Source organism: Alteromonas sp. ISO5, assembly GCF_058105165.1.
In genome coordinates, this window is sequence record NZ_CM176572.1 from 2017678 (window position 1) to 2248363 (window position 230686).

194 protein-coding genes and 4 pseudogenes (2 of these 198 running past the window's edge) are annotated in these 230686 nt (G+C 47.7%); 104 read left to right on the forward strand and 94 right to left on the reverse strand.

Annotated features, from left to right (window positions below; translation table 11 throughout):
• Positions 1-1090 carry the 3' portion of an aldehyde dehydrogenase family protein gene (locus AC2T0J_RS09235; RefSeq protein WP_489809843.1) on the forward strand. 437 nt of this gene lie to the left of the window's left edge, so only the last 1090 of its 1527 coding nucleotides appear in the window; the start codon falls outside the window, past its left edge; the stop codon is at positions 1088-1090.
• Between the two features lie 175 nt (positions 1091-1265).
• On the opposite strand, the gene AC2T0J_RS09240 is transcribed toward AC2T0J_RS09235, so the two are convergent.
• The 6 genes and pseudogenes from AC2T0J_RS09240 to AC2T0J_RS09265 form a co-directional block, all read right to left on the reverse strand.
• Positions 1266-2222, reverse strand: a complete 957-nt coding sequence (locus tag AC2T0J_RS09240; protein ID WP_489809844.1) for a GGDEF domain-containing protein — start codon at positions 2220-2222, stop codon at positions 1266-1268.
• Positions 2223-2547: 325 nt separating this feature from the next.
• Positions 2548-3205: pseudogene (locus AC2T0J_RS09245) on the reverse strand (transposase); the annotation flags it as partial.
• 91 nt (positions 3206-3296) lie between these two features.
• On the reverse strand, positions 3297-3938 hold the full coding sequence (gene leuD / locus AC2T0J_RS09250) for a 3-isopropylmalate dehydratase small subunit (protein WP_489809845.1): 642 nt from the start codon (positions 3936-3938) through the stop codon (positions 3297-3299).
• Positions 3935-5356 carry a 3-isopropylmalate dehydratase large subunit gene (leuC, locus tag AC2T0J_RS09255; protein ID WP_489809846.1) on the reverse strand — a complete coding sequence of 474 codons (1422 nt, stop codon included), beginning with the start codon at positions 5354-5356 and terminating at the stop codon, positions 3935-3937. Before leuC ends, leuD begins: the two co-directional genes overlap by 4 nt.
• Before the next feature lie 114 nt (positions 5357-5470).
• Entirely contained in the window at positions 5471-7336 is a 1866-nt protein-coding gene (locus AC2T0J_RS09260; RefSeq protein ID WP_489809847.1) for a hydantoinase B/oxoprolinase family protein, read from the reverse strand.
• A 12-nt stretch (positions 7337-7348) separates the two neighbouring features.
• The gene (locus AC2T0J_RS09265; RefSeq protein WP_489809848.1) at positions 7349-9409 is read right to left on the reverse strand and encodes a hydantoinase/oxoprolinase family protein; all 2061 of its coding nucleotides are present in this window, start codon (positions 9407-9409) and stop codon (positions 7349-7351) included.
• 320 nt (positions 9410-9729) lie between these two features.
• On the opposite strand from AC2T0J_RS09265, the gene AC2T0J_RS09270 reads away from it, so the two are divergent.
• The 5 genes from AC2T0J_RS09270 to AC2T0J_RS09290 all read left to right on the forward strand — a co-directional run bounded on the left by AC2T0J_RS09270 (position 9730) and on the right by AC2T0J_RS09290 (position 17204).
• Positions 9730-10959, forward strand: coding sequence for a class I SAM-dependent methyltransferase (locus AC2T0J_RS09270; protein WP_489809849.1), 1230 nt, complete (start codon positions 9730-9732; stop codon positions 10957-10959).
• Positions 10959-11321 carry a hypothetical protein gene (locus tag AC2T0J_RS09275; RefSeq protein ID WP_489809850.1) on the forward strand — a complete coding sequence of 121 codons (363 nt, stop codon included), beginning with the start codon at positions 10959-10961 and terminating at the stop codon, positions 11319-11321. The genes AC2T0J_RS09270 and AC2T0J_RS09275 overlap by 1 nt, the downstream gene beginning before the upstream one ends.
• Positions 11322-11933: 612 nt before the next feature.
• Positions 11934-14318 carry a TonB-dependent receptor gene (locus AC2T0J_RS09280; protein ID WP_489809851.1) on the forward strand — a complete coding sequence of 795 codons (2385 nt, stop codon included), beginning with the start codon at positions 11934-11936 and terminating at the stop codon, positions 14316-14318.
• A gap of 71 nt (positions 14319-14389) precedes the next feature.
• On the forward strand, positions 14390-15964 hold the full coding sequence (locus tag AC2T0J_RS09285) for a carboxylesterase/lipase family protein (RefSeq protein WP_489809852.1): 1575 nt from the start codon (positions 14390-14392) through the stop codon (positions 15962-15964).
• Between the two features lie 217 nt (positions 15965-16181).
• Positions 16182-17204 carry a DUF1838 family protein gene (locus tag AC2T0J_RS09290; RefSeq protein ID WP_489809853.1) on the forward strand — a complete coding sequence of 341 codons (1023 nt, stop codon included), beginning with the start codon at positions 16182-16184 and terminating at the stop codon, positions 17202-17204.
• 63 nt (positions 17205-17267) lie between these two features.
• On the opposite strand, the gene AC2T0J_RS09295 is transcribed toward AC2T0J_RS09290, so the two are convergent.
• From AC2T0J_RS09295 to AC2T0J_RS09310, 4 genes are read right to left on the reverse strand one after another with little or no spacing between them, the layout of a single operon-like run.
• Positions 17268-18719 (reverse strand): NAD-dependent succinate-semialdehyde dehydrogenase, encoded by a 1452-nt coding sequence (locus AC2T0J_RS09295; protein ID WP_489809854.1) that lies wholly within the window; start codon positions 18717-18719, stop codon positions 17268-17270.
• Positions 18720-18770: 51 nt separating this feature from the next.
• Entirely contained in the window at positions 18771-19961 is a 1191-nt protein-coding gene (locus AC2T0J_RS09300; protein WP_489809855.1) for a serine hydrolase domain-containing protein, read from the reverse strand.
• Positions 19954-20892, reverse strand: a complete 939-nt coding sequence (locus tag AC2T0J_RS09305) for a DUF1838 family protein (RefSeq protein WP_489809856.1) — start codon at positions 20890-20892, stop codon at positions 19954-19956. Before AC2T0J_RS09305 ends, AC2T0J_RS09300 begins: the two co-directional genes overlap by 8 nt.
• 21 nt (positions 20893-20913) lie before the next feature.
• Positions 20914-21798 carry an alpha/beta hydrolase family protein gene (locus AC2T0J_RS09310; protein WP_489809857.1) on the reverse strand — a complete coding sequence of 295 codons (885 nt, stop codon included), beginning with the start codon at positions 21796-21798 and terminating at the stop codon, positions 20914-20916.
• A gap of 254 nt (positions 21799-22052) precedes the next feature.
• Here AC2T0J_RS09310 and AC2T0J_RS09315 point away from each other — a divergent pair, with 254 nt between their 5' ends.
• The 4 genes from AC2T0J_RS09315 to AC2T0J_RS09330 all read left to right on the forward strand — a co-directional run bounded on the left by AC2T0J_RS09315 (position 22053) and on the right by AC2T0J_RS09330 (position 26617).
• Positions 22053-23216 carry a serine hydrolase domain-containing protein gene (locus tag AC2T0J_RS09315; RefSeq protein ID WP_489809858.1) on the forward strand — a complete coding sequence of 388 codons (1164 nt, stop codon included), beginning with the start codon at positions 22053-22055 and terminating at the stop codon, positions 23214-23216.
• 51 nt (positions 23217-23267) lie between these two features.
• On the forward strand, positions 23268-24629 hold the full coding sequence (locus AC2T0J_RS09320; protein WP_489809859.1) for a cytosine permease: 1362 nt from the start codon (positions 23268-23270) through the stop codon (positions 24627-24629).
• A 1-nt stretch (position 24630) separates the two neighbouring features.
• The gene (locus AC2T0J_RS09325; protein WP_489809860.1) at positions 24631-25674 is read left to right on the forward strand and encodes an alpha/beta fold hydrolase; all 1044 of its coding nucleotides are present in this window, start codon (positions 24631-24633) and stop codon (positions 25672-25674) included.
• 148 nt (positions 25675-25822) lie between these two features.
• A complete protein-coding gene (locus AC2T0J_RS09330; protein WP_489809861.1) occupies positions 25823-26617 on the forward strand; it encodes a GntR family transcriptional regulator in 795 nt (264 codons plus the stop codon).
• Positions 26618-26665: 48 nt separating this feature from the next.
• Here the strand turns inward: AC2T0J_RS09330 and AC2T0J_RS09335 are convergent, their stop codons facing one another.
• From AC2T0J_RS09335 to AC2T0J_RS09355, 5 genes are all read right to left on the reverse strand, one after another.
• Positions 26666-27067, reverse strand: a complete 402-nt coding sequence (locus tag AC2T0J_RS09335; RefSeq protein ID WP_489809862.1) for a GFA family protein — start codon at positions 27065-27067, stop codon at positions 26666-26668.
• 343 nt (positions 27068-27410) lie between these two features.
• Positions 27411-28595 carry a pyridoxal phosphate-dependent aminotransferase gene (locus AC2T0J_RS09340; protein WP_489809863.1) on the reverse strand — a complete coding sequence of 395 codons (1185 nt, stop codon included), beginning with the start codon at positions 28593-28595 and terminating at the stop codon, positions 27411-27413.
• 343 nt (positions 28596-28938) lie between these two features.
• Positions 28939-30135: a CaiB/BaiF CoA transferase family protein gene (locus AC2T0J_RS09345; protein ID WP_489809864.1), complete on the reverse strand. Its 1197-nt coding sequence runs from the start codon at positions 30133-30135 to the stop codon at positions 28939-28941.
• A 97-nt stretch (positions 30136-30232) separates the two neighbouring features.
• Positions 30233-31162, reverse strand: a complete 930-nt coding sequence (locus tag AC2T0J_RS09350; protein WP_489809865.1) for an electron transfer flavoprotein subunit alpha/FixB family protein — start codon at positions 31160-31162, stop codon at positions 30233-30235.
• Complete coding sequence (locus tag AC2T0J_RS09355) at positions 31159-31911, reverse strand: electron transfer flavoprotein subunit beta/FixA family protein (RefSeq protein WP_489809866.1); 753 nt, start codon at positions 31909-31911, stop codon at positions 31159-31161. The genes AC2T0J_RS09350 and AC2T0J_RS09355 overlap by 4 nt, the downstream gene beginning before the upstream one ends.
• A 185-nt stretch (positions 31912-32096) precedes the next feature.
• On the opposite strand from AC2T0J_RS09355, the gene AC2T0J_RS09360 reads away from it, so the two are divergent.
• Together AC2T0J_RS09360 and AC2T0J_RS09365 are read left to right on the forward strand one after the other, a co-directional pair.
• Positions 32097-33734: an electron transfer flavoprotein-ubiquinone oxidoreductase gene (locus AC2T0J_RS09360; RefSeq protein WP_489809867.1), complete on the forward strand. Its 1638-nt coding sequence runs from the start codon at positions 32097-32099 to the stop codon at positions 33732-33734.
• 9 nt (positions 33735-33743) lie between these two features.
• Entirely contained in the window at positions 33744-35144 is a 1401-nt protein-coding gene (locus tag AC2T0J_RS09365) for a sodium/proline symporter (protein ID WP_489809868.1), read from the forward strand.
• A gap of 796 nt (positions 35145-35940) precedes the next feature.
• On the opposite strand, the gene AC2T0J_RS09370 is transcribed toward AC2T0J_RS09365, so the two are convergent.
• The 5 genes from AC2T0J_RS09370 to AC2T0J_RS09390 form a co-directional block, all read right to left on the reverse strand.
• A complete protein-coding gene (locus tag AC2T0J_RS09370; RefSeq protein WP_489809869.1) occupies positions 35941-37002 on the reverse strand; it encodes a DUF1838 family protein in 1062 nt (353 codons plus the stop codon).
• Positions 37003-37691: 689 nt separating this feature from the next.
• Positions 37692-38411, reverse strand: a complete 720-nt coding sequence (locus AC2T0J_RS09375; protein WP_489809870.1) for a hypothetical protein — start codon at positions 38409-38411, stop codon at positions 37692-37694.
• A gap of 151 nt (positions 38412-38562) precedes the next feature.
• Positions 38563-38874, reverse strand: coding sequence for a c-type cytochrome (locus AC2T0J_RS09380; RefSeq protein ID WP_489809871.1), 312 nt, complete (start codon positions 38872-38874; stop codon positions 38563-38565).
• A 148-nt stretch (positions 38875-39022) separates the two neighbouring features.
• A complete protein-coding gene (locus AC2T0J_RS09385; RefSeq protein ID WP_489809872.1) occupies positions 39023-40465 on the reverse strand; it encodes a flavin monoamine oxidase family protein in 1443 nt (480 codons plus the stop codon).
• A gap of 161 nt (positions 40466-40626) precedes the next feature.
• Complete coding sequence (locus AC2T0J_RS09390; RefSeq protein ID WP_489809873.1) at positions 40627-41334, reverse strand: Crp/Fnr family transcriptional regulator; 708 nt, start codon at positions 41332-41334, stop codon at positions 40627-40629.
• Positions 41335-41628: 294 nt separating this feature from the next.
• On the opposite strand from AC2T0J_RS09390, the gene AC2T0J_RS09395 reads away from it, so the two are divergent.
• On the forward strand, positions 41629-42048 hold the full coding sequence (locus tag AC2T0J_RS09395; protein WP_489809874.1) for an acyl-CoA thioesterase: 420 nt from the start codon (positions 41629-41631) through the stop codon (positions 42046-42048).
• On the forward strand, positions 42045-42488 hold the full coding sequence (locus AC2T0J_RS09400; RefSeq protein ID WP_489809875.1) for a PaaI family thioesterase: 444 nt from the start codon (positions 42045-42047) through the stop codon (positions 42486-42488). Before AC2T0J_RS09395 ends, AC2T0J_RS09400 begins: the two co-directional genes overlap by 4 nt.
• Positions 42489-42505: 17 nt before the next feature.
• Here AC2T0J_RS09400 and AC2T0J_RS09405 read toward each other — a convergent pair whose 3' ends face one another.
• Positions 42506-43063 (reverse strand): YbhB/YbcL family Raf kinase inhibitor-like protein, encoded by a 558-nt coding sequence (locus AC2T0J_RS09405; protein ID WP_489809876.1) that lies wholly within the window; start codon positions 43061-43063, stop codon positions 42506-42508.
• Positions 43064-44202: 1139 nt separating this feature from the next.
• On the opposite strand from AC2T0J_RS09405, the gene AC2T0J_RS09410 reads away from it, so the two are divergent.
• Positions 44203-46353 carry a TonB-dependent receptor gene (locus tag AC2T0J_RS09410; protein ID WP_489809877.1) on the forward strand — a complete coding sequence of 717 codons (2151 nt, stop codon included), beginning with the start codon at positions 44203-44205 and terminating at the stop codon, positions 46351-46353.
• A gap of 467 nt (positions 46354-46820) precedes the next feature.
• A complete protein-coding gene (locus AC2T0J_RS09415; RefSeq protein WP_489809878.1) occupies positions 46821-47516 on the forward strand; it encodes a Crp/Fnr family transcriptional regulator in 696 nt (231 codons plus the stop codon).
• 59 nt (positions 47517-47575) lie between these two features.
• Here AC2T0J_RS09415 and AC2T0J_RS09420 read toward each other — a convergent pair whose 3' ends face one another.
• Positions 47576-48019, reverse strand: a complete 444-nt coding sequence (locus AC2T0J_RS09420; protein ID WP_489809879.1) for an Hsp20 family protein — start codon at positions 48017-48019, stop codon at positions 47576-47578.
• A 252-nt stretch (positions 48020-48271) separates the two neighbouring features.
• Here AC2T0J_RS09420 and AC2T0J_RS09425 point away from each other — a divergent pair, with 252 nt between their 5' ends.
• Genes AC2T0J_RS09425 through AC2T0J_RS09435 form a run of 3 tightly spaced genes read left to right on the forward strand, consistent with a single transcriptional unit; the run spans position 48272 to position 50932 of the window.
• Positions 48272-49306, forward strand: coding sequence for a 5'-methylthioadenosine/S-adenosylhomocysteine nucleosidase (locus AC2T0J_RS09425; protein ID WP_489809880.1), 1035 nt, complete (start codon positions 48272-48274; stop codon positions 49304-49306).
• On the forward strand, positions 49306-50301 hold the full coding sequence (locus AC2T0J_RS09430) for an SEL1-like repeat protein (protein ID WP_489809881.1): 996 nt from the start codon (positions 49306-49308) through the stop codon (positions 50299-50301). The genes AC2T0J_RS09425 and AC2T0J_RS09430 overlap by 1 nt, the downstream gene beginning before the upstream one ends.
• A gap of 13 nt (positions 50302-50314) precedes the next feature.
• A complete protein-coding gene (locus AC2T0J_RS09435; RefSeq protein WP_489809882.1) occupies positions 50315-50932 on the forward strand; it encodes a flavin reductase family protein in 618 nt (205 codons plus the stop codon).
• Here AC2T0J_RS09435 and AC2T0J_RS09440 read toward each other — a convergent pair.
• Together AC2T0J_RS09440 and AC2T0J_RS09445 are read right to left on the reverse strand one after the other, a co-directional pair.
• Positions 50929-52644 carry a GGDEF domain-containing protein gene (locus tag AC2T0J_RS09440; protein WP_489809883.1) on the reverse strand — a complete coding sequence of 572 codons (1716 nt, stop codon included), beginning with the start codon at positions 52642-52644 and terminating at the stop codon, positions 50929-50931. The two genes, AC2T0J_RS09435 and AC2T0J_RS09440, sit on opposite strands and share 4 nt — an antisense overlap.
• Before the next feature lie 22 nt (positions 52645-52666).
• Positions 52667-53110: a DUF2721 domain-containing protein gene (locus AC2T0J_RS09445; protein WP_489809884.1), complete on the reverse strand. Its 444-nt coding sequence runs from the start codon at positions 53108-53110 to the stop codon at positions 52667-52669.
• A 188-nt stretch (positions 53111-53298) separates the two neighbouring features.
• Between AC2T0J_RS09445 and AC2T0J_RS09450 the strand changes: the two genes are divergently transcribed.
• The 5 genes from AC2T0J_RS09450 to AC2T0J_RS09470 all read left to right on the forward strand — a co-directional run bounded on the left by AC2T0J_RS09450 (position 53299) and on the right by AC2T0J_RS09470 (position 55930).
• Positions 53299-53898, forward strand: coding sequence for a pentapeptide repeat-containing protein (locus tag AC2T0J_RS09450; RefSeq protein WP_489809885.1), 600 nt, complete (start codon positions 53299-53301; stop codon positions 53896-53898).
• A gap of 35 nt (positions 53899-53933) precedes the next feature.
• Positions 53934-54221: a peptidylprolyl isomerase gene (locus AC2T0J_RS09455; RefSeq protein ID WP_489809886.1), complete on the forward strand. Its 288-nt coding sequence runs from the start codon at positions 53934-53936 to the stop codon at positions 54219-54221.
• Positions 54222-54224: 3 nt separating this feature from the next.
• Entirely contained in the window at positions 54225-54395 is a 171-nt protein-coding gene (locus tag AC2T0J_RS09460) for a hypothetical protein (RefSeq protein ID WP_489809887.1), read from the forward strand.
• Positions 54392-54646, forward strand: a complete 255-nt coding sequence (locus tag AC2T0J_RS09465; protein WP_489810310.1) for a GNAT family N-acetyltransferase — start codon at positions 54392-54394, stop codon at positions 54644-54646. The genes AC2T0J_RS09460 and AC2T0J_RS09465 overlap by 4 nt, the downstream gene beginning before the upstream one ends.
• 270 nt (positions 54647-54916) lie before the next feature.
• Complete coding sequence (locus tag AC2T0J_RS09470; RefSeq protein WP_489809888.1) at positions 54917-55930, forward strand: cytochrome-c peroxidase; 1014 nt, start codon at positions 54917-54919, stop codon at positions 55928-55930.
• A 27-nt stretch (positions 55931-55957) separates the two neighbouring features.
• Here AC2T0J_RS09470 and AC2T0J_RS09475 read toward each other — a convergent pair whose 3' ends face one another.
• The 4 genes from AC2T0J_RS09475 to pedF all read right to left on the reverse strand — a co-directional run bounded on the left by AC2T0J_RS09475 (position 55958) and on the right by pedF (position 61668).
• Complete coding sequence (locus AC2T0J_RS09475; protein WP_489809889.1) at positions 55958-58069, reverse strand: 4Fe-4S binding protein; 2112 nt, start codon at positions 58067-58069, stop codon at positions 55958-55960.
• Between the two features lie 108 nt (positions 58070-58177).
• Positions 58178-59941 carry a PQQ-dependent methanol/ethanol family dehydrogenase gene (locus AC2T0J_RS09480; protein WP_489809890.1) on the reverse strand — a complete coding sequence of 588 codons (1764 nt, stop codon included), beginning with the start codon at positions 59939-59941 and terminating at the stop codon, positions 58178-58180.
• A gap of 343 nt (positions 59942-60284) precedes the next feature.
• Complete coding sequence (locus AC2T0J_RS09485) at positions 60285-61184, reverse strand: substrate-binding periplasmic protein (protein WP_489809891.1); 900 nt, start codon at positions 61182-61184, stop codon at positions 60285-60287.
• 37 nt (positions 61185-61221) lie between these two features.
• Positions 61222-61668 (reverse strand): cytochrome c-550 PedF, encoded by a 447-nt coding sequence (gene pedF / locus AC2T0J_RS09490; RefSeq protein WP_489809892.1) that lies wholly within the window; start codon positions 61666-61668, stop codon positions 61222-61224.
• A gap of 324 nt (positions 61669-61992) precedes the next feature.
• On the opposite strand from pedF, the gene AC2T0J_RS09495 reads away from it, so the two are divergent.
• From AC2T0J_RS09495 to AC2T0J_RS09530, 8 genes and pseudogenes are all read left to right on the forward strand, one after another.
• Entirely contained in the window at positions 61993-63135 is a 1143-nt protein-coding gene (locus AC2T0J_RS09495) for an ABC transporter substrate-binding protein (protein ID WP_489809893.1), read from the forward strand.
• Positions 63136-63152: 17 nt separating this feature from the next.
• A complete protein-coding gene (locus tag AC2T0J_RS09500) occupies positions 63153-64109 on the forward strand; it encodes a YVTN family beta-propeller repeat protein (RefSeq protein ID WP_489809894.1) in 957 nt (318 codons plus the stop codon).
• A complete protein-coding gene (locus tag AC2T0J_RS09505) occupies positions 64106-64843 on the forward strand; it encodes an ATP-binding cassette domain-containing protein (protein ID WP_489809895.1) in 738 nt (245 codons plus the stop codon). The genes AC2T0J_RS09500 and AC2T0J_RS09505 overlap by 4 nt, the downstream gene beginning before the upstream one ends.
• Positions 64844-65635, forward strand: coding sequence for an ABC transporter permease (locus AC2T0J_RS09510; protein WP_489809896.1), 792 nt, complete (start codon positions 64844-64846; stop codon positions 65633-65635).
• A 113-nt stretch (positions 65636-65748) separates the two neighbouring features.
• On the forward strand, positions 65749-66417 hold the full coding sequence (locus AC2T0J_RS09515; protein WP_489809897.1) for a response regulator: 669 nt from the start codon (positions 65749-65751) through the stop codon (positions 66415-66417).
• Between the two features lie 172 nt (positions 66418-66589).
• Positions 66590-66898 carry a hypothetical protein gene (locus AC2T0J_RS09520; RefSeq protein WP_489809898.1) on the forward strand — a complete coding sequence of 103 codons (309 nt, stop codon included), beginning with the start codon at positions 66590-66592 and terminating at the stop codon, positions 66896-66898.
• 36 nt (positions 66899-66934) lie between these two features.
• Positions 66935-67297: a DUF4870 domain-containing protein gene (locus AC2T0J_RS09525; protein WP_489809899.1), complete on the forward strand. Its 363-nt coding sequence runs from the start codon at positions 66935-66937 to the stop codon at positions 67295-67297.
• Between the two features lie 81 nt (positions 67298-67378).
• Positions 67379-67543 (forward strand): annotated as a pseudogene (locus AC2T0J_RS09530) (transposase); the annotation flags it as partial.
• A gap of 369 nt (positions 67544-67912) precedes the next feature.
• Here AC2T0J_RS09530 and AC2T0J_RS09535 read toward each other — a convergent pair.
• On the reverse strand, positions 67913-68818 hold the full coding sequence (locus tag AC2T0J_RS09535; protein WP_489809900.1) for a LysR family transcriptional regulator: 906 nt from the start codon (positions 68816-68818) through the stop codon (positions 67913-67915).
• Positions 68819-69242: 424 nt separating this feature from the next.
• Here AC2T0J_RS09535 and AC2T0J_RS09540 point away from each other — a divergent pair, with 424 nt between their 5' ends.
• From AC2T0J_RS09540 to AC2T0J_RS09550, 3 genes are read left to right on the forward strand one after another with little or no spacing between them, the layout of a single operon-like run.
• Positions 69243-70079, forward strand: coding sequence for a hypothetical protein (locus AC2T0J_RS09540; RefSeq protein ID WP_489809901.1), 837 nt, complete (start codon positions 69243-69245; stop codon positions 70077-70079).
• The gene (locus AC2T0J_RS09545) at positions 70076-70828 is read left to right on the forward strand and encodes a flagellar basal body L-ring protein FlgH (protein WP_489809902.1); all 753 of its coding nucleotides are present in this window, start codon (positions 70076-70078) and stop codon (positions 70826-70828) included. The genes AC2T0J_RS09540 and AC2T0J_RS09545 overlap by 4 nt, the downstream gene beginning before the upstream one ends.
• 49 nt (positions 70829-70877) lie before the next feature.
• A complete protein-coding gene (locus tag AC2T0J_RS09550) occupies positions 70878-72035 on the forward strand; it encodes a flagellar assembly protein T N-terminal domain-containing protein (protein ID WP_489809903.1) in 1158 nt (385 codons plus the stop codon).
• Positions 72036-72625: 590 nt separating this feature from the next.
• Here the strand turns inward: AC2T0J_RS09550 and AC2T0J_RS09555 are convergent.
• Positions 72626-74875, reverse strand: coding sequence for a TonB-dependent receptor (locus AC2T0J_RS09555; protein WP_489809904.1), 2250 nt, complete (start codon positions 74873-74875; stop codon positions 72626-72628).
• 130 nt (positions 74876-75005) lie between these two features.
• Here AC2T0J_RS09555 and AC2T0J_RS09560 point away from each other — a divergent pair, with 130 nt between their 5' ends.
• Positions 75006-75839: a helix-turn-helix domain-containing protein gene (locus AC2T0J_RS09560; RefSeq protein WP_489809905.1), complete on the forward strand. Its 834-nt coding sequence runs from the start codon at positions 75006-75008 to the stop codon at positions 75837-75839.
• A gap of 105 nt (positions 75840-75944) precedes the next feature.
• Positions 75945-76076 carry a hypothetical protein gene (locus AC2T0J_RS09565; protein ID WP_489809906.1) on the forward strand — a complete coding sequence of 44 codons (132 nt, stop codon included), beginning with the start codon at positions 75945-75947 and terminating at the stop codon, positions 76074-76076.
• Between the two features lie 245 nt (positions 76077-76321).
• Here the strand turns inward: AC2T0J_RS09565 and AC2T0J_RS09570 are convergent, their stop codons facing one another.
• The 3 genes from AC2T0J_RS09570 to AC2T0J_RS09580 form a co-directional block, all read right to left on the reverse strand.
• On the reverse strand, positions 76322-77008 hold the full coding sequence (locus AC2T0J_RS09570; protein WP_489809907.1) for a DUF4336 domain-containing protein: 687 nt from the start codon (positions 77006-77008) through the stop codon (positions 76322-76324).
• 270 nt (positions 77009-77278) lie between these two features.
• A complete protein-coding gene (bla, locus tag AC2T0J_RS09575; RefSeq protein WP_489809908.1) occupies positions 77279-78013 on the reverse strand; it encodes a subclass B1 metallo-beta-lactamase in 735 nt (244 codons plus the stop codon).
• Positions 78014-78317: 304 nt separating this feature from the next.
• The gene (locus AC2T0J_RS09580; RefSeq protein ID WP_489809909.1) at positions 78318-78830 is read right to left on the reverse strand and encodes a MarR family winged helix-turn-helix transcriptional regulator; all 513 of its coding nucleotides are present in this window, start codon (positions 78828-78830) and stop codon (positions 78318-78320) included.
• Positions 78831-78928: 98 nt separating this feature from the next.
• Here AC2T0J_RS09580 and AC2T0J_RS09585 point away from each other — a divergent pair, with 98 nt between their 5' ends.
• The 5 genes from AC2T0J_RS09585 to AC2T0J_RS09605 all read left to right on the forward strand — a co-directional run bounded on the left by AC2T0J_RS09585 (position 78929) and on the right by AC2T0J_RS09605 (position 82598).
• A complete protein-coding gene (locus AC2T0J_RS09585) occupies positions 78929-79636 on the forward strand; it encodes an MFS transporter (RefSeq protein WP_489809910.1) in 708 nt (235 codons plus the stop codon).
• Positions 79536-80117, forward strand: a complete 582-nt coding sequence (locus AC2T0J_RS09590; protein ID WP_489809911.1) for an MFS transporter — start codon at positions 79536-79538, stop codon at positions 80115-80117. The genes AC2T0J_RS09585 and AC2T0J_RS09590 overlap by 101 nt, the downstream gene beginning before the upstream one ends.
• 3 nt (positions 80118-80120) lie before the next feature.
• Entirely contained in the window at positions 80121-80915 is a 795-nt protein-coding gene (locus tag AC2T0J_RS09595) for an alpha/beta fold hydrolase (protein WP_489809912.1), read from the forward strand.
• A gap of 400 nt (positions 80916-81315) precedes the next feature.
• Positions 81316-81459 carry a hypothetical protein gene (locus tag AC2T0J_RS09600; protein ID WP_489809913.1) on the forward strand — a complete coding sequence of 48 codons (144 nt, stop codon included), beginning with the start codon at positions 81316-81318 and terminating at the stop codon, positions 81457-81459.
• A gap of 605 nt (positions 81460-82064) precedes the next feature.
• Positions 82065-82598, forward strand: coding sequence for an AAA family ATPase (locus AC2T0J_RS09605; protein WP_489809914.1), 534 nt, complete (start codon positions 82065-82067; stop codon positions 82596-82598).
• Positions 82599-82647: 49 nt separating this feature from the next.
• On the opposite strand, the gene AC2T0J_RS09610 is transcribed toward AC2T0J_RS09605, so the two are convergent.
• Positions 82648-85392, reverse strand: a complete 2745-nt coding sequence (locus tag AC2T0J_RS09610) for a hypothetical protein (protein WP_489809915.1) — start codon at positions 85390-85392, stop codon at positions 82648-82650.
• A gap of 202 nt (positions 85393-85594) precedes the next feature.
• On the opposite strand from AC2T0J_RS09610, the gene AC2T0J_RS09615 reads away from it, so the two are divergent.
• Together AC2T0J_RS09615 and AC2T0J_RS09620 are read left to right on the forward strand one after the other, a co-directional pair.
• A complete protein-coding gene (locus tag AC2T0J_RS09615; protein WP_489810311.1) occupies positions 85595-85750 on the forward strand; it encodes a DUF6768 family protein in 156 nt (51 codons plus the stop codon).
• 71 nt (positions 85751-85821) lie between these two features.
• Positions 85822-86229 carry a hypothetical protein gene (locus AC2T0J_RS09620; RefSeq protein ID WP_489809916.1) on the forward strand — a complete coding sequence of 136 codons (408 nt, stop codon included), beginning with the start codon at positions 85822-85824 and terminating at the stop codon, positions 86227-86229.
• A 13-nt stretch (positions 86230-86242) separates the two neighbouring features.
• On the opposite strand, the gene AC2T0J_RS09625 is transcribed toward AC2T0J_RS09620, so the two are convergent.
• From AC2T0J_RS09625 to AC2T0J_RS09660, 8 genes are all read right to left on the reverse strand, one after another.
• The gene (locus tag AC2T0J_RS09625; RefSeq protein ID WP_489809917.1) at positions 86243-88933 is read right to left on the reverse strand and encodes a NahK/ErcS family hybrid sensor histidine kinase/response regulator; all 2691 of its coding nucleotides are present in this window, start codon (positions 88931-88933) and stop codon (positions 86243-86245) included.
• Complete coding sequence (nosP, locus tag AC2T0J_RS09630) at positions 88902-90110, reverse strand: nitric oxide-sensing protein NosP (protein WP_489809918.1); 1209 nt, start codon at positions 90108-90110, stop codon at positions 88902-88904. Before nosP ends, AC2T0J_RS09625 begins: the two co-directional genes overlap by 32 nt.
• A 180-nt stretch (positions 90111-90290) precedes the next feature.
• Positions 90291-91031 carry an ABC transporter ATP-binding protein gene (locus AC2T0J_RS09635; RefSeq protein ID WP_489809919.1) on the reverse strand — a complete coding sequence of 247 codons (741 nt, stop codon included), beginning with the start codon at positions 91029-91031 and terminating at the stop codon, positions 90291-90293.
• Positions 91022-91765 (reverse strand): ABC transporter permease, encoded by a 744-nt coding sequence (locus AC2T0J_RS09640; RefSeq protein ID WP_489809920.1) that lies wholly within the window; start codon positions 91763-91765, stop codon positions 91022-91024. Before AC2T0J_RS09640 ends, AC2T0J_RS09635 begins: the two co-directional genes overlap by 10 nt.
• A gap of 6 nt (positions 91766-91771) precedes the next feature.
• Complete coding sequence (locus tag AC2T0J_RS09645; RefSeq protein ID WP_489809921.1) at positions 91772-92767, reverse strand: ABC transporter substrate-binding protein; 996 nt, start codon at positions 92765-92767, stop codon at positions 91772-91774.
• A 10-nt stretch (positions 92768-92777) separates the two neighbouring features.
• The gene (locus AC2T0J_RS09650) at positions 92778-93050 is read right to left on the reverse strand and encodes a DUF4242 domain-containing protein (protein ID WP_489809922.1); all 273 of its coding nucleotides are present in this window, start codon (positions 93048-93050) and stop codon (positions 92778-92780) included.
• 100 nt (positions 93051-93150) lie between these two features.
• Positions 93151-94668, reverse strand: a complete 1518-nt coding sequence (gene exaC, locus AC2T0J_RS09655) for an acetaldehyde dehydrogenase ExaC (RefSeq protein ID WP_489809923.1) — start codon at positions 94666-94668, stop codon at positions 93151-93153.
• Positions 94669-94798: 130 nt separating this feature from the next.
• A complete protein-coding gene (locus tag AC2T0J_RS09660) occupies positions 94799-95962 on the reverse strand; it encodes a porin (RefSeq protein ID WP_489809924.1) in 1164 nt (387 codons plus the stop codon).
• Positions 95963-96418: 456 nt separating this feature from the next.
• On the opposite strand from AC2T0J_RS09660, the gene AC2T0J_RS09665 reads away from it, so the two are divergent.
• A complete protein-coding gene (locus AC2T0J_RS09665; protein WP_489809925.1) occupies positions 96419-97711 on the forward strand; it encodes an NAD(P)/FAD-dependent oxidoreductase in 1293 nt (430 codons plus the stop codon).
• Positions 97712-98028: 317 nt separating this feature from the next.
• Here the strand turns inward: AC2T0J_RS09665 and AC2T0J_RS09670 are convergent, their stop codons facing one another.
• A complete protein-coding gene (locus AC2T0J_RS09670; protein WP_489809926.1) occupies positions 98029-99387 on the reverse strand; it encodes an 8-oxoguanine deaminase in 1359 nt (452 codons plus the stop codon).
• Positions 99388-99700: 313 nt separating this feature from the next.
• Here AC2T0J_RS09670 and AC2T0J_RS09675 point away from each other — a divergent pair, with 313 nt between their 5' ends.
• From AC2T0J_RS09675 to AC2T0J_RS09690, 4 genes are all read left to right on the forward strand, one after another.
• Positions 99701-100273, forward strand: a complete 573-nt coding sequence (locus tag AC2T0J_RS09675; RefSeq protein ID WP_489809927.1) for a YceI family protein — start codon at positions 99701-99703, stop codon at positions 100271-100273.
• Between the two features lie 211 nt (positions 100274-100484).
• Positions 100485-100778 (forward strand): hypothetical protein, encoded by a 294-nt coding sequence (locus tag AC2T0J_RS09680; protein WP_489809928.1) that lies wholly within the window; start codon positions 100485-100487, stop codon positions 100776-100778.
• 69 nt (positions 100779-100847) lie between these two features.
• The gene (locus AC2T0J_RS09685) at positions 100848-101411 is read left to right on the forward strand and encodes a CBS domain-containing protein (RefSeq protein ID WP_489809929.1); all 564 of its coding nucleotides are present in this window, start codon (positions 100848-100850) and stop codon (positions 101409-101411) included.
• Between the two features lie 87 nt (positions 101412-101498).
• Positions 101499-101939 carry a hypothetical protein gene (locus tag AC2T0J_RS09690; RefSeq protein ID WP_489809930.1) on the forward strand — a complete coding sequence of 147 codons (441 nt, stop codon included), beginning with the start codon at positions 101499-101501 and terminating at the stop codon, positions 101937-101939.
• 63 nt (positions 101940-102002) lie between these two features.
• Here the strand turns inward: AC2T0J_RS09690 and AC2T0J_RS09695 are convergent, their stop codons facing one another.
• Positions 102003-102611, reverse strand: a complete 609-nt coding sequence (locus AC2T0J_RS09695) for a TetR family transcriptional regulator (RefSeq protein WP_489809931.1) — start codon at positions 102609-102611, stop codon at positions 102003-102005.
• Between the two features lie 158 nt (positions 102612-102769).
• On the opposite strand from AC2T0J_RS09695, the gene AC2T0J_RS09700 reads away from it, so the two are divergent.
• The 4 genes from AC2T0J_RS09700 (at position 102770) to AC2T0J_RS09715 (ending at position 109993) form a co-directional block, all read left to right on the forward strand.
• The gene (locus tag AC2T0J_RS09700) at positions 102770-103861 is read left to right on the forward strand and encodes an efflux RND transporter periplasmic adaptor subunit (protein WP_489809932.1); all 1092 of its coding nucleotides are present in this window, start codon (positions 102770-102772) and stop codon (positions 103859-103861) included.
• A 32-nt stretch (positions 103862-103893) separates the two neighbouring features.
• Positions 103894-107022, forward strand: a complete 3129-nt coding sequence (locus AC2T0J_RS09705) for an efflux RND transporter permease subunit (protein WP_489809933.1) — start codon at positions 103894-103896, stop codon at positions 107020-107022.
• Positions 107023-107190: 168 nt separating this feature from the next.
• Positions 107191-109071, forward strand: coding sequence for a GNAT family N-acetyltransferase (locus tag AC2T0J_RS09710; RefSeq protein ID WP_489809934.1), 1881 nt, complete (start codon positions 107191-107193; stop codon positions 109069-109071).
• A complete protein-coding gene (locus AC2T0J_RS09715) occupies positions 109061-109993 on the forward strand; it encodes a histone deacetylase family protein (RefSeq protein WP_489809935.1) in 933 nt (310 codons plus the stop codon). Before AC2T0J_RS09710 ends, AC2T0J_RS09715 begins: the two co-directional genes overlap by 11 nt.
• An 8-nt stretch (positions 109994-110001) precedes the next feature.
• Here AC2T0J_RS09715 and AC2T0J_RS09720 read toward each other — a convergent pair whose 3' ends face one another.
• The 6 genes from AC2T0J_RS09720 to AC2T0J_RS09745 all read right to left on the reverse strand — a co-directional run bounded on the left by AC2T0J_RS09720 (position 110002) and on the right by AC2T0J_RS09745 (position 116950).
• Positions 110002-110529, reverse strand: a complete 528-nt coding sequence (locus AC2T0J_RS09720) for a DUF6436 domain-containing protein (RefSeq protein ID WP_489809936.1) — start codon at positions 110527-110529, stop codon at positions 110002-110004.
• Complete coding sequence (locus tag AC2T0J_RS09725) at positions 110529-112007, reverse strand: methyl-accepting chemotaxis protein (RefSeq protein WP_489809937.1); 1479 nt, start codon at positions 112005-112007, stop codon at positions 110529-110531. The genes AC2T0J_RS09720 and AC2T0J_RS09725 overlap by 1 nt, the downstream gene beginning before the upstream one ends.
• A gap of 113 nt (positions 112008-112120) precedes the next feature.
• Complete coding sequence (locus tag AC2T0J_RS09730) at positions 112121-113092, reverse strand: zinc transporter ZntB (protein ID WP_489809938.1); 972 nt, start codon at positions 113090-113092, stop codon at positions 112121-112123.
• Positions 113092-113970 carry a mechanosensitive ion channel family protein gene (locus tag AC2T0J_RS09735; protein WP_489809939.1) on the reverse strand — a complete coding sequence of 293 codons (879 nt, stop codon included), beginning with the start codon at positions 113968-113970 and terminating at the stop codon, positions 113092-113094. The genes AC2T0J_RS09730 and AC2T0J_RS09735 overlap by 1 nt, the downstream gene beginning before the upstream one ends.
• 249 nt (positions 113971-114219) lie before the next feature.
• A complete protein-coding gene (gene gabT, locus AC2T0J_RS09740; protein WP_489809940.1) occupies positions 114220-115506 on the reverse strand; it encodes a 4-aminobutyrate--2-oxoglutarate transaminase in 1287 nt (428 codons plus the stop codon).
• Between the two features lies 1 nt (position 115507).
• Entirely contained in the window at positions 115508-116950 is a 1443-nt protein-coding gene (locus AC2T0J_RS09745) for an NAD-dependent succinate-semialdehyde dehydrogenase (RefSeq protein WP_489809941.1), read from the reverse strand.
• Between the two features lie 97 nt (positions 116951-117047).
• Here AC2T0J_RS09745 and AC2T0J_RS09750 point away from each other — a divergent pair, with 97 nt between their 5' ends.
• Positions 117048-117998, forward strand: a complete 951-nt coding sequence (locus AC2T0J_RS09750) for a LysR family transcriptional regulator (RefSeq protein WP_489809942.1) — start codon at positions 117048-117050, stop codon at positions 117996-117998.
• Here AC2T0J_RS09750 and AC2T0J_RS09755 read toward each other — a convergent pair.
• Both AC2T0J_RS09755 and AC2T0J_RS09760 read right to left on the reverse strand, forming a co-directional pair.
• A complete protein-coding gene (locus tag AC2T0J_RS09755) occupies positions 117995-118810 on the reverse strand; it encodes a helix-turn-helix transcriptional regulator (protein ID WP_489809943.1) in 816 nt (271 codons plus the stop codon). The two genes, AC2T0J_RS09750 and AC2T0J_RS09755, sit on opposite strands and share 4 nt — an antisense overlap.
• On the reverse strand, positions 118810-119715 hold the full coding sequence (locus AC2T0J_RS09760) for a LysR substrate-binding domain-containing protein (RefSeq protein WP_489809944.1): 906 nt from the start codon (positions 119713-119715) through the stop codon (positions 118810-118812). The genes AC2T0J_RS09755 and AC2T0J_RS09760 overlap by 1 nt, the downstream gene beginning before the upstream one ends.
• 290 nt (positions 119716-120005) lie before the next feature.
• Between AC2T0J_RS09760 and AC2T0J_RS09765 the strand changes: the two genes are divergently transcribed.
• The 8 genes from AC2T0J_RS09765 (at position 120006) to AC2T0J_RS09800 (ending at position 130262) form a co-directional block, all read left to right on the forward strand.
• Positions 120006-122381 (forward strand): TonB-dependent receptor, encoded by a 2376-nt coding sequence (locus AC2T0J_RS09765; RefSeq protein WP_489809945.1) that lies wholly within the window; start codon positions 120006-120008, stop codon positions 122379-122381.
• An 82-nt stretch (positions 122382-122463) separates the two neighbouring features.
• Positions 122464-124077 carry a sulfotransferase family protein gene (locus AC2T0J_RS09770; protein ID WP_489809946.1) on the forward strand — a complete coding sequence of 538 codons (1614 nt, stop codon included), beginning with the start codon at positions 122464-122466 and terminating at the stop codon, positions 124075-124077.
• Complete coding sequence (locus AC2T0J_RS09775; RefSeq protein WP_489809947.1) at positions 124071-124934, forward strand: hypothetical protein; 864 nt, start codon at positions 124071-124073, stop codon at positions 124932-124934. Before AC2T0J_RS09770 ends, AC2T0J_RS09775 begins: the two co-directional genes overlap by 7 nt.
• A 58-nt stretch (positions 124935-124992) precedes the next feature.
• Positions 124993-125496, forward strand: a complete 504-nt coding sequence (locus tag AC2T0J_RS09780; protein WP_489809948.1) for a hypothetical protein — start codon at positions 124993-124995, stop codon at positions 125494-125496.
• 56 nt (positions 125497-125552) lie between these two features.
• Positions 125553-127163 (forward strand): 5-guanidino-2-oxopentanoate decarboxylase, encoded by a 1611-nt coding sequence (locus AC2T0J_RS09785; RefSeq protein WP_489809949.1) that lies wholly within the window; start codon positions 125553-125555, stop codon positions 127161-127163.
• Between the two features lie 11 nt (positions 127164-127174).
• Entirely contained in the window at positions 127175-128548 is a 1374-nt protein-coding gene (locus AC2T0J_RS09790; RefSeq protein ID WP_489809950.1) for a YjiH family protein, read from the forward strand.
• A gap of 195 nt (positions 128549-128743) precedes the next feature.
• The gene (locus AC2T0J_RS09795; protein ID WP_489809951.1) at positions 128744-129880 is read left to right on the forward strand and encodes an aromatic ring-hydroxylating oxygenase subunit alpha; all 1137 of its coding nucleotides are present in this window, start codon (positions 128744-128746) and stop codon (positions 129878-129880) included.
• Between the two features lie 61 nt (positions 129881-129941).
• A complete protein-coding gene (locus tag AC2T0J_RS09800; protein ID WP_489809952.1) occupies positions 129942-130262 on the forward strand; it encodes a 2Fe-2S iron-sulfur cluster-binding protein in 321 nt (106 codons plus the stop codon).
• Positions 130263-130427: 165 nt separating this feature from the next.
• Here AC2T0J_RS09800 and AC2T0J_RS09805 read toward each other — a convergent pair whose 3' ends face one another.
• Positions 130428-131411 (reverse strand): SHOCT domain-containing protein, encoded by a 984-nt coding sequence (locus AC2T0J_RS09805; protein ID WP_489809953.1) that lies wholly within the window; start codon positions 131409-131411, stop codon positions 130428-130430.
• Between the two features lie 369 nt (positions 131412-131780).
• Here AC2T0J_RS09805 and AC2T0J_RS09810 point away from each other — a divergent pair, with 369 nt between their 5' ends.
• A complete protein-coding gene (locus AC2T0J_RS09810; protein ID WP_489809954.1) occupies positions 131781-132602 on the forward strand; it encodes a hypothetical protein in 822 nt (273 codons plus the stop codon).
• Positions 132603-132976: 374 nt separating this feature from the next.
• Here the strand turns inward: AC2T0J_RS09810 and AC2T0J_RS09815 are convergent, their stop codons facing one another.
• The gene (locus AC2T0J_RS09815) at positions 132977-133936 is read right to left on the reverse strand and encodes an integron integrase (RefSeq protein WP_489809955.1); all 960 of its coding nucleotides are present in this window, start codon (positions 133934-133936) and stop codon (positions 132977-132979) included.
• A 373-nt stretch (positions 133937-134309) separates the two neighbouring features.
• Here AC2T0J_RS09815 and AC2T0J_RS09820 point away from each other — a divergent pair, with 373 nt between their 5' ends.
• The 11 genes from AC2T0J_RS09820 to AC2T0J_RS09870 all read left to right on the forward strand — a co-directional run bounded on the left by AC2T0J_RS09820 (position 134310) and on the right by AC2T0J_RS09870 (position 141914).
• Positions 134310-134603 (forward strand): hypothetical protein, encoded by a 294-nt coding sequence (locus AC2T0J_RS09820; protein ID WP_489809956.1) that lies wholly within the window; start codon positions 134310-134312, stop codon positions 134601-134603.
• 130 nt (positions 134604-134733) lie between these two features.
• Positions 134734-135057 carry a hypothetical protein gene (locus AC2T0J_RS09825; RefSeq protein WP_489809957.1) on the forward strand — a complete coding sequence of 108 codons (324 nt, stop codon included), beginning with the start codon at positions 134734-134736 and terminating at the stop codon, positions 135055-135057.
• Between the two features lie 87 nt (positions 135058-135144).
• Entirely contained in the window at positions 135145-135531 is a 387-nt protein-coding gene (locus tag AC2T0J_RS09830; protein ID WP_489809958.1) for a hypothetical protein, read from the forward strand.
• A 493-nt stretch (positions 135532-136024) separates the two neighbouring features.
• Entirely contained in the window at positions 136025-136414 is a 390-nt protein-coding gene (locus AC2T0J_RS09835; RefSeq protein WP_489809959.1) for a YcxB family protein, read from the forward strand.
• 304 nt (positions 136415-136718) lie between these two features.
• Positions 136719-137033 (forward strand): IS66 family insertion sequence element accessory protein TnpA, encoded by a 315-nt coding sequence (gene tnpA / locus AC2T0J_RS09840; protein ID WP_489806273.1) that lies wholly within the window; start codon positions 136719-136721, stop codon positions 137031-137033.
• The gene (tnpB, locus tag AC2T0J_RS09845; protein WP_489806274.1) at positions 137030-137380 is read left to right on the forward strand and encodes an IS66 family insertion sequence element accessory protein TnpB; all 351 of its coding nucleotides are present in this window, start codon (positions 137030-137032) and stop codon (positions 137378-137380) included. The genes tnpA and tnpB overlap by 4 nt, the downstream gene beginning before the upstream one ends.
• Before the next feature lie 86 nt (positions 137381-137466).
• Complete coding sequence (tnpC, locus tag AC2T0J_RS09850; protein WP_489806275.1) at positions 137467-138969, forward strand: IS66 family transposase; 1503 nt, start codon at positions 137467-137469, stop codon at positions 138967-138969.
• Positions 138970-139311: 342 nt separating this feature from the next.
• Positions 139312-139767, forward strand: a complete 456-nt coding sequence (locus tag AC2T0J_RS09855) for a hypothetical protein (protein WP_489809960.1) — start codon at positions 139312-139314, stop codon at positions 139765-139767.
• A 2-nt stretch (positions 139768-139769) separates the two neighbouring features.
• On the forward strand, positions 139770-140804 hold the full coding sequence (locus tag AC2T0J_RS09860) for a serine/threonine protein kinase (protein ID WP_489809961.1): 1035 nt from the start codon (positions 139770-139772) through the stop codon (positions 140802-140804).
• A gap of 62 nt (positions 140805-140866) precedes the next feature.
• Positions 140867-141352, forward strand: a complete 486-nt coding sequence (locus AC2T0J_RS09865) for a hypothetical protein (protein WP_489809962.1) — start codon at positions 140867-140869, stop codon at positions 141350-141352.
• Positions 141353-141431: 79 nt separating this feature from the next.
• Positions 141432-141914, forward strand: coding sequence for a hypothetical protein (locus AC2T0J_RS09870; protein ID WP_489809963.1), 483 nt, complete (start codon positions 141432-141434; stop codon positions 141912-141914).
• Positions 141915-141987: 73 nt separating this feature from the next.
• Here AC2T0J_RS09870 and AC2T0J_RS09875 read toward each other — a convergent pair whose 3' ends face one another.
• Complete coding sequence (locus tag AC2T0J_RS09875; protein WP_489810312.1) at positions 141988-143193, reverse strand: IS4 family transposase; 1206 nt, start codon at positions 143191-143193, stop codon at positions 141988-141990.
• A gap of 133 nt (positions 143194-143326) precedes the next feature.
• Between AC2T0J_RS09875 and AC2T0J_RS09880 the strand changes: the two genes are divergently transcribed.
• The gene (locus AC2T0J_RS09880; protein WP_489809964.1) at positions 143327-144049 is read left to right on the forward strand and encodes an HNH endonuclease signature motif containing protein; all 723 of its coding nucleotides are present in this window, start codon (positions 143327-143329) and stop codon (positions 144047-144049) included.
• Between the two features lie 146 nt (positions 144050-144195).
• Positions 144196-144705, forward strand: coding sequence for a ClbS/DfsB family four-helix bundle protein (locus AC2T0J_RS09885; RefSeq protein WP_091828237.1), 510 nt, complete (start codon positions 144196-144198; stop codon positions 144703-144705).
• Between the two features lie 380 nt (positions 144706-145085).
• Here AC2T0J_RS09885 and AC2T0J_RS09890 read toward each other — a convergent pair whose 3' ends face one another.
• Positions 145086-146240: an IS110 family RNA-guided transposase gene (locus AC2T0J_RS09890; RefSeq protein WP_489809965.1), complete on the reverse strand. Its 1155-nt coding sequence runs from the start codon at positions 146238-146240 to the stop codon at positions 145086-145088.
• A 123-nt stretch (positions 146241-146363) separates the two neighbouring features.
• On the opposite strand from AC2T0J_RS09890, the gene AC2T0J_RS09895 reads away from it, so the two are divergent.
• Positions 146364-147302: a leucine-rich repeat domain-containing protein gene (locus AC2T0J_RS09895; protein WP_489809966.1), complete on the forward strand. Its 939-nt coding sequence runs from the start codon at positions 146364-146366 to the stop codon at positions 147300-147302.
• Between the two features lie 340 nt (positions 147303-147642).
• Here the strand turns inward: AC2T0J_RS09895 and AC2T0J_RS09900 are convergent, their stop codons facing one another.
• From AC2T0J_RS09900 to AC2T0J_RS09915, 4 genes are all read right to left on the reverse strand, one after another.
• Complete coding sequence (locus AC2T0J_RS09900) at positions 147643-148158, reverse strand: iron-containing alcohol dehydrogenase (RefSeq protein ID WP_489809967.1); 516 nt, start codon at positions 148156-148158, stop codon at positions 147643-147645.
• Positions 148159-148224: 66 nt separating this feature from the next.
• Positions 148225-149643 (reverse strand): aldehyde dehydrogenase family protein, encoded by a 1419-nt coding sequence (locus AC2T0J_RS09905; RefSeq protein WP_489809968.1) that lies wholly within the window; start codon positions 149641-149643, stop codon positions 148225-148227.
• 32 nt (positions 149644-149675) lie between these two features.
• Complete coding sequence (locus AC2T0J_RS09910; protein ID WP_489809969.1) at positions 149676-150908, reverse strand: M20 family metallo-hydrolase; 1233 nt, start codon at positions 150906-150908, stop codon at positions 149676-149678.
• A gap of 11 nt (positions 150909-150919) precedes the next feature.
• Entirely contained in the window at positions 150920-151834 is a 915-nt protein-coding gene (locus AC2T0J_RS09915) for a dimethylarginine dimethylaminohydrolase family protein (RefSeq protein ID WP_489809970.1), read from the reverse strand.
• Positions 151835-151926: 92 nt separating this feature from the next.
• Here AC2T0J_RS09915 and AC2T0J_RS09920 point away from each other — a divergent pair, with 92 nt between their 5' ends.
• Together AC2T0J_RS09920 and AC2T0J_RS09925 are read left to right on the forward strand one after the other, a co-directional pair.
• On the forward strand, positions 151927-152892 hold the full coding sequence (locus AC2T0J_RS09920; protein WP_489809971.1) for a LysR substrate-binding domain-containing protein: 966 nt from the start codon (positions 151927-151929) through the stop codon (positions 152890-152892).
• A gap of 102 nt (positions 152893-152994) precedes the next feature.
• Positions 152995-153900: a lactate/malate family dehydrogenase gene (locus tag AC2T0J_RS09925; protein WP_489809972.1), complete on the forward strand. Its 906-nt coding sequence runs from the start codon at positions 152995-152997 to the stop codon at positions 153898-153900.
• Between the two features lie 100 nt (positions 153901-154000).
• Here the strand turns inward: AC2T0J_RS09925 and AC2T0J_RS09930 are convergent, their stop codons facing one another.
• The 3 genes from AC2T0J_RS09930 to AC2T0J_RS09940 form a co-directional block, all read right to left on the reverse strand.
• Complete coding sequence (locus tag AC2T0J_RS09930) at positions 154001-154762, reverse strand: class II aldolase/adducin family protein (RefSeq protein WP_489809973.1); 762 nt, start codon at positions 154760-154762, stop codon at positions 154001-154003.
• Between the two features lie 141 nt (positions 154763-154903).
• Positions 154904-155944, reverse strand: a complete 1041-nt coding sequence (locus AC2T0J_RS09935; RefSeq protein WP_489809974.1) for an isopenicillin N synthase family dioxygenase — start codon at positions 155942-155944, stop codon at positions 154904-154906.
• Between the two features lie 187 nt (positions 155945-156131).
• A complete protein-coding gene (locus AC2T0J_RS09940) occupies positions 156132-157055 on the reverse strand; it encodes a bile acid:sodium symporter family protein (protein ID WP_489809975.1) in 924 nt (307 codons plus the stop codon).
• A 330-nt stretch (positions 157056-157385) separates the two neighbouring features.
• Here AC2T0J_RS09940 and AC2T0J_RS09945 point away from each other — a divergent pair, with 330 nt between their 5' ends.
• The 6 genes from AC2T0J_RS09945 to AC2T0J_RS09970 all read left to right on the forward strand — a co-directional run bounded on the left by AC2T0J_RS09945 (position 157386) and on the right by AC2T0J_RS09970 (position 168133).
• Positions 157386-158321 carry a hypothetical protein gene (locus AC2T0J_RS09945; protein ID WP_489809976.1) on the forward strand — a complete coding sequence of 312 codons (936 nt, stop codon included), beginning with the start codon at positions 157386-157388 and terminating at the stop codon, positions 158319-158321.
• A gap of 405 nt (positions 158322-158726) precedes the next feature.
• Positions 158727-161693 (forward strand): SusC/RagA family TonB-linked outer membrane protein, encoded by a 2967-nt coding sequence (locus tag AC2T0J_RS09950; RefSeq protein WP_489809977.1) that lies wholly within the window; start codon positions 158727-158729, stop codon positions 161691-161693.
• 26 nt (positions 161694-161719) lie between these two features.
• Positions 161720-163435 carry a RagB/SusD family nutrient uptake outer membrane protein gene (locus AC2T0J_RS09955; protein ID WP_489809978.1) on the forward strand — a complete coding sequence of 572 codons (1716 nt, stop codon included), beginning with the start codon at positions 161720-161722 and terminating at the stop codon, positions 163433-163435.
• A gap of 41 nt (positions 163436-163476) precedes the next feature.
• Entirely contained in the window at positions 163477-164787 is a 1311-nt protein-coding gene (locus AC2T0J_RS09960; RefSeq protein WP_489809979.1) for a sugar porter family MFS transporter, read from the forward strand.
• 64 nt (positions 164788-164851) lie between these two features.
• Complete coding sequence (locus tag AC2T0J_RS09965) at positions 164852-166876, forward strand: glycoside hydrolase family 32 protein (RefSeq protein ID WP_489809980.1); 2025 nt, start codon at positions 164852-164854, stop codon at positions 166874-166876.
• A gap of 24 nt (positions 166877-166900) precedes the next feature.
• Positions 166901-168133 (forward strand): MFS transporter, encoded by a 1233-nt coding sequence (locus AC2T0J_RS09970; RefSeq protein WP_489809981.1) that lies wholly within the window; start codon positions 166901-166903, stop codon positions 168131-168133.
• On the opposite strand, the gene AC2T0J_RS09975 is transcribed toward AC2T0J_RS09970, so the two are convergent.
• The gene (locus AC2T0J_RS09975) at positions 168114-169106 is read right to left on the reverse strand and encodes a LacI family DNA-binding transcriptional regulator (RefSeq protein ID WP_489809982.1); all 993 of its coding nucleotides are present in this window, start codon (positions 169104-169106) and stop codon (positions 168114-168116) included. The two genes, AC2T0J_RS09970 and AC2T0J_RS09975, sit on opposite strands and share 20 nt — an antisense overlap.
• Before the next feature lie 283 nt (positions 169107-169389).
• Between AC2T0J_RS09975 and AC2T0J_RS09980 the strand changes: the two genes are divergently transcribed.
• The 4 genes from AC2T0J_RS09980 to AC2T0J_RS09995 all read left to right on the forward strand — a co-directional run bounded on the left by AC2T0J_RS09980 (position 169390) and on the right by AC2T0J_RS09995 (position 175534).
• The gene (locus AC2T0J_RS09980; RefSeq protein ID WP_489809983.1) at positions 169390-172830 is read left to right on the forward strand and encodes a hypothetical protein; all 3441 of its coding nucleotides are present in this window, start codon (positions 169390-169392) and stop codon (positions 172828-172830) included.
• A gap of 2 nt (positions 172831-172832) precedes the next feature.
• The gene (locus tag AC2T0J_RS09985; RefSeq protein ID WP_489809984.1) at positions 172833-173858 is read left to right on the forward strand and encodes a carbohydrate kinase family protein; all 1026 of its coding nucleotides are present in this window, start codon (positions 172833-172835) and stop codon (positions 173856-173858) included.
• Positions 173859-174196: 338 nt separating this feature from the next.
• A complete protein-coding gene (locus AC2T0J_RS09990; protein WP_489809985.1) occupies positions 174197-174640 on the forward strand; it encodes a hypothetical protein in 444 nt (147 codons plus the stop codon).
• A 24-nt stretch (positions 174641-174664) separates the two neighbouring features.
• Positions 174665-175534 carry an ATP-grasp domain-containing protein gene (locus AC2T0J_RS09995; RefSeq protein WP_489809986.1) on the forward strand — a complete coding sequence of 290 codons (870 nt, stop codon included), beginning with the start codon at positions 174665-174667 and terminating at the stop codon, positions 175532-175534.
• Here the strand turns inward: AC2T0J_RS09995 and AC2T0J_RS10000 are convergent.
• The 8 genes from AC2T0J_RS10000 to AC2T0J_RS10035 form a co-directional block, all read right to left on the reverse strand.
• Positions 175518-176867 carry a DUF3300 domain-containing protein gene (locus AC2T0J_RS10000; RefSeq protein ID WP_489809987.1) on the reverse strand — a complete coding sequence of 450 codons (1350 nt, stop codon included), beginning with the start codon at positions 176865-176867 and terminating at the stop codon, positions 175518-175520. The genes AC2T0J_RS09995 and AC2T0J_RS10000 overlap by 17 nt on opposite strands.
• A 116-nt stretch (positions 176868-176983) precedes the next feature.
• Positions 176984-177604: a GTP cyclohydrolase II gene (gene ribA / locus AC2T0J_RS10005; protein ID WP_489809988.1), complete on the reverse strand. Its 621-nt coding sequence runs from the start codon at positions 177602-177604 to the stop codon at positions 176984-176986.
• Positions 177605-177749: 145 nt separating this feature from the next.
• A complete protein-coding gene (locus tag AC2T0J_RS10010; RefSeq protein WP_489809989.1) occupies positions 177750-178094 on the reverse strand; it encodes a DUF3630 family protein in 345 nt (114 codons plus the stop codon).
• The gene (locus AC2T0J_RS10015; protein ID WP_489809990.1) at positions 178082-179494 is read right to left on the reverse strand and encodes a protein adenylyltransferase SelO; all 1413 of its coding nucleotides are present in this window, start codon (positions 179492-179494) and stop codon (positions 178082-178084) included. The genes AC2T0J_RS10010 and AC2T0J_RS10015 overlap by 13 nt, the downstream gene beginning before the upstream one ends.
• 100 nt (positions 179495-179594) lie before the next feature.
• Positions 179595-180998, reverse strand: coding sequence for an ABC transporter ATP-binding protein (locus tag AC2T0J_RS10020; RefSeq protein ID WP_489809991.1), 1404 nt, complete (start codon positions 180996-180998; stop codon positions 179595-179597).
• Positions 180995-181789 carry an ABC transporter permease gene (locus AC2T0J_RS10025; RefSeq protein ID WP_489809992.1) on the reverse strand — a complete coding sequence of 265 codons (795 nt, stop codon included), beginning with the start codon at positions 181787-181789 and terminating at the stop codon, positions 180995-180997. Before AC2T0J_RS10025 ends, AC2T0J_RS10020 begins: the two co-directional genes overlap by 4 nt.
• Positions 181789-182685: an ABC transporter permease gene (locus AC2T0J_RS10030; RefSeq protein ID WP_489809993.1), complete on the reverse strand. Its 897-nt coding sequence runs from the start codon at positions 182683-182685 to the stop codon at positions 181789-181791. Before AC2T0J_RS10030 ends, AC2T0J_RS10025 begins: the two co-directional genes overlap by 1 nt.
• Positions 182686-182728: 43 nt before the next feature.
• Entirely contained in the window at positions 182729-184267 is a 1539-nt protein-coding gene (locus AC2T0J_RS10035) for an ABC transporter substrate-binding protein (protein WP_489809994.1), read from the reverse strand.
• A gap of 258 nt (positions 184268-184525) precedes the next feature.
• Here AC2T0J_RS10035 and AC2T0J_RS10040 point away from each other — a divergent pair, with 258 nt between their 5' ends.
• Positions 184526-185203, forward strand: a complete 678-nt coding sequence (locus tag AC2T0J_RS10040; protein ID WP_489809995.1) for a glutathione S-transferase — start codon at positions 184526-184528, stop codon at positions 185201-185203.
• A gap of 4 nt (positions 185204-185207) precedes the next feature.
• Here AC2T0J_RS10040 and recQ read toward each other — a convergent pair whose 3' ends face one another.
• Positions 185208-187088 carry a DNA helicase RecQ gene (recQ, locus tag AC2T0J_RS10045; protein ID WP_489809996.1) on the reverse strand — a complete coding sequence of 627 codons (1881 nt, stop codon included), beginning with the start codon at positions 187086-187088 and terminating at the stop codon, positions 185208-185210.
• 158 nt (positions 187089-187246) lie between these two features.
• Between recQ and AC2T0J_RS10050 the strand changes: the two genes are divergently transcribed.
• Both AC2T0J_RS10050 and rarD read left to right on the forward strand, forming a co-directional pair.
• Positions 187247-188584, forward strand: a complete 1338-nt coding sequence (locus tag AC2T0J_RS10050; protein ID WP_489809997.1) for a magnesium transporter — start codon at positions 187247-187249, stop codon at positions 188582-188584.
• An 81-nt stretch (positions 188585-188665) separates the two neighbouring features.
• Positions 188666-189514: an EamA family transporter RarD gene (gene rarD, locus AC2T0J_RS10055; protein WP_489810313.1), complete on the forward strand. Its 849-nt coding sequence runs from the start codon at positions 188666-188668 to the stop codon at positions 189512-189514.
• A gap of 240 nt (positions 189515-189754) precedes the next feature.
• On the opposite strand, the gene AC2T0J_RS10060 is transcribed toward rarD, so the two are convergent.
• Both AC2T0J_RS10060 and AC2T0J_RS10065 read right to left on the reverse strand, forming a co-directional pair.
• Positions 189755-190057, reverse strand: a complete 303-nt coding sequence (locus AC2T0J_RS10060) for a hypothetical protein (RefSeq protein ID WP_489809998.1) — start codon at positions 190055-190057, stop codon at positions 189755-189757.
• Between the two features lie 26 nt (positions 190058-190083).
• Positions 190084-190527, reverse strand: a complete 444-nt coding sequence (locus tag AC2T0J_RS10065; protein WP_489809999.1) for a MarR family winged helix-turn-helix transcriptional regulator — start codon at positions 190525-190527, stop codon at positions 190084-190086.
• Between the two features lie 94 nt (positions 190528-190621).
• On the opposite strand from AC2T0J_RS10065, the gene AC2T0J_RS10070 reads away from it, so the two are divergent.
• Entirely contained in the window at positions 190622-191080 is a 459-nt protein-coding gene (locus tag AC2T0J_RS10070; protein WP_489810000.1) for a hypothetical protein, read from the forward strand.
• 90 nt (positions 191081-191170) lie between these two features.
• Here the strand turns inward: AC2T0J_RS10070 and AC2T0J_RS10075 are convergent, their stop codons facing one another.
• On the reverse strand, positions 191171-192424 hold the full coding sequence (locus AC2T0J_RS10075; RefSeq protein WP_489810001.1) for a GGDEF domain-containing response regulator: 1254 nt from the start codon (positions 192422-192424) through the stop codon (positions 191171-191173).
• 8 nt (positions 192425-192432) lie between these two features.
• The gene (gene uvrD / locus AC2T0J_RS10080) at positions 192433-194601 is read right to left on the reverse strand and encodes a DNA helicase II (protein ID WP_489810002.1); all 2169 of its coding nucleotides are present in this window, start codon (positions 194599-194601) and stop codon (positions 192433-192435) included.
• 323 nt (positions 194602-194924) lie between these two features.
• On the opposite strand from uvrD, the gene cysE reads away from it, so the two are divergent.
• On the forward strand, positions 194925-195740 hold the full coding sequence (cysE, locus tag AC2T0J_RS10085; RefSeq protein ID WP_489810003.1) for a serine O-acetyltransferase: 816 nt from the start codon (positions 194925-194927) through the stop codon (positions 195738-195740).
• Between the two features lie 52 nt (positions 195741-195792).
• On the opposite strand, the gene AC2T0J_RS10090 is transcribed toward cysE, so the two are convergent.
• On the reverse strand, positions 195793-196146 hold the full coding sequence (locus AC2T0J_RS10090) for a hypothetical protein (RefSeq protein WP_489810004.1): 354 nt from the start codon (positions 196144-196146) through the stop codon (positions 195793-195795).
• 199 nt (positions 196147-196345) lie between these two features.
• On the opposite strand from AC2T0J_RS10090, the gene AC2T0J_RS10095 reads away from it, so the two are divergent.
• Entirely contained in the window at positions 196346-197254 is a 909-nt protein-coding gene (locus AC2T0J_RS10095) for a MipA/OmpV family protein (protein WP_489810005.1), read from the forward strand.
• Positions 197255-197307: 53 nt separating this feature from the next.
• Here AC2T0J_RS10095 and AC2T0J_RS10100 read toward each other — a convergent pair whose 3' ends face one another.
• Entirely contained in the window at positions 197308-197952 is a 645-nt protein-coding gene (locus tag AC2T0J_RS10100; protein WP_489810006.1) for an MBL fold metallo-hydrolase, read from the reverse strand.
• A gap of 245 nt (positions 197953-198197) precedes the next feature.
• Here AC2T0J_RS10100 and AC2T0J_RS10105 point away from each other — a divergent pair, with 245 nt between their 5' ends.
• Complete coding sequence (locus AC2T0J_RS10105; protein ID WP_489810007.1) at positions 198198-198419, forward strand: hypothetical protein; 222 nt, start codon at positions 198198-198200, stop codon at positions 198417-198419.
• A gap of 59 nt (positions 198420-198478) precedes the next feature.
• Here AC2T0J_RS10105 and AC2T0J_RS10110 read toward each other — a convergent pair whose 3' ends face one another.
• Genes AC2T0J_RS10110 through AC2T0J_RS10120 form a run of 3 tightly spaced genes read right to left on the reverse strand, consistent with a single transcriptional unit; the run spans position 198479 to position 201077 of the window.
• Positions 198479-198640, reverse strand: a complete 162-nt coding sequence (locus tag AC2T0J_RS10110; RefSeq protein WP_489810008.1) for a hypothetical protein — start codon at positions 198638-198640, stop codon at positions 198479-198481.
• Positions 198641-198678: 38 nt separating this feature from the next.
• A complete protein-coding gene (locus AC2T0J_RS10115) occupies positions 198679-198861 on the reverse strand; it encodes a PA domain-containing protein (RefSeq protein WP_489810009.1) in 183 nt (60 codons plus the stop codon).
• A gap of 11 nt (positions 198862-198872) precedes the next feature.
• Complete coding sequence (locus tag AC2T0J_RS10120; RefSeq protein WP_489810010.1) at positions 198873-201077, reverse strand: S9 family peptidase; 2205 nt, start codon at positions 201075-201077, stop codon at positions 198873-198875.
• A 137-nt stretch (positions 201078-201214) separates the two neighbouring features.
• Between AC2T0J_RS10120 and AC2T0J_RS10125 the strand changes: the two genes are divergently transcribed.
• Positions 201215-201847, forward strand: a complete 633-nt coding sequence (locus AC2T0J_RS10125) for an NAD-dependent epimerase/dehydratase family protein (RefSeq protein WP_489810011.1) — start codon at positions 201215-201217, stop codon at positions 201845-201847.
• Positions 201847-202590: a tRNA1(Val) (adenine(37)-N6)-methyltransferase gene (locus AC2T0J_RS10130; protein WP_489810012.1), complete on the forward strand. Its 744-nt coding sequence runs from the start codon at positions 201847-201849 to the stop codon at positions 202588-202590. Before AC2T0J_RS10125 ends, AC2T0J_RS10130 begins: the two co-directional genes overlap by 1 nt.
• A gap of 71 nt (positions 202591-202661) precedes the next feature.
• On the opposite strand, the gene AC2T0J_RS10135 is transcribed toward AC2T0J_RS10130, so the two are convergent.
• The 4 genes from AC2T0J_RS10135 to AC2T0J_RS10150 form a co-directional block, all read right to left on the reverse strand.
• On the reverse strand, positions 202662-203063 hold the full coding sequence (locus AC2T0J_RS10135; protein WP_489810013.1) for an ExbD/TolR family protein: 402 nt from the start codon (positions 203061-203063) through the stop codon (positions 202662-202664).
• A gap of 198 nt (positions 203064-203261) precedes the next feature.
• Positions 203262-203387: an LPD1 domain-containing protein gene (locus AC2T0J_RS10140; RefSeq protein ID WP_489810014.1), complete on the reverse strand. Its 126-nt coding sequence runs from the start codon at positions 203385-203387 to the stop codon at positions 203262-203264.
• Between the two features lie 130 nt (positions 203388-203517).
• Positions 203518-204315, reverse strand: a complete 798-nt coding sequence (locus AC2T0J_RS10145) for a CLCA_X family protein (RefSeq protein WP_489810015.1) — start codon at positions 204313-204315, stop codon at positions 203518-203520.
• 1218 nt (positions 204316-205533) lie between these two features.
• A complete protein-coding gene (locus AC2T0J_RS10150) occupies positions 205534-206004 on the reverse strand; it encodes a hypothetical protein (RefSeq protein WP_489810016.1) in 471 nt (156 codons plus the stop codon).
• A 291-nt stretch (positions 206005-206295) separates the two neighbouring features.
• Between AC2T0J_RS10150 and AC2T0J_RS10155 the strand changes: the two genes are divergently transcribed.
• From AC2T0J_RS10155 to AC2T0J_RS10170, 4 genes and pseudogenes are all read left to right on the forward strand, one after another.
• Entirely contained in the window at positions 206296-207021 is a 726-nt protein-coding gene (locus tag AC2T0J_RS10155) for a hypothetical protein (RefSeq protein ID WP_489810017.1), read from the forward strand.
• Positions 207022-207208: 187 nt separating this feature from the next.
• A pseudogene (locus tag AC2T0J_RS10160) lies at positions 207209-207825 on the forward strand (transposase); the annotation flags it as partial.
• A gap of 826 nt (positions 207826-208651) precedes the next feature.
• Positions 208652-210787 carry a TonB-dependent receptor gene (locus AC2T0J_RS10165; protein ID WP_489810018.1) on the forward strand — a complete coding sequence of 712 codons (2136 nt, stop codon included), beginning with the start codon at positions 208652-208654 and terminating at the stop codon, positions 210785-210787.
• Positions 210788-210865: 78 nt separating this feature from the next.
• Positions 210866-212341 carry a PepSY domain-containing protein gene (locus AC2T0J_RS10170; RefSeq protein WP_489810019.1) on the forward strand — a complete coding sequence of 492 codons (1476 nt, stop codon included), beginning with the start codon at positions 210866-210868 and terminating at the stop codon, positions 212339-212341.
• A 551-nt stretch (positions 212342-212892) separates the two neighbouring features.
• Here the strand turns inward: AC2T0J_RS10170 and AC2T0J_RS10175 are convergent.
• Together AC2T0J_RS10175 and AC2T0J_RS10180 are read right to left on the reverse strand one after the other, a co-directional pair.
• A pseudogene (locus AC2T0J_RS10175) lies at positions 212893-213298 on the reverse strand (IS30 family transposase); the annotation flags it as partial.
• A gap of 192 nt (positions 213299-213490) precedes the next feature.
• Entirely contained in the window at positions 213491-215494 is a 2004-nt protein-coding gene (locus AC2T0J_RS10180; protein ID WP_489810020.1) for a TonB-dependent receptor, read from the reverse strand.
• A gap of 142 nt (positions 215495-215636) precedes the next feature.
• Here AC2T0J_RS10180 and AC2T0J_RS10185 point away from each other — a divergent pair, with 142 nt between their 5' ends.
• Positions 215637-216857 carry a winged helix-turn-helix domain-containing protein gene (locus AC2T0J_RS10185; RefSeq protein WP_489810021.1) on the forward strand — a complete coding sequence of 407 codons (1221 nt, stop codon included), beginning with the start codon at positions 215637-215639 and terminating at the stop codon, positions 216855-216857.
• Between the two features lie 58 nt (positions 216858-216915).
• Here the strand turns inward: AC2T0J_RS10185 and AC2T0J_RS10190 are convergent, their stop codons facing one another.
• Both AC2T0J_RS10190 and leuA read right to left on the reverse strand, forming a co-directional pair.
• Positions 216916-217773 carry an aspartyl protease family protein gene (locus AC2T0J_RS10190; protein WP_489810022.1) on the reverse strand — a complete coding sequence of 286 codons (858 nt, stop codon included), beginning with the start codon at positions 217771-217773 and terminating at the stop codon, positions 216916-216918.
• Between the two features lie 82 nt (positions 217774-217855).
• The gene (gene leuA / locus AC2T0J_RS10195; protein WP_489810023.1) at positions 217856-219511 is read right to left on the reverse strand and encodes a 2-isopropylmalate synthase; all 1656 of its coding nucleotides are present in this window, start codon (positions 219509-219511) and stop codon (positions 217856-217858) included.
• Between the two features lie 156 nt (positions 219512-219667).
• Here leuA and AC2T0J_RS10200 point away from each other — a divergent pair, with 156 nt between their 5' ends.
• Entirely contained in the window at positions 219668-220129 is a 462-nt protein-coding gene (locus AC2T0J_RS10200; protein ID WP_489810024.1) for an Lrp/AsnC family transcriptional regulator, read from the forward strand.
• 153 nt (positions 220130-220282) lie between these two features.
• On the opposite strand, the gene AC2T0J_RS10205 is transcribed toward AC2T0J_RS10200, so the two are convergent.
• The 4 genes in view from AC2T0J_RS10205 to AC2T0J_RS10220 are tightly spaced (at most 9 nt apart) and all read right to left on the reverse strand, a layout consistent with a single transcriptional unit that may run on beyond the window.
• Positions 220283-226033 carry a hypothetical protein gene (locus tag AC2T0J_RS10205; protein WP_489810025.1) on the reverse strand — a complete coding sequence of 1917 codons (5751 nt, stop codon included), beginning with the start codon at positions 226031-226033 and terminating at the stop codon, positions 220283-220285.
• Entirely contained in the window at positions 226030-228495 is a 2466-nt protein-coding gene (locus tag AC2T0J_RS10210; RefSeq protein WP_489810026.1) for a VWA domain-containing protein, read from the reverse strand. The genes AC2T0J_RS10205 and AC2T0J_RS10210 overlap by 4 nt, the downstream gene beginning before the upstream one ends.
• Before the next feature lie 9 nt (positions 228496-228504).
• Positions 228505-230145 carry a BatA domain-containing protein gene (locus AC2T0J_RS10215; protein WP_489810027.1) on the reverse strand — a complete coding sequence of 547 codons (1641 nt, stop codon included), beginning with the start codon at positions 230143-230145 and terminating at the stop codon, positions 228505-228507.
• Positions 230145-230686, reverse strand: partial view of a DUF58 domain-containing protein gene (locus AC2T0J_RS10220; protein ID WP_489810028.1) — the 3' portion only. Its footprint extends 355 nt past the window's final position; only the last 542 of its 897 coding nucleotides appear in the window; its start codon lies off the right edge, out of view — the gene reads right to left on this strand; the stop codon is at positions 230145-230147. The genes AC2T0J_RS10215 and AC2T0J_RS10220 overlap by 1 nt, the downstream gene beginning before the upstream one ends.

A 230686-nucleotide genomic window follows, 5' to 3' on the forward strand; every position in this document is an offset into this window, starting at 1 on the left:
CGACGGCAACACCATCAATACTTCGATTAATTACCAGCCACAGGGTAAGCAAGTGCAGGCATGGACGCTCCGTCAGCCGGTAGGTGTGGTCGCCGCGGTAACACCGTGGAATTCACCACTTATCCTTACCGCGATGAAAATTGCGCCAGCGTTAGCAGCCGGTTGTACGCTAGTGCATAAGCCTGCCGAATTAACCTCATTGAGTGCACTGCGCTTGGCCGAAATAATTACCGAAGCAGGTGTGCCCGCTGGCGTCGTGAATGTGGTTACTGGTGACGGCGCAAGCTGTGGTAGCGCGCTCACCAATCATAAAGGCATCGACAAAATTGCGTTTACCGGTTCGACTGCCACTGGCCGTGCCATTGTGGAAGCTAGTAAAAAACACTTAACTCGTGTCACCCTTGAGTTAGGCGGGAAGTCGCCGGCGTTGGTATTGCCGGATGCTGACCTTGAACTGGTTATCCCAGGCATTGCCAATGGCATCTTTTTTAACGGTGGGCAAGTATGTGTGGCGAACTCACGTACCTATATTCACCGCTCTGTCTTCGACAAAGTGGTCGAGGGGATTGCCGCTTACGCCGAGAGCATGCAAATGGGTCATGGCCTCGATCAGGCCACTCAAATGGGCCCTGTTGTATCGGTTGCGCAAGCTGAAAAGATTGAGCAGTTTATCGAACAGGCAAAAGCTAACGGTGCCAAAGTGCTGTGCGGCGGGGTGCGCTTAGGCGAAAACGGCACTTATATCGCGCCAACGGTGGTTACGAACACAAGCACCGATATGCCTATTCATTGTGAAGAGGTGTTTGGTCCGGTGTTAGTGGCTGAGCCTTATGATGATCTCGACGAAGCCATGGCCTGGTGTAACGACAACGAATATGGCTTGGCAGCCAGTATCTGGACGCAGGATCTCTCTGCTGCGCATCGTTTATCGCGCGAAATGGAAGCCGGTACCGTGTGGATCAACTGCCACTCAATGTTTGATGCCTCATTGCCTATCGGTGGTATGAAAATGTCAGGCTATGGTCGTGACAGCGGTAAACAGGCGCTGGATAACTACCTGGAATGGAAAACTGTGTGCGCGGTGCTATAAAGCATTCACTCACAAATCAAAAGATAGTGTTACCAATTTCCGAGCCCCCAAGGCCATTGCATTAAATGCAGTGGCCTTTCTCTGTTTGCTAAAACAGTTTCAGAAACAACGAATTCCTTTTAACCCGAGCAGTGGAAAGAATATAACTCTCTCAGTGAGGACTGGTTTTGTATATTCATAGTGAATTTGACTGCTCAATGACAGCACATCGATTACGACCATCACGTTTGGCCATATAAAGCCCTTGATCTGCCTCTGAAACTAATTCATCTAATGAAGTATTGCCGGGTGTCGTTGTCCAGGTGATGCCAAAACTCGCGGTACATGGAATTTGAGTTTGCTGAAATAACGTAGGGTTCTCAACGAAAGCTTGCTGCAGCCGGTGCGCTAGTTTAACGGCGTCGTCCAAATGGGTTTGTGGCAATAAAATAGCAAATTCTTCGCCTCCCAGTCTGGCTAACACATCGGCCTCACGCACGGTTTTCAGGGCAACTTCACTGATGTTTTTTAATACGGTATCGCCCGCTGTGTGACCGTGGTTGTCATTAATCTGTTTAAAGTAATCAAGATCAAACATAATCAATGCTATGGGCTTTTTAAAGCGTGCCGCTTGTTTAAATAACTGATTACCGAGAGCAAAAAACTCACGGCGATTGTTTAAACCGGTCAGCATGTCTGTCCGCGCTAATCGGTCAGCATGTTTACGTTCATCTTCTAACAGTTGCTCCATGCGTTTGCGTTCAGTGATATCTGTAGCTATCTCAATTCTGACCATTCGTCCATCAATCCAACGTATCGCCTGGTCACGGCACTGGTACCATCTTCCATTAACGGTATTTTGCAGTTCCCATACATAGACTCCGGTAGGCTTATTATTTGAGTCGAGAAGATGTTGGTTGGTACAAAATTCACAGGGGCCTTTTTGCCCGGTCTGTAATACACCCCAACATCGGTTTCCGTTTGGGGTTCCCCACCGGGCTTGACCGTATTCATTCAAAAATAGGAGTTCATGGGTTTGAATATCAGCCACATAGACCAACGCATCCAGGCTATTGAGAATGGTAACCATCGCTTTATAACTATCTTCATCGGTGATGTTGACGAGGTCTGGAGACGTAACTGGTATTTTCATAGGGTATCGTTATATTGCTACGTGGATTAAATACTTCTAAAAGTAATATCGCAAAGTTTTGCCAAACAGTGACCTTGGAAATGCTATGTATAATTGCCGCTCAATATTATAGCAAAAAAGAGGAGCGAAGGACGATGGGAGAAGAGGTAAATTTACCATCAATGCCTGTAAGACGCTAGGGAAACGGCGAATAAGTCCTGCCATTTAGAGCTGTAGCGAGACGTTTTACGGATAGCTTAAATTTTAAACGAAAAATTCCCAGTTTTGGGCAATATACTACTGTTTCAGGTCGAATTGTGACCTTATTCCGGGTTAATCCGGGGGTTCAGGCAGATCTTAGCTGTCGTCGTAACATCGGGTCTGGTTTAAACAGGTTTGCCAGAGTGAATAGCATAGTCAATTGACGGTCATTTTCATCAATCCGTTGTAGTGAGCTTTGATAAAACCCAATTGGCATTTGATAATGCAAACGGGTGTTTCGCTTTTGCTCGGATGCTGGCTTTGAGGTATTCGATATTGATGGGAGTTTTGTTCTTTCGTGGGGGCCTTTTCAGCGCACGAACTTTACCGGGGCGCTCTGCTATCAGCCATGCTACATGCTTATCTTTAGGTTCTTGCCGTTTCTCTGCTCCCTGATAACCAGCACCGCCAGAAACGAATTTCTTATCACTGTGTAGCAGGTTTTTCAGCTGGTTCAGGTCATGTTCGTTGCCTTTCTTGGTCTGATGCATATCCGGGACGCGTTGTTTGTCTTTGTTCTAAGTGGAGCTTGGGACTTTCAATAACCGTCGCATCCACCAGTGTGCCCTGCGTCATCATCACACCGCACTCCGACAGCCATTGCTTGACGGTTTTGAATAACCTACGCGTCAGCTTGTGTTTTTCCAGTAAGTGCCGGAAATTTATGATGGTGGTGCGAATGGTCTTATCCAGTGACAGTTGGGCAACTGGCGTATTGAGGCAATCTCGAACAGCGCATCTTCCCTATGGGCATTGACTAGTTGTTCACTGAGTAGACTGATAGCAAAATTGAGAGCTGCCGGTTAGCAAAATTAACCGGCAAGCATGGTGGTATTAACAGATGGATTGAAAAATCCAGGGTTCAGCTTGTTGCAGCTTATCTTCAAAGGCATGTATTTGAGCGGCGTCTTTAAGTGTAACGGATATTTCATCCAGCCCTAATAACAGGTTCTGGCGGCGGGATTCGTCGATATCAAAATGCCATTGCTTCGTTTCAGTAAGCAGTAACTTGGATTGTAAGTCTACCGTAAGGAAGAGTTTCTCAGTGAGGCTCACCTCAAACAATTGATCGATAACATTACTGGGCAGAGCTATCGGTAACATGCCATTTTTAAAACAGTTATTGTAAAAAATGTCGGCAAAGCTAGGTGCCAGTATAACTGCAAATCCATAGTCCCGAAGTGCCCATACCGCGTGCTCCCGGCTGGAACCACAGCCAAAGTTGTCCCTGGCGAGCAAGATACTACTACCGGCATAATCATTATGATTAAGTAAGAAATCGTGATTCTTACGGCGCTCAGATACCGGTGTTGTCGAATCGCCGCTATCAAGGTAACGCAAGTCGTCGAACAACCAGTCGCCATAACCAAACTTACGAATGGATTTCAGGTATTGCTTTGGCAGTATGGCATCGGTATCGATGTTTGCGCGGTCAAAGGGATACACCTGACCGGTGTGCTGAGTAAACGGCTTCATAGCGCAGCCTCCTTTGATATATCTACGAAGTGACCATTGATAGCTGCTGCAGCAGCCATTGCCGGGCTCACCAAATGGGTACGTCCACCGCTGCCCTGACGACTTTCAAAATTGCGGTTTGACGTGGAAGCGCAGTGCTCGCCTTCGTATAGGCGATCAGCATTCATGGCCAGACACATGGAACAGCCTGGCGAACGCCATTCAAAGCCGGCAGCAGAGATGATTTTATCCAGTCCTTCGTCTTCGGCTTGCTGTTTAACTAAACCAGAACCAGGGACGACCAGTGCTTGTTTAATATTAGGTGCGATGTGTTTGCCTTTTACGATGTCAGCGACAGCGCGAATATCTTCTATTCGGGAATTAGTACAAGACCCAACAAATACCCGATCTAACGTGATGCTGGTAATGGATTGACCCGGCTTAAGTCCCATGTATTGCATGGCTTTTTGATAGTCGGCTGACTTGGCGGCAGGCAGACTGTCAACGTCAGGTACGCATGCATCCACCGGTACGACCATTTCGGGTGAGGTACCCCAACTTACTTGTGGGCGAATGTCTTCAGCCTTAAAACAATACTCGATGTCGAATTTAGCGCCAGGGTCGCTCTTTAGGTCTCGCCACATCGCAACAGCCTTGTCCCAGTCGGCACCGGTGGGCGCATAAGGGCGGCCTTTTACATAGGCTTCTGTTGTTTCATCATAAGCCACCAGACCAGCACGGGCGCCTGCTTCAATGGCCATGTTGCACAAGGTCATACGACCTTCCATCGATAAACTGTAAATTGCATCACCCGTAAACTCGATAGTGCAACCTGTGCCGGCCGCGGTGCCAACTTGACTGATGATATACAGCACTACATCTTTGGCGGTGACGCCACGGCCTAACTGACCGGAAACGTCGATACGCAGATTTTTAGCCTTACGCTGAATCAGACACTGGGTCGCCAGTACGTGTTCTACTTCAGAAGTACCAATCCCGACGCCAAGGGCCGCAAACGCACCATGGGTAGCGGTGTGCGAATCACCACAGACAACGGTCATGCCCGGTAAAGTTAGGCCTTGTTCAGGTGCAATAACATGTACGATCCCCTGACGCTTATCGTTCAGAGCAAATTGCGGCACATTAAAGGTTTTGCAATTGTCATCGAGGGTTTGTACCTGAATACGTGACGTATCGTCGGTAATGCCGGCAATGCCTTTATCACGTTCAGTGGTAGGTACGTTATGATCGGGCGTGGCAATAATGGCATTAGTACGCCAGGGCTTTCGCCCTGCGGCCGCCAGACCTTCAAAAGCCTGGGCAGAAGACACCTCGTGTACTATATGGCGGTCAATGTAAATCAGGGCCGTACCGTTATCGTTTTGTTTAACTAAACGGCGGTCCCAGAGTTTGTCGTAAAGGGTGCGAGGCGCGCTCATAAGAACTCCAGAGTACGAAAACAGATAAACACGAAACCCCGATTCCAGCCTGAAGTCTGTAGCTTAAAGCCAGGAACCGGGGTTTCCAATTATTAGTCAGAATAGGACCAATGCTTATTTTACATTTTGAAAGCTGGGTGTTACCGGTGCTGGAATATGCGTTTCTTCCAGACAGCGGGCTTTGATTTCCTCAATGGTGCCACCGCGGTTGAACAGACCGATTTCGCCGCGCTGCTCAGTTAAGGTTGCACGCAATTCGGTGGTCGCAGCTTCATCGACAGCACCGTCTTTAATGACAACGCCGTAAGCTTTCGCTCCTTCAACCGTTGCCAGGCCACGGTTAATGTCGGTTAACACCAGTTGTGGGTCACGTTTATAGGGGTCACCCCAGCCACCGCCGCCCCAGGTATTGAAATACAGCAGGTCGCCAGCATTTACTTTTATGTCTTCACACTTAGAGGGTAACCACTCTTCGGTACCGTCGGCACGAACCATGCGCTTGGTTGAACGCATGCCGGGTTCTCCACCATTTACGCCCCACGGGTACACTAACCAGCGATCATCGTGGATAGCAATCTGACCATCACATAAGAAGCGATACGCTACACTCAGGCCGTGACCACCACGGTGCAGGCCTGCACCGCCCGAATCAGGGATCACTTCGTAGTTTTCGATACGCATGGGGAAATACGACTCGATAAATTCATTCGGCACGTTAGTAAAGCCCGGCCACAGTGAGTGACCATCCGGACCATCGCCAACCGGACGACCCGGGACGCCACCAAAGCCAATCTGGAACAACTGGAACCACTCGCCTTTATCATCGTATCCTGAGTAAAACAGGTGCGGTGAGTCAGAGAATCCCGCGGCGTTCAGTAATTGTTCCGGCGCGCCCATTCCCAGCAGAGCACCGAGGATGTCAAAGATACGACCAAGGGCGTGAGTACGGCCAGAAAGCGCCGCAGGGTACTTAGGTTTGAGTAGTGTACCTTCAGGAATGCGCACGTCGACCAAGTCGTAGAAACCATCGTTAAAGATAATCTGTGGATCAACCACGTTAATCGTGAATGAGCCGAAAAACATCTTGAACATCTCTTCGTTCAGGTAGAAGTTAATCGAGCTTTGTGCCTGTGGATCGGTACCGTCGAAGTCAAAAATGACCTTCTCGCCTTCACGCCACATTTTACAGTTGATCTTGTACGGGCCCATGCCTTTACCATCGTCACAAATGTAGTCGGCAAATTCACGCGGTTCTTCCGGGATAAACATCTTGATGATTTCGGCCATCGCCATTTTGTTACGCTCAAGCATAATTTCCATGGTTGAGTCGAATACATCATCACCAAAGCGGGTGGCCAGCTCATGACAGCGTTTTGCCGCTGTTTTACAAGCAGCAACCAGCGCGTTCAAGTCAAAGCGGTTCCATTGCGGAGTGCGAACGTTGTGCAGGATAAGCTCTAAAACTTCGTCCTGGAGCACGCCTTTTTTGTACAGTTTTACCGGCGGAATACGCACACCTTCCTGGAAGATAGTGGATGCCTGGATGGGCATTGAACCCGGCACCATGCCGCCGTTATCCGACATATGGCCAAACATGGCTGACCACGCAATATGACGGCCGTCTTTAAATACCGGTATCAGTATCAGCCAGTCGTTTAAGTGCGAAATAGCGGCGTTGCACATGTAAGGGTCATTGGTGAGGATGATGTCACCTTCTTCCAGTGTACCATTGTAGGCATTGGTAAAACCGGTGATGAATGACCCCATCTGGCCCACTACCATTTTACCCTGACGGTCTGCGATCAGCGGAAAACAGTCGCCTTGTTCGCGAATACCCGGTGACATGGCGGTACGAAACAGTACCGCGTCCATTTCTTCACGGGCGTTACGCAGGGCGTTTTCAATAATATCAACGGTTACACCGTCTACATCCACGCGCTTTAGCGGGGTTGTGTTAGTTTCAATAATCTGTGCAGTCATGATATTCCCCGGTTACTTCACTGGATTAATTAACAGGTTACCCACATGGTCGATATTGGCCTGATAGCCAGGCAGTACCACCGTGGTTGAGTCCATTTCGCTAACGATTGCAGGGCCAGGTACCACTATTGCCGGATGCAGTTTGCTACGGTTATAAATTGCACCCTCGTGCCATGCTCCGTCATAGAAGAAGCGGGTGTTCTGTACTTTACAGTCAGCCAGCGTCAGGCTGTCTTCGCCTAAATTACGTTCCGCGATATCACCGCCTTTGGCTTTCACTACCGCCCGGATCATCAGAATTTCGTGACCGTCACCCAGCTTAAAGGTGAACAATTTTTCGTGTTCCTGATCGAAGTAATCGGTCAGCACGGCCAGGCCTTTTTCTTCAAGGTCGGCTTGGGTAAAATCAACCGAAATTTCAAACGCTTGACCGGTATAACGTAGGTCAGCCTGATAGGTAACGACCAGTGATTCTGGTGATAATCCATCGGCAATCAGTGACTCAGAAGCTTTAGCACGCAAATCGGTAAGGTCGGCAAGTAGGGCTTCTTTAGTGGTATTTTGCGCCAGTGCTAAGTATGTACGGGCCGCTTCGTCCTGAACTTCTGTTGTTGCATCACCGTAGGCGCAAAGCACCCCTGGCCCTGGCGGGACGATCACCGGCCAGGCTTCAGTCAGAATACCCAGGGCGTTAGCATGCAGTGGGCCTGCACCACCAAATCCAACCAGCGCGAAATCACGCGGGTCGTAACCCTGTTCAACCGATACCAGACGCAGCGCACCAAACATGGCTTCGTTAGCAATTTTGATGATCCCCTCGGCCGCTTCCATGATGTCGATACCCATGGCATCCGCGACTTTTTGAACAGCGGCTACCGCAGCATCGCGGTTAATCGCCATGGCACCACCCAGTTGTACATCTGATGGCAGATAGCCTAATACGACGTTTGCGTCACATACGGTCGGCTCAACGCCTCCTTTCATATAGGCTGCAGGACCAGGTACGGCGCCAGCGGACTCAGGACCAACACGCAGTGCTTTAGTCAGCTCCGGTACAAACGCGATTGAACCGCCTCCTGCTCCTACAGTGCGTACATCCACGGATGGTGCGCGAACGCGCACATCACCCACGATGGTTTCGCGGCGAACTTTGGCTTTAGAACCCTGAATCAGTGCAACGTCGGTAGAAGTCCCCCCCATATCAAAGGTCAGAATATCGTCATAACCGGCGCGGCTACAGAAGTAGATTGCTCCGGTAACACCGCCTGCAGGGCCGGACATTAGTAAGTTTACCGGCGACTCAGCTGAAGCACGTCCTGATGCCAGACCACCGTCCGAACGCAGGATCGACAACTGAACGTTTTCACCCATGCGGTCTTTTAATGCGTTTTGCAGGTTGTTAACGTACTTGGCTACTTCCGGACGAACATAGGAATTAACGACCGTCGTTTCGGTACGCTCATATTCCTGCATTTCAGGGACCACTTCACTTGACAGTGATATGGGCATATCGCCAAACACTTGCTGAGCAATTTCTTTCGCACGCCTTTCGTGAGCGTCGTTTACATAAGCGTTAATAAAGCAAATGGTCAGTGCTTCCACTTCCCCTTTGGCGTGAAGCTTTTCCAGTTCTACCCGCAAGGCGTCTTCGTTTAATCCGGTAACCACGTTACCCTGAGCATCCATGCGCTCAATCGCGCCAATAGTCAGTTCTAACGGGGCCAGCAGTGGTTTCTTAACATAGCTCACCCAGCCGCCCAGGCCACCAGGACAGAAAGAACGGGCAACCTGCAAGGTATGTTCATATCCTTTTGTGGTCACCAGACCGACTTTAGCGCCTTTGCCGGTCAACACTGCATTTGTTGCGACGGTGGTACCATGCATTACGCGGTGAATCTGGGTTGCGTCAACGCCTGATTCTTCACAAATTCTGGCGATACCATTTAGTACACCCTCAGAAGAGTCGTGAGGTGTAGAAGGTACTTTCGCCGTAAAAGTTTGACCGTTTTTTTCATTAATTAGCAACAGGTCAGTAAAGGTTCCGCCGACATCAACGCCTAGACGATAACTCATTTTTAATCCCCTCAATTTAGGCAAATCCAGGTTGTTTTAGGCTGCATAGGCAAGCGGTGATGAGCTGCTTGCACTCTGTAAGCCGTGGCCAGGTGCCGCTGTCTGGTATGCCAGCTCAAGCGGTCACCGCTGCGTTCGCCGTACCCGGATGAGCACGGTAATTTTCCTGATTTAGCCTATCTGCCTGAAAGGTTCCTGCCATGACAATTGTCAATGCGTGAGGCAGTACGGATTTTTATAGTGAACCTGTACTCAGCCGTTTCCGGTGCTAAGAACCGGTGACAGTGTTCAATCACCATAAATTAATATTGAGGTGTGACATGCTTAACTGTTTTCAACAAGGGCATCACGATATGTTGCCAGAGACCTCGCACGACGAGGCCTCCAGACAGGAATTTGCAAAAAGCCTAAGAGGCTTCATTCAGCACTCGACGTTGCCTGGTTTGCAGCCAATTTATCAAAAACGGGTGGTCCCTAAGTTTAAGCGCGAACACGGTCACGAACCGCAGAACCGCCAGGACATCCGTAAAGCGATGGTAAAAAACAGCTACTTTCAACTGTATGCGTCCACCAATCGCATTGCTCAGGAGCTGCTGTGGGAATCAACGGTGATGAGTGTAGAGCGTCAATTGCCTGCACTGATTGAAAAAGCCAAAGAACTCTCTGCCTCAACCGATGCTAAGCTGGTTATCCCAGAAGGATTTGTACCACCGAAGTATGTGAGTGCGATTGATATCCATTGTATGCCTGGTGGGTACTGCACCGAAGTGACTGAAGAAGACGTGTCAGCCGGTGTGGTGTATGACCGCGGTGTGTATTTATACACCATGGGTTACACAGGGCCTGATAACGATGATATGGGGCGTTCGGTATGTAATTACTTAAAACGCAATAATCCGGAATTTAAACCGCGTCGCATTCTGGATATGGGCTGCACTGTTGGTCATTCAACGCTGCCATATAAAGAAGCGTTCCCGGATGCTGAAATCTGGGGGATCGATGTGGGTGGTGGTTGCGTGCGTTACGCACATGCCCGGGGCGTTGCGCTTGGCAAACCAGTCAACTTTGCGCAAATGAATGCCGAAGAAACAACTTTTGAAGACGGATATTTCGACTTAGTGGTGAGCCATATTCTGCTGCATGAAACCAGCGGGAAAGCCATGCCAAAAATCTTTAAAGAAAGTGAACGGGTTCTCGCACCTGGTGGGCTGATGATCCACGCTGACCTGCCTCCGTTTGATTTAATGGATCCGTTTACGCAATTCATCCTGGATAACGAAACCTGGTATAACAACGAGCCATTTTGGGGCGCAATGCGCGACCTGGACCAAATCAAGCTTGCTGAAGACGCTGGCTTCCCGCGTGATGCGGTGCGTTTTGATACCGCACCGATGGCGATTATGGAAACCACTGAAGGTTCTAAAGGCTACAGTGATGAATCGAAAGAAGCGGTTGCAGATAGGGAATTCACAGCCGGTGAGTTTGCGCCTGGCGGAGGCTGGGAAGTGTTGATCGCGCAAAAACCATTAGTTAAGCAGGAGGTGGCGTAATGTCTGTGAACAGTAATCCAACCCTTAATCATAATGCCAAAGGTAAACGTCCAAAGTTTTATGAAGATGCGGCGTCTGACCAACTGATGTCAATGGTGATGGTACTGGCCAGCGAGCTGAATGTAATGCGCGATCGTATGGACGCGCAGGAGCGAGTGGCTAAGCTGCATGGCATTGATTTGGCCGCTGGTATTGATGCGTTAGAGCTGGACGACGCCGCGCTTGAAGAGCGTGAAGCCTGGCGTCAGGGCTTCATGGCCCGTTTATTCTATCTTGCTCGTAAAGATGCAGAGGAAGCGCAAATTGGTGAAACCAAAGAAAAGTATAAGAGTACTATTGATGAAATTGCCGACGGCAATTAGTACTCACAACATTTTCCCTGGTTAGCACACGTTGCCGGTGTGCTTGCCACTCTCACTTTCATAGTGTGCCCATTTACCACCTTTCCAGTCGGGGAGGTGGTTTTTTTTCGGTAACTGACATAAACGGTCACCAATACAATCACTTCCTGGTTATCCGGTTACTGCCCGAAAAAGAAAACCAAGTGCCCCCTACACGCTTCAACCTGCAAAGAAGTCTACCTACTCAGCGTGACTGGCAGGTTTTCTGACTCGCTCTGTGAGGATTGGTATAACGTTTCTATATCTTGCAATGCCTAAGCAGCAAAGCGCATGGGGATTGTGAACGAACAATCGCGTTCTGCAAATGACGACTTGATTACGATTTTCAGTCTGATTATCAGTCCGACTAAATGAAAAAGTTAAAGTTTTTTGACATTTATCATTCTTTATATCGCTTTAGGGTGCTGATATAGATATCAGGCTCGAATGACGAATTTGTAACCATACCGATTCTTTGCCGAAGACAATTTTTATAATAAGAAATGCAACACGTCACTTCACAATGCTATCGCTGAAGTCATCTTCCAGAGAGGCGAAGTGAGCGAAAACACAAGCTACTAAGAGGAAATTTACGTGACTCATTACTCACCACATAAGACCCTGCGATTAAGTTTATTGGCCGCATCGGTTGCCCTGGCAAGTCAAACAGTATATGCCCAGGAAGCGGAACCAGCCGCCGAAGATAAGTCGATTATCGAAAAAATTGAAGTGACAGCTCGTAAACGTGCAGAAAGTATTCAGGAAATTCCACTGGCTGTATCGGCGTTAATTAGTGACGACATTGAAAAGCGCGGCATTGTGCAGGTGAAGGATCTGGCTGATAACACGCCTGGACTGGTTGTTTCTAACAACTTCTCGGGCAAAGCAGACCGCTCTGTGCAGACTTTCACATTGCGTGGGTTCTCACCCAGCAGCGGTGCTGAAGCGACTACATCTATGTTTATTGATGGCGTACCAGTATCTTCAACCACTGCCGTTTCTTCTATCGGTACTCCAGCACGTGTTGAAATTCTAAGAGGTCCACAATCGGCTTACTTCGGTCGAAATACCTTTGCTGGTGCAATTAACGTAGTAAACCGCGAACCCTTGGGGGATCTGGCGGGGTTTATCGATATAACCGCGGGGAACTATGGTTATACGCGTTTTCGTGGTGAGGCTGAAGGCGCAATTATTGAAGATAAACTTTCTGTCCGCGGGTCTTACGAAACCTATGAGAAAGATGGTTATTGGGACAATAAAGGACCGGACGGCGGTAAACTGGGAGAGCAGAAAACCAGTATGACCAACCTCTATATTCTTGCCAACCCAACGGATGAGCTGACGATCAAAGCCTTTGGCTTTATGTCGCATGACGAAGATGGTCCTGCTGCTGCTGCGCTGCTGTCTGCCTTTGATCTATTCGATGCCGCGGGTAACAAAGTGGTTACAGGTCAGTCGAATTGTACACTGGGCCCAGCAAATGGTCCTTACTTCTGTGGCGAGTTGCCGACTAAGGTCGATCCAATTACGTATAACACCAATGCCTCTGATGCACTGAAAGCGTTTTTGAAGAACCCAGCAGGCAGAATTATTGGTACCGACAGATTATCAAATTACGGTATGGATCGTGAAACCTATCACGGCCACATTGTGGTTGACTGGGAAATCGGGGATACCGGCTTCACATTGTCATCCCTCACTGGGGTAAACAAGGAAGAATGGATTATTCTTAATGATATCGACCACTATTATTCGCCGTCTTTCAATTACGGTTACCTGGTTGAAAAAGTAAACGAAGACTTCTCTCAGGAATTGCGTTTAACTTACGATAATGGCGGCGCTTTTTCCGGAACGGTAGGATTAAGTTACCTTGATGCGACCCAAGATGGCTCGCAAACCCAGCTCATTCAATTTCCATTTGGCGAAAGTATTCCATCACAAGTATCACAAACTGGTGAAGGCTCCAATGAAACAAGCGGATTGTTCTTTGGCTTAAGCTATGAGCTCAGCGATAAAGCCACTATCAGTGCAGAAGGTCGTTTCCAGCGCGATACCATTGCAACGTATGATGCCGATGACACGCTATTAGTGGAAGAAGACTTCGATAACTTCCTGCCACGAATCATTGTTGACTATCAGTTTAGCGATGATCTTATGGCCTATGCGACTTTTTCTAAGGGGGTTAACCCTGCAGCATTTAATACCGGGTTATTAGCGGTAAGTGAAACGGTCAGACAGCAAGCCGTGGATGCGGGTATAGGACTGACGGTTGATCCTGAAGAGGTTGATAACTATGAAGTAGGTTTTAAGGGCACTGGCTTTGATGGTTCGATGACTTACGCCGTCGGTGTATATTATGCGGACTGGACTAAACAGATTAACCGGGTAAACCTTGTTCTGAGTGACGAAGATGGTACGCCTACCAGCTTTTCAGGGGTCGCCAATGCTGGCCATACCACTCTTCAAGGTATAGAAGCTGAAGTGAACTGGATGTTAACCAGTGATCTACGTCTGAATTTTAGCGGTGCAATGACGGATTCGGAAATTAAAGATTTCTCCAACCTGGCATTGACCCAGTTAACCGGCATTAGCGATTACTCAGGCAACGAGATGCCGAATACGTCAAAGTATTCAGGCAACATAGGCTTGCAGTATGATGGTACGTTCAGTGGCGAGTACGATTACTTTGGTCGTGTAGACTATATATACAAAGACGGTCTCTATTCAAACCAGGCAAACTTCCTGAAAACACCTGATATTCATCTGGTTAACCTGCGTGCGGGTGTCACCTTCGGTGATTTTAGTGTCCAGGCTTATGTGAGAAACCTGTTTGATAACGACTCGTATACTTTTGCTTACGATTACTACGCATTTGATTCTTCTTTTGCTTACTTCGCATTAAACTCTGCCACAGTAGCGAGCTTCCAGGAGCCAAGAACTGTTGGTCTGCAAGTTAAGTGGACCTTTAGCGAATACTAATCGCGTTGAGCTTTCAACTAATAGGCGAGTTCCGACTCGCCTTTTTCTTTTCTATCGAATATGGAATATTCATGTCTAGTAAAATCACATTAAACGTGTTGCTTATTGCGGGCATATTATGTCTTGCTGGCTGCAGTAAAGTGACCACCGAATCACCAACTGATTTTATCTCCGTAACGACTACTGAAGGCTCTGTCAAGGGCGTTAAATCAGACGGCATTATTGCGTTTAAAGGCATTCCCTATGCCGCAGCCCCGGTCGGGCCCTTGCGCTGGCGTGCACCGCAGAAACCGCCGGAACGTGAAGAAATGCTGATCGCGGATACCTATGGCAATCGTTGTATGCAACGACCAGTAAATCCTGACTTTCAGCGCGTAAAAGAGCAATTTACTCAGGATGAAAGTGAAGATTGTTTATATCTGAACATATACCGCCCTGATACTACAGCAAGCGATCTGGCGGTTATGGTATGGATCCCGGGTGGCGGACTGGTAAGTGGTTCAGGCTCCCGCCCGGTGAATCACGGCGGTAATCTGGTCCGTAAAGATGTAGTGGTAGTAAGTATCAACTATCGGTTGGGAAGTTTTGGCTTCTTTGCACATCCCGAATTGTCGAAAGAAAATCCTGATAATGGCAAGTTGTTTAATTATGGCCTGATGGATCAAATCGCAGCGCTTGAGTGGGTACAACAGAATATCGCTGGTTTTGGTGGCGACCCCGACAATGTCACTATTTTTGGCGAATCGGCCGGTGGTGGTTCAGTAGATATGCTGGTGGCGTCTCAAGCTGGTAAAGGGTTATTTCATAAGGCGATATCGCAATCCGGTTACGGCCGTGGCCGTCAGCCGCGAGTGGCAGCTATTGCTGAGGAAGGCGATAAAGTGGTAGAAAGCATGGGCAGTAAGCTTGCCGACGCATTAGACATGCAAGATGCGTCATTGGCTGAACTCAGAGCGATAGCAGCCAGTGACATTGTCAAGGCTACCGATTTCTCAACTTACATTGACTTTGCCGTTGACGGAACGGTTATTAGCAAAGATATGATGGTGACATTGCATAGCGGGCAGCAAGCTGCAATTCCAATGATTATTGGTTCGACCGATTTTGAGTTTGGTATGGTACCGCCAGAAGCGCAACGGGGCATCATGTCGACCTTCTTCTCGGCAGACGAAATGGCAGTGTTAACGCCTTATTTTGGCTCAGAGGCGGTTCGCGACAAAATGTTATATAGTGACTATGCCTTTCATTCGCAAAACAGAGAGTTTGCCTTAGCTCATGAACGCGCAGGTTATACAACATTTGTGTATCGTTTTGGCATGCCGGCAATGGGTTTTGCGAATTTAGAGACCGACTTTGGTACTGTTTATGGCGCACCGCACGCGAGTGATATGCCGTATACCTTCGGTAATTTTACTGGCGATCATATGGAGCCCAAAGACCCTGGTGCAGATCAGCTTGCAGTGTCTGAACTTATGATGAACTACTGGACCAATTTTGCTAAAACCGGCAATCCTAACGGCTCTGCTTTACCTGAATGGCCCGAATATCAGGGGACGACCATTATGCGGTTTATTCCTGAGAAGAGTGGTGCGGTAGAAGACGCCTGGGCAGAACGCCTGGATAAAATTAACGCGCTCATTGAATGAGTAAAACGCCTGAGACCTTACCATGACAGCTACCGGCACAGTGTCGGTAGCTTGTTTCCCTGACAAATAGATTCACTGCTTGTTCGCAGTGACCGTAAGCCTATCACCAACTCCCTTCCCAAGCTTTAGCAGTGTAACTAATTGAGAAATATCAATGCGCTAAGTGCTTTGCTAATTATACGGTAGCGAATGAACATAATGAGAACTGGGAACTGACATGATTAATGAAAGTATATTTGGTGGTGTAACTCGCCGCGGCTTTTTATCTGGTTTAGTGGCCAGTGGCGCTGCCATGGCTGCGGCACCTGGATTTGCAAAAACCGGAGCGAAGAATCTTCGCCCACTGGATATTCACGATCCGCGTGAGAACTTGTATGGCTTTGCTAAGTTATGGGGCACTATCGGCGATAAAGCTGTGCTGTCTGGTTATCAGGGCGTGCAATATGCCGTCGTCGGCAATCAGCGTGCGATGCCGCTTTTCGGGTATTGTGGGTTTGGCAATATTCGGAATGTTATTTTAAAAGACGGATCAGTTCGGGTGCTTGGTAAAGAGTGTGGCTATTTTACCGATCTTAAGACGGGCAAGATTATTGACCATTGGGATAATCCCTGGACTGGCGAGCGGGTCGAAGTATTCCCCTTTTTAAATGATAAATTCCGTGGCACGCTTGGCCTGACCCGAAAGGTATTCAAGGTAGGCGACAGCGAAACCGTCAATAATGACATGGGGGATGGAGACGCGGCTAATCAGCCCTATTTACTACCCTGGCAAACAATAGGGGATAAGTATCTGTTAAGCTGGGATTATGCTCATGAGTATACCAACCCGGTGACGCCTGAAGGCTGGCCTAAAGCATCGACAGGTCGTCGCGTTAACCCTTCTGAGCACTTCTGTTTATTTGCACCGAAAGACGAAATTGATGATCGGTCTCTGGAAACGGCGACCTTTACGGCTGGATTTTCCCGTCAGGCACCCTGGTGGCCGTGGATGCTGATGGGCCAAAGCGGGGTAAATGGGGTTCTGATTGGCAGAATGCACAGCTATCAGATCACCGGTGGTCCTGAAGATGTGCCAAGAGTGGTACTAGAACGCGTTGAACGGGACCGTCCGGACTTATTGGAAGAACCTGAAGATGGTCTTGACTACGGTGTACGGGGAACTTTAGAGGAATATGCTGAACAGGTACCCCCTGAAACTCCAGGCTATCAACCGCCGAAAGCAAAAATTCTGAGTGAGTAACCTCTGATTACACAGCATCGGCAAGCCACCGATGCCGTGTTTAACAATCATAATGGATGACTATTAAGCGGTTTTAATAGCATAGCACTGATATTTCATTTCCAGATATTCCTCGATACCCGCATGTGCGCCTTCCCGCCCAATACCGCTGGCTTTAATACCACCAAATGGTGCATTGGCTGCGGAAATAACGCCGGTATTAATGCCCACCATGCCAGACTCTATCGCATCGACAACTCGCTGTGCCCGGTGCAGATCATCGGTAAAGAAGTATGCTGCCAGTCCATAGGGTGTGTCATTCGCGTACCCGATGACTTCTTCTTCGGAAGTAAATGGAATAATGGGCACTAAGGGGCCAAATGTTTCTTCGCATGTACATTGCGCGGTGGGGGGGACATTGGTCAACACTGTGGGTGCATACCAGTTGTTGCCGTGTTCAAGCCGCTTACCGCCAGTTAACAGGGTTGCGCCCTGTTGCAAGGCATTCTCAACATGCTCAGTTACTTTATCGGCACCGGCATCGTCGATCAGCGGACCAATTTCGACGCCGTCATCCAGCCCATTACCCACTTTTAGCGCTTTAACCCTCGCCACGAGTTGGGTTTGAAAACTCTCCAGCACATCTCGTTGAACGTATACCCGGTTGGGTGAAATACAGGTTTGACCAGCATTGCGGAACTTGGCTTTAATTAAGCCTTCTACAGCGACATCAACATCGGCATCGTCAAAAACGATAAAGGGGGCATTGCCGCCAAGTTCCAGCGATAACTTTTTCACGTCCGGTGCACATTTGGCCATTAGTTGCGAACCGACTTCCGTGGAGCCTGTAAAGGTAAGCTTGCGAACCGTTGGGTTTTCGCAAAATGTATCGCCAATGACACTGGCTTTACCTGTGACCACTTGAATGACACCCTTTGGTACGCCGGCCTGAACCGCCAATTCACCCAGTGCCAGTGCTGTTAATGGGGTTTGACTGGCTGGTTTGACGATAATAGTACAACCGGCCGCCAGTGCAGGTGCAACTTTTCGGGCGATCATGGCGGCAGGGAAGTTCCACGGGGTGATAGCGGCGCAAACGCCTATTGGATCGCGGGAAACACGAATCTGTGTATTGGGGGTTGCCGCGGGCAGAGTTTCGCCATTGATACGCATGGCTTCCTCGGCAAACCACTTTACATAACTTGCTGCATAGGTAATTTCGCCTTTGGCTTCAGACAAGGGTTTACCTTGTTCAGAGGTCATAATCGTTGCCAGGGCATCGGTATTGGCGATGATAAGATCGTACCATTTACGCACGATGTCGCCGCGCTCAGAAGCGGGTTTCTTGCGCCAGAGCTGAAAGGCTTGTTCTGCTGCGATGATTGCTTTAGTTATGGAGTCCTTTTTCAGCGAAGGGACGGAGGCAATTTCTGCACCGGTGGCCGGATTAGTAATGGCAATGGTATCTGCAGCGGTTACCCATTCTCCATCAACCAGACAAGCTTGTTTAAAAATTGAAATGTCATTTAATGTCATGATTTTGTCCTGACTAAATACTTAATGCTTACGGCGTTAATTGATAAGGGATCAACGGAGCCCTTTTAATATCAGGTTGGGTAAGATGCTATTGTCCCATTCTGGTGTCTTTGGTGGCGTCTGACCTAGCCGTAAAATAACAGTTCTGGTAGCCGGGGAGACATACACTACCTGATTGGAGTTGCCATCAAACAAAAACAGCTCAGGGTCGGCGTAAGGGGCTGAATGCAACACTTTTGGCCCCGGACCTGAGGAGCCGGTAAATCCTCGTCGTTCCTGATAAGGCGTGCCTACCCAAACTCCCAGGCCATAATGTTCGTTATGGCTTGATGGGGTTCGCATCAGTGTGACGTAACCTTCAGGTAGTAATCTCTGGCCCGCGATTTTGCCATCCTCAAGGAGCAAAATTGCTAATCTAAGCCATGTTTCAGCGGGAAGTTTCATACAGCAGCCAGAATGAGCGAGTCCACCCACCCGATTGACCCAAATTTCGCCGCCAGCGGCACCGATAGGCGATAATATCTGTGTGCTGAGGAAATCAGAATAGCGCTCACCCGTTGCCCTTTCGAGAATGATGGCAATCATGTCTGCGGCAGCATTATTGTAGCCATAAGTGCTGCCAGGTTCGCTTTGCAAGGGGTAATCGTGGATTAAAACCTTATCATGTTCATAAGACAGATAGGCTGTATTCCAGGGATGCATCGGATCAGTGCTATAGCCTTGTGGTAAAAACCCTGAGGTCATGTTGAGCAGATGTTTAATCTTAACCGCTGCCTTTGGGGTGCCCTGCCACTCAGTAATAAAATCGGCTGCCGATTGTTCAATGGAATCGATATGATCGAGTTGAATGGCGCGTCCAACAGCGATGGCACCCAGAGGCTTGGATAACGATTTTGATACAATTGGGGTAGTAGAATCAGCACCGTCATAATAAGACGCTCGTTGTATCTTCCCATCCCGCCAAACCATAAATGCAGTGGAATTATTGTTTGCCGCGTATTGGTCCGCTTCATCCAGTGCCTGTTGGCTGACAGACAGTTCATTATCAGCCGCTTGTGCTAAAGGCTGATAATGGGAAGCCCCTGCGACTGATTCCATGGGTGAGTATTCAGGCATCATGCCCCGGTTGGCTTTTATCGCTTCGAAGCGCGCCAGATACATGGCTTCGTAATCCGTCTCCGCGGCAGCACACGCCGTTAATAACAGCGTACCAACTGCAACAGAAATGAACGGTTTAATCATGATTCTTTCCCTTCTTCTCGGCTAACGCTTTGTTATAAAAATCAATGGAGTCAAAGCGGATATCATTCCAGTTCTTTGTATCAAATATGGCCGGTGCAAATTTTTCGAAATCGGCCCTTATCTGCGGCGGCAATTCGTGAAAGCCGGCTATGTTTTGCCCGAAAGCGCGCGCCATACTGCGACCCTGTAGTTGACCCAGTCGCAGAAAGGGTTGCCAGCTTGTCAGGTTTTGCATGTGTATTTCAGCGTTAACTGAATGGCGACTCGTGTCGAGCACATCAGCCAGTGGGGCGGAATAGGTAGACATCGAGTCCCAGTAAATTTTCTCACCACTTGAATAGACAGGCCAATCCTTGGGCTGAAACATGTTTGGAAATGATTCAATGGATTGAGTTGGGACATAGACTCTGTCGCCAATCACATTAATGCGCAGCGGTTGCGGAGCAATGCCTGGTGCGATAATACCGTTGGGCGTGTACAGTCGGCCAATGGGGCCAAGAATAAACGTCTCCAACTCTACCACTTCATTGGTTACCGGGTTTTTCCAGTGTGTAATCGCGTTATCTGTATCGAATTCGGTAAAATAACCCACTTCATAGTGTTTCAGGTTAAAGTGTCCTGGTCTGCTATCGGGTGACCAATGTTGAACGACATAGTTATTCATTGAAAAGAAGGGGACAACGTTTTCTCCCATATAACCGTAGATATGAAAACGCAGGAAAGCATGTTTTTCTTCGGTACCAATACTGCCCATAATTTTTGTAGCCACTGTTGAGCGGCGCTCTGGGGTGGACAGGTCGAGATCGATAGCCGTGTAACGTTTGGTTTGTTCAGCGGCCGTGGCCTGAGAAGCGGTGCCTAATGTCAGTGCTGATAAGCCTATACCGCCAAGTTGTTTCAATGCGTCACGCCTGGATTGATTATTGCTCATTATTATTCCTGTATCAATGGGTTACCTGGATTGTAAGTTTGCCTGGCCATGTTGCCCAAGTTGTTCTGAGAGGGTTGATTTTGCTGACGAATCGTTCTCGACATAGGCTTTGATCATGAGTGTCGAAATGCGCAATGCTTCATGCATCTGTGTGGTTTGGTGTGGTCCGGGAAGTTCCGGCCGACAAATCAAACCACCGAAGTAATGGTCAACATCATCAAGTACTAAGGCGTAGCGTTCGCCGCCACGTTCAACTGCGTGATAGGCATCAAGATGAGTTTGCCATCCTGCGTCACTGCCCATTGGCACATCAGCAGTACCGGTTTGAATTAGAGCGGGTACCGCAAGTTTGCTGTAGCCTTGTTTTTCAATGAAACCAGGAATTGCCCCGGGTGGGGAAAATGCCAGTACTAACTTCACCCGGTTATCGGCAACGGGCTCCGGCACACCGTCAGGTATCAGTGCAACAGCTCCGCCCTTAACCAACGCAGTAAGGCCACCGTAACTGTGCCCGGCAGCAATGTAGCTTTCACCGCCATAGGTATCGGCAAGTATCTGCATATCCTGCAGACGGGTAGTCCAGGAGGCGAAACCGGCGTAACGGTCACGGTGAGGATGATCGGTAGAATCAACATGTAATGGACCGAATACCTGATAACCATTTTCAAGCCATTGTGTGACTAATGGTGCATATTTCCAGGGGGCAGAACCTGCTCCATGTGAAAAAAGAATGGTTCCTACAGTTTTACCGGTTGGTTGCCAATGCCAAACCTGTATCGCTCTGTCATCATAATGAAGTTCGATAACTTCTGGTTCTTGAGCATGAGCGTGGAGCGTACCTGAAATAAGCAACAGGACGCTAAGGGTAAATAATTTTATTAAGTAAAAACAATTAGCTACATTCATAAGAAACAGCCTTCTAAGCACAATCTCTATTGAGATTTTAATAAAGCGTCAACATCACAGTGTAACCTGATACGCATTAACGCCCATGACAAATATCAATTTCTGTCTCACCACATCAACCCTTCAGCCTTAAATACCGGAGAGAACATAGCTCAATGTTTGCATAATTGACTTTTGTTAAGGAATCGGGCGGTGGACTGCATTACGGTCATTTGATTGATATACGGTATTATTTGCAATGTAAGGATGAGTACATGCGTAAATTAGGCGTGCCATTGCTTTTGTGTTGGTGTGTTAGTCAACTTGTTCATGCAGAAGATACCTGGCCTTCGGCAAAACAGATTGAATTTGTGAAAGAAAGACAAGCGACGATGCCATGGCAGGATATTGTTTCGGCGGTAGATTGGTATTCACCGTTGGAAGACGTGCCTGGATCGGATGTGTCACCTTTGCCGATAGATCTCGACGACGAGCAACATTACCAAACCGCCGAACGTCTCGCGCATGCGCACAACAGCTATGCCTTTTTAGTTTGGCGCGATGGCGCAATTCGTTACGAAAAATACTGGCCTGGTTTCTCTCAATCTTCAAGATACGACACTGCTTCGATGCACAAAACGGTCGTCGCCTTAGTATTGGGGGCGGCAGTTGCTGATGGTTACATTGCGTCTGTAGATGCCACACTGCAAGATTTTGTAACAGATATCCGACCTGCAGCATTAGGTCAGGTTTCTCTTCGTTCGTTATTGGAAATGTCCAGTGGGATGACTAACCCCCCTTTTTCGTCAGCCCCGGAGAGTGTTGGTACGCAAACCTATCTTGGCAATGATTTACGCGAAGCCTACAGCCACTGGCCAATGTCGCTCTCTCCGAACAGCGAGTTTTATTATGCCAATGTGAACCCTCAATATCTTGGCTGGGTTATTGAGAACGCGACGGGAAAGCGTTATGCACAGTATCTTTCGCAGCGTTTATGGCAGCCGTTGGGAGCCGGACCTGCTCGCGTCTGGTTGGATCATGAAAATGGCTCGCCACGGACGTCATGTTGTTTACAGGCTTCAGCCCGCGACTGGTTAAGAATAGGCCTGTTGATCATGAACCGGGGTGAGGTCGATGGTAAGCAGGTTATTCCAGCAGAGTGGGTAGACAATATGCTGAAACCGTCGCCACTTAACGCTAATTACGGCTGGCTAATCTGGCGGGGTAGTCCACATAACCCGGCACGCCAATACAGCCAGAGTAGCGCTTTTGTTGTGCCCGCTGAGCAGCCATTTAAAGCGGATGATGTGTACTTCCTCGACGGCTCCGGCGCTCAGCGGGTGTATATCATTCCATCACAAAAGACCGTTATTGTACGGATAGGCCAGCCCAGTCGGAACTGGGACGATTCAGAACTACCCAATCTCATCCTGGATTAGTGTTATTGGCCGTATTTTTATTCCGCTATACATCAGCATATGAGGGGAACAATGTTAAACAAAATTAAGCAATGGTGGACACTTGATGCGACCGAAGAAGCGAAAAGTGCCGATAATCCACTCTCTCCTTTGAAAGAAAGTCAGCGCCGCAATGCTTTTCCACTGCTGGCACTGGCGTTTGGTTGGGGCTTTCTGGTCACTGGTTTGTTAACCGGTGGTGCATTAGGAAAAGGGTTACCGTTTATGCCGGATTTACTGATGGCATCGTTTCTGGGTAACAGTATGAACTTTATTATTGGTGCGCTGGTGGGTTACATCGGTTACAAGACCGCGTGTAACAGTGGTTTGCTCTACCGTTTTACCTACGGCAACGTGGGAGCCTACATTCCGGTGCTGTTCGTTGCGCTGCTAACCATTGGCTGGCAGGGGATTACGGTCGGTGCGTTTGGTTATGCATGGGCGCAATCATTCGATTCAACGACGTTTTATGTTGTTGCGATTGGCGCAGGCGTTTTGTTTACCGCAACCACTTATCTGGGGGTGGAAGCGCTCGAAAAGGTAAGTATGCCGTCGGTGCTTATGCTAGTCGCGGTCGGTATTTACGCCACCTGGTTGAATATTGATTCCGTGGGAGGGTGGAACGCATTTTTTGACATGTCAGCCACTCAGGCTGCTGCATCGCCGCTCAGTATGCGTGATGCGATTAATATGGTGGTTGGATCCTGGATTGTCGGGGCCATAGTAATGGCAGATTATACCCGTTTTGCTAAAAAAGCCTGGGTAGCCATTGCTATCCCGTTTGTGGTTCTGATTATTTCTCAGTGGTTTTTGCAGGTCATCGGCTCGATGGGCGGCATCGTGTCAGGAACCTATGAGTTCACTACATACATGTTGGAACAAGGTACGGTCATTGGCTTGCTTGGCGTCATTGCTATGAGTCTCGCACTTTGGACCACCGGCGATACCAATTTATATCTGCCTGCTGTACAAACTGCCAGTGTGTTCAAAAAGCCTAAGCGCGTTACCACGCTGATTTGCGGGGTTGCCGGGACCATTCTGGGACTGGGTGTGTACGAGTACTTTCTTGACTGGATTAATTTATTAGCCGCACTGGTGCCACCTATTATTGGCCCGGTAATAGTGGACTACTATGTGGTGAATAAGAAACACTATGATCCTGAAACGCTGGCTCATTTGCCGGGTTGGAATTCACTGGCAATTGTGTCTTATCTAATTGGCGCCGGCAGCGCATACTTAGCGGGGGCCGGAGTAGAGTTGCCAGGAGTCACTGCGCTATTCCCGTCTTTGTACGGTTTGCTGGTATCGATGCTCGCGTATCTCATTCTCGCAGTGGTTGCTAAAATGGTAAGCCCGACAAAACAAAATACGACTTCATCACAGGCTGATGCCTGATATGGTCGGCGAACAAGGTAGAAATACAATGATAAAACGAATGTTAAAAATAGCAATTATTGCAGCTTTCTCTGTTGCAGTGTCGGGACTTGCGCAAGCGGATACCGGCACGACACGCACCCATACCCTTGAAGAAATACGCGCAAAATACGCCGGTCCTACTTCACAATTTGCCGATATAGAAGGCATTAATGTGCATTATCGCGACGAAGGTAAAGGCCCGGTAATTTTGCTGATGCACGGCACTTTAGGTGATTTGTCTGACTGGGATGAATGGGCCGAGGTGTTAAGCAAAAACTTCCGTGTGGTACGATTTGATTTGCCCGGCTTTGGGTTAACCAGCGATATTCCCAGTGGGAATTACTCTGCGCCTCGTTCTCAAGTACTTATTGATGGGCTCATGGACCATTTAGGTGCGGAGAAATTTGCAGTCGTTGGCATCTCTTATGGCGGTATGCTGATGTTTCGTTACGCTGCTACCCGCACTGATCGCGTAACGGCAATGGTACTGATAAACTCTGCTGGTATTCAGCGTGGCAAAGCAGCGAAGAATCTCAAGTCTAAACCAGCAAAGCAGGAATCAGTACAAAAGCCAGCGAAACCAAGAAAGAATATATTTACTGATCCTGTGGTGCTAAGAGAGGATGTGGAAGCGTTCTATAACGGCTATATCAACGATCCTGAGCGGCGCACACCAGCACTTATTCAACGTAAGCTCGATTTACTGAATATTCAGAACCGCGATAAGCTAGCTATCGTGGCATATAAATTTTATGAGGCGGGTAATCCTCAGCGCGTGTTAGCGCATGTGAAGGCGCCGAGTCTAATCATGTGGGGAACCGCAAATCAGGCGCTGGATACAGCAACTGCAGATGCATTTATTCACGCGCTGACAAATGCCTGCAGTAAGGAACTGGTAACCTTTAATAACGGCGGACACTACATAAATTTAGAGCGTCCTTATGAAACAGTTAAGGTAGCGAACCAATTCTTCCTGAAGCTTAAAAATAATCCAGTTAAAGGTTGCCCCACATTATCCGAATAAGTGGTTTGAATTGCGCATTTTACACGCAGTATTAGGTATAAAGGACTTTAAAAGGTATAATCACCTGTTAATGTAGCAATATGCACACAATTAATCGATAGTTGTGTTAGATATTTTAAGTATTCGGGTATTCTTAAAGGAGAGATCTTTGACTAAATCGTCAATCATCGCCACGCTGAAACAATATGGAAACCAAAACGGGTTGAGCTGGGATGGTCCTACGCCGTTGTACCATCAGTTATACAGCTTGCTGAAAGAGCAGATTATCGATGGCACGATCAGTTATGGCTCGCAACTTCCTACCGAACAGGAATTGGGAGAAGCGTTTGGGCTGTCACGTATTACAGTTAAGCGCGCGATGGATGAGCTTTCAGCAGAGAAGCTGGTAGAGCGACGTCGGGGGCGTGGCAGTACGGTGACGTATAAATACAAACCCAAACCTGTTAAAGCGCCATTAGTGGGGATGCTGGAGAGTATTGAGACTATGGGCAGGCACACTCTGACTCGCATCCTGGATATTGCGGAAGCGATTCCACCTGCGGATATCCGTGAAGAGTTAGGTTTGCAGGATGGTCAAACCGCCTGTCGTTTGGTGCGTGTGCGTTTAACCGAAGATGAGCAAATTCCTTTCGCTTATTATTTCAGCTGGACACTCACATCGATTAGCACGTTTAGTGAGCAAGCGTTAAAGAACAATACCCGTATAGAGCTTTTGCGACGAAATGGCATTGTGCTCTCTCGAATTGATCAGCTTATCAGCGCTGAACCGGCCTCGCCGGATGTCGCCCGCGAACTGAATATGCGGGAAAACGCACCCCTGTTGGTGCTGGCGCGCCGGTCCTATGATTCTGAAGGCAAGCTGGTTGATATGTTGCACTGTCGTTACAACCCGGCCATTTTTCAGTATCAGATGAATATGGAATTAAACGACGAAAAGCATTAGTCGTTTAAAATACAACGAAAAGCCTGCCTCGAGCAGGCTTTTTTGAACCTACTCGGGATAACCGGTATAGCGATGTAACCTGTGCAGAGCGCTTGCCCAGTTTGGTGCACTGGCGGTCATAATATGTGCATCAGGTTTTTTTGACGGATTGTTATCCAGGCATCCGGCGGGAACAACGGCTGTCTCGTTTTCGCTTGTCAGGTTCGGGACTGCTGAGCCACAACTGGCACAAAAGCTACGAACATGCCGAGAACCTGCCAGTGTAAAGTTGGTTATGCTGTGCTCACCAGATAGCCACTTTATAGCATTTTTGCGAATAAACAGATTGGCCGCAAATGCCGACCCCGTATCTTTCTGACAATGCTGGCAATGGCAGATGAAAAAGTGCTCGAAGTCGTCTTCGATACGAAATGTGACTGTGCCGCATAAACAGGAGCCGTTAATGGTCATGTTTGTTCCTCAGGATCTATTGGCTTTCAATATTTAGGTCTTGTGATGTTGGCTAATCATTGTAGTACCAAGCCTCCAGGCGTTGGTCAGGTTTTTACGATATTGCCCAAACATTTGTTTCGTTATGTTCACCGAACTACGCTCATTTATGATTGTATTATACAAAATTGTGCTACTGCACAAGTCATTAATAACGATATACCATCCCGTGGATTTATACACAACGACACAATGTAGTGGTATTCCCTTGAAATGAGCGAAGTTATAATAAGGGTGTGGAAACAGCGGAGCGGTTAATGCCGACTCAATCAACGAAGGATTGAGACGGCGAGGGGAGACCGTTTTAAGCTAAAACGGTTTTTAATGCTGTTACACAAGCATCGGTTTCTTGTGGTGTACCAACGCTGATTCGGGACCACGTGTCGTAACCGGGCCAGGTTCTGCCCACTACTTTAATCCCCTGAGCCCGCATTTTTTCAGCAAATTGATCATGTGGCATACCACAATCCATATAGATAAAATTACCTTGTGGATTTTTTGCGTAAGGGCGTCCAAGTGCTTCTGCTGCGTCCGTTAACTTCGTTCGTTCAGTTTTAACCCGGTTACGCATCGTAGTGAGGTTAGCGTGATCGTCCATACTTGCCATACCAGCTACGAGACCCAGGTAATTCACACCGCCCATGCGTAGCTGGCGCCCCAGCACTTTCGCCTGTTCGGCGGGCATAATGGCATAACCTAAACGCTGGCCTGCCATAGCATGGATTTTCGAAAAGGTGCGACAAATAACCACATTGTAGCCTTCAGCAGACAGCTTGGATTGAACATTGCCCGGGTAGCCTTCGGACATCTCGATATAGGCTTCGTCGATAAACACCTGGGCTTTCTGTGAGACTCGTTTGGCAAAAGCACTCAGCTTTGCTGGATCCAGCGCGCGACCGGTAGGGTTGTTAGGGTTACAGATATAAACTGCGGTTGTTTCATCGGTCACTGCCGCTTCGATAGCATCCAGATCAAAATCCATATTGGCATCCAGTGGCACATAAGTGACATCTGCACCCATGAATTCGGCGCCGCGTGGCACGCCCTCATAGGTTGCCATAGAGGTGACGAGCTTATTGCCATTTTTAGTGATCCAGTCAGCATAACCAAACAGAATAGGCGACGAACCGTTAGTCACAATTATCTGATCTTCCGAAACACCTTCTTGTTCGGCAATCTTCTTTTTAAGTACTGCTACGGTTGGATCGGCATACCGGCACAGATTAAACAGTTCGCTTTGCATGGCTTCTACCGCTTTTGCAGAAGGGCCAAAAGCATTTTCATTTGACGATAATCTGATCAATCCATCATTCAGATTTGGTGTGGCAGACGGGAAATGGTCTGTCTTCATGCCAGCTGCGCTGAGTTCATTAACCCCGGAATCTACACAAGCAGCCAACGCTGTTGCACCAGCACCAAGTCCCACTGCTTTTAACCATTTACGACGGGACGAATCTACCGGAGAATTATTTTGGATTTCAGATTTCATAGGTCATGTCACTCTGTTTTAATATATAAAGTATACGGAGTATCCACATTAAAGCGTATTTAGAGTTGATGCAATAGTGCAATTTCGATATGTAATCAGATAGTTGAGGGTGGCAGTTCCACCAGAATAAAAATTAGCCCAAGCTAAAGTTTTAGAAATAAAGGTGTTACAGGGCTACGATGGTTTTGACGAAAATAAAAGCAAACAACTGTGAATAGAGCTTATTTAGTTTGAAAAACGACCAATGACCTAAAATCAGGGATAAAAAAGGGGCCCAAATTCGGGCCCCAACGGAGAACACAACAGATAACTCTGCCGTGTTTTTCTGGTTCCAGGGTAGGAATCAGCTTGTGACAACTGTTTTGCGAATAATCGCACTATTGATCAGGTTGGTGATTTGTTCATCACTGTAACCAATGTCTTGCAGGACAATATCGCTGTCTTCACCCTCCAGCGGTAAATCGTGGAACAGGGTAGTGCGCTCACCGTCAAATTCTATGGGTAAAGACGGTAACTTGGCTTTACCCTGAGGCGTGGTGACTTCCAGCAGGCCACCGGCATTCAGGTGTGGGTCATCAAACAAATCTGATGGTCGGTTAATCGGGGCAAATGGAATACCCGCACGTTCCAGGCGGTCCATCAGCGTGTGTTTGTCCATACTGGCAAATAATTCATTAATGACAGGGAGCAAACGATCACGTTGTAAAACCCGGTCGTTATTGGCTGCGAGACTTTCGTCGTTAAGGAAATCAGTGAGTTCGAACTCGGCACAGAATTTCTTCCACAACGTATCGCTAACCACACCGACGAAAATGCGCTCATCATTTTTGCAATGGAAAATATCATAGATAGACCAGGCACTGCGACGTACCGACATCGGTGGCGGCGCCTCACCCAGCACAGTTTCCTGGGCCATGTGTTGGCCAACCATATAAGCGGTGGTTTCAAACAGTGAGCTGGTAATGTGACGTCCTTTACCGGACTGTTCACGCTCATGTATGGCGGATAAAATTCCGATTACGCCAAACATCCCCCCGGTGATATCGATAACCGAAGAACCCGCCCGCATCGGGCGGTCAGGTAAACCTGTCATGTAAGCGAGCCCGCCCATCATCTGAGTGACTTCATCTAACGCTGTGCGGTTTTCGTATGGGCCAGTCAGAAAGCCTTTTAATGAGCAGTACACCAGGCGAGGGTTTAGCTCGCTTAACGCCTGATAACCAAAACCTAATTTGTCCATTGCGCCAGGGCGGAAGTTCTCAATCAGGATATCAGCATCTGCAATCAGCTTCAGCGCGATCGCTTTGCCTTCCGCTGATTTCAGGTCGACACACAGGCTGCGTTTATTGCGGTTATACATTGGAAAGTATCCGGCTCCAGAGCCTTTTAAGCGACGTGTTTTATCGCCCTCCAATGGCTCAACTTTGGTAACGGTTGCACCTAAGTCAGCCAGAATGACGCCTGCGGTGGGGCCCATGACCATATGCGTAAACTCAATGACTTTTAGGTTTTGTAATGGCTTGGTTGCAGTTGATTGCATTGGTTTATCCTTTATTCAAAATCTGTACTTTGATGGGTAATGAATATCAATAAGACATACTTGGCCATGTTCATCCATTGTCGGCTATTGCCGATGATTACAGGCGTTTGTCTAACTCCGGCAGCGCATTAAACAGGTCTGCAACCAGACCATAGTCTGCTACCTGGAAGATGGGCGCGTCTTCGTCTTTGTTAATAGCGACAATGACCTTACTGTCTTTCATACCTGCAAGGTGCTGTATTGCGCCAGAAATACCCACCGCAATGTACAGATCCGGGGCAACAATCTTACCGGTTTGACCGACTTGCATATCATTAGGTACAAATCCGGAGTCTACCGCTGCACGTGAAGCACCAACGGCTGCGTTGAGCTTATCGGCAATGCTGTAGAGCAGTGAGAAGTTGTCACCGTTTTGCATGCCACGACCACCGGAAATTACAATATTGGCGGCTGTTAGTTCAGGGTAGTCGCTGGCAGCAACCCTATCGCTTACAAACTGACTAAGCTGATTGGTTATCGTTACGTCTTGCGCGTTAACAGGGGCAGACGATGCCTTCTCACCTGCTGGATCAAATGCTGTGCTGCGAATGGTAAGTAATAACTTACTTTGTTCAGAGGTCACCGTAGCGATAGCATTGCCAGCATATATCGGACGTTTAAACGTGTTGCTGTCCAGAATGGCAATAACGTCTGAAATAGGTTGGCAATCCAATAGTGAGGCTACTCGTGGCAGCACGTTTTTACCAAAGGTCGTGGCTGGTGCTAACAGGTACTTATAGTTTGCGGCAAGGTCCTTCAACAGGGGAGCCAGGCTCTCGGCTAACTGATGCTGGTAAACAACGTTATCGAATAACTGTACATTACTGACACCGGCAACTTTGGCTACCTGGGCAGCCACGTCAGCGCATTCATAACCAGCGACTACCACATCGATTTGGTCGCCAAGCTGGCTGGCTGCGTTTAGCGTATTTAAGGTAGCGCCTTTGAGCGACTTATTGTCGTGTTCGGCTATAACAAGTACACTCATGAGATCACCTTTGCTTCATTTTTCAGTTTATTTACCAGCTCTTCAACGCTACTGACCTTGATACCCGCCTTTCGCTGAGCAGGGGCCTCAACTGCAGTAATGACAACTCTGGGCTGCGCATCGATTCCCAGCTCACTGAGTTCAATGATGGCCAGCGGTTTACGTTTGGCTTTCATGATATTTGGTAGTGATGCATAACGTGGTTCATTCAGGCGCAGGTCGGTAGTAATAATGGCTGGCAGGCTTAGAGACAGGGTTTGTAAACCACCATCGACTTCGCGGGTCACCTGAACATCGTTGTCACCCAGCACAACTTCTGAGGCAAAAGTACCTTGCGGCAAGTTGGAAAGTGCAGCAAGCATCTGACCGGTCTGATTATTATCGCCATCAATAGATTGTTTACCCAGAATAACCAGTCCTGGTTGTTCCTGAGCCACTATAGCGGCAAGTGCTTTAGCGATGGCCAAAGGCTCCAGGTCGCTATCGGTCTTCACCTGAATCGCACGGTCAGCGCCCAGTGCCATGGCCGTGCGCAGTTGCTCTTGTACAGCGTCAGAGCCGACCGATACCACAATGACTTCATCCGCTTGTTTTGCTTCCTTAAGACGCACAGCTTCTTCGACCGCAATTTCACAAAATGGGTTAATGGATTTTTTGGCATTAGCAATGTCAACACCCTTGCCATCAGACGTTGGGCGCACTTTTACGTTGTAGTCAACAACGCGCTTTATCGCGACGAGTATTTTCATATTTGCTCCAGGTGTCTGCCGGGTTTTACCGACTAAACAAAACGGTAAAACATGGCAAATAATTAGATATTGAATAAATGCTATAACAATATATCATATAGTGCAATGTGGATTTTTTGATTAATTGTTATGGTGGGTATCAGGCGATGCCTGTCGCCGGTTAGGGCGCTTTAGAGGAAGGCACTATGGAACGCGAATTCATGAATTACGATGTGGTGATTGTTGGCGCAGGCCCGGCAGGGTTATCAGCTGCATGTCGATTAAAACAGATCCGTCCGGATAGCCGTGTCTGCGTTGTGGAAAAAGGCAGTGAAGTCGGGGCTCACATTGTTTCAGGCGCGGTCTTTGAAACCCGAGCTCTAGATGAACTTTTTCCGGATTGGCAGAGTCTTGATGCTCCGCTTAATGTTGCGGTAGTGCGCGATGAAATCTACGTCCTCAAAAATGCCAACAAAGCCCAACGGATCCCAGCTGTGCTGACACCTAAAACCATGCATAACGAAGGGAACTATATTATCAGTCTTGCTGCGCTTTGCCGCTGGTTGAGCGAGCAAGCCGAAGCGTTGGGCGTTGAAATTTATCCTGGTTTTAGTGGTGCCGATATCCTGTTTAACGATGATGGCAGTGTAGGTGGGATTATTACAGGTGATTTAGGGGTAGACAATCAGGGGACGCCGAAAGAGTCCTATATGCCCGGTATGGAGCTAAGAGCCACTTACACGCTTTTTGCTGAAGGTTGTCGCGGTCATTTGGGTAAAACCCTTATTAGCCAGTTTAATCTTGATAATGGTAAAGAGCCGCAACATTACGGCCTGGGCATAAAAGAAATATGGAGTGTGCCACCTGCGCAACATCAGCCTGGCTTAGTCGTACACACCGCTGGCTGGCCGTTGAGTGAAAACGGCGCTGCTGGTGGGGGGTTCCTTTACCATATTGAAGACAATCAGGTGGTGTGCGGACTTATCACTGACCTATCATATTCGAATCCCTATCTGAGCCCGTTTGATGAATTTCAGCGCTATAAGCATCATCCGCAAATAGCCCGCCACCTGCAAGGTGGAACGCGTTTGGTTTATGGTGCGCGGGCGATTACCAAAGGCGGTATTCAGTCGCAGCCAGAGATGGAGTTTCCGGGCGGTATGCTGGTTGGCGACGAAGCCGGTACCCTTAACTTTGCTAAGATCAAGGGCAGTCATACGGCCATGAAATCTGGCATGGTAGCCGCGGAATGCGTGGCAGCGGCACTTGATGTAAACCGTGAGCGAGCAATGGCGGTTGATTACTATCAGGCGTATCAGCGAAGCTGGGCGTATAAAGAATTGTGGGTGCAGCGTAACTTCGGCCCGGCGCAACATAAGTGGGGCAATATTTTAGGTTCTGCTTATGCCTTTATCGATATTAATATTTTTAATGGTAGGTTGCCCTGGACCTTGTCGGACCCCATTGCTGATCACGCTACTCTTAAGCTGGCTCAGGACGCTCCGCGGATTTCCTATGCAAAGCCTGATGGCGTACTCAGTTTTGATAAACTCTCTTCGGTTTATTTATCTAACACAAACCATGAAGAAGATCAGCCCTGCCACTTACGTCTGAAGGATGCAGCCATCCCGATAAAAGTGAACCTGAACCGTTACGACGAGCCGGCACAGCGTTATTGCCCGGCTGGCGTATATGAAGTGGTGACTCAGGGAGAGCATCCGTATTTTCAAATTAATAGCCAGAATTGTGTGCACTGTAAAACCTGCGATATTAAAGATCCCAGCCAGAATATTCAGTGGGTAGCGCCGGAGGGAGCGGGTGGGCCAAATTACCCCAATATGTAAGGGGGGGTGATGACGGCTACCATTCTTTATACGCTGATTGGTTATAAACTGCTGCTGCTAGCGGTTGGCTTCTGGGCGCAGCAGCGTACCACGAATACTGCTGATTATTTTCTGGGAGGGCGGCAGTTAGGGCCGGTAGTGGCATCAATCAGTTATGGCGCAAGTTCAGCCTCAGCCTGGACGTTACTGGGGATGTCGGGCATGGCCTACCGGTATGGTGTAGTGGCGTTCTGGATGGCGGCAGGCGCAGTGGCAGGAGCCGTTTTTGCATGGATGTGGATTGCGCCGCGAATACTGGAAAGAAGTCAGGCCGGGGGACAGCTTACCCTTACCGAATTTATCACTGAGGATGTCAAGGCGCCCCAGTCTCAGCGTATAAAAGTGATGGCCAGTCTAATGATTTTGGGGTGTTTCGTGCTGTATATTTCCTCTCAATTTCAAGGTGCGGGTAATACGTTCGCCAGTACCTTTGGTATGGATGCCTCTGAAAGTATTTTGCTGGGAGGCACGATCATATTAATTTACACCCTGTTAGGCGGATTCTGGGCAGTCAGCGTGACCGATACGCTGCAAGGCATTCTGATGCTGATTGCTGCGGTGTTGGTACCTGTAGCAGCCTGGCACAGTGCCAGTGGCTGGCAGGGGATCACTACTGCCTTACATGCTGCCGGAGAGCCAGCCATGTTGTCTTTTTCCGGTACTGCCGCAGGATTAGCTACTGCGGGTGTTGTCGTGGGGGGACTGGCAGTTGGCCTTGGCACATTTGGTCAGCCTCATCTGGTCAGTCGTTTTATGGCTCTACGCGATGCCAGAGCGCTAAAGCAGGCGCGTTGGATTGCTATCGGTTGGTTTGCCCTGGTATTTTTCGGGATGTGCTTTTTAGGCATTGCCGGTAAGGTACTGCTACCTTCACTGGCCAATCCTGAAACGCTGTTTTTTGATATCACCGCCTCGTTGTTTCCTTCGGTCTTTGGTGCGGTGATGGTTGCTGCGGTGCTATCTGCGATTATGTCCACAGCGGATAGTATGCTGTTAGTTGCAGCTGCCTGTGTAGCTCATGATCTGGGGTTGGAGCGCTTTGTCAAAGGACATGAATTGCTGGTGTCCCGTCTGGCGATGTTGATGGTGTCATTAGCAGCGATAGCCTTGGCAATACTCCTACCCGCCAGTATTTTCTCGAGGGTACTGTTTGCCTGGACTGCTATTGGCGCGGCGTTTGGTCCGCTTCTAATAATTAAATTGCTTGGTGTTCGTGTCTCAGGGACGGGCACACTGGCTGGTATGTCTACCGGTTTTGTGTCGGCGGTAGTGTTTAACTGGCTACCTGATGCACCAGGAGACATCGCTGAGCGGGTTATCCCTTTCGCTATGGCTGTTTTTGTGTTGCTGCTGAACCGAAAGAAATCTTAACCCTGAAAGCCTGTGTTTTATGCCATTTATGACATTGAGAGTAAATGGCGAATGTCTTTTACTGGGTTGTCTTATGTTGCTGAGTGTCATCGGAAACTGATGGGCATAGCGATATGTAGCACGATCACCCGATGGGCAGTTTTCCCCGGCTCTTAAATTCTCTGCAAACGACTCGGCTACGAGTGTTAATGACTTGCCTTTCGCAGCATGCACCCGGACGTCACTCCGCATCGACATGAAGCGAGTACCTGCTGCATCGAGCGGTATCGGCTTAAGGTAGTCTTTAACTGCGACCAGCTCTAGTTCGCTAAAGAGCAGTGCACTAACCACTATAATGCTATCTACTTATTGTGGTTGACGTGCAGTCACTTCTGCGGCCACCGGTGAGCCGGCATGGTAATCAGGTATAACGATTGTGCTGAGGTTTAATTGATCGACTATCAACCACATGTTGCATGTAAAGTCAGTGATGCAAACTTGCCGGTTACGGGAGGTAGTGCTGATTTTCCAAAACCTGGATAGTAAGGTGCTATGACAGTGGACGTGGTTGCAAAAGCGGTCATAAAGCACTCGAAAATGCGACCCGGTTTAGGGCTAAGGTGTACATAAAGTAATGGCTTATTTGTGTGTTTATTGCAACCGGGTGGCGCTAAGTTAAGATGCATTTGTGCATTATAACCCTCAACGAACAATCGTATCGTCGTCATCGCTAATTTACCTGCAGAAGCAGTAAATCGGATAATCAGTCACATAATAATGCCGCACTCAGGCGGCATTATTAACAGCGTTTACAAGCTTATTGTTTGGGAGGCCATACAGGTGCTTCAGGTGCTTTAGGCGGCTCCCAGCCTTCTGGTACCGGTGCCGGCGTTTGCTCAGTCGCGTAAGCTTCCAGGCTTGAGACATTGGGGCCGTAGTCTTCTGTTGGCGCAGATAGGAATTTAGGGTCAATCGCGCGCGCTGCTTCACGGATATCTTCCGGTAATTCAGCCAAACCGCCGGGCAGGGTAGTAAAGGTGCTGAAGTAGCTGATATGACCTTCAGCCTGACCCATCAACATCCAGGGTAACCATGGTGTGATGCGTGACCATGAGCCCACTGCCGGAATATGGGTCAGGTTGGGGTTTTCTACGTCTTCTTTTTTAAATACATAGATGAATTGTTCAGATACACGGTTAAACGTACCAGCAGACTCGCGCACCCATTTATCAGGTTGTAAACGGTTTGGGTAGAATAAGTTTATCCCGGTGTTCAGAATGATCGTGTCGTTTGGACCTTCTTCCCAATCCAGTAAAAATGGTTCTTTTTCCGGTTTACCCATATTAGTGCCAGCGTAGGCATTCGCCTGCTGTTTGTAAGCGCTGATAGTGAAGTTATAGGGGTCGTTGGCAATTGGCACTACGCGTACGGTTTCACCCGTATATGGGTTATCCCAGGTTTCCAGAATTTCACCGGTTTCAGGATCTTTGTAGAATACCACTTCACGCAGCATCCGGCGGATACTGCCATCAGGTAATTTTTTTGTACGGGTAAAGCTAAACCCTTCCATAATAAATAGTTCGCGAACTGTCTCATTGGGGCGGACACCAAATACCTTACCTTTTAACCAGCCTACTTTTTCTTTCGTCGGATCCAAATCGCCATCCAGGCGGGCATAGGTATCACGGTTCCATTCCGGGTTTTTAAAATCGACAGTGGTTAAAAAGCTCGGCGTTTCCTTACTAACGCTGGTTTGCGGTTGACTGTCCTTTTGCGCAGATGCTGTGCAGGCGGTTGTGAGAAAAGCTGCAATCAAAGCCGTCGCCAGCGATCTACGGTTAGCGCTTTGCGGGATGAACCGGTTAAAAAAGTTATTCATTGCCACATCCTAGATTCTTTCAATTTAATAATATGATTGTTATGCATGATCAGCTTAGACCGTTCCATTCTGGCTAGTCTTTGAGAATTGTCATGTTTAACGCATAAAAACAAAAGGGACGCGCGGTGTTTTGGACAGAAAAAGGGGTGATGAACCAAAATAATACCAACCCGCATAGAAGAGTCTCCTGTCAGCAATACTGGCAAACGTCTATGGGGGTTGGTATAACGGGAAAAGATACAAAAATTCAGCAAACGATGCTGGTCTCTCAAATGTAGTCTGATTTGTTAACTGGTATGCGAGTGTTCGCCCGCCTTGTTGTCATTATCTGCAAGCCCGGCCTGGTCCATTCTTTTGGGGCTTCAAAACATTTTAACCGCGATTTTCTGTATAGGTGCGTATGCGGGATAAAACCGACAGGTTGTCGTAGCCGCTCATCATACAATCATAAAGACGGTGTCTCTTAGTCCAACCCATTCGTTTTCAGGTTAAAAAGGACGAAGTGCGACACTTTTGCCATTGATAACGATTGATCAATATCAGCGATAGGTTACCTGCGGGCTCGAAACGACTTCTTCCGTTAATGTTAAAATTGCCGTGTGATATAAGCGCGGTGTCAGGGCGTATCAGAGCCACGCAATGCTTCCGCTAGTCTTTGAGCAGGGCGTCCATGTATGGATGATGAACATTTAGTGCAAGGGGCTTGCGACAAACTGACCATGTTGATCGATTGTGACAATCGTGCCAACCTGAAATTGTTGCTGTAACATTTTCGTTTGCTGATGATAGGTTTGTTCATCAATTCGCGTCGCCGAAAAAATTGATACGCCGCGCAGTGGGGTTTCATCAGGTTGATTGGCGAAGCTACCGTTGATTCCAAGACTGGCGGTAATGTGTGAGTGAGCGGTAGGAACGGTGATTAGCATTTGATAAGCCAATACTCCCGTCTCCTTGTCGGTAACAGTCATGGTGGCTGTATCAGCCGAAACGGTTTTCAGCCGGATGTTTTGATTCTGGCTGTAAACGTTTAACGGTGCAAAATTAACCACTGTTACATCGTCGCCGGCTTCGCCGCGGCTGATTTGAATTAACTCCACACCCTGTTCGGCGGGGATATCGAGCCCCAACGCACTGCCTGCAAAGGCACCAGGGGGATAGAATTTGCGTTCCTCCGAGGTGACCAGATTACCTTTTATGGAAATTGCTTTGAGCGTTTGATAATAGGGAATTTTTGAATTGTAGCTGCCATCCAGGTAAGTATTATCGCTGACCCAGTAGCCTACAGAGGCTATCCAGAATGGGTTGTTTGTCAGGTCTGTTGCATAGCTTTTCGTTGGAGAGGTAAAAGCCGTTAAGAATACAGGCAGCCACAGCAGTGCGAACAAGCGGTAATTAATTTTTGCAGACATAAAATAACCCTGGTAACGGCCTGAACAGTCAGGCTTTCAGATACTACTTCAGCATAGGAACTGACTGAATGCAGAACCTTAACATTTGTCAAAAATACAAAAAGTATGTGGGTAGCGTCTGAACAGCACTGAAACAGGTCCGGATAGTGGGTTATTTTACCGAAGAGTAATAAGCGGCCAGGTTAGCAATATCTTCATCTGAAAGTGGTTTAGCCATCATTGTCATCATCGGGTCTTTACGGACATCACCGCGAAAATCTTTAAGTTGCTTTTCCAGGTAAGCGGCTTTCTGACCAGCCAGATTGGGCCAAATTGGGCTGTGACTAATACCGTTAGCACCATGGCAAGCTGCACATTGCCCGGCCAATGCTTTACCTTTTTCTGCGTCCCCAGCGTGAGCAGAACCTAATGATAAACCCAGTAACGCTGCCAGAGCTGTAAGTTTCAGTTTTGATATATTCATATTTACTCCAAAAATCATCTTATTGCACGGTTTAGTATCGTACATTTTTATAAAATAAACAGTCCCTGATGCTGGTTACTTCCGGGCCTACGAAAGTTGTCTAACATTCGCCAGGAAATGTACAGTAAGGGTCAACCGGTCTTAATAATCAGGCGTTAATTTTCGCAATAATTTCGTTTGCTGCGCGCTCCCCAGACTCTAAGGCACCTTCCATACCTGAGCTCCACTGAGCGGTATGTTCGCCTGCAAAATGCAGATTACCAACTGGTATTGACATGCTGCTGGCATAGCGAGTCAGCTGACCAGGGCGCCAGACTGCAAAGCTGCCTCTTGACATGGCTTGATTGGTCCAGGTGTAGGTTCTGACAAAACGCACTGCGCCTTTCGCTTCTGGTAGTGCGGCATAAAACGATTTCAGAATCTGTGCTTCGGCTTCTTTGGATGATAGCTGTGCGATCATGTCGGCACCTTTACCATTAATCCACACAGTTAGATTCGTGATCCTACCAACATTACTTGGGTCACTGGCAAATACTCGTTCGATTACTGAATCGGACCAGACATTTGGCAAGAAGCCTTTCCCTTCCCAAAACGGCGTATCTACTGCAAAGTGAGCCTGAAACACCTTACCGTAAGCCAGTTGAGCAATGGCTTCTTGCTGTATGGCAGGCAATGCAACCTGTATATCCACATGACGTAAAGTTGAAAAGGGAACGGCCGCAATCACATATTTCGCCTTGTGTGTACTGCCGTCAGCACACGTAATACTGTAACCTGAACCGGATGTAGCAATTTTGCTGACTACACTATTGAGACGAACTTCGCCATGCAGATGCTTAGCCATCGCTTCCGGAATACGTTGATTACCACCGGTGCCCATCTTAACGCCGCCGGGCGTCTGCATGGACTGCATGACTATCGCGTTGTTACGGTGTAAAAACAACAGAGAGGCTTCTTCAAGCGTCGGGCCATAATTATTGCTGATACCGGCAATATCAATGGATGCCTGATTAATGCCCTTTTCTTTAAATAGTGTCGCAACGGGGTAATCGAGTTTGGCAAACTCCGGCTGCAGCCAGGCGTTGCTGGCGTCAAAGGGAGGCATGCCCATCACGGTATTTAATAGCCTGTCCGGTAGTACTTGTTTAAAGGCTTCAGGAAACGGATTCTGCGCTGACGTTGGCCATTCAGAGGGTAAAATTCGATGGCCACCGGCATGTATAATTTGACGTACTGGTTCATTACCAAGCATAAAGTTAACGTTATGCAGTGGCACGCCATGTTTCGCAGCAACATAAATCATTCTGCCATAGTTAGGACCAATAGTTTGTCCGCCCGCTTCAGGTGCACCCGGTACGTCGTTCAGGGTGTGTAAACGTCCGCCAATACGGTCACGTCCCTCCAGCACCTTAACCGTCATACCTGCCTGCTCCAGCAGGTCAGCAGCGTACAAACCAGACAGGCCTGCGCCGATCACGATAACGTCGGTATTTGAAGATGCCCAACTCAGTGGCGGGAGCATGCTGGCACCCATAAGGGCAACACTGGTTTGCAGAAACTGACGTCGGTTAACGTGAATGGATTTACTCATAATACAGGCGTCTCTTTACTGTAGCGCTGAATCGCTGGATTTCCTTTTTAAACATCCTAAGGGATGCAAGCCGTTGAGCATTGATTATTGTCAAGTTTCGTGAGGTGTAAATAAAAAGGAGTCTCCCAGACTCCTTTTTAGAACATAGAATGCACTTGAAATCAAGTATCTGCGAGCTCACTGACCTTTGCAATATTCAGTATCTGCAGCACATTTAATTGTGGAAACGCAATGAGGCCGTCAGCTTTTAATTTTGCCAGGGAACGGCTAACAGTTTCGATGGTAAGGCCAAGGTAGTCGGCCATATCCTGACGGGTCATATACAATTCAATGCGGTCAGGACGGGCGCCGGGTAAGCGTTCCAATAGTTGCATAAACAGGAAACACAACCGTTCATGCGCTTTTTTCTGGCCAAGAATATACAGTTGATCCAGAATACGATTAAAAATACGTGAACTAATTTCAGCGATATTTGTTTTAAGATGCGGTAATTCGTCAGCCAGACTGTACAGGCGCTTGCGATTGAACTTATACAGTTCTGTTTTTGTCAGGCTGCGTACCGCATAATCGTACTGGGCTGCGTTGGTGATCCCTAAAAAATCGCCTGGGAATAAAAAACCCAGCACCTGCCTGCGGCCGTTGTTCGATACACGTTCAATGGCAACGGTGCCACTGATGACATTGTAAACGTGGTCGGAAGGAGCATTTTGTCGGAACAGGTAATCGCCGGCATTGCATTTGGTTTGATCGGCACAGGTTTCAAGTTTATCCAGTTCCATACTGGTCATATCGTGAAACAGTGCACAGTCATTGTGCGCAAGGCGTCCATGCATTGGGCGAATATGTTTAGGTATAAAGATAGTCAACATAGCCGTGTTACCTCTGCTTTGGTGCTGAATGTTAGTTGAGTTTTGTAGACCAGCAATTATTGCGCCAGATACGGACTCCAACTCCGATACCAATAAAAACAATCGTCTATATACGATTGTTGCTATAATGTTAAATGTTTAATGATATGTCAATGTATTATTTTGGGGCATTTGCTCTAATTTAGCGCATTGAGAGCGTGCAACGGTATTATCTCTTTGTTGTTAAAAAAAATATTGCATACTGTATTTTATCTAATATGATATAAAGATATAGCAATAAATTTTGAGGGTGCGATGCGATTTCTAACACGTCGATTAGTTATGCCAAATGATTTGAATTATGCAAATGCATTGTTCGGTGGACGAGCGCTTGAATGGATCGATGAAGAGGCAGCAATATATGCCACATGCCAGCTTGATACAAATAGTCTGGTTACTAAACATATCGGTGCCATTGCCTTTGAGAGCCCGGCCCTTCAGGGCGATGTAGTAGAGTTCGGACTGACAACGAAAGCGGTTGGCAGGACATCAATTACCGTGAGTTGTCTGGTGCGTAACAAAGCAACTAAGAAAACGATTTGTTTAGCCGATGATATAGTTTTTGTACAGGTGGATCCGGCGACTCGTCGCCCTGTGCCGCATGGCAAAACGCTTGAGATCTTGCGTGATCAGACACGCAGAGAGCTTTCCACGTTAAATCTGGACCAGGTATGACTTGTTTTGATTTTGAGCATCTGGTGGCCATGGCTAATCAACAAGCTGACCAGCAAGAGCTGGAAGTTGGCCCGGCACAGCAGGGCTTTACAGCGTTGTTTGGGCCGGTCTTTACCCGAGGCGCTGACTGTTATCTTTTTGTTGACGAACGACATGTAAATCCGGAAGGCTTTGTACACGGTGGGTTGCTCAGTGCATTTGTAGACTATGTGTTTTATGTAAGCGCCCAACTAACGTTGCCAGAAACAGTGGTTTGTCCAACAGTAGATTTGCAGGTTCAGTATATGGGGGTTGGTAGACTGAATGATACATTGTTTGGTAAAGCTGAGATTCTGCGGGAAACCCGGGACCTGCTGTTTATGCGTGGTGAGGTTCATGCAGGCGACACGCTGATCGTCTCGGCGAGTGGCGTCTATAAGAAAGTACGCCCCAAGCCGTAGAGATGTTCATCGCAATATCAGTTACGGGAATAGGTTGCCGTCAGTCTGCCGTGATCCAGCATGTTGGCGTGGATCATAAAGCCAACCATTGCACCGGTAGATTCAGGCGGCACTTCAATTTTTTCGATACCCAGTGCATAAACGGTCACGATATAACGGTGCGGTTTATCACCCGCAGGCGGGCATGCCCCACCAAACCCCGGACCTCCAAAATCGGTTTTACCCTGTAACGCTCCTGCTGGTAACTTTTCGCCATCCGGGGTGCCCACGCCAGCGGGTAACGATAAGATATTTGCAGGCAGATTATAAACAATCCAGTGCCACCATCCAGAACCAGTTGGTGCGTCAGGATCGTACATGGTGACAGCATAACTCTTGGTTCCCTCTGGACCCGCAGTCCAGGTTAGGTCTGGTGAAATATTCAGACCGTTGCACCCAAAGCCGGCAAATACCTGAGACTGTGTTAATACACTACCATCCGGCACGGCATCACTGGAAACATCGAGCGCTGCGTAACCGGTTGCACTGAAAGTGAAGAAGGAAAAAAGGGTAGCGATTCGAACAAGTGTTTTCATTATAAAGTTCTCTGTCGGGAAGATTAAACATAAAATAAATCAAAAAGCACCATTATCCAAAGGATAAGCCGCCACAACGTTAAATTACTTCGATGAGTTAACGAAATTGAATCCCTATTATATCCAGGGAATATGGTCACCATTGCGGCTTCGGCGGTAAAGCAGAAGGGCAGTGAAGTCAGCTCAGCGACGGTCTGTTACCCAGCCTGCCTTAGTCGGGAGCCAGACTTTTGCTGTTTCTGACACTAAGTCACATGTCCATTAGTCCTCTGATAGAACCTGATTCAGTCGTCAGATCATCTGAGTGAGTCGACCAGTCGCACTGATTTGTTTAGTTGAGCGTGGCTAGACCTGCATTGCGCCTTATCTTGTCTTTTTACCTGGACTACCAGGCGATACTCGCAGTGCTGCGGCTGCTACACGGATACCCATCCAGAACAAAACACATACACCAAAGCAGTTAATACCTTGCAGCACTGAAGTGCTCTCGTCAACGCGAAACTTTACCCTTCATTTTCGCAATGGATGATTGAATTTTGACCGTATTGACAAATGTCAAGGATTGTAACGGTGACGGTTCCTAAGATGATAACTGTAAGTTCAAAAAAAATGTCAGCACGTTCAACGGATGTTGAGACAGGCTGTAACAATAAAAAAGACAAGTAAATCTATTCTTGGAGAACAGTATGGTGATCGCCTCTAAAGCAAGTAAATCAATCGTTTTCTTTAAATGGTTAAAGTCATTAACAAGAGATGCAAACGCTTACAGTCTGGTAATAGGCGTTAGTATTCTGGTTATTATTGAAGCCATGTTCAATGGTCTGCTTAGCTAAACCATTGCTTCTTTTTAACTTGAAGGTGAGAGTCTGAGGCGAAGCCTGCGGCAGTGACCCCAGGCAGGTTTCACAAATTATTTCACCTTGTGGGTCCTTGTAAACTCTTGACATTTGTCATGGTCAATCTTCCTTTGCAACCTTTAAGGTTTGTTTAACGGATGCCTTAAGGCCCGTATCAAAACGATACATAACAATAACAAATACGTCTGTTAGTGCCTGAGGGCACGCCGTATACATCGTCAACAGCCACGCAGTGAATGCCGATACCACCACAACGCGTTGACTTACTGAGGAAACAAGATCATGAAAAAAAACAGGCTCGCTCTCTTAATTTCTGCATCATTTCTAGGCTTTATGCCACTAACGTCAAATGCACAAAACTCCCAGGAAGATGAACTGGCCATCGAAAATATTACGGTAACCGCTCAGCGAAAAGCGCAGAGCATACAAAGTACTCCGGTTTCAGTTTCCGCGTTCAGTGAGCGTGATATTGAGCGTATGCAGATAGATAATGCCAAGGACCTGAGTCAGGTTGCGCCAAACGTGACCATCCAACCAGTGACCGGGGGAAGTGCCAGTATTGCACCATATGTGCGGGGCGGTGGTGTGCGTGATACAGCTATTATAACCTCAGAAGCCGAGGTGGGTATATATATAGATGATGTCTATCAGCCTCGCTCAGCGGCCTCTTTTATTGAAATGCTGGATCTCGAACGTATCGAAGTATTACGTGGCCCGCAGGGCACACTTTACGGACGTAACAGTTCAGCCGGCGCGGTTAAGTTTGTATCTCGCACACCCGATGAGCTATTCCGCTTTAAAAATGAAGCCGGTGTAGGTAGCTGGGGTGAAGCTTACGATAAGCTGGTGGTCAGTGGTGCACTCACCGATGATGGCGCATTGCGCGGTGGTTTTTCTGCCATGTATCGCGACCGTGATGGTGGCCGTCAATATAACGAAACGCTGGATAAAAAAGTGGGGGAGGAGCGCTTTGCCGGTATGCAGGGCGATCTGTACTATGTGGGTGAAGGCTATGATATTCGTTTGAAAGCCTACTATACGGATTACGACAGTGATGGATTACAAGCCTCGGCACTGGACCCAACCAAAATGGATCAACCTTATGAGGATATTCCATTTGTCTCTGGCAGTATCGAGCGGGTGTCTTCGCCAGAGGAGTCTTATACCTCAGACAAGCAGTATGGCGCTAATCTGAAGGTGTCAGCTGAGTTGAGTGACAATATGCAACTCGTGACGATTACAGCTTGGAATAAGCTGACTGATGATTGGGCTGTCGGTTTTTCAGGTGGCGTTCAACCTGCATTTTTGGGCTTGACCGGTGACCAGCCTATCGAGCTGTTTTACCGTGAATCTGCAAGTGATCAGGACTCCTTTACTCAGGAAATTCAGCTTCAGGGAGATATCCTGAACGGTGATGTTAGCTATATCGGCGGACTGTATTACTTTACTGAATCAGGTTCTCAATATATCGATAGCGTGCTGTTTTTTGAGCCAGGCTACACCGAGTTTAATATCGCTACCAACAGCTACGCAGGGTTTGGCCAGATGACCTGGCATGCGTCTGACCAACTGGATTTAACCATCGGCGGTCGTTATACCAAGGATGATAAGGAACTGGACGCGTTGGTGAGTGGTAGCGTGGTATCCCGTGATGATGATTTCAGTCGTTTTACACCCAAGCTTGGCGTGGACTATAAAGTTGATGACAATATGCTGATTTTTGCCAGTTATACCGGCGGCTTTAAGGCGGGTGGATATAATGGGCTTGCAAGTACCGCGGATGCGCTTAATACCGTGGTCAAAATGCAACTGATGGATGCTTATGAGGTGGGTCTAAAGTCAGACTGGATGAAAGGTCGGTTGCGCGTCAATCTGGCGGCGTTCTTCAATGATTACGAGAAGCTACAGCAGGGCGTAGTAACCAATGAAGGTGTGTTTATTGCCGAAAACTACGATGCTGAGCACAAGGGGATCGAAGCTGAAGTCCGGTATCGTATCAGTAGCGAGTTCTCAATCTGGGCCAACGGTGTATATCAATCCAACGAATATACCGACACCTATGCCGCAGAAGGTCAGCCTTCGGGGGCGTTACTGGGCAACAGCATGACCGGCGCCTTTGATTATCAGTATGCTGCGGGTGGTGATTACACGATCGATATCGGGGATGGTATGCTAAGTATCGGTGCCAATATGAATCGTCGCGGTGATTATTACTCTACTGCAGATAATGCCGAAATCGGGCACGTTCCCGCACTTACGCTGTACGATGCCTATTTGTCCTATGAGTATGACAAGTGGACTGTTCGGCTGGCTGGAAAGAACCTCACCGATGAGAAATACTGGTTCACTGGGTTTGGTTTTAGCGTTGTTCAGCCGCGCTTTATGGCTGACCCTCGGACCTGGCGTTTATCGGTTACCTACTTATTTGAATAAACCACCTCGCTAAAACTGGAAAAAGGGAGTCGCAACGCTCCTTTTTTACCTGATAGGTGCGCCGTTATTGTGCGCGCCTGCACCGAAATAGTCCAGTCTGCGACATCGTCAGCTTAAATTCCTTCCGGCTTACTCAATAAAAACTCTCGGTCATTGCTTTCTCTATTTTTACCTTGTTTTAAAACGGTAACACTCTGGTCATTTTCATATGATTCATGTTATTGATATACCTTTAAAACGATCTTGTCGTAACTTTGATGTTAATAATTGCGACGGAATGACGCCGTAGGTGCCTGATAAAATTGTTAGAAAGACGACCGTTAACGTTATAAGTGCATGAATTTTGCACAGGGGTTTATCAGACAGTAACTGCCTCGGTGAAACTGTCCGGCGTAGACTACATATGGTAAGACAGGAAGCCTTACCTTCTTAACAACAGGTGTATTATCTTTCAGGAGCGTATCGCTATGCTGCGTCTTGCTAATCCGGTTGCAACCAGTGCACTAAACAGTCAGTACCTGTTATTTAAAAACCTTAATGACGTGGAACTCCAGGATATTGCCCAGCACTCAAAGCTGCGTATACAGGAGCGTCATCAGTATTTGTGTATGCAGCATTCACCATCAGACCGAGTTTTTAATATTGTCTCAGGAGTTGCCATGGTGGAGCGGATCTCAACTGCGGGACGTCGACAAGTTCTGGCGTTTGTTTTTCCAGGGGATTTTGTCGGCTTGTCCAATTCGCCCTATTTTGAATATGGTATCCGCTGTTTGTCCTGTACTTCCGTCTGCGAATTTAATCGGCGGGATTTGTATTTGCTGTCAGAGAAGATCCCCACCCTTAAAGCGAATCTGAAGTTTATCCGGGCACTGGTGCAACAATTGACCTTCGATCAGTTGTATATGTTGGGGCAGATGACGGCTTACGAACGCACTTGTTTTTTGATCGTTGAACTGCTTCATCGTATTCCCGGGGCCAGTGCGGAGTGCATCGAACTGCCGATGACACGCTCTGACATCGCAGATTATCTTGGCTTAACGGTTGAAACCGTGAGTCGTTCGTTGAGCAAACTAAAACGTGATGGGCTTATCTCAACACCATCTTTTACATCAATAAGTGTGCTGGACAAGGAAGAGTTGGAAGCCGTCGCGAATATTCAATAGCAGATTAAAAAGCGGCGCCGAGAAGGCGCCGAACATGAAAACACAAGGTGAGGGAGGTGTTATTCGCTATCGAATAAGCGCCCACCTATTTCTATCTTACGAGGCTTCTTAGCTTCTGGGATCACTCTCTCCAGATCAACATGTAATAAGCCGTTTTCCAGGTCAGCTGCGAGCACCTTTACGTGGTCACCAAGCTGGAATTTACGCTCAAAATTGCGCTCGGAAATACCTTTATGCAGGAACTTCCGCTCTTGTTTGTCGGCGTCGCTGTTTTTGGTGCCAGTAATCGACAAAGTGTTGTCTTCTACAACAATATTGATGTCGTCTCTGCTAAAACCGGCAATCGCCATGGTAATTCGGTACTTGTCTTCCGCCAGTAATTCAATGTTATACGGCGGGTAGGTGCTTTGCTTTTCAGCGCGGCTGGCAGCATCCACTAATGATGCAAGGTGATCAGAGCCAATGAATGAGCGGTAAAGTGGAGATAGATCGATAGAACGCATAGTCATATCCTTTATAAAGCAATATGTTTCAAAATTAAGTGCCCCGATGATCGGCGGCGGTGATGTCGGCCTTACTGTTAAGCACCGACAAAAAAGAAATAGGGTCAGAGTTAATTATTTCAAGAATATTATTTAAAATTTTTTCGACCAGTTTGCCAAACCTCGCGAGTAAGGGGCTCACTGCTTCAGGCCAAAGCCTGATAGCATGGTCAGTATCAACCTATCTAAGTCGTTTTGTTTAAGGGATATCGCATGTTTTACCGACCTTTTACCCGCCAGGTCCAATCGGTACGGCTGGTCATTGTTGCTGTGCTGCTGGTGGTTACCACGGCGTGTCAGAATACACCGTCTTCTACTGCTACTGCCTACGGGCCCAAATTTGCAGCGCATGACCAGGGCTTTACAGCCGTCGTGGTGGCGTATGCACCGGAGATGGAAGGCATTCTGGGGCGCATAGAGGCAGACCCCAATGCCAGCATAACGGAAATGGTGACTTACAAGGGGATTAAATACCGTATTGGTAAATATCATGATGAACCCATTTTGATTTTTGCTACCGGCATGAGCATTGCCAATGCTGCGATGAGTATGCAAATGGCGTTTGATTATTTCCCGGTGAAGCAGGTGGTGTATATGGGCATTGCCGGGGCAGTTAATCCGCAATGGCAGCCCGGCGATGTTATTGTGCCTGAGCGGTGGTATTACCACGACGAAAGCGTGTATGCGAACCCGGATCCGAGCAATCCAGGTGAATCTGTGTTACCGGCTTATTATGCCCGGTTTATGGCTGAACAACCGGCTCGCAAAGCGGCTGACCCGCATTATCCCAACTATAAGCCTTTTCATTTTGTGCATCCTGACGAAGTGTTAATTATTAAAGATGGTATGGATAAACCCGAGGACACGGCGTATTTTACAGCGTCGTCGCGCTTATTAAACGCGGCTGAAAGCGCAATGGCTAAAATGCCGGCGCAACTAATACTTGGTGAGCGCAAAGCGAAGTTAAGCGTTGGTGGTAACGGCGTTACCGGCTCAGTGTTCCTCGATAACCGCGAATACCGTAAATGGACCCGTGAAGTGTTTAATGCTGAAGTCACCGAAATGGAATCCACCGCAGTTGGTCAGGTGTGTACGGTAAATGAAGTCGATTGGGTGATTATCCGCGCAATCAGCGATCTGGCCGGTGGCCAGGAGGGCGTTAATGTGGAGCATATCTACGATAAAGAAGTTTCCCGGGTGGGCGCCAATGTGTTGTTTGCTGTAATGGACGAGCTGGCGGCGCAATAATGCAGCGCATTTTGAGCTTTTTGCTGGTGTGGATGTGCACCATGGCGCCAGCGGCACTTAGCGCACAAACCAGCAATCCGATTGGCAATCCGGTTGGCAATCCAACTGGCAAGCCAACTGGCAAGCCGATTGGCGAGCCGACTGAAAGACAAACATTGGCACGCAATTATGCTGAAATTGTTGGTCGGCTGGCGTTAACCGATAAGTTATTCTCCGCTATGTCAGAACAGTGTGACATTAAGGTCGCTATGTCGAGCCAGTCATACTCTGCCATTGATTATGCATTACGGATGCAAACCAATATGAGCTTTTTTCAGTGGCGTAAGCAGTTTAGCGATCCGGCTCAGGAAACTAAACTGGTAAAGCAATTGATGGACAGCACCCTTACCGACATCGGCGGCTGTGAGGAGGATGCCGTCAATCAATGGTTTGCCGGAATGTTGCAAAATATGTTGCAGCCCTCCATTGAGCAATTATCAGACTTACCGGATTTGCTGGGAATTTCCCGGAACAAGCCAAATGAAGACAAACTGGTGCGAGTGTTTATACATCAGTTAGCCCGCTATCAGGAATTATCTGTGGCTGAAATTCGCGGCCTGGCAATGGCCTTGGAAGGCGGCATGTATCGCTACAGCATGATTGCCTTTACCAACCGGATCACAAAGGATTATCCGCAAGCGGTAACGTTGCGGGAGTATATTTATCAGCAGACAGAATCTGCCAGTGATCTGTATGAACTGGCCGACAGTTTACGCTTCACCAACCGGGAGCGGGCTGTCCAATTGTTTGGCGAGGCAGCTCAGCAGGGGAGCTTCGAAGCGCAGCGCTGGTATGGCAACTACCAGGCGTGTGTGGGAAATACGGAACAAGCTCTGCTTTGGCTGAATAAGGCCAGGCAAAATGAGCCTGACGAAGCGTCATATATAGACGATATCATCAGTGAGATCACGGCACTTGGCGAACCGACGAATTGTCTGGATGGCTGGGTTTATTAAAGGAAAAATGAATATGTCAGACACCTTTTATTCCTATCAATTGAGCGATGGTCATGGGCTGCCTCACGACCCATTTAAAGCCATTATAGCACCACGGCCGATCGGCTGGATCGCCTCAGAAAATGACAGCGGGGTAGCGAACCTGGCTCCCTACAGTTTTTTTAACGCCTTTAACGGTGCGCCGCCGATTATTGGCTTTGCCAGTGTTGGTTTTAAAGACAGTGTAAGCAATATACAAGCGACCGGTGAGTTTTGCTGGAGCCTGGCCACCCGAGAGCTGGCTGAGGCTATGAATACTTCCAGCGCCGGTGTTGAACCTGAAGTGGATGAATTTGAGCTGGCTGGATTGCAGAAACGCCCTTCCACGTTAGTGAAGGTGCCTCATGTTGCAGCCAGCCCGGCATCAATGGAGTGCAAGCTAACGCAAATTGTTCAGCTTAACGACATGCATGGTGAACCGTGCGATACCTGGCTGGTACTGGGACAGGTGGTGGCGGTGCACATTCAAAAAGCATATTTAAACGACGGCGTATTCGATACAGCTGGCGCTAATTCGATTATGCGGGCCGGCGGCCCTGGTGACTACTTTGGGGTGTCAGCCCAGGCAAAATTCTTCATGGGGCGGCCTTAATCACTGCCTTTGCATAAGCGGTTACGGCCGCTATGTTTAGCCTGGTAGAGTAGTTCATCGGCGGCCTGAACCAGGGCCTCAACAGACTGTTCGCCGTTACCGGTTACTGCCCCCATGCTGACTGTTACGGTAAGTTGATGTTCACCGGCGTTTATGACGCGGATGTCTTCCTGCATGCGTGTAAATAAACCGTCTACCGCATCGAGACGAGTGTTGGTCATGATGATGAGCCACTCTTCACCGCCCCATCGGCCAAGCCTGTCTTGCTGGCGAATTAGCGCATTGGTCCGCCGGGCAAATTCGGTTAACACTGTATCGCCCGCATCATGGCCGTAGGTATCATTGATTAACTTAAAATGATCAATATCAGCCAGTGCTACTACGTAGGGCTGGTTGAGTTGCCGGCTACGCGAAGCAACTTGTTCGGCGAATTGTTGAATGGCCCGGCGATTTAATACCTGCGTTAGCCCGTCAGTATTAGCCAGTTTTTCAAAATGTACTGCCGCCTTGCGTTTTTTAACAAACAATAAGGTGAGTACCGCCAATGCGAGAATAGCTGATACCAGTGCCAGCAAGTAGATGATTCGCTGCTGATTTTGCTGCTCAGCTGCCAGTGCCTGTAAACGGGATTGCTGGCGTGCCTGTTCAAGCTCGCGAGCCTGGCTAACCATCTGAAAACCGGCATACTCTCTGGCCAGCGCGTTATTGTGCGCGAGTTCTTTGTTCAGTGCGACGGCCTGCTGTAATGTTTCTGTAGCGAGTTGCCAATCCTGTCTGGCAGTAGCTTGATCAACCTCAAGCGCCAGTACCGGCAATTGTTCTTTGAGGCTGAGCTGCTTGGCAGAAAAAGCCAGTAGTTGTTCTACAGCAAGTGGCGAATTCCCGGTTTCTGCTTCCAGCAGATATAAACGGATTAACACAGCCTTAGCGTTTAACTCATCAGCCAAAAGGTAAGCCTCTTCGAACAGCGCTTGTGCAGCAGGTTGGTTACCGTCCTCCAGCGCCTGACGGACTAAGGCTTCCAGGGCATGCAGTTTCACCAGCGTTTGAGGCAGGGCTGAATAGTCTCCAAGAACGGTAAGGGTGTCTTCGAGCTGATGTTGGGTTTGCGGAATATGCCATAACAGCGATGCAGCGCGAACTCGAACGTATCGAGCAGAATGCTCAAGTAATGGCAGCAGTAACTCTCTCACCGACTGATAAAACTCTATCTCATAGTGAATATCAGCAATCGCCAGGTTGATTGCCGCTATTTCCTCCGCAGCGCTGCGAGCCGGGGGCAGGAGCTCTGTAGTAATAATGTGGCTAATTGACAAGGCTTGTTTATATTCGCCGGTATGCAACGAATAAAGCGCCATCAGGTGATAATAAGCAGCCTGTTGGCTGCGAGGCAGGGTGCTGAAATCCTGTTGCAGTAACTGGTTAAACGCCCGACGGGCTGAATCCGTGTTGTAACGGCGATGAATAAAAGCAAACAGGGTTGCCGCATCGGCAACAATATCCCTATCGGGCGACTGTAAACTCGCACAATGTTGAGTAATGTTACTGTGGATTGTCTGTACTTCGCTAAGATCCAACCTATCCAGTGCGACAGCTAATGTGCTGGCGTATTCTGACGCGGTTAAACAGCGCTGAGTCGCAGCGTGGGCGGCAGCATGATTGCTAAACAACAGCGCCAGCACAGCAAAAACAAAACAACCAAATTGCAACAAAGCTTTCTCCGTTGGGTAGCGCTTACTTAATAGTTCTAATCACTCTTATGGTTGCAGTCGCCAGTTTCACTTCTGCAAGAAACAACGTCAGTGCTGAAATTAACAATAGCATTGTCAGAATAAAAAGTGTCACGACCAGCACATTAAGTTTGACCTGCCAAAACTCACCGGCAAATAAACTCATTATCACGCCACATACCATTACCGCTGACGCGGTACAAAAGCCGATAGACCAGTTGATCAACTTTACCCGCCGCCATAGCAAAATAATTTCCCGGCGTAATCGCGTACTTTGCTCAGCTTCTGTCTGACTGTGTAATTCTTTCTCAGCCGAGCGGACCCGGTCGGTAATGCGGCCAAGCCGGCCGGACATCACATTTAAAAAGCCGGCAATACCTGCCAGCAAAAATACCGGCGCAACGGCAATTTCAATTAATGTCGACAGGGAGGGGATCAGAGCTTCCATTTTATCTTATTGTTAAGCGCACAGAGTTGCTTTTATAACACAGTTAAAGCGATTGATAGCAGTTAATAAAAGTCAGAGAAGGGGACAGTCTTTGATTATAAAAATACAGCAGTCATAATGTGACCTTATGGCAAGGGATCTTCTTGTGCCTGAATATATAAGTAGTTGTTAAATCTCAGCTGGATAAAATGAACAAATTACTGAACGCAGATGAGTATTTCGAAGAAACCTTTAAAGCGCTGGATGGTTCAGCAACTCGGTATAGTGGCATAGCCTTTGAAGACTGTGAATTTATCGATTGTCATTTTTCCGAGAGTCTGTTTCGTAGCTGCAAGTTTACTCACTGTGATTTTCGCGGTTGTAATCTGAGTTTGGCGGACTTTGCCAACACCCAGTTATATGGCGTGTCGTTCAAGGATTGTAAACTGGTGGGCGTGGACTGGACCAAAGCCGACTGGCCACAATACTACCGGGATTATGAGCTTAAGTTTAAGCGTTGCCTGCTAAATGACGCTTCGTTTTACGGCCTGATTCTGAATGAATTAATCCTCGACGAGTGCAAAGTGCACGATGCCGATTTCCGGGAAGGCAACTTCATCGACAGCAAGATGACCGGTTGTACCTTTGATGGTAGCTTATTTATGCATACAGATCTGAAACGTGTGGACTTCAGCGGTTCTACAGGTTGTGCCATTGATATACTGGCAAACGACCTGAAAGAGGCCACCTTTTCCCGCTATGAAGCCATTTATCTGCTGGAATCTCTGGGTATTGTACTGGTTGATTAGTATAATGCGCTCCCCCGGATTTTGAAGGAAAAATCATGGCCAGCGCCGCAGCAGTACACATTCTGGTAAAAACTGAGAAAGAAGCGCTGCTACTTTTAGCGCAGCTCAAAAAAGCCAACGGTAAAAACTTTGCCGCCCTGGCCCGTAAGTTTTCAATCTGCCCTTCAGCCAAACGCGGCGGAGAATTAGGTGAGTTCAAACGTGGTCAAATGGTGAAGCAGTTTGATGACGTGGTGTTTAAAAAAGATATTCTTACCATCCATGGGCCGGTAAAAACCAAATTTGGTTATCACCTGATTAAAACCCTTTATCGCAACGACTAGGGGATGACGTTAACAATCCGCGAAATTGCGTGGCAGGATGCGCTGCCCGTCAGACATCAGGTGCTGTGGCCTGATAAGCCAGTATTGTTTTCCAGGGTCGACGGTGATGAAACTGCCACCCACTATGGGCTTTTACAGAGGGTAAGCTGGTTTGTGTCGCATCGATTTACCTGAGCGATGACAGCGCCAGATTAAGAAAGTTTGCTACGCTCCCGGACTATCAGAGAAAGGGAATTGGTCGTAAGGTCATCGCGCAGGTTATTGAGCAACTCAAACAACAGCATATCAGACGTTTCTGGTGCGATGCACGATCAACAGCAACGGCCTTCTATCAGAAGCTTGGACTGGTCGTTGAAGGCAGTGAGTTCTGTAAATCAGGAGTAAGTTACTTACGGATGAGTGTGAACTGGTCTGAGAGTAGCTGAATACTGAAGGGATAAAGTGCCAGCTTCAGAAGCCGCTTGCACTGCAATGATGCAGCCTGACAAACTTGTCAGCAAGCTTGCCAATATTGGCAGTTAACTTTTTATGCTGATGTAAATAAAATTTTGATAAGGCAGCAGTTTTTACTTCGGAAATACCGAAAACAGTGACTTTATACCAAAAATACAAGCTGCTTTCAGTTTTCCTTTAACAGGCATAAAGGTTGCTTTGTAGTATGTGTTTCTTGTTCATCATTTTCGGATACTCATACTATGGATATTAAAAAGCTCATTCTGGCCGTCGTGATTGGCGGCGTGACTACCACAGCAATGGCGGTGGATAAAAATGCGGTACGTACTCAGGCTAAAATGATGCACGGACCACTTCCTGCGGTAATGCCCGGTGCAGAAAGTGATACGCCGGCCCTGATAGATCTTGGTGAACGTCTGTATTTTGAAACGGCGTTGTCGGCCGATGGATCGCAGTCATGCAATACTTGTCACCGCATCGATGGCGGGCGGGGCGGCGTCGATAACGAGCCTACCTCTCTTGGTGTGAAAGGGTCTCGTGGCGATCGCAATTCTCCGTCTGTGTGGAATGCGGGCTTTCATGTTGCCCAATTTTGGGATGGTCGTGCTGCCGATCTTGCCGCCCAGGCGAAAGGGCCTATTCTGAATCCGGTAGAAATGGCTGTCCCGGATGAACAAACGGCGGTCAGTAACCTTAAACAAGAAGGTTACGAAGCGTTGTTTGCTGAAGTCTTTACCGGCGAGGCCGAACCACTCACCTATGATAACGTCGCTAAGGCAATTGGTGCATTCGAGCGTACTCTTATAACGGTGGATCGCTTCGACAAGTTCCTCGCAGGCGATGACAGCGCCATGACCGAAACGGAACTAAAGGGCTATCAGACCTTTATTCAGTCGGGCTGTGCTTCCTGTCACAATGGTGCGCTATTTGGTGGCTCGATGTATATGAAAATGGGTCTGATCAACGCCTACGAAAACACCCAGGATCTGGGGCGTTTCGCAGTGACGAATAACCCTGCTGATAAATATGTATTCAAGGTGCCAAGTCTGCGCAATATCACTAAAACCGCGCCCTATTTCCATGATGGAGCGGTAGCAGAACTGGATGAGGCTGTGGCCCAAATGGCGTGGATGCAGTTAGGACGTCAGCTGAGTGAGCAGGAAGTTTCCGAGATTGTTGCTTTCCTGGGCGCGCTGGAAGATACCCATACCATCACGGTTAAGTATTTAAACAACGGTGCTGAGGTTGGACAGTAAGTCTGCATAGTAGCGCCCTGGCGGGCGCTACTTCACCTCTACAGCCAGCGAGTCGGCGATATCAGGTCTGGCTTGTTTGGTCTTCTTCGCTTTTTTCAGTGGCGGGCACAGGTCGTCGTTATTGTAATAAACAATACACTCCAGACACTGCACACACTCGTTATAGTCTACTTTTCCTTCGGGCGTAATCGCCTTAATGTCACACTTGTGATAACACATGGTGCAGGGCTTACCGCATTCCTTACGGCGGGTCAGCCATTCAAATTTGTGGAAGTAGCCAAGCACGGCGAGCCCGGCACCTAACGGACACACGTAACGACAGTAAAACTTATTGATAAACAAACCGAGCCCGAGCAGCACCAGGGTGTAGAGGACAAATGGCCAGTAGCGCACAAAGTGCAGGGTAATGGCGGTTTTAAAGGGTTCTACTTCGGAGAGCACTTCGGCAGCCGACAGAGAATAATACGAGGTGCCGGCAAGGCCAATTAAAACCGCGTACTTAATCCACCATAAGCGGCGGTGCAGGGAAAAGGCTATTTTGTACTGGCGAATACGAAAGCGCTTAGCGACCCAGCCCACCATTTCCTGTAGGGCTCCAAAAGGGCATAGCCAGCCGCAGAAAATCCCGCGCCCGACGATAAATAAGCTGATAAAGACGTACAGCCAGAGAATAAATAACACCGGATCCATCAGGTACACCTGCAAATCAAAGCCATTCATAAAGCTTTGCAGAATGGGGTAGATGTTCACAATCGATAATTGCCCCTGGGCATACCAGCCAATAAAGAACAGGGTGAAAAACATAAAGCCCCAGCGCACCTTGCGAAATAGCATTTGGTTGGCAGACAGCTTGTGCTGCCAGGCAAAAATAGCGGTTACGGCAATCAGACTCAGCACTAATATGGTGATGGTATGCCAGCGCATTTTCCATACTCTGACCCAGGCCGGCAGCGGTTCTTCCATCACTTCCACTTCGGCGATATCGAACAGGGTCTCTGGCAGGGCATAGTCGTCTGAAAACTGCGCCTGCTGTTTAATGAGGTGGTTCTTCGCTACCTCGACATTAAGATTTAGCTGCATCGGCACACTGGGGTTAAAGCCTGACTGTGTGTTAACGGCGAACAGTTGCAAATCTTCTGTGGCGGTAATATCGCCCTGTAGAGCTTGTGGCTCAAAACTAAAAAAGTTGAGGTCACGCATGGCGAAGGGCAGTTCATTTTGCGTCAGACTCACCTGGCTGGGTACCGTGCCGGGCTTAAAGTCAGTATCGAGGTAGCTAAAGTAGCCCTCTGACATCACCATAAACGCTTGTTCATTGGGCTTCAGCATCGACTGGAGGCGGTTGAAGGCGTCCTCACCGAGCAGATTACGGCCGATAAGCGGTGAGTTAAGGTACGCGTAATACACCGTGAAAGTGTCGTTAAAATCGGTGTCAAAGGTCTCAGACGGGTAATCATCAAGGTCACTGCCGAGTGCTTTTTCAAAGGTTTCGCGACTGATTTGCCACTGTTTCAGATAACCTTTATCGAGCAGCTGCGCTGTAGTAAGAGGCTCATAGTTATTTTGCTTCGCTGTGGCCGCAGGTGCGCTCGCAAAGCCGGTGAGTTTGTTTCTGGCGACCTGCAGTGCCGAGAGTAACACGGTATCACTCATAACAATCACTGAAACAGTGGCTTTGGTAACGCCGTCTACGTGTACCGTGTTGTCATTCGGGTTGGTATCGTTGGACGCGCTGTCGACGATAACGCGATTAGACACGTTCTGGCCAATATACTGGTCAAGAAACTTCAGCATGGGTTCTGGCCCCAGGCCGTGCAAAAAAATAGGTTCGTGGTGGTGTAGAATGTCGATGCCGACAATATTGCCTTCCACATCGATGCCAATCAGAAGGTTAATGCGGTCGCCGGAAAAGCCGGGTAACTCTACCAGATCGTTGCTTTGAAAGGCGTAACCAAGTAGCTCTTGTAACTGATAAACGGGGTAAACGGGGTAGTCAGCTTGTTTTTCGCCAATCACCGTGGCTTTGGGAAACAATTGCTGAATGCGCTCAGGGGGAATACTTTCTTCGGCCTGGCTTGCAGAACAAATGCCGAAGCAGACAACTAAGCAAATATTGAGAACAATTGCGAAACGTTTCATTGGACTCCCTGCAATGAGTGGAGCAAGTAGCGATGACTAAGCTACCTGCCCCGAGGAGAAAAAACGCGACAAACCCGGTGGGACTAAAACGGTTTGTCGCGGTGCCTCTTAGCTACGAGGCAATTTGAACGTCCAGACAGTACCACCTTGGTTGATGTCTTTAACTTTCTTGGCAACTTCGCCCCCCCACAGAGGAACGGCGCCACCCCATCCTGATACGATGCTCAGGTATTGTTCACCATCCTGTTCCCAGGTAATTGGCGAGCCAACGATGCCTGAACCCGTATTGAACTTGTAAACAATCTCACCGGTCTTGGCGTTGAAGCCATACAGATAGCCCTCTGGCGTACCAGTAAATACCAGGTTACCTGCAGTCGCTAACACACCACCCCAAAGCGGTGCGTTGTTTTTGTATTCCCAAACAATTTCACCTGTTTTAGGGTCGACTGCTTTCAGTGAACCGATGTGGTCGTAAATGGGTTTGATAGTAAAACCAGAACCTAAGTAGGCAGCCCCTTTCTTGTAGTTAACCGGCTCGTTCCAGATGTCCATGCCCCATTCGTTGGAAGGCACATAGAACAGACCAGTATCCTGGCTGTACGCCATAGGCATCCAGTTTTTACCACCTAAGAATGAAGGTACAGCCCAAACGGTTTTACCTTTCTTACCGTCTTCGGTGTCAGCGGGATTGCCCGGACGCTTGTCTTCGTCGTAAATTGGACGACCATTTTTATCCAGACCCTTGGCCCAGGTAATACCGCTTACAAATGGGAAGCCACGAATGAAATCGCCATTTTCACGGTTAAGTACATAGAAGAAGCCGTTACGGTCAGCCGTTGCAGCCGCTTTAACTGTTTTGCCTTTATCTTTGTAGTCGAATGCGATTAACTCGTTAACACCGTCGAAATCCCAACCATCGTGTGGTGTAGTCTGGAAGTGCCAGACGATTTTGCCGGTATCCGGGTCAATAGCCAGGCGAGAAGAGCTGTACAGGTTGTCGCCAGGACGTAAGTGTGAGTTCCAGGGCGAAGGGTTACCCGTGCCCATAAAGATCAGGTCTTGATCCGGATCGTAAGTTCCGCCTAACCAGGTTGCTGCACCACCGGTTTTCCACAGGTCGCCAGTCCAGGTTTTGTTTGCTGCACCACCGGTTATACCGTTGTCTTTACCGTTTAAAGTACCCATGTGGCCTTCAACAGTTGGGCGAGACCATACCAGTTCACCGGTTACTGCATCACGGGCCTCCACTTTACCCACGATACCGAATTCACCACCAGAAACACCGGTGACTACCATGCCTTTCACAATCATCGGCGCCGCAGTAAATGAATAACCGGCTTTATAATCGCCCAGGGTTTTACGCCATCTTGGTTTACCGGTTTTCTGGTCCAGAGCAACCAGTTTGGCATCCAGGGTACCGAAGATAACTACGTCATCATATAACGCTGCGCCACGGTTGATAACGTCACAGCAAGGCATGATGCCGTCAGGTAAACGCGCTTCCCATTGCCATAATTCATCACCGGTTTCTACGTCGATAGCGTAGATACGAGAGTAAGAAGCGGTAACAAACATAATGCCGTCTTTAACCAGTGGCTGTGATTCCTGACCACGTTGTTTCTCACCACCGAAAGAAAAGGCCCAAACCGGACTCAGCTTCTTAACATTGCTAGTGTTCAATGTGTCGATTGGACTAAAACGCTGTCCACGCGGACCAAGGCCATAGCTGACCACGTCACCTGGGGTTGCCTGGTCATTAATGATATCTTTATCTGTCACTTTTGCCTGGGCTATGCCAGTCACGGCACCAAGCGACAGGGTTAAACAGAACGCAGAGCTAAGTAAGCGGCCTGAAACTCTTTTACTTTTCATCAGATTTCTCCAGTGTTTCAACGGGGTTTGGTACCCTTTGTTACAACGTCCGCGGCTTGTTCATCAAAAAGCATGCGACTGTCGAGTGTTGTTTTCGTCCACTAGGTGAGTATAGAACAGTATACCTACCTAAGAGTCCTCAGAATTAGTATCAATCATCATTTTGTTAACAACCATTAAACCTTGGGTTATCATTTTTAGTTCGTTGGTAGTAATACTTCGCTGAAGGGCTTGTATATCGGGGCTTGGGTGGAGTAGATGATGGGTTGGAAATAGTGAAAAAGGCCGCTTTTTAAAGTGAAAAATAGCGGCCTTTCGATATTTTGTAAATAAAATGTAATGTTTATTCGGTGCGGTGATAATCGGGGATTTCGTAGCTCAGTCCGTACTGTAAAAACAGCGCTTCCATTTCACCGTTTTTGATCATCGGTTCGGTGATGGCCTGAATGGCATAGGTGAGTTCCCGGTAGTCAGTTTTAACTGCCATACCAATATCCCACGATTTGATACTCATAGCTGCCAGGCCGTCAGCGCTGATATCGTATTGCTCGGGAAGCGGCGCGAATTCGCTTTTGTTAACGTCCCCGGAGGAGCTCATCCCCCATTGTAACTGGCCTTTCATACCGGCCACCGCAGCCACTTTACCTTCCTGTAGCAGTTTGATGCCGTCAAATACCGAGTCCACATGAACCAGTTTGTCGCGGAGGCGACCACCAATGGTCGCGCCGAGGAAGAAACTGGGTAATGAATCAAGCTCTACGGCAACGGGTTCGTACTGGAAGATAGCCAGGGTACGAATATCATTGGTTTTATGGTGGTCGCGTAGCAATGCCCAGCTTTCCTGTTGATAGGGGCTGAACATTACCACCAAATCATTTTTGGGCAGTCCGTAACCATCAATCGCGTAGGCAAATTTACGATCGTAAGGTACCCGCAGCATTAAATCGGCTTTCTGGCGGGTAATGATATGCCCTTTCCAGATGGCGTTTCGAAGGTCATCCTCGAGGTTTTCGTCAGCGTTGATCCACATCCACTCCAGATCAACGCCCAGTCCCGCCGCAATACGTTTACCTACTTCAATGTCTACACCGGCAGGTTCGCCGTCCTTGAGGTAAGAGTAGGGCGGAAAGTTATTATAGACAGCAATGGTTATATGGCCTTGCTCAAGAATATCCTCATAACTTTTAGCCATTACCGTAGTGGCTATTAAACTACCGATCAGAAGAACAATTCTTAATACCATTACTACCCCTTAACTATTGATTAATCAGATGTTCTGCTTACTCTGGTACCCCACGGGTTTCGATGTACGCTTTGATAGCCCACATAGCTTCCTGAGAAAGGATCCCTTCAAACGGAGGCATGTAAACACGGCCATCAACTACTGCACCATTACGAATACGAGTCATAAACCAACCGTCTGCTTCTTCCGTACTGAAGAATTCAAACTCGTCGTTAAGTTTACGCAGATCAGGCGTGATACCGCCAGAAATAACTTCCAGACCATGACAACGGGCACAGTTCTGGTTGTAGGCTGAGTCACCGACTTCAATCGCCAGCTCATTGCCAGTGTAAGGGTTAGTCTTCAACCACTCATCGCCTAATTGTGGTAATTCACTGGTATCTACAGCTTGCGGCGTTACATTACCGTGAGCCATTGCATTAGCGGTTACCAGGGTAAGTACCGCCAGCATCGCGCTGCGCAAAATCGTTAAATACATCTTCATCTCGGTTTCTCCAAAAGCTGCCACATTGAGTTGTTATGCTGTTAAATGTTGCAGTGAAGTAAAATTAGTCATCAATAAATTTTCATGTCTACAACAAAGCATAGGGTGAAAGTTAGGAGATCTCGGGATTCCTTCCAATTGTACTTAGGTAGTAAACCTTTCATCCTTTTTGCTCATTTCAACTGTGTACAATCATGCTCTACTATTGCACCATAAGGTTAAAAAAGGGTTTTGTTTTTGAACATAAAAAAACGCATATATTACAAATTTTACACCTGTTTAACGTGCTTTTCGCTACACGTTCGCGTCCTTTTTGTGTTGGTAATGGCTGGCGTTTTGACGCCTGCAGTGGCTAACACCAAGGCACTAAATATAGATGTGATTTATGTTCAGCAATCATCAAACGTTGCTGCACAGCCCTTATTACTGAAGAAAACACCTGACAATATCACCATCGCCGGTGCCGAACTGGCCATCAAAGACAGCAATACGACGGGGCGGTTTTTAAATCATCATTACAGTCTTTCAGGAATAATCGGGGAAGATAAAAAAGACATTGTAGCGGCCTTGAAACAGCGTCTGAATGGTCAGCCGGCTATCCTCCTGACAGATCTGCCCACGACTACGCTGAAAGAAGTAGCTGATTTAGCGCTGGCTAGTGGTGCTGTAATCATAAATGCCGGTGAAGCCGACAATAACTTACGTGTATCTGAGTGCCGTGGTGGGTTGCTACATACGCTGGCAAGCCGGGCTATGCTAACTGATGCGATGGCGCAGTTTTTGATGTCCAGACGCTGGCGTGAGTGGTTCGTGATCAGCGGTGAATCTACCGATGATAAAGCCTTCGCAGCGTCAATTGAACGCTCTGCAAAGCGGTTTGGGGCGAAAATTGTAGAGCAGAAAACCTGGCGTTTCGATACCGATCTGCGCCGTAGCGCGCAGCGTGAGGTGCCTTTATTCACCCAGGGCGATGATTACGACGTGGTGCTGGTCGCCGACGAATCAGACTTGTTTGGTAACTACATTCCTAACAACACCTGGTTACCCAGGCCGGTCGCGGGCACGCATGGCCTTACACCGAAAACCTGGCATTGGGTGCTTGAGCAGTGGGGGGCTACCCAGCTACAGAACCGTTTTTATGAACAGTTTGGCCGCGAAATGCTCAGCAAGGATTATGCTGGCTGGCTGGCTGTGCGCAGTATCAGTGAAGCGGCTACCCGAACTCAAACCAATAACCCAAGAGCGCTTTACGAGTATCTTATAAGCAGTGATTTTGAGCTTGCGGCCTTTAAAGGCCGCAAACTGAGTTTCCGACCGTGGAACGGACAATTGCGTCAACCGGTACCGCTGGTACATCCAAAAGGCTTGACCTCGTTGTCGCCACAGGAAGGGTATCTTCACCCGAGCACTGATTTAGATACGCTGGGATTCGACAAGCCTGAATCACGTTGTGACATGGCTTACTAACAGGTGGTACAAGAAGTATGCGTTTATTAATTTTAACAGCCGGCTTGTTAACGGCGTTTATGAGTCAGGCCGAAGTGGCCTATGTTTCCAATGAAAAAAGCGACACGTTAACCCTCATTGATTTGGATAAGCTGGAAGTCATCGATACGCTGGAGGTAGGACTGCGCCCTCGCGGAATCATCTTTAGCCAGGACTATAAATATCTGTATATTTGCGCCAGCGAATCGGATGCTGTCCAGGTAATGGACCTGGCGACCCATAAAATAATTCATAACCTGCCATCCGGCGAAGACCCGGAGCAGTTTGCCTTGCATCCGAATAACCGACACCTTTATATCGCTAATGAAGACAGTGCTGTGGTAACCGTGGTTGATACCGTAGACCGCACCGTCATTGCCCAAATCGATGTGGGTATTGAACCGGAAGGTATGGCGGTAAGCCCCGACGGCAAATGGGTCATCAATACATCAGAAACCACTAATATGTTGCACTGGATTGACGCCAGTACTCACGAGTTGGTGGATAATACCCTGGTTGATCAGCGTCCGCGCCATGTGGAGTTTACTCTTTCCGGTGACAAGGTCTGGGCGTCGGCTGAAATTGGCGGGACGGTGGACGTGATCGATACAGCAACCCGTAAACTGATTAAGAAAATCGGTTTCAAAATTCCAGGTGTCCACCGTGATAAAATCCAGCCGGTGGGCATAAAACTTACCGATGACGGTAAATATGCCTTTGTAGCGCTTGGACCAGCAAATCATGTGGCGGTGATCGATGCCCGCACTTATGAAGTGCTCGATTACCTGTTGGTTGGCCGCCGCGTGTGGCAGTTGGCCTTTGCCAAAGGGCAGTCATTACTGCTCACCACCAATGGTGTAAGCGGCGATGTGTCGATAATCGATGTGGATGATCTGAAAGTGATTAAAACCATAAAAGCAGGCCGGTATCCGTGGGGCGTAGTGGTTAAGCCATGAGTGATCCGGTATTAGCAGTAGAGCAAATAGGATTTAGTTACGGGGCTAAACAAGCACTGTCTGATGTGACATTTTCGCTGTCGTCGGGTGCGTATTATGCCTTGCTTGGCCCTAATGGCGCGGGCAAGAGTACCCTGTTCTCTATTCTCTGTCAGTTACTGCAGCCACAGGCCGGTAACGTTAGGGTAAATGGCCTCAATGCCGCGAAAAAGCCGCGTCAGGTGTTAAAGAAAATTGGCATGGTTTTTCAGCAGCCAACCCTTGATTTGGATTTGAGTGTTGAGCAAAACCTTGCCTATCACGCCAGTTTGCACGGATTATCCAACGCCTACACGCAACAGCGAATTAATGAAGAGCTGGACAGGTTCGGTTTAAGCGAACGACGTAAAGACAAAATTCGCTCTCTTAATGGCGGCCACCGCCGACGCGTAGAAATAGCCCGGGCATTGCTGCATCAACCGGCTATCTTGCTGCTTGATGAGGCCACGGTGGGACTCGATCAGTCCACCCGCGACACCATTAACGATCATCTGCGTCAGTTGTGTAGCGACTCAGGTATCACGATATTATCCTCGACTCACCTGATTGACGAAGTCCGGCCAACGGATGAGCTTATTGTACTGATAAACGGGCAAATTCAATTGCAACAACGCTGTGAAGACGCTATGCAGGCATTGCAACTGGACTCCGTACAGGCGCTTTACCGCCATTTTCATCAGCAGGGAGAGCAATAAATGTACTGGACCTGCTTTGTTGGTGTGCTTAAACGGGAGCTGCTCAGATTCTGGCAGCAGCGTTCCCGACTCATCAGTGCGCTGGTGCGTCCTTTATTGTGGCTGGTGGTATTTGCTGCTGGTTTCAGGGCGGCACTGGGAGTCGCTATTATTCCGCCTTATGAAACCTACATTACCTATGAGGTGTATATCATCCCGGGGCTGGCTGGTGTGATCATGCTGTTTAACGGTATGCAAAGTTCTCTGTCTATGGTTTACGACAGGGAGATGGGAAGTATGAAAGTACTCTTAACCAGTCCCATGCCGAGACCGTTTTTGTTGGTCAGTAAACTGCTGGCGGGGGCTTGTATTTCCATACTCCAGGTCTATGCCTTTTTTGCTATCGCCTGGTTGTTGGACGTGGAGGCTCAACCCATTGGCTATTTACTGGTGATCCCTGCCCTCTTACTGACGGCGTTGTTACTCGGTGCGCTGGGATTATTGTTGTCGTCTTTTATCAAGCAACTGGAAAATTTCGCCGGGGTGATGAACTTTGTGGTGTTTCCCATGTTTTTCCTTTCTTCAGCGCTATACCCGCTGTGGAAAATGCGAGAGTCGAGCGAATGGTTGTACTGGATATGCCAGTTCAATCCGTTTACTCATGCAGTAGAGCTAATTCGCTTTGCACTTTATGGACAATTTAATGGGCAGGCAGCCCTCATAACCGGTGTTTGTACGCTGATTTTTACCAGTCTTGCTATTTGGGGTTACGATCCTAAACGTGGCATGGTGAAACGTAAGGTGGGCGCTTAGGCACGCAGAAATAACATACGGATGGATTATCCCGGTAGCCTTGGCAATAAAGGCTAGCTGAATGACAGTACATCCACTACTATAACTTACAGAGCATTAACAGGGTGATAAAAATGGTAGAAATTCTCGTCGCTGATGACCATCCCTTATTTCAATATGCAATTACTGATTTCGTTGAGCGTAATATTCCGGACACTAAAACTATCAGTTGTATCGACCTTGAAGAGGCACTGAATACAGCAGAAGAAAACCCCAACATCGACTTAGTGTTGCTCGATCTGAATATGCCAGGTATGGAAGGCCTTAACGGCATCGTTCGCTTTCGTAATCAGTTTCCGGAAATTCCTATCGTTATTGTGTCGGCCGAAGAAGATAAAAATGTGGTGCTGCAGGCCTTTACTTATGGTGCCGTAGGCTTTATCACCAAGTCATCCAGCTGCGAGCAGATTGTTGGTGCGCTCCAGCAGGTACTCTCTGGTCAGGTATACCTGCCACCGGATATCATCCGTAATGGCGGCAACAGCAAGCCGAGGGAAGATTCTGCTCAGCAGCAAATCGACCCCAAGCTGATTGGCGCTTTAACCCGCCGCCAGTTACTGGTGTTTGAGTGCATCGCCAAGGGTAAGTCTAACAAACAGATTGCCTATGAGCTGAATATCGCTGAGACCACCGTGAAGGCTCACGTGTCGGCCATTCTCACGAAGCTGAATGTACATAACCGCATCCAGGCTGCTTTGTGTGCCGCCAGTATCGACTTTAATCAGTACCTGATGCGTAACTAGCTTTTAGTTACTACGGATGCTTTACCCACCAAGGGTAACTCGTTGCCCTTGGTGGAAACCGCACGTTTGTCTCCCGGTGTTAGTTGCTGGCGGTCTGTGTTTGCGATGCTTTAAATAAACCCCAAAATAGATTATGGTCTTCCATCTGTCCTACTAAGTTTGCAAGTTTGATATGGAAATCGAAGTTACCAGACCAAAGCAATTCGCCGATCTCACCCGTAATTATCGCTTACTTGCCGATGGTAAGGAAGTTGCTCTAATCGAACGAGGTACTACGCAAAGGATTACGCTACCGGCTGACAGTAAAATGCTCACGGCTTACATTGATTGGTGTTACAGCCCGGAATTTTCCATTAGTGATATTCAGGATGGTCGCATCGTAGTGAAAAATACCTTTGCCTCTAATCCGCTTAAAGCGCTGTTTCTTCCTCTTTATTACGTGTCGTTTGGTAAACACAAGTATCTGAAAATAGAGTCGTAAATCTTACTCGCCGTTTGGCACGACAAGGAGAAACCAATGAAAGACAATCAGCAAGAATATTGGGGAATGCCGCTAAATACCTACTGCATGCTGCTGCATTTGAGTCAGCTAAGCAGTATTGTCATTCCCGGGCTTGGCTTTATATTGCCCATTGTGATGTGGGTGGTAAATAAAGATAAAAGTGACACCATAGACCAGCATGGCAAAGTGACCGTAAACTGGCTGATAAGCCTGGTTATTTACTATGCCATTTGTTTTATTCTTATGTTTATCATAATTGGTGCTTTCGCTATATGGGCTCTGGCTCTGCTGAACATTATTTTTGCTATCATTGCCGCACTAAAAGCAAATAACGGTGAATTGTGGGTCTACCCGCTAAGTATCCGGTTTTTGAAATAGCAGGCACTGACTTAGGGAAGATGCCAATAAGTCCCTGTTGTGAGAGCATGTCGGTATAGTAAATCACAACCAGCAGCACCCATGAGCCAACAGTTAACTTTTGCCGATAGTGAGTTTTCCAGCCAGCGCCGCCAGACCCGTAAAGAGAACTTCTTATCCCGGATGGACAACCTGCTGCCGTGGTCTCAACTGCTGGACGTGATTGAACGTTTTTATCCTAAAGCCGGCAACGGTCGGCGTCCCTATTCCTTCGCAGCGCTAACAGCGTATTTGGTTGATGCCTGGAAGCCGTACATTAAGTTGATAATTATGACATCACGTCGAAGACGGTTAATAATCCTATTCCACGCCTAAATCCAGTCAATGTGTGCTTGTATTGCGTTGATACAGGATAGCCTGAGTGACTTTACAGTGAGTTTTGGGTCACGTACATAAATGACTCAAAGCAATGCTGCGGTTGGTCTCGCCTCGATTGCGTCAGGCTACAGCAACCTCCCCAACCATCCCGGGTGACGTTGCAATTGACTGCAAAGATCACAGTGACGCTTCATAAGGGCTTAGCCAACTTTGGAGGGAAGACCTTTATGACCCTCTTTCACTACGTCGCGCAAAGTACTAAGCCGAAGCGTCATTAATCGTATCGAGTGACAATAACTGGGCGTCGTTCCAAATGCGTTGAGAGACTGCACTGTGATTACCCTCGAGTTTTCGTACTAAGAAGTGTTCGATGGTATCGACAGAGTAGCCATCAATATCCAGTACTATGATCTCGCCGTTACTCAATTCACTCTCAACCATGTGCCGTGGCAACCAGCTCCAACCGACACCGGCCATAATTAGCGATTTTTGCGTCTTGAGATCATTAACCTGAAATGTTTTGGCGCCAGAGATTACTGATTTAAACGCCAGTTGGGGATGTTGCTCCACATCCTTGAGTACGAGCTGGGTTTCATCCAGCAATGCCGCGCCAGTAATGGGCTGGCGCAACTGGGCAATAGAACTGTGGGCTGAAGCAACGGCGACCCGCTCTACAGAAAACAAGTACTTGAACTCCAATTCACTGCTAATCGCGCTGCTCATGGGTGCAATAGCGATATCCGATGCACCTGAGTTCACGTCTTCGGCGATGTTTACAAAAGTCTCAGTCATCAAACTGAGCTGCATATTTGGAAAGGCTTTGTTTAGGCTGCCAATAAGACTGACAATGTGAGACTCAGATACAAAATGGCTGACGGTAATGACAAATTTACTCGGAGGCTTGCGCCATTTCTGCTTTGAAAAGCCATTGAGTTCGGTTACTGACCGCAGTGCAATACGGGCTTTATCATAGAACGCATTTCCTTCTGCAGTCAGGACCAGTCGATAGCTTTCTCGAGAAAATAGTTCAATAGCCAGGGTATCTTCAATGGCTCGGATCGACGCACTGATAGATGGTGCAGATTTATGCATATGTTGACTGGCCGCTCGAACTGAACCGTGTTTTACAACAGCTTCGAACGCCCTTAGTTGCTCAAGGGTCATAGGTCATGTAGTCAATATTCAACTCAGCCTCAACGTCCTGTTTCACTGTGTCGGATCAAAAAAATCTAAAGTTTTCAGAAGTTGTTCCGATAACCTCTTTAACCAAGATAATGCTTATTTTGTTTTGCGATCTTACTTCGCAAATATTCACTACCAAACGTCAATTTATTACTCTGACCGAGAAGTAACCGACGCCTTATACCCTCGGCACCAAGACTAGCAGTTGGTGTGAGTCAACTCAATAAGGTTGACGCAATACTTACATGTTCGCGTAACTCCGGCACCCATCCGGATACAAGCGTTAGCGCGCCATCGAGACATGGTTGTAAGGTATTCCCAAACAACAAAGGCAAAAATTCCATACATCTTAGATTCGTGTTTGTCGCTAAATTGATTGGCAAACTCGAAACAGGACAGGTGTGTCATGGAAATTATTTCACCCACTAATCAAACGTATAACGCCGCTGTAACTGCTCCTCCCCAGCAGTCTCAAACGGAAAGTTTCTTTAACAACCTGCTTGCTCAATTTACCGGTACAGACGCTGATCAAAACTCGTCTGGAACAAACGATGACCGCCAAGCTGGCGAAGCAAGTTCATCAACGAGTAATTCGGTGCAAGGACCCTTATCGCAAATTGTGAATCATGCGATATCAACAGCACTGGAAAGTTCGCCGGGCAACCAGGTAATTTCGTCAGAACTTGTTAGTGCCTTTCAAAATAATTTACTGCAAGCTTTAACCGCTTCATTGTATCAAGCCTCTAGCCCGGCCAGCAGTCAGACGGTTGCAGGCAAAACGAATTCAGCTGAACCAGTCACTATTGAAAATACCGTTGCTGAAGGCGCCAGCACAACTGAGAAAAGCCTGGGTGCATCGATTTTAGACGTCACATTTGGTGAAGATGGATTTGGCATGGATGATGTTTTTGACACGTTTAACGTGCTCAACCATATTCCTGTTGTCTCTGATATTTACCAGGAAGTGAGCGATCATAACGTTGATGCGTTCTCGTCGTTCGCCGGCAGTTTTATGTTATATGGCCCGGTGGGGTTAGCCTTGACGGCGGCCAATATTGCGACGGAGCAGCTAAGTGGTAAATCGATTATTGGTAACGCTGCTAGCTTCGCCTCAGACATTTTCAATTCCATGATGTCTGAAGACGCGCCGCCAGAAACTGAGTTGCCAGCAAGTGCACCGCAGACGACACAAAATGTTGTAGACCTTTCTACTTCTCCATTTAAAAGTGGAGGCTTTGAATGAAACGACATATTGCTTTGATAACTGTATTAGGTATTTTGCTGGCCGGGTGTGTGGCACCCATAAAGGAGACACCGTCGGTAGTCGAATCGTTACCGACCAATCCTAACGTTGAAAAAACGCTTACCAGGATCGAAAAGGTGCCAACCCCAACGTTACCGGATCATCCGAAGTATGCACCAATAAGAACAACGCCTACGCCAGCGCTACGAGTACCTTCGGGATCGATATTTGATAGTAGTAATTTTGTTGGTATTTTAATTCAGAATCGCCCCTACCAAGTTGGGGACATGGTACAACTTGTTCTTGAAGAAGAGACCAGTGCCTCCAAACAGCAAGAACTCAAGAAATCAAATAGTGCCGAGTTAAACGTTGAGCCACTGACGTTAGCTGCTGGTCCATTACGCATCAATCGCGGCGATGTCGAACTTGATCATCAGCAGGACAGTGCCTTTAAAAGCAATTCTAATTCACGGCAAAAAAATTCTCTGGTCGGCACAATAAATGTTTTTGTCAGCGACATTTTAACGAATGGAAACTTGGTAGTGGCGGGCGAAAAATGGATCACCTTGAACGAAGGCCAGGAATTTATCAGGGTGACAGGGGAAATTCGCGCAAGAGACATTACCCCGCAAAATACGATTAGTTCCACTAAATTAGGCAATGCCCGCATTGAATACAGTGGTAAGGGGAGACAACAGGACAATCAGGAACCTTCTTTGATCAGTAAGATTCTGTCAATTCTTGGATAGGTTATAAACGATGCGCTGGTGGTTTTTACTATTTTTTTCACACAACGTTATGGCATCTCAGTGGTATAGCGGCGAGGCGAGTATGCCCATTGGAGACGCGCCGTTAACACAGGTTCGCGAACAGACAATTAAAAACGCCATTGCCAACGCCTCCTATATGGCGGGAGCAATGGTAAGTGCAGAGGATGTCTCACTAAATGGCGTGTTGGTGGGCAGTCAGGTGATGGTCGAATCGCAAGGAGAGGTGCGCCGCGTTAAAGTTGTAAGCGAACAAATTCAAAACGATATTCTTACCGTAATGGTTGAAGTGGACTTAGCAATATTTCACGAATGTCAGCCTTCACAGTATCGACGTCATTTACTGATTAGCCCCTTCGTCATTCAAACTCCCCATCACACGAAAGTTGGGAGTTTAGTGGCCTTTGGTCAACATGTGAGTAAACGGTTTGAGCAGCAAATTAATGTGTCTGATAACGGTTTTAAAGCCCATTTACTAAGACAGACCGTTTTGCAAAAACCGCCTATGGAGGTTGCCGATCAGCAAATGCTCGCTGCCAAGGCTGAGTTTCTCGCGAGAGAATATGGCGTTCAGTACGTGCTATTTGGCTATCTTCGTGATATCAGTTTATTTAATCAAACAGAGCGGCTTTGGTTAACAGAAAACACTAAATTGAAGCGTAACTTTACAATGCGTCTGTATATTATGGACGTGTTCCAATCGCAAGTTGTGCTGGAGGACTCATATCATATCGAAGCCGATTGGGATTTTGACTTGTATCAGCCGGTGGACTTAAATAGCAGCCTGTTCTGGCAGTCTCACTATGGCCGAAGTGTACTGGGCAGTATTGCTGATGCCATTGTCGATATCACAGATAAAATGCAATGCGAACGTCAACTTGGTCAGATAATTGCCCGTGATCCTGATGGTTTCATTATCAACCTAGGTAAACAAGATGGGGTAAAAGTGGGTGATACATTCGCTATGCAGCAATCACTTAGGTATCGGTTGCAAGCCGCTTCACCACAACAGTTTTTACCTTTAAACGATGACATACTTTTTAATGTTGTAGCGTTGAGTGCAACCACTGCTAAGATAACACCAAAACACTTAGGTCAGGGGTTAGAAGGTCAGATTTTTGACTTGGTTTCGCCAGTTGAAAACGAGTCGGTAATGGCCATCGAGTCGTCACTCGCTATACCTAAATAGCTTTTCATTAACGTTTGGGATTGGGCATTACTTGCGTTAATTATTGGTGTTTATGCTAACGTGTCGATGGCTCTAAAGGCTCCCGTTTGCTCAATATTGCCAAAAACTCGGGCTATGTGTCGTTAAATCATTTTAACGAAGTGATGGCTAATCCAGCATTTTTTGCGTTCACAGTACGTTACGTGGGTGACCGCCTCGGAGAGACAACGAATCCTGAATACCTGTTTATACATTGGTGAATGTAGCGGCGTCGATAGAGTTGAGTCAGCAACTTAGCGTGCGGTTAGATGTCAATAATCTGAGCGTGAAATACTATTTTTAAACGTTGTAAAAGCAAGCGGGCCAGGGTTGTCTGTTATTTTCGATAGGCAACTTTGGCCCTATTATCTTTTACTGTAATAATTCGTTGTGCTTTTATTCACAATAAACACCCCGTACCCATCTTTGAATGGGCCTATGTTGAAGTGGTCTACACGAAAGGTTTATTAATATATAAACTGCCACTTGGCGGTCCCGAATGGCAGTTTGTATGTGCGATATTACCCATGTTACTGTCGTTTTAAAATGCAGTGCTCACATGAGTCTCTTAGTTAGAGCCAGATTTCGGCCTCCAAACCGATCACTCTAGGCGCATCCAAAGGACTATAAAATAATCCGTCACTACCAAATGCCATATTCTCCACGGCTAAACCGCTGGCTCTGCGTTCGTCAGTCAGGTTTTCACCAAATATGCGAATGGCATATTTACCCGAATCGTAACCTAGCTGTAGTCCTAACATAGTGGTGGCCTTTTGAAATATATCACCACGAGATCTAAGCGCTGTTTTGCCGGTAAAATTAGCTTCGATTCTTATATAAAAGTCATTCTCCCACTGATAACGTGCCGCCATGCCTGCATCGTATTCAGGTACAAATTGAATAGGCTGCCCTTTTGCGTTGAAGCATTCACTTAACTGCAAATTGTCATATTCGGCGTTGACATAACCGATATGGCCGTTTACAGAAAACGGCCCGACCGGGCGCCAGGTTAATTCTAGCTCAGCGCCTGTGCTCTTAATGGATGCATCAGAACTAATGTAATCTGAACTGATTGGCCGGCCATCAGCGTCTGTGGCGATTTGAATTTCCTGCCAGTTATCTGATTGAATATAAAAAATTGCACCAGACGAACGCCATTTTCTGTCGGTAGAAAACCATTTATACCCTATCTCCCGGCTGATAAGTGTTTCGCTATCGTAAGTCAAAACATTGTCATCTACGCTATCATCTTGCACCGCGGTAAGATTAAAACCGCCCGGGATGTAGCCTTTGGAAAGTGAAACATGAAAAGATAAATTGTCGGCATACTGATATAGCGCTGAGATCTTAGGTAGCCATGCATCGAATGTTTCAGACAAGTGTGCATCCTGATAACGGGTGACGGTGCCTAACCCTAAATTAAGCTCCCCTGCAGTTTGAATGGCCGAACGCTCAGCATGGTCGTAGCGAAGCCCGGCACCAATTTTTAGCTTTTCCGTTAGATACCAATTTAGTGAACCAAAAACACTCTTATCTTCGCCTTCTTTGTATTGCATGGGAGCAGCCAAATAACTGTTAAGCGTGCCTGTTCCTAGAAAAGTGGACTTCGTGTTTTCTTCAGATTCTGCGTAATAAGAGACACCGACAATATAATCAAATTGATCATTACTGGGGGACGTAAAGCGCAATTCAATATTTTTGTAGTCTTCTTTTTCAGCTTCACGGCCGGCGACGATAGGGGCCGCAGTAAGATCCAGATCCAAGCCTTTAGCATCTTCTTCCAGTGAACGATACGATGAAGCGAGATCAATATCACCATAATCTGTCTTATAGTTTGCGCTGATACCAATGACAAACTCTTCCTCGTTGGTATATTTCGGTGCATCCTCCAGCACCGTCCAGTCATCAATCTTTCGGTCCTGGTTATAGTTGGTGTAAAGCTGGTTATAAAGATTGATATTTAGCGGGACATATTGCTGATCAAACAGGCCGGGTGCATCCATATCAAGCAAATAGGCCGTCGCATTCAGAGTAAGTGAGTCAGAAGGTGTCCAGTGAAGTCGACCTTGCAAGTAGTTTTCTTTGATATTGCCCGTCTCTCCGGTTGACGTACCGATATTTTTTACGAAAGCATCTTCATGGGCTGAGCTAAACGAAAAAGAGCCACTGAGCTTATGCTGAATCAACGGACCTGAAACAAAGCCGGTCGCTTCGTAACTTTGGCCTGACTGGTAGTCTGATGCTGTGATTCGGTAATTCTGTTCAAAGATATCCGAAGGCGTTTTAGTGGTAACAATAATGAGTCCAGATTCAGAATTCGCACCATAAAGAGTGCCTTGTGGTCCACGTAGCACTTCGACTGAGTCTACTTGGTTGAGTACCGAATTACTGAGTTCTCTGAATGGGATGCCGTCTATATATACCGCTGCGCGATTAACAATAAAGGGGTTTGACTCAACGCCACGTATTGTGATGTAAATACTACCTCGTTGACCAGACTCATTAAACTGTACATTAGGGGTGAGATCATCAATGCGTGAGAAGTCCCGTAGTCGGGCTTCATTAATAAGTGCCGAATCGATCAATGTCACTGACAGATCAGATTGCATTAATTCGGTATTACGTTTTGAGCCCTTAACGATAATTTTTTCCAGTGGCTCGGAGTCATCTGACAGTTGTTGATGAGTTTGCCGGTTTTGTTCAGTGGACTGCTTTTCGAAAGTATACTCTCGCTCAGCGGCGAATGCACCGGGATAAGCTATTGATACACCTAGTGCAGTTAGACAAGGCACAAGTAGTTTGCGTTTAGACTGTTCAGTCATTGTGAAGAATACTCCAGTTCACTTAAAAGGCAGTAGTGTAGAAAACCAGCAAATAAAAACCGCTCCAAAATGACTGAATACTCCATTTTAGTTGATATAATATAACAACTTTATTGTGTTGAGGGATGCGATGAACCCAGGAAGTCAAATAGTAGAAAATCTGACCGAGAATTTTGGTTCCGCTTCCGTTATTGGTTATGAACAAAACAATATCATTCTGTTGCGTTCTCATTTTCCAGCGATGAGGGGCCAGTTGCATGCGGGGGGGCATTTAAAAATTGGTGTATGCTTATCGGAAGGAGGGCGGGTGAGATACGGTAATCGCTCATGGGAATGGAAACGAGGCCGCGTGTTAATTACCGCTCCTTATGAAAATGGCAGTTTTGACTCGCCCGATGTGTCGATGTTAGGCGTGGCTATTGATACTGCCAGATTTTGTAAATCGTGCCAGCCCAATAAAGCGCAATACCTATCTAGAGTCGTTGATGACGAGGTGATAGTGTCTGTGATTACCGCTATGTGGACATGCGCAGAATACCATGGTGATTGTCCATTGTTTATTCACGAAGGGGTATCTGTATTATTAAACCGGATAGCTGCGTTGTCGACAGCAGAGCACCGGCATGTTTCTGGTATTGGATTAAGCTATCGACAGATAAGTTGCGTTACTGAGTACATTAAAGCGCAAATTGATCAGGACATAAAAACAGATACCTTAGCTGATCTTGTGGGGATGAAGCCAAAGCAATTTTCCCGTGCATTAACGACATCAACCGGCATCACACCTTACAAATACATTTTGAAAAACCGCATGAGTGAGGCAAAGCGTTATCTTGAGCAGGGATATTGTATTACTCACGTCGCCGGTCTAGTTGGTTATAATAACCCCAGTAAATTTTCCGCTGCTTTTAGCCGAGTGATTGGCTGTTCGCCTTCTCAATGGAAAACGCGCCAATCAGACTAGTTTCATAGATGGTTCAGCAAAGTTAGACCGAAAAGCCCATCGCACCTTAACCTGAGTCCGTCTCTTCTCTGGCATCTCTCTGGAGATACGAGTGTAAGCTACGAGATGGAAATTCTCGATCAGGAAAAGCCATTGGACCGCGGGGGGTATATTCTGGATAACAATTTTGCAGCCGCCGAACCTGAATCTTTTCATGGTGATATTCAGGATGGTGCTAACTCAATTTGTAAAGCGTGAAACAGGCCTTGAATTCAGCTGTCACTGAGGGTAGTGAATAGCGTTAATCTTTCCTATTCTTTGTACCAGTTTACAACCAGCACCTCACACAATCGACGAAAAGACTGCCGATTTAACTGTGCTGATCCAACCGTTCGATTAACGCGGGTGTTTCTTGAAATCCGACATCAACGGGTTGCTCCAAAAGAGACCGTGAGGTTTTCTGCGTTCGGTGCTGGTTGTACAACGTTCTCATAATCACTTCTTTACAGAAGCCAACTGAACGATTTTGCTAAAAATTCTTTGGTATCTTTCGTTACAATCTCACCATGGGCCATGACCAATATGCTTGGCTCCCAGGCCACTATTTTTTGGATATGTTTGCGCGCATCAGATTTTTTAAACAGAAAGCTCAAACGCCAGTCCAACGGGGTTTTTCCATGAGGAGCAAGGATACCCACAATCTTAGCGATTGCTCTTTGCCAGCCGCTAAATTCCTTACCCGAAAAGTTCTCTACCAAATCCGTCACAATTAATGTGTCAGAATCCTTATGGAAAAATACGCACTCCTCCATTAACGGCGAACCTGAAAATAGCACTTGATCAATGTTTGCTTCCCAGGGCCACTTCTGAACCTGATTAAGCGACGCAGTAAACGTGATATCACTGCGCTTTTTGATGACCTCATCGGTGCCATAAACTTCTGCGTTTGGATACGCAATAGTCCATTCAGGCAGAAAAAGATGATGTAAGTGGTTCGGCGCAACCAGGTATTTAACCCGGCCTAAGTTTTCCAGTTGCTCTTTAATTGTGCTCGATAATTTAATGGGACTATGTACCCAAAGTTCTCCCCCTTCGAGCCGGATCACTGTCATGCGGGTTGAAAATGGCAGCCCCAAAAATTGCACTGAGTCGCCATCAAAGATCCACAGTTCATTGGTTAATTTTTTCATACATCTCCTGATACAGATTAGCGCTTAATGAGCTAATTCCTCAAGGCGCGGCTTATTATCAAATTCATCGCTGGGCGTATTCATTTCACGCCAAACATACGTCATTAAGCGTGAAAGAAATCGCTAACAGCATATAGCTACTCAACGAACAGCTTAAATAGGCACTATGCCTTAATACGGCTCTGGGCTAAGGATTCCCTATGAATGAACATTTGGATCGCATCACCCAGAATAAGATGAGAGAGACGCGATTTTTGCCAAATCGGGCGTTTAACGAGCCGCTTCGCTAACAAGTTTAAGCGTATTCGAAATGAGCGAAAAATCACCTAGCTCACCGTGTCCGGGAATGACGATTTCAGCTGACTGGTACTCAATGCTGATATATTTCATTATCTTTCGCCAGTAATCAACATCACTGTGTGCGGTATTGCCAATAGAGGTTGCGCCTTTTGCGCGCACTGCACAGCCGCCATAAAAAATATTCTCCTGTGGTAACCACACCATCAAATTGTCTGTTGCGTGACCGGGTCCTGGATACAATACTTCAGCATTGCCAAGTGTAATTATACTTGGCGAGGAAGACAGGCCATCTAACGTTTTGTCGGGCACTGGTAAGCCGTATTCGGTCGCATATTTTATGGTCAATGGATGAGCATAAACGGCAATGCCATTTGATTTTAAAACGTCTGTTCCAGCTAGTCGGTCAGCATGTGCATGAGTGACTATAGCTGCTATTACAGGGCGTTTAATTTGCGATTTAATTGTCTTAAGAAGCGCTACGGTAGCTAGCTCTCCCCAAGCTGTATCAACGAGAACAAGGCCATCCCCTTCTTGAAAGATCATGCCATTTGAAGGGAACTTAACGCCATTTGGATAGGTGTAATAGGAAGTATGGATCCATACTCCTGGTTTGACGTTTTTTATTTCAACTTCAGGATTCGCGAGGACAGGAATCGAGACCGCTAACAATAGCTTGATTAAAACAATGTGTACTAGTTTTTTCATAAGGTTTTGTACTTGATTATCGCGCGAATTCAACTCCGAAGTGTACCACTCGGCGACCGTGCAATTCCGGTAACTCAAGATATTTTTGAATGTCCGAAAACTGCCCTAAGGGCTCATTCGAGCAACGCTTATCAACGATCTCCAATTGGCACAAATCGGAAGTCTAAAATCTAAAGCCTAAACGTCTATAGTTTGTCTAAAGCAGGCAACGGTTAAGCTCCCGCTTTTAACTATAAAGCGTCAGTTTGTTTTATCAAAGCTTGCAGGGACTGATGAAACCGAGAGCGACGCCAAATTGAAGGGCTTATTCGCAGTTCTCTTCGCGACCGTGCTCCACACGGTTGATTAATTTCAGCAAATAACTTGCTAACTTTTGTCTTTCTTCGCCATCAAGGCTCTCTAATAGCTTTGCCTGATTTTCAACGTGCGGAACGATTGCCTGCTCTATTATGGATTTGCCTTGTTCCGTGAGTTTTACCAGTGTTCCCCGTTTATCTTTTGGGTTTGGTAGTCGTACCACCAGACCCGCAGCACATAGGCGATCAATCCTGTTTGTCATGCTTCCCGACGAAATCATGGCTGCCTGGTAAAGCTGGGTCGGTGGTAAAGCATAAGGCTTACCACTACGTCGCAATGTCGCCAATACATCAAATTCTCCGGGTTGCAATCCAAACCGAGTAAAATTCGGATTTAAAACGTGGTTCGTAACTAGTTGATATAACTCGCCTAATCTCCCGAATACCACCATAGCTTCGGTATCTAAGTTGGGTAACTCATTCTGCCATTGACTCTGTGCACGCTTGGCTCTATCACTCATAACTGTCCCATTTACCTTTATATAGAGGTATTTATCTTGATGTAGAGATAAAATAAATATATCTTGATATAGAGATATATTACATGAGATATTTTTTTATGCAGCAAATTTATCGGGCAAGCCTGCTCATTGCCGTGGTATTAATTGGCCTCAATTTGCGCCCAGCACTGGCCGCACTTTCTCCAATGATTAGTCAAATTCAGCTGATTACCGGAATGAGTGATAGCTTTTTTTCATTGCTTACCACTTTACCCGTTTTAATAATGGGCGTGACCGCGCTTTTAATGAGAAAACTTGGTCCACCGCGCTCTTTTCGAAAGGGATGCCTGGCCGCTTTATGGTTAATTTTTCTCGCAAACTGTTCACGACTTTACGTGGTAGATGGAACTGTATTATTGGTTAGTGCTGTTCTGGCTGGCATTGGAATTGCGTTTTTGCAAGTGCTGATCCCGAGCATCATAAAAGTTTATTTTGCCAGTCGTATCGGTTTGGCAATGGGTATCTATACATCTGCAATTATGGGGGGAGCGGCATTAGCCAGTGGCATTACACCTCTTGTGACCGGTGAGCACGGTACATCGTTCGCACTGGCTTGCTGGGCTTTACCGGCTTTACTCGCTGTAATTGTTTGGACATATGTAAGCCGGGCGGGATTCAGCTCTTCTAAAAAAAAAGGCTATCCCCTCAAATGGTCAATCCAATATCGTGATTTGGCGATTATGCAGTTTGTTCGGCATAAGTACAGGTGCCTATACGCTCGCTTTAGCCTGGTTACCCGCCTATTACCAGCAGTTAGGGCTATCTGAGGTTGCTTCTGGTGGGATATTGAGTGCGCTTACCGTTGCAGAAATTATCGCCGGACTTTTAGTGACATTCTGTTTGGGAAAATCTATTAACTCAACAAACGCCTTGTTCATGGCAATAGCTTTTCTTGCACTAGGACTGGTATTACTCATGACCAATCCGCTGACATGCTTGTACCCCTGTATTATCAGTCTGGGGCTAGGGATTGGCGCTTTATTCCCTTTATCCCTTATCGTCACATTAGAACATGCCCATGACGCTACTGAAGCTGCTTCACTCTCCGCACTTGTACAAGGAATAGGCTACATACTCGCCTCGGTCTTTCCTTACTTCGCCGCGATGCTTAAAGGGCACTATAGTAATTTATCAATTGCATGGTGGTTTATGTTAGCTCTTTGTATTCCTCTTTTATTTCTGACCTGGGTGTTACGTCCAGAAACCCGATTAACTAGTAGATCCACGCAACCATCATTAGAGAGATAAGCTATGCACTATTACAGTCACACTAATTCACGCCATTACTATTTTGATCAAGGAGAAGGAGAGGTTGTCTTACTACTTCACGGGATTACGAATTCCGGTCGCGCATTTTCTCCTCAAGCTGTCGCGCTAGTTAACGCAGGTTATCGCGTAATTATTCCTGATCACGCTGGACACGGCGCTTCAGATAAAGTTAAAGATGTTTATAGCGTAAATGATTTAGCTTCAGATTTATTGGCTCTTATTGAAACGCTAGCGCTGACCAATATTAATCTTGTCGGTGTTTCTTTAGGCGGGATGATTGCTCTACAGTTGTTAGCGGACCATCCTTCATTATTCAACAAAGCTGTTATTGCCAACAGTTTTGCTGAAACTGTGAATAAGGGATTTAAAGTAATGGCCGAGTCTTGGCATTCAGAATTTTTGTCACAGGAGGGGCCGGTAAAGCGCTTCGAAAACTCCTGGCCTAAATTGGTGAACCGCGCCTTTCGAAGTTCTAAAGAAGGTGAAATAGCTTATCAGAATTGGCACGCACAAGCAGCGATGGCTGACGGTGAATCTTTAGCAAACATAGTCAAAGGAATATCTGATTTTGATATTAGAGTAGCGCTGCCCAAAATAAAACAACGTGTTTTAGTCATCAGTGGTGAGTGCGATGTTATTTCGCCTGTAAGCAACAGCCACTACCTGAGTCAACATATGTCAGATGCCCAGCATGTTTCTATAAAAGATGCCTGTCACTTACCGAATGTCGATTCAGCTTCAGAGTTTAACTCTCTACTCAGTGATTTTTTAGCGTAAACAAAGAAGAGTACACAGTATGCAGGCAACCTGCAATTCTATGCGAGCCTCGTTCTGCCAGTTTAGTTTCCAACTATTTCATCGCACTGATTTTAATAGCCATGGGAAGTGCTTGTATGGCGATTTCTGGTCCAGACTGTGTGAAAACTATTTGTTATTCTGAGATTGAGCGCATCTAAACAAAAAGATGTGTTCTATGTTGACATGTGAGTCATTTTGCTCATGAAGTCATTGCAGAATGCGCATAAAAAGGCTTTAAAAATTTATGGTAGGATTTTTCACACAGCCTGGGCCAAAGTCAGAAGTAGAAAATACCTTTGTTGAACGTCTGTTGTTTGTCTAAGTGCGCCTGTCAACCTGACTGCCATACTTATGTTTCCTATTAAACAGGAGACAACTCATGGCAATTAAAATCCATACACCTTGGAATAAAAATCGCATTATCGGGCAGAAAAAGCCTCTTCAGATATCACATATATGGGGTATCCGGATTCGCTTAGAGCTTGAAGGACGGACGCGTGATCTCGCACTGTTCAATCTTTGACTTGATAGTAAATTACGAGGTTGTGACCTCGTTAAACTTATAGTCTCAGATGTCGTTTGCGGACGTTCAGTTCTGAGACGCACGCATGTCGTTCAGCAAAAAACAGGTCGTCCTGTCCAATTTTAGATAACACCAAATACCGGAGAATCGATTTTGGCTTGGGTAAAAAAAGCCGGATTAAAAGCATCTGACTATCTTTTTAAGTTGCGTATACATGGCGCCGAGCACATAACAACCAGACAATATAATCGCATTTTCCACGGATGGATTGAAAAGCTTGGACTAGATACATCGCTCTACAGCCCCCACTCAATGCGCAGAACCAAACCCTAACTGATTTATAAAAAGACAAAAAACCTTCGGGTTGTGCAACTCTTGCTTGGCCACAAGAAGTTAGAGAGCACGGTCCGCTACTTGGGCATCGAGGTGGACAACGCGTTGGAAATTTCGGAATCTATGACGTCTAGGCTGTACGGCGCTGCCTGTGCAGCCCCTGTGTACGGAAGCGGACATCTAAGTTTCATTTCTCTGACAACACAGGTCATGGTTTTTCAGGGAAAACGGGTGTTATGATGAAGTCTCATTAATAGGCTGTTAGGGATGAGATGAACCATCGATTCGTTGTCACCGGCGGCCCCGGTGGTGGGAAAACTACACTTCTTAGTGCTCTAGCGGAACGTGGATATAGCTTCGCCCCGGAGTCTGCTAGGAAAATTATCAAAGGGCGGTTAGCGGCAGGGTTATCGCCTCGACCGGCCCCTGTCTCTTTTGCCCATGAGATACTTAGTTCGGATATCGAAAAGTATCAGGATGCAGCCGCTTGCGACTATGTCATGTTTTTTGACCGCGGGGTACTGGACGCGCTGTACATGCTGGAAGCGGAGAACGCATTAACACGAGATGAAATAGCGAAATACGTACAAAAATTTCCATATAACAGAGTTGTCTTTCTTCTGCCCCCATGGAAGGAGATTTACGATACAGATTCAGAACGTGATCAAACTTTTGAGGAGTCCGTAGAGGTATTTGACGGTATGAAAAGGTGGTATTCGCAGTGGGGATACGAAACACTAGAAGTACCGCTAGGCAATATTAATGAGCGTGTTTCGTTCATTTTGCATCGTATGAATACCCCCTAGAGATTAGCTAGCCGTTCATAAAGAGGTGCGAATTCCACCTCCTTTGACATTATTCCAATCGCGCACGCGTCATGCTGGTCAACGCATTCTCAATGGTTTTCATTTCTTCACTGTCGCAAGCATATCGCTGCATAACCGTTGCTACGCCTCGCAGGTTGTCACTCATTGTAAATATTGACTTTTGTGCGTCAGCGGAAATCAAGCCAAAAGTGCCATATATACTACCCAGCGCATCCAGACTTTCAGCGTTGGCCTCCTCCCCTAACTGGGTGAATATATCGGCATGTCGCCTCGCTATCGTATAATAACGCGTTTTACTAAATGTATTTCGGTTCACCTCTCCACCCATAACCGTTTGACTTATCTCTTCCCATACTTTAGTACGTTCAAAATCGATAGTATCAGGGCCTAAGCATTTGGGCGCCAGGTGCTCATATGCCACAATAAAAAATCCGCTCATTGCCGTGCTCATACTGATATCTTTAAGACTATCTCGCATGGCTTGCTTTATGGCTTGTGGGTCTCTATGCCGACCAGCAAAAAATGACGTAAGTTCAACAATGCCGGAATTAAGTAACGGCTCTATTGCTTCAACCATCGCCCGCTCGAATTTTTTATCTTCCTCGGCAATAATTTGCATGTCGTTTCGATACAGCGCATTAATGTAAACGGCTCCTTTGTCTTCTGCACTCAACGGGCCATCACCCACCCGTTTCTGATGGGCAATAAGTTCAAGTTCTGCCATGCGACGCTGTTTAGCGTCGTTAACTACTTTCCAGGCAGAGGAGTGCTGTTTATCTGGCCGAATGAACAGCTCTGCACTGACTTTGTTTAGCTCATTAATACTGGTAATGTTGTTGATTTTATCAATAACACTTTGGCTGGCTTGCTTAAGGTAAGGCTCCCGCGCTTTAAACAGCTTGGTGAAAGTGTTGCTCACTGCGGGCTGATCTCTGAATCCAACATACAAGTCTTTATGTTGCTCAAACCAGTTTCTGGAGACAAGAAGTGCTTCCTCCGGCGTTGCATAGCCGGTATCCGCAGGCAAAGTATGTATCGAAAAATAATTTGTTAGTAAAGCAGGTAGTTTGCTATTGATATAACCTCTTACCTCATCCCGGGCTCCTATATTCAATGAATTCCAACTGGCCAACGTCCGCGGTTCTGCGGCGTTCATCAGTGCCTTCAGCTCTCCGTTTTGAGCGTGTTTAATGCGCGCATTAATTTCAGCATAAACCTCTTCTCGCTGCGGTTTATCGTTGTGCTCAACCAGTTTTGTCTCGGTCTGTGTTTTTTCATCGGACTTAACGACGTTAGATTCAGTATTAATTCGTCTTTTTTGTTCAACCAACTTGGTTTCAGTTTGAGCTTTCTCTTCTGGCCACAATGCATTGCGAACATAAACAGATTGCACTTCAAATTCGCTCAACGCCGAAGAATCATTAGCTTTCGCTAACTCGTTTAGCGTGTAAGCCTGCCACTCGGCCGCACCATCGAGCACCATGCCACCAATGGCGGCACTCATGTAATGCGAAACCCGCGGTATCTCGCCAAAGCCGCTCGACAAGACGTTAATGTGCGATCTTCTTACCGGTAAGTTATTCTGCTGCGAGCAAACCCGCCCTAATTCGTAGACATAGCCTTCACGCAACTCATCATCCATATCTAACAGGCTTTGTTCAAAGTAATTGTTGAACACTGATGGCCTGAACAAATTTATCAGTTGAACGATTTGGACGCTTTGCTCCGACGTTCCCTTGTTTTTGTTAAACTCTTCTAACCAGGCGATCAGTGAAGGCATACAGCCCGAACCGGCTTTTTGCTGCAATACAGGGTGCCGGCCCATGGCAACGTCCTGTTGTTGCGATCTAAACAACTGCATTTGTTGAGTTAGCAAATTTGCCGCTTCCTGATTACCGGCTTGTCGTTCTTGCGCTATTTGTGACTGCACTTCCTGCATTTTCGCGTTGATTTGATTTAGCAGAGCTTGTTTTTGCTGTTGTTTTTCACGTTGGGCTTTTTGCTGTGCTGCCATTGCCTCTTGTCGTAATCGATTCTGTTCGGCGTTAATTTTGGCGCCTTCGCTAAATAAGTCATTTACTTTTTGGCGCAGTTCAGCAACTAATGTAGTGTTGCCTTCGGCTCTGGCTTGTTGCCCCTGAATTCTGAGTGACTCAACCTGTTGGTTAATGAGGTCTGTTTTGGTTTTTGCCTCAATAGCTCGCTGTCTGGCTTCCTCGACTTCCTCACCAGCCCCTACAGCACGCTGCATGTATTCAGGCAGTGTATTACCAGCCACCAGCAAAATCGGCGCTTTTTGGCTGCTTTGGGGGCCACCAAAAAACAGATATATCTCATCTTTATCTTCGCTTATCGCTCCCAAAAGCATAACGGCTGGTTGCCTGTGAGGCTGATACTGAATTTTGAGCAGATTTAGCTCAGGAATAAGTTCGCCGGTAAATGGGTATGTAGCGGGCGCTGGTATGGTATTAAAGGCATCAATTTTCGCGACATCGAGTATTACCCGGCCAGCTATCGGCTCCCCGCTGCCTAATTGCATCTCCTGGTCTTGCCCGTTCCTCGCGCCGCGGCGCATAGATGGTTGTGCTGTGTTAGCTGAAAGGGCCGAAGCGCTGGTATCAAGCTGGAGTGTGATGCGTTTAACGTGCCCTTGCTCAACAACCAGACCCGTCCAGTTTTTGGATATCTCAGATAGCGCTGTTTCTGCACGGCTCAACTGGCAAAAGAAAACCCCGGCAATACACAACGACGCAACTAATAATCTGTTCAACATAAGTTCCTTTATTCATTTGTGACTGAGCATGCGGCGTTCAGTCCATCTTCGCCTTAGCGCAGTCGACAGCATTGTTTAAATAGTAACCTACCAATAATCAATAGCCAAAAAAAAGCCTTAACCAAAAGTTAAGGCTTATGGACTGGCTTTTGCCTTAAGCGGATTAATTCTTCTGTTTGGTTACCGCTTCTTTACGGCCACTCTGGAAACAGAAACGTTTTGGGGGATCTTGCTTATCCTGGCTTTTAATGCGCAAGTTGCAGTGAAGCTATGGATTTTCATGCAAACGAATCGCAACATACTTTCCCGGGAGTTGCGCATGATTGAGCTTCGTCTGAGTAACAAAAATCGAGAATAAACTCGCGCTGGCCGTCATCACTGAGTATGCTGGCAACTAATGCTTATCAACCCCGGAGTTAAGAACAGGTAATGGCCACGGATTATTTATCACTGGAATGGCAGACGCTGCAAAATCAGTTCGATAGTTATGAGAAATACAGTTTGCTTATCAAGCTGGTTGCCATTTTTACGACGGCTTTTGCATTAGGTTTTGAATTTAATCTGCTGGTGCCACTGTCGATGGTAGGGGTATTCTGGCTGCAAGACGGTATCTGGAAAACCTTCCAGGGACGTTTTGAGATCCGTTTGCTGGCCGTAGAAGCTGCTTTAGCTGCCAATCATAATGAAACGGGGTGCCAGTTCAATCAGCAGTATCAGCAAACCGCCAACAGCGGTTTTAGCTTGGTGACAGAATACCTGAAACAGTGCCTCAGACCGACAGTGATGTTTCCTTATGTTGTTTTACTCAGCCTCATTTTATCAAGTATATGGTGGTAGTAAGTACACACACTTAGGCTTTTGCGTTTGACAGCAGGTTAGATAATGCTAATTTCATTTTGTGGGGTTTCACGGGTTTATTTAACAGCGAATAGCCTTTTTCCCGTACCTTCTGGCGCAGCTCATTGGTGTAATTAGCCGTGATCATAATCACCGGCGGGTGCGGATCTAAGCGCTGGTGAGTGATTTTCAGTGCATCAAAGCCGGTATCGCCATCGTCCAGGTGATAATCTGCGATGATCAACTGTGGGTCCAGCTCCGTTAAAAACTCCGGTTCCTGCAATTCTTCCAGGGTTTGTACCGAGGTAATATTGCAATTCCAGCTGCCCAGCACCGTTTCCATGCCTTTACAAATTTCATCGTCGTTATCGATAAGTAAAATTCGCGCTCCTTCGAGTTTATCGTTGAAGCGGTCGATTAACGGTGGTGGAGCCGGTTTAACCCGTTCAGGTGACACATCGGCATAGGGCAGGGTAATGCTGAAGCAGGAGCCTTTGCCCTCTACCGAACGAACGTTAATGGTATGGTTCATCACGCTGGCGAGCCGCTCCACAATGGCCAGGCCTAAACCGAGCCCCTTGTCATGACGGCGCTTCTTGGCATCGAGTCGATTAAACTCGCGGAATATTTCACTCAGTTTGTCTTGCGGGATACCAATACCGGTATCAAAGATCTGAATCTGTAAGCCGGCTTTGTGCCGTCTCACGCCTATTAAAATACTGCCTTCATTGGTGTAACGAATCGCGTTGCTGAGCAGATTACGGAGGATCCGCGCCAGCAGGTAGGTATCTGAGTGAACCAGAGTACTGGTGGTTTTTACCCTTAGTCGCAGGCCTTTACTCTTAGCCTGTGGGGTAAACTCATTCACCATATTGGTAATTAGCTCATTGATTTCAAAATCATCCAGTACCGGTTCAATTAATCCGGCCTCAAGTTTGGAAATATCTACCAAAGCACTGATTAGCGACTCGAGGTTCTCCAGTGAGTAACTTAATGAGCGAATAAGTTTCTGTGCTTCTTCGCCCAGCGTCAGATCGTTCAGGGCATCGGCAAACAAACGGGCTGAGTTCATGGGTTGCAGCAAATCGTGGCTGGTCGCGGCGAGGAATTTTGATTTAGACTCATTGGCCTGGTCGGCTTCGCGTTTTGCCTCAAGCAGCTTAATTTCGGCTAGTTGCCGTTCTTCAATTTCGTTACGTAACTGCAGGTTAATTTCGGAGATTTTCTTAGTACGCTGGTTAACCCGCTGCTCCATGTAATCATAAGCATGTTTAAGGGCCCGGGCGGTACGTCGCTGCTCGGTAACATCCTGTTCCAGGGCAAAGAAACCAATGACGTTGCGATGCTCGTCAAAGTGCGGAATGTAGGTTTTGTTCGAAATCCGCACGTTTTCAGGGTCGCGGCTGTGTTCGAGCTCGAAATTAACGGCCTGGCCAAGCATCGCACGCGCGATGTGGATAGTCAGGGTTTGATACTCATTATGTCCGAGTACGTCACAGAGGTGATGATTGATAATTTCATCGCGTGAGCGGTTAAACCATTTTTCAAACTCGCGGTTGACGAATTCATAGCACAGATCTTTGTTGACGTAGGAAATCAGTGCCGGCATGGCATCGGTGATTAGGCGAATACGTTGCTCGCTCTCGCGCAGGGCAATCTGGTTGCGACTGCGTTCGGTAATATCGGCAAAGGTGATCAGAATACCGCCGCCAGGGATAAGGTTGCGCCGTACCAGTAAAACCAGGTTGTCATCGAGCATCATCTCGACTTCAAGGAAGTCCTTGTCCGGTGCCACATCAAATGAAATCGCGTCTAACAGGGCTTTGGCAAACACATTTTGCTGCATGAGTTCGGCAAACACATCGCCGCGCCTTACGCCAGCATCTGCCAGGCCTAACAGCTCGAAAAAACGCTGGTTCCAGGTTTCGATTTGTCGTTCAGCGTTAATCAGCACAACGCCCTGGCTCATGTTTTCCAGGGTGGCTTTGAGTAGCTCTGCCTGCTCAGCCATGGCAGTTTCGTAGCGGACCTCTTCGGCTAATTTAATATTAGTGATATCGGTATACACCACCACCAGACAGTTATCGTTAGTTTTACGTTCCTGCATCTGGATCCAGGTGCCATCGCGCAATTTAAAGATAGTTTGGGCAATCGGGTCGGGATAGACGCCGACTTTTTTCTGAGCTTTGGCTTTATGATCAACCAGTACCAGCGAGGCTGCGGTAATTTCCTGAAAAGAGGTTTTGCCCAATTCGTATGAAATATTGTGCTGTTGCCAAAATTCGGCGCAGCGGCTGTTTACCATCACCATTTTGCGGTCTGCATCGAACAGGGCAAAGGCGTCGGAAATACTCTCAATGGCGTCTCGTAGACGCTGACGATCCTGCTCTGCCTGGATTTGGCTTTTTTCTGTTTCGCGGCGGGCCAGTTCAAGCTGTTGGTTGGACTCTTCCAGGCGGTGCAGGGTTTGCTGCAAGCGATAGGTGCGCTCTTTTACCTTATCGGCGAGCATGGCCGCATCTTCAAACGACTGGTAGGCGTCGCTGTGATTGCCCCAGCCCATTTCCACCCGGCGCATCAGCACACGGTTGATTTTCTGCAGCTTTTCGTTTTCATAGCGCAGCCGTTCGAGTTCATCTTCGCCGGCCATTTCCGGCGGCTCAACGGCTACTTCAGGCGTCAGTGGACTTGAGGTCGGTTTCAATGGGCGCTCCAATCGCTACGCCGGTAAACGTATGGTTCAAGTGTAACCCATTTATCTGCTCACCGTAGGTATTAAATCCGATCACGTGATTGGCTCGGTAGAGCTCTGACATGGAGTCTTCCAACTGGTATTTATCGATTTCAGCGCGGCGGTGAATACAGTCAAAACCAATGAGTAATTCAATGTCGCCCACATTGCTGCGAATATCATTCAGGATCATGGTGGAATGAGCGTGCAGCCCGCTGGATTTCATCTTAGTCAGTACAATTCCGGCATCAATGGCACAAAAGAACGTCAGGCTTAAATCATCGTTCACCTGCTGGATGCTGCGGATATACAGGTGATCGCCAATTTGCACTGCCAGCGGGTGCATGGCGAAAACTTCTGAGGTCAGCTCCTCGAGCTTTAAACCGTTTATACGGCAGTACTCCAGAGCCGCCGGTTCGGCATTAAATTCTTCGACAACCCGTTGCCCTGGTGCGGTTTGGGTAACCACCAGTTTATCGTTTTCGGGCGCTAAATGGTGGTGGCTGAATACATCAAAATAACAGTTGGTATTGATCAGCATAAATACTGCAGCGCTGCTGTAAAAGCGACCGTTGCAGTAAATCTGGGTATCGACAAAATGCTGATCGTCTCCCGCAGAGCCACCAACCAGCGGTATATCCTGCATACTCATATTGAGTGCATCGATAACCAGTTCTTCACGAATGGATAAACCATCCAGTAAGGTCATACCGAAGGCGTGTTGCTCCACCGGTCCGGACGATACAGCTTTGCTGCGAAGCTTGTTAAGCATAGAGTTAACCAGTACGTCGGCATCGCGCTCAGAAAAAGCGGCAAGATTTTCGATGAGCACGGTTTCTACGGCGAAGTGATGCTTACTCAGAGCAAAAGCGCTGATGGAATGCTTGCGACAACCGTCGGGGGTAATTTCACCGGCGGATGTACAGCCAATCACGGGGATGTCCCCAAAATAGCGGTTTAATTCTTTCGATAGCAGTTCCAGCGGATAACGGGTACAACAATAAAATACGACGCATGCTGCTTCGCAGGGGGCCAATGATTGGTAGATGTCCCTCGCTGCAATAACAGGGTCGAGACTTTCAGAGCCGGCTCTGGCTACGGAGGGTGAGTCAAAAACTTCAACAGCTTGACTAATTGGTTGCGACAGCATGGATACTCCCTAAACTCGGGTGATTGGTTGCATTACGCTATGCCAAAGGGCTGAGATACCAATTCACCGCTGTCGATTTTATACAATTCACAATTGTTTAACAAGATTCACAATAGCGATTTACGCACAAAACTCGGCCATTAGTAGCATAAATAAGGTCGTGGGTTATACAACTAACGATCAGGCCGGACTAGCTAACGACTGTTTAAAACGTTGGGAGAGAGCTAATAGTTCATCGGCGTAGGGGTTGCGGGGACGTTCTGCGGTCAGGCTAACGTCTTCAAGCACTTGCATTGGGTGACTACTGAGCAGCAAAATCCGATCCGATAAGGTAATTGCCTCGGCAATATCGTGGGTAACATAAACCACGGTTGTTTTGCGCGCCTGCCACAGTTGGGTAAGTAAGTGTCTGAGTGAGTCGGCAGCAGGGATATCCAGTGACGAAAATGGCTCATCCATCAGCAAAATGTCCGGCTCACAGGCAAAGGCCCGGGCCAGTGCTGCGCGTTTTAACATACCGCCTGAAAGTTGCGCCGGGTACTGATGCTCAGCACCGCTAAGACCAACCTGCTGCAGCCAGTAAAGTGCGTTCCCCCGGCGTTGAGATGAATCGCCTTCACAAACGAGCATAATATTGTCACAAATAGTTAGCCAGGGCATCAGTCTTGGCTCCTGAAACATCAGTGCTACACGGGCCGGCTGGCCAAAGGGTAAAGTCAGCTTTACCGTGCCCTGATAATCGGTGTCGAGCCCGGCGACGATATTCAGCAAGGTACTTTTGCCAGCGCCTGAAGGTCCTAGCAGGGCAACAAACTCGCCTTCGCCCAGCGTGATATTTAAATCGCTGATAACCGTGCGTTTATCTCCGCCGTCATCACTAAATGATTTGTGGGCAATAGCGATCTGGTACGTCAGCGCCATTTAAGGACCCGCCGTTCCCAGGGGCGTAATACGCCAGCTTCTAGGGCAAAGATAATACATGCAAACGCCAGAGTGTAAGCCAGCACACTGCTAATATCGAAATACTGAAAAAACAACGACAGCTGAAAGCCCACACCATCACTGCAGCCGAGCAGTTCTACTACCAGCACAATTTTCCACACCAAAGCCAGCCCACCGCGGGCCGCAGCCAGAAAATACGGGTAAAGTTGCGGCAAATACACTTTGATAAAAGTTCGTCCGGCCGGAATTTGATAGGCTTTGGCCACATCCAGTAAGCGTTTATCCACGGCTCTGGCACCCTCGCGCATGGTGACCGCGATATTGGGCGTTTTATTAACGATGACGGCAATCAGCGCCGCCGTTTCGTTTAACCCAAACCAGATAAAACATAAAATAATAGTAACCAGCGCCGGCACGTTCAGCGCCAGGGTTATTACGCTGTCGAGCCATAAATCGAGACGCTTAAAATTACCCATAACCAGCCCCAGTAAGCTCCCCAGTAACATAGCACACAGAAAACTAATGGCGATGCGGCGTAGCGTAATGGTCAGGTGGTGCGGTAACTCTCCGCTGTCGACATGTCCCATCAGGTTAGTAAGCACTGCATAGGGCGCTGGCAACAGATCGGGGGTAAACAGCATCACGGCAGCCTGCCATAGCAGAATAAATACCACCATCGACATCACGCGGGTTAGTGCCGGATGACTGAGCATTGGTCGTTATTGTCCTGCCAGTGCTGAACTCTGCCAGAACAAGCTGTCAGGCAAAGAGTGCAGTGAACCCGTTACGCCGCTGGTTCCTTCATTGGCTTTGAGAATCTTAAACAACTTTTGTAAATCGGCTTTAATGTCAGCATCAAAACGGGTCGGGATCCCGTGGCGGTAGTGCTCAATAAGCACTGGTCGGGCGTTATCGGAATACTTTTGTGTAAAAGAAGGAATGCTCTGCCACAGGTTATCGTCGTTGTTCATTTGGGCCCGCGTAGCGAAAGACATGGCAAAAAATTGCTCTACCAGATCGCGGTTTTCGGCTGCCCAGCTTTGTTTAAATAACCAGCCAATCACCGGCACGTCAGCACTGATTTGCCAACTACCAAGCACCTCATCCATAGTGAGTAACGAACGTTTATCCTGTGTTTTCAGTTCAGCCGCGTAGTGCCAGAAATTGACAACAGCGTCGAGTTGCTCGCGTAACATAAGCTGATTGAGCATGGGTGGAGCGGCGAATTTAACGGTTGTCTGCTTGGCGAGTTCAAGGCCGAAATGTTGCCTGGCGTAGGCGCTGTATAGGATCCAGTTTTTGTTGCCTTTGCCTCCGGCGAAGCCAATGGTTTTCCCCTTTAAATCACCAATATTTGCGGCGTTGTCTGAGCTGTGGACAACCAGCTCGCCCGCTGCGGTAGAGTAAGGATAAAAGTGATACAGTCGGCCTTCATCATACTGGCGGGCTGCCCACAGCCAGTCGCCTATAATCATGTCTACGGCGCCACCTTGCAGTGCAACCGACAGTGCCTGCGGTGAGCCCAGAGCAACCCGGGTTAATCTGAACCCGTATTGCTCGGGGAATTGTTCGGCTTCAGCCAGATCAAGCTCCCAGTTGAGAGTACCGTATTTGAGCACGCCAACACGGATTTCCGGCAACGCTTCAGCGTTCGCGCATGATATCAGCGAGCTACACCACAGGATGATACAACCCAGTACAACTCTACTCTTCATGATATTCGGGTTACTCGGCGGTAGTCGGGTCGATCATGGTTTTTACCTGATTAATCTGATTGGCCGGGATGCCCATTTGTTCGGCGTGATCCAAAATAGCCTGTTTATCAGGTGAAATATAAACACAGTAAATCTTGTTGTCGGTAACGTAGCTCTCTACCCACTGAATATGCGGGCCAGCTTCACGTAAGACACAGCAGGATTGTTGCGAAGTATGTTGCAGTTGCTCGGCATTAAGATCGCCGGCGCCCGGGATTTCGCGTTCGATAATAAATTTTGGCATGGCAGACAAGTCCTTCGTTTTCTATTGATTGTAAGGTAGAGAAAGGAAAAAGGTCCCCGCAGTTGCGGGAACCTCGCTTACGCCAGTTACGGCAACGCTTTTAGAAAAAGCCCAGTGGGTTGATGTCGTAGCTGGTCAGCAGGTTTTTAGTTTGCTGATAGTGGTCGAGCATCATCTTATGGTTTTCACGACCAACCCCTGATTTCTTATAGCCACCGAAGGCTGCGTGAGCAGGATAAGCGTGGTAGCAATTCATCCATACACGGCCGGCTTCGATGCCGCGACCCATGCGGTAGGCAAGGTTAGTGTCACGTGTCCACACACCTGCACCCAGACCGAATTCAGTGTTGTTAGCAATCGCCAGCGCTTCTGCTTCGTCTTTAAAGGTGGTTACACCAACAACCGGGCCGAAGATTTCTTCCTGGAACACGCGCATGTCGTTGTTACCTTTCAGCAGTGTAGGCTGTACATAGAAGCCGTTGCTGAAGCCTTCAACATTTGCAGGTCCGCCACCGATAAGTACTTCTGCGCCTTCTTTCTTACCTAACTCAAGGTAACCCAGGATCTTGTCGTATTGTTCAGAAGAAGCCTGTGCGCCAACCTGAGTCTCGGTATCCAGTGGATTACCACGTTTGATTTGTTGAGTACGGGCAATAACCAGTGAAATGAAGTCATCGTACATATCTTCTTGGATCAGCGCTCGTGAAGGGCAGGTACAAACTTCACCCTGGTTAAAGAACGCTAATACAGTCCCCTCAACACACTTGCTCAGAAACTCATCTTCGTGCTTCATTACATCGCTGAAGTAGATGTTTGGGGACTTACCGCCCAGCTCAACCGTAGATGGGATGATGTTGTCTGCCGCACATTTCAGGATGTGAGCGCCCACGGGTGTAGAACCGGTAAAGGCAATTTTAGCGATACGCTTGTTAGTCGCCAGTGCTTCACCGGCTTCTCTACCGAAACCGTTGACTACGTTCAGAACGCCCGGTGGTAACAGATCACCAATCATTTCCATCAGCACGAGAATTGAAGCAGGGGTCTGCTCAGCAGGCTTCAGGACGATACAGTTACCGGCAGCCAGTGCTGGTGCCAGTTTCCATGCTGCCATCAGCAGCGGGAAGTTCCATGGGATAATCTGACCCACCACACCTAAAGGCTCGTGGAAGTGGTAAGCAATTGTGTTTTGATCAATTTCACTGATACCGCCTTCCTGTGCTCGGATACAGCCGGCAAAATAACGGAAGTGGTCTGCAGCCAGCGGAACGTCAGCATTCAGCGTTTCACGTACGGCTTTACCATTATCCCAGGTTTCTGCTACGGCCAAAGCTTCAAGGTTGGCTTCAATGCGATCAGCAATCTTTAAAATCAGATTAGAGCGCTCGGTAACTGAGGTTTTCCCCCAGGCTGCTTTCGCTTTGTGAGCGGCATCCAGCGCTAACTCGATATCTTCAGCGGTTGAGCGAGGGATCTCACAGAATTTTTCGTTGTTAACAGGTGATACGTTGTCGAAATACTGACCTTTAACGGGAGCAACCCACTCGCCGCCAATGTAGTTTCCGTATCGTGATTTAAATGAGACGACAGAATTTTCTGTTCCAGGTGCTGCATAGATCATGTTGCTTACTCCGGTAATCAATTATAAAAGCGTTGCCAGATTGTCGGTTTTGTAGACGATATCGAGTATCACCCTAACCGGCACCGACTGCCGTAACACAAGACTGTTTTCTGGCCGAAACAGTCACTTACTAAAAGTTTACGATGGCACCAACGGCAACGGTCTGAGCCTCTTCCTGACCCAGAATGCCCGAAAACTCGCTGGTAGAATATTCCACTGCAAAGGTGACGTTGCTGTTATAGCCATAAAACCAGGCAGCCTGCATACCTTCGTGACCGATGTAGTCAGTGTCTTCGATTTCGTTTTCGCCATAAGACAGTACGAAGCGGTTAGCATCCATTTTGTAAGATGCCTGTAAAATGTAGCCTTCGCTGTCCAGTGCGTTATAGGTGGTTGGGTCATACATGGTAACTGGTGCTAACCCTAGCGCTGCTTCTGTGGGACCTAACAGGATACCGATGCCTTCACCGCTATACCCCGATGCGTGCAGGGACAAACCGCCAAAGCCCACTTTTACGCCATAAGAAGCCCCGTTTGAATCGACGTCACCCATGGCTGATTCAGACGTTTGTGTCAGAAAACCAACCCAGGCAGTTACTGATGCATCGTCGAAAGTACCACTGTAAGTGACTTCACCTTCAAAGCGAGGTGCAGACTCTTCACGGTCAGCATCGCCATTGACTGGTGATGGATCGACAGCCGCGACGGCTACTTTGAAACCACCACCGAACGACGGCGAGGTATAGCGTATTTGCGATGCTGGGAACGGATAAGTGTACCCGCTGCCGATGTTACCGAATGATACGCCCTGACCATCAACCAGCCCCAGCGTGTCATTGACATTGCCGTAACCAAGCAGGACTTCGTCTAAGAAAATGTTGCTGCGGTTAAACAGAGTGAAATCTTTACCAATCAGTAATTGACCCCAGTCGGCATCCAGCGTCGCATAAAACTGACGTACATCGATACCGGTTGAGGTAACACCACTGTTAGAATCATTGATGGATACCCAGAAAGAAGAACGGCCGCCCACTTTCATGTCACCAATCTGCTTACTAAAGTTCATCCCCAACCAGTTAGGCAGGAAACCCATTTTAACGCGAGACTGGTCTCGATCACCGTTTGGACCGTTATCAACAGACGTTGTGGTATAGAAAGTGTTAAATGACGCGTCAACAGAGACGGTGGCTACTTCGTCATCGTCGTAAATGGTGATAGCGGCATTGGCTGAAACTGAAGAGAGTGCAAGTAAGGCAACGGCTAGCGGTTTGCACGCAAATTTATTATTTTTCATGTGTAACCCTCATATTTGTGTTTATTGCGTGGAGTAACACTTTTTATTGCGTCCCACTGTCACTCACGTTAATTGGCAACGATTCTTTGCCGTTGCTCTTTTGCATTGAGTATTGTTGAGCAGCCGGATTTTGAGTACTCCTCAATGGAGCCTTTTGAATTCAACTTTAGTCCTCTGCGGAAATTCGCCGAAAGGACTACTACTAAAGTGCTGGTTTGGAGGGGCGGTTTTGGCACTGCTATGACGTGCTACTAAAAGCCTGCGCAAAGTAGCAGTTTAGAGAGTGTTTTTTGCTGTTTTTGTTAACATAAAATACTTCTACACTGGCAGAGTCTGACTTTACCTCACCGGTAAATGGCGTATGCTGCTAGTGGTTGATGAGCCCCGGAGTGTCGATTGATCTGTGCACATCAGTGCATTGTGCAGACCAATTCACATTTAATAAGTAGGTCTGTTATGAAAAAAATCGTAGTGGTGGGCGGTGGTGCCGGTGGTCTTGAACTGGTTACACGGCTGAGTAAAACACTGGGTAAGCGCAAGCTGGCCGAGATAATACTGGTTGACCGTAGCCGCACGCACGTTTGGAAACCCCTGCTTCATGAGGTCGCTGCCGGGGTCATCGATAAAGCCTCAGACGGTGTTGATTACCGCATGCACGCCGCCCAGCATCATTACCAGTTTCAGCTCGGCAATATGAGCTATATTGACCGTGATAACCAAAGTATCTACCTTGATCCGTTGTACGACGAAGATGGTCTGGAAATTCTGCCCGAGCGCACCGTGGACTATGATTATCTGGTCATGGCTATCGGCAGCGTAACCAATGATTTTGGTACCCTTGGAGTGAGTGAACACTGTTATTGCCTGGACTCACTTATTCAGGCGGAACGTTTCCACCGCGCGCTGTTAAATCAATTACTAAAGATTAACCAGGAAGGCGTGACCAAGAAAAAGATCCATGTTGCTATTGTTGGGGCCGGGGCTACCGGCACCGAGTTGGCTGCTCAGTTGCACCATGTCAGTAATCTTGCCAGAGCCTATGGCATGCCGGAAATGTCTGCCGATAAACTGCAGGTATCCATACTAGAGGCCGGGCCGCGGATATTACCTGCATTACCCGAGCGGATTGCCGGTTCTGCCCGGCGGGCACTTACCAAGCTGGGTATTGAGGTGCGCGAAAATACGCGCGTGCAAAGAGTGGATAAAGAAGGCTTTGTTACTGCTGAAGAGGTGCTGATTGAAGCGGATTTAATGGTGTGGTCCGCAGGGGTTAAAGCGCCTGACTTTCTTGCCGATTTAAATTTGTTTGAGCTCAATAAGGCAAACCAGATTCTGGTGACGCCTGCCCTGCAAAGTACGGTGAATAATAAGATTTTTGCTATTGGTGACTGTTGTGGTGTGCTGCAGAAAGACGGTAGCTGGGTACCACCACGGGCGCAGTCGGCGCATCAGATGGCCAGTTTACTGGCCAAAAACCTGCAAAACCTGTTTATGCACAAACCCATGCAGGCTTATACCTACACCGATTACGGCTCGCTGGTACACCTTAGTAAGTACTCAACGGTAGGCAGTTTGATGGGAAAACTTAGCAACAGCACCATGTTCATTGAAGGCCGTTTGGCTAAGATGGTGTATGTATCGCTGTATAATATGCATTTGTTTGCGGTGCATGGCTGGTTTAAGGGTTTCTTAATGCTGTTGATGCGCAAAGTCAGCAATCTGGTTACACCTAAACTGAAACTTCACTAAGCAAAATCACCCGGTAACGGTATTCAGTTACCGGGTAAACTCTCTCAAAGGTCGTTCTGACTACCGTTAAAAAATTGTGAATATTGTAACAAGCGACCAGGCTGTTTTGCTCGCTGAAAGGTAAATTCCAGTGGCTAAAACGGTGGAATAATGCCCCTTAGTTGCCAATTCAGTAAAGAGTGTTTAACAATCGATTTTCACTCGATTAAAGGCTTAACGGCGTTAATTATCGATGCGTTTGCTACCAAAGTGCTGCGTCATTAATACCTAAGTGTAGGGTGGCGGAGTGGTCGCCACCTTTTACTGAATTCAGGGTATTAACCTGCAATGAGTTTGTTGGCGGCCGCACGATGACGGGTCAGTAAAGCAGGCAGGTCGAGACCATTAATCTGACCATGGCTTACCCGCCACTGGCCGCCAACCATCACGTGATCGGCTCTTTCTGCCCCACAAAGAATCAGCGCCGCCAGTGGATCATGAGCGCCGCTAAAGCGAATGTCATCAAGGCTGAACATGGCTAAATCAGCCTGCATCCCTTCTGCAATGACGCCAACATCGGTGCGACCGAGTACCCTGGCTGAGCCCTCAGTTGCCCAGCGCAAAACCATTTCCGGGGTGATTTTTTCGGCACCATATTTTAACCGTTGAAGATACAGAGCCTGGCGGGCTTCATACATCATATTGGACGCATCGTTTGACGCTGAACCATCAACGCCCAGTCCGATCGGTGCACCGGCATCAATAAGGTCGAGCGTTGGACAAATACCTGATGCGAGGCGCATGTTCGATACCGGGCAGTGGCAAATACCGGTGCCGGCGGCACCCAGGCGAGCAATTTCTTCCTGATTAAAGTGAATACCATGCGCCAGCCAGGTGCGATCGCTCAACCAGCCAACACTTTCCAGATAGTCCACGGTGCGCATACCGAAGGTCTGTAAACAGAAATCTTCTTCATCCAGCGTTTCTGCCAGGTGGGTGTGCAGGCGCACATCTTCGCGCTTAGCAAGGTGCGCGCTTTCCTGCATGATTTCCCGGGTGACAGAGAACGGCGAACAGGGGGCCAGGGCAATGTGAATTTGCGCGCCGGAGTCGCGTTCGTGGTACTGGCTAATAAGACGTTCGCTGTCGCGAATAATGGCTTCGCCGGTTTGTACGGTGTGCTGGGGAGGTAAGCCGCCGTCTTTTTCACCTAGGCTCATGGAACCCCGGGTTAACATAGCGCGCATGCCGAGTTGCTTAACCACATCGACCTGCACATCGATGGCGTTATCCAGTCCCTGGGGAAATAAATAATGGTGGTCGGCGGCGGTGGTACAGCCGGATAACAGCAATTCTGCCATGGCGACCTGCGTTGCCAGGTGCAGCGCTTCAGGCGTGAGCCGCGCCCACACAGGATATAATGTTTTTAGCCAGGGGAATAAGGGCTCATTCACCACCGGTGCCCAGGCACGGGTGAGAGTTTGGTAAAAATGATGATGGGTGTTGATAAGCCCTGGCAAAATCACCAGACCGGCGGCGTCGAAAACCTCATCGCAGGGCGATACCGGGGTGTCCTGATTAAACAATAGGGTTTCGATCTCCCCCTTTTTAATTACCAGACCTGTTACCGGTTGAGACTGGTCGGGTGCAAAAACATATAACGGTGATTTTATCCAGATACGCTGTGCTGCAGACATAGCAATGGCTCCAATAATAAAGTTAATGGTTGCGCCAGCTCAGTTATGCCCTGTCTGCTGATCCAGGAGAAGTTAATTCACCCGATATTCTACCCTATCATGCATAAATGAGAAGCCCGCGTAATTCGTTGGTGATTAGATTTCCGGTTGCGACATCATCTCCACTAAGTGTTTCATGCCAATTCTGAACTTTTGAATACAAATTCTATAAATCAGAATGGATTGTTTAATTAATAGATAGAGCTAAATTCCTTTAAACACGTAACAATAATTGAAACTTAATTACTCTTTTTGACGACAAAAGGAATCTGTGATGAATAAACGACTTTCTACTGTTCTTCTTAGCGCGCTTTTCAGCGTATCGGCTTTTGCCGCACCAACCAGCTATTCGGTAGACCCTACGCATACCTTTGCGGTGGCTTCATGGAGTCACTTTGGCTTTTCTACACCGACAGCCGTATTTGCAGGTGCTGAAGGCACCATTACTTACGATGCTGAAAAGCCTGCTCAAAGTGATATTGCCATTTCTGTAAGCATTGAAACGGTTGATACCTTCGTAGACAAATTAACGGAAGAGTTTCTCGGCGAAGAATGGTTTGATGCAGCGAAGTACCCCAAAGCCACGTTTGTGAGTACCAACGTTGTGCCAAAAGGCGACAACAAATATGCTGTCACTGGCGACCTGACTATTAAAGGCACCACGAAAACAGTCACTATGGACGCGACCCTGAACGGTATGGGCGAGCATCCGATGTCTAAAAAACAGGCCATAGGCTTTGATGCGCAAACCGTTATTAAGCGTTCAGACTTCGGCATCGACCAGTACGTACCGTACGTTAGCGATGAAATTACGCTGCGTCTGACCACTGAAGCGCAGGCAGAGTAGTTTTTCGCAGAGTGTTTATCTACATTCTCAACACTCAATGCGGTAGCAAGGGTTTCCGGCCGACACTACCGCATTTGGATGTCAGACTGGTAATTCGACGTAAATAAGAATCATTTGGTCGGGAATTGACTTTTCTTTGGAACTTATAAATACCATGCTGACTCTATATTATTGTGTCTCAACACGTGGTGCTTAGATGAACTGGGTAAGATTGTTAGTAGTTATGATTGCGATGGTGGGTTGTCCCGCTGTCAGCACCGTGCTGCATAATGATCGCAGTGTCGAGGTTCAAAGTGTTGATCTACAAGATATTATCGTTGATGTAAGTGGACTGGACAGCGTTCAATGTACCGACGATATCGATAACGATTTTGACGGTTATCTCCCTCCTGTCTCATCCATTTCAGAGGCGCATCTTTTCCGCGCCTCATTCCGTTATCAGAGTCGTAATAATCACACCTACCGTTCCCATCATGGGATCAGAGCGCCACCCTTAGTAAGTTAATTTGCTTTTATCTGCGTCGTGCAATGGTGCAATCAGACGTATAAAAATTAATTTAATGAGGATAAATCCATGCATAATTTAACCCTGTGCAAAACCGAATCTATCGATACGCTCGCTCATCCGGATGTCTTCGAGCATATAGAGTTAGCGTCTTCAGCGCTGAGTATTTTTACCGATTTTCATGATCACCAACCGCTGGTGATTGACGGTAGTGTAAAAGCAGTGGAACTGGAAAAACTGATGCGCCAGTCACACGTCAAAATGAAACTGGTGCTGGACCAGCGGGAACAGTTTGTAGGCATTGTTACCCTGGCGGATATTACCGAGCAGAAAATTCTACAACGGGTGGTGCAACTGGGCATACCCCGCACAGAATTGTTGGTGGTGGACATGATGCAGCCCAAATCCATGCTGCAGGCCTTTGATTACAACGAGCTCAAGTTGTCCAGTGTCTCTGATGTGGTAAATGCTTTACGGGAGAATGGCGCTATGCATTGCCTGGTTATCGATAAGGCGGCGCATGAAATTCGCGGCGTAATTAGCGTGAGTGACATTGCCCGGATATTGAGAATTCCTTTGGATATTCAGTCTCAACCCTCCTTTGCGGCCCTCTCACATATTATCGCCGCGTAAATATTCCAGGCCTGACCGCGATTACATTGTGTCGCGGCAGGTCTGCTTTTGCTACACTGAAATCCAGTTCACTTTCGGAGTGAAAATATGGATATCAGAGATGTTAAACAGCACGGCGATTTTACCTTAACCATGGTAAATGACATTGTGTTGGTTGATGCCAAAGGTCCATGGAACAGAGAATGTGTAGAGAACTTTGGCCTCACTTATGCGGGCACAGTTTATCAAAGCGGTATACCACGCTGGGCTGATATTGTTGTACTTAGTGGTGAAAGCCTGCTGGTACCAGACGCTGAGCGAGCACTGACCGAGCGCATTGGCAGAGCAATAGCGGCCGGGCTGGTGCAGGTTTATATTGTTACCGGAAAATCACGCACGGCAGTAACATCGGTTCAACAAATAAAAAAAATCTATGAACATTACAGCATCAATGTGGAATATGTCACCGAGCTGAATGATGCAATCAGCCTTGCCTGCGCGGCTGGCTTCGTCGCGGATCCAGAGCGGATTCGAACATTTTTTGCCTGAGTTTGTATTTTGTTATCGGATATTCCCTGTGGGGAGTCGTTGATAGTTGCCCCACACAGTCAGCTAATTCCACTTTCTGAAAAAAACATTGAACAGTTTTGGCGCTTCCTCCCGTATAGAGAAGCTGGTGGGGTTTTCCAGATATTCCATGGCAATGCCGCGAAGAAAACAGCCTAATGCCAGTGTCAGTGTTTTGGGATCCAGATCGGCCGATAAGGTGCCCTGAGACTGAGCTTTTTCGAAGAACTTTGAAAGCGCTTCACTCTTTTGCAGACGGGCCTCAAACGTGCGCTCCTGGCACACCTGCAGACTGCCTGTGTAATCACATTTTAGTAAAAAAAGTGAAAGCACACGGCGCATGTAGAGGTCATCTTCTAAACGGGTTAGCAGCTCAATACAGAAGCTTTTAAGACTTTGAAGCGGGTCGTCGTTGGTATTCTCCAGCCCATCTACTAAGTCTTGTATAAACGGACGATGAAGCTCATCGTGAAGAGCCATAAAAATGTCAGTTTTGTTTTTGAAATGCCAATAAACCGCTCCTCTGGTAACATTAGCTGCTTGCGCTATTTGTTCCAGGGTTGCCTTGGCTACCCCTTTTTCGGTAAAGACGTCTACTGCAGCTTCCAGAATAGCATTTCTGGTTTGTTCGGCTTCTTCTTTTGTTCGTCGCATATTCTGACTTTTTGGGCTGATTGACAACATACATTCATGAATGTATTTTAAACTAAAGCTTACAGAGCCTTTTGTCCAGTTTTCCTGTCAAGTAGTCCTCAGGAACCAATAAAGTAAAAGAATTTATGATCAAAAAATTGGTAATAGCCGCAATATCGATGATTGCAATATCAGCTTGTTCACAAGAACCTGCTCAGCAAGCCGCTGGAGGTGGCCAGCCGCCGCCTCCTACCGTCTCTGTTCTCGAGGTTGCTCTGCAGCCAGTTGAAAATTCTGTGACTTTGCCAGGCCGCGTGAGCCCTTTACGGCAGTCACAAGTTCGTCCTCAGGTAGAAGGTGTTATTACAGAGCGTTTGTTTGAAGAAGGCGCGTTTGTTGAACAGGGGCAGCAACTGTATCAAATTGATGACTCCCGCTACGCAGCTCAGTTAGCCAGCGCTAAAGCCGATGTGAAAAGTGCTGAAGCAAATCGCAAAACACTGGAAGCCAAAGCCGAACGTTACAAGGGGTTGCTGGATAAGAATGCAGTAAGTCAACAGGAATATGATGACGCAATTGCCCAGGCAGAGCAGGCCGACGCCCAAATCAGCGTGGCCAAAGCGGCGGTGAAACTTGCTCAGGTCGACCTGGATTTTACCAAGGTTTATGCACCAATTAGCGGTCAAATAAGTCGTTCTTTTATGACGGTGGGGGCATTGGTAACGTCTAATCAGACACAACAACTGGCTACTATTACCCAGTTAGATCCAATTTACGTTGATATGCAGCAGTCAGGTAAAGGCGTAATAACAATGCGCAGGGCTATGCAAAAGAGCGGAACGTTGCCTGTCACTTTGATGCTGGATGAGTTAACCGGCGAAAGCTATGAATATACCGGTGAGCTTAAATTTTCAGAAGTCACCGTTGATGAAACTACCGGTGCGGTTGCATTGCGTGCCGAGTTTCCAAACCCTGATTCACTGTTGTTGCCGGGGATGTTTACCAAAGTCCGCGTGAGTCTGTCCAATACACAGGAAGTGTTAGTGCCACAACGCGCTGCCACCCGCCAGCCTGATACGTCGTTGTCAGTTATGGTGGTCAATGCTCAGAATAAAGTTGAAGCGCGCACTATTACTGTTTCAGGCAGCTATGGTGATCAGTATATCGTTACCGGGGGGGTATCAGTCGGAGACAAAGTGATTGTTGCCGGTTACCAGAAGGTACAACCGGGTGCTCAGGTCAATACCAAGCCATGGCAGCCTCAGGGCTAACGCGCGTTAACTAATTCAGGAAATTATTCTATATGGCACGCTTTTTTATAGACCGCCCGGTGTTTGCCTGGGTACTTGCGATCATCGTAATGATGGCGGGTATTCTGTCAATTAGCGGGCTTCCCATTGAGCAGTATCCCAAGGTTGCGCCGCCCTCGGTGACAATCAGCGCCGCTTACCCTGGAGCGTCGGCTGAAACCATCGAGAACACGGTGACTCAGGTCATTGAACAGAGTCTGACTGGTATCGACAATTTACGCTATTTCATCTCCAGCAGTGAAAATGCGCGGATGTCGATTACTCTCACCTTTGAGCCTGGTACCGATCCTGATATTGCCCAAGTACAAACTCAAAATAAGTTACAGTCGTCCATGTCGTTGCTACCTACCCAGGTGCAACAACAGGGCGTTACGGTAACTAAGTCCAATGATGCTTTCGCGGTAGTGGTGGGCTTTTACTCAAAAGATGGCAGTCTTTCTCAGTTTGACCTGAGTGATATGCTCGTATCACAGTTTCAGGATCAGATTGCGCGGGTTAACGGGGTTGGAAACCTACGGGTTTTCGGTGCTCAGCGTTCTATGCGTATATGGCTTGATCCCGACAAACTTTACAGTTTCAACCTGACGCCGGTGGATGTGCGTGCTGCCGTACAAACCCAGAATACTGATATTTCTGCTGGTCAGTTAGGCGGTATGCCTGCTGTTGAAGGGCAGCAAATCAATGCCACTATCACTGCCCAGTCGTTGTTAAAAACCGCCGAAGATTTCGAAAATATTGTGTTACGGGTAAATACCGACGGCTCCCAGGTGCGCTTAAGAGATGTTGCCAAAGTAGAGCTGGGCTCCGAAAATTACAGCTACATTGCCCGCTACAAGCGTCAACCTGCTTCGGGTATGGCAGTGAGCCTGGCCAGTGGTGCTAATGCACTGGATACCATTGAAGCGGTTAAAAAACGCGTGGAAGAACTGGCGGTTAACCTGCCCGATAGCGTTGAAATTGTTTACCCGGTGGATTCTTCACCATTTATCAAGCTGTCGATTACGTCGGTGGTTAAAACCCTGGTGGAAGCGGTGGTACTGGTATTCTTCGTAATGTTGTTGTTCCTGCAAAACTGGCGCGCAACCCTGGTTCCTACCATTGCCGTTCCGGTGGTATTACTGGGTACTTTTGCCGTGCTGTATGCCTTCGGTTTCAGTATCAATGTGCTAACTATGTTTGCCATGGTGCTTGCCATCGGCCTGCTGGTAGATGATGCCATCGTGGTGGTGGAAAACGTAGAGCGCTTAATGGAAGAGGAAGGCCTCGATGCCAAGGAAGCGACCAAGAAATCCATGACTCAAATTTCCAGCGCACTGGTGGGGATAGCGGTAGTGCTGTCTACGGTATTTGTTCCCATGGCATTCTTTAGCGGCTCTGCGGGCTCTATTTATCGTCAGTTCTCGATTACCATTGTCTCTGCCATGACATTCTCGGTTCTGGTCGCCATTATTTTATCTCCAACACTTTGTGTGGCGCTATTGCGCAGAGAAGATGTGGAAAACAAAAAAGATAAAGGCTTTTTTGGTTGGTTTAACCGGGTTTTTAATAAAGGGCGTGATAACTACAGTAAAATGTCCTCCGGCATAGCCCATCGTGTAAAACGCTCGCTGTTGGTTTACGGTTTGCTGGTGGCAGGCATGGGGGCTATTTTTACCCAGTTGCCCGGCGCGTTCCTGCCTGATGAAGATCAGGGCAATATCATGGTACTGGTTAATGCACCTGCGGGTGCTACGGCTGGACGCACGCTTGAGTCGGTGAAGCAGGTGGAAGATTTCTTCCTGGAGCAAAAAAGCGATGCGGTAAAAGATATCTTTACTATTGTTGGCTTTAGCTTTGCCGGTGCCGCGCAAAACTCCGGTATGGGTTTTGTGCATCTGGTTGACTGGGAAAAACGTGATGAATCACAAAGTGCCTTTGCGATTATTGGTCAGGCGTTTGGTGCCTTATCACAAATTCAGGATGCCAGTGTATTCCCAATTCTGCCACCGCCCATTCGTGAGCTTGGTAACGCTACCGGGTTCGATTTCCAGTTGGTCGACCGTGCAGGTAATGGGCACGCGGCTTTAATGCAGGCGCGTAATCAGTTTTTGGGTATGGCTGCACAGAATCCTAAAATGGTAGGCGTGCGCCCTAATGGATTGAGCGATGTACCAGAATTTAAAGTCAATATCGACAATGAAAAAGCGTCGGCACTGGGCTTGTCGCTTAGTGATATTAATAACACTCTGAGTATCGCCTGGGGCTCTGCTTATGTGAATGACTTTATTGACCGCGGACGTATTAAGCGCGTATATATGCAGGCTGATGCACCCTACCGTATGGATCCGGCGGATCTCGATAAGTGGTTCGTCCGCAATAGCGAAGGTGACATGGTAGCTTTCAGCGCATTCTCAACCGTTGAGTGGGACTATGGCTCGCCCAAACTTGAACGTTTTAACGGTATTTCCTCGGTGAATATACAGGGAAGTCCGGCCGAAGGCGTTTCTACCGGTGAAGCGATGGCAGAAGCCGAACGTTTAGTGAGCCAACTGCCTGCCGGATTTGGCCTTGAATGGTCTGGCATGTCTTATGAAGAACAAGCTGCTGGTTCGCAGGCGCCAATGCTGTATGCGCTATCGATTATTGTGGTGTTCCTGTGTCTGGCAGCACTCTACGAAAGCTGGGTGGTACCGTTTGCTGTGCTGCTGGTGGTGCCATTAGGCATCTTCGGTTCAGTGCTCGCCGCTTATATATTTGGTCTGCCCAATGACGTTTACCTGCAGGTCGCGTTTCTGACTACCGTGGGACTGGCATCGAAAAACGCTATTCTGATCGTCGAGTTTGCCAAGGAGCTTTACGATAACGGCACACCGTTATTCGACGCAGTAATCACCGCAGCAGAACAGCGGTTCCGCCCAATTCTGATGACCTCAATGGCGTTTATTCTGGGTGTCACACCGCTGGCTATTGCCACAGGTGCCGGCTCTGAAAGCCAGAATGCCATTGGTATAGCGGTAATGGGGGGGATGTTTGCCGCCACCTTCCTGGCTATCTTCTTTGTTCCCATGTTCTATGTCTTGGTGGTTAAATGGTTTGGCGCAAAACGTCATCCGCACGAGGAAGAGAGTAAACAAGAAGGCTAACGGTTTGAGCCTGACAAATAAGGAGCCCCGCAATCGCGGGGCTTTTTTATGCTGCTGTGGTTGTAATTACTGCGCAAAGTCCAACCAGATCAAATAAGCGGAGTTTGGGTCTGCCATCAGTAGCCAACTGTGGCATTATAAAGCCAGTTAAAATTGGGAGTTGGAACTATGACCGTTGCTCTGCCTCCGCGACCGGATTGGCCGCACTTAATTAAATCAGGCAGCCGGGTATTTGTTGGTGGTAACGCCGGTGTACCTTATGCACTCATCGATGACTTAATTAAACACAGCAAAGGATTTAGCGATATCGAACTGGTGCACATGTTGGCGCTGGGCGACACGCGCTGGGCAAAAGAAGAATACCGGCAGCTGTTTAAGGTTAATACCTTTTTTATTCACGGCGCTGAAATTCGCCGCGCAGTGGATGAAGGCAGGGCCGATTATACCCCGGTGTTTTTATCTGAAATGTCGAGCCTGTTCAGTGACGGTACCCTACCGTTGGATGCTGCACTGGTAACGGTGAGCCCGCCGGATGAGTTTGGCTATTGCTCGCTGGGCGTGTCGGTAGATATTTCTATGTCGGCGGTACGAAATGCCACAATCGCCATAGCCCAGATCAACCCGCAAATGCCACGAACAGCGGGTCACTCTTTTATTCACATCAGCGAATTTACGGCCTGCATCGAAGCCGAAGAGCCGCTGCAGGCAATTGAAGCACCGGCTATCGACAGTGTCACCGAGCGAATTGGCCAGTATGTGGCCATGTTGGTGGAAGATGGCGCCACCCTGCAGTTTGGCGTAGGGAAGATCCCCAGTGCTACGTTAAAGTACCTGCAGCGCCATAAAGACCTGGGGATTCACAGTGAAATGCTGTCGGACAGCATTATCGATATCATTGCTTCCGGTGCCATTACTAACCGCAAAAAAACTTTCCACCCAGGCAAAATCGTTACCAGCTTTTGTATGGGCAGCGAGCGGCTCTATAAGTTTGTGCATAACAACCCGCACATTGAGTTTTACCCTAGCAGTTATGTGAACAAGCCCACCAATATTGCCAAAAACGACAATATGATTTCTATCAACAGTGCGTTGGAAGTGGATTTAACCGGGCAGGTGGTAGCAGATTCCTTGGGGTATGATTTTTACAGTGGCATTGGTGGGCAGGTAGATTTTGTATCGGGAGCGTCGATGAGTAAAGGCGGCAAACCCATTATCGCAATGCCATCCACGGCGCACAATGAAACCGTGTCGCGTATAGTGCCCTGCATTGCCGAAGGTGCGGGGGTCACCACTTCCCGGGGGAATGTACACTACATTGTTACCGAATATGGTATTGCGTCGTTGCGGGGGAAAAGTATTCGGGAGCGAGCACTGGAGCTAATTCGTGTGGCCCACCCGAAATTTCGAGCTCATCTGCTTGCTGAAGTACGCAAAAACTATTGGGTACCGCATTTCCAGCAGAAATACCCCACTGATATTCCTGAGCTTGGTGCAATTCAGTTACAGAAAATGGTGATCCAGGGCGAGACTTTTTACTTACGGCCACTGAACCCGGCCGATGAAAGACGTTTGCAGGAGTTTTTCTATTCGCACACTAAAGAAACCCTGCGTTTGCGCTATAACTACGACCCTAAACAAATGTCCCGGGAGAAGTCCTGCAACCTGGTAAGTGTTGATCAGAACTCGGACGCCGCCTTGTGCATTGTGCGCCAGGAAGGGTCCCGAATCACCATCCATGCGGTGGGACGTTTTTATTACAACGAGCACGATAATTCCTGCGAAGCGGCCTTTGTTACTCGCGAAACGCAGCAAGGTAAAGGGATGGGCAGTCGGTTACTGATCAAGCTTATCGACATCGCCCGCAAACGGAAAATCAACAAAATGCTGGCGTTTTGCCGGGCCGACAATAAACCGATGATTGCCATCTTCGAACATCACGGATTCAAGCGTCTGTTTAGTAGCGACCCTAGTGAGGTGGAGTTGGAATTGCCGTTGCAGGAGCCCGAAGCAGCGCAAGGGGCGGATCAGGAGGCAGAAAATGACCATTAAAATTTATCGCGGTAGAGATTGCGTGCACCACGATGTGTCTTCTGAACATCCGGAAAATCCCGATCGTCTGTACGCTATCGACGATCAGTTGTTGTCATCTGGCCTGGAGATGATTTGCCAACATGGTGATGCTAAGCAAGTGAAACGGGAAAATTTAGCACTGGCTCACGACCCTTACTACGTAGACAGTATCTTTCAGCGTTCGCCGCGTACTGGCATAATCTGGCTGGAGCAGGATACCGGCATGACCCCTGTTACGTTAAGCGCTGCCTTGTACGCCGCCGGTGCGGGCTGCGATGCTGTGGATTGGGTGATGGAAGGGGAAGATCGCCAGGCATTTTGCGCCGTGCGACCGCCAGGTCATCACGCTGAATATGATAATGCAATGGGCTTTTGCCTGTTCAATAATATTGTGGTGGCGGCTCGCTATGCCCTGAAACAATATGAGCTGTCGCGCGTGGCCATTATCGATTTTGATGTACACCACGGTAACGGCACCGAAAATATCATTGCCGGGGACAAACAAATTTTAATGTGTTCCTCCTTTCAGCACCCGTTTTATCCTCACTCCGGCCACCCGGTATCGGCCAGCAATATTTTAAGTGCGCCACTGAAAGCCGGCGCAACCGGTGAAGAATTTCGTGAAAAAGTAAATTACTGGTTTGATGCGTTACGTAATTTTATGCCGCAACTGATTTTAATCAGCGCCGGCTTTGACGCTCACGCCGAAGATGCCATGGGGCAGTTGCGGTTGCGCGAAGATGACTATCACTGGGTAAGCAAACAAATTCGCAATGTGGCCGATGAAGTATGCCACGGACGGATCGTGAGTATGCTGGAAGGCGGTTACAACCAAAGTGCCTTAGGCCGCAGCGTGGTGGCGCATATCAAAGGTTTACACGGCGACGAGCAGAGCCACTGAGGCACTGCTTATACGGCGCAGAAGCAGCCTTTAACATCGCTGTAGATACTGGCGCCGTAGTATTCGGTTGAGGTGGCGGCTTGTTTTATCTGGCCCACCAGGTTTGCACCGGTAAAGCAGCCATAGCCAATGGCATATGGGCCCAGGTAGCGTAATTGCCCGGCGCTATCGAGTACTGCCAGCGCCGGGTAATGGTCTATATAGCGAGATAAAGCCGGGTGCTCCGCCAGAGAAAGCTGTTTTAGCTGATACCCTTCATCCGTTAATTCGCGGGATAATTCCTGGCGATGGGATTCTGTGAGCTTATCGCAATAACAGTTGCCACTTGAAACCATATGTACCAGTGTGCCCGGCGCAACCCCTGCCTGGGTTAAAGCTTGGGTAAAATCGCTATCAAATCGCGGATTACTGGCCGCCTGGGCCAGTAACATGGATGGATCGAACGGTTTAATCTGATTTACGCTGGCAAAGCCCAGCAAACTCAGAATACCGAGCGCCCATACCACAACGATCAGGATGATAGTACGTTGTGTCATTACACCACAAAGCGTTTAAGGGTTTGCAACATACGCTGACACATGTCGGCCAGCTGTGCGGATTTGGCCTTCAGTGCCCCGGCGGTTGTCGCCTCCAGGTTAGCCAGTTCATGAATAGTAGCCGTGCTTTTGGCAATTGAGCTTGAGGCGGTCTCCTGCTCCACTGCCGAAGTCGCCACTTCCATCATATTATCACTGGCAGCCTGAATTTTTTCTTCAATACCGCTCATGTAACTGGCGGCATTGCCTGATGTGCTGACGGCTTTATCCACCAGTTCTATACACTGATTCATTTGGCTGACCGACGAGGCTGTGCTGGTAACCAGTTGTTCAGTGATGGTAGTAATTTCATCGGCACTTTCTTTAGAACGTATGGCGAGTGTGCGTACTTCATCGGCAACCACCGCAAAGCCCCGCCCATGTTCACCGGCACGAGCCGATTCGATTGCCGCGTTTAAGGCCAGCAAGTTAGTCTGTTCTGCCACCGCGGTAATTGAGCGCATTGCATCGGAAATATTGGCACAGCGTTCGTTGAGTTCCTGGTTGGTTTTGGCGGCATTATTCAGTCGGTCGCGAAGCGAATTAATGGTGGCGGTAGCACTCTCTACCGCGGCCCTGGATTCGCCCGTTGTGTGACGCGCATCCTTGGTAATGTCGTTAGCGGCATTGGTGCGTTCGGATGAGTCTTGCAAGGTTACTGAAATTTCTTCAGATGCCACCGAAATAGCGCCAATTTCATGGCTACTTTGTTGAACGTGATCGTTCAACTCCTTGGTTGATGATTGCATAAAGTCACTGGTAATGGCGACATCATTGGCCAGTGAAGAAGCATCGTGTACTAACTGTCGTAACGAGCCAAGCAGTTCGTCGAAGCGCTTTAGCATGGGGATAGATTTGTCGATATTCACGCGCAAGTTGATTTGTTGACGGTCGGCCAGGATTTCGTTGATGGCAACTTCCAGCGCTGCACCACCAACACCTTCCTCATGGCTACGTTTCGTCATGTACATTAAGATGCCGCCTTCCACTAACGCAAATAATGCATGCAGGACTAATATGATAAAAGTGACATGACCTTCCTCAAAAACATACACTGCCACTTCATTTGCCTGCAGAAGGAAAAAACCAATGTGATGGACTGCCACAACAACAACTGCTGAGGCGATCACTCTCCAGTTTCGAAATACGGCCAACACTGCCAGTAATGCGAAAATCTCGAAGTGTATTTCGGTCAGTCCAAAGGCCTGGTGAATGTGCAGAGCGGTCATTAACTGGGTGCCAATGCCCATAGCATGCGCGCTTATCTCCGCTGCAGGGTGATTAAAGCTCAAGAAAAGCGGCAGTGCGATAATGGGAATTCCCAGCCAAAAAGCGATAAAAAGCTCGCCGGTGATCAGCCCAATAATAATGGCCAGTAATAGTTGGGCTACCAAGACACCACGAAATATTTTATGTCCTTCGGATACCCACGAATACATAAGCAGAACTCCAGAATTTTTGTTAAGTGTAGGTGAGGAGCCGAATCATGCCAGCAAACCAGATCAATCTTTCGTTAACTAACCCAGCTGGTCTACGCAAAAATACCTTTAAGTTACAACCACTTTTTCCAGAGCATAGCGATTAGCATGATTACCGCAAGGACGCCCATAGACGACATCAGCAAGGTAAATGCATTGGGTGTTTCTGTGCCTGGTAAACCCGCTACGTTCATACCAAAAACGCCGGTTAAAAACGATAGGGGTAAAAAGATGGCGGTAATCATGGAAAGCACATACATGCGAATGTTCTGCTTATCGGCAATCTGGTTGCGCAGTTCATCCTGCAACACAAGGGCGCGCTCGCGGGCGAGATCCAATTCCTCTATCGAACGAGTCATTCGGTCTGACTGGTCGCGTAGATCAAAAGCCTGTGAATCGGGTATCAGGCCGGGAATGCGTACCAGGTTTTCCAGCGCGTCACGCTGCGGAGCCAAATGGCGGCGAATGCTGGCAGTTTGCCGGCGTAGCATGGCCAACTGATTGCGGTCGCGCTTGTTGAGCGACTCCTGAGTTTCATAGTCGCCCAGAGCTTCATCGATGTCTTCCACTTTATCGTGGATGCGGTCTGCAATACGGGTTAACAGTGCAATCAGCAATTCCGTTGTAGAGGCTGGTACATCTCCCTGTTCCAGGTTCTTTTGGGTATCCTGCACGCTCATAAGTTTACGGTCCTGACGACGAGCAGTTACAATCAGTGGCCCAGAAATCCACAGTCGCAGGGATACCATGTCTTCCGGGTCAGCGCCCGGATTCACATTGATGCCGCGCAGGAAGATCAGTGCACCTCGGTTGAGCGGGATGACCCGGGGGCGGGTTTGCAGAGCTATCAGGCTGTCAGTAATATCCTCTGATAACCCAAGGGTCCGGAGCAGAGGCGCGGCTTGCGGAATATCAGATTGGATATGAATCCACCGGTAGCCTTGCTCAGGTGTTGGTGAAGTGATTTGACTTGCATCGAGTTTATTGATTTCACCCGATTGCTTTACATCATAAGCCCATAAAAAGGGGTCATTTACAATTGTCATTAAGGTTTCCTGCCAGGTTTAACCAGCTGCAAAGTGCCGTCCAGATGCACATCGCGCTGCGGAAAGGCAATCACGACGTTGTGCTTTGCAAAAAGTTCATCAATAGTAAATCGAACGCGGCTGCGAATTTGTCTTAAATCCCGTTCTTTAGTGGCGTTAACCCAGAAAAAGGTTTCGAACATCAGCGCGCTATCACCAAAATCATCAAAAATAACCACCGGTTTCGGTTCTTGAAGAATGTCTTCCTGCTGTACCGAGGCTTCTTCAATCAGCCTGGCCACCAGCTTGCAGTCTGAACCATAAGCTACGCCAACCCGCACCGATGTGCGGGTAAGGTTATCGATAAGCGTCCAGTTAACCACCGTGTTTTCCAGCAATTTACTGTTCGGGATCAGCATGTGTACGCCATCAACCCGGCGAATACGGGTAGAGCGGGTATTAATGGTCTCAACGGTGCCGCGGGCCCCGTCTACTTCCAGAAAGTCGCCGATGCGGATTGGCCGCTCCCACATTAAAATCCAGCCGGAGATAAAGTTATTAATAATGTTCTGAGCACCAAAGCCGACACCAATGGCTACGGCACCGGATAGAAACGCAAAAGCCGTGAGCGGCACGTTCATGACATCCAGCGTGGTCACGATTAAAATCGCGCCGGCGATAATATAAAAAAGCCGTTTGAACAAATGAATGGTGTCGGCGCTGGCTCCGGATGCCCGTAACCGGTAAGTCGCAATATGTGCGAGCTTTTTCATCAGCCAGATACCGACCACATAAATCAGTGGTACAGCAATTAAATCACCGCTGGTGAAAGTAATATCAAACAGCGTAAACAGGTCTTGCGACAGAAAGTTTTTTACTTGTTGTAGTGTTTCTTCCACGGGTCTTATCCCTATTTATCGGTGGCGCTCATAATAAGTGTGCTATTGATTAATGCAAATAACTTAGGTGAAAACAAGCCCGCGTTAATTTTGTCTTAACGATGAAAATTATTGATAGAAAGGCAACTGGTAAGAGTGAGTAAGGGCTATGCAGCGAGCGCGAAAAGTGCCGGGCAGAAGAATATAGGGTGGGAGGGAAGCCCCAAAGCGGCTTTCACATCAGGCTTTGGGGCGGATACGTCATCATGACTAGCGGGAGGCGACCTTTGTAAATATCGTTACAAACGCATTGAGCCCTTCAGCCAGGGTGGCATCATCAATGGTCAGTGGCGGCAGAAAGCGAATAACATTGCCGTAAAAACCGCACGCCAACAAAACGAGTCCGTGAGCCATGGCTTCGGCAATAATGGCTTTGGTTAGATCGACGTTGGGCTGGTCTGCATCGCCTTCGTTTACCAGTTCCAGTGCCATCATGGCCCCTTTTCCGCGAATATCGCCAATCAGTTGTGGATAGTCGGCTTCAAGTTTATCCAGAGTTTCGCGGAACTGGCTTTCAATAAACCGGGCGCGCTCAATCAGGTGTTCCTCTTCAATAACTTCCAGTACCGCAAGGGCTGCCGCAGTCGCTAATGGCGAGCCGCCGTACGTGCCACCCAAACCGCCCACCGGTGAGGCATCCATGATGTGTTGTTTACCGACAACCGCTGAGAGTGGTACGCCACCGGCAATGCCTTTGGCCATGGTCATCAGGTCGGGTTCAATACTCGCGTACTCGGTACAAAACATCTTACCGGTGCGCGCAAAGCCTGACTGGATCTCATCGCAAATCAATACGATGCCATGTTCGTCGCAGAGTTCGCGCAGTGCCTTGAGGAATACCGGGCTGGCTTCATAAAACCCCCCTTCGCCCTGAATTGGCTCAATGATCAGCGCCGCCACATCGGCAGGAGCGATATCCACTTTAAACAGGTTTTTAATCGCGGTAAGAGAGTCTTTCTCGGTAACACCGTGAATTGGAATAGGAAAAGGCACGTGGAAGATTTCGCCCGGAAACGGACCAAACTTATCTTTGTAAGGGGTAATTTTACCGGTCAGTCCCATAGTCAGATTAGTACGGCCATGAAAACCACCGTTAAAGGCAATTACACCGCGACGGCCGGTAAAGGCCCGGGCAATCTTAATGGCGTTTTCAACCGCTTCTGCGCCGGTGCTGACAAACATGGATTTCTTGGGCGAGTCGCCCGGTGCCAGTGCATTGAGTTTTTCGGCCAGAACCACGGCTGACTCATAAGGGTTTACCATCACGCAGGTATGGCTGAACTTTGCCATCTGATCGCTGACGGCCTTAACCAGCTTGGGATGCGCGTGACCGGTATTACATACGGCAATACCCGCGCCAAAATCAATGTAACGGTTGCCGTCGACATCCCATAATTCTGAGTTTTTCGCATAATCGATATAGGCCGGATAAAGTGTACCCTGTCCGCTGGCAATCGCGGCGTTTTTTCGGGCGTGTAACTGTTCGTTGTTAGACATCTTAAATGCCTCCTAAGCAGCGGTACTGAATAAAGGAATAATCATCCAGACCATATTTTGAACCTTCGCGGCCGTAGCCGGACTCTTTGACACCGCCAAAGGGCGCTGCCGGATTAGAAATGGCACCTTCGTTAATGCCTACCATGCCGAACTGCAGCGCGTCGGCAACGCGATGAATACGGCTGATATTTTGTGAATAAAAATAACTGGCCAGGCCATATTCTGTGGTATTGGCCAGAGCGATGGCTTCAGCGTCGTCTTTGAAAGTCAGCACTGTAACCACCGGACCAAAAATCTCTTCGTTAACGATATCCATATCTGGCTGTACGTCTGTCAGAAGCGTTGGCGGGTAGAAGCTCCCTGCCTGCCAGTCTCCACCCAATTCCAGCGTTGCGCCCTGGGCCACGGCAGTGCTAACCAGGTTATGCACATTCTCTGCTGCGCCCGCGTTAATCAGGGGACCGATTGTCGTGCCGTCATCCATACCATTACCGACTTTGAGCCCGGCAAATTTGGCTGACAGCTTTTCGACAAACTCGGCTTGCACATCTTCGTGCACAATAAAGCGATTTGCACACACACAGGTTTGCCCGGCGTTACGGAACTTAGACACCATGGCGCCGGCAACTGCGGCGTCGATATTGGCATCGTCAAATACAATAAAGGGGGCGTTACCGCCCAGTTCCATACTCACCCGTTTCATCGTGCTGGTGCAGTCTGCGGTGAGAACCTTGCCCACCTGAGTCGAACCGGTAAAGGAGAATTTAGCCACGTCAGGCGACTGAGTGAGTACAGCGCCCATTTTCAGTGAATCAGTCCCCACGACGACGTTAATGACGCCGTCCGGAATACCGGCTTCTTTTGCCAGGGCGGCCAGCGCCAGTGCCGACAGTGGCGTTTCGCGTGCCGGTTTAACCACAAAGGTACAGCCTGCTGCCAGTGCTGCGGCTGCTTTGCGGGTGATCATGGCATTCGGGAAGTTCCACGGCGTAATGGCGCCCACGACGCCCACTGGCTGACGGGTAACATAAATACGCTGCCCGGCGCTGTTGGCCGGTAATATATCGCCATCCATGCGGCGCGCTTCCTCGGCGAACCACTCGATATAGCCCGCACCATAAGCAATTTCACCTTTGGCTTCGGCCAGCGGCTTACCTTGTTCCAGGGTCAGCAATTCGGCCAGTTCGTCGCTGCGCTCTGTCATCAGCGTGAACCATTTACGCAGTAACTGTCCACGGGTTACTGCCGGTGTGGCAGACCACGCTGAGAAGGCTTCTTTGGCAGCCTTAACGGCCAGTTCCATTTCAACTGCCCCGGCATTCGCGACTTGTGCCAGCGTGTCGCCGGTCGCTTTGTTGACTACCGCAAAGTGGTTATCGCCAGAGAGCCACTGGCCATTGATAAAAGAGCCGGGTTCAAACAGGGCTGCTACATCGTTTCTCATAAGTTCACCTGATTAACTTTATTACAGCTATTGAATCAGGGCTGGTAAAGGAGTTAAATATCAAACATTAAAACTAAAGTTTGATTTTATAAAACTTATGAAAATAGCTGGCCGGATTATTACTGAGTACGACATTAAGTTGTTGAATGTGTTCAAATCTGTGGTGGAAAACGGTGGGTTTGCCGCAGCAGAAGATGAGCTGGGGCTGACCCGTTCGACCATTAGTATTCATATGAATAACCTCGAAACCCGGCTCAGGCTGACCCTTTGTCAGCGCGGACGGGGTGGATTTGTGTTAACCCCGGACGGTCGACAGGTTTATCAGGCTTCACTGACTTTGTTTGATGCATTGAGTGATTTTTCCAACTCGGTATCACAGCTGAGTCAGCAGGTGAGTGGCAGCCTGGTGGTACTGCACTCGGATATACTCGATCAAACCCGCAGCCAGTTACTGGCTGATGTGGTGGCAAAAATCCATGACAAAGCGCCGGAGTTGCGTATTACCGTTGATGGTGACCGGATTGAAAACATTGAACGCGCGCTGATCAAGGATAAAGCCCATGTGGGGCTGTTTCCGGACTATCGGCGTATGGCCGGGTTACGCTACAAGCCGGCTTTTGATGAGCAAATCTTTTTATGCTGCAGCCAGCATCATCCGCTGTTTAGCGTGAATGAGGCCAACATCAGCGATAGCACGTTACAGCAATACCCCGCTGTTGTGCCGGGGGTAGAGATAAGTCAGGCCGGGCGCCTGCAGGTGAAAAAGCTTAACCCAGGGGCAACGGCCTATCAGTTTGATTCACGCAAAGCGTTGATAGCATCCGGTAAGTTTATTGGCTATTTGCCGAGAAGCTATATCGAGAAGGAGCTGGCCGATAACACCTTTAAAGTGCTCTCAGCCAACCGCTACTTTTATCCTTTCTCGCAATCCGTGGTGCATAAAGAAGTGCCGGCGGAGCCCAAGAAAGTGAAGTTATTCCTGGAACTGCTCGACGAATGTGCCAAAGCTTACCCGGAGATCCGCGACAGCGCCGCCGGTGCCGGCTAGATTTCGGTCAGATGCGTTAAAAATAGCGAAAACAATTCGGAATTAGAGCGTAAATTAAGCTTGGCGTAGACCTTGGCCCGGTGCACCCGCTCGGTGCCGGGCGAAATACACAGTTTTTCTGCCGCGGCCTGAGAGGAGTAACCGGAAATAATCAGTTTGGCGATGTCTTTTTCGCGCTCGGTGAGAATGTCTGCGCCAAAATTATCCAGGACGCTCTTTACCCGTTCCGTGACATGCCGTGAAAGCACAACGGAATCGGGGGGATCGTCATTGCCGGTGAGTTTCCAGTGCTTATTAACAAGTTCCAGCACCACATCGGCTAATTCATACAGGTTGGCAATATCACTATGACTGAATTTCGGATTGGGAGAATGGCGACCCAGACCAATCTGGATATGTAATCCGGCTGCCGGTGTGCAAAAAATGTAAACGAGATCTTCTATCTGACTGGCCTGATAATAGGACTTATACAAATCGGACTCGCGAAAATCATCGGGCATTAGCTGCGGCCAGAGATAAACGCCTGGCACATAGTTTTCCATGACACCGCGATATGAGGGGCTGGCAACATAGGTACCGTCCATAAAACGGGCAAAAAAAATGTCCCGTTCCTGGGCGGTGAGCGCTTCATATAACAGCTTTGGCGGCTGGTCTTCTGAGTAAGAGATTACCGACACACTGTCGACCGGAAAAAAACGGCACAGCCATCTAATCAGCGCCGGATAAAATGCGGCGCTGTCGATCTGGCGGATAACATCAGCCAGTTGTGCGTGGATCGGCTGTGAGCCGGAAGCAGCGGGCAGGGTAGTCATCAGCGATCGTCTTTATGGGTCAGTAACCATTTGCGAAACTGCCGGATAGCATAATCTTCCTGGCGTTCTTCCGGATACAGCATGTAAAAACATTCGTCCGGTGTGTAGGTTTCATAACAGGCCAGAATCAGCTCACCGGAGGCCAAACTGTCTTTGACTAAATACTCCGGGAAAATCGACACCCCTAGATGGCTTTTTACCGCCTGGAGCAAATACATAAAGTACTCAAAGTTCTGGCCACCCATCTGGGAAATTTCCTTGTCTGTCAAACCGGCTTTGCGCAGCCATTCATCAGTTGTAGAAATCGCACTGCTTTGATGAATAAAGTTGAACTGGACCACGTCGCACATTGTTCGTGCGGGCTGGCGTCCTTTCATGTAACGGGGGGTGCTCACTGCCAGATAGGTGTCACGACGATAAGGTTCGGCTTTGTAATGGGGCCAGTTACCATTGCCCCATAAAATCGCGAAGTCGCTTTTACGGGTGTTACGGGTGACGGTTTCATAATCAGTCCCCAGCGTAATTTCGATATCCGGGTAATTAATATAAAACTCGGTTAATCGTGGCATCAGCCATGCGATGGCAAATGTGGGCTCGGTGACCACTTTTAATTCCACGGCTTTCTTTGAAACTTCGTTGAGGGATATTTTTTGTGTTATGGCATCCAGGCTTTTTAATATTTTATGCACTTCAAACGCGTACTGTTCACCTACTGGTGTCAGGCTCAACTGATTGTCGTGGCGGTAAAAAAGCGGGCGTCCAATGAACTCCTCAAGGTTTTTGACCTGGCGGCTGACGGCACTTTGGGTCAGGTGCAGCGCGTCGCCGGCATAGGTCATATTCAGGTGGCGGGCAACCTCATCGAAACACTGCAGAGAAGTAATGCTTGGCAGTTTTCTGGCCATTTAAAAACCCCCTCTCTCTTCTTTCGGACCGGGCTGAAATGGTGACTCCATTACCCGATATACATTGACTAATGCTTTTTAGCATAGCATGAACTTGCTAAACCTCATTCGCTATTATCTATTCCGGACCAAGCATTTTCACTGGTCTGATCTAGCCATTCCATTTTGGAATACCCCTACAAGTTTTGATCGTTTGCTGGGAAATTGCTGCCACCCTAGTATGAATTTGCCAAACGATAAAATTACAAAAATAAAGTTATCCAAATCTTACAGTATTAACGGGAAGCAAAATGTTGAAGTTGAGTAAAGTGAATGTCGCCATCAGTTGTGCGTTGCTGGGATTACCTTTGTATTCCCAAGCCCAGACTACGCCCAACGCTGAGAGTGAAGCAAAAGAAAAGAGCAGTCTGGAAGTGATCAGTGTAACGGCAACCCGCCGTGAAACCACTATCCAGGAAGTACCTTATAGTATTTCTGCCTACGGCGGTGAATCACTGGAAGAAAATGGGATCACGGACTTTTCCACACTCGCAAGAAACATCCCTGGCCTGACCCTGAACGATGTAGGCCGTGGTAAAAACGGTATTTCAAACGGTATTTTTATCCGCGGTATCAACGCGAATGCTTCAGGATTTGAAAATTTTGGTTCTAAAACGGATCCGGCAGTATCGGTTTATCTGGGTGAAACACCGATGTCTGCCAACCTGGAAATTCGTGACATTAATCGTGTAGAAGTGCTGCGTGGTCCGCAGTCTACGCTATATGGCTCAGGTTCCTTGAGTGGTACTTTACGGTATATCCCAAACAAACCTGAGTTCGATGAAGTCAGTGGTAAAATTAGTGGTGAAGTGGCACAGAATGCTGAGTCTGACAGCACGGATTGGGATGGCGATATCGTCGTTAATGTGCCGCTTTCTGATGAATTCGCTATCCGCGGAGTGTTTGCGAAACTGCATGAAGCGGGCTACATGGATGCCGACTACCTCGAAGGTGTTGATGACGACCGTCAGCCTACCGGGGAAGTCTTTTCGCGCAAAGATATTAACGACATCGATGTAACGATGGCCCGTATTTCTGCTCGCTGGGCACCGTCAGCTGAAACCGATATCATCCTCAGTCACGCTTATCAGAAAGATGAAGTTAAAGGTTCGACTGCCGCTTCTGAAGGACTGGGAGGGTATAACACGGGTGCCAAAATGATTGGCGAGTTTGAGCGTGAAGTGAATATCACTTCACTGGTTATAGAGCATGAGCTGGGCAATTCAGCCGTGTTAACGTCGTCTACCGCGTTTACTTCCAACAAAGCCGATAACATGCACGACCAGAGCTATGGCTATTCATATCAAAGCTTTTGGGAATTCTACGCAGGCATTCCGCGCGAAGTGGTGCAGGGCGTGAAGCACTATAAAAATGACACATTTACTCAAGAACTCCGTCTTACCGGATCGAGTGACAGTATTGATTGGCTGGTAGGTGGTTACTATGCCGACCAGGACTACGATGAAACGGCAGATGATTTTATTTTTGGTGTAGATACCTTCTATGCTATGGAAAACCCCATTGAACCTGATTTGGGTTATCGCAATGTGCAAGTCACCGAGTTTGAAGATCGTGCAGTATTTGCAGAACTGACTTATCACATTAGCGATGACTGGCAGGTAACGGGTGGACTGCGTTACTTTGATCAATCTTTTTTCGCCTTCCAGTCAGTGCAGCTGCCGCCTTGCGGGATATACTGTGGCGAAGGTCCTACAGGCTATAGCTCTGGTGAAGGCAAGCGTGATTTTGACGACTTGCTCTATCGTCTGAATATGTCTTATGACCTGGACCTGGACACTAAAGTGTATGTCAACGTTGCACAGGGCTTTCGTCACGGAGGTGCTAACGGTGCACCGGTGGATGATCTGTCTACGGAACAAGTAGAGGGTGGGGTTTATGCCGAACACCCGGATTACCTGTACTTTGACCCGGATAAAACTACCAACTATGAAGTTGGCGCTAAAGGTATCTTACTGGACGGTGAAATTAATTACTCTGTTGCTGTGTTCTATATTGACTGGGAAAACCCAATTCTGAATTTCAAGACGCCAAACGGTGGTTTCCCGGTAATGTTTAATGCCGATGAGGCTGAGTCGAAAGGTTTTGAACTGGAAGTCAATGCGGCGCTAACGGATTCACTGAAATTGAATGTTGGCTGGAGCTATACGCAAGCAGAGTTAACCAAAGATTTTTATCGTCCTAACGTAAAAGACGGCGTCGAATCTGGATTGCTAGTTGCGAATGCCGGCGAGACCATGCCTGGTGTACCGGAAAATACCTTCACTGCAAGCCTGGTTCACAATACGGAAATATTCGATGGTATAGCTATGAGCAGCCGTTTGGGAGTTTCTTATAAGGGGTCATTTATAACCGGATATGATGAACAGACTATTGATGAAATCGATAGCTCTACTCTGGTGAACGCTGCAATTGCATTCAGCAAAGATGACTGGATGTTTCGTATCTTCGCTGACAACCTGACTAATGCTGACGATATGACTAGTAGTGGTAACGATGAGTTATACTCCAGCCCGAAATTTGGGTTGCAGTACCCGGATCAACTCGCCGATCCAGCGTATCGTGTACGTCCCCGTACAATTGGTCTATCTGCTAGCTATTCTTTCTGATTCAATCAAGCGCAAGGCTGATCTCGGCTTAGAGATCAGCCAGCCCTTTGCTTTGTTAAGTTGAATACAGTCGGAGTTTTCTATGAGCACATTAAGTTCCCCGCAACACATTGAAACGCTTATCGCGCAAGGTGATCTTGATACCGCCGCTCAGGACTGTATTCAACTTGTCAAACAAGCGCCTCAAAATGGGGATGCCTGGCTACTGCTGTCGAAAGTCAGCGTTCGCCTGAAGCAAAACCGCATGGCGGTTAACAGTGCCTTGAAAGCGCTGGAGATCGCGCCCGATCAGCCCGCTTACCTGCTACACCTGGCACAGTTATATGCTGGCTTCAGTGCCTGGCAGGCCACCCGAAAGGTGTTGCAAAAGCTTAATGCCATGACGGCCTCACTGGACAGTCACACATTGACTGCGCTGGCGAAGCTGTATTTTCAGAGCGGCCATATTCAGCAGGCAATAGCGGTTTATCAGCAGGTTATTACAGCAGAGCCCGACAATCACGAGGTGCTTTATAACCTTGGTTCGTTGTACCGGTATACCGGCGAACTCAATCGGTCGGCGACCTGTTTAGCTGCTGCATTGGCAATTAAACCCAATGATTATCAGGCCTGTAGCGCGTTAGCCCATGCTAAAAAGCATTATGATGGAAAGTCTGTCATTGCGCATATCGAGCATTGCATGGCGGAATATGCCGATGATGACAGTGTTACAGCCAGCCACGCTATGGCTTCACTGCACTACGCCAAAGGTAAAGTGCTGGAAGATAGCAAGCAATGGCAAGCGGCATTTACTGAATATTCAGCCGGAGCCGAACTAAAGAAGTCGTTGCAAGCCTTTACAGCTGAGCAGGAGATACAACGCATAGCTGCCATGCAGGCGCTGGTACACCAAGGCCACTTTAAGGCTGCGCCCGCTGAAACAGCGGACGGGCCGGTCTTTGTGGTAGGGATGCCGCGCACCGGTACCACGGTGGTAGAGCGCATTCTGGCCAGCCACTCCCGGGTAACCAGTGGTGGCGAGCTTAACTTTTTCCCCATGACGCTGCTGGAAGCCGGCGGTTCTAACTGGTTTACCGGGCCGGAAGGCGTAACGCCTGAGGTTCTTGAGAAGGTGGCAAAACAGGATATGGCTGCCATCGGCGAACGCTATATGGCACTGGCCCGGGACTATCTTAACACCCAGGGCGTGTTTATTGACAAGCTGCCGCTTAATGCGCTGTTTGTCCCCATCATACTAAGCGCGTTACCCAATGCGAGAATTATTCAGGTACAGCGTAATGCCATGGATACCGCCTTCAGCAACTTTAAGATGCTGTTTAACCGGGGCTATGAGTACTCCTATTCGCTGGAGGATATCGGCGTGTATCTGCCGGCCTATCAAAGCATGATGCAGCAATGGCAGGACTCCTTCCCGGAGCAGATCCTAACGGTGAGTTACGAGCAACTGACCGCAAACCCTGAGCACATCAGCCGCGAGATCCTGTCGTTTTGTCAACTCGACTGGGAAGCGGCGTGTTTACAGTTTCATATTCAAGCCGGCGCTACGCAAACCGCGAGCGCCAGTCAGGTAATAGAGCCACTGCATAACCGCTATGTCGGGCAGTGGCAACAATTTAAAGAACCGCTGGTGGCACTTAAAAGCGAGCTGGCAAGGCAAGGGGTAAGCCCCCTAACTGAAGAGGACATAAAATGGTAGTTCTGGATGTATTTCAATCCATGTGGGCAATGGAATTTAAGCGCCCGGATGGGTTCGAGTGGACGCTTCGGGAAAAGATTGAAAAGATCGCCAGTGCGGGCTTTAAAGGGGTGAGTTTTGATATTGGTTATCACACTGAAGCCTATATCAGCGAGGCTATGCCGTTATTACAGGAGTTTAATTTAGACCTGTGCTACAACGCGTTTGTGAAAAGCGTCCCGCACTATCAGCAAATCGTAAACTTCGTTAATTCGCAGCCGGTTAAGCCACGTTTTATTGCCATTGTCGGTCAGATTGAACCGTGGAATCTGGATGATGTAGCGGCTACCACCCTTGAATGGATGCAGATTGGCGAGCAGGCCGGGGTGAACACTCATGTGGAAATTCACCGCAACTGCATGACCAACGATCTGATGTTTACCCTGCAACTGATGGAAAAAATACCGGATTTGCTGATGGTTGCAGATTTATCTCATGTACTTGTCAATCAGGAATGGTATTTGCCTTTGCATGAACAGGCACAAAAAAGAATGTCCCAGTTTCTCACCAGAGCCGAGGCTTTTCACGGACGAGTCGCTACCCGGGAACAGATTCAGGTGCCTATTTTATTCGAACAACACAAGCCATGGTTTGAACTCTTTAAGAACTGGTGGCAGGAGGGGTTCGAGAAATGGATATATCGTCAAGGTAGTGACTCAGATAATCGATGCGTGTTTTTAAGCGAACTTGGCCCGCCGGTGTATGCCATGACTGGACAGGATGGTTACGAACTGAGTGACCGTTGGGAAGAGGCGCTGTTGTTAAAAGAAACCGCTGAGCAATTATGGCAAAGCGCCCTGAAGTCAACGCCGTCCTGAGTGACGGCGTTGGCTTGAATTTATCGCAATGTGTTGTAGAGCGTTAACCGGAGTATCAATGTTAAAACGTGTATTGGCGAAACTGTCGTGTTTGCTGGTGCTTTGCACCCTGGCCGGTACAGGAGTTACCGGAGCGGTGGTTGCTGCCGAACAATTGGCCGTGATTACGCCGGCAGATTATCAGCAACTAGTACGCGTGCAGTCGCCAGTGCTTTCGGCAAACGGTAAGACCTTGTACTGGATTCAACGCCAGGTCAGCACCGAAAAAGATCAGTCTATTGCCTCTATTTGGTGCAATCAAGGCGAAGCCGTTGAAAAAGCGGTCACCTTAACGAACGGGCTTCAACCCTCAAAGCTGACATTTATGCCAAGAGGCTTGACACTCCGTTGGTTGGGAACGGATGTCGATTTGGATAGTCAGCGGACAGTTATGCTAATGCAACCCTCGAGGAGCACAAACACGGTGACCGCTTTTTGCGGGGGCGCCTTTACGTGGTCTCGTCAACGCATTGTCGAGGTTAGAGCAACGTCTTGCGTAGTTCAATCAGATTTTAGTGGTTAACACTTAACAATCTGTGCCAGCAACGCACGAGCAGAGAAGAAGATAAAGATTCATATATGGCAAATACGAAAACCTGTGGGCAAGCCCTGGTAGAAATACTTAAAAACTACGGTGTTGATACCATTTTTGGTATTCCGGGTGTGCACACAATTGAGCTGTACCGCGGGCTGGAAAACGCCAGTCTGAAGCATATTACGCCCCGCCATGAACAGGGAGCCGGCTTTATGGCCGACGGCTATGCCCGTGTTTCCGGCAAGCCCGGCGTGTGCTTTATTATTACCGGTCCGGGCATGACCAATATCGTGACCGCCATGGGGCAGGCATTACAGGACTCTGTTCCTATGCTGGTGATTTCGTCGGTGAATCGCACTCATCAGTTAGGCATGGGAGAAGGGCGCTTACATGAATTACCTAATCAGCACGGCCTGACGTCGCAGGTGTGCCGGTTTAGTCATACCCTGTTGAGCGCAGATAACCTGCCCAAAGTACTGGCCCAGGCGTTCTCGGTGTTTAGCAGTCAGCGCCCCGGCCCGGTGCATATTGAAATTCCGCTGGATGTGCTGGCCGCCGATGCCAGTCATCTGGATGTATCGGCCTGGCCTTTACCACAGCCACCGGCTCCGCATCCCCAGGCTATTGAACAGGCAGCAGCACTGCTCAATAGCGCACAGCGTCCATTGATGATTTTGGGCGGTGGGGCTAAGCAAGCCGGGGCTCAGGCGCAGGCCCTGGCAGAAAAGCTCAGTATGCCGGTAATCAACACCTGTAATGCCAAAGGGGTAATGGCCGCCTCTCATCCTTTATGGACAGGCTGCACGCCATCCCATCCGGCGCTTCGCAAAGAGATGGAGCAAACTGCCGATGTGATCCTGGTGGTGGGTAGCGAGCTTGCTGAAACCGATTATGACTTTTTCTTTTTAGGCGATGTCAACATGGCGGGCAAGGTGATCCGCGTGGACATTGATGCCCCGCAGTTACTGCGTAATCACCGCGCTGATGTAGCCGTGTATGCCGATGCGTCACTGGCGCTCGGTGCGCTTGCTGAACAGGTGAATCCGGTGTCATCAGGCAGCGGCGAGGCGCGGGTTAGGGCTCTCAAAGCAGCGGCCTCGGATCTTAGCAAACCCCAATATCAGGCGTTCTTTGAGGTTATCGACGACGTACTGGGCGACTGTATCATAGCCGGAGATTCCACCCAGCCCGCTTACTATGCTCAGGCGTATTACGAAACCAAAGCACCGGGCCGCTATTTTCACTCCACCACGGGCTACGGCACCTTAGGCTATGCGTTTCCTGCCGCCATTGGCGCTGCGATCGCCGCAGGTGATTTGCCGGTGATCGGCTTAACCGGTGATGGTGGCGGACAGTTTTCACTGAACGAAATTATAACCGCGGCTGAAAATCAGCTGCCAGTGATTTACGTGGTCTGGAATAACACCGGTCACGGTGAAATCCGCCGTTTCATGGATGATGCAAAGGTACAACGGGAGGGCGTGAATATTACACCACCCGACTATACCGCGCTCGCTGAATCCATGGGCTGTCTGGCGTTTAATGCCAACACACCAGAGCAGTTCGCCGACGCGCTGAAAGCCGCCGCACAGGCAGGCAAAACCACACTTATAAACGTAAATGAAGCTGGCCTTGATGCTGGCTATGCGTTTTAAGGAGATCCACTATGAGCGATAACGAACAGGCCCTTACCATGCAGGATACCAGCAGTACCACCACCTGGATAAAGTTACTTGGGTGTTCTTTATTTGGCGTGTTGTTTTTCTTAACACCGCTGAATATTGATGGCTCCTGGACTATTGCCCTGGGCTTGCTAACCAGCAAGATCAGCAGCTGGCTGGGCGACAACATGGGTTATTTTACCGTGGGTTGTTTTATTATGGCGGCGGTGGTCTCCATTGTGTATAACACCTCGCCTAAGCACATAGCCATGAAGCTACCCATGGCAGACCGGCTGATTGCGTCGCACTGGTTGTGGGTGATTGTGAATGTGAGCACTGCGGTGCTGGCAACCCTGACATTACTGCAAATTGGCCCGCACTGGCTGATTTCAGAACAAACCGGCGTGACCGCGTATATCGACGTAGCCGGTGCCATCTTTTTGCTGGTGGGCTTAGGCTGCCTGCTACTGCCATTTTTAACCGACTATGGCCTGCTGGAGTTTGTGGGCACCATGTTACAACGGCCTTTTCAAAAGATTTTTAATCTGCCCGGCCGGGCAACTATCGACACCCTGGCTTCCTGGGTTGGCTCATCGAGCATTGCAGTGGTACTAACCAACGCACAGTTTGAAAGAGGCTTCTACAGTGCACGAGAGTCGTCGGTTATCGCCACTAATTTCTCCGTTGTTTCGGTACCGTTTGTATTGTTAACCGCCAATGTGGCCGGCCTGGGTAATTACTTTTTACAGCTTTACGGCTCAATGTTTTTAATCTGCGTGATTTGCGCCATTGTGACGCCGCGACTGCCGCCACTTAGCTGGATTAAAGACGAGTATTACCCGGCGCACGGAAAAACCCTGAATGAAGACGTGGATGATGGCGAGTCGCGCATAAAACATGCCGTATCGCGGGCCTACGGTGTTGCCGAACACGCGCCGTCTCCCAAGCTGGCGTTAAAGCGTGGCTGGCACTCCATGATGGACATCTATCTGATGATGATGCCGGCGGCCATGACCATTGAGCTATTTACCCTGGCCATTTACTACAATACGTCGTTCTTTCAGACGCTGACTTACCCGTTAAGTGTGTTGCTGGAACTGATGCAAATTCCTGAAGCGCAGGCCGCAGCGCCGGGTTTGGTATTAGGCTTGTTCGATCAGTTTGTGCCCACTATTATTGCCAGCGAACTTACCGCGCTTGAAACCAAGTTTGTGTTGGCCGGATTATCGGTAACCCAGCTGATTTTCTTTGCGGAAAGTGCCATTTTGATCATGCGTTCATCCATTCCTTTATCGGTGAAATCGCTGGTGGCAATCTTCTGTATCAGAACCTGCATTGCCTTGCCTATACTCACCCTTATTGCGCACTGGCTGTTTTAGCTTTTAGCCAGCGGTCGAGCTTTTGTAAGGAAGCACATACCGTGCCTTCCTGCGTTTGCTTGGCAGGCTGAACGCCAAGTTTTTAAAGGTGTACAGGCAAAAACATAACATTCTTCGTATATCCTCAATGTGCTGAATATGGTTTTATAAGTGCTATAAAAACAACAAGTCAGCAGATAACAGGCGAGTGAAAAAATGCGCAATACCCAGGTAGAAAAAATCGCTAGCGAAACGATTTCAAAACACGGTTTACCCGGTTTTGTTTTTGCAGAACAGGATGTCTACGAACAGGAAAAAGACAAGGTTTTTGCTCAGGGCTGGGCAAGTATTGGCTGCGCTCAACAGCTTAAAAACCCGGGTGACATCCTGCCGGTCAGAATAGCCGGAGTATCCCTTATCGCTATACGGGCTAAAGACGGCAGTATTGGCGTTTTTCATAACGTTTGCCGCCACAAAGGTGCGCCGCTGGTTGATGAACCCTGTAACAAACGCACCCTGGTGTGCCCGTATCACAAGTGGTCTTTCAAACTGGATGGCGAGCTGATGGGCGCGCCGCGTTTTTACGGCAGTGAAAACAAACCAATCTCCAGCGAAGATAAAACCGATAAAGGGCTTATCCCAGTGCGCTTTGCCGTGTGGTGGGACATCATCTTTGTCAATATTTCGGGCGATGCGCAGCCTTTTGAAGACTTTATAAAGCCGCTGGATGATTTGCTGAGCGACTACCCCAGCGAAGGCATGCAGATGGTTAGCGCCACCGACTATTCCGGTGAAGTAAACTGGAAACTGGCGGTAGACAACTTCCTTGATGGGTACCATGTACCGTTTGTACATTCCCAGGCGTGCTCTATCGAATCCGCACTGGGCCAGGATGACCTGTTCTTATCCGATGACATTGTAGGTTTACGTTTGCCCCACGGGGCCAGCGCGAAACCGGCTAAAACTGCTAAACAAATACCGCACTGGCCAGGTCTTGCAGAAGACAAAAAGGGTACCCAGCAATGGTTCGGTATTTTCCCCAACACATTATTTTTTGTCGATCCGGTGTGGGTACAGACCATAGTGGTAAAACCAACCGGGGCAAACAAAACCGATGAAACGCTATCGATTTACGTGACCAGCGAAGAAGCGGCCAGCGACGAATACAGTGCAGAACGCGCGCGCTTAAGTGACGTGCTGAATGAGGTTAACCAGCAGGATATTGAGCTGCTTGATAAGCTGCAGCATACCCGCACTTCACAAGTGGCTGATCAGGGACATCTGGTACAGGCCTGGGATCAGGTCAATATGACGTTCCACAAAATGTGGCTGCGTAAGATGCAAAACACCTGAGCAAGCGTGAACTGATTATAACTATTACTGACATCTTCAGGTGTCTGTTAGGAGAAGAATTGTGCCAAATATAACGTTTATCCTGCCTGATGAGAGCATTAAAATTGCCGACGCTATCGAAGGCGATTCCATCATGCAAACCGCGGTTGACAACGACATTGAGGAAATTACCGCAGACTGTGGTGGAAGCTGCTCCTGTGCAACCTGCCACTGCATTATTGATGAGGCCTGGATTGATAAAGTCGGCAGAGCTGACGAAGTGGAAATGTCTGTGATGGAAAGCGCCATTGAGCCACAGGCGAATAGCCGCTTATCCTGCCAGATTAAAGTCACAGAAGCGCTGGATGGCCTGATTGTGCGAGTACCAGAAAGTGAATGGTAAAACGCTAAACTAACGAGCGAACAGAGGAGGCTGACGCCTCCTCTTTTGCATTCTAAGGTTGGAAATTTAAATGCAAGGGGCGGCTTTGTACGTAAAGGAGCCGTTTAAATTTGTAATACTGAGCGAACAGGGGAAATTTAGTATACCTGAGTCGCCCCCTATCCTTTACCGCATACCTGATATGAGCTTTTTCTTGGCTCGCTCATACTCAGTTTTACTTATTTCGCCTTCCTGTTCCAAGCGTTTTAGTGCCTCAAGCTCCTGAGCCGTGCCAAGCTTATATCGACTATCTGACAACTTTATTATTTTATTTCTTATAAAGTTAACTTTATATGAGATTCTGGAATTTATAAGATGTAGCACCTTACGAAGCAGTTTATAGGCTATCCATATTCCTAAAAGGATCGACGCTAATATAGCGACGTTAGCAAAAAAACCTTTTAACTTAGCGTTTTTCCATTTCTCATTATATGCTTCTGCTTCTGCTTCTGCTTCTGCTTCTGCTTCTGCTTCTGCTTCTGCTTCTGCTTCTGTTTCTGATTCGAGCTTTGCCTCAGCTGCGGCCTTTGATACTTTGATTGCTTCGAAAATTCCTTGCGTACTTAAGTAATATGTATAGCCAGAGTTTATTCTAATAGGGATAGGCTTACTTGCATTAATTAAGTCCTGAAGTTCACTGTAAGCTATTATTTCTCCACATTTTTTGCTAAACATATAATCACTATTTTTACATTTAGTGACCTGTATAACATTGTTGTCTTTAAGCTCAGCACGCATCTTTGTGAATTTATTATCGCTACGAAACTCTACGCTTGGGGAATGATTGACCGAACGAATAGGCTCTCTACTACGGAGCAAATAGTCCTCATAACTATATTGGTCAAATAGGTCCCACCAATAATTTTTGGAATAGGCAGATTTTAAAACACGTTCCGATCTGAATTTATATTCGTAATCACGCAACTCAATAAAGACGGTTTCTTTATTACAAAAAATATCATCTGACTTGCAAATTAATTTCCCATTTAACTCCCACAGCAAGCTACCATCATCCTTACGTTTAAAATGGATGAGATTTTTCTGCGTCAGTGAGACTGCCTGAGTAGAACAAAAAAATAACAAGACTAAAAGATAACGATTTGGCTTCAAATTAATCTCCATATCAAAAATTAGAACCGGCCGACAATATAGTTTTTATTTCTATAATACATACTAACGCATACTTAAACATTTTGTCTTTTGTCGCCCGTCCGTGTTCAAATGTGGGCTACTCCGTACGTAAAGCGGAAGTTGGCGATAAGATAACTCAGTTTCTGCAATGAGCGAGAAGGCGACAGTCACAAGAAGTTCTGCCAACTACCGCTAAAGACAATAAGGACGGTCTCTCGGGTTAGTAAAATTTATTCGACGCGATGACTCTAAAATAGCAAATTACATACTGCAGGGTTGTTCCAAACGCGTTACTATGTTTGGTCTATGTGCATTTTTTGCATCATAAAAAATATAGGGAAGAGATTGGTGGGACAGGAACTTGATGGTTTAATTACGCAGGCAAAAAAAGCTGCCGAAGAGTTACAAAATGAGCAATATAAGGAAATACTCGAGGAGCAAGTCCTTTCCCTCAGTTCACACCTTTCTAAACAAAAAAATGAGTTCATTTCTAAACTGGATATTGCATTTAAAAAACCAGCCTCAGACACGTGGAGAGACCTCTCATTCGATTGGGAATGTGAGCCATCACCGCTAGACATTGAGTTTGATTTTCCAAAAGGAATGATAAAAAAGGGCACTGGAACATGGAGCGTATCGATACCATCAAGCTACACCGAGATTAGATTTGCGTTAGGTGATGACCTTGACGTTCACGATGTAGTTACGAATTTCAAACTTCCATTTGGTTCTATTGCATATTATGTTGAGTGCGCAAGGGAGCCAGATTTAGAGTTAGACGGCCCTAGACAACATAGAATTGAACCGCTAGAGCCGAGCATCTCCCAAATGTTAAACGGGATGTTTAATTTCTTCTTTGAGGACGTATACAAAAACTATGAAAAATTCAAATTTAAATGCATACCAAGTTTCTTTCATAGCGCCTCTGAAAATCCATCCTATGACAAGCGTGAATTAATAATTACCGTAGTTCGTTCCGAAATTGTCTCTACCTTCCTCGAGGATAATAAAGACAGACTTACGATGCTTAGAGAAAAAAATGAAATTAGGAGGGGGCTTGGGGGAGCCGTAGCACGGGATAATTCCTCTGAAGAGATAAGAAGAAAAGTTGAAGAAATATACAAAAAACGGAAGTCAAAAAGTCTTTTTAAATGGTTGGGCATTTATTGACCAGCATTGACATGCTACACGCAAAGGTGAATCTAATATCCGTCATTTTACAATGATAGAATGACAGCTTTAAACACAAACTGCTCGGTTAGCACTAAGTTCTCCAAGATCTGCTTTTTGCTAAAAGGTGAAAACCGAAACTAATCCGGTTAGATGTCCGCTTTATGCCCATTAGAGCCGTCCAGAATCAATTTCATTAATGTCCGCTAATGACCAATGGCAGAAATCCAGTGTCAGAAACCTGAACGTCCGCTGTTTGTCTTTTGATGCCAGTCAATGAAGCGCGAGGGTCGGCAAAGTACGTAAAGCGGTCGTTAGTGTATTAAGATTGTTATGTCGGCAATCGCTGATAGCGGACGTTCGTCCGCCATACTTTATCTATCTAACGGACTTTTTGTGCCGGAGTGATGCTGACCAATAACATGAGTGTAAATTTGTGTTGTTCGTAGATCATTATGCCCCAACAGTTCCTGTACGGTTCTGATATCTGCACCTGAATATAAAAGCTGGGTCGCAAATGAATGACGAAACGTATGAGCGGTTACGTGTTTAGTCACCCCCGATTTTTTGACAGCCACCCTCAACGCTTTGGTTAATGCAGTCCAATGCAGGTGATGACGACAAAAATACCCATCTACTGGATGCTGGCATCGCGAGGTTGATGGGAATAAGTATTGCCATTTGAATTCTTTAATCGCGTAGGGGTACTTCCTTGCTAAACCAGATGGTAGGCTAGTCTCGCCACCACCTTCTGCCAGGTCTTTTTGATGTATGGCTCGAACCTTTTCAATCTGATCTTTAATAGCCATGTGCAGACTGTCCGGTAGCATGGTCGCTCTATCTTTACCCCCTTTTCCTCTAAATACGAAAACACTTTTACTCTGAAAATCAATATCTTTGATTCTCAGCTTCAGCAGCTCAGCTTTTCGTAGGCCGCAACCATAGAGCATTGAAAACATCAGTCGATATTTGTCACTCATAAGATTGATAATGCTTAACGCTTCCTCATGATTTAACACGGTTGGTACGCGCTTGGGTGCTCTTGCTCGAACGGCATCCGGTAAGAGTGTTAGTTCCCGTTCAAAAACATGTTTATACATAAAAACGATTGCGCACAACGCCAGGTTTTGTGTTGAAGAGGTGACGTGGCGTTTAACGGCCAAATAGGTTAGGAATTGTGTGACCTCATGCTCACCAAGTTCTTTAGGGTGCCTTTTGTTATTAAAAAGAATGAATCGTTTTATCCAGAGTAAGTATGTTTTCTCAGTTTGAATTGAATAATGTTTCGTTCGGAGAACACTCCGAACATTTTCCAGAAATGGGCTTTGAGCCATAGACAATCTCCAATTTTGACGGATGTGTAATTACTGAGAATTCTCAGTAACACGCATTGTAAAACTAAAGAAATGTTCATGAATGCCGCACCAAAGGCGGGGTTTGGTATAAAATAGGGCTGGGATTAGTGAGACTTCTCAGTAAATACATACAACTGGGAAAATATTAGTTAGAGTATTGTTTGTTAAGTGTTTTATTTAATCTGAGTGCTGTTATTACTGAGAATTCACAGTAACACTCAAATAAATCATTGGAAACTGGCTCATAATCAGGTGTAAGGTATTGTTATCAATATATTATGTTGGGAGTTCAGAGATGAGTAAGACTGCGTGTTACTGTGAATTCTCTATAATAAGATGTTAGGTGACAGGTGTGATTGAGAATACCGCTTCGTTAGTCATTCTTTATCTTGGAGCTCTGTTTATTTTTGTTGGGGTTGTTTCCGCAATATTAAACCAGTTTTCTTTTTGGGCGCACCGAGAACAGTATAGTAATGACAAGTTTGTGGCAGGAATTACATTTTCTTTTTTACCCATTTTATTTCCCCAGTTTAACGATGAAAAGCTTCAAAGATTAGCCTTGTTTCGCGCTAAACTTTTTATCTATTGCGTGCCTGTTGGCTTGCTAGCTGTTATTTTAACATTAGTATTTGAGGGCGTTTTATAAGCATGTCACCTAACAAAAAAATTAAGTCACTCACTTCGTTCGCTGGGACGCATACACGTGGGCTGCTTCGCATTATAGCCCACGCGTCTGCGCCCCTTATTTAAAAGTTATGCATCTGGAATAAATTGGAATGACTAAGCACGAAAAAATAGCTCTACTAGTGCTGTTGCTTTTATTTGCCGGCAGAGTTGGCGGCCTTGTTCGTGATGTTTATCTCTCGCAAACCTATGGAGCAACTATCCCGCCAGACGTGCTATCTATGTGGGAGCAACTGTCCATATTTATTGGTGGTCTAGTAAATTTTGGTGCGGCAGTTTGGGTGTTTTTCGAGTGCAAGTCCCTAAGGTTAAAGCTTTGGGTTTGGCCCTTGTTTTCATTGGCATTTGGGCTTACTGGTGTAGTGCTTTTCTATTTGGTTCAGTTGTTCCAGCAAAGTAACAGTGAAAATGCATAACAAAACGTGAAAGCAAGGGCACTTTGTGCCGGGACCGCTTAACAGCGGCCCCTTCACTCAGCGTTATAACCCATCACGGACGTTAACTTGAGAATTTTAATTTCATTTTTTCTAATCATATTCGCAAGCGATTGTTATGCTTGTTTTGTTCCGCCAGAAGGACTGAGCGACGAGCATAAACTCACCTTTGCTGGAAATGTTGGAGCTGGGATTGTACTGTTTTTGTTTGCGTTATTATGTCGATATTTCAGCCAAAAGTCGCGGCTTTGGGTGCCTGCTTTATTTGGGCTTTCTCTGGGCTACATACCGGCTGTTATGTATTTCCTTTTCATGGAAGGTATAGCTGGACCTGGCGGAGCGTGTGGGAGACCCGAGCTACTAGAGATGGGTAGCGTCATTCTGGTTAGCTTTTCAATTTTGGCTGGCTATGAGCTATTCAATTGGCTTAGGCTTCGGCGTAAAAATGGGTTATAACAAGTTAAAGCAGCGGAAAACCACTCGCTGGCTGCGCCAAAACGCTCGCGTTTTCCGCTGTTTAAAGCGTTATGTGCCGCTAGACAATGCGAGATTTAAAAATTAAAACTGAATTCGCAGCAAGAGAGAAAAAGTTCTTAGGGGGTTTGCTTATTTTCGCGCTCCCCTTTGCCGTTGTAGTCGTTATTAATTCTCTTTCGTCCATGTACATAAATCCCGGTTTTCCTTTCGTCATCATGGTGCTAGGTTTTATGTTTGCTACTTTTACATGGTATCGATGCCCTAAATGCAACTCGATACCGCGTGCTTTAGGAAATCCTGGGGTGCAGCTGTTTGCTAAAAAGTGCGGAGTATGTGGAGCTCAACTAAGGTGAAAGCACATAACAAGCCAATCAACTCACTCACTGCGTTCGCTGGGACGCATACACGCGGGGCGGCTTCGCCATTATGCCCCACATGTCTGCGCCCGTTATTGAAAAGTTAGAGTTCAGGGATGTATTCGATATCAATTCATTACAAATTAACCGAATATTGCTCTTTGTTGGCAGAAGTGAGCGAAAGTGAAGTCGGCAGTAAAACTGCCAACAAGTTGTATTTTAAAATAATGGCATATCCAATTTGGGGTGCTATTTACTTGTTTAAGCTTTGTAAAGAAGGTAAATGCCATTTTGTATTTTCTAGAATGGGTTTTGCGCGAAAGTCAAACTCAGGTATTAGCAAACTCCAATGGAGTGAAGTTGTAAAAGTGGTGAATATTGAGCATTTCTATTTGCTCGTTGGAAATGAAAATTGGATAGCTCCAGTCCCTAAACGATGTCTGACATCAGATCAAAAAGCGCTCTTGGAAACATGGGCATTGATGAAATTGACAAATGAACTCTAACAAACACATTATGTTCATTCGCTCCGCTCATTGGGACGCATACTCGCTGGCTGGCGCTTCGCGCAATTATAGCCAGCAAGTATGCGCCCCATATGTGAAGCGTTAGGTGCTAATCAGGAAAAATGAAGACAAAGTTTTTAACATGTTACGATTATGGCCAAGGAGGAGTTTGGCGTTTTGTCTTTGCCAATAGTAAGGAACAGTTAATCGAATCTTATCCAGAGCTGTGAGCGTCCGGTAATCCCCACATTCAATTCATAAGTTAGCTACGGCATGGTGTTCTTTTATGCAAAGGAGAATGATCATGCAGCAACGAAGAGAAGTGCAAGATTGGCTCAATCTATTTGAGCAACAAAAACAAAGCGGACTCACTGCGGTGGAGTTTTGTCGCCAGCAGCAGATTAACGTTCAAACCTACTATACCAGGCGTCGTGATATTCTGCTTCAACGAACAAGCAGCAAGTTCGTTCAAGTGAAACGCGAAGTCACGAAGATTGAGTCATACACCGAAGAAATGGGGGGCGACCTTCTCCTGCAACTCGGAGACGCTCAATTGAGCGTGCCAACGAACATGAGTCCTCATTGGGTTGCTACTGTGATGAAGGCATTGGCCGAATGAAGATGTTCGTTGAGCCTGCCGATATTTATCTATACATGGATATCGTCGACTTCCGCAAATCCATTAATGGCTTGATTGTAGTGGTCGAGCAAGACATGAACCTTAATCCGTTTCGCGATGCACTGTTTGTGTTTTGCAATAAAAAGCGCGATAAAGTCAAAATACTCTACTGGGATAAAACGGGCTTTGCACTCTGGTATAAACGTCTCGAGAAGCATCGGTTTAAGTGGCCTGTCGAGACGGAATTGCAACAACTGCACGTGAGTGAACAACAGCTACAATGGCTGTTATCGGGCTACGATGTCATAGGCCATCAGCCATTGCACTACAATACATCCGGCTTATAACCTGTGATCATAAGTCGCGATTATCGATCACCAAACGGTCTTAATAATGTCGGGTAATCAGTGGCTTATTGCATGATAATAACGTCATGAATATTGATATCGAAAACTTACCCGACGATCCAGCAACATTGAAAAAGATGTTGTCGCAAGTCATGTCTCGTAATCAATACCTTGAAGAGCAGTTTCGTATTGCCCAGCATAAGCAGTTTGGTAAAAGCACCGAAGGCCACCCTGGGCAAGGTGAGTTGTTCAATGAAGCGGAAGAACTGGTTGTTGAGGCTGAAACCGCCGAAGAAACGATTAGCTACACCCGTAAAAAGCCGGTACGTAAACCGCTACCCAAAGACCTTCCCCGTGAGGTTATCGTTCACGATATTACGGATGAAGAAAAAATCTGTGGCTGTTGTTCGGGTGAATTACATCGCATCGGTGAAGATAAGTCAGAGAAGCTTCAGTTTATCCCTGCTCAGGTCAAAGTGATTGAGCATGTTCGCCCTAAATATGCGTGCCGTACTTGTGAGAACGACGGTATCAGCAATAAGGTAAAGCAAGCTCCTGTGCCTCACTGCGTTATCCCAAAAGGTTATGCAACGCCAAGCTTATTAGCGCAAATCATCACCAGCAAATATCAGTATGGGCTACCGCTTTATCGTCAAGAGGCCATGTTTAAGCAGCATGGTATTGAACTCAGCCGTAAGACGATGGCGGACTGGATAATCCGCTGCGCTGAGTTGTTTAAACCCCTTTATGACCAACTTCATCAACACCTGCTGCAACAACCGGTTATCGCTGCGGATGAAACCACGTTGAAGGTGATTGAGTCTGAGAAAGTGAATAGCTATATGTGGCTATATGCCAGTGGCGCTGATTCACCTAGCGGTAATATCCCCGATACAGCGATACCTAACATCGTGCTCTACGACTATCACAATAGTCGAGCTGGGCAATGCGCGGTAGACTTCCTTGATGGCTATAACGGTTACCTACAAGTGGATGGTTATCAAGGCTACGAGCAAACGCAAGCCACACTCGTCGGGTGCTGGGCACATGCCCGCCGTAAGTTTATGGAAGCGAAGAAAGGCGCGGGTAAAAAAGGCAGTGGCAAAGCGGATTGGGCACTCAATCACATCCAAAAACTCTACCGCATCGAAACCCAGTTAAAAGATAAAACGGTGGAAGAACGCTACCTCACCCGACAAGAAAAGAGCCTGCCGTTACTCAATCAGCTCCATACATGGCTAGCGAAATCGGTTCAACAGGTGCTGCCGAAAACCAAATTAGGTGAAGCGATACAATACTGCTTAAACCAATGGGAAAAGCTTGCACGCTACACACTCGATGGATTACTGAATATAGATAATAATCGCGCTGAGCGCGCGATTAAACCGTTCGTCATCGGCAGAAAAAACTGGCTGTTTAGCCAAACCGCCACGGGCGCAAATGCCAGTGCGGTGCTTTATAGCATCATTGAAACCGCAAAAGCCAACGACCTCAATGTGTTCGAGTATGTAATGACATGCCTTGATGAAGTCAGCAAGCCCGACGCCGATATCGAGCAACTGCTACCATGGCAGTTTGATAAGCGCTAGGTGGTATTGCCGGACGGATACCCAGAGCTCGAAGTGGTGCAAGAAATACCACATTGGATGGATTCTAAAACCTTGGCTCAATTAAACAAACTCTCGATCGACATAGAAGACTCAAAGAATGAGTTTTTGGTTGCTTTAGTTACTGAGCGAACAAAGCGTAATTGATGGCAATATTCGGCGTTTACTCTCACCCCAAAACAAGGATGTAATATGCACGCACCTAACAAAAAAATTAAGCCACTCACTTCGTTCGCTGGGACGCATACACGTGGGCTGCTTCGCATTTTAGCCCACGCGTCTGCGCCCCTTATTTAAAAGTTATGCCATCAAGGAAAGTAAACGATGATATTAGGAATCCGATGTAGCACCAATGATTTTTCTTTCGCCGTATTGAGTGGGAGTATTGAAATGCCTCAGTTACATGAGGTGCGAAGTATTTCATTTCCTGCTAAATACTCCCAACCAGAAAAGCTCAAGTGGTTTCTAGATGAACTACAGGAGTTAAATCGAAAATATACAATTTCGGGCTGGGCAATTAAGGGCGCTGAGCCAATGGCTGCAAAAGGAAAATCTTATGCTGACAGAGTTGAACTAGAGGCAATGATTTCTTTATCTGCTGCAATTCTTGGTAGTTCCAATTCTATACGCAAAGTTAAACCAACAATTGCAAAGGATCTAGGTCTGAAAGGCCGAGCAAAATCTTTAGTTGAAGATTTAGAATTCACAAAAATTGCAGGGCTGGATCAAAAGAATGATAAGGAATTTGAAGCAATAGTTGTGGCTTGGAGCTGCCTGTAAATATGAGTGTAGGCTTTGATTTCAAAAAACGCTTGGGCGCTGGTCATTTTGGTGAAGTGTGGCATGCCGTAGACCTTGGTCTAAATTCTGAGTGCGCATTAAAGTGTATACCACCAGATAAAGTTATTAATAAGAAGAATTTCTACCAAGAAGCTCAAACCCTTAAGGCGGCAGAGCACGCGAATATTGTTAGGGTTAATGAGACAGGAAAACTTGACGATGATCGAATCTATGTCTCAATGGAGTTTCTCGTAAATGGCAGTTTGGAAGATGAGGCTAGTGGAGGATATGTTCCTCTTAGAAGAGCCAAAAAACTCATGTGCGACGTACTTAGAGGGCTTGAATATGCTCATGAAAAAGGAATTGTCCATCGAGATATAAAACCAGCCAATATTTTAATTGGCGATAACGGAGAGGGCAAACTTTCCGATTTCGGTTTGGCGTTGCCAGACCTCAAAAAGCTAGACTTGTCAGCAATTAAGGGTTACCAATACCTGATTCATCTTGCGCCAGAAGTTTCTACATTTGGAGATCACGATGAACTGGCTGATGTATACGCAGCTGGAGTCACGCTTTATAGATTAGTTAATGGAGATAGTTACCTCCCAGTGCTAAAGCCTTTAGAGGCAGTTCGTAGAGCAAGGGCTGGAGAATATCCAAATCGGGATCTCTATAGAGGCTTTATTCCGGTAGCTTTGAAGAGAGTTATCAATAAGGCTATGGCAGTTAATCCTGCTGATCGCTATCAATCCGCACAAGAAATGCGCCGAGCACTAGAGGCTGTTCCAATAGCTATGGATTGGGAAGAGAATAATTTAGCTCAAGGGCGTGTATGGAAAGGTAGTGATGGAAAGCGCGATCTCGAAGTTTCGCGAATTAAGTCAGCCAATGGCTTATGGGATATTCAAGTAAAGAAGGCCAATATTGGGAAAGCATTAAGAAGAGACAATACGATGAGCGAAAGTGGTCTAAACGAAAAACAAGCTATGAGAAAGGCTTACCGTATTTTGCAGAAATTCGTGAATGGTAAGGCATAACAAAGCATTGCAGCGGACAAGCCGCTGAATGCGGCGTTATATCGCAAAAGGATGTTTAGCTAATGAGAGTTCTTTCAATTTTACTGGTGCTCGCACTATCTGGTTGCATGAGTACCGAAGTGGTCCCACAAGGACCCACCTTCAATTATTCAAAACAACAAAGTAACGACAAGGCAGTCGCATATTTTTATCAGTTTGACATGCCAGGTGTTAATGCTTGCCTATTGGTTGGTATAAATGACAAATATGAAGGTTGCGTTGGTTATCCGGGCTTCGCCAAGGTCACAGTCGAACCCGGAAATAAAGAAGTTTCATTTACACCGAATGCGCCAATCAAAATCTCGAACCTAGAATTTGAGTTCAACTTTGAAGCAGGGAAAGAGTACTTCTTTGTTTATCAACTTGTTGGTCAAAAAGCAGATTCTGACACGGAAATAAAAACTCAGTACAACATGCTTTTGGACTCTACTTACGGTTGGTATTTGGTTGCAAAACACCAAGCTCTTGAAGAGTTGAAAGAGCTCAGGGCTTGGCATAATGCGATATAACAAGTTAAATCAGCGGAAAACCACTCGCTGCGCTCGCGTTTTCCGCTGTTTAAAGCGTTAGGGCTCTTGGTGCATACGAATGAAAGCCAGTGATTTTTTAAAAAAGCTTGAGTATGACCCTGAATATCAGGAAATGAGAAAGCGCAAAGAGATAGAGCTTAAAGAGGGAGAGGCTCTGTTAGCGGCAGACGAACTAGGCCTTATCCAAGAGCTAGAGGAGGCGGGTTACGAAGTTGAATCAGTTTGGGACTTTGTTAATAACAACAATCGTTATCAGTTTCTGCGTAGATTTAACGGAAGCTATAACAAAGCCTATTCAATTTTGGTTAAACACCTTCAGATAGAGCATCATCCAAGAATCAGAGAGGGTATTATTCGTGCCCTCACTGAGAAAGATGCGAATGAAGTGGCGGCGCAAGCGCTTTTATCTGAATTTTACCAAGAGCAAGATTCAAATTTGAAATGGGTTCTGGCGAATGCCTTAAGAACAGTTTTAACCCGCTCGCAAAAGGCGAAACACCCAGAGTATAAGGAAGTTTACAGTGGCAAAGGCAAGCCCTAACAAGCGCATGTTGTCGGACTGGTTTTCCGCTGCGCTCCAAACCAGCCGCAAATGCGGGCGCTGGGGGATCCCCTCATAAATCAGGCATACCGGTAACGTGTACCCGCTGAATATATTGGGCTATCGCCCAGCGAATTTCCGTCATTGAAACGGGATAATCTCGCCACCGTTTCCAAACTTCCCGACCTAGTCTTATTAGTGAGAGCACAGGGCGATGTCGGATAGTGTTGGCTTGGAAGGCTCGCTGCCATTGATGTTTTTGAGCAATGATGCCAATCAACCGTAACAGCCACTCGGCAAGCATAGCAATGAGCAACAGCATATCGAAGCGTTTAGGGCAGCGTGTTCTGCTATGACGGAGCCCTAGTCCGTACTGAGGACTTTTGATATCGCGGAAACTTTCTTCTATTTGCATTCGCTTAGCATAGAGGTTGACGAGCTTCTTTGAGGTCAGCGATTCGGCAGGAATATTGGTTGCCAGTAGCCAAGGCTCTTTGCTGCTATCACGATAATTCTGTTGTGCATTGTGATGACGGCCAGCTTTCGAAGAACGCTGGTCTTTACGACCTTTGGATTTAGCTTTATACAAATGTAGATAGGCATTAATAGGCCTTTTTCGTCCTAATTCCCCGAAGCCCAGGTAACGCGCTTTGGCGTTAGCAGAGGGATAAAATGACTTATTACTGAGCCATTTAGATTGGCCATGTTCACGAAAGCCGACTTCACCACGGACACGCCCAAGCCAGAACCAACCAAGTTTCTCCACTTCCCGGAACCAGGTGTTGCGATAACCGGCATCGGTGACGATAAGAGGACAACAGCGCTCTGGCAGTATGGCAGCCAATTCTTGTAGAAAGGGGTTGTGGCTGACCGGTGAGTTATATTGGGAAAATGGAAATACTCGTTCATAGAGTATGACGGAGCGCCCCTCAAAACTCACTGAGGCACGCAACGTTTGATGACGCATTTGTTCTCTTACATCGGACCAATCAATGAGGATAATAGGCATTGGGTTTGCACCACAAAGGAATCGGGCATGCCAACGGTAAATATCCATCCGCTCCTGGTACAACGCATGGTTGCCCAGCAGACGGTCAATACGTTTAATATTGTGTTTAGCCGCAACTGGTCCGGAGATATTCCGGCCCAGTTCAGTCAGTGAGAGCTGCTGCCCGTCAAGCAAGGATTGCACAGCAATCATCAGAGAGGAAAGCCGTTTTTGATGTAAATTAGGGCATTGATTCTTAAGCAAATCATGTAAGATAGAGATATCACGCATGGTGTGTGGTTCTACTTGGTTTTTGGCGAAATGAATTAGATCAAATCGCGCCATGCGTGTCTATATTATTGAACCTGCTTTAATTTATGAGGGGATTCGTTAGATTGGAGCGTTAGGGTAAACGAGGTATTTAGTGGCAAAGGAACAGCAATACAAATACAAAGGTAGTAAATGTGCCATTTGCGGAATGAGCGTCTCGGAAATGGTCAATCGCTTTGGTACCTTTAACCGAATGTTTGAATTACATCATATCGACCCTGGCAAAAAAGCTAACAACTATAAAAATCTTATAAAGCAAAAACTTTCAGCTAAGCAACTAGATGAACTTGATAAATGCATTCTGCTTTGCCGCAACTGCCACGGCTTGGTTCATGCGCAAAATATAGAAATTAATGGCGAAATCAGCATAAATTACAATGGACATGAAGTATCTCAGAAAATAACCGGCTGGTTAGTCGTCGACCAAATTAACAAGAAGCTTCAAATCTTATGTGAAGAGCAATTACTTATTGAACCTTTCATAGAACAAATTTCTGAACAGAGTAAGAAACTTGTTTTTGGTGTTCAATTGCAAGATGGTTCACATTTAAAAAATCAATTAAAGTCTCTGAAGTTAAATCAAAGCTATAAAGTGTGGAAAGCCGAAACTAATGAACTAATGCTCAGAGTAACTAGGCATGACGAAACTTTTGAAATTGAAAACAATATTAAGTTTCCATTTATAGAGATGGATGGCGGCCAGCAGGCAAAGGACGATAAATTTTGGTATAGAAAAGGTATAGTTCTTTACGATACAGGTGAAGTTCAAACTGCAGGTTCGTTTACCTTTCACCTAACAGTCGACTGTTTCCCCTAACAAGCGCATAAACTCACTCGCAGGCTGTAGGCTCAGTCGCTTCGCTCGCGGGGGACAAATACACGTAGGCTCCCCTCGCTTTGCTCGGTATTTTAGCCTACGTATATTTGCCCGTTATGCGGGCCGTTAGGCAACAGGTCATCTGCATGTCAGTACCGCAAAATAAGACCGATCTTCTTTCTGCAATCCAGAAAGAACATAGAAAACTAAGCAGTGAAATTGCACTGATTCCTGCTGAATTCGTCTTGGACAAGACTATGGATGGACATGCCAAAGGCAGCAAAATGAGTCCTCATAACTTGATCTCGTATCTTGTTGGCTGGAACGAACTAGTTCTGAAATGGCACGCGAAAATTGCGTCAGGAGAAAAAGTTGACTTCCCCGAGACCGGATTCAAGTGGAATGAACTGGGGTCGCTAGCGGGAAAGTTTTACAAAGACTATGAAGGCGTTCCATTTGATAACTTGGTTGTGCGACTGAATTCCGCCAAGGATAAAATAGTTGAATTGGTGGAGAGCCATGACGACTCTGAGCTCTATGGAAAGCCATGGTATGAAAAATGGACTATGGGAAGGATGATTCAATTTAATACCTCTTCTCCATACACCAATGCCTGCGGGCGACTCAGAAAGTGGAGAAAATCTAGTCATGCCTAACAATTCATTCAAGCCGACGCCGCTTCGCGGCGCGGCTTAATTCAGGCGTTGGTATGACTCCCTTTGTCAACCCTGAACGAGTGCTTCCCTGACACTCTTTCAGTCCATAACTAGTTATCTTTTTCACTCAAATAAATGAGCTAACGCACCGGATGAGGCAGTAATGTCGTCGGTTGTTATGGCGAGTGTCGCCCCAGTGGTACTCGTAGGTTACTTATTCGATGAATAAGCAGAGCTGACCTTACTCAATCCGCCGTGCCACCTTCTCATCAGTCTATGCTCGTGGGTCAATCACGGTTAAGTGATTGCCATCATAACGCCCTCGTAGGTTGTGCCACTTTCCGCGGCCCGATCCGAATGCGTTAGCTCAAACTCGTTTGTCATGCAGGTACCCGGCTCAGTCTTAATTTGGGATTAACCGGAGTGAGTACCACTTCTTTTGCGATTGCCCAGATGTAGGCTGCCATTTCCCTGGCAATGGCGGTAATGATGAGGTTGTAGTGTTTTCCTCTCTTGCTCATCCGCTGATAGCGTTTGCACAGGCGAAGCTGTGCTTTCCAAGCAATATCGACGATGTCTTTGGGTAAGCCTTCCTGCCTTAACTGTAACTCGGTGGAGACGTTTGCCGGGTATCGATAACTGTGCGCACCTTCAATCAGTAAACGCCTGGCTCTGCCGTTTCCGGCTTTAGTAATGGCTCCTAAGTGCCGCTTTCCACCTGATGATTGTTCGCTGGGAACCAGGCCTAAATAGGCCATGAGTTTTCTGGGATGGTCGAAGCGGTGTAAATCACCGAGTTCTGCCACGACACCAACAGCCACTAGCAAGCGAACGCCCCGCATAGCCTGAATGGCTTTCACTACCGGATAATAACGCCATTGGTGAACATGATGAGTGAGTTCATTATCCAGCCGTTCTAATCGCCGGATGCGTTCGTCAATGGTCTGAAGTTGTTCCTGCAAAACAATTTGCTGCGCCGGATGGGGCAATATCAATTCAGTGAGCCACCGCAGATGTTTCTTCGACCAGTTGGCTGTGCCTTCATAACGAATATTGTTTCGAAGCAGTAAGGCCTTAAGCTGATACTTCGCTTCTTTTAAATCCTTCATGGCCGCTTCACGAGCGCGGGATAAATCGCGAACCGCTTCATCTTCGGGCTCCGGGACATAGATTGGCGTGAGGTCTTCTGACTTCAATGACCTCACCAATTTAAGCGCATCCCGGCGGTCGGTTTTAATTCGCTCCCCAGGCTTTTTGGGAATAAGCGATGGCGCAACCACATAACAGCAATGCCCCAGGCTGGTAATGAGCCGGTAAATCCAATAGCCACAAGGTCCAGCTTCATAAACCACGTGCAGAGTCGCGCCAGGATATTTAGATTCAAACTGGCGAAGTAACTTTTTAACACTGACCTTGGAAGAGGGGATACGGCCATAATGAACCGGACTCGCCCCACGCTGTTCCTCACAATAAGCTACTTCATGAAACTCTTTGTGCGTATCCAAACCAATAAAAATCATGCTATGTTTGTTCATGCTAGCCTCCAAATGATTTAGTCTTAAGCAAACTAATTATGGCACTGGCTTTCAGCTAACCCACGAAAATGCGGAGGCTAGCACTTTCACCGGGAGTCATTGTGTCTATGGCTCTAGGGCAGCATGAATATATCTGGCACAGAAATAGAAGTAGTCACGAACCCGTATAGCAAGTCGGCAGCACCTATTGACTGCGAATACGATGATGAGGTTCGTTCAATATTGGTAAAAGGCCCATGGCATGATGACATAATTGACTTCATGCAGAAAAACCAGATAAAAGGGCTTTACCTCAATTACGCAAAAGGATTTGAGTGCCCAAACTTTGATTTTCTAGCTGATTTGCCAGAATTAGAGTTGCTCAACATTATCTACACGCCTGTAGATTCACTACTTTCCATTGAGACTTTAGTAAATCTAAAATCACTGAGCTTGTCTTGCCACTGGAAAGACAAGATCGATCTAAGTCGGTTGAAGAGACTTGCTCGTTGTTTTATTAGCTATGGGAAAGGCGCTGAGTCAGTTTTTGAGTGCTCGTCTTTACGCTATCTATATATTGACGAGTTTAAGCTTAAAGACTTTTCTAAGCTTAAAAACTTGGCCAAAGTTGAGTATTTAACTATTGGTAATTCTAATTTCAATGCACCGGAATTACTTGGCGACATCCAATTCCTGCGAAAGCTGGTTTTATTGAATTGTAGGAAGCTTGATAGGCTAGATGGTATAGGTAAATTGAGCAGATTAGAGTGGCTAACGATTGATGGATCGAGAGTGCTGAGTAGCATAGAAGAGCTTTCAACACTTAATAGTCTAAAAGTGTTGCAGCTATCTAACAATAAAGAAATTGAAACACTATCGGATATCAAAGAGTTAACTCAGCTGAGAGCGCTTTCGTTTTTTGGTGATACGAAAATAGTTGATGGCGACTTTGAGTTTTTAGAAACATTCCCGTCATTATCATTGGTTGGCTTTGCGGGTAGACGCCATTACACGCATAAGCCTGCAAGGTCGTGGAACTGGAATGACTATGAGAGTGGAAAAACCGGGCTTTTGCGCAAGTGAAGCCATAACAAGCGGCTCCACCGGACAAATTTTAGTGTCACCTTTTTTGTCCCAAAAAAGCCGCCAATAAAATTTGCTCGGTGAGCCGGGCGTTGATGTCCGCTTTAGCAAAATTATTAGTTCTAGAGTGAGCTAGGTGGTCTTTTCGGAATGACCGCTTTTGACCAAAGTCAGAAGTAAGAAATCACATCGTCGAATGTCTGCAATTTGTCTTTAACTGACCTTGGCTATCCAGCAAAGTCCAATCAGATTTTGCACAAAACTACCGTCTTCAGAAAGTTGAATTTTTACTGATCACGGCCAGCAAAAGCGGCGTTGAGGATATGCCTGAAGTCGGCATCTAACATGGCCACCGGGTTGGTGTGATGTTCAGTATCCCGCATGACCAGTGCAGCGATATAGCCTCCAGCGCGATACCGGCGCAGGCCGGATTAAAGTCAGGCGCGCAGTAAGCTTCCAGCGCATGAGTCAGAGCGTCCATACCGGTCCAGGCTGTCAGGTTGGCGGGTAGCCCTACCAGTAATTCCGGGTCGTCGATAATGGCAAAAGGAAAATGCGCCGGGTGGTAAGCCACGCGTTTACGCTGCTGCGCTTCATAGGTGATCACGCAGGAACTACCGGATAATTGGGAGCCCGTTCCTGCTGTAGTGGGAATAATAACCAGGGCGACAAAAAAGTTATTATCAGCAGGAACAGTAAGACTGTCGGGCGATTCAAAAAAGCAAAATTCCCACAGGTCATGCTTGTTCTGAGCCGTTAGTGAGATGCCTTTGGTAACATCGATGGCACTACCGCCGCCCAGCGCTATCACGCAGTCGCACTGAGATGCTGTGTATTGTGCTACGCCGTTATCCACATTGGTTCGGGTTGGGTTGCCTTTAATATCGTGAAATACGACTCCTTACAGGTAAATGAACAACGGTTAGATAATCAGCGCCTTGGTTTCGGTATACTCGTGCAGACCGCTCAGACCCCATTCCCGCCCGTTGCCGGATTGTTTGTAGCCACCAAACGGCGCATCAGTGTTGAATAATGCGCCCTGGATATAGCATTGGCCGGCGCGAATACGGCGGGCAATCAGCTTGGCTTCTTCTGCATCTTTGGCATACACGCCTGAGGACAAACCATAGGGGGTGTCATTGGCAATACTGATTGCCTGATTAAGAGACTGGTAAGGCATTATGCACAGCACCGGGCCAAAGATTTCTTCCCGGGCGATGGTCATATCATTGCTGACATTAGAGAATATGGTGGGTGCCACATAGGCTCCCTGCTGCAGACTGGCGTGCACCGCTGTGCCGCCGCAAACCAGTTTTGCACCTTCGTTAATGCCTTGCTGAATGAAGCCGGCAATACGCTTTTGTTGCTTATGCGAACTTACCGGGCCCAGCATGGTATTGGGATCAAGAGGATTGCCGGGTCGCCATTCTGCAGCAACCTGAGCGGCAATTTCCTCTGCTTCTTTGAGTGATTCAGCAGGCACCAGCATGCGTGTTAGCGCGCAGCAGGTCTGGCCGGAATTGATCATGACATCTTCAACGCCATAGCGCACGGCAGCGGCTAAATCTGCACCCGGGGCAATGATGTAAGGGGATTTACCACCAAGCTCCTGGCACACGCGCTTTACGCCGGGCGCGGCAGCCTGAGCCACTTTCACGCCCGCCAGGGTTGAGCCGGTAAACGACACCATGTCCACATCGGCATGGCTACATAAATAGTCGCCGATGTCACTGCCGACCGCAGTGAGTACATTTACCACGCCAGCCGGCACGCCGGCTGCGTGAATAATGTCTGCCAGAATAAGGTCTTGCAGGGGCGTTTGTTCTGCTGGTTTTAAAATCGTGGTGCAACCCGCGGCGAGGGCAGGCCCTAACTTGCCGGCCAGTTGCGACAACGGGTAATTCCATGGGTTTATCAAAACACACACGCCTACGGCCTCCTGCACTTTGATATAGTTATCAAAGGTTTCGGATTCTTCCATATGAGCGGCCAGGCCAGCGAAGCTGCGAAAGGCATCAATACTGCCTTGTACCTGGATCTCATCGGCCAGTGCCACCGGGCAACCCATTGAATTGACAATGGCTTCGATTAACTCATCTTTACGTGCTTCCATGCCATCGGCAATCGCATGAATTAAACCAGCGCGATACTCTGCGGTGGTTGCTGACCAGCTCGAAAAGGCGTGTTTAGCAGCGGCTACAGCGGCGTTGATGTCGCTCTCACATGCGGCCGGAACAGTGGCGTAAATACTGCCGTCAGCCGGATTAATGACATCGATTTTGCTTACCGACTGACTGGTTACCCAACCGCCATTAATATAAAGTTGCGGGTAGTCTTTCATTATTAATTATCCTTTTTGGGTCGCCAGGACGGTTAGTCATTGGCCATTTTCAGTACGGCACCTAGCAGCACATTACAGCCCGCTTTAATATCTGCTGGCGTGGCATTTTCAGCTTCGTTATGGCTGATGCCTTTTTCGCAGGGAATAAAAATCATCGACGTTGGGATCACCCGCGACGTGTACACCGAGTCGTGGCCGGCCCCCGAGAACATCTCCTCATAGGCATAGCCGTTAGCCTGAGTGGCTTCGCGAACCGCGTTGATACAGTCGGTATTAAATTCTACCGCTGGTGAATTCCATTCGTCTTTAATTTCAAAGGTCAGGCCAAATTTTTCACAGGTTTTTTGTGTGATGTCGCGAAACGCAGCGTCCATTTGTTCAAGAATTTTCTGGTCCGGATGGCGTAAATCCACCGCCATGGTCAAACGGGCCGGCACGGTATTGCGTGAGCCGGGCTCAGCCTTTATATCGCCAAAAGTTGCCCGCGCCCAGGGCGAATGCTCGGCCGCCAGAGCGTATAACTCACTCACAATGGCCGATTGCGCCATAAACGGATCGCGGCGCTGCTCCATAGGCGTTGGACCGGCGTGAACCGGCTGGCCATCAATAATTAAATCGTACCAGCGCATGCCCTGTACACCTTTCACCACGCCAATCGGCTTTTCCAGCGATTCAAGAATAGGGCCCTGCTCAATGTGCAGTTCAAACGCTGCTTTCACCGGGAACGGTTGGCACGGCTCGGTACCGGCAAAGCCGATTTCTTCGAGCGCTTGTTTAATAGTGATGCCCTGTTTGTCGGTGCGGGATAACCCGTATTCTAAATCAAATTCACCACACCATACGCCCGAGCCGACCATGGCCGGTGAGAAACGTGCGCCTTCTTCGTTGGTCCATACGGCCACTTCGATGGGGTGTTTAGTGGTGATCCCGGCATCATGCAGCGTGCGCAGTACTTCCAGACCGCCAAGCACACCATACACACCGTCGAATTTGCCGCCGGTGGGCTGAGTGTCGAGGTGGCTGCCCATTAACACTGGCGGCAGCGAATCATCACTTCCTGCCTTATGCAGAAACAGGTTGCCCATTTGGTCTACCCGCATGGTGCAGCCAATGTCTTTGCACCAGCGAATAAACAGCTCACGGCCGATCTTATCTTTTTCGGTTAATGCCTGTCGGTTACAGCCGCCCTTGGCAGTGCCGCCAATGTCGGCCATTTCCATCAGGGTTGACCACAGTCGTTCACCATTTACTGCTAATGCTGTCATTGTTGTAACTCCTATGCGTCTTTACGGCTAAGTGGCTGACACATACAGTGAACGCCACCACCACCAGAGGTAAACATGGACATATCCGGGCTGTACACTTCAAGGCCATGGGCTTTGGCTTTTTCGACCAGTTCATTGCTACCTGCAGGCACCAGCACGCGGTCGTTACCCAGTGCGACTACGTTTACACCCAGCTCCAGTACCGAGCGGTACGACAGGTCGATGATTTCGATACCGCGGGACTTAAACCAGTCCAGCTGTTCCTGTTCTACGGCCTGGGTACACACGGCGGCGAGCTTTTCAGATAACATGGCCACCTTAACGTCCAGGTGCAGGAAGTAGGGGTCAAATTCGTAGGCTCGGAATTCCCAGCCCTCTTTTTCGAGCCAGCCACGCACCTGATCAAGGCCTTCCTTGCTGGTACGTTCACCGGTGTAACCACACAGTATCACGCCTGGCTCCAGCACCATAAAGTCACCCCCCTCAAAGGTACCGGCAGTAACCACATCGTACAAAGGAATATCGTTTTGCTGATAAAATTTCACGACTTCCAGCCATTCACCACGGCGCCACGGGCTGTACATTTGTGTCACGATTGGGCCCCATGGCGTCATCACCGAGGAGTCACGGGCATAAATCTGATAAGGCAGGTTTTCGTCGGCCTGCAGGAAATGGGTTTTTACACCGCAATGCTCGTAAATATCGCACATTTCCTGATACTGTTGCTTGGCAACCTCTTTATCGAAGCTGCGACCCAAACGCATAGAACGGCGGGACATGGCATTACCAGTTTGCCAGGTGTAGTGATCCATCGGACCAATCAATACGTCCTGCAGTACGCCATATTCTGAATTCATACCCCAGTGAGGCATTCTTTCTGTACCCCCAGTAAGGTTACGGCGGCGGAAAAATTGTGAGTTAGTCATCGCTAATTGCTCCATAAGCATTGATGTTTTTTCCAGTTTATGGTGTTAATTAGCATATTCAAGTAACGAATTTATACCATATTGGTGACAAAATGAGACCAATACAATCTCCTTATCTGGATTTACGTCAAATTCCGCTAACGGCATTACGCGCATTTGAGGCGGCCGGCCGGCATAGCCATATTCGCCGTGCAGCGCAGGAACTGCACGTTTCACATTCAGCTTTAAGTCGGCATATACGGCAACTCGAAGAGCGTTTAGGCACTAATCTGTTTCACCGGGAAGGAAATGGAATTCAGTTAACGCCGGTTGGTCGGCGACTACTGGCATCGGTGCAGTTGGCTTTTCAGGAGCTCAATCGCGGGTTGCACTATATGGATCCTACTCAAATTGCCGGTGAACTAGTGATTGCCTGTACCGCGACGATTTCTATGAATTGGCTGTTACCGGTGCTAACCCATGTACAAAAACAGTACCCGGAGATCACACTGCGAATAAAAACGGTGGAGCCACTGGCGGAATCGCTTAACCAGGAGTTCGATATAGCGCTAACCCTTGGCGTCCCTGCCGATAAAAGTCGCGTCGTTAGCAAGCTGTATGACGAATATTATGTGCCTGTGTGCAGCCCCAAGTTGGTTAATGGTCAGCGTCTTAGCTCACCTGCGGCGCTACTTACTCATCCGCTATTACACGACCGGCTTAATCAGTGGCAGCAATGGCTACTGTCGCACGGACTCGATGTACATCAGGCAGCCCAGCATACTTACTTTGATTATGCTTATCAGGCGATTGAAGCTGCCCGGCTTGGTATGGGGCTGGCGCTGGCTGATGTGATGGAAGTCCGTGAAGATATCCAGCAGGGTAAACTCATGCAGATTATCGAAACTAATCAACAGATTGGTGAATCGGTTTTCCTTGTTACTGAACCCCGGGAACATATGACACAGCGAACGCTGCTGGTGCTTAAAACCATAATCAGTAGTCTTGAAAAAAGCGGTGCACGGCTCAATCACGGGGTTTATGAAGTGATTGCCGATACTTTTTCTGCACCTGAATAACTGCCATTCCAAAACCTCATAGCGCCATTAAAAAACACTGTTAGATTGCACAACGCCTAGCTTCTAGACTGAGTCTGGTTTTTAATAGTTCAGTGAAGTGAGATGAACAGACATATCGCAATAGTAGGGTTTGGTAACGTAGGTGCAGCGCTGGCTTATACCCTGATCAATAAGGCGATAGTTGCTCATCTCACTATTATTGATTCCAACAGTGAGAAAGCCTCCAGTCATGCGTTGGACTTGCAAGATGCACTGATTGCCCTTAATCAGGACGTAAGCATCACGGTAAATGACACCGACGATATGCTCAACGCTGACATCATCGTAGTGGCAATCGGCCCGGCGAATATTACCTCGCTGGACCGTCTGGACGAATTTTACAGCAACAAGGCTGGCATTCTCAGTCTGGCGGAAACCCTGAAAGACGCCAGTTATCAGGGGATAGTGCTGAATATTACTAATCCGTGTGACGTTATCACCCAGGTGCTGCAGGCAGCGTCCGGTTTACCGAAGAGTCGTGTCTTTGGTACCGGCACCACCCTGGACTCCCTTCGCCTGCAGCGCCTGTTAGGTGACTACCTGGAGTTAAACCCGGCGGATATTGATGGCTACATGGCCGGTGAACATGGCGACTCCCAGTTTGTTGCCTGGTCGCCCATGCGGATGGCAGGCATACCGGCGTCTGAATGGCACATCAGCGATCAGCAAAAAGCACAAATCGAAAACAACGTCATGCAAACCGGTTCGGTAATTTATAACGGCAAAGGGTGCACTGAGTATGGTATCGGTGCGATGGCGGCCAATATTTGTTATGCCATTCTCAATAACAGCCAGAAAGTGTATTCGGTGTCGGTGTTTGATGAAGCGGCCGGGTGTTATATCAATCATCCAACCCAGGTAGGTAAAGCCGGGTTGGGCAAGCGCTTTGCGCTGTCTCTAAATGATGTTGAGCAGCGCCGGTTTGTTCAATCCGTGAGCATTATTCGCCAGTATGTGGCGATGGCTTAAACCAGTTTAAACAGTTCATGTGTAATCGAAGGTGCCGTATTAAACCTTCTTTACTCCTTCAGACCCGCATTATGCGGGTCTTTTTTTGGGCATAGGCTGATTAGTCGCGGTAAGAGGGGTCTGTGCGATCCAGTTTACGGATCATGGCCTGCCAGATAAGGTCGATACTTTGTGCCATATAGCGGGGGCTGGAGGCCTGTTGGGCAACGTGTTCGCAGATCTCGTCGTCTGGAATTAGCAGCGTGCCACGGGTTTTCATGGTTTCGACCTGAATTTCGCACGCTTTATTGAGGTAGTACATACGATAAAACGCTTCTGCTACCGTGCGGCCAACCGTTAACAAGCCATGATTACGCAGGATCATGCTGTTTTTGTCCCCCATGGCGGCGACTATCGCCTCGCGCTCGTCACATTCCAGTGGGATACCCTGATAATCGTAATAGGCCACCCGATTAAAAAATTCCATGTTGGTTTGATTAACCGGTAATAAACCCTCGGCTAAACCAGACACGGCCATACCTGCCATGGTGTGGGTATGCATAACACAGTGTGCATCGTCTCTGGCCATGTGGAGTGCGCTGTGAATAGTAAATCCGGCCGGGTTCACCGAGGCCGGGCTGTTATCCGCGTTTTCCCCCTGCACGTCGACCATAACCAGATTTGAAGCTGTTACTTCTTCGGGCAGCAGGCCGTAACTATTTAACAGGAAGCGGTCAGCCTCGTCTGGCATACGCGCTGAGATATGGGTAAAAATCATATCGCTCCAGCCATTTAAATCTAATAGCCGGTAAGCGGCAGCAAGGTCGGTACGTAATGCTTGTTCGGCGCTAACAGCGTTTGCACTGTGGCTCAGTTCGGCCATAACAAAGTTCCTCAAAAATCCTTAACGTTTACAGCTCTACGGCTATCACCAGAGCTGTGTAACGCCATTATTTGATTATAACGCGACAGAGCCAGCGTGTACGCGAGCCCTGTTATTTTATGTGTCTGTTCGTCTGGCAGATTAAGACTTCGTGTTTTTTAAGTGCCCAAAGGTTGCCACACCCGTTGCCCGCTCAGGTAACGAAAGTTCGCCTTTAGCCACTTTTTCACGCAGATAACGATAGCTTTGTAATGCCTGGCTGTACATATGCTCGCCAATACTGAGTTCTTTGTATTCAGCGCTGCCGTCATCAAATTGCTCGAGCGGGCGAATTAGCGTGTGGTAATCGCAGGCGAAGAACAGTGGAAAAGAATAACGTTCCTGAGACACTTTTCTCACACGGTGTGAGGTCGCCACAAACTTTCCGGCAGTCAGCACTTCAAGCATATCGCCAATGTTGATAACAAAGGCTTCCTCGCCATCTTTTTGAATCGGTGGGGCATCAATCCACTCGCCATCATCATTCATCACTTCCAGGCCGGGCTGGTCAGGTAGCAGGATAGTAAAGCATTCATAATCGGTGTGAGCACCAATACCCGGCCGGTCTTCTGCCTCGGTATCCAGCGGATAATGTATAAGGCGCAGTTTGGATGGCGGGCAGGTGATCATACTTTCAAAATGATCTTCCGGTAAGCCCAGCGCCAGCGCAAAGCCAGAAAACAACTTACGGCCCAGCGCAAATACGGCTTCATAATAATCGAGTACCGGCTCTTTAAAATTCGCCAGCGTCGGCCATTCATTCTGACCGATTAACGGGGTTTTAGCTTTAACCAGCGGGTGGTCGTGCGGGGCCGGAAAACCCACATCAAAGGCTTCTTTTTTATCGGGTTTGCCGGTGCCATAAATTTCTTCGCCTTCCGGAACAAAGCCTTTATGCGAGGCCGAGCTGCCAATGTAGTATTTCATCTTTTCTTCTTCAGACTGGGCAAAAAAGCGCTTGGCGGCATCGCGCAGGGCGGCAATTTTATCGGCTGGCATGCCATGACCCACGACATACAGAAAACCCACGTCACGGGCGGCTTTGCCCATCTGCTCAGCTACATTTAAGCGAGCTTCAACCGACTCGCTGAATAAGCCGGAAATATCAATCACCGGAATTTCGGTAAAGGTGTTAGATGTCATTGTCATTCTCAACTTGTTGTCTTTGTCTTAAAAGGCGTTCGGCCTGACGAACCGATAGGCTATTTACTGCCCTTATGGTGTGTTCAGTCTCGTTACATGCATAAGACCACATGACGGATCCGCTGAAAATACGAAGAATGTTATGTTTTCACCTGCGCCGGCATGTCTGGCAGCGTGCTTACCCCGTCTACTGATGCTGAGAATTACCCGGCGGATTTGATTTTTTAGCCCAATAACCGGCAAACAGAGCGCCTGACAAGTTGTGCCAGATACTGAAAATAGCCCCAGGTAACGCACTGGCAGCCGTAAAGTATTTCAACGCCAGTGCAACACTTAATCCGGAGTTTTGCATGCCCACTTCAATGGCGACGGTTCTGGCAATTATCGAGTCATAGCCGAGCTTACGCACGATGACATACCCACAACCTAATCCCGTAAGGTTATGGAGCACCACTGCGCACACCAGCGGCATGGCGACGGTACTAAGGTTTTCGTGGTTTAATGCAACCACAATGGCGATAATTAACAGGATTGCGCCCATTGATAATATTGACAGTAAACCGCTAAGTGCGGCGAAGCGATTTTTTAACAGCTGGTTTAGCAGCATGCCAACAGAGACTGGCAGTACAATTACCTTAAACAGCATGGCCAGCATTGACATCGCCGGCACATCAACGCTCTCGCCAAGATAACACCAGGTGAGTAATGGCAGCATGGGCACGGCAACCAGAGTGGATATCATAGTCATACTGACCGACAACGCGACATTGCCTTTGGCTAAGTAAGCCATCACATTCGATGCGGTTCCGCCGGCCGTTGCGCCCACCAGCATCATGCCTGTCATGAGCGCTTCTGAAAGACCCAGCAGTAAGGCAATGAGCCAGGCCGCAAACGGCATCACGACAAACTGAATTGCCACACCGGTTGCCACAATGTGGCGGTAGGCTAACACCTTGGTGAAGTCGCGCCATTTAAGGGTGAGACCCATTGCCAGCATGACTAATACTAATAACGGCACAATAATGGATTTGAGCCCCACCAACCACTGCGGAAACAAGTAAGCAAAAATACTGACGATGAGTGCCCAGAGGGGAAACAAATAAATGGCCATGGCGACCCTTAACAAAAAACGATAGTCATTAGCTTACCATCGCTGGTGGTAAGAAGGGCAACTTAGACCAGTGGCGGATTTGGCGTTGCTTGTCGGTATGACTGTTACTGGTAGGGGGGCGTTGCGAATTACCTTGTTGATTAAAGTTAATATTTAACAGATAGTTAGAAATTGAAAGTGCATCATACTATATTCAAAATCTGCACTTTTCGAGATGCGCTGTTCTCTGCAGTCACTCTCGCAGCAATGATTAAGTTTATAAAATATATGACGTCGCTCGCCCCAGGTTTGCTATCGGGCAGGCGCGGATGACAAGGAGAGTGGTAAGTTATGAGAGCGTTTGTGTGCATCATCCTATTGGGATTGTTAAGTGGATGCGAAACTTTTGGTGAACGAATTACCGATGAGCAGTTAGCTGGTATCGATAAAGTAGGTGTGGTGTCGATTATCGATGACCAGATAGCCTACAACTATGTGGGGGTGACCGTCTTTAATAACGAAAATAACCTCTACCCCTTCCCTAATCTCGACATAGATAACTATGTGACGTCTACGATGACCAGCGCGCTAAGCAGGGTAAACCCGCGGGTGAGAGTGGTACCGGTTGATGTTGATTTTGCAACGTACCGCGGTGCTTATAAAAACGAGGAAGCTATTGCTGCGCTGGATATAACGCAATTTAGTCGTTTGTTCGCCGCAAAGGCGGAAGAAATGGCATTGAAATACGTTATTGTGGCATCAAGGGACAGCGTTCAGTTTGATCAGGCGCCGGTTTCGGTTAATGGTTTCGGGTTAAGAAAACATGTTGCAAATGATAATGTCGGCGCTTTCGTATTGATTAAATTTGAACTGATTGATCTGGCTACCCAGAAGGTGCTGGCAAAAGCCAGGGTGTTTGAGCGGGACGCCAACAGTGAGTTTGCCTGGCTGGAACCTTTTGCTGATAATAATGCAGCCTTTAAAGTCTCGATGAAAGACTACATCTATGAGGCGATTGAAGGCTGGACGAAAAGCGTTTCATCGACATTACTGATGTCGCAAAAAGATCATCAGCTCTGTGCCAGTAAAGTGTATAGCAACGGATTTGAGATAGACGGTGTGACATATACAACCCAGCAAGCGGTGTTGGAGCAACGTTATGAATATATTCGAAATAAAATCATCAACGAAGAGGCGGATCCTAAGGAAGCCCTGCCACCTTATGAGGCGCGCTTTAAGGCAACCGAAGACAAGGTAATTGACTGTCTGGCGCAACTGGCGGAGTAATTTCCGGGCACTCGTGTAGGGTTAACAAAAAGCATGAATGAGGCCGGGGCATCCCGGTTTCATTCCCTCAGATAACAGCATTAAAGAGGAGAGCAGAAGTTGGCTTTTGGGCCGAAGCGCGGAAGTGGCTTTCAGGCCTCTTTTCTTACAGATAGGGTCACTCTTTTTTTAACTCTTCAAACTACCGAGAAGTATTGGTTATCTTTATTTCATCAACTCCAGGTCGTCCCTCTGACAGAAGGTGTTTGGTGCTTAGATCTGCTCCCGCGACATTATCGGTTTAAAAACTATATGTAAAATTCATTGTTAATTTTTTGTTGATCAATTCCTGGTGAGCTAGTATAACGTAAAAAGACAACGTTGTTTATTTTAGAAATTACACCACTTCAACTATCGGGACGCGATATGAAAGACTACAAATTGCATCCATTAGCACGTCAGTTACGGGCGGCAATAAAGCCTGCTCCACTTGCGCTGATGCTGATGGCAACGTCGTTACAGGCGCAGGAAACTGAGTCAGATACAGCACAGGTGGAAACGCCAAAAGAAGTAGAAGTAATAGAAATTTCCTACGGTTACAGCGCAGTTGAGAAAACAGATCTGACGGGTTCTATAGCCACCGTAGACATTGAAGATATAATAGATCTTCCTGCCGGCAATATAATGCAAAATCTGCAAGGCAGGGTGCCAGGTCTCCAGATCACCACCACTGGTAATCCAAGCTCGACCGCGACAGTAAGAATCCGGGGACAAGGTCTGGGTCCACTTGGCAATAATGATCCGCTCTATATCATCGATGGCATCCCAACGAAGTCGGGTTTACACGAAATTAACAGCAACGATATTGCAGATGTTCAGGTGCTGCGGGATGCGGCTGCTGCAAGTATCTATGGTGCCCGGTCAGGAAACGGCGTAATTGTTGTGACTACGAAGAAAGGTTATGACGGGCTGGATTTCAACTTTCGTTTCAACCAGAGTATCGAAGAATACGACTATGATCTGCAGCCGCTCAATACGCTAGAGCGTGGCGCAGTCGTATGGCGCGCGGCAGTCAATGATGGGTCAAATCCAAATTCTGCAAGCCCGCTCTATACCTTTGACTGGAATCAGGACTTTGAAAACCCAGCGTTATATTCGGTCATTCTGCCTACCTACACTGATCCGGAGGGAGTACAGCGGCCGGCGGATACCCGGTGGTTTGACGAAGTGACCAGAACGTCAAAAGTATCGGATATGAATTTTTCCGTGGCTGGCGGGAATGATGTTTCAACATTTTATAGTTCCCTCGGATACTTCGAAGCCGAGGGAATTGTCGATGGTTCCAAGTTCGAGCGACTGGCTTTCAGGTTTAACTCAGAACATGAAGTCGTGGAAGATAAGATTAAAGTGGGACAGACGTTCCTGATCACTGATCAGAAAGCTAATCTTATCAATGACCTTGCCGGACAGATCCTGGGATTATCAATTGAGCAGCAATCTATCGTACCAGTGTACAACGATGTAGGTGGCTGGGGAGGGCCTGTTCCGGGAATTACGGATAGGGACAACCCTGTTCGTATTATTGAGCAGAATCGTGACAACAACCATACTTACAACAAGGTAATGGCAAACTTTTTCGTTGAGTATTCTCCAATTGAGAATTTAACACTACGAGGAAATGTTGGTGTTGATTACAGTCAGTTCTACTTCCGGAATTTTACTCGTGCATATACTGCGGGTTCACTTAGTGGCAGCGACCGACTAACTGTTGAAGATAACTGGAATCAAAGCATTATTACCGGTGCGACAGCTACTTATAAATTAGTGTTGGACGATCTTCACAAGTTCAACTTTCTTGCCGGCGTAGAGCAAATTAACTATGAAAGAGAATTATCCCGGGGCATCGGTTCTGGCTTCGCTTCCGATGATCGTTCATTTGCTTACTTGTCTCAGGCCACGTCGGACGTAAGAGTTGAAGGCGAAGGAGAGACCTGGTCGCTTGACTCTCAATTTGCTCGTGTAGATTACAATTACGATAATCGTTATCTGGCATCCTTCACGATTCGTCGGGATGGTTCCTCAAGGTTTGGCGACGCAAACGAATACGGTAATTTCCCTGCCGCTTCGATTGGTTGGGTTGTAAGCAATGAAGACTTTTTCGACGTTGACTTTATCGACACTTTGAAACTACGAGGAAGCTGGGGTGAAACAGGGAATCAGGAAATCCCAACAAATGCGACCGTCACCACTTACATACCACGCTATGCAACGCAATCGCTTTTCACAAATCAGCAAGACGAAGGTACGGCATACGATATTACCGGGTCCAACGGTGGCACTTTGCCATCGGGTTTTGTTCGTGCACAAACCGGTAACCCCGACCTGAAATGGGAAACCTCTACGCAGATAAATTTCGGGGTTGACTTTGAACTGTTTGATAACACCGTTTACGGGAGCTTTGATTGGTTCGAAAAGGAAACTCGTGACATTCTCACCTTGACACAGCCGATCGCGACGCTCGGAGAAGGGGCGCAAAAGTGGGTTAATGGCGGCACAATTGAAAATGCCGGGGTTGAACTGGTCCTTGGCTATGAGAAGTGGATCGACACAGGCTGGCTGGAAGATGAACTGCTGGTAGACATTAACTTTAATGTGTCATCGGCTGAAAACACCGTTACCGCTCTTCCTGAAGATGTGGTTAATTCCTTTGGTGGTAATGGTCAGGACAAAACTATTTTGGGTCGTTCAATCAACTCGGTTTACGGGTACGTCGCTGATGGTATTTTCCAAAGTCAGTCCGAGGTTGATGCTCACGCCACGCAATCAGGTGCGGCGCCAGGCCGGATCCGCTGGCAGGACCTGGATGGAAATGGTGTTATCGATGAAAACGATCAGGACTTCTTTGCTGATACTGATCCTGATTTTATCTACGGAATGAATTTCACGTTTAAATACAGAGACTGGGACTTCAATATGTTCTGGCAAGGCGTGAAAGGCGGGAAAATTCGCAATAACTGGCGGCTGTTTACCGATTTCACTTCACTGAACATTGGTTCTAACTATGGTGCCCGGACGCTAGGCGCATGGACTCCTCAGAATACAGATAGCAATGTGCCGGCACTGACATTAATTGACAACAATGGCGAGGGCCGTCAGTCGAGTTTCTTCTGGGAAGATGGTACCTATCTCAAACTACGCAATATCAGTGTTGGCTACAGACCGACACTGGACTTCATCGAGCGCTTTGGCCTTTCCGACGCGCGTGTTTATCTCCAGGCTCAGAATCTTCTGACGATAACGCCAGATGGCACACTAAGCGAAGATCCGGAAACGCCTAACGAAGTCTTTCCTGTACCCCGCCGATTTACCCTCGGGCTGGAAGTTTCTTTTTAAACGAACAGGATAATGGATTTAGAATTATGAATAATATAAGCAAATTTTTCGCAACAAGTCTGATTGCGCTGTCTGTGGTTTCATGCGGCGGAAGTGGTGAGTTAGACAGTGAACCGCAAGCGGTATTGACTGAAGATCAGGTGGCAACGACCGAGAACATTGATGCCTTGGTAATCGCTACCTACTCCTACCTTGGCAATGATCACTACACTGCGCCTAATTTTCTCTGGCCGACAGGTAATTTGCGTGCAGGGGACGCGCATAAGGGGGGCAATGGACCGTCTGATATTTTTGCCTATCATGCGCTTTCAATGTATGAACCGCTAGTGCCTGACATGGAGTCGTTCCCACCCGATTTAATAGACCTTAATAATAAAAAGTGGACGCGTAATTACACCGGTATATCGCGGGCTAATTCGGCACTTCAGGTTATCGCAGAAACACCGACAGGTGAGTTACCAACCGCCGACGAAAAAGCAGCAGAATTACGTTTCCTCAGAGCTATTTTTTACTTTGACCTTAAAATTCATCACAAACATATCCCCTGGATTGATGAGACGATGACGCAAGAGGAAATACTAGCCACTACGAATCGGGACCTGACTGATCAGCAACTCTGGGACAAAATTGCCGCAGACTTTCGTTTTGCCGCCAATAACCTGCCAGATGTTCAACAGGATATTGGCCGGGCATCGGCGCTGTCTGCGAAAGCCTACTTGGCCAAGACGCTTCTGTATCAGGCCTATGAGCAGGATGAATTGCATAATGTCGTCAACATCAATCAGCCAAAACTGGAAGAAGTGGTAAGCCTGGTAGATGAAATTGAAGCCAGTGGGCAATACGGTTTGTACGATGACTATGCGGAAAACTTCCTGTTCGAATTTGAGAATGGCAAGGAATCAGTGTTTGCTATTCAGCGTTCGTTGAATGATGGCAGTCCTGATGGCAGAGGCGCCTGGTCAAGTGCCTTAAATGCCCCAATGTCAGGTGGATTCGGGTGCTGTGGCTTTCATGTTCCTACAGAGAACTTCGTTAACGCGTTTAAAACCGATAACGCCGGACTACCTCGCTTCTCAACCTTTAATGACAGTGTCTACAGCGTGGCAAATGACTATGTTGATCCGCGCCTGGACCATACCGTAGCGATGGAAGGTAAGCCGTTTAAGTACGACCCTGAACTTATCCATGGTGGCGATAGCTGGGCGCGTGCGCCCGGGATTTATGGCAACTATACCGGGATGAAGGATCTGGAACACCCTGAGTGCGACTGCCGGGGCGAGAATGGCCCCTTCCCAATATTTTCTTTGAATACCGTTTTAATCCGCTATGCCGATGTCTTGCTGTGGAAAGCAGAAGCGCTCATTGAGCTGGACCGTTGGGCAGAGGCTACTCCCGTTATTAACCGACTCAGGGAACGAGCAGCAGGAAGCACGGAAAGGCTAAACGACGCCAGTTTATATCGCATCGGAACCTATGACTCTTTCGCTTCCAAAGCTGAAGCACGTCAGGCGCTGCGTTGGGAGAGACGGGTTGAACTCGGGCTGGAGGGACATCGCTTCTTCGACCTGGTTCGCTGGGGGATCGCCAAAGAGACAATAGATGAATACCTCCTTACCGAGCGTGGCAGAAAGCCCTATTTGGAAGACGCTGCATTCACCAAAAACAAACATGAATACCTGCCAATCCCTAATCAACAGATTAATTTAAGTGGTGGAATTTATGTACAGAACCCGGGCTACTAAGCCCGGCGTGTCTTCAGTCTTCAAGAGGTACGATACACACCATGAATAAAATACTTTATTGGTCACTTACCGTTGCCATAGCTGGATTTTTATTTGGCTTTGATACCGCAGTGATATCCGGTGCAGACCAATCCATACAGGCTCTGTGGGAGACGACTCCGCTCTTTCACGGGATTTTTGTAATGTCTTCGGCACTGTGGGGAACGGTCATTGGCGCGTTGGCCGGAAACTGGCCATGTGACAGACTGGGTCGGAAAAAGACGCTGGTTCTGATAGGCGTGCTTTATTTGCTTTCGGCAATAGGCTCAGCACTTGCTCAGGATCCATACACCTTTGCCATACTCAGATTTATAGGTGGTTTAGGGGTCGGAGTCTCTTCAATTGCCGTGCCGGCATACATATCAGAAATTGCGCCAGCGAAAGTAAGAGGACGGTTGGTAGCGACTTACCAGTTTCAAATTGTTTTCGGGATCCTTGTCGCGTTTCTTTCCAACTATCTGCTCGCCGGTATCATTGTTGAAGACTGGCGTATCATGCTGGGAGTTGAGGCATTGCCTGCTCTTATTTACTTTTTAATGGTATTAAAAGCGCCCGAAAGCCCTCGTTGGCTTTTGCTACACCGTAATGATGAGGCCGAGGCCCGGCGGGTATTTCGGGAACTACAAAGCGAGGATGTTGAGCAAACCATTCGCGCAGTCAAACATGACAATACAGCGGGCGAGAAAGAAGCGTTGTTTAAACCTGAACACCGACTTCCGGTGCTACTGGCTTTTCTGCTTGCCGCTTTCAATCAATTGTCAGGTATTAATTTCATTATTTATTACGCACCACGCGTTTTTGATATGGCCGGTTTGGATGGCAGCGCAGCCTTGTTGTCTACTGCTGGTGTTGGGTTAGTTAATCTGATCTTTACCATGATTGGTTTAAGCCTCATAGACCGTTTGGGACGAAAATCACTGATGTACATTGGCTCGATAGGTTACATCCTGTCTTTAGCTACTGTGGCCTGGGCTTTTAGCGGTCAGGTTGGTGGAGCTATTGTTGTTGGCGCTGTTTTTGTTTTTATTGCCGCACATGCTGTGGGGCAGGGGGCGGTTATCTGGGTGTTTATTGCCGAAATTTTTCCAAATTCCGTGCGCTCCAAAGGGCAGTCTCTGGGAAGCGGTACGCATTGGATTTTTGCAGCGCTTATCACGCTCGTGATGCCACAGGTTTTAGCCACCTTCAGTGCCACGCAAGTGTTTGGTTTTTTCACATTTGCTATGTTCTTACAGCTACTTTTCGTTCGCTTCATGATGCCAGAAACGAAAGGCAAAACGCTCGAAGATGTGTCCGCAGCGTTATCAAAATAGAGGCACTTTAAGTATGAAAACGATGTTAGGTCTAATTATTTCTACCGTTCTTGTTGGATGTTCCATGAATCAAACCAATCGATTACCCGAGAGCCTCACACATGCTGTTGAGGCTGATCGCAACGAAGCCTTTCGTCCTCAGGTTCATTTTTCCCCTAATGAACAATGGATGAATGATCCAAATGGCATGTTCTTTCTCGATGGTGAGTATCATTTGTTTTTTCAGCATAACCCACACACTTCAGTTTGGGGGCCGATGCACTGGGGGCACGCCGTGAGCAAGGACCTGGTGCATTGGCAAGAACTGCCAATTGCTCTTTACCCGGATGAACTAGGTACAATATTCTCAGGCAGTGCGGTAGTTGATTGGCGTAATTCCAGTGGTTTAGGAACTACAGAGAACCCTCCTATCGTTGCATTGTATACCTATCACAATGCCGAAATGGAACAGCAAGGAAAAATCGATTATCAAACCCAGGCGCTTGCCTACAGTCTGGATAAAGGCAAAACCTGGAGCAAGTATTCAGGTAACCCGGTGATTAAAAACCCGGGAATAAAAGATTTTCGTGATCCAAAGGTAATGTGGCACGAGCCCTCTGAAAAATGGGTAATGGTGTTAGCACAAAAAGATCATATTGGTTTTTATAGCTCCGGGAATCTGATCGACTGGACTTTAGAAAGTACCTTTGGTGAAGATATAGGCAGTCATGGTGGTGTGTGGGAGTGCCCGGAACTGCTGTTAATGCCTGTTGAGGGGACGAACGACTCCCGCTATGTGCTGTTAGTCAGTATTTCTCCCGGCGGGCCCAACGGCGGTTCGGCAACCCAATATTTTGTGGGTGATTTTGATGGTAAAGAGTTTGTTCTTGAGCCAGATTGGCAACGTGAGCTTGCACCAACTGCTGCGCAGTTCCCTAACGGCAGGGTTTTCGATGATTTTGAAGAAGGGGCCGGTAAGTGGACAGCAAAAGGAACTGCTTTTGCAGATGTTCCAACTGAAGGCGGCTATGCCAATCAGCCTCCTCCTGCAGGTTATTCGGATGAATACCTTATAAATAGTTTCGCAGATGAGGATCGTGCTACAGGAACGCTTACCTCCGATTCATTTATCATCGCCGAACCTTTTATCAATTTCAAAATTGGCGGCGGTCATCATCCCAACCGGGTTGGGATTCAACTTGTGGTTGATGGCGATATAGTGAAATCCGAAACAGGGCTCAACCGTGAAACGCTTCATTACGCGAGTTGGGATGTCAGTAAGTGGTTAGGTAAGCGCGCTTTTTTGAGAATTATCGATAAAGAGTCAGAGAGCTGGGGACATACATATATTGATGATATTGTTTTTGCAAAAGCCCCTGCAACCAACCGTGTTGAACCTGCGGTTTGGTTGGATCATGGTACTGACAACTATGCAGGTGTAACGTTCTTTAATACACCGGATAGTACAGAAAAACGTCATATCTTCATGGGCTGGATGAGCAACTGGTTATACGCCAACGAGGTACCAACAGAAAAGTGGCGTAGCGCTATGACCCTACCCCGCTCCCTGCATTTGACTCAGACCGGTAAAGGGCTACGTGTTCGTAGCCAGTTAGTTGATGAGGTTGATCAATTAGTTGAAGCCTCTACTGAAACTTCATTACTGGCTTCGGGAGACACAATCGGCCTATCAGCACTTGATAACACCGGCAGGTTATCAGCACTTCGCTATTCATTTGTGGTGAAGGGCAATTCGACATCTCCCGTTTCTCTGCGCTTTGAAAACGAACACGATGAATTTGTTGATATTCAACTCGACTTACAACGTTCCATAGTTTCAGTGGATCGCGGTGAGTCTGGGACAATATCATTCAACGATCAATTCGGTAACCTACAAAAGGGCGTTCTAACGACAACTAATGACGCGTTTAACGTGGAAGTCGTTATTGATCGCTCATCACTGGAGCTGTTCATTGACAATGGGACTACGGTAATGACAACACTGGTGTTTCCTGAGAGCGTCTACGATATGATGCAGGTAGGTCAGGATAGCCCATCATTACATCAGGTAACGGTTGAACGCCTGAGCTCAGTGTGGGCTTCTGAATAGGTAATAAACGCCTGGGATATTATTATGAAGTGGCAGTCAGACTCAGCATACTGGCCCTCAGCAATGACGTTTTTTTCGTTTTTCCTGACCTGGTCGTTTTGTTACTCACTTTTTCCTTTATGGTTAAACCAAACGCTTGGACTGACCGGAAAGGAGACTGGTGTGGTATTCGCGACCAATGCTATGGCTGCCCTGTTAATCATGCCTGTCTATGGCGTACTTCAGGATCGACTCGGTACCGGGAAGCAACTTTTGTTTATGCTGGGTATCCTCCTGGCAGGTGTCGGTCCTTTCTTTATCTTTGTATATCAGCCGTTGTTGGAATCATTCTTCTTGCTCGGTGCAGTTGTTGGCGCAGTTTATAGTGCATTAACGTTTGGCGCCGCAGTCGGAACACTGGAAGCGTTTATTGAAAGGCTAGGCAGACAGCATGAAGTGGAGTTTGGCAAAGCCAGGTTATGGGGATCGCTGGGATGGGCATGCGCGACCTTTATCGCCGGAGGACTGTTTAACGCCGATCCTAAGCTGAACTTTGCCATTGCCAGTGCAACCGGTGTGATATTTATCCTGTGTTTGTTCTGGCTACCAAAGTCGACGTGTCGCCCTAGCGCTCGAACTGGCAAGGTTGCTTTAACCGACGTGTTGTCGCTTTTTCGACTGAGTAAATTCTGGCGGTTAAGCCTATATGTAATGGGGGTATCCTGTCTTTATCAAATATACGACCAGCAATTTCCTATTTACTTTGCTTCGCTGTTTTCATCGCCAGAAGAAGGCAACCGGTTTTATGGCTATCTCAATTCGTTACAGGTTTTTATTGAAGCCGGAGTGATGTTTGTAGCGCCCTATATTGTTAATCGTATAGGACCCAAACAAGGGCTGCTTTTAAGTGGGGCTATCATGGCTGTACGTATGGTGGCCTCTGGTCTGGTGGCAGATCCCGTGTCTATTTCTATGGTCAAATTGCTACATGCGCTGGAACTTCCCATTTTACTGGTAGCCATATTTAAATACATTGTGGTGCATTTCGACGCAAGGTTATCGGCAACCATCTATCTTATCGGGTTTAATGTATTTACTCAGGTTGTGACTACTATGCTGTCATCGCCTGTAGGTGAGCTCTACGATGAAATGGGTTTCGCTGATTCTTACCTCCTGTTGGGAAGCGTGGTTACTGTGAATCTCATCTTTTCGTATTGGTTGCTGGAAAACAGAGCACCTGCGACAACCCCGGAATTGGCTAAAATGAATGGCGGCTGACAAGTGTAAAACGCGCCGTTTCTTTCACTTTATCCGCGCGTTCCTTAAGCAGGTAATTAAATGCCCACTGACCCATTTCATAATGTGGGAGGGCCATGGTAGTCAAGCCTGGTTGGACGAGGGATGGAATAATATCCCAGTCATCAAAGCTACCTATTCCAATGTCTTTGCCCACCTGTAAGCCAAGTGCCTGGGCAACAAAATACACCTCCACGGCCATTGGATCCTGACCGCAAAGGATTGCATCGGGTTTAAAGCTTTTTATCAACTCTGCGGCACGCTTGCGGGCGATTGAGTGTTCTTTATGCTCATCACCAATAATGACCGATTCTATAATCAGGTTGTCCGGGGGTTCATTGGCATCAGCAAACGCTTGCTCAACACCTTTTTTCCGCAGCCTCGCAGCGATAATATTTTCATTCAGATTCAAAAAGGCGATGCGTTTGTAACCTTTACTTAACATGCTGGTGGTTATTTCCCGCGCGGCTTCTTGCTCATCCGGAACAATAGAGGGGTAAGTATCCTTGCTGTCGTAGCAATTTGCTAAGACAGTCGGCACGTCTGAAAATTGGGGGGGCAACGTCACTTCCCGATGGTACATGGCCGCATAAATTATACCTTCTGCCCGGTGTTCAAAAAGGTGGTTCACCGCTCCTTCAACGCTGAATTTGTTTACGTTTACGTTAAGAACCATCAGTTCTTTATTATGCTTCCAGGCAAGATCCTGCGCGCCTCTGATAAGATCAAAGGTGTAAGGTACTCTCAGTAACTCATCAGCTATAAAACCAACAACCCCTGATTTTTTGCGGCGGGTCATCTGAGCTGCGCGGTTCGGTCTATATCCAAGCTCTTCAATAGATTTAAGCACTTTCTCACGGTTTTTTGACTTAACTGTAGGATCATTATTAACAACCCTGGAAACCGTTTTAAATGCAACGCCAGCATGTGCAGCCACGTCCTTTATAGTCACCATACCTGATGATTTCCGACTTTAGTGTTCAATTTCAATTCTCTAACGCTACACACTTTTGTCATATTTTGCCATAACCTGATAACAACACTTACATTTTTATGGGCCCAATAAAAATGTAAAAAACTTGTTGAATTTCTGTTCATCTGACACTAGCATTACAAAAAGACAACGTTGTTTATTTCGGGTAACCCCCAAAGAGCATGTCAAAAATGACAGTAGTGTTTTGGCATATCTAACTAAAAGTTAACGGACATAGCCTTTCTGGAGGCTATGGAGGAAAACCATGAAAACATCAAAACCCTATCAAATAGGGTGGAAACTATCGGGCATTATGCTGTTGATGAGTGTCTCTCTTTCGGGATGCTCAGATGATGAAACGAATAAAACGAACGTTGATGCGGACCTAATAATTTTGCAGGAAGGGCAACGTCCGTCCGATGTCATTAGTGGCGGGAACACGGACGAAGAGGAAGAACCCGATGGAGATATCGTTGTTACCGATAATCCTGAGATTTCCGGTCAACCGCTATTTAGTAATCCTGACAATATTGAGCAGGTTCTTTCAGGTTTTGAGTTTTGCTGTGGACAATACAATACCTATGCCGAACACGGCTTTGAGGCTATAACCGGTAAGTTTGATCAATTAGACGGCGGCTGGTGGGGAGCCGATGTCGCCGGTGTTGTTGGCGAGCGGGTTTTCTCGAGCTTTGGCGATGGATTTAATAAGGATGATGAAGCCCTGGGCTGGATTGGTTTTGATGCCATCGGAACCATGGAAAGCCCTCCTTTTGAAATAACAGAACGCTTCATTAACTTTCTCGTTGGTGGAGGCAGTAATGGTGTAACTGAACCTAACACTACCGCGTTAGCGTTGATCATCGATGATGAAATAGTGCTTCAGGCAAGTGGTGATGATAGTGCAATGACTATGCATTGGGCTAGTTGGGACGTCGCAGACTACGTTGGAATGACGGCAAAAATCCGCTTTATCGACCATCACCCCGATGACAATTCTGATACCTCTTTGCCTTATTTACTGGCAGACGAGTTCCGAATCTCAGATGAGGCAGCGGCTGTACCGAATGTAAGCAGTAAAATGCTGGCCTCAGCAAATATTTCGATTGAACCCGAAGTGGAAGGGGTCTCTGCGTTTAGCCGTGTTTCGGATCCAGGTCAGAACATCGCCGGTTTTGAGTTTTGTTGCGGGCAATTTAATACCTACGCTAATCACGACTTCAGGGTGACGGGCGACATGAACAAACTTGATGGCGGCTGGTGGGCAGCAGATATTGTTAATCATCAGGGAGAACGGATCCTTTCTAGCCGTGGCGACGGTTTTACTGCCGATGGCACCGGATTGGGATGGATTGGCGATGAAGCTACCGGTGCATTAAGTTCACCACCGTTTCAAATTACCCATCAATTTTTAAATTTCCTGGTCGGCGGCGGAACTAACAACTTTGCTGACGAGAATGCAACCGCGGTTGTATTACGTGTAAATGGCAAGATAGTTCGCCAGGCCGTGGGTAATGGTCTGGAGTCGCAGGTTGACTGGTATTCCTGGGATGTCAGTGCGCTGCAAGGTGAAACCGCAGTTTTGGAGATTATTGACCAGCACGAAGGGCAAGATGACGGGAGTCTGGCCTTTGTTATGGTTGACGAAGTCCGACTGGCCGATTACGCCGCTGTAGAACCCAGCAAAAATGATTTTGTCAGTATTCCTGATGGTCATGATGTGTCGCTACCTTTAGTCATGGCAGATCCAAACCCGTATTTTCGAGACGGTGAATTCTATATTTACTATTTAATCGACACGGCTTTTCACGACTGGTATCTCACGAAAACCAGTGATCTTCAGCATGGTAGCTTTCCACAAAGAGTGCTTGAAGCCACCGGCGATACCAACACGCAGGACCAGTGGACGGGTTCAGGCAGTATTATTGAGGGTGCAGATGGGCAAACTCATATGTTCTTTACCGGACACAATGCTGATTTCAATCCAGTCGAGGCAGTAATGCATGCAGTGGCTACAGATAGCACATTGACAGACTTTACTAAAGTGCCTGAAGACACCTTTACAGGAAGTAATGGGTACAGCGATTTTGACTTTCGGGACCCGAAAGTCTTCTGGAATGAAGAGACTGGTAGTTACTGGATGCTGATAACCAGCCGTTATAACGGACAAGCAGCCATTGGACTGTATACCTCTGACAATCTCGTTACCTGGGATCCTCAGGAGCCGTTATTTACTATGGAGTCCCCATTGAACCTTGAAGTACCTGACTGGATCGATTTTGGAGACAATCAGTTCATGCTGTTCTCAGATCAAAATGACGATGAAAGAGATATTAAGTATCTGCAACAGACCAGCGCTGGTTGGGAACTGGCTGATTACGCGTCACTTGATGGCAAGTTCTATTACGCCGGAAGAACAGCTTCTTCCGAAGACGTGACGTTAATGTTTGGCTGGATCCCTCATAAAGTGACCAGAACGAATGCTGGTACAGGGACTTTCGGTGGCGACCTGGCAATTCATCAGCTGGAAAGTACGGCATCAGGCGAGTTAGCAGTAAAAATGCCGGATGCTTATAAAGCTGAGTTTGCTGCTGATACTGGCACCGAAATCCAGAGTCAGGAAGGTGCTGTATCAGGTGTTTCGCCAATTCTACTGATGTCATCCTCTGCTTTTACACTGGAATCACTTGGTGAGAAGAACCGCCTGTCGATGACCGTAGAAGGTGAAACGTCAGGAGGTCGGTTCGGGATTTATTTTCCAACCGCTATGGAAGGAGAACAGGTTGCCAGGCTTGAGTTTGATACCAACAGTAACCAGGCATCGTTTTACTTTGGAGATACGCCGCCAACGGGAGGTGCAAGTGTAACGCCGACCCCCGCATTAGAAGGCGTACCGCTTTTTGCAAGAACAGAAGCACCTGAGCAAAACATCGCGGGTTTCGAATTTTGTTGTGGTCAATACGATACGTTGTCTGCCCATGAGTTCACCAACATTACTGGCGATTTTGTGAAGCTCGATGGAGGCTGGTGGGGCGGTGATGTTGCCAATAACGTCGGTGAAAGGGTGTTTTCAAGCTTCGGCGATGGGTTTGAGGAGGACGGCACTGCACTTGGCTGGATTGGCTTTAGTGCAACAGGTAGTGCTGATACCCCGTCTTTTGAAATTTCCAAGCCTTACATTAACTTTCTGATTGGTGGTGGCTCTAACTCGTTCGACAGTGCCAATTCGACAGCAGTCGTACTGATTGTAAACGGAGAGGTTGTTCGCAGTCAGTCGGGCGTTGACGCCGAAAAGACGGCGGACGATAAGTTCCTGTTGGAGTGGGCTACCTGGGATGTCAGTGAATATATCGGGCAAACTGCTGTGATCAGGCTGATAGATCAGCATGCCGATGATGGTTCAGATTCAGCGCTGTCTTACCTGATAGCGGATCAGTTCAGAGCAGCAGATTTACCCGCAGTGAGTGAGGGTGAAGACGTTACGTCCGGCAGCCTGGATGCACAGGTAGCGGTACCGATGGACCTTACAATGGGTGTGAAAGTGGATGTGTGGTTGGATCCACAAGCTGGACTTGGCACCGTGTATATCAATGACTTCAGAGCGCTCAGTTTCCGTTTGTACGATCTGGAGCAACGGTCAGTAGGGGTTTATACGCGAGACCAATCTGTTTCAGTCGTTGAACTACAGAGATTTATAGCGAATCAGTAACTATGAACCAAGAGCAGATCACCGTGAGGTGGTCTGCTTTGTTTTTTTATGAGCGAGAAATGATGAGCAAAAAAGTAATTTGTATTGGTGAGGCGCTAATCGACTTCGTTTGTACTGATGTGGGAGATACAAGCGCTGATAAAGGCATATATTTGAGAAAACCAGGAGGCGCTCCCGCCAACGTATCAGCTTGTATTGGAAGGTTAGGAGGAAAAACTGAATTTCTAGGGGCTGTCGGTGATGATGCTTTTGGTGACTATCTGATAAATACACTGAAAAAATTTGGTGTCGGTACAAGCGGGGTTCAGACGGTGAAGGTGCCGACAACACTGGCATTTGTCACACTGCAAGACGATGGGGAAAGGGAGTTCATCTTCAACCGTGGGGCAGACGCTGAATTTGTTACAACCGAATGCGGGGATAGCCACGAACCTGAAAATGCCATTTTCCACTTTGGTTCGGCAACCGCCTTTTTAGAAGGTAGTCTGCAAGACGCTTATTTTTCAATGGCTGAACGCTGTCAAAACAACGGCAGTATTGTTTGTTTCGACCCTAATTACCGTGTTGATCTTTGGCAAAACAGACTGGATAAGTTTAAAGCAAAATGTAATGCGTTTTTTGCATTGGCTGATGTGGTAAAAGTAAGTGAAGAGGAATTGGCGCTTCTTACCGGAGAGTTGAAAATACCAGACGGTTGTAGTGCTTTACACCAGCTAGGAGCGGGAGTCATATTTGTCACCATGGGAAGTAAAGGTTGTTACCTTTCAACAAAACAGGAAGCACGGACCGTTCCAGCATTTAAGATTAATGCAATTGACACAACCGGCGCGGGAGATGCATTTATCGGTGCCATGCTGCATCGCCTGGCAACGCTTAATTCGTTAGATTCTATGGATTTTAGTGAGCTAACGGATGCCGTTATCTTTGCCCAAAAGGTCAGTGCATACGTGTGCGAAAAAGTTGGCGCAATGACTGCGTTACCAACTGAAGCTGAAGTTCAGTTAAGAGAGTTACAGGTGTTGGGCTAAAACTAGAAATATTGGGCGTGGTTAGTGGCTGTTTATCTACATAATATGCGGTCACTCTATTGAATCAAAACTGACGCATAGCGACTTTTCAATTTGATATTGCCATACAGCTTTCCTTTCAATAAGTTAAGAATGCCTCTTACACAAGTATTCTTATGTTTTTAACCGCAACGTAAACCTGAAGTCAGGCAGGTGTCCATACACGTGCCTGCATATAAAAAATCTGGTAGTCTTATCAGATATTAATTTGCTGATGTCGCTTTATGAAGTTCTTTTCACGTCTTTGGATCTGCCTTTTTGCATCGCTGGTAGTTGTGCCCGCAGTCAATGCATTCACTATGACCTTTTCTGAAAGCCAGTTAAACACGATGGTCACTGCGGTATTTCCCCAGCAGCGCACTTTTGATGATGTGGTCTTTACCTTTTCTGAACCCTTTGTTGAGCTGGATCCACTGGAAGATGAAGTGAACGTGAAAGTCACCGTGCTGGCAGAGCAAAATGGACAGCAGCTTAAAGCCAAAGCAGAGATTACCGGGCAGATTGCTTATCACCACCAGTTAGCGCAACTACGACTAATCGAGCCACGGCTGGATAAACTGCAAGTACTGGATAATCAGGCGGTGGTGTCCGATAGCCTGGTCAATAGCATTAAACGTCTGGAGGGCAAACGGGTACCGGTTATCCTGTTACTGGATTTTGACGATTTAGATCTGGCAGCCTTTGGGGTTCAGAAACCCAAGCGAATCGATATTACCAGCAACGGCTTACTTATCGAAATTTAACCGGTGACTGTCCAGAGAATGCCTATGAAAAAACTCGCCTTCCTGTCGATGGATGATCTGCAGGATTTCTTTGTTTACGACGAACTGCTCTTTGTTCCTTTTGCCGAACATGGCTACGAAGTAGATACCATATCATGGCATGAAGCGGATTACGACTTTAGCGATTATGAAGCGGTTATCGTTCGCAGCCCCTGGGATTATCAGCAGTTTGAGGCGGCGTTTGTGACCTGTCTGCAGCGCATCAATCAGCAATCCCGCCTGATGAACTCATTGCCACTGATGATGTGGAATTTAAACAAGCGGTACCTCAAAGATCTGGATGCCGCCGGTGTACCTGTATTACCTACGCGCTGGCTTTCAGGGTTCGAGCAGAGCGCTATCACCGCAGCATTTACCGAGTTTGCCTGCGATGAGCTGGTCATTAAGCCCTGCGTGAGTGCTAACGCAGACGATACTTTTCGCTTAACCTCAGCGCTACTGACACCTGCCAGTGGCGAACTGGCCAGGTGTTTTGCCGGGCGAGAATGTATGGTGCAGCCGTTCGTCCAGAGCGTCACTGAGCGGGGTGAAGTATCGCTGTTTTATTTCGCCGGAGAGTTAAGCCATGCCATTTTGAAGCGCCCCAAAGAGGGTGACTTCCGGGTACAGGAAGAACACGGTGGCAGTTTACAGGCAATCACGCCTGAGCCGGAGATGGTGCAAAATGCACAAGCAGCGTTGCAGGCGATGCCTGATGATTATCTTTATGCGAGGGTCGATTTGTTATGGTTCGCTGATGAATGGCGGATTATAGAGCTTGAGCTCATTGAGCCCTCACTCTATTTCAATCTCGATGAACAATCCCCTCAGCGTTTTGTAAAAGCCTACCTCCGTTACGCTAGTGCTCACGTTTAACACGGGACTGTTGAGCATGCTCTCGTTGCACCGGGCGACTGTGTGGTTGCTTAACCGGGCGTTGTTGGCGCGACTCAGGGTAAGCCTGGCGTGAACGCTGCGATTGGGCCGGGGCTTTATTGATATACTTTCGCTCTTTTTGCCCTGCCTGCGCCTTAGGTTGCTGATGCTCCGGTTGGCGGCGTTCAGCTGGCGCACGTTGCCGGAAGTTAGCGCCCGGTTTGTCGGCTCCAGACTGCTCTTTGGGCGCTCTGACCTGATCCCTCTGGTGACTCCGGTTGCCGTTGTCATAGCTTTTCAAGCGCTGTTTTAATTGCTTCGCCTCCTGACCAGGTGCTCGGGGTTTGTGCTCCTGAGTGTTGATCCGAACCGGTTTGTCCCGCTTTTCGCTCGTCAATGAATGCCCTGACGCGGCCTGAGTACGGGTATACAGCTCCCGGTGTTTAGCGGCATTATTTAACGTTCTGTGCTGTTTAACTATTTGAGGTTTGTGAGTAATTACTTTTTTTGAGTAGCGCGCATGGCGGTTAGAGACATTATGCTGCCAGCGGTGATACTCTCGTACCGATGACCGTTTAGAATGATAAACCGGTCGCACATAATGGCGCACAGGTGTACTGCGGATAACGATGTGGCGCTCCGGCCACCAGATATTGCCAAAGTAAAAGCCGGCTGAAATGCTTACGCGCGGACCCCAGTAAACACGATGACCCAGGGCAATACGCACGTTGGTGGGCCAGAATACCGGCTGCCTATGGTAGTGCCAGTGGCCATAGACATGACGGGTATCATAATAAGGTACATAAACTACCTCCGGCTGACGTGACTCAATCACAATGATTTTTTCTTCAGTAGAGACCTGCTGGTAGTCATTACTTTGCAGATTACCACTTTGATGAGCCTGTAAACGTAACGCCTGTACTCTGTCGAGTACCCAGTCTTCGTTGGTGATCACCGCATCGCCAAGATTTTGCAACCAGTTAAGATCATCACTCATGTGGCGCAGAATATCGGTAAACGGCAGCAGGGCTTTTACACTTGGATCCCAGTCGGTGTTCTCTATGGCCCGCTCTAACTGGTCGCCCTCCAGGGATTGATGCTCCTGACGCCAGCGGTCGGCTTCTATTACTTGTAACGGATAGGTGCTGGCAATCAGTATATGAGTAACCAGTGTGTCCGGATACAGGGCGATGGGTGCCAGCAGGGTATCCAGCACTTCTTCACTCAGGCGCACTTCAGAGTATGCCGGTTGATTTTCAGGGGCGGGTGTAGCCAGCACCTGACCGCCATAAGCCAGAGGCAGAAACAGGGCCAGTAGAAATCGCTTTTTCATACAAACTCTCCTGTGCAAGATGCACTTGGTGTGATGTTTGTATCGTTATAGCAAGGACTGGATTAATTCTGGCTGAACCAAGCTGAACGAGCCGTTCAGTTTAGGCTAAGAAAAGATTAATCGCCCAGAATGTGGGGGTCGAAAGCGTGGCCGAGTTTCTCAGTCTTCGTTTTAATGTATTGCTTATTCTCTTTGGTAATACCGTGGTCGATAGGTTTACGCGCCACTACATTAATATCGAGGTCCTTGAGTGCCGCCATTTTGCGCGGGTTGTTGGTCATCAACTCAACATTTTTTACATTGAGCTTGTCCAGCATTACCTTACACATTTCATAGGTACGCATGTCGGCATCAAAGCCCAGATGTTCATTGGCTTCTACGGTATCCATGCCCTGATCCTGTAAGTGGTAGGCACGGATCTTATTGATAAGGCCAATACCACGGCCTTCCTGACGCAGATACAACAACACACCACAGCCGTTTTCGACGATATTTTCCATGGCCCGTTCTAATTGAAAACCACAGTCACAGCGGGTTGAGAACAAGGCATCGCCGGTGAGGCACTCAGAGTGGATACGGATAGGCACTACATCTTCGGGTTGCCAGCTCCCATAAGACAACGCCACGTGCTCTACACCACTGTTTTCTTCAACAAAACCATGGATGGTGAATTCCCCCTTGCGGGTAGGAAGCTTTGCTGCGCTGACAAATCGGTATTGCTGGGATTTACTGGTCATGAAACTCGAGCCGGATTGTTTTAGATACTGCCAAATAGATACCCTATATAAGGGCAGTGCTATGTGTTTACAAGCCCTTAGGGGCGGCGATTATAACGCCTAACAGGGCACGGGTCTAATTTTCAGGCGCAACTAAATTAGCATATCAACGATCCAGTGACTTTAGGGCTTGCCGTAATTTCAATTGCAGGTTTTGTAGCATGTCGGCTTTACTGATGTGCGCAGACGAGGCTCCCACCGGTTCAAGCCATATTGCTTCACACAGCCATTCAACATTTAACACCGCTTCAAAATCCTCTGCGCTAAGCCTGACCTGTAACCGGTCTGCACCCCAGTCACTGTCGCCCTGACGTGCGCCCAGTAACCGGGCAATAGTGTGACATAACCCCACCGCTTGTTGCTGAGTCTGCGGCATGGGCCCGGTCCATCGCACAATGTTTGTTTCGCACACCAGTGCGCGAGCAATGTCGTGTGGGGTTAACTGCTGCACGACAGACCTCCTTGTGAGCTGTCGGGACCAGGTTTGGTGTAGTTCCGGGTGATGTCGTTATCATCAAAAGGCTGACGAATGGCTTCCATCAGCTGATGGGCCGGACCAAAGTCACCCTGCTCCGCTGCTTCGATAGCAGACTGTAAATAATGAGTACGGGGGATCACAACCGGATTAAGCTGGCCGAGTTCGCTACTTGCTATAGCTGCAGCAAGACGGCGCTGACGGTAATCCTGCCACCAGCCATCGAAGGCATTACGGTCAACAAAATGGTCTCTTAACGGCGATGCTTCTGAGTGTGGGTCCGCCATGGCCAGTTGCCTGAAACTTTGCGTGTAATCGCGTTTCTCCGCAGTTATCAAACTTAACCAGGTGTTCAGACAGTTCTCGTGTTCGGCGTTATCATCAAGGCCAATCCGGCTAAGCATCAGATGGCGGTACTGATTTAAAAAGGTCGGCTCAAACAGAGTCAGGCAGGTGCGAATATCGTCGGTACTTAAGTGATCTGAGAAGGCATAGGCCAGCGCGTTAAGATTCCAAAGGGCTACGCCGGGCTGTCGATCAAATGCGTAGCGCCCCTCATAGTCGGAGTGATTAAATACGGCATCAGACTGAAAATGTTCGATAAATGCGTAAGGCCCATAATCGAAGGTAATCCCGTGAAGCGACATATTATCGGTATTCATTACGCCATGCACAAACCCATAAGTCTGCCACAATGCCACCATGCGTGCGGTGCGCAGGGTAATCGCGGTTAGCAGTGCCTTGTGTGGATTAGCCTCCGCCAGACATTCGGGAAAATGATGAGTCAGGGTGTACTGCATCAGTTTATCTAACGTGTCTTTTTGTTTGTTATGGTAATAAAACTCAAAGTGGCCAAAACGCAGATGGCTTGGCGCCATGCGGATCATCATCGCGCCGGGTTCCGGTAATTCTCGCCGGATCTGTTGCTTACTGGTGATTAAGCACAGTGCCCGGGAGGTGGGAATGCGTAAATGATGCAGGGCCTCTGAGGCTATATATTCGCGCAGGGTAGAGCGCAACACGGCGCGCCCATCGGCGTGGCGTGAATAAGGGGTTTGCCCGGCGCCTTTTAAATGCAAATCAAAACAGTTGCCCTGGTTATCGCTGACTTCGCCCAGCAACAAACCGCGACCGTCACCTAGCATTGGGTTCCACTGGCCAAACTGATGCCCGCCATATTTTTGCGCGACTGAATTTGTTGCCAGCTCGCCGCCTTCCCCGAATATCGCCGTCATCAGTGCGTCGCTATCCGGCAGATTGAATTGTGCTGCGAGTTCCCGGTTGTACATCGGCATGGTCATTCCGTTCAGGGGCTGCGGTTTGACTGCGCTGACGGTTTCGGCCAATTCGGTAGCGTAACGGTGGTGTAATTGCATTGGATTCTCAGCGAACGAACAAGGAAAAAGTGTAACATCTGCGATTGGCATAGTGTAAGTGCGTCATTCTCCTGCAGGAACAAATAACATATAGAGGGTCTCACGCAATCTGTTTTGGCGAAGCCAATGTGGACGCGTCGATTACCCGATCACAGGTTTGTTGTAATTGCACCAGATCATGACTAATAAAGAGCACAGTACAGCCTACAGTACGACACTTTTCTACCATCAAACGGGTGATACGTTGACTGGTCAGGGTATCAAGTCGAGAAGTGGGTTCATCGGCGACTAAAAATTGCGGTTTTAATAGCAGGGCCCTGAGCAAGGCAACCCGTTGCAGTTCGCCACCGCTCACGTCGGTTGCAGTGCGCCGGAGCAATGCAGATGAAAGCCCCAGCTCGTCAGCCAACACTGAAATCTGTGAGGCATTAATGCTATGTCGTGTAGCAACATCTTCCAATAGGTTTATCAGCGGCAGTTGCGGGGCAAAGGCAGCTGGTGGGTCCTGATACAATTTTAGTTTTTGATGGCGTGGCAGTGCCATGTGAAAAGTCAGCGAACCATCGAAGGGGAGTAAACCCAGCAGTGCATCCCCGAGCGATGATTTACCAATGCCACTGGGTCCGTACAGGCCCACAAACTCGCCCTGATTGAGGGTTAGATTGAGCTGGGTAAACAAGGTTTGGTGCCCGCGTTTTAGTGTCAGGTTACTGGCTGTGAGTAGCGGCCGGCCTGTGTTTGCCGATTTGCCACTGTCGAACCTGGCAGGGTGCAGTAATTGCTTTGCGTAATGTGATGCAGGCTGGCTAAATACGCTATCGGCTTTGCCCTGCTCCACAATGCAGCCCTGTTGCATTATCATCACTCGCCCCCCGAGCTGACGGGCCACTTCCACATCGTGGGTAATGGTAAGCAGGCAGCCTTTACTCGCGTGTTTTGCCAGTTGTCGCGTAACATCATGACGTAATGATGTATCCAGGCCTTTGGTGGGCTCATCGGCCAGTAATATCTCGGCGCCGGTTGCATTGCTGCAAACAAAAGCCCCTCGCTGTGCCATGCCGCCGGATAACTGCGAAGGGACTTTGTGGGCCGCCTGTTCCAGTCCAAACCGGCTAAGGGCATGCTGCGATAAGTCTCTGGCTTTGCTGCGACTGTGACCTTTCACAAAGCGATAGACCTCAGCGACCTGCTGGTCAAGTGACATCATCGGACTCAGCGAATGCCAGGGCTCTTGCGGTAACATTACCAGTTTATGACCCCAGAGAGCCCGGGCTTGTTGTCGGTTGGCAAGCATATCCAGACCATCGACGGTTACCGAGCCTGTTACATCAAAATCAGCGCTCAGATCGCCCATGATGGCCTGGGCAAGCACGCTTTTGCCTGCGCCGGTTTCGCCCAGGATTGTCAAGCATTCACCGTGCGCCAGACGCAGGCTCAGATTATCAATAATCACCGTATTGCGGTGCTTTACAGTAAGTTGAACAATGACTATACGGGCAGTCATGAGGCCTTATCTCCCAATAACTGAAAGCCCAGTACCATTAAAAACAGCACTATAATCGGTTCTGCCAATAGCCAGGGCGCTTCATGATAATAGGGGAATAGCTCTACAATCATCAGGCCCAGTTCTGGAGTGGGTGGTTTAAGACCAACATAAACAAACCCTACTGATGACATCGCAATAATCGCTGTGGCAGAACCAAATGCGGCCAGCGAATACACATCCGCGGCCAGCGATGGCCAGATATGGCGGCGGAATAAGTACCACTTCCCAAAGCCCATCAGCAGCGATGATTGCAACTGCGGGCTGCTAACACTGGCCAGCGACAAGGAGCGAACCAGACGAAAGTACTCCACCCACAAAACCACGGAGATGGCCAGGTAAAGCATCACGAAAGAGCCGGGTATCAAGGCGGCGAAAAGTAAAACTAGTACCAGGCCGGGCAGAGCAAGGATGGTATTGGCAAAAAAGTTTAAAATACTGTCTGTCCAGCCCCGGTACCAGGCGGCTGCGACACCGGCCAGTACGCCAAGGCAGGCCGAAGTTGCTACGCAGGTGAAGGCCAGTGCAAAGGATATTTGTAAACCAGTCGCGAGGCGCGCAAACATACTTCTGCCGAACTGGTCGGTGCCCAGCCAGTGTGATGAATCGGGTAAAGCAAAGGTATTGGTCAGGTATTGCTGGTTCGGGTCGATGCGAAAAATAAGCGCCTCAGCCAGAGCAAACAGCGCTAGCAACGTAAGCAGCGCCAGTCCAGATTTTTGACGCAGAGTCAGTCTACGGAGTAACGTCATTAACGGGCCTCCCTCACTCTGGGATCAAGCAGATAGTGACTGATATCCACCAGGGTATTTACCAGTACAAATAAGAATCCCATAATCAATGCGGTACCTTGTAGCATTGGGATATCGCGAGCAAAGACGGCATGGGACAGGCCATGGCCGATGCCAGGCCAGGCAAACAGGCTTTCCACCATAATTACACCCTCTATCAGGCCGATGAGCTGGATCCCCATAAAGGCCAGGGTTGGAATGGCTACGTTAGGCAGGATGTGGCGGCTAAACGCCTGCATGAAGGACAACCCTTTTACCCGGGCAAAATGGAAGTAGGCGGATTCGCTGGCTTGTTTTGTTGCATTGCGAATCACCCGGTTCGATATCGCCGCCAGACTCAGTCCCAGAGTGAGTGCTGGCAAAATGGCATAGACGGCACCGCCAAACCCGGCTACCGGCAGCCAGTTTAATTCCATGGCAAACGCAAAAATCAACAACAGGCCCAAACAAAATACCGGTTGAGAACGAATAAATACCGAGGTTGTCAGGGCCGACTTATCCCACGCAGAGCCCGCTTTCAGGCCGCTGATAATACCTATAGGGAAAGCGATGAGGGCCGCCACCAAAATGCCCCAGCCGGCAAGCACAAAGGTATAACTCAGCTGATTTTGGATCTCATAAATCACCGGCGCGCCGGTGACCAGGCTATTGCCGAGGTCAAAGGAAAGCAGATCCCACAACCAACTGAGGTATTGTGACAGGGCCGGTTTATCGAGCCCGAGCTCGGCCGTTACCGCCTGTGCAGCTGCAGTGCTCACCGCATCATCGCCATACCGCCCGGCAGCAATTTTATAGGCCATATCGCCTGGTAGTGACCGAACCAGTACAAAGGTTAATGTGCCTACTGTCCAGGTCATCAGGCACGCTTGTAACAAGCGGCGCAGCAAAATAGATAACAAGTTACGGCTCCAATTGCATGGCAGAAATACGAAATGAGCGCTCGTAGGGGTCAAAACTAAACCCTTTTACGCGCTCCGAAACGCCGGTTTGTTGCATGTAAAACACCACCGGGATAAGCGGCAAATCCTGCTGTATAGCGGTCATCACCTCAACGGCAGATTGTTGATAAGTGGTATCATCCTCCTCCATTGCCATGGCACGTAACTGCTTAAATACCTTCGGGTTAGACCAGTTCATAGGCCCCCAGTCGCCGCCTTGCTCTGAGGTGAAATCAGCCAGCAAAATACCCAGTGGGTCGGGAATATTGGCAAAATTTCTCGCCATCAGGGCGGTTTGCAGTGAACCATCATTATGACCGGATGGGATAGCACTGGCATTTTCCATATTAACGTGCAGTTTTACACCAAGCTGTGCCCATTGATCCTGAATAGCGGTAGCTATCACGATGAGTTCAGGCCGGTTGGCGTACGTGATCATGGTCAGTTCTAACGGCTCACCGTTACGCTTAAGAATGCCGTCGGGTCCTGGTTGCCAGCCTGCTTCTTTAAGCAACTGGCGGGCTTTTTCTGGTTGTCGGGTAGCCGGTGCAACGCCCTTTACATGCCAGTTACCCATGGACGGACCAAATAGTTGATTCGCCTCTGATCCCGGTACGCGCAGCACCCCTTCAGCAATGCCGGTTCTGTCGATGGCAAGACTCAGTGCCTGACGGACTTTCGGATCACTTAGTGCCGGATTGGCCAGGTTCAGCTTGATAAGGGTTGTACGCGGAATGGGTGTACTAAATACACTGACCTGCGGATTGGTGCGGAGACTGCTAACCGCTGCCGGGTCAAGGTTATAAACAATGTCGGCCTGACCGGTTCTGACCATCAATGCCCGGGTTTCAGAGCGATGACCGGTGATATATTCGGCTTTTTCGATGGCTACCGGGCCACCCCAGTAATCGTCGAAACGGCGCGCCTTGATATTGTGTGGCGGCTCAAAATGTTCAATTTGATAGGGACCTGTTCCGATCAGCGTTTTAATGCGATTAAAGGTGCCAAAAGTGGCTGGCGACAAAATCGCCGTAGTGTAATTACTTAGTAAAGATGGCAGTGGCCGGAAAGGCTCAGTAAGGGTAATACGTAGCTCATTGTCAGACAGCGCCTCGATATTTTTAAACAAACGGGTATTGAACGGTGCGGGTTTACCCAGCGCCACCGCCAGGCTCTTTCGCACACTTTGCGCCGTCATAATCTGACCGTCATGAAAATGGACGTTCTTGCGCAGGGTAAACAACCACTCGGTATAAGTGTCGTTGTGCTGCCAGTGCAATGCCAGTCCGGGCTTTAAATCTCCCTGGTCGTCTACCTCTACCAGCGTTTCAATAATTTGCATACGTGTAAAGATATAGCCGGCGGTAGCTGGATCCTGATTAACCGGCTCAAAGGGCCCGCTAATGATAATTGTATTCTTAGCTTGCGGTGGCGCACAGGCTGCTAAACAGGTGCTAAGCAGTAGTACCGCCAGACACTCCCTTACATTTCTTACTATCACGTTACTTCACAGGAATATTACTTATTGATAGGAAGAAGTATACCTATTTCATTGCACAAAGTGACAGGCTTTCAGCCAGCGAGAAAAGGCTTTCATCGAATGATGGCAATATGTCAGGGGCAGCAAAACAACGGTTGCTCAATAGCCAATCAACTTATTTTGGCAATAGTTAATCCAACGGCGTGATTTTACGTAATAGAAGCATCTCATTGCTTTTATAGCGTCGCGACGAATGCTGCGACCTCCATAAGGTTTGTTATGACATCTGCTAACGGATTAACCCTGCACCATCTCAATAATTCTCGCTCGCAGCGTATTTTATGGCTGCTGGAAGAGTTAGGAGTAGACTACCAAATTAAGCACTATCAGCGTGATGCTAAAACCAATCTGGCACCAGAAGGTCTCCAGGCGGTTCATCCTCTCGGTCGCGCGCCCATTATCACCCACGGCGATACCACGCTGGCAGAGTCGGGCGCTATTATTGAATACCTGATTGATGAATGTGGCGGACAATTGAAACCGACAGACAGCCGTGATGCGCTCAATCAGTATCGTTTCTGGATGCATTTTGCCGAAGGCAGCCTGATGCCGCCGCTGGTGGCGCGACTGGTTTTGAGTAAAGCAAAGGAGAAAGCCAGCCCGTTTTTCATGAAACCTGTGGTGGCCAAGGTGGTTGATGCGATCACCAACGCTTATTACGGGCCAAACTTAAAAGCCAGTCTCGACTATGTGAATAACTACCTTAAAAATCACGAGTGGTTTGCCGGGGACAGTTTAAGCGGTGCGGATTTCCAGATGAGCTTTCCGCTGGAGGCCATGCAGGGACGGGTCGGTAAAGGGCAGTATGAGGCTATCGACGCCTGGGTCAATAAAATCCACAACCGGGACGCCTACCAGCGCGGGCTCGAAAAAGGCGGTGAGTACGCTTACGCCTAGGTGGTTACTCGTCGTCGCGTTTGAGGTAGTCGTTAATCAGTTGCAGGAAAGGCGTGCCGTAGCGCTCCAGCTTGGTTAAGCCCACCCCGCTTACTGCCAGCAATCCTTGCTTATGTGTCGGTTTGCTGGCGGCCATTTCGGCCAGAGTAGCGTCGTTAAAGATAACAAAAGGCGGTACGTCGTTTTCCTGCGCCAGCACTTTGCGTAGGTGTTTAAGCCGGGCGAAGAGTGCTTTGTCGTAGTTTTTCAGCGCGGTTTTCGCCGGTTTATCGGCTTTAATCTCAAGCCGCGGCGTGGCAAGTTCTACCGGGATTTCGCCTTTCAATACCGGGCGGGCAGCCTCGGTTAAACGCAGCACCGCATGGCTGGCAATATCCACCCGGATATAGCCCCGGTGGATTAGCTGGTTAATGATGTTGTGCCAGTACTGATCGTTGTGATCTTTACCAATCCCCCAGGTCGACAACTTGTCGTGACCGGTTTCCTGTAATCGCTTGAGGTTTTTACCGCGCAGTACATCAATTACGTACTGGGTAGCCGCCTGCTGCTGCAGACGCAAAATACAGCTGAGGACTTTCTGGGCGGTTTCCAGACCATCAAAGGGGCGGGGGGGATCAAGGCAAATATCACAGTTACCGCAGGCGGTATCGCTAAATTGCGAAAAATAATTAAGTAATACCTGACGTCGACAGGTTTGCGCTTCGGCGAAGGCTTCCATAGCGGCGAATTTTTGCAGTTCAATGGCGTTGCGATCGGCCATTGAGCCCTGATCAATCCACTGTTTTACCCGGGCGCTGTCTTTCTCGTCAAACAGCAATAAGGCTTCGGCTGGCAGCCCATCACGGCCGGCGCGGCCGGTTTCCTGGTAATAACTCTCAATACTGCGCGGCACATCGTGATGGACCACATAGCGAACGTTAGACTTATTAATGCCCATGCCAAATGCCACGGTAGCGACAACCACGTCAATTTTGTCGGTAATAAACTGGCGCTGCACGTAAGCCCGTTCGTCGGCATCCATTCCCGCATGGTAGGCGGCACTCTTAAAGCCCTGACGGTGTAATTTGGCACTGAGATCATCAACCTTGGCCCGGGAATTACAGTAAATAATACCGCTGCCATCCTGCTGACGAATGTAGGTAACTATTTGCTCAAAAGGTTTGTACTTGGCCATTACCCGGTAGCGGATATTCGGCCGGTCGAAGGAGCCTTTATACACCAGTGGGTTATCCAGCCCCAACTGTACCTGAATATCCTGTTCTGTGGTGGTGTCGGCTGTTGCTGTCAGGCCAATGACCGGGATATCCGGGAAGCGCTGTTTTAGCTGACCCAATGACCGGTAGTCCTGGCGGAAATCATGCCCCCAGTGCGACACGCAGTGCGCTTCATCTACTGCGAACAAGGCGATTTTAGTTTGCGCCAGCATATTCAAAAAGTAGCGTTGCAACAAGCGTTCAGGCGAAACGTAAATAATATCGTAGCGGCCTTCCTGCAGGCGCTGTACGGTAGCCTGATAATCGTCCTGATCGAGAGAAGAATTCAGATAGGCGGCTTTCACCCCGGCCTCTTTTAATTGCTCTACCTGATCCTGCATTAATGAGATCAGCGGCGAAACAACGATGCCTGTGCCTTCTCTCACCATGGCCGGAATTTGATAGCACAGGGATTTTCCGCCCCCCGTGGGTAGTAACACCAGTACATCCTTGCCATTAATGGTGTGATCAATCACCTCGGCCTGACCAGAACGAAACTCGCTGTAACCGAAGATATCCTCAAGGATTTGCTGAGCATTACGGCTGTCTGCGGGCCGCGCAGCACTGGCCACGATAGCTGGCGGGCTATCGTTATCGTCGATGGCTGTGGGAGTATGAGGTGTAGCAGTCATGAGTCGCAGAGTTTACGCGTTTTTTGCCTGAGGTTCACGGGTTTTGCCCGACTTTTTCTGCGTCTTGCTATAACTGACTGATGTACCGCGACAGAGTCTTTCCTGCTGCGATAACAACAGTGTTATTATGAATCAAATTTTGTTGTGTGGTGGAACTCATGGCTGAACCCTTACCCGATCTCATTGAAGAAATCGTTGCCGATAACGGCGTCGACGACATTCACGCTGTGGTTGAACAGCTGTTGCCGGCTGAAGATGTTGAAATAGCCACGCTGTTAGAATCTCTTCCCGTTGAAGAGAGGATGTTGCTGTGGGAAGTGTTGCCCGATGTCCGTAAGCTCGACGTGCTGGTTGAGATGCGGAGCGATCCGCGGGAAGTGCTGATTTCCGCCACGCCAGACGATAAATGGAGTGCCATTTTACTGGGCATCGACGCCGAAGACTTACTTGAGCTGATGGACTCCTTGCCAAGCAAGTTGCTGGAACTGGCCATTCAGGCTCTGGATGAACAGCAACAGGCTTACTTTCGCGATGCAACCCAGTTCCCCGACGAACAGGTGGGTCACTGGATATCTCACGAAATGCTGGTGCTGCCGCTCAATGCCAAGGTGCGTGATGGCCTGCGCTTAATTCGCCGCAATGTGCCGGCGCACTGTGATAGCATTTTCCTGGTCAATCGCTCCGGACAGTTTTCTGCCGCGGTGAAGTTAACCGCTGTATTCGGGGCACCGGAACATTTGCCCATGGTTGAACTTACCGAAGAGTCTATGCCCGTTATTAAAGGCAGCGATGATTCCACCACTGCGTCTCTATTAGTTCAGCGCAGTGGTTATGCGGGATTACCTGTGGTCGATGACAACAATAAATTGCTTGGCAGACACGATATTTTAAGTGCCAGTGAGCTGGTCAACGAATATTACGAACGTCAGGTAATGGCAACCGCCGGTATGGATGAAGACGAGGATTTATTTGCGCCGGTGGCAAAAAGTGCCCGTAGTCGTGCCTTGTGGTTAGGTATCAACCTGCTTACCGCATTTATGGCCTCGTGGTTTATTGGCTTATTTGAAGCCACCTTACAACAGGTGGTAGCACTGGCGGTGCTGATGCCTGTGGTAGCCAGTATGGGCGGGATCGCGGGCAGTCAGACCTTAACCCTGATTGTGCGGGGTCTGGCGCTTGGCCAGATCACCAGTGCCAACTTAAAAGCCCTGATGACCAAAGAGCTCAAGGTCGGTGGTGTGAATGGCGTGATTTGGGCGCTGGTGATTGGCATTGTGGCCTATATGTGGTTCAGCGATCCACTGTTAGGGCTGGTTATCTGCCTGGCCATCTTTGTTAATATTCTGGCCGCAGCCCTGGCCGGAGTGGTATTGCCGGTGATCCTGGAAAAGCTCAAAATCGACCCGGCGCTTTCCGGCTCGGTTATTCTCACCACAGTCACCGACATCGTGGGTTTTGTAGCCTTTCTGGGCCTGGGTAGCCTGTTTTTACTGTAATGAAAAGGAAACGCTTTGAACGCTGAGGCTACTCAACGCCAGGCCACCGCCGGTCTTCTCTATGCGGTGGCAGCTTATACCATGTGGGGGATTGCCCCGTTATATTTTAAACAAATTGCCAGTGTACCGGCGCCTGATATTCTGATGCATCGCATTGTCTGGTCGGCGGCATTGTTGGCATTATTACTGTTGGGATTAGGGCAGTTTGCCAGAGTCAGCGCTATTTTCCGGTCTAAACGGTTAATCGGATTACTGGCGGTGGCGAGTGTGTTACTGGGCGGTAACTGGCTGCTGTTTATTTGGGCGATTAACGCCGACATGATGCTCGAAGCAAGCCTGGGTTATTATATAAACCCCTTGCTGAATGTCTTCCTGGCCAGGGTGTTTCTGCAAGAACGCCTTCGCCCAATGCAAAAAGTCGCGGTTGTATTGGCCATTATCGGGGTGGCGAATATCATTATTGCCCACGGTACTTTACCCTGGGTAGCATTATTGCTGGCTGGCAGTTTCGCAATATACGGCTTGTTACGTAAGCAAATTCCAGTAGAGCCGCTACCTGGATTGTTTATGGAAACCCTGGTACTGCTGCCCTTCGCGGCACTTTACTGGGTGTATTTTGCTTCTGAAGCGGCCAATATGTATACCAACGAATGGTCGTTAAATGCCTGGTTAATGGCGGCAGGCGTGGTGACAACCCTGCCATTACTGGCGTTTAATGCGGCAGCTAAACGGATTATGTTTACTACTCTTGGACTGATCCAATACATAGGCCCTACACTGATGTTCATTTTTGCTGTTGGCATGTACGACGAGCCACTGGAACCAGCAAGGCTGGTGACCTTTGGGTTTGTCTGGTGTGGCTTAGTGTTATTTAGTCTGGATTCACTGAAAACCTATCGTCAGCAGCGCAAAGTGCTACGGGCAGCGTAAGCATTATGGCGGCTGACCCGGTATGGATTCAGGGCATTATCTATGTGATATCCTTTTGCCAGTAAGTGGTCAGCGCGACCATTATCAGTTCAGTTGACGATGGTCGCCGGTGAATGCGTGGTTTTATTTTTAAATCAGAGGATTAGGGCTAACCTGTCCGGATAAATAAAGGGCTTGCTGTCTACCACTTTTATCTTGGCCATATCAGTATGATCTGAATTTAGTATAAAATTAAACTCATCATCGCATAGGCTTGATGGCACCTGGAATACCGCAGATCCGCCGTTTCTGTGCTCGTCGGCACCCATTTTCTGCGTGATGACCGCTAATACCCGATAAGGCATTCACCGCCGTATTATATTCACTGATGGCTGGTGTAAGCGGCTTTTTGCTTTTTACGCAGCGCTCAATCGTTCGCTTCGTAGTGTGGAGAATCCGCTCTGAGGCAGACTGGTCAAACATCAGTTTACCTTGTAGTCTTTGGACGTTTTTCACAGAGATGCCTTTGATGAGCACCTCTATTTCATCAACCGGAGATGACATTTTATTAATTGCCCCATCTTTAAAAGTTAGCGATCAAAAGTGTCGGAGACACGTTTCAGCACTGACAGTGTGGTTTCAAGTTCTTCCTGAGTGATACCTGTTGAGCATCTAGTTGCCCATCCAGATTGTTTTTCATCTAGCTTTGAATAAATCTCTTTCCCAAAATCCGAGAGGCCTACCAACTTCGCACGTTTATGATCTGGATTTTGAATAAACAATAAAAATCCATCCTTGTGCATGACATCAACAAGTCGTTGTACGGCTTGTCGTGTCAGTCCCATACTTCTTGCTATCTGTGACACTGTTTGTGGCTCACCGGTTAAGTAAAGGGCACCTAATATTTTCCATCGGGCGCTCGTAACTCCATATTCAAAACCCATCTGGTCACCTTCACTAACAAGGAGTCCTCCCAGCTTGAACACTTCAAGAACAATTTCGGTGAACACCGGGCCTTTTTTAGATTCGTTCATCTGCAATCCTTTTAAATATGACAACATGTTGACAATATTGGGTGTCACTTACATAATGACAACATGTTACCAATTATTTATTTCGGAGGATATCATGATTCTCGTAATCCATCGGTTTGCAGCACCAATTGCCATTTTGTGTATAGCCTTGTTTTTCTCAGCAACCATTTTCGTTGAGCTTATTGGCTCGGCTGAATCCATTGCAACCGTGAAAAGCCTGATTGTATGGCCTGGCTTGTTTATACTCGTACCTGCCATTGCATTAACGGGTGGTAGTGGTATCGCATTAGCAAGATCAAGAAAAGGAAAGCTCCTACAACAAAAAAAGAAGAGAATGCCTTTTGTTGGAGCGAATGGAATATTTGTGCTGATCCCATGCGCAATATTCCTTGACCTCAGGGCATCTGCAGGTGTTTTTGATGCCTATTTTTATGTAGTGCAAGGTATTGAACTGCTTGCTGGTACAATCAATCTCATATTAATGGGAATGAACATGATAGATGGGTTTAAAATGAGCGGTAGGTTTAGGCAGTCAGTGTTAAGCAATCGCTAATACCTTGTCGGTCACTTACTTTCCAACGGGTAGCAAGTCTGAATGTTCTGCCACAGATAATAGCAAAGCAGTTAACATATATTACTTATATTAAGAGGCAGGAATAGCGTCGTGAACCACGCGGTTGCGACCATTATGCTTGGCCTGGTACAACAGTTTATCCGCCGTGGTAAGCATAGACTGAATATTGCGGTCACTTCGGGTTGTCAGGCCAATACTCACCGTTACTTTTACGTTAAGCTTACCGAAACGTACAGGATGCTCGCTGATTTTACGATACACCCCTTGCAGGCGGGAAACCGCTTCCTGAGGCGATGTGTCGGGCAAATAGATGCAAAATTCTTCGCCACCAAAGCGGGCGATAATCACATCTGCGCACATTACGGCAAGGCGGTTAGCCACCACTTTCAGTACTTCATCGCCAGCATCATGGCCGTGGGTGTCGTTGATGCTTTTAAAAAAGTCTAAATCCAGTAACGCCAGTGCCTGATTGGCTGGTTGATTGCGTTGCATCTTATTAACGGTATAGAAAAAGTGGCGGCGGTTAGGTAAGCCGGTAAGGTAGTCGGTATTGGCCGTGCGTCGGATGGTTTCCACATTTTCCAGCAGTTCTATGTTCTGATTTACCCGGCACAGAAACTCTTCGAGGTGGTAGGGCTTGCGCACAAAGTCGTTAGCGCCGCTTTTTAAAAATCGCGCCGACAACAGATTATTGCGGTCGTTGGCAAGACCAATTATCGCCAGATCTTCCTTGCTGTACTGTTTGCGCAACCAGGCAACAAATTGCGTAGGCGGTTTATCCTGAAGATCGCTGTCGACGAATACCAGCTTGATATGGCTGTGTTCATCGAGGAGTGTTTCGGCTTGTGCGGCAGCAGCACATTCGTAGGTAATAAAGTTATGTCGACGCAGCAGGGCCGCCATAGCGGTGCGCTCACTTCGCTTAGGGTTAATCACCAGAACGCCGGTGGTTTTATTTTTCTCTAACCGGCCAATCAGACGCATGAGATAGTCAAAAATCTGCGCGTTTTCTTTGGGGATATAATCTACTACCTCGCGGGATAACACCGCTTTGCGAATATCTTCTTCCAACCTTTCAGTTGTAACAATGGTCGGTAAATAGCTTTTTACCGAAAAGTCGATGGCTTCACCATTGGGAGCATCCGGCAGGTCGTAATCCACAATGGCACAGAGAAAATCTTCCGGGTCACTGTTAATAAAAATGTGTTTGGCAGCAGTCAGTGAAGTGGCAAGTACTGGCTTTAATTGCGCCATCTCAACCAGCTTGGTCAGCAGGCTGATAGTACTCGTACTGTCTTCAATTATCAGCACCTTCTGCTGCACAATGCGTCCTATATCACCTCTAGTTTGGCAAAACTCAGTACCAGCCATTTGCTGCCGAATTCGTCAAAGTTTACCTGAACCCGGGCATGGTCGCCGCTACCTTCATAGTTTAGTACTACGCCTTCACCAAACTTGCGGTGCTTTACCCGCTGCCCCAGTGAAAAACCACTTTGCTCCATCCGCTCATGGGACGCTGCATTGCTGAAACGACTTGTGACCGGTCTTGACACTGTAGACGTCAGACGGATTTCTTCCACACATTCGTTGGGAATTTCCCGTAAAAACCGTGATGCTGTGTGATATTTTTCCTGTCCGTACACCCGGCGCATTTCGGCGTAGGTCATGTACAGCTTTTTCATGGCCCGGGTCATACCCACATAGCAAAGTCGGCGTTCTTCCTCCATACGGCCCGGTTCGTCGTTGGTCATCTGGCTTGGGAACATACCTTCTTCAACCCCGGCAATAAAGACCAGCGGGAATTCAAGTCCCTTGGCCGTGTGAATGGTCATCAGTTGCACCGCGTCCTGATCACCACTGGCCTGGGTTTCACCGGCTTCCAGTGAAGCATGGGCGAGAAAGGCCTGCAGTGGTGTCATGTCGTCGGCTTCTTCGGGAATAACAAACTGCTTACAGGCGGTTACCAATTCTTCTAAGTTTTCCAGACGCGCCTGGGCTTTCTCGCCTTTTTCAGCCTGATACATAGCATATAGTCCAGACTGGTTGATGGCTTTGTTAGCCTGTTCTTCCAGAGGCTGGCCTTCAAATTCGTCGGCTAGTTTATTAATCAGCTCAATAAAGGCGTTCAGCGCATTGGCGGCGCGGCCCTTCAGACTACCATCCTGAATGAGTTGCAAGCTGGCCTGCCACATGGAGCAATCTTGCAACCGTGTTTGTTCGCGAATAGTCGCCAGCGTTCGCTCGCCTAACCCGCGACTGGGCGTATTCACTACTCGTTCAAATGCAGCATCGTCATGAGCGTGATTGACCAGGCGCATATAACCCAGTGCATCCTTAATTTCCTGACGTTCGAAGAAGCGCAGACCGCCATAAATACGGTAGGGGAGGCTTTGGTGTAGCAACGCTTCTTCCAGCACCCGTGATTGCGCATTGTTGCGGTATAAAATAGCGACTTCTTTTAACTGGTTGCCCTGATTATGCCAGTCGGAAATCTGCGAAACGATAAAGCGGGCTTCGTCGAGGTCGTTAAAGCCAGCATAAATCGAGATAGGCTCGCCATCGTCACCGTTGGTCCAGAGTTCTTTACCCAGGCGGCCCTGGTTATTGTCGATAACTGTGTTGGCGGCTTTCAATATGGTGGCGGTAGAGCGGTAGTTTTGTTCCAGACGAATGGTGGAAGCACCATCGAAATCTTTCAGAAAGTGTTGGATGTTATCCACATTAGCACCACGCCAGCCGTAAATAGACTGGTCGTCGTCACCCACAATCATTATGTTGTTGTCCTGATTACATAACAGCCGCAACCAGGCATACTGAATATTGTTGGTATCCTGAAACTCGTCTACCAGTACTGCGCGAAAACGACGCTGATAGTGCGCCAGTACATCTGGATTCTTAACCCATAATTCGTGAGCTCGCAATAACAATTCAGCAAAGTCGACCAGCCCTGAGCGGTCACAGGCTTCCTGATAGGCCGCATAGATATCGCGCATTTTCTGCTGGGTATGATCACCATGGGTTTCGATATGCTGAGGGCGTAGACCTTCGTCTTTATTGCCGTTGATATACCACTGGATTTGCCGGGGGGCCCAGTGCTTTTCATCCAGGTTCATGGCCTTCAGTACCCGCCGTATCAGACGGTATTGGTCGTCTGAATCGAGGATCTGGAAATTTTCCGGCAGATTGGCTTCGGCGTAATGAGCGCGTAATAAACGGTGTGCCAGGCCATGAAAGGTACCAATCCACATGGTATTTAACGGCCGGCCCATAACATGCTCTATACGGCCGCGCATTTCACGCGCCGCTTTGTTGGTAAAGGTCACCGCCAGAATACTGTAAGGGGCGATATTTTCCACCTGCATTAACCAGGCGATACGGTGCACCAGCACACGGGTTTTACCACTGCCGGCACCCGCTAGCACCAGCATGTTAGACAGCGGCGCAGCAACGGCATCGCGCTGTTTATCGTTTAATTCGTCGAGTAACTCAGAAACATCCATAGCAATACAAAAACACCTGTGTTTTTATTCAGGCCATAAAAAGCAGAGTATGCCATTAAAGCCTACTGCGTTAAACCGCGCTTGCACAATAATGGCGGATTATTGCCCGTAGTCACATAATGAAAGGGATCTGGGCGAAATCCGGTCGGATACAAGGTAGTATTAACTTTCCGGTGTCGCAGACCGCGCAGAATTCTCCGGCTATCGTAATTTTTTCGGGTTACCTCTTGAATTGGTGCCATAAACCATTATGTTACCGCTACGCGCGTTGGCTGGTTTATTCTTGTTCAACCTTACCCGCACAGCAAACTATAGGAATGCCCATGCATGCACTGACCGATACTGCTGACTTTTGGCTGCAGCTAAAAAAAGAAGCGCGTCAAATTGTCGATGAAGAGCCGCTATTAGCGAGTTTCATTCATGCCTGCATTTTAACCCATCATAACTTTGAGTCTTCGCTGAGCTTTATTTTGTCGAACAAAATGGCCGACGATGTGATGCCCGCACTGACCATCAGGGAGATTCTTGACGAAGCGTATTTGCTGGAGCCGGCAATTGTTGAGTCAGCGATCGAAGATATTCGTGCCATCTACACTCGTGACCCGGCCGTTACCAATTACCTCAACGTGCTGGTCCATTTCAAAGGGTTTCAGGCGGTTCAGGTGCACCGGATGGCGCATTATTTGTGGCAACAGGGGCGGCATCAGCTGGCACTGTTTTTACAAAGCCGGAACTCAGAAACGTTTGCTGTAGATATTCACCCTGCGGCAACTATCGGTAAGGGCGTAATGTTCGACCATGCAACCGGTATTGTAGTGGGCGAAACGGCAGTCATTGAAGATAACGTTTCGATTCTGCAAAACGTGACTCTGGGCGGTACAGGTAATGAAAGCGGCGACCGTCACCCCAAAATCCGCCAGGGCGTAATGCTGGGCTCCGGTGCCAAAGTGTTAGGTAATATTGAAATTGGCGAAGGCTCTAAAGTGGGCGCGGGTAGTGTTGTGCTTAATGATGTACCACCGCATGTAACGGTGGTGGGTGTGCCGGCCAAAGTGGTAGGCCGTCCCTGTTGTTCACGACCCTGCGACTCTATGAATCAAAACGTGCTGGAAGACAACCAGCCCTACGAGCAAGATTAAAGCTTACGGCTGATCGTTAAAACGGTCAGCGTTTGCCGTGCCAACGGGAGGATTAGTTTTGCGGGAATTCACCTTTGCTTAGCAAGCACAATTCACAGCCTTTTACTGATAAGCCCTTTCCATACTCAGTCTGTAATCTGGTGTAATCTTCAGGTGTGACACAAAAGATCATACTAATTTGATGCTTTTCAACCAGCGCAATGAGTTCACTGGCGTAGCGCAACTGTGCGCCAAACATATAGCTGCGGTGATGCCAGGGCTCCTCGTTCAACACATATAACGGTTCAAACTGTGCCGCCTGCGTCAGGTATTCAATCAGTTGGTAGGACGCGATATCCGTGCCTGCCACAATGACGCGCTGCGGTGTGGGGCGAAAGCATTGTTTTAAATAGTGCAGCAATCCCATCAGAGAGTCTTGTTAGCCTGAAGTAATGGCATCATAACGTAATTTTCCACGGGCTGAAGCCTGAATTCTGCGTCACAATCCGATTGTCGTGTGTGGACGAATTTTTTCATCCCTAACGTTGTTTAGTCAGTATAAAGGAGGCTTTTGTCAGGTATAAGGTCTGCCGGTTGGCGGCGGTTTTCTCTTTAAGGATGTTGTTATGTATTTTGCTCAAACACTCGGCATGCTGGTTCTTCTGACAACGCTGTGCCTGTCGGCTCAGGCGGCGTCTGAAGATAAAGACATCGAGGAATCGCCAAATCGTGATTTAACCGGGTTTGAGGGGCTAAATGAAAAACTGCCGTTATGGGAAGCCGGCGTTGGCGGCGGCATGATAGAAACACCTAACTATCCAGCCTCAGCAGAACGTAATTTTGTGGCCCTGGCATTACCTTACGTGATTTATCGAGGTGATATTTTTCGGGTTGGCGGGCAAGGTGGTGCCAGGGCCGTATTTCTGGAAAACGAAAGGCTTGAGTTGGATCTGAGTTTCAGTGGCGCTTTTGCGGCAGACAGTGATGATAATACCGCCCGTGAAGGCATGCCTGAGCTTGACTATTTAGTGGAGGTCGGCCCACAGCTGATTTATAAAATAAAAGACTTTTCTTTTGACGGTGGTGGTCACTCGCGCCTTAATGCCCGTTTTCAGGCACGCGCTGTGGTCTCAACCGACTTTGGTGGATTTGACGCCAGAGGTTTTGTTTTTGAGCCTGCGTTAACCTATCAGCAACGCGATGTGTTCCTGCCTGATACCGGATTGAGGCTGGCCTTTAGAGCGACCTGGGCGACGGAAAAGTTACATGACTATTTTTATGCGGTAACGCCGGAATATGCAACCGCAACCAGGCCCGCTTACGATGCAAAAGGTGGCTATCTGGGAGCCGAATTGTCGGCCAGTGTTGCTTTTCCTGTAATCGACAATGTTCGCGGCTTTTTATCCACGTCAGTGCAATTTAACAGTGGATCAGCGAATCAAGACAGTCCGCTCTACGAGCAAGATATTACCTATAGTATTGGTGTCGGATTGGTCTGGCGTGCGTATAAAAGCGATGCCAAAGCCAGCTGGTAAGGTATTTCAAACGCGTATGAAACCGTGTCATACGGCTTCATACATCATTGACATCAGCCAAACTTAGCGTCGGCGACAAACGGGTTGGTTTTACGCTCGTGGCCTATGGTGGTCGTTGGGCCGTGGCCCGGATATACAATCATCTCGTCTGGTAAGGTAAACAGCTTGTCACGGATAGCATCAATTAATTGCTGATGATTGCCTTGTGGAAAGTCGGTACGGCCAATTGAACCGGCAAAAATAATGTCCCCCACAATCACCTGGTTACTGCTGCGTTCAACCAGGGCTATGTGACCGGGGGTATGCCCCGGGCAGTGCAAAATTTCCAGCGTCAGGTTGCCAACAGAAATGGTATCGTCTTCGGTTAACCACTGGTTGGGGCTAAATGGCTGTGTGGGTGGAAAGCCAAACATCTGACTTTGTTGCAGCAGGCCATCAAGCCAGAACTTGTCACCAATGTGCGGGCCAATAACGGGCACGTTGTAGTGGGCTGCCACGGCAGTGGTGCCGCCAACGTGGTCGAGATGGCCATGGGTGAGAATAACTTTTTCGATAGTAACCTGTTGCTCGCTTACCGCCTTATAGAGCTTTTCTTCATCGCCGCCGGGGTCGACCAGCGCACCTTTCATGGTGGCGGGATCCCAGATTAACGAACAGTTTTGAGCAAACGGGGTAACGGGAATAACAAGTATTTTCACAATAGTATCTGACCAGGAAATTTGTTGTTATGTTAGCAGGAAATATTCATTGATGTCACAAGCGTACTTGCCATTATCACGGTATAGTTGGTGCGTTGATTTTCAGCGATTTTTTAGTGTTATTATACTAAAGTTCAATAAATAAGAGTTTGTCTGGCTATACCTGATTATCCGTATCAATATGCACCCAGTGCCGTTACTGCAAATATAATAGTTGTGAAATTTATTGTATGCAGGAGACGAAAGTGGACGTTTCTCGGGAAGATCTGAAGATCATCATTATGGATTTGCTCGACGCTGGACAGTTTATCAGTGACGAGTCGTTTAATACGGCTTGTGAATGCAGTGTGTGCAAAGAGAAAGCAGTAAAGGTGGGTTTGGATATTGTGCATAAGGAAGACTGTCCGGTAGGGCGGGCTTGTGATGCTCTGGGGTATGTGTTCAGAGGCTTTGCTAAAGAAAGCTGAATTAGCGGGTTATGAATAAAAAGGGCTGTGTTATCACAGCCCTTTTTGTGTTTATCGATTTAGTTAGAAAACCACAGTAACTGTGGCTGAACAGCTTGTGGTGCAGGTTTCGCACACCTGATAGTCATACCGCCAGCACCGCCGTCTAGCGGGGTTGCTTTAAGTGCCTCGTGAATTTCCGTACCGCTCAGGTATGCATAGTCGCTGGCTTCTACCGACACATCCCTGCTTGTTGCTGCTACCAGCGTTGGAAGACCGTTCAGCGCTGGTAGCAGCAACAAGCAGGGAAAGAGATAGTGTTGGTGTCGCCCAGCGTACCGTAAAGCATGTCGGCTTTGTTGTTAATGATCACCGCACCCATACCGTCTGATGCTTCACAGTAGGCCACTTTATCGTGGAAGCTGATAGCTCCACGGTCGATAACACAGATGCTGCCTGTCACTTATCGAGTGTTTACTGCACATCAAAATGTCTGTCAAAGAAATTTGTGATGGTGTGATACAAATGTATACCTGTTTGCTTACCACGAATACTGTGCTTTTTACCCGGATAATCCATTACCTCGAAAGGCTTGGCAGCATCCTGCAGGTGTTTATACAGTTTGGTACTGTGAGTAAACAACACGTTGTCATCGGCCATTCCATGATAAACCAGCAGCGGGCCTTTCAGGCCGTCGGCATAAGGAAAAACGGATGAAGCGTCATAGGCTTCACTATCGGTATTTGGGTTGCCCATGTAACGTTCGGTGTAATGTGTGTCGTATAACCGCCAGGTGGTTACCGGTGCCCCGGAGACTCCGGCTTTAAAGTAATCACCCGCTTTAAACATGCTCATGATTGTCATGTAGCCGCCGTAGCTGTGGCCGTATACGCCAATACGTTCTTTATCCACATAGGGCAGGGTGTGAAGGAATTTAACGCCGGTTACCTGGTCGTCTACTTCCACACTGCCCATGGCTTTGTAGATGGGTTCCTCGAATGCTTTACCACGGTAGTTTGAACCTCGGTTGTCAATGCTGAACACCACGTAGCCTTTACTTACCCAGTATTGCATCAGAAGGCCGCGGTTACCGCCCCAGGCATTATTGACCACCTGTGCGTGCGGGCCGCCATACAAGTAAACAATAACCGGATGTTTGCCTTTCAGTTCAGTCGGTTTGTACAGGCGATAATACAGGTCAATGCCGTTGTCATTGGTGATGGTGCCAAACTCAGGCTCTACCCAGTCGCTAAGGTAGGGCGTAAGCGGGTGGTTTTCATCCAGTGCATTCTCTTCCAACCAGGTGAGCTGTTTACCACTGGCGTTATGTAAGCTTACCTGAGTAGGGCGGTTCGCGGTTGAAGAGCTATCTACATAAATCGACGCGTCGTGGCTAAAGCTAATACCGTGCATGCCGTCGCGGTTGGTCAGGCGCTTTGGTGCACTGCCTTTCAGATCAGTAACATACAGATGGCGCTCCAAAGGCGTATCTTTGCGACCGGTAAAGTAAACCTGGCCGGAGTCATCATTGACCGCTTCCAGTTCATCCACTACCCATTCGCCCTGAGTAAGCTGGCGAACCAGTTTGCCTTCGTTGGTAAACAGGTACAGGTGTTTAAAACCATCGCGCTCGGAAGCCCAGATGAAACGCTTACCGTCTGCCAGGAAGGTAAAGTCATCGTGCAGGTTTACCCAGGTATCCGACTGCTCTTTAAGGACCAGAGTCTGCTGGTGGTTGTTTACGTTGTAACTGCGCAGCTCCAGTTGCTGTTGGTCGCGGCTTTGCCATTGATAGGTGAAGTGCTGACTGTCGGGCATCCATTTACCGCGGGCAATATAAATATCCTCTTCTTTACCGGTATCAATCCACTGACGGTTACCGCTTTTGATGTCCTGTACGGCCAGTTTAATGGTGACATTCGGGGTACCGGCCTTGGGATACTTCTGCTCGATCATCTTGATCTCGTCAGCATAGATTTCTGAGCGGGTGATCACTTCAACCGGCGATTCATCGACTTCGGTAAAGGCAATGTATGACTCATCTGGAGACCACCAGTAGCCGGTCATGCGATTCATTTCTTCCTGCGCGACAAACTCCGCCATACCGTATTTGATATTGCCACCACCTTTGGTGGTAATCGCCGTTTCCTTGCCTGATGCTATGTGTTTGATGTAGAGGTTCTGGTCGCGAATAAACGAGATGTAGTTACCTTTTGGCGATAACTTAATGTCGGTTTCAAAGCTATCGGTGTTGAGCAACTGGCGAGCGCCAGGTTGACCTAACTGGTGGTAAAACACATCACCGCCCATGGGGAAGAGCAGCGCCTTACCATCGGCAGACCATTGATAGCTTACTATACCGCTGCCGGATAAACGCATCCGTTCACGACGGGCTTTTTCTTCATCAGAAAGGGCTTCTTCGCCGGTGGACAAGTCATCGGAATCGAACAACAGGCGCGAGGTACCTGAAGCAATATTATATTCCCACAGGTCGAGACGTTCGTAGTCAGACTGTTTGCCCTGCAGGTAAGTTACCCGCTGGCCGTCGGGGGCAACCTGTAAGTTTCTGGGAGAGCTACCGTCCAGTGATGGCGATGCATAAATTCGTTCGATGGTCAGCTTTTCAGCGGCTACCGTGTTCGTGAGCATAAGGGCTCCAAGTATTAATGCTTTTTTCATGGATACGCTATTATCTGTCGTTATTAAAGCTTGCTTACTGCACGTATTTGCTCTGAAATACGTAGAAACAAGTTGTTGTTATACAGGAGAACCCGGCAGTGTGCGGGCTCCATTTTAAAGCTAGAGGATGACACAATTTGCCTGCATTAAAAAGCGCACTTATCCTGGGAGCCAGTGGGTTGGTAGGGCAGAACCTGCTCAGGCTGCTGTTACTCGATCCCCGCTATGAATCGGTAACCTGTCTGGTCCGGCGTCCGCTGGGGCGGCAGCACTACCAGGATCCCGATAACAAGCTGCGGCCGGTAGTGATTGATTTCGGTAACCTGGATGAGTATCAGGGCTATTTTTCGGTTGATCATGTGTACTGCTGTTTGGGCACTACATTAAAGAAAGCCGGCGACATCAGTGCCTTTCGCAAAGTGGATTTTGAATATGTTCACGTTGCGGCTCAGTTGGCCAGAGCACAGCGGGCTGGTGGATTTGTGTGGATTTCCTCGGTGGGGGCTAACGCCAAAAGTAAAAATTATTACCTGCGCGTGAAAGGGGAGCTGGAAAATGCGATTATGCGCATGCCGCAATTGCCCAATGCCGCTGCGGTAAGGCCAGGCGTGCTGATTGGTGAACGTCTCAACGATAACCGTCCCCTGGAGCGATTAGGGGCAGGCATGATGCAGTTGCTTAAACCTTTACTTATTGGCCGCCTTAAAAAATACCGCGCAGTATATCCCCACCAGGTCGCCAGAGAAATGCTCCGCCACCAGACATTCTGATGAGTAAACCATCGAAACAACCCAGAGGGTTTCAGTGTAAGCAGTTTTTCGTCGCCCATGATAACTGCGCAATGAAAGTCTCAACAGACAGCCTTATCCTGGGCAGTTTCATTGACGTAGCCCATGCTCGCTCGATTCTCGATGTCGGTACCGGCTCGGGAATACTGGCACTGATGCTCGCACAAAAAAGCGCGTCTGATATCACCGTTACTGCTATTGATATCGACCCAGGGGCGATTGCTCAGGCAACTCACAATGCCGCTAACAGCCCGTGGCCTGAAAAGATACGGGTGGTGCAGAGTCCACTGCAGAATATGGACCGTCAACTGCAGTATGACCTGATAGTCTCGAACCCGCCGTATTTTGCCGATGCTGAGAGCCCTACCCATGCTTATGCGTCGATGTCTGAGATCCGGGGGCAGGCGCGAACTGAGCAAACACTGAGCATTGAACAGTTTTTCGCAGAAACTGCTAACCTTAGCGCAGATGATGGCAGGCTATATTGTATGTACCCGGCAGCGAGAAAAGCCGAGGTGCTCAATTGCGCCTTGATGTACGGATGGCATGTGTATCGGATAATGGCTGTTCAGCATAACGCCGGTTCACTACCCTATTTAGACGTGTATTGCTTTCAACAAACCCCCTCACAACCTGAAGCAAAATCGCTGATCATCCGTACCGAGGATAACCAGTATACGCCGCAGTATAAAAAGCTTTGTGGTGAGTTTTATCTTAATTTTTAACTGAGCAGTGAAATTGCAGGCACAAAAAAAGCGCGATAGACGCGCTTTTTCTCTTATCTTAAACCCGGAAGTTAAGATTTAACCAGAACAGATACCTTATTGATACCGGCTTCTTTAGCCTGGTTCATTACCTCAACCACTACACCGTGCTCAGTATTTTCGTGAGCCTGGATAGCTGCAGTGTCGGTTGGGTTTTCAGCTAAGTAAGTCTGAATATTCGCGATAACACGACGGATGTCGACTTCACGGCCATTCATCATGATCGTACCTGCTTCATCAATACGAATCGACAGAGATTTACTTGGCTGGTTTGATGCGTTTTTGTTTTCTGGGCGATTAACATCCAGACCTTTTTCTTTAACGAATGATGTCGTTACGATAAAGAAGATCAGCATGATGAACACAATGTCCAACATGGGCGTCATGTCGACCTGGGCTTCGTCATCCCCAGAAGTATGCTTTTTTCTTTTCATTTCGTTTTCTTGTCTCTAACACTTGTCTGCTTAGTATACTGTTTGTAACAAAAAAATGTAGTAATTTGTACAATCAATATTACCAAAAGCGATTAACTTACTGACTTAGTCGTTCACTTTCGTTAGAAAGCAACATCATTTTGCGGACAGCGCCACACCCAGTTGGTAAAAATACAACTTAAAAGCGTCGTTTAGCTGCTATCCCAAAATACCATGAGGATAAATGCCAAGTCTAGCCTCTACTGACATTTTTGTCCCCAGCACTAAGAATGCGTTCTTAATTAGCGGCTCCTGGACGCACGCTTCAACGTCCCTCGCTGCCAACGGTGTCCAGAAAGAGTAGTTGAAACTACTCAGTCAGGCGCCTATTCAATGGGGATTAGACCCGTTCCGCAGCATCCTGCCAGGCCCATGGCGTGTCTTAAATATGAGTCGTATTTATAACGAGATGTTATTAACGATTGTCTAGTGCTTTGCCTAATGCAGAGAAGTACTTCATGAAGTGATGAGCGATTATGCATCGGTGCTCTTCAACTGGATAAATGCCAAGATGAGCCTCTGTAGTATTTTTTGTCCCCTGAACAAGAAATGCATTTTTTGTTTTATTATCTTGTATAAATGACTCAAAGGCGCGGGCACTAACCTCTTGTGGTAGTGCATAGTAGTAGATTTTCAAAATCCTATCAGCTTCAACACTTTTGTTGAATAGCTGGCTGGGTTGATCGCTATTTTGTTGTAGGAAAATATGCTGAAAGCAATTTTCCAATAAATTGTTAATTGGATGCTCTACTATCTGCTGGTGTTTTAGCCAAAGCGCTGAGGCAAAACTATCGGAAGAACTCTGTTTAAATAGCTTGGATGCGATGAAGTGATCGAATGAGTGAAACCACTCGTGAGCTAGTGAGCCTGCCCCAGCGTTTTTTGCCAAGGCTAGCGTTCGTGTGCGAGAGTTGTAGTGAGCTGAGCAGTGCTTTTGACCTCCTTTGCCAAACGCTATTGATAGCGTTCCATTGAGTGAAATGACTTTTTCAGGAACATTTAGAATAGTCATCAAATCACAAAAGGCATCAAAGAATAGATTTGCCGCAGCCTGTTGTTCTTCCCTTGTAACCCAGGCACCGACTTCTGCGGTTCTAAAACCAAATATCTTCAAGATGTCATTAAATGAAACGTCTGCGCCGTCTCTATGGCTTGGGCCATTCCTGTAAAATGAATTGAAAATTCGTGATCGTCTTGCTTGTTCAGATTTCATAAAAAGTAAGTCTAACGCTTCTAAGGCAAAAGAGATTGAGACGGGATACGCATTGCAGCAGCTCAACTGTACAAACTGTCCACCGTTAAATTAGTTAACCCTTTCCACTTTGTTCATATAACTTCTGTCCACTTTTGCACGTAATGCTAAGTCTTCCTGCGTTATCCCTTAATATTTACGCGCATTGCGAATATTGAGCCCAAACTCAATATTACGTTCAGATATATTACGACCTGTCAAAAGTCAGTAATATCTCTGCATGTTGTTTAATTAAACACGGTCTGTAATCCTCATTCAAAGAAAGCACCCATACCCGGACGTCAGAAGTCCAAATCAATATGGCGTTGAGTTGGCTAACGTTGGAAAAGCGGTTTAACAGGGTTGTGTGAATTTGTTTGGCCACGGCAACAACACAATCCGCTCCAAAAGCGATTCATCACTCCTTATACGTATTCTGCATGCCATGAAGAGACTGGTAAATGGTGATTTATATTGTTGAGCAGGCTCAGGCTGGGTAAGTATAGTTTGAGAAGTGTTAACTGTTACAACCTTTGGCTTGCATAACATCATCGACCGGTATACGTGCGCAGGTAGCGCTGTGGCAGAAACTCCCAAAGATGCAGTATGATTTAATTGATACCTTATTGGGAGAGTGGAAAAAAGAGCAGCCTGAGTGACAAAGCGAGGGATGGCTGTAGTGGCCTGTTTTAGGACTTTTCACTGTTGCTTACACGCCCATAACGATTTGCACCTATAGCGTCTTCAGAAAGTGCAAGGGTGTCAAGAAAGTGTTTTACGTTCGCATCAATGATTATTTACTCGTGGGTAAATACTACGCAATCTGCTTCCAGCGTGTGCTTCAGGCTTCGTTCTTCCGATCGCCAAGCCGGTATAATCCAGCGTTTATTGGCTGCAGGTGCTGATTCAGCAATTATACTCATCATGGACGTGTCAGTTTCATCAAGTTCGTAGGGACCGCGTTCTTAATAGAGTAATAAGTCAGTTGACCCAATAAACAAACCAGCCACGGTATCCAGCGTAAGTATTGCCGTTATATCTTCTAAATAGCTTGCGGTTTAACGTAATCAGCATCTGCAGGCCCAAAATGCAATATTCTGCCCGTGTTCACTTCCCCTTTAATGACACCGTTCTAAATTAGCGTTTCCTGCTTTGTGTGGTAGGCGTACAGAGCGCTGGTTACCAAGCAACAGGTCACTATCAAAATGGCGAAGAAGATGTTACTTCATACTCAATAACTTCGGTAAAAAAACCGGCAAACTTAAAGGTTATAGTCACGGGTTGCTCAGTCATATTTAGTAGAAACCAGCCGTGATGTCCTGCAAAGGGGGCGGCCAGGGAGCCGTGGCTTGACTTTCCTTCGTCAAGTTCTTCGTAGCGTACAAAAAAGTCTTCTGTATCCGGTTGGTGTCCGTGAAAGTCGACGTAGACACTTTCTTGATCTGTCGCCCATGAATACACTGCTACCTGACCAGCCGTCATTGCCAGCTTAATTTCGGTTTGTTGTTCTGGCTTCAGGGTAATTCTGGTGGTTACTTCTTTATAGGGGGCGGCATGTTTCTGAAAAACGCTCGGATTGGGTAATGCTAATGGATCGCCGTCCTCGGGGAGCGGTAAGCTGAGTATATTCTCGTTACCACCAACCGTATCGATGACTCTTATTGTTGGCATATCGTCAGTCTGGTGAGATAAAGCGGTCAACGGGAAGCAACTGGTTAGCATGATTAAACATAAAGTCCGCCAAGTGATTTTTTGAGCAGTAGGGTACATAAATTATGCCTGTATTGTTAATTGTGATTTACATTACACTAACATAAATATTAATATAATGGAACGTCGTTCTCTTTTTTGTTATTCTTTTGAAATCAGGTTAACGTTTTTCACAATTGAGTAATCAAATCGTCTAGTGAGTGGTATGTCTGCTAAGCCGAATGATTGCTCGTCAGTATGAGGAAGTATCTTTTGAAAAGTTTGATTAAATATCCATTAATAGTCTTTACATCTTGTATGCTGGGGTGCAGTAGTACTACTCCTGAATTAAAGAGCAAGCACCCGGATTTTAGTGGTGTATGGGTAATTACTGAATATGATGAAGTTATCCGCCCGGAAGAAATCGCTGAGTACACTGAAGAGGCACTTGAGGTTGAGAAATTTTATAAAGAAAATTTTGACGTAAAGTCTGAGTCTCATTCAATGTTCTGCGACACTACTGGCATGCCATGGACGATGTTAGGGCGCGCACGAAATTATCCGCGTGAAATCTATCAGTCTGAGGATCGCATTGTCTTTTCCAATGAGTACATGGACCAGGTGCGACATATTCATCTTAATCAAAACACTTTTCCCGAATACACGCCTCCAACTCGACAAGGTTATTCTATTGGACACTGGGAGGGTGATGAATTGGTCATCGAAAGTAAAGGCTTTACCATGACCAGCGATGCAACGCTATATCATCGTAGCGATGAAGCTAAAATTACCGAAAGGTGGAAATTAAAAGACCATCCAACCTACGGTGAGGTTATCGAAATCACTCTAACTATGACCGACCCATATTATTATGAAAAACCAGTAAAGGGCAGAACGCTTATCAAACGAGCTTCGGAAGGAGTCATGTTAGGTCAGTACGGTTGTTCAGCCACATTATGGGAAGACTATATTGATAAAAGACGCGATAGTATCGAATAGCAATGGTGTAAAAGGTCTTCATTATGGCGGCAACTTTATTAGGTTGCTGCCAGCATAGGAATGGTGGGGCGAGAGTGTAACAATATCTGTGTAAGTGGCATTCCTAACCTGTTGAAAGGAAGGCAGAATGCCAATAACAGACGAATATATCGATCAGCTGTGAGACGGCTGTGATTCTGCCGATGATATTCTCGGCGAAGCCGGATTATTAAAGCAACTCACCAAAAAGGTGGCAGAGCGTGCGTTAAATGCCGAGATGGAGCGACATCTCGGATACGCTAAACCTATACCGGAAGGCAAGACTTCCGGCAACGCCAGAAACGGTAAATCCGCTAAAAAGGGCGAGAAGCCGTTCAACGGCTTTGATGACCGAATTATCTCGCTGTACGCGCGAAGCATGATAACCCGAAATTTCCAGGTTCACTTCGAGGAATCTTACGGCGTAGGTCCCTCCAACCTTTATCTCTCAGGTTACCAATGAAATGCCGGATGACGTAAAGCAATGGCAACAACGTCCCCTGGGCGCATTATATCCAGTCGTTTATCTGAATATTTAGTGGTGCGCAGCCGGGACGTTGGCGCGGTACAGTACAAATCAGTTTACCTGGCGCTCGGCATCAATACCGATGGTGAAAAGGCGTTATTGGGCTTATGGATGGCACAAACACGAAAGTGTAGCGTTTTGGTTGTCCGCGATGAACGAATAACTTAAGAGCGCGTGGCGCGGAGTATATTTTCATCGCCTGCTGTGATGGCCTGAAAGGCTTCCCTTCAGCCATCGATGTCGCTTACCCGAAAACCCGTTGCATCAGATATCGAAGAAGTAGATTAGGTCGATAAGAGGTTGGAAAGGGGCTATGAGTCAGTATCATGATTATGTACATTGACCGCATATCACGATGATTGACAGCCACTTACACTGAATATCTTACAGTCTCGGCAGGGCTATATCAGTGCATAAATTCGTTTACTAACTATTATCATCCCAAGCGGGATCACAAAGCCCCGTTATCCTCCGCAGAAAACGTTTGGTGCGCCCACTCTACACTAACAGCCGAGTGATCATGCAGTAACCATCATCACCCTCTATAATCATTCCATTCGCCATAGATTAAAATTTTTTAACTGTGAAAGTATAAGCTGAAATCCTACATAGAGCTTTTGTTTAATGTTTCTATACTGCGGGAAGGGTGTGTCCGCCAATGCTACTCTTAAGCAGTATGCGGGTAACCTTTTTATTTTCGGCGACTGCCCGGTCCTGCTTTTCTACTTAAGCCCTTGTCGCATCACCGCTATGCGGATTGATCACAAACGAATTACCTTCTCCTTAATCAAAGTAACCTGTTGTAACTAGCTGTAACCCGTTTCAAACGCAGTAGATGGCCTGTAATAATAAAAGTTGTCTCAAACATCTGAGTAAGGTGATGCAGAGTAGCCTGTATTTTACCTGATAGTTCATAACCTCAAATGGCTTCCTTAATGCACCGTTACGTAACGGTAAATTCGTTGTTTGAAGGCCTTCCCCTCCCTATCATAAATATCGCTAATGACGCATGTTTACTGGCTGAAATTAAAAGAGTTTTGCCGAATAACTGAATATTAATTATTTATATACCCTGGGATACGTTGTATGGATTTAGTCAAAAGAAATAGAAGAGCGAATAAACCGGAAATTACGCCTACGTTTTATAAAAACCTTGTCACAGTGGCGATTTTAAGTCTTTCTGTTGGCCCGTTGTCAGCCGCATTTGCTCATGAAATCGATCAGGATATTGAACGTGTGGATGTTTTCGGAACACAGCAATCCTTAAAGGTAAAAACCGCCAGCCGATTGGACTTAACGGTCTTGGAAACGCCGGCTTCGGTAGAGGTGATATCCGGGGAGAGTATCCGCGCAAGAGTTGATAACAGTGTCCTTGAAGCCGTTACCCGAACTGCCAGCTTTACTGCAGAAGCAACCCCCGGCAATGGTCACTCCAGCATTTCAGCTCGTGGCTTTAGAGGACAGGGCAGTGTCACTAAACTCTATGATGGCAGCCATTTTTTTACCGCGGCTGGCACTATTACCTTTCCTTTTGATACGTGGGGAGTGGAGCGAATCGATGTGCTGAAAGGTCCTGCTTCGGTTTTATATGGAGAAGGTGGCATTGGTGGGGCAATCAATATTGTACCCAAAACGCCTGAATATCATCGTCAGGGCGCCGTGCGTCTTGGTATTGGTGAAAACAGAAGTCGCTTTTTGGGCTTGGATTACAACGATAAATTTTCCGATTCCTTGGCATACAGAGTTAATTACAGTAAACAAGCGTCTGACAATTGGGTTGTCAACGGCGAGAGCGAAGCCGAGATGTTGTCACTGGCATTGCGTTGGGATCCAACTGATAACCTATCGATTGTAACTCGCTATGATCGTGGTGATCAGGAGCCCATGAAGTACTTTGGGGTGCCAATAAACAATGGGAAGTTTATAAAAAGCCTCACAGATAAGAATTTCAATGTTGATGATTCACAAATCACCTATCGCGATGAATCATTTCGACTCAAGGCTGACTGGTCATTATCCGAGGTGAGCAGTTGGCAAACGGAAGTGTACCGTTTAAGCACGGATCGGTATTGGGCAAATTCTGAATATTACACTTATAACGCCCCCGAGAATACTATCGATCGATGGGATCCCTTAGTTCTCACGCACGACATGACGCACAATGGTTTAAGAAGTAACCTGAATGTAGCGTTACAAGAAGATTTGCTTAAGTTTTCAGTTGGTTTTGAAATTAACGATATTGAGTTTTCGCGAGACAGCAATTTTGGTCCGGCCAATTCAAATCCTATAGATTGGAGCAATGATTTTGACACTGTCTTGGTCGACGAATTTTACCCAGGTTTGTTGTCGGATATCACCGACGCAGGTGTCATGTTAGACAATATGTCTGATGTATTACAAAAAGCACTGTTTGGCGAGTTGCAATATCAAATAACCGACGCTGTCGATTTGGTGACGGCATTGCGTTACGACGAGTTTTCAACTGATTATTTGCGTCTTGGTCAGGCTCCAATTGAGCAAGAATCAAATGCTACGACTGGCCGTCTGGGGCTTGTTTATTCATTATCTGAAAATGCCGCTTTGTATGCCCAGTATGGCACTGGTGCGACTCATCCCGGTGGCTCGATTGTAACCGCGAATGCGTCATACCGAGAATCAAACCTGATCGAAAGTGAACAATGGGAGATCGGTTTTAAAAAACAAGTCAGCGATACGGGGCTGCAATGGACCCTGGCACTTTTTGATTTGACTAGAAATAATCTTACTGAAGATGATCCAGATTCGTCTGATCCCAATGACGTGATTGTCATCGCTGAACAAACATCACAAGGCATTGAGGTAGGGTTTAACTATATGGTTAACGAGGACGTGCAGTTCTACGGTAATTTGTCAGTTTTGGAGGCTGAAACCGATAGCGGATCTACTCCCAACTATATCCCGGAAAAAACAGCGAATGTTGGTTTTACCTGGCGTCCTGTGCATGCTGTGCGGTTTATAGCCGATGCGCGCTACGTTGGCATGCGTTATCACAGTACTAATCCAATCCCTTCTTTTACCTTAGTGGATGCATCTGTTAGTTGGCAAGTCACTCATCACATTGCAGTGACCGCTAAAGTGGATAATTTGTTTGATGAGCTGTATGCCTCGTCTGCCTGCTATTCAAATACCTGGTTGGTGGGTAAACCCAGAACCTTTAGTTTAGTGGCTGACTATCGGTTTTAATTGCCCCGATAATAACCAATAGGGTCTAACGCAACAGGTTGGATTAATCTTCTTATATAATGTAGTGGCTGAAAAATAGTGAAGAAATTTAAACAGTACTGTTTTTTAATGCATCGCTGGTTGGGTATCGCTTTGTGTTTGTTTATGGCCCTTTGGTTCGCTTCTGGTGTAGTGATGATGTATGTCGACTATCCTGAGCTTACCGAGGCGGAAAGACGCCAGTCACTCGCTAATCTTAATTGGAAGACACTTCAACCTGGTTTAGCAACGCTGGCAAATAACACCAAGTCAAACGCGGGTATCAATAAAATCACGTTAAGCTCTATTGGTAATCGACCCGTATTCTATGTGACTTACCAGAATAACCGCTCAGAAGTGATTTACGCGGATAACGGTAAACCGTTTAGCAGCCTGAATGCAGAGCAGCTCACTGATATTGGTCGAAATTTTCAGAAAGGTGCGAGCCCTGAGTTGCGCCAAATGATAACCGTAAACCAATGGACAATGTCCAGACGCTTAGATAATCACAGACCGCTTTATCAGTTGGATTTGCATGATGAGAACAGCACGGTTTTATACATCTCCAGCCGCACAGGCCAGTTAGTCAGGGATACGAATAGCTGGGAAATCGCCTGGAATTGGGTTGGATCAACGATTCATTGGATTTACCCAATGCAGTTTCGACTGCACGCCGGTGTTTGGGCAAACACCATTATTTATCTATCGCTAGCTGGCATCTTTGTTCTCATTACCGGCACATTGGTCGGTTATTGGCGCTTGCGGGTTAAAACACGTTATAACAATGGCTCTGTAACTCCATACACTGGTATGCGTAAATGGCATCACCTTTCTGGCCTGACATGCGTGTTCTTTATCTTTACATTCTTGGTGAGTGGTTTGTTTTCGATGAATCCCTTTGGTGTATTTAACGACAAATCCTCAGTCAGAGAGCAACGTCAATGGTATGAAGGTGAAGCGCAAGCCTTTTGGATATTTCAACAACAACTGCTGGATTATCTGCAAGAGGGCGCAGACGACAATCTGAAAGAGTTATCATGGACTGCGATTAATGGCCATGGAGTATTGGTCGCAACAACCATCGACCGTCGGTTCGCGGTAAATCTTACGGATGCGTCATTAAAGCGCAGGATTACCGACAGTGTGAATGCTCTAATGCCTGAAAACTCACTGCTTGCGGTTGAGCGATTGGAAGCATACGACAATTACTATTACACCACGCACAATCGCTACAAACCTTTACCCGTTTATCGTTTTCGTTTTAACGACTCTGAAAAAAGTTGGTTTTACATCGATGCTTCAACGGGTGAATTGCTTAGTCGCTCGACTCATATTAAGCGAGTGCAACGCTGGCTATATAACGGCTTACATAGTCTGGACTTTCAATTCTTGCTCACTAATCGCCCGCTTTGGGATATCGTAATGTTATTGTTATCTCTATGTGGATTGTTTTTTTGCATAACGTCATTGGCCATTGGATGGCGGCGCACTAAACAACAGTTTCGGCTCATGAAGTATAGGTTATTCCAAAAATAACTTATTGTAAGTGCCGAATTCAGATGATAAATGCATCACTCGCTAGATTAGGCAGCCTCGTGTAGTTCATAGAGTGCTACAATAGGTTGCGTATAGCCGAGACACTTTCTCGGTCTGACTATAGTTTGGCATTTCATGTCCGTTCAATTTCGGCAATCTGTTTGTCCGTTACTGTCCACAATTCGTTGCCTTTAGGTAAGTATTGGGGCAACAAGCCGTTGACGTTTTTATTTAGTCCGTGTTGCGAGGGCGTGTTGATCCTTGCTGTACGAATTTTGGTCTATATGAAAGCATTTTAATCGCGAAACAGCCCTGCAGACCTGGTGGTTTTAAGTCAAAGGACTGTGACAAAGAGTAAAGTGCTCTCATGACGACCCCTTCGAGCAGCGCTTGTGCGTCATTTATACTGCGTTGGGTGTTTTTGATTTAGACCCACTAGACCTGCAACCACCCGCCTTGCCTCAATGATGCACACTAGCCGGCTACGGACTGCTGCAAAAATGCACAGCAAAGATCAACACGCCCTAGGATGAATACGGATTCGCGAACTAAATATCGGTTTTCCGCTTCTCTGCAACCCACTCATGAGCACAGAATTTACGACCATTACCCACCGTGACTGTGTGAGCATAGCCTTGATATTTCGACTGAGTTTCAACCATAGCCCGGGCTACATCAGTCGCACTTTTCGCTGCTACCTTAGGTGTCAGGTATAACTTACTTTTCGTTTTAACAGGCTGACAATTGTGCTCGTTCCTGGCTTCTCTAAAACGGCATCGGCTTGGCAATCGCCGAACCGCTTTTTTGATCACATTAGCAGGACGGTGCTCTATACCAACGCGATTCGGGATAATCACTCGCTTCGCGCGGTCACCGTTGCAGTATCTTCGGTGACTCTGTCGTAATTGTTGACGGCAGTTTGCCGCCGCGTAACTTATCAGGCTCGCCTAAACCGAACTCTACAAAGGCAATCGCTGGTTAAGATAATGTATGCTTGTAGAGGGTATGCTAACAACATACGTACTGAATATTGATGATGCTATAAAGTGCTGCGTGTTTTAATGAGTATTCTTGAAGGCGCAATAAAAAAAGCGCATCAGCATTAGCTTGATGCGCAAACCAGTAAAACGAATTATTGGATACGTTTAGTTAAAAGGAGTACTTTACTCCCACACGCAAGGAGCGCGGTTCTGTTATTCGGCCCATAGTGCAGTTAACAGCAGTACAATCAAGCGTTTCGGACGAAAGGTTAGCGGGATCAAGGCCCGCTATATAGGCAGGGTAATAGTAGGTGATATCATTTCTGTCGGTGTCTAACAGATTAATAACCTCTCCGTAAAGGGTAATCGAATTCCACATGTAAGACCCTCTGATACTGACATTAGTGAGACTTTTGGCCCGTTGGCTATTATCCGACGTTAAGGCGTACGGGCCGAGATAGCGCAGTCGCGCGTTAATTTCCCAGTCATTTGCCAGGTAGGATATGCCTAGTTGTGCTGACTCTTCGATAGCGTTTTCCACATTTATACCATCGGCATTATCCTTATAGCGGGCCTTACTGGACGTGTAGCTGGCATCAATAGCGAGTCCCTCTATGGGTTGTGCAAAGGCGGTAATTTCGTAGCCTTCACGATTTGAGCCACCTTTTGGCTCCACAGAGTTTGAGTCACCAATAAAAATGAGCTCACTGTCCTGATCGAGCCACCAGTAAGTCGCCGTCCATTTTACCCACCCTGTATTTAAGCGGGCACCGAGTTCTTTGCCATAACCGGCAGATAACGCGCGGATGCCGTTTACAATGCCGCGTGCATCGTTAGAATGGAACCCCTTACCCCAATTCGCATACCACTCCAGATAATCGGTTAATTCGAAGGCTGCGCCTATTTTTGGTTGGATGAGGTTATCATTGGCTGTCCCTTGCGCAGCATTGTTGCTTAAGGCTGTTACATCAAATTCGTAATGGTCTGCTCGCAGGCCACCCAGTAATCGTAATTTAGAAGTAATGTTCCAGTTAATATTGCTATATATACCGATGGCATGCTGATTTATATCATTTTTACTCAGCGTTTCTACAAATTTTCCATCTTCATGATGGGCCAGACCAACCGGAGAAATAAAGTCACCTCGGTAGCTTACCCCTGTGGTAAGTTGCACGGTGTCGGAGTCAACTAACAGCGATTCTGCCCACCCGCCCAGCACGAATCGTTTATCCGACTGATTGATCTGATAGTCATAGGTTGGGTTAGACTCCATTTCCCAATCATAAAATTGAGCGTAAACAGTACCCTGCCAATTGTCTGCCAGTAACGAAGCACTGGCAATCCAGCGGTGGGTTTTCCCTGTAGAGGAAGAGTCCAGCGCACAAAATGCATCTTTACAAACAGCACTGCCAATGGCTCGCTGAGGGATTTGCTCGGTGGGTTGCCAGGTTGCATGGTAACCCGATAGTGATGCAGTCAGTTCACCCAATGCGGTGCTGGCTGCGTATTTTAGCCAAATGGCATTGTGTTTGAGGTTTTCATCACGTTGCCATGGGCCATTATAACCTTTGGTTTCGGCAATAAAAGTCAGGTTGTCACCACCCAATTCCAGCGAATTTCCCACGGCAAAGCGGTGCCAGCCGTAAGAGCCTGCTTCGGCAGAAATAAACGCGTTGGGCAAATGATCGATGGTTGTAATTGCAGAACTCCCGGCCAGCGAAAAGTCACCGCCTGAGGCGTAGTAGGGGCCTTTTCGATAGGCAACGCGATCCACTGTTTCGGTAATCAGTCCGTTAATATCGAGGTAGCCATGGCCATGACCATGAGAGGGAAGGTTGATAGGCACACCGTCAATACTGGTTGAAAAGTCGGTACCATGATCAAGGTTAAAGCCCCGCAAAAAATACTGATTTGCCTTACCGCTGCCCGAATGCTGCACTGCAACCATGCCAGGCATAGCTTCTAGTAGCTCTGCCACTTTTAACATTGGACGGGTGAGTAAATCTTGGCCGCTTACCTGACCTTCGTTGGCCGAGGCTGCCTCACCATTAAGTTCGGATGCTCTACCGTAAATTAAAACGCGCTCAGTGTCGGCTTCATTTGTATGGCTTTCCGGCTCGGCCAAAAGTGGTCCTGACTGGCATAAGCCCACTGTTAATAGGGTTAATTTCATTATTGTTTTCATCGGTCACTGCCTGATGTGAACTGGAAGCCTGAGGTTAGAATAGTGGTATAAAATTAATAGGTTATTTACCGTTACATTAACGTTACAATGAGGTTGTAATGGCAGCGGTGACCTGTGGGAGAGACAAATAATGGCCGAAGCGCCTCATTCAGGTAACGAAACAATTGAGTGGCATTTCAAAGCAATAAAAGACAGCAACCTGTTGGGTAAAAACAGCAAACTTTGGCAGCTTTTTGAGTTTTTGATGGAGCACAGGGAGGGCTTAGCTCCGACTGAGCAGGTGTTGGCCAACGCCGTGTTTGGCAGGCAGGATGCAGCCTTATCTGACGATTCCTCCGTGCGGGTGTATATGTACCGGCTACGCAAAAAGCTGGATGAATTTTATGCTGGCGAAGGGCATCATTTTAGTCACCGGATCCGCATCCCTAAAGGGGCGTACTCACTAACGTTTGAAGTGAGTGAAGACAAAACAACAAGAAAAGAGACAAGGGCTTCACGACTTGCGCTTTTGCCCTGGGGGCTCTGTTTACTGTTGGTCCTGTTTATCCTTATTCAGGTGAGTATTACAGAACAAAAGGCTGAAATTGCAATACCGCAAAATCAGCTTTGGCAGTCTCTGAGTAAAAGTACCAAACCGATCATTGTTTTGCTGGGCGACTATTACCTGATTGGGCAGGTGATGGATACGGCATCCGGCGAGCATCTTACTCGTTATGTCCGAGATTTCCGTATTAATAGCGCTTCTGACCTTGAACATTGGAATAGTCGAAAAGCGCAAGACTTTGACAACATGAAAGCGATAGATATTACTTATTTACCGGTATCGGTTGGCTTTGCTTTAGGTAATTTGTTGGATGACATTAACAACCTGGGTCGGCCCGTTAAAGTGCTCAACGTGTCTGAGGCGAGTGCGGAGATTATCAAAGGCAATGACATTATTTACATTGGCTTAATAAGTGGAATGGGGTTCCTCGGGTCAATCGTTTTCGATTCATCAACCTTAGTGCCAGGTATGGGGTATGACGAGTTAGTTAACACAATCAACAATCAACGCTATAGAACATCCGAACCCTATGGCAGGGTAGAGGACTATGTTTATAAAGATTACGGTTACGTAAACCTTTTGCGCACCAGCGATGGTATGGTATTTACGATTGCAGGTTTACGTGATACCGGTTTGAAAGCCGTTTCTGAGGTATTGTCAAAAACAACGTTATCTCCAGATATTCAGGTGGAATTCAATAAGCCAGTGAGTGAACTGCTATTTGCAGTACCAGGTTTGCAAAATTCACCGATTGAAAGTCCGAAACTGATCCCCTTAACAGGCGAAGATGCTGCTGATAACCAATAGGTGTCTGATGAGTGTGGCAAGTAAATTGCCACCCACTAAAAGAGGGGGTTAACCCGTTTTACGGGAGTCTGATTAAGAACTTTTGCTGTGGAAAATCAATCGCAAACCCCATAAGACTATTGAGTACGTCTGTGCCTAAAATGAGCGATGGCGACTGACCATCGACTTGCAGGGTAAAGCGAATAGGCACATCCTGCATACTGATACCGCCCATCGATAGGGTGTCGATGCTGGCCTTTTTGATTTTACTTTCGTCTGCGGTGGCACCGAGTATGCTGCCGTCATCAGACAGGCGGGTATCCGTAGATTGCCAGCCTAGTGCCTTCAAGGCTGCGAGGTTAGCAATGCTAAAAGCTGCACCGGTATCGATTAATGCGGGGATGTCTACACCATTCATTTTTACCATGATGTGAATGAGTAAGCTGTCATCCTCGATTGCCTCAATGGTGTGGTAGTTGCCCGTAAGCTGTCCTGATTCAACCAGTTGTAATTTGCCTTCGGTAAAATCAAAAGAAAGCACATGGTTAGCAAATAGATCCATGCCGATAACGCCAGCAGCTTCTGTTGAGCCTGGATTGGGAAACTCCAGTAAGCCAACGTAAGTCACACTAAATAAGTTGCTGGTAAATGAGTCCACACCAAAGGCTTTTGCGGCGACGGTTCCGGTTGCGCCATTAATGGTAAGGCCAGTGTCAAAGCTTTTCAGAGTGAGAAGCTCTGCCAATACTGGCGCCATTAAGCTGGTCTCGGCACCTGTGTCGACCACCATGTAATATGGTCCCTGACCGTTAACCTCGGTAGCAATGACCGGACGACTGCGTGAATCGAAGCGGATTTCGCTAGACGGTACAGTTGAATTACACGCTAGTGCATTGGCTGTGACGACGATAAGGGCCAGCATAAACAGTGATTTCATAATGGCTTCCAATGGCAAATATCATGTCACTTTAACGAGCGAACCTTACCTATACCTTGCACAGGACCGGTTTGTATTGTTGCTACATCAATCGGTTGACTCCGGAAAGTAGTGCTTTAAGTGCAGCGGTGATGATATTGCTATCACTGGCACAACCAAACGTGGAGCCAGCACCCTCGAGCTTGACCTCGATATGGCACACTGCCGTTACGCCTGCGCCCGTTCCGATGGCATGTTCATGATAGTCCACCACATCAACTTGTTTGTGTAAGAATGTACTGAGTGCATTTGCGGCCGCTTCGACCGGCCCGTTACCCGTTCCCTCAATGGCATACACCTCATTGTTGTGCGCAAATCGAATAGAAACCGTTTGCTGCCCATTTTCTGTGGAACGCATTGTACTGTCGGTGTAGGTAAAAGGAGAGGTTGCAGCAAAGTAGGTTTGCTCAAATAGCGCTACCATGTGTTGGCCCGACATTTCTTTCCCCGAAAGGTCGTTTTCTCGTTGTACTGTGGCGCTAAACTCAATCTGCAACTTTCTGGGTAACTGTAAATTTGCTTCTTGTTCTAGCAAGAAAGCAACACCGCCTTTACCTGATTGGCTATTTACCCGTACCACGGCCTCAAATCCTCGTCCCACATCTGACGGATCAATAGGTAGGTAAGGAACACGCCAGCGGCTATCTTGGGTTTGTACAGCCATCCCCTTTTTAATCGCATCTTGATGAGAGCCGGAAAACGCGGTGTACACCAGTTCGCCAGCGTAGGGGTGACGGGGATGCACGGGCAATTGATTACACTTCTCTACCAGCTTGCGTACTTGGTCAATGTCCGAAAAATCCAACTGCGGCGATACGCCTTGGGAATACATGTTCATTGCCAGCGTGACCAGATCAACATTACCTGTGCGCTCGCCGTTACCAAATAAACAGCCTTCAACACGATCGGCTCCGGCCATTAACGCCAGTTCTGCTGCCGCTACCGCGGTACCTCGGTCATTGTGTGGGTGCACACTCAGTACAATACACTCTCTATTTTTTAGATTACGGTGCATCCATTCAATCTGATCGGCATAGGTATTGGGTGTATTCATTTCTACGGTGGCAGGTAGATTAATAATTATTTTGTTATCAACACAAGGCTGCCAAATCGCTACCACCTCATCGACCACCTCTTTAACAAAATCGATTTCAGTGCTGGAAAACACCTCTGGCGAATATTGATAGGTCCAGTTAACTTCTGGTGCGTTAGCGGTTAATGTTTTTACCCAACGTGTACCGTTGAGGGCAATGTCTTTTACGCCCGCTTTATCGGTGTTATACACAATGTCACGAAAATCGGGAGCCAGTGGATTGTACATATGTAATATGGCATTTTTGGCGCCCCGTAAACTTTCCACTGTGCGCTCGATTAGGTCAAATCGAGCTTGTGTGAGAACCTCAATAGTCACGTCATCGGGAACATGCCCCGCTTCGATTAACAACCTGACAAACTGAAAATCAATGTCGGATGCCGACGGAAACCCCACTTCAATTTGTTTAAAGCCAATGGCAACAAGCTTTTTGAAAAAGCGCAGTTTTGTTTCAATGGACATAGGGTCAATTAATGCCTGATTACCATCACGCAGATCCGTACTCATCCAAATGGGAGCCTGCGTAATCGCGTTATCAGGCCATTGACGATCGGGCAGAGAAACCCCGACAAATTTTTGATATTTGGTGTCTGGATGAGTCAGCATAATAAGAAATCTCCACAGCGGATTAACGTTTGCACTAGTGTACGTCTTTTCGATTGGCAGAGGATTGCTAACTCTTGCTAGCTTTACATGTTGGACGCAATAATATAGCTAAAATTGTGTTATTGTTGATTTATTATGTCTTTAAAGGGGTGGGGTGTGGAATTGGATAAGATAGGCAAACTGATATTGGAGACCTTGCAGAAAAATGGTCGGATATCCAATCAAGAGCTGGCTGAAGCGGTAAACCTGTCTCCATCGCCTTGCCTCAGACGTGTAAAGCAGCTAGAAGACAGTGGCTTTATTGATGGCTACGTAGCACTGGTGAATGCCCGGAAAATGGGATTAACGTTAGTATCGTTTATTCAAATAGTGATGGACAAGCATACACCGGAACGTTTTGAAAAATTCGACAATGCCATCGCGACGTTTCCCGAGGTATTGGAAAGCCACCTGATCACGGGGCAATCTGCTGATTATTTGTTAAAGGTCATTGTAAAAGACATGGACGATTTTCAGCAGTTTTTACTCAATAAACTGACGCGGGTAGAGGGAGTGAGTGGTGTTCATTCCTCTTTTGTATTGAAGTCGCCGCGCAAAAGTACGGCGTTACCGGTGTAAGTACTTTCCTTGTTTCGTGAAATGGTAAAAGCCAGCACGATAAAGGTGTTTTTCTGTTGGCCCATGGCGGCAGGGCGCTTTTGCCGGTTACCCTTTGCTCAAACAACTCAGGTAGCGCAGTGAATGACTACGCTACCTTTACACCCTTTCCCTTTAATTTGGGGTTACCTTTCCCAGGTACGTTAAGAAAGGAGTGAGTTTGTCCTCGCTTTGAGTGCGGTAAGACAGTTGCTCAAAGAGAGCCTGACGCCAGGATGCTGAGGCACTATCAACAAGAGAGGTAAACCATGGCATGAGTATATCTTGCTCGGTTAATGGTGACTGAGGTCCATATAGTCGACTTAGCATCGTATTGAGTTCACGATTGTACTTGCCGCTTTTCGCGGTGTTAACAAACTGGTTAAGACCTTTCAGCACCGTGGTCACTGATTTCTGAGTGTCCTTTTCTACATCACGTTGGTATTTTGCCAATGATAAAGCCAGCACCGGAGAACTTTCTTCAATCGCAATAGTGAGCAATGACCGGTTAACCTTTATGCCAAGCTCGGCGTGTGCACGCAGCACAAAGGACTGCCAGTAAGGTAGCAGCTCGGGATTGAGCACAAGTACAGGCTGACTTATCTGAATTACCTTTGCGAGTAATTGGCTAGCCTGTTGATTGTTACGCCAGGTACCGAGTTGTTTTACCACATCTAAGAGTTTGGGGGCGTTAAACCGGTTTTGCACAATACGGTTGTGTAACGTTAAGGCCGGGAAGTGCAGTTGCCAAACTGCCGCTAACAGCCATTCGCCCGCTTCGTTAAATAAGCCTGCCTGAGAGAACACATCGGCTAGCCCCAGACGAAGATAAAACGACGCATTATTTAGCGCTAGCGCTTGCTCTCGCAGCAAATCAAGCTGCTGACGAGGGGCGGTAATGCCACTTTGCGCCATGGCAGATACCAGTAATTGCAAATCGTGAGCGGTAAAATCCGCTGTGGTTAATCGCTCAAGCAGTTCATGGATGTTGTTATCAATAATCCCTTGTCTTTGCCAGCCTGTTACCACCAGGTTATACAGTCTCTGTTCGGTTCCTCGATGTTCAACTGGCATGGCGGTTAACCAGTTTTCAAATAACGCCGACCCTTCTGGAAAGGCGGCTATTTCCCGTAAGGCATCTTCCTGGCCACTAAACGTAGCCGATGGATTTCCTTGGCTATCAAAAAACTCATGGGTCAGTTGCTCTCGACTTAACGCGCTGCCATCAAACTGCTTTCCTCCCTCGATACCATTTCTCCACAAGGTATTGAGTAACCTAACCGCTTTGTGTTTATCCTGTTTAAATGTGCTAACAATCCGCGCTATATCGGGTTTATTGACGGTTGTTGGTGCGGCGACTTGCTTACCACCTTGACGTTCTTTTAAGGCTATCACCAGTTCGTCTTTGGGAAACAGGCTGGCATATTCAGTAAAGGCAGCACTATACAATGCGGGAAGCCCGCCATTATCTGGGCCGCTAGACAGTGATTTATTCAACCAGGCAACAAGAGCATCAGCGTTGATAACGGGTTGTCCGCTTGCGTCTTTCGGTGTATTGCCTCGTTGTGTAGCCTGATTTATTTTATGTAAAAAATGCAGCAAGTGCTGTTTGTCAGAGTTGGCTTCTGCGGGTGACCATTGTCTAATGATGTCGACCAATTTATCGGTTTGTTTTGTCTGCCAGAGCAGTTGAACCAGACGATTAAAAATTACATCATCATTGGGTAGGCGTGTATGCAGTGCTTCGAGATACTGTTGTTGTACTTGACGGTTGTTTTCTACCTGTACAATCTCGGTAATAAACTGATGGGCATCATCAGAAGAAATAAGCGACTGGCTGAAAAAGTTATCAATATAAGCCTGTCTTTGCTCACTGAAATAGCGCCGAGTCACGTCTTCAAAAATGGGAAAGCTAAGGCCATTCGCCGCGGCCTTATTTAACGCCCTAAGTGCGGTATAAGCCTCCTGTAAATTACCCGCATAAAAGTGAGTCAGAAAATCAGGAAGTGATGCACATTGTTTTGATAATGCCGCCACGTCATTGGCTTGGGTTAACACAAGTGGCTGATTTTCCATGGCGATATTCAACAATAGGGCTTTGGGTGCCATTGCCGAACAGGGAGCAGGCCCCGATTTATTGGCCGTAATATAATGATGTAACAGCTCGGCGACCTGTTGTTGCTGTGCAGGCTTTATTGGCTTGCTAAGCACGTTTTTGACTATGTCGTCGCGAATGGCCGTTGGTGCGTGTGTCATACTGTAATGATGCTCGATGCTTTGCCATAAGCGCAGTTGTTCAGTGGCAGACATTTTACTGAACAGCAGGTTGTTAAAGGCTTCATTAAACATGGCGTAGGGCATGCCAGGCAGCGGTGGCGTATTTATATGCTCAATAGCCATTGAAACGAATTGGGCATCGGTGAGTATTGGCGCCCCCAGTTTACGCGTTAACGCTTCAAACGTATCGGGTAAGTAGCGTTGCAGCTGAAACATAACCAAGGTTTGCTGGGGGAGTTTGCTTATTGCAGGCCAAAACCTATTGATAAATGGGTGTTCGGGCATTTTATTAACGGCAGCACTTAGCAACGTAATGTAATTGCTGCCGGTAATGGCGTTAATTTCCCCCTCAGACTTAATGCGTTGCACTAATGTTGTGGCCAGATTAATCACCGCGTCCCAGTTTGCTCGTTCTATCGCAAGTGCCAGCACTAGCGTAAAGTTACCTTCGTTTTTTGCCTGCCTTTGAAGATTGTCTATTGGTGAGTCAGGCAGCGTCTGGTCATGCTTTATTAGCGCTTGCGTTATAGGGTTAGCGTGTCCAAACTGACGCTGTATTTGCTCAAGGGATGTTCGCCAATCTGACCAATTCCCTTGTTGTAGCGCTATGCGGTGAATTAGCTCCTGAATCATCGACACACGAGGATAGGCATTGATATCTGTGTCTGACTCAGCTTGAGGCGGTAGACTTCGGAGTGATTTTTCCAACATGTCTTTAAGTTCGCTCAAGACGTGCTGCGGGTCAGATTGATATTGTAACGTTAGCAGAAGTCCTTCGGATAGCGTTGGGAAGTATCGATAGCCGTCGGAGAGTCGTCTGTTTGAAAACGCTGCTTGATAGTGAGGTGCCTGATTAATCAGCCGCTTTAACCCTTGCCAATACCAATAATTTGCAACCGCCCCTTCACCAAATTGCTCTTCGAGCACAGCGGTTTTTCGTAATAAATCAAAGTTTGACTGGTCGACCTGCAGGGCTTCTTTAAAATAGTTCAGCGCAGTGGTATCTAAGTGTTGGCTGACATAGGCATCCGCTTTAAGTTGCTTGACGTTTAAGATGCCAGGAATGTTGGTCATTAGCGAAAATGCCTGCTCGGCACCTGCAATGTCGTTGTCAGCCAGTAGTGAGCGGCCAAGGCTGGCATAAAGCGCCGGGGGGAAGTCATATTTAAGCGCCAGCAGACGTCGTCCGTATGTGAGCTCTTTTTGCTTATCACCGATGGTGGGCCCTGACGAGCTGCTCTGTTGATTAGCACCGCTATACTGGGAAATCATGCTTCTCAGTAATGTTGCCCGCTGAGGTGGAGATTGCGCAAGCAGCAGGTTGTAAATGCGCTCAGCGGTATCAAACTCGCCTTGAGTTTGCGCTATGTCGGCTAATAACACTAATTCTGTTTCGTCGTCTTTGGCAAACACCAGACGACCTAATAGTTGTCGCTGCAACCAGCTGAATGTGTGGTTTCGTAACGCGACTGACTGTGTCTCGTTACTGTGTTGGGCCGAAGAGTCGAATAAATTAAGCAATCCGTCAACCGCGGTGATGTAATCGGTTTTATTGGATGCGGTGACGAGGTGTATTTGCAACAGTCTGGCGGCTTGCTCAAACTGCCCTTCTTTTTTGTATAGCTGGGTTAATTGTAATAGGGCATCTGGCGAAGCGTTAGTTTTAACGGCTTTTTTGTACTGGTCAATTGCCTTTTCAGGTAACCCAGCCATGGTGTATACGCTGGCAATGAACGCCGGGTCGTTAGACTGATGACTTTGTGTGAGGTTGGTAATAAGCTGGTTAACTTGCGCTAGTCGATGTGCCTGCAAAGATTCGCCAGGTTGCAGGCCACTCATATCAAAGGCGTTATTGCGTATGCTATTTAGTGTGATTTGTTGCCAGTACTGAGAAGCATTAGACGGATCGATATTTGCCAGGGCCTTCCATACTGTATTGAGCTTTTCGTAAGCATGACTGCGACCAAATAGGTTGGCCAGTAATGTCAGCCGTTGCTTTTGCGGCAACGCCTGTTGTTGCGAATAGTCGTTGATGGCTTTTTCCGCTTTATCAACGTTGTTTTCAACCAGATAAAACGCCACCAGAAGATTGAGTTCATGAAGGGTGAGATTGCCTGATCGTAAGCCGCTTTCTAATTGGGTGATTTTATGTTGTGTGGAGCCGTCTTGTTGTGTTGCTCTAACCAGTAAGCCTTCTAGAAAGTACTTACGCGCAGGCAGTGTTACCTGTTTCCAGAGTGTTTCCCATTGCGTAATAGCAACGTCATTTTGTCCCGCTGCTTTGGCTAACTCTGCAAGATGCAGTTGTTGGTCGTAAGACAGTCTGCCACCATGATTTTGGTAGTGCTGAAGTTGTGACAAGGCTTTTGCAGGGTCCCGCAGTTTCTCAAAGCCGCTGACAATAAGTAACCTTGATGGGCTATTAGGCGCTATCGTATTTGATAATTCCACCAGAATACGTTTTGCAGCTTCCTCGTTACCGCTATTGAGATAGGTTTCAAACAGAAAAAAGTTAATTTGTGGATCGGTTTGGGCTTCACTTATACGCGTTGTTAGCAGCGCAATTGCCTCGTCTTGCATATTCATGGCAAGCATACGTCTGGCGGCCGTCAGCAAAAGTGGCTTATTGTTTGGATTATTCTCGCCCAGACGCTGAAATACTTGCTTCGCACCACCAATATCGCCACGATTTACCAACTGCCCAGCGAGTCCAAAATAGCCGTCAATAGTATGAGGCGTTGCGATCATCAACTGGCGGTAATAGTCGACTAACGCTTCTTGGTTTCCAGATAATGTCAGCAAGGCAACCTTTCTGCTTTGAATGCTATCGAGCGTACTTTGCTCTGTGAGTGCGAGCGCTTTTTCAAGCTGGCCGGCTTCTAGCAGTAGCTCAAAGTATAATGGTGTCAGGAACGGGTCGTCGGTATAGGTTGATAGTGTCGAAAGCGCGCGTTCAATATCCTGATTTTTTCTCACCGCTTCGGCATATAGCGCCAGTGCATACTGTTTATCATGACTATTTTGGGCGGCATTGAAGGCTAACCAGGCAGTTTGCTGGGCTTCGCGTAATTCACCAGACTCTATGAGCCAGGTAGCCAGCGTAAGGTTGACAGGCACGCTAGCGGCGGGCGCTGATTTCAATATTGTCAGTGCCAGAGTGTTATCGGCTTGAATGTCGACTACTTTTGCTATCTTATAGGCCAATTGTGGCTCGGTCTTGACAAGCGACGTCAGGGCAGCATTATCTCCTGCTAGTAGCGCAAGTCTAAGTATTACCGTGTGTTGCTGTGAGACGCTTAAGCTAGCGCGATCAAGTAACCTGGAGTAGATACTTTTCGCCTTAGCCAGGTTACCTTCAGCTTCAAAGGCTTCTGCCATAAGCAGAAGTTGCTGAGTGTCTGTTTCGGTATTTGCCCCTAAGGTAATCCTTTGCAAGTCGCCGTTTTCCCAAGCCGACAATATGGCCTTGGTAGGTTCTTCAACAGTAGCCTTGGGTTGTTCCTTGATGGTGTTTGACGAATCATTCGTTGTCATTGCCTTAAGTGGCGCAGGCAAGTGCACCCCCAAAAGAGCCAATACGAATACGACAGGTTTTAAAGACGAGCTCATATTACGTTTCCCGCAAAGCCCGCACTGCGGCGCGCAGGCCAGCGGCGGTAGATAATGTCGATAAAATAAAGCAGTAACGACGCCAACAGGGCAAATGGCATCAATGCTATTGCAGTTAAGTGTGTCTGACCGTGAGGCTCGGTGGTGTGAATCGGCGCCGATGGCGTGAGCATTTGCCCGCCTGTTTCTTTGACAACCGTTGGTAACCTCTGTGGGTGTACATTTTTATTTTGGTATTCAGGTAGTAGGTCACTATTGGGCTCAAGCGCTGCGCGATACGTTCGGCCATTGTGGTTAACCATGATTAGCATGGCTTGATGTCGCGGTATATTTACGTCTTCGCTAAACAACCCTGGTGCTCGTTGGCGCAACGGTCGTTGACTCCAAGTGGAGGAATCAGGAGTCTTCCATTGTAACAGCGGGGTACTAGTGCCTAGCGTGGTCTCAAATTGCACATGAACCTTGTCAAAGGTACGTTGAGTTTTAAGCGCAGACTTTTTAGCCATAGTGGTTAATGACGCCACGGTGTCGCCCAACTGTTGACCGTATTGAGGCCAGTTTGTCCAGGGTTGTGTGCCTTTCCCTAGTGGCTCAGTCATAAGTGCAGATACCTTTCCTGCACCAAAGTACCAGGACGCGAGTAAGGTATCTGAAGTGTCGTTGATAGCCCACTGTGTTACCGCCGAAGGCTTTATGGGGGCGCGAGTATAGCCGTTAAGTGAAATGGGAAACGTCGTGTTGGTCGGCAAATCTCGCACCGTAAAGCTACCGGTTTGATAGGCTGATGCCGGTAATTGATCGGATTGCCGGAAATTAAGCTCAACCATGCTGAATTCGTTATAGATTGCGTAAAAACGCCCCTTTCCCCAATTGGCGAGTTCAGACATGCGTTCTTCACCGGAAGCATTATCGCCTACGAGTACAGTCGACACGTTTATTTGGTCAGAGGCGATATATTGCAGCAGCTTTTGATAGTTATCTTCTTCCACGGCGGCGTCGGTGATCAGTAAGATGTGACGATATTTATTGTGGCTATTTTTCAGCCCAAAATAGGCTTCTTCTATCGCGGGAAATAATTCACTTCCGCCTTGTGCCTGTAGTTTACCAATAGCCCTTTCAAGATCGTCGGTATTGGCAACCGGTTGCATCGGTATTGCCCATTGACGAGTACCGTAAAACTCAACAATACCAACCTGATCCTGTGGTTTTAATTTTCGCACTGCTAAACGAGCAACCTGCTTGGCAAGCTCTAGGGGTTGGCCTTGCATCGAGCCAGAGCTGTCAATAATGATCGCCAGTGAAATGCCTGGCTCCCGCTTAGTATCGGTATTATCAATTCGTACTGGGAGCAGTTTGGCAAGTGCTCCATTAGATAACCCATTGGTGGAAAATGCCGGCTCCGCTCCTGTGTACAGTAGGCCGGTACCCTCTTTTACGGCGTGACTCAATGAAGTTTGTGCAGAGTCAGGTAATACAGACTTAGCCGCGTTATTGAGGATAACTGCATCAAAATGCGTAAAGTCGATGGACGTTGACCATGGATAGGGTACATGCGTTACCTTAAATGCATTGCCTAACAATGCCTGCATAGGAATTTGGTCTTGCTGATACGGTGAGCCAAGTAAAATGGGCACTGGGCTTTGTACGGCTAACACCTTGGAACGCGTATCAATAATCAGATTCTCGTGATTCACTAACAAAACCGACAGAGGTAAAAAGTCGGTCGTCGTTGGGGCTATCTCAAATGATGCCGAATATAAAGCGTCTTCTGTTTCACCTTCTAACGTCATCTCGTTAATAGTTTTATCACCTGAGACAATACGCAGTTGTAATGGTGACGCTAAGGCTGATGAGGCTTGAACCTTTACTGTTAGGGTTGTGGTTTGGCCCGGGAAAAAGGTTGAGTAGTCGACTGACTGGATACTGGGCTGTGGCTGAACGTTGTTATATTCGATCCAGTTCAGCACAATATTACGGCTTTTCAGGCGCGCAAGAACACTCTCCCAGTGATCATCAGTGGCTTTACCGTCGCTAAATAAGGTGATCACGCCGCGTTGCCCGTATGGCACTTTATCGATGGCTAACGACACGGCTTGTGTTAACGACAGCGAGGCTTGTGCAATTGGGTTTACCTTTGTTTGGGCCAGAGCGAATTCGTCGGTGCCGGTAACAATAATATCGAATGTACCAACAGGGAGTGATTCAATATATGCCTCAGCTTTGCGGCTGGCCGCCTGTTTGTTATTGCCACCCATACTTTGGCTTTGATCAACAATTACCACCTGATGAACTGAATCTGAGGGTAACAGTACAACCGGCTCCATTAAAGCCAGCGTGATCAAGGTGACCAGTAAACAGCGCATTAGTGCGTGGGTGATATTTTTCCCGCGCCGGAAATACCAAACCACGCCAAGCAATATGAAAAGTGCACTAAAAGCAGGGTGAGCAAAGGTGATTGTCATTGTTTTCTCCTATGCCCAGCGTCCGCGCTGAACGAGTATCCATTCAGCAATGAGTAACAACAGTGCGATTAGTGCAGCAAGGGTACTCCATGGATAGTGATGCTGCATATCATTGATATCTTGCTCGCGGGTATTTTGCTCATGGGTTACCACAGACGACGTTAAAGGCGATTGGATGGTAGCGATGCTGTTATTGTCAGCATAGGTATCTGTAGGAGTGGCTTCTAACGGAAAGCCGCTAATTGCCGCTGTTCCTGCAAAGGTGTTTTGTAACAGCGGTATTGCTTCACCAACGGCCATATAGGGCGGTGTTGCAGGTGGATTAACTAGCCAGTGTAGGGTGTGCCACAGCAACAGCAGCGGATCGGGATTCTGCTGGTTGATCAAGCTACCCAAGTGCTGCAAAGGCAACCGGGCATAGGTGGCATCTGCCTGGCTTATTTTAAGTAACGGCATATCCAACAAGTTGCTTTGTTGCCAGTTATTCGCTTGCCATATCGAGTGAAGGTTCGGTCTGTTCTTGGGCGCAGGCGCATAATAGGCAGCCTGATTTTTATCGTTGTCAAAATAAAGCGTTGCGTCGGCGCGTGGACAAGAGTCACCCTCGTTAACACAGAGGCTGACCTGGGCCCGGGAAGAATCAACAGTGATAAAAGGGTTAGCAGAGATAAAATTAGCGATCCAGGCTGGTAAGCCTTCTTGCGTGGCAATGAACAGCTGAGTTTTCGCTGGTAACCGAATACTTAGGGTATTATCTGCAGGGAATTGATCTTGGGTGTTTAGCGTTACTGTGACTATTTGCGGGGTGACAGTGAGACGTATTCCAGAGTATACAAACTGATTATTGCTAAGTGTTGCCAGCTGCGAGGCAGGTGCGACACTACCATTTAACGACACGCTAAAGTCTGACGACGTAAATGGGCTCTGGTTACTATCAAACAAGGTAAATGCAACGCGGGCTGATTGTTGGTTATTGTCCATATAGTGTTGTTGGCCGATGGCTGTGATCGCCGCGTTGCTATCGATTCGGCTTGCAACAAACGCATTTATGATACGAACCCCGTCAGGAGGGGTGATATTGCCATACGGCGCGCCATAGTAATGCACCGTGACAGGCTTGTCGGCAACGCCTGCAAGCGAATCCAGCCAGCTGGCAAACGATGAGATATGCATAGACGCGTGAATGCCAGGCAGCAGGGATTTTGCTAACACGCTTGGAGAGTCAATATCGAGTAACCGGGCTGGAACCGCGTCGCCAATCCAGAGTGCTCGGGGGGCACCTGAAGCAATCGAAATATCGGTTTCCAATTGCGCTTTGGCATTCGCCATGTTGTCTGACACAGTCATGGCCACTGAGGTGTCTAAATAATAAAGGTGTAACCTTTGAGAGTCTCGAGTTGTGCTTACCCCGCTAAAAGCCAGCCATAATAGCAATACAATAATGGCGATGGTGATAAAGGCAATCCAGTGTCGAAAGCGCTGCCAGAAGGTATTGGCCGATGCTTGCTGCAAGGCTGCTTGCCATAACTGAACCGATGCGATTTTAACGACAACTGGCTGAGCCTTAAAGTGCTGTAACACATAGAGCAAGGCTACGAGTGTTAACGCACCAGCCAACACTGCCCACAGTGGTAAATAGGTAAAGCTCATTACGCTACCCTACCTTTTTCAAACAGGGTGCTTAACTGCGGTAACACACTTTCACTGGCATTAAGTTGCAGCAGCCCGGCTCCTGTTGCATCGGCAAACTGATTCAACTGGTGATTAAATTGCAGATAAGTTTGCTGGTAAGCGTCTATCACAGCGGGTGATAGCTGCAAATCGATTGTGGTGCCAGATTCCGCATCTTCAAAGCGCACATCAGCGTTTACCTGCAAGAGTTCTGGGGCGGCATCCCAAGGCTGGGTGATCTGAATGAGCAGTACATTATGGTTAAGGTGGGAAAGCGCCTCAATAACGGGGGTAATCCCTTGGTTATCGAAAAAGTCAGAAATAACAATGACAAGCCCTTTTCTGAGTGGATAACCTGCCAGCTCTAATAGCCCATTTGCCAAGTTTGAATCAGCAACAGGCTGATAATGCTGGAGCTGCTCGGCAAGAGTAAATAACTGATGTTTACCCGAAAGGCTCTTATTTTGGTTATTCAGTTTATTCGCCACCGGAAAAACGCGTACCGCATCTTGTTGTTGTA

Coding starts and splice junctions, on each gene's coding strand:
- AC2T0J_RS09705 (WP_489809933.1), top strand. CDS start 103,894: ATGGCACGCTTTTTTATAGACCGCCCGGTGTTTGCCTGGGTACTTGCG.
- AC2T0J_RS10135 (WP_489810013.1), bottom strand. CDS start 203,063: ATGAAAAGAAAAAAGCATACTTCTGGGGATGACGAAGCCCAGGTCGAC.
- AC2T0J_RS10095 (WP_489810005.1), top strand. CDS start 196,346: ATGTATTTTGCTCAAACACTCGGCATGCTGGTTCTTCTGACAACGCTG.
- AC2T0J_RS09335 (WP_489809862.1), bottom strand. CDS start 27,067: ATGACCATTAACGGCTCCTGTTTATGCGGCACAGTCACATTTCGTATC.
- AC2T0J_RS09945 (WP_489809976.1), top strand. CDS start 157,386: ATGAGAGCGTTTGTGTGCATCATCCTATTGGGATTGTTAAGTGGATGC.
- AC2T0J_RS09400 (WP_489809875.1), top strand. CDS start 42,045: ATGACTTGTTTTGATTTTGAGCATCTGGTGGCCATGGCTAATCAACAA.
- AC2T0J_RS09685 (WP_489809929.1), top strand. CDS start 100,848: ATGCATAATTTAACCCTGTGCAAAACCGAATCTATCGATACGCTCGCT.
- AC2T0J_RS09975 (WP_489809982.1), bottom strand. CDS start 169,106: ATGGTGACTATAAAGGACGTGGCTGCACATGCTGGCGTTGCATTTAAA.
- AC2T0J_RS09895 (WP_489809966.1), top strand. CDS start 146,364: ATGAATATATCTGGCACAGAAATAGAAGTAGTCACGAACCCGTATAGC.
- rarD (WP_489810313.1), top strand. CDS start 188,666: ATGTGGGGGATTGCCCCGTTATATTTTAAACAAATTGCCAGTGTACCG.
- AC2T0J_RS09325 (WP_489809860.1), top strand. CDS start 24,631: ATGGTCGGCGAACAAGGTAGAAATACAATGATAAAACGAATGTTAAAA.
- AC2T0J_RS09825 (WP_489809957.1), top strand. CDS start 134,734: ATGACTAAGCACGAAAAAATAGCTCTACTAGTGCTGTTGCTTTTATTT.
- AC2T0J_RS09710 (WP_489809934.1), top strand. CDS start 107,191: ATGACCGTTGCTCTGCCTCCGCGACCGGATTGGCCGCACTTAATTAAA.
- AC2T0J_RS09755 (WP_489809943.1), bottom strand. CDS start 118,810: ATGACTACCCTGCCCGCTGCTTCCGGCTCACAGCCGATCCACGCACAA.
- AC2T0J_RS10025 (WP_489809992.1), bottom strand. CDS start 181,789: ATGACGTTACTCCGTAGACTGACTCTGCGTCAAAAATCTGGACTGGCG.
- AC2T0J_RS09580 (WP_489809909.1), bottom strand. CDS start 78,830: ATGAGTGATAGAGCCAAGCGTGCACAGAGTCAATGGCAGAATGAGTTA.
- leuC (WP_489809846.1), bottom strand. CDS start 5,356: ATGAGCGCGCCTCGCACCCTTTACGACAAACTCTGGGACCGCCGTTTA.
- AC2T0J_RS10070 (WP_489810000.1), top strand. CDS start 190,622: ATGATTCTCGTAATCCATCGGTTTGCAGCACCAATTGCCATTTTGTGT.
- uvrD (WP_489810002.1), bottom strand. CDS start 194,601: ATGGATGTTTCTGAGTTACTCGACGAATTAAACGATAAACAGCGCGAT.
- AC2T0J_RS09665 (WP_489809925.1), top strand. CDS start 96,419: ATGAAAAAAATCGTAGTGGTGGGCGGTGGTGCCGGTGGTCTTGAACTG.
- AC2T0J_RS09435 (WP_489809882.1), top strand. CDS start 50,315: ATGTCAGACACCTTTTATTCCTATCAATTGAGCGATGGTCATGGGCTG.
- AC2T0J_RS09730 (WP_489809938.1), bottom strand. CDS start 113,092: ATGACAATTGTAAATGACCCCTTTTTATGGGCTTATGATGTAAAGCAA.
- AC2T0J_RS09565 (WP_489809906.1), top strand. CDS start 75,945: ATGGAAATTCTCGATCAGGAAAAGCCATTGGACCGCGGGGGGTATATT.
- AC2T0J_RS09690 (WP_489809930.1), top strand. CDS start 101,499: ATGGATATCAGAGATGTTAAACAGCACGGCGATTTTACCTTAACCATG.
- AC2T0J_RS09715 (WP_489809935.1), top strand. CDS start 109,061: ATGACCATTAAAATTTATCGCGGTAGAGATTGCGTGCACCACGATGTG.
- AC2T0J_RS10120 (WP_489810010.1), bottom strand. CDS start 201,077: ATGAAAAAAGCATTAATACTTGGAGCCCTTATGCTCACGAACACGGTA.
- AC2T0J_RS09365 (WP_489809868.1), top strand. CDS start 33,744: ATGACGGCTACCATTCTTTATACGCTGATTGGTTATAAACTGCTGCTG.
- AC2T0J_RS09955 (WP_489809978.1), top strand. CDS start 161,720: ATGAATAATATAAGCAAATTTTTCGCAACAAGTCTGATTGCGCTGTCT.
- exaC (WP_489809923.1), bottom strand. CDS start 94,668: ATGATCTATGCAGCACCTGGAACAGAAAATTCTGTCGTCTCATTTAAA.
- AC2T0J_RS09450 (WP_489809885.1), top strand. CDS start 53,299: ATGAACAAATTACTGAACGCAGATGAGTATTTCGAAGAAACCTTTAAA.
- AC2T0J_RS09915 (WP_489809970.1), bottom strand. CDS start 151,834: ATGACTAACTCACAATTTTTCCGCCGCCGTAACCTTACTGGGGGTACA.
- AC2T0J_RS09305 (WP_489809856.1), bottom strand. CDS start 20,892: ATGAGCAATAATCAATCCAGGCGTGACGCATTGAAACAACTTGGCGGT.
- AC2T0J_RS09980 (WP_489809983.1), top strand. CDS start 169,390: ATGAAAACATCAAAACCCTATCAAATAGGGTGGAAACTATCGGGCATT.
- AC2T0J_RS09760 (WP_489809944.1), bottom strand. CDS start 119,715: ATGGCCAGAAAACTGCCAAGCATTACTTCTCTGCAGTGTTTCGATGAG.
- AC2T0J_RS09515 (WP_489809897.1), top strand. CDS start 65,749: ATGGTAGAAATTCTCGTCGCTGATGACCATCCCTTATTTCAATATGCA.
- AC2T0J_RS09875 (WP_489810312.1), bottom strand. CDS start 143,193: ATGCGTGATATCTCTATCTTACATGATTTGCTTAAGAATCAATGCCCT.
- AC2T0J_RS09560 (WP_489809905.1), top strand. CDS start 75,006: ATGAACCCAGGAAGTCAAATAGTAGAAAATCTGACCGAGAATTTTGGT.
- AC2T0J_RS09995 (WP_489809986.1), top strand. CDS start 174,665: ATGAAAAAACTCGCCTTCCTGTCGATGGATGATCTGCAGGATTTCTTT.
- AC2T0J_RS09910 (WP_489809969.1), bottom strand. CDS start 150,908: ATGACAGCATTAGCAGTAAATGGTGAACGACTGTGGTCAACCCTGATG.
- AC2T0J_RS09390 (WP_489809873.1), bottom strand. CDS start 41,334: ATGTTGACTATCTTTATACCTAAACATATTCGCCCAATGCATGGACGC.
- AC2T0J_RS09485 (WP_489809891.1), bottom strand. CDS start 61,184: ATGGTATTAAGAATTGTTCTTCTGATCGGTAGTTTAATAGCCACTACG.
- AC2T0J_RS09965 (WP_489809980.1), top strand. CDS start 164,852: ATGAATCAAACCAATCGATTACCCGAGAGCCTCACACATGCTGTTGAG.
- AC2T0J_RS09750 (WP_489809942.1), top strand. CDS start 117,048: ATGAAAATAGCTGGCCGGATTATTACTGAGTACGACATTAAGTTGTTG.
- AC2T0J_RS09700 (WP_489809932.1), top strand. CDS start 102,770: ATGATTGCAATATCAGCTTGTTCACAAGAACCTGCTCAGCAAGCCGCT.
- AC2T0J_RS09455 (WP_489809886.1), top strand. CDS start 53,934: ATGGCCAGCGCCGCAGCAGTACACATTCTGGTAAAAACTGAGAAAGAA.
- AC2T0J_RS09645 (WP_489809921.1), bottom strand. CDS start 92,767: ATGAAGAGTAGAGTTGTACTGGGTTGTATCATCCTGTGGTGTAGCTCG.
- AC2T0J_RS09620 (WP_489809916.1), top strand. CDS start 85,822: ATGGCCACGGATTATTTATCACTGGAATGGCAGACGCTGCAAAATCAG.
- AC2T0J_RS10050 (WP_489809997.1), top strand. CDS start 187,247: ATGGCTGAACCCTTACCCGATCTCATTGAAGAAATCGTTGCCGATAAC.
- AC2T0J_RS09695 (WP_489809931.1), bottom strand. CDS start 102,611: ATGCGACGAACAAAAGAAGAAGCCGAACAAACCAGAAATGCTATTCTG.
- AC2T0J_RS09265 (WP_489809848.1), bottom strand. CDS start 9,409: ATGAGTTATCGTCTAGGCGTTGATGTCGGCGGAACCTTTACTGACCTG.
- AC2T0J_RS09445 (WP_489809884.1), bottom strand. CDS start 53,110: ATGGAAGCTCTGATCCCCTCCCTGTCGACATTAATTGAAATTGCCGTT.
- AC2T0J_RS10000 (WP_489809987.1), bottom strand. CDS start 176,867: ATGAAAAAGCGATTTCTACTGGCCCTGTTTCTGCCTCTGGCTTATGGC.
- AC2T0J_RS09545 (WP_489809902.1), top strand. CDS start 70,076: ATGAAACGACATATTGCTTTGATAACTGTATTAGGTATTTTGCTGGCC.
- AC2T0J_RS09550 (WP_489809903.1), top strand. CDS start 70,878: ATGGCATCTCAGTGGTATAGCGGCGAGGCGAGTATGCCCATTGGAGAC.
- AC2T0J_RS09670 (WP_489809926.1), bottom strand. CDS start 99,387: ATGTCTGCAGCACAGCGTATCTGGATAAAATCACCGTTATATGTTTTT.
- AC2T0J_RS09340 (WP_489809863.1), bottom strand. CDS start 28,595: ATGAAATCTGAAATCCAAAATAATTCTCCGGTAGATTCGTCCCGTCGT.
- AC2T0J_RS09640 (WP_489809920.1), bottom strand. CDS start 91,765: ATGCTCAGTCATCCGGCACTAACCCGCGTGATGTCGATGGTGGTATTT.
- AC2T0J_RS09525 (WP_489809899.1), top strand. CDS start 66,935: ATGAAAGACAATCAGCAAGAATATTGGGGAATGCCGCTAAATACCTAC.
- AC2T0J_RS09570 (WP_489809907.1), bottom strand. CDS start 77,008: ATGAAAAAATTAACCAATGAACTGTGGATCTTTGATGGCGACTCAGTG.
- AC2T0J_RS09660 (WP_489809924.1), bottom strand. CDS start 95,962: ATGAAAAATAATAAATTTGCGTGCAAACCGCTAGCCGTTGCCTTACTT.
- AC2T0J_RS09500 (WP_489809894.1), top strand. CDS start 63,153: ATGCGTTTATTAATTTTAACAGCCGGCTTGTTAACGGCGTTTATGAGT.
- leuA (WP_489810023.1), bottom strand. CDS start 219,511: ATGCTGACTCATCCAGACACCAAATATCAAAAATTTGTCGGGGTTTCT.
- AC2T0J_RS09775 (WP_489809947.1), top strand. CDS start 124,071: ATGGTAGTTCTGGATGTATTTCAATCCATGTGGGCAATGGAATTTAAG.
- AC2T0J_RS09555 (WP_489809904.1), bottom strand. CDS start 74,875: ATGACTGAACAGTCTAAACGCAAACTACTTGTGCCTTGTCTAACTGCA.
- AC2T0J_RS10065 (WP_489809999.1), bottom strand. CDS start 190,527: ATGAACGAATCTAAAAAAGGCCCGGTGTTCACCGAAATTGTTCTTGAA.
- AC2T0J_RS09885 (WP_091828237.1), top strand. CDS start 144,196: ATGTCAGTACCGCAAAATAAGACCGATCTTCTTTCTGCAATCCAGAAA.
- AC2T0J_RS09675 (WP_489809927.1), top strand. CDS start 99,701: ATGAATAAACGACTTTCTACTGTTCTTCTTAGCGCGCTTTTCAGCGTA.
- AC2T0J_RS09360 (WP_489809867.1), top strand. CDS start 32,097: ATGGAACGCGAATTCATGAATTACGATGTGGTGATTGTTGGCGCAGGC.
- AC2T0J_RS10165 (WP_489810018.1), top strand. CDS start 208,652: ATGGATTTAGTCAAAAGAAATAGAAGAGCGAATAAACCGGAAATTACG.
- tnpC (WP_489806275.1), top strand. CDS start 137,467: ATGAATATTGATATCGAAAACTTACCCGACGATCCAGCAACATTGAAA.
- AC2T0J_RS09770 (WP_489809946.1), top strand. CDS start 122,464: ATGAGCACATTAAGTTCCCCGCAACACATTGAAACGCTTATCGCGCAA.
- AC2T0J_RS09505 (WP_489809895.1), top strand. CDS start 64,106: ATGAGTGATCCGGTATTAGCAGTAGAGCAAATAGGATTTAGTTACGGG.
- cysE (WP_489810003.1), top strand. CDS start 194,925: ATGCATGCACTGACCGATACTGCTGACTTTTGGCTGCAGCTAAAAAAA.
- AC2T0J_RS09790 (WP_489809950.1), top strand. CDS start 127,175: ATGAGCGATAACGAACAGGCCCTTACCATGCAGGATACCAGCAGTACC.
- AC2T0J_RS09290 (WP_489809853.1), top strand. CDS start 16,182: ATGATTAATGAAAGTATATTTGGTGGTGTAACTCGCCGCGGCTTTTTA.
- AC2T0J_RS09925 (WP_489809972.1), top strand. CDS start 152,995: ATGAACAGACATATCGCAATAGTAGGGTTTGGTAACGTAGGTGCAGCG.
- AC2T0J_RS10015 (WP_489809990.1), bottom strand. CDS start 179,494: ATGCAATTACACCACCGTTACGCTACCGAATTGGCCGAAACCGTCAGC.
- tnpA (WP_489806273.1), top strand. CDS start 136,719: ATGCAGCAACGAAGAGAAGTGCAAGATTGGCTCAATCTATTTGAGCAA.
- AC2T0J_RS10030 (WP_489809993.1), bottom strand. CDS start 182,685: ATGACCTGGACAGTAGGCACATTAACCTTTGTACTGGTTCGGTCACTA.
- AC2T0J_RS09865 (WP_489809962.1), top strand. CDS start 140,867: ATGAGAGTTCTTTCAATTTTACTGGTGCTCGCACTATCTGGTTGCATG.
- AC2T0J_RS09260 (WP_489809847.1), bottom strand. CDS start 7,336: ATGACTGCACAGATTATTGAAACTAACACAACCCCGCTAAAGCGCGTG.
- ribA (WP_489809988.1), bottom strand. CDS start 177,604: ATGACCAGTAAATCCCAGCAATACCGATTTGTCAGCGCAGCAAAGCTT.
- AC2T0J_RS10215 (WP_489810027.1), bottom strand. CDS start 230,145: ATGAGCTTTACCTATTTACCACTGTGGGCAGTGTTGGCTGGTGCGTTA.
- AC2T0J_RS09650 (WP_489809922.1), bottom strand. CDS start 93,050: ATGCCAAAATTTATTATCGAACGCGAAATCCCGGGCGCCGGCGATCTT.
- AC2T0J_RS09460 (WP_489809887.1), top strand. CDS start 54,225: ATGACGTTAACAATCCGCGAAATTGCGTGGCAGGATGCGCTGCCCGTC.
- AC2T0J_RS09275 (WP_489809850.1), top strand. CDS start 10,959: ATGTCTGTGAACAGTAATCCAACCCTTAATCATAATGCCAAAGGTAAA.
- AC2T0J_RS09585 (WP_489809910.1), top strand. CDS start 78,929: ATGCAGCAAATTTATCGGGCAAGCCTGCTCATTGCCGTGGTATTAATT.
- AC2T0J_RS09295 (WP_489809854.1), bottom strand. CDS start 18,719: ATGACATTAAATGACATTTCAATTTTTAAACAAGCTTGTCTGGTTGAT.
- AC2T0J_RS09495 (WP_489809893.1), top strand. CDS start 61,993: ATGGCTGGCGTTTTGACGCCTGCAGTGGCTAACACCAAGGCACTAAAT.
- AC2T0J_RS09745 (WP_489809941.1), bottom strand. CDS start 116,950: ATGAGAAACGATGTAGCAGCCCTGTTTGAACCCGGCTCTTTTATCAAT.
- AC2T0J_RS09240 (WP_489809844.1), bottom strand. CDS start 2,222: ATGAAAATACCAGTTACGTCTCCAGACCTCGTCAACATCACCGATGAA.
- AC2T0J_RS09520 (WP_489809898.1), top strand. CDS start 66,590: ATGGAAATCGAAGTTACCAGACCAAAGCAATTCGCCGATCTCACCCGT.
- AC2T0J_RS09725 (WP_489809937.1), bottom strand. CDS start 112,007: ATGTATTCGTGGGTATCCGAAGGACATAAAATATTTCGTGGTGTCTTG.
- AC2T0J_RS09860 (WP_489809961.1), top strand. CDS start 139,770: ATGAGTGTAGGCTTTGATTTCAAAAAACGCTTGGGCGCTGGTCATTTT.
- AC2T0J_RS09315 (WP_489809858.1), top strand. CDS start 22,053: ATGCGTAAATTAGGCGTGCCATTGCTTTTGTGTTGGTGTGTTAGTCAA.
- AC2T0J_RS10130 (WP_489810012.1), top strand. CDS start 201,847: ATGAGTAAACCATCGAAACAACCCAGAGGGTTTCAGTGTAAGCAGTTT.
- AC2T0J_RS10205 (WP_489810025.1), bottom strand. CDS start 226,033: ATGAGCTCGTCTTTAAAACCTGTCGTATTCGTATTGGCTCTTTTGGGG.
- AC2T0J_RS09870 (WP_489809963.1), top strand. CDS start 141,432: ATGAAAGCCAGTGATTTTTTAAAAAAGCTTGAGTATGACCCTGAATAT.
- AC2T0J_RS09765 (WP_489809945.1), top strand. CDS start 120,006: ATGTTGAAGTTGAGTAAAGTGAATGTCGCCATCAGTTGTGCGTTGCTG.
- AC2T0J_RS10040 (WP_489809995.1), top strand. CDS start 184,526: ATGACATCTGCTAACGGATTAACCCTGCACCATCTCAATAATTCTCGC.
- AC2T0J_RS09720 (WP_489809936.1), bottom strand. CDS start 110,529: ATGACACAACGTACTATCATCCTGATCGTTGTGGTATGGGCGCTCGGT.
- AC2T0J_RS10145 (WP_489810015.1), bottom strand. CDS start 204,315: ATGAAATCTGAACAAGCAAGACGATCACGAATTTTCAATTCATTTTAC.
- AC2T0J_RS09395 (WP_489809874.1), top strand. CDS start 41,629: ATGCGATTTCTAACACGTCGATTAGTTATGCCAAATGATTTGAATTAT.
- AC2T0J_RS09970 (WP_489809981.1), top strand. CDS start 166,901: ATGAAGTGGCAGTCAGACTCAGCATACTGGCCCTCAGCAATGACGTTT.
- AC2T0J_RS09355 (WP_489809866.1), bottom strand. CDS start 31,911: ATGAAAATACTCGTCGCGATAAAGCGCGTTGTTGACTACAACGTAAAA.
- tnpB (WP_489806274.1), top strand. CDS start 137,030: ATGAAGATGTTCGTTGAGCCTGCCGATATTTATCTATACATGGATATC.
- AC2T0J_RS09795 (WP_489809951.1), top strand. CDS start 128,744: ATGCGCAATACCCAGGTAGAAAAAATCGCTAGCGAAACGATTTCAAAA.
- AC2T0J_RS09785 (WP_489809949.1), top strand. CDS start 125,553: ATGGCAAATACGAAAACCTGTGGGCAAGCCCTGGTAGAAATACTTAAA.
- AC2T0J_RS09595 (WP_489809912.1), top strand. CDS start 80,121: ATGCACTATTACAGTCACACTAATTCACGCCATTACTATTTTGATCAA.
- AC2T0J_RS09370 (WP_489809869.1), bottom strand. CDS start 37,002: ATGAATAACTTTTTTAACCGGTTCATCCCGCAAAGCGCTAACCGTAGA.
- AC2T0J_RS09600 (WP_489809913.1), top strand. CDS start 81,316: ATGGCAATTAAAATCCATACACCTTGGAATAAAAATCGCATTATCGGG.
- AC2T0J_RS10210 (WP_489810026.1), bottom strand. CDS start 228,495: ATGACAATCACCTTTGCTCACCCTGCTTTTAGTGCACTTTTCATATTG.
- AC2T0J_RS09410 (WP_489809877.1), top strand. CDS start 44,203: ATGAAAAAAAACAGGCTCGCTCTCTTAATTTCTGCATCATTTCTAGGC.
- AC2T0J_RS09510 (WP_489809896.1), top strand. CDS start 64,844: ATGTACTGGACCTGCTTTGTTGGTGTGCTTAAACGGGAGCTGCTCAGA.
- AC2T0J_RS09890 (WP_489809965.1), bottom strand. CDS start 146,240: ATGAACAAACATAGCATGATTTTTATTGGTTTGGATACGCACAAAGAG.
- gabT (WP_489809940.1), bottom strand. CDS start 115,506: ATGTCTAACAACGAACAGTTACACGCCCGAAAAAACGCCGCGATTGCC.
- leuD (WP_489809845.1), bottom strand. CDS start 3,938: ATGAAGCCGTTTACTCAGCACACCGGTCAGGTGTATCCCTTTGACCGC.
- AC2T0J_RS09480 (WP_489809890.1), bottom strand. CDS start 59,941: ATGAAAAGTAAAAGAGTTTCAGGCCGCTTACTTAGCTCTGCGTTCTGT.
- AC2T0J_RS09815 (WP_489809955.1), bottom strand. CDS start 133,936: ATGGCTCAAAGCCCATTTCTGGAAAATGTTCGGAGTGTTCTCCGAACG.
- AC2T0J_RS09940 (WP_489809975.1), bottom strand. CDS start 157,055: ATGGCCATTTATTTGTTTCCCCTCTGGGCACTCATCGTCAGTATTTTT.
- AC2T0J_RS09990 (WP_489809985.1), top strand. CDS start 174,197: ATGACCTTTTCTGAAAGCCAGTTAAACACGATGGTCACTGCGGTATTT.
- AC2T0J_RS09855 (WP_489809960.1), top strand. CDS start 139,312: ATGATATTAGGAATCCGATGTAGCACCAATGATTTTTCTTTCGCCGTA.
- AC2T0J_RS09415 (WP_489809878.1), top strand. CDS start 46,821: ATGCTGCGTCTTGCTAATCCGGTTGCAACCAGTGCACTAAACAGTCAG.
- AC2T0J_RS09635 (WP_489809919.1), bottom strand. CDS start 91,031: ATGGCGCTGACGTACCAGATCGCTATTGCCCACAAATCATTTAGTGAT.
- AC2T0J_RS09425 (WP_489809880.1), top strand. CDS start 48,272: ATGTTTTACCGACCTTTTACCCGCCAGGTCCAATCGGTACGGCTGGTC.
- AC2T0J_RS09935 (WP_489809974.1), bottom strand. CDS start 155,944: ATGACATCTAACACCTTTACCGAAATTCCGGTGATTGATATTTCCGGC.
- AC2T0J_RS09605 (WP_489809914.1), top strand. CDS start 82,065: ATGAACCATCGATTCGTTGTCACCGGCGGCCCCGGTGGTGGGAAAACT.
- AC2T0J_RS09375 (WP_489809870.1), bottom strand. CDS start 38,411: ATGTCTGCAAAAATTAATTACCGCTTGTTCGCACTGCTGTGGCTGCCT.
- AC2T0J_RS09985 (WP_489809984.1), top strand. CDS start 172,833: ATGAACCAAGAGCAGATCACCGTGAGGTGGTCTGCTTTGTTTTTTTAT.
- AC2T0J_RS09405 (WP_489809876.1), bottom strand. CDS start 43,063: ATGAAAACACTTGTTCGAATCGCTACCCTTTTTTCCTTCTTCACTTTC.
- AC2T0J_RS09780 (WP_489809948.1), top strand. CDS start 124,993: ATGTTAAAACGTGTATTGGCGAAACTGTCGTGTTTGCTGGTGCTTTGC.
- AC2T0J_RS10090 (WP_489810004.1), bottom strand. CDS start 196,146: ATGGGATTGCTGCACTATTTAAAACAATGCTTTCGCCCCACACCGCAG.
- AC2T0J_RS09920 (WP_489809971.1), top strand. CDS start 151,927: ATGAGACCAATACAATCTCCTTATCTGGATTTACGTCAAATTCCGCTA.
- pedF (WP_489809892.1), bottom strand. CDS start 61,668: ATGAAGATGTATTTAACGATTTTGCGCAGCGCGATGCTGGCGGTACTT.
- AC2T0J_RS10020 (WP_489809991.1), bottom strand. CDS start 180,998: ATGACTGCCCGTATAGTCATTGTTCAACTTACTGTAAAGCACCGCAAT.
- AC2T0J_RS09475 (WP_489809889.1), bottom strand. CDS start 58,069: ATGAAACGTTTCGCAATTGTTCTCAATATTTGCTTAGTTGTCTGCTTC.
- AC2T0J_RS10185 (WP_489810021.1), top strand. CDS start 215,637: ATGGCCGAAGCGCCTCATTCAGGTAACGAAACAATTGAGTGGCATTTC.
- AC2T0J_RS09610 (WP_489809915.1), bottom strand. CDS start 85,392: ATGTTGAACAGATTATTAGTTGCGTCGTTGTGTATTGCCGGGGTTTTC.
- AC2T0J_RS09420 (WP_489809879.1), bottom strand. CDS start 48,019: ATGCGTTCTATCGATCTATCTCCACTTTACCGCTCATTCATTGGCTCT.
- AC2T0J_RS09380 (WP_489809871.1), bottom strand. CDS start 38,874: ATGAATATATCAAAACTGAAACTTACAGCTCTGGCAGCGTTACTGGGT.
- AC2T0J_RS09385 (WP_489809872.1), bottom strand. CDS start 40,465: ATGAGTAAATCCATTCACGTTAACCGACGTCAGTTTCTGCAAACCAGT.
- AC2T0J_RS09285 (WP_489809852.1), top strand. CDS start 14,390: ATGTCTAGTAAAATCACATTAAACGTGTTGCTTATTGCGGGCATATTA.
- bla (WP_489809908.1), bottom strand. CDS start 78,013: ATGAAAAAACTAGTACACATTGTTTTAATCAAGCTATTGTTAGCGGTC.
- AC2T0J_RS09535 (WP_489809900.1), bottom strand. CDS start 68,818: ATGACCCTTGAGCAACTAAGGGCGTTCGAAGCTGTTGTAAAACACGGT.
- AC2T0J_RS10150 (WP_489810016.1), bottom strand. CDS start 206,004: ATGCCAACAATAAGAGTCATCGATACGGTTGGTGGTAACGAGAATATA.
- AC2T0J_RS09345 (WP_489809864.1), bottom strand. CDS start 30,135: ATGCAATCAACTGCAACCAAGCCATTACAAAACCTAAAAGTCATTGAG.
- AC2T0J_RS09320 (WP_489809859.1), top strand. CDS start 23,268: ATGTTAAACAAAATTAAGCAATGGTGGACACTTGATGCGACCGAAGAA.
- AC2T0J_RS10190 (WP_489810022.1), bottom strand. CDS start 217,773: ATGAAATCACTGTTTATGCTGGCCCTTATCGTCGTCACAGCCAATGCA.
- AC2T0J_RS09300 (WP_489809855.1), bottom strand. CDS start 19,961: ATGATTAAACCGTTCATTTCTGTTGCAGTTGGTACGCTGTTATTAACG.
- AC2T0J_RS09960 (WP_489809979.1), top strand. CDS start 163,477: ATGAATAAAATACTTTATTGGTCACTTACCGTTGCCATAGCTGGATTT.
- AC2T0J_RS09310 (WP_489809857.1), bottom strand. CDS start 21,798: ATGAATGTAGCTAATTGTTTTTACTTAATAAAATTATTTACCCTTAGC.
- AC2T0J_RS09950 (WP_489809977.1), top strand. CDS start 158,727: ATGAAAGACTACAAATTGCATCCATTAGCACGTCAGTTACGGGCGGCA.
- nosP (WP_489809918.1), bottom strand. CDS start 90,110: ATGCTGTCGCAACCAATTAGTCAAGCTGTTGAAGTTTTTGACTCACCC.
- AC2T0J_RS09905 (WP_489809968.1), bottom strand. CDS start 149,643: ATGAAAGACTACCCGCAACTTTATATTAATGGCGGTTGGGTAACCAGT.
- recQ (WP_489809996.1), bottom strand. CDS start 187,088: ATGACTGCTACACCTCATACTCCCACAGCCATCGACGATAACGATAGC.
- AC2T0J_RS09430 (WP_489809881.1), top strand. CDS start 49,306: ATGCAGCGCATTTTGAGCTTTTTGCTGGTGTGGATGTGCACCATGGCG.
- AC2T0J_RS10060 (WP_489809998.1), bottom strand. CDS start 190,057: ATGTCATCTCCGGTTGATGAAATAGAGGTGCTCATCAAAGGCATCTCT.
- AC2T0J_RS09470 (WP_489809888.1), top strand. CDS start 54,917: ATGGATATTAAAAAGCTCATTCTGGCCGTCGTGATTGGCGGCGTGACT.
- AC2T0J_RS10180 (WP_489810020.1), bottom strand. CDS start 215,494: ATGAAATTAACCCTATTAACAGTGGGCTTATGCCAGTCAGGACCACTT.
- AC2T0J_RS09270 (WP_489809849.1), top strand. CDS start 9,730: ATGCTTAACTGTTTTCAACAAGGGCATCACGATATGTTGCCAGAGACC.
- AC2T0J_RS09835 (WP_489809959.1), top strand. CDS start 136,025: ATGTATTCGATATCAATTCATTACAAATTAACCGAATATTGCTCTTTG.
- AC2T0J_RS09350 (WP_489809865.1), bottom strand. CDS start 31,162: ATGAGTGTACTTGTTATAGCCGAACACGACAATAAGTCGCTCAAAGGC.
- AC2T0J_RS09540 (WP_489809901.1), top strand. CDS start 69,243: ATGGAAATTATTTCACCCACTAATCAAACGTATAACGCCGCTGTAACT.
- AC2T0J_RS09930 (WP_489809973.1), bottom strand. CDS start 154,762: ATGGCCGAACTGAGCCACAGTGCAAACGCTGTTAGCGCCGAACAAGCA.